The organism is Cellulomonas sp. P4_A2 (assembly GCF_056402515.1).
In genome coordinates this window covers 1-224,316 of sequence record NZ_JBFUHG010000004.1, presented here as the reverse complement: position 1 = coordinate 224,316, position 224,316 = coordinate 1, and the positions used below count along the sequence as shown (strand labels likewise).

Here is a 224,316-nt window from a genome sequence, read left to right as displayed (position 1 = left end):
CGGACGACTGCAAGGCCGCCGGAAAGGAGGACATCACGCCGCTGAGCTTCGCCAAGCAGACCGACGTGACGGCGGCGCTGACAGCCGGCAAGGCCGACATCATGTACGCGGACTCCCCGATCATCGCCCACGCGATCCTCGAGGAGGCCGGCCGGCTGGAGCAGCTCGGTGAGGTGTTCGCGAGCGCCCCGCAGGGCATCGTCGTCGCGAAGGACGACCAGGCCCTCGCCGGCGCGGTCCAGAAGGCCATGCAGAAGCTCATCGACAGCGGCGACTACGGCCGGATCCTCACCGGTTGGGGCACCCAGGCCGGCGCCGTCACCACCGCCGACCTCAACCCCGCGGCCGGCTGAGCCTCGGGCGGTCACCAGAGCGGACGCCTCGGGGCGGTCACCAGAGCGGACGCCTCGGGGCGGTCACCAGAGCGGACGCCTCGGGGTCGTCACCGGGGCTGACGCCTGCGCGGTCGTCAGACATGGAAAAGGGCCCCTCGGAGTAAGCGTCCGAGGGGCCCTTCCGTGACCGTAGGCCGATGGCCTCCGGCGAACCGGCGACCGACGCCGCGCTGACGGTGCGGCTACGTCCCGACACCCGGTGCGTCACCTGCTCGCGCTCCCCCGAGGGGGCTCCCAAGCCGGCGACCCGCCGCGGGCGGGACGACTACGATCTACCACCCGGTCCGTAGCAACCCTCGCGTCGTCATCCGCGAGTCGTCGGGTCTCCCCTCCGATGTGGTCGCCCGTTCTCCGGCCGGCCCGAGCTCGACAGCCTGTCCCCGCCGGTTTCTGTCGCCCCCGAGGGGGTTCCGTCTTCGCCGGGCTCCGATGCCCCGAGAGGCTCCGGTGCCTGAGGTTCCGGTCTCGTCCGGTTCTGCGTCGGTCGGCGGTTCCTTCGCCCCCGGAGAGGTTCCGTCACCGGCCGGCTTCAGCTCCCCGGAAGGGGCCCTTCACCTGCGGTTCTCGATCTGTCGATCTCGATGTGAGATTTCTAGTCCTGCCCCTCGACCCCCCGCAAGGGCTTCGGGAGGCTTTCTTTATCCACCGTTGACCCCACAGGGTCGTCCACAGGTTCACCTGCGGAAACGTGCTGTTAACACAGGCCTGTGGACGAAATTTGTGGATGAGTGGTGTGGCGTTCACCCGTCCGCCGGGTCGTCGCCGGTACCGTGGCACCAGGTGAAGGCCCCTCGGAGTAAGCGTCCGAGGGGCCTTTCCCTTTGAATGGGTGGATGGACCTCGAGGCCGTCCACGGCGACATCACGACGCAGGACGTCGACGCGATCGTCAACGCCGCGAACTCGGGCCTGCTGGGCGGCGGCGGTGTCGACGGCGCGATCCACCGGGCGGCCGGGCCGTCGTTGCTCGCCGCGTGCCGGGAGCTGCGGCGCACGACGCTCCCGGACGGGCTGCCCGTCGGTGACGCCGTCGCCACGCCGGGGTTCCTGCTGCCGGCCCGCTGGGTGATCCACACCGTCGGCCCGAACCGGCACGCCGGCCAGAGCGACCCCGAGCTGCTGGCGTCGTGCTTCAGACGGTCGTTGGAGGTGGCCGACGAGGTCGGCGCGACCCGCGTCGCGTTCCCGGCGGTGAGCGCCGGCGTGTACGGGTGGGCGATGACGGACGTCGCGCGGATCGCCGTCGACACCGTCCGGTCGGCGGCGACCCGCGTCGAGGTCGTGCGGTTCGTGCTCTTCTCCGCCGAGGCGCGCGCCGTGTTCGAGGACGCGATCGGCTGAGCGATCAGGCCGCGTCGAGCTCGACCAGCTCCTCCGGTCCGAGCAGCAGGTCCGCGGCGAGCACGGAGTCCTGGATGGACTCGGGCCGCGAGGCGCCGGGGATCGGGATGACGACAGGCGCCTTCGAGAGCTCCCAGGCCAGGGCCACCTGCTGCGGGCTCACGTGGTGCGCCTCCGCGACCCGCTGGAACGCGTCGAACCGCGACCCCAGCCCACCGGCGCGGCCGATGCCACCGAGCGGGCTCCAGGGCAGGAACGCGAGGCCCAGCTCGGCGCACAGCTCGAGCTCCGGCTCCGACGAGCGGAACGCCGGCGAGAACTGGTTCTGCACGGAGACCAGCCGGCCGCCGAGCACCTCCTGCGCGAGCCGGATCTGGTCGGGGTTCGCGTTGGAGATGCCCGCGAGCCGGATCTTGCCCGCGTCCAGCAGCTCGGCGAGCACGCCGACCGAGTCGGCGTAGGGGATGCGCGGGTCGGGGCGGTGGAACTGGTACAGGCCGATCGCGTCCACGCCGAGCCTGCTCAGGGAGTCCTCGACCGCCTGCCGCAGGTGCTGCGGGGAGCCGTCGACGTACCAGCTGCCGTCGCCGGGACGCAGGTGACCGCCCTTCGTCGCGACGAGGACGTCGGAGGTGTCGCCACCCCAGGTGCGCAGCCCTTCGGCGATGAGCGACTCGTTGTGCCCCACCTCGTCGGCGTGCAGGTGGTAGGCGTCGGCGGTGTCGATCAGTGTGACGCCGGCGTCGAGGGCGGCATGGATGGTGGACAGGGAGCGGTCGCGGTCCGGCCGGCCCTCGATCGACATCGGCATGCCGCCGAGTCCGATGGAGCTGACCTTCACGTTTCCGAGCAGTCGTGTGCGCATGGACCCATCACAGCTGGATCCGGCGCGGCCCGCATCCCCTCCAGGTGCGGACCGCGCCGGATCTGCTTGCTCAGGCGACGGGGACCGGCGCCTCCTCAGCAGGGATCGCGGGGGCAGGGTCGGGCTTGCGGGCCAGCGAGCTGGGCCACCACATCATCTTGCCGATGTCGAGGTTCAGCGCCGTGACCAGCACGGACCGGACGACGAGGGTGTCGAGCAGGACGCCGAGCGCCACGGCGAACCCGATCTCGGCGAACGCCACCAGCGGCAGCGTGCCGAGCACCGCGAACGTGCCCGCGAGCACCAGGCCGGCCGACGTGATCACACCGCCGGTCGCCGCCAGGGCGACCAGCGAGCCCCGATGGTGCCCGATCCGGATGGTCTCCTCCCGGACTCTCGTCATGAGGAAGATGTTGTAGTCGATGCCCAGCGCGACCAGGAAGACGAAGACGAAGAGCGGGAAGGCTGTGTCCGCGCCCTCGTACCCGAACACGTACTTGAAGAACAGCGCGCTGATGCCGATGGCCGCGGCGAACGACAGGACGACCGTGCCGATGAGCACGAGCGGCCCGAGGACGGCCCGCAGCAGGATCATCAGGACGACGAAGACCACCAGCAGGATGATCGGGATGATCAGCTTGTTGTCGGCCACGGAGGCGCGCTGCACGTCGAGCGTGATGGCGCTGGTGCCTCCGACAAGGGCGTCGGCGTCGGGCACGGCGTGCACCGCGTCCCGGACCCGGTCGACGGTGTCGTAGGCGTCCTGGCTGTCGGGGGCGGACGTCAGCGTGCCCTCGATGTAGGTGACGCCGTTCTTGTCGCCCAGCGGCTGCACGCTGCCGGGGTCGATGCCCTCGACGTCCGCGAAGACGGCGACGACGTCGCTCGCCTGGTCGGTGTTCGCGATGACCACCACGGGGGAGCCGGCTCCGCCCGGGAAGTGTGCCGCGAGGACCTTCTCACCGGCGATCGAGGGCTGCTCGGACGTGAACGACCCCTCGTTGCTCAGGCCCGTCGCGTTGAGCGCGACGACGCCGAACCCCGCGATGATCAGCAAGAGCGACGTGACGACCCAGGTGCGACGCGGGCGGCGCTCGATGCGGGTGCCGACCCGGGACCAGAAGCCGTGCTCCGACGGCTCCGAGTCACCGAGCTTCGGCGCACGAGGCCAGAACACCCAGCGACCGCAGGTGACGAGCAGCGCCGGCAGGAGCGTGAGCATGACGACCACGGCGACGACGATGCCGATGGCCGCGACCGGGCCGAGGCCGGCGGTGGAGGCGATCGAGGCGAAGAGCAGGACGAGCATCGAGATGGCGACGGTGGCGCCGCTGGCGATGATGGCCGGGCTGGCGCGGTGCAGGGCGAGCGCCATCGCCTCGTGCCGGTCGCCGTGCTTGCGCAGCTCTTCTCGATATCGAGCCGTCAGCAGCAGCGCGTAGTCGGTCCCGGCGCCGAACACGAGAACCGTGAGGATGCCGGCGCTCTGCGCGTTCACGGTCAGGCCGGCGTTGTCGGCGAGCAGGTAGATGATGGCCTGCGAGACCGTGAGCGCGACACCTGCCGAGATGACGGGCAGGAGCCACAGGATCGGGCTGCGGTAGGTGAGCAGCAGGATGATGATGACGACGGCGGCGGCGGAGAACAGCAGGGTGCTGTCCAGCCCCTCGAACGCCGCGGACGAGTCCGCGGCCGCGCCCGCCGGGCCGGTGATGTAGACGCTCATCCCGTCGGCGCCGTCCTCCGCGGTGGCGCGCAGGTCGGCCACCGCGTCCGCGGCCAGGTTCCAGCCGTCGCTGCCGAGGTCGAGCGGGACGATGATCTGGGCCGCCTCCCCGTCCTCGGACGGGATCGGCCCGACGACCTCGCCGTCCAGCGTCTCGAGCGAGCCGAACTCCTTGGCGTCGGCGGCCGCGGCGGCCAGGTCGGCCTCGGTGAGGCCGCCGTCGCGCTGGTAGACGATCACGGCGGGGATCGTGTTGGACGAGACGAAGCCGCTGGCGACGTCGAGGACCTGGGTCGACTCGGCGCTCTGCGGCAGCCAGGACTTGGCGTCGTTGCTCTGGGCGTCGGTCAGCTTGCCCGCGAGAGGGCCGAGCACGGCGACGACGGCGAGCCAGAACGCGATGATGACGAACTTGACGTAGCGGTGGGTGATCCATCCGGCGACGTGGGCCATGGGAAATCCTCTGGTGGGGTTTTGTCGACGACGACTAGGAGGTGCGGCCAGCGCGCCTGGTGATACCGGCGTCTCGGCCGTGCTGTTCGAATCCTAGGATTCCGACAGTTCCCCGACCAGGGATATAGGGGATACCCCCGAGTCGACCCTCAGGCAGCCCCTAAGGTTCCTCTCAGGAAAGGGCTTTCACCGCACTGGCCACGTCGTTCTCGTCGTTCCAGACGTGGAATGCGAGGCGGACGCCACCACCCCGGCCCGCCGTCCGACAGCCGTGCTCGGCCAGGCGGGCCCGCACGGACCCGGACGCGTCGTCCGGCACGCGGACGATCGCGCTGTCCGACGCCTCGAGCCCGATGCCCGTGCGGAACGCGTTCGCGAGCGAGACGTCGTACGCGTGCACGGCGTCCCGGTCGGCCGCCGCGAACGCCTCCAGCGCCGGTGCCGCGCCCACCCAGGACAGCCACGCGGGCGAGACGTCGAACCGCCGCGCGTCGTCGGCGAGCGTCATCGACGGTCCGTAGACGCTGCCCCAGATGTCCTTGCCCGCGTACCAGCCCGCGCTCGTCGGACGCAGCTCGACGTCCGGGCGCACGGTCAGGAACGCGGTGCCGCGGGGCGCGCTCAGCCACTTGTAGGCGGCGCACACGGTCACGTCGTACGCGCCGGCGTCGACGGGCAGCCACCCGGCGGCCTGCGTGACGTCGCAGACGGTGCGCGCGCCGTGGGCCGCGGCGGCGTCGCGCACCGCGTCCGGGGCGACGCGTCCGTCGCGGGACTGCACCAGGGAGTACGCGACGACGTCGGTGGTCGGGCGGATCTCGTCGGCGAGCCGGTCCAGCGGGACGTGGCGCACCGTGATGCCGCGGTCGGCGTGCACCTCGAACGGGAACGTCACGGACGTGAAGTCGCGCTCGACGGCCAGCACCTGCGCCCCGTCGGGAAGACTGGCCGCCACGAGACCGACCAGGACGCTGGCCTGGGCGCCGATCGCGACCGACTCCGGTCCGACACCGACGATCCGGCCGTAGGCGGCCCGGCTCGCGGCGACGGTCTCGTCGTAGGCGGGGAGGTCGGCCTTGCCGGCCTGCCACGTGTCCAGCCCGTCGCGCATCGCCTCGACGGTCGCCCGGGACGGCAGCCCGCAGGTCGCTGCGTCGAGGTAGCCGGGCACGGGCGCGAACGAGGCGCGGAGCTGGTCGAGGTCCATGCTGTCGATGCTCCGTCGTGCACCGTCCGCAGACAATGGCCACTTCGGGACGAGCGGCTATGCCCGCCGGGTGGACACCGTGATCGTGAACTTCGCGTCGCGGGAGACCTGACGCGTGGGCCCGACGGTCCGTTCGAGCGCGGGCCGGTATTGCAGGTGCGAGTTCCAGACCGTCCACAGCTCGCCGCCGGGCCGCAGGATGCGCGCGGCCGCGTCGAACAGCTTGTGGGCGACGCCGGTGTGCACGCCCGCGCCCACGTGGAACGGGGGGTTGAGCACGACGAGGTCGACGCTCGCGTCCGGGACCGATGCGGCCGCGTCGTCCTGCAGGACGCTGACCTGCGCGGCGACGCCGTTCGCCTCCGCCGTCGCTGCGGCCGACGCGACGGCCGCCGCGGAGTCGTCCGTCGCGATCACGCCGACCGACGGCCGGCGGGTCGCCAGCACGGCCGCGAGCACCCCGGTGCCGCAGCCGAGGTCGACGGCGGTCGTCGCGTCCGGGAGCGCCTGGTCGAGCACGCCGAGCAGCGCCCGGGTGCCGACGTCGATCCGGGTCCCGGCGAACGCCGACCCGTGCGCGCACACGGTCAGCCCCAGGTCGTCGTGCCGCTGCGAGACCGGCCACGTCGACGGGGGCCCTTCCAGCGGGCGCGACGCGACCAGCACGCGGGACTTCTGCCGGGCGAGCTGCGGCTCGACGACGGCGAACCAGCGCCCCAGCACGTCGTTCATCGCCAGCGTCATGTGCTTGATCCGCCCGCCCGCGAACAGGCGCACCCCCGGGTCGGCGTGGGCCGAGACCAGCGCGGCGATCTCGTCGAGCGCGTCGAGCGACCGGGGGAGCTGCAGGAGGACGACGCGCGCTCCGCCGAGCGTCGTCGCGTCGAGAGGCCCGGACGTGTAGGTCCCGACGAGCCCGGTGCGCTCCGCGTTCGCGGCGAGCGCCCGCTCCGCCGAGCGCAGGTCCTGGTGCGTGCGCACGCCCCGGGCGCCGTGCAGCGCGACTGCACCGAGCGTGAGCGCCCCGTAGCGGTCACCGACCACGACCACGCCGTCGGTTGCGGTGGCCAGCGCCGGTCCTGCCTCGTCGAGGAGGAGCCGGTCGGTCGCGTCGACCGCGACCAGCTCCGGGCCCTCGACGTCGGGCCAGCGCCGCAGCGCGTCGAGCGTGAACTCAGGCATCGCTCCCCCGTGTCGTGTGTCTGTCCGGGTGACGCTATCCGACGGGGGTCAGGGCACCAGGCTGAGCCCGCCCGCACGGACGTGTCGGCCCGACCTGCAGGAATCAGCCGATCGTGGCGAGCCAGTCCTTGACGGCCTGGGCGACGGCGCCGTTGTTGGACGGCGAGTGCGTCCCGGGCACGAGCACCAACGTGAGCGGCCCCGGGATCGTGGCCAGATGCGTGCGGAGCTCGTCGGGCGTGCCGAACGGGTCGCGCTCTCCCGAGACCGCGAGGACCGGGAGGTTCAGCGAAGCCAGGTGGGCGGTGCGCAGCTGGTCGGGCCGGCCGGGCGGGTGCAGCGGGTAGGACAGCAGGACGAGGCCGGCGGCGGGCTGACCCTCCGCGACGGCCATCGAGCACATCCGTCCGCCGAACGACCGGCCACCGAGGACGATCTGGTCGGGCTCGACGCCGAGCGCCTCGGCCATCGCGGAGGCGGTGGACCGCACGTGCGCGACCGCCACCGGCGCGCGCTCGGGCGCCCGGCTGCCCGACGCCCGGTTGGGGAAGTCGACGCGCAGGACCGGCAGCGGCTCGAGCGCCTCCTCGACCGCGACCAGCGGCGGGCTGTCACGGCCGGCGCTCGCGCCGGGGGTCAGCAGCAGTCCGGCGACGCTCACAGGCCGAGCACCGACCGGATCGTGCGGACCACGCCGTTGGCCGTGTTGGCCGGCGCGACGAACCGTGCGTGCGCCCGGACCTCGGGGTGGGCGTTGTCCATCGCGAACGACCACGCGGCCGCGTCGAGCAGGCCGACGTCGTTGAAGTAGTCGCCGAACGCCATGGTCTGCTCGCGCGTCACGCCGAGGGTGTCCTGCACGTGCCGCAGGGCGAGGCCCTTGTCCGCGACCGCGTTCATGACGTCGACCCAGTGCTTGCCGGAGACCACCGCGCCGTCGAAGTGCGCGAGCAGCGGCCCGGCGCCCTCGTCGACGAGACCGAAGTCGTGGACGGCGACCTTGAGGATCTCGTCCTCGACCGCGAGCAGGTCGTCCACGTGCTCGAAGAGGGCGTAGTACGGGCGCACCTGCGACAGGAACGCCTCGTCGGTCCGCTCGACGTAGGCCGAGCGCTTGCCGCACAGGACGGTGCCGACGTCGAGGTGCGTGGCGTCTCGCAGAACCTGGATCGCGTCACGCGCGACCGAGAGCGGGAGCGTCTCCGAGCTCACCTCGACGTCGTCGCGGACCACGTACGCGCCGTTCTCCGCGATGTAGACGAGCTCCGGGCGGCCGATCTGCCGACGCAGCGCGGCGAACTGGCGGCCGCTCGCGGGACACAGGGCGATCCCACGGGAGGCGAGCTCGTCGAGCAGCGGCCAGAACTCGTCGTGGATCTGCTTGTCGTCGTCGAGCAGGGTGCCGTCCATGTCGACGGCGATGAGCCGGATGTCGGGGACGTGGCTGAACGACGGGGGATCGTGGACCTGTTGTGGGAAGACTTGTGTCACGGGGTCGATTCTCTCAGGCCGCCTCGCGGGCCAGGTGCTCGACGGTGGCGGTCATGGCCCGCAGGCCGGTCTCGACGTCCGCGAGGCTGACGGACTCGTCGGGGTGGTGGCTGATCCCGTCGGGGTTGCGCAGGAAGAGCATGCCGACGCCCGTGACCGCCCCGATCGCCATCGCGTCGTGGCCCGCGCGGCTGAACATGGTCGGTGCCTCGCCGCTGCCGAGGTCCTCGATACCCGCGCGCACGACGTCCTGCAGGAGCCCGTCGCACCAGACCGCGGGAGCCTCGTGGATCTGCTTCGAGGTCCACGTGAGCCCGCGCCTGCCAGAGATCCGGTCGATCTCCCGGGAGATGTCCGCCCACACCCGGTCCCGGTCGTCGTCGTGCTCGCCGCGCAGGTCGACGGTCAGCCGTGCCTCGCCCGGCACCACGTTGACCGCGCCGGGGAAGGTCTCCAGCCGCCCGACCGTGCCGACGATGTGGTGCTCCGCCCGGCAGATCCGCTCGACGGCCAGCGTGGCCTCCGAGGCGCCGAGCAGAGCGTCGTGCCGGTCCTCGTAGCGGGTGCCGCCCGCGTGCCGGGCCTCGCCGAGGATCTGCACGGAGAACCGGCGCGCGCTGGCGATCGACGTCACGACGCCGAGCGGCCGGTTCGACCGGTCGAGGTCGGGGCCTTGCTCGATGTGGGCCTCGAGGTAGCCGGCCAGGGTCGACGGCTTGCGCGCTGCGGCGTCGATCCGCCCGGGGTCCAGCCCGAACTCCCGGAACGCGGTCTTGAGCGACGTCCCGTGCTCGTCGGTGAGGTCCCACCAGGCGGGGTTCCACTGCCCGGCCATCGCGGAGCTGCCGAGCAGCGCGGTGCCGAAGCGTGCGCCCTCCTCGTCCCAGAACGCGACGACGTCGAGGCCGAACCTGAGCGACGACGCGCGCGGCTTCAGGAGGCGCACCACCTCGATCGCCATGAGCACGCCGAGGATCCCGTCGTACCGGCCGGCGTCGCGGACGGTGTCGAGGTGCGAGCCCAGCAGCAACGACGGCGCCTCGGGGTCCTTCCCGTCCAGGTGCCCGTTGAGGTTGCCGGCCTCGTCCTGCCACGTGTCCAGCCCGACCTCACGCATCCAGCGGGACGCGAGGCGGTTGACGCGCGCGTGCTCGGGCGAGAGGTAGACGCGCTCGATCCCGCCCTCCATCGAGGAGTAGCGGGCGAGCTCGTCGCACCGCGCCATGATCCGTCGCGCAGCGTTCCCAAACTCAGCGTCCCCGAACACAGCCTCCTCGAACATCAGCCCCACGCCTCGTACGCCGCGTCCACGCCGCCGCCGGCGGGCACGGACGCACCGTGGCGCCGCAGCACCTGCTCGAGCGCGGCGAGGGTGGTGAGCACCGTGTCCAGGCGCGCGTTGGTGCCCATGGTCCCGATCCGCCAGACGCGCCCGTGCAGCGGCCCGAACGACGTGCCGATCTCGATGGAGAAGTCGTCGAGCATGTCGGCGCGCACGGCGTCGCCCTCGACGACGTCCGGGATGTACACGGCCACGACGTTGTTCATCTTGTGCTCGAGCGACCCGAACACCGCCAGACCCATCCCCTGCACGCCCGCCAGCATGGCGCGGCCGGCTCGCTCGTGCCGGTCGATCACCGCCTGGCGACCCTCCTCGAGGATCACGCGCGCACACTCGTGGGCGCCGTAGAGCATGGTCGTCGCCTCGGTGTGGTGGTTGAGCCGCCGGGGACCCCAGTAGTCGAGGATCATGCCGAGGTCGAAGTAGTTGGAGTGCACGGGCTCGCCGGTGTCCTCGTCGGACTCGTCGCGGATCCCCGCCTCGATCCGGGTACGGCTGCGGATCTCCGCCACGGCCCGGTCGGACAGGCTGATCGGCGCGCTGCCCGACGGACCGCTCAGGCACTTCTGCAGCCCGGCCGTCGCCGCGTCCAGGCCCCACGCGTCCATCTCGAAGGCGTTGCCGCCCAGCGAGGCCGTCGCGTCCGTGTAGAACAGCACGCCGTGCTTCGCGCAGATCGCGCCCAGCTCGTCGAGCGGCTGGTTCATGGTCGTGGACGTGTCACCCTGCACGATCGCGAGCAGATGGGGCTTCACCTTCGTGATGGCGTCCTCGATCGCCGACGGCGTGAACACCTGGCCCCACTCGACCTCGATGGTGTGCACCTCGGCCTGCGCGCGCAGTGCGATCTCGGCGAGCAGGTGCCCGAACCGGCCGAACACCGGCACCAGGACGCGCTGGCCCGGGCGCACGAGCGACACGATCGCCGCCTCGATCCCCGCCCGCGACGTGCCGTCGACCAGCATCGTCGCCTCGTTCGTCGTCGAGAAGATCTGTCGGTACAGCGCCTGCGTCTCGTTCATGTACCCCGTCATGACCGGGTCGTACTGGCCGACGAGCGGCGTGGACATCGCCCGCAGCACGCGCGGGTCGGCGTTGACCGGCCCCGGGCCCATGAGCAGTCGGGGAGGCGGGTTGACCGGGCGTGTCATGCGAGTTCTCCAGACGTGAGGCGGCGCGCGTGGCGCACCAGGGACAGGTCGCTCCCGCGAGGGCCGAGGAGGCACACACCGACCGGTGCGACGCCGAGGGGGCTGTCGACCCGCAGCGCCGGGACGCTCAGCGCGGGCAGCCCGGCGATGCCGGCCAGCGCGGTCATCCGCAGGGTCGCGGCGCGGACGTCCTCGAGCGGGGCGTTGCGCGCTGGTGCGGGGCCGGGAGTGGTGGGCAGGACGAGGACGGCATCGGCGACGAGGGACCGCACGAGCTTCGCGTACACGGCGAGCTGCTCGCGCCCGTCAGCCTCCTGCCCGGGCGTGACGGCCGACGCGATCGCGAACCGTGCGCGGACGTCCGGACCGGTCGCGTCGGGGTGGTCGGTGACCCACTGGCCGTGCGTGCGCCAGGCCTCGGCAGCCTGGACCACGCGGAACGTCTCGTACCAGTCGTCGAGGGGGCCGACGTCCACGAGCTCGGTGTCCCGCCCGTCGCACCAGGCCTCGAACGCCGCACGCGTCGCCGGTTCGGCGGCCTCGAGGGCCTCGCGCGGGATGCGCAGCAGGTCGGGCAGCGTCGGCTCCTCGTGCGCACCCACGTCCGCAGGCTCGTCGACCGCCGACTCCAGGCACCACGACGCGACCGTCTCGAGCGTCGCGCCGTCGCGGGTCAGCCAGCCGACCGTGTCGAAGCTCGGCGCGAGCGAGACCATCCCCTGCCGGGGCACCAGCCCGTGTGTCGTGCGCAACCCCCACAGGCCCTGGTAGCTGGCCGGGACGCGGATCGAGCCGGCGGTGTCGCTGGCCAGCCCGACGTCCGCCTGCCCGGTGGCGACCGCGGTCGCCGGCCCGCTCGACGACCCGCCCGGCAGCGCGCCCGGCACCGCCCCGTTGACCGGGGTGCCGTAGTGCGCGTTGGTGCCGGCGATCGAGTAGGCGAGCTCGTCTGTGCGGGCCAGGCCGCGGATGGAGGCGCCGCCGCGCAGGAGGTCGAGCACGACCGGTGCGTGCTGACGCTCGCGCTCCGCGTCGTGCAGCCAGGTCGGGTTGCCCGCCCCGATCCGGTAGCCCTTGATCGCGAACAGGTCCTTGACCGCGACCCGCAGCCCCAGCAGCGGACCCTCGAACGCGCCCTGGTAGAGCGGGTCGCCGACCGTGCGCCAGACGGACTTGTCGAAGCTCGCGGTCCGCCCGGTGACGTGTGCGGCGATGATCCGCCACCGTCCGTCGGCCCGCTGCCACACCTGCGTCTGCAGCCCGGTGCCGCCGCCGACGTAGCGGCTCGTCGCGACGATCAGCCAGCAGTCGTCGGCGAGCTGCCGGGTCTCGACGCGATCCAGGCTTCGCGGAGCGACGCCGCCGCGGCCGCTGCGGAACGCGCGGATGGCGTCGTGGCCCACGAGCAGCCCGGCGGCGTCGCCGCGCATCGTCTGCGGCCCCGGGGCGAACGAGTCGTCGAGGACGGCGACGTCGTCCGTCCCGATGGCGGTCTCGTAGGCCTCGAAGGCCGTCCAGAGGTCGGCCGGAACGTCCCTCACAGGGTCACCTCGTCGAAGTCGGCCACGCGGATCCGGGCGTGCACGCCGCACACCAGGTCGACCACCTGGGAGATGTCGAAGTCCGTCGCGGCGGACAGGTACGCGTAGGCCAGGTGCTCGTCCATGCCCCAGCGTGCCTGCAACAGCGCGATCGCGGCGCGGACGCAGCGGCGCATGGCCTCGCCGAGGTCCTTGTCGAGGCCCGTCGGCACGAGGTACTCGTCCGTCAGGACGAGCGGTCCGTCGAGAACGCCGAACTGCGTCGCCGCGACGTCCGCGGTCACCACGTCGAACCGCAGCGTGGCCCGCAGCGACGCCTCCAGGGCCGTCAGCGCGACCTCCCCGTCGCCCTGCGCGAAGTGCGGGTCGCCGACGTAGGCGAGGGCGCCGGGCACCTGCACGGGGAGGTAGAGGGTGGCGCCGACCTGCAGCAGGTTGATGTCGATGTTGCCGCCGTGTGCACCGGGCGGGACCGAGTGCGGCCTGGCAGAGCCGGCCGCCGCGACGCCCATGATCCCCAGGAACGGCGCGAGAGGGAACGCGATGTCGCGCGCGCCGCCCTCGACGACCGGGAGCCGCCCGTGACCCTCGACGACCGGCGTGAAGACGCTGACCTCGCCGTCGCCGCGCGGCAGCTCGCCGGCCAGCGCGCCACGCCCGTGCCGGTTCGAGATGACGCCGTACGGGACGCGGGGCGTGGTCTCCAGGACGGTGATCGCGAGCAGGTCGCCGGGCATCGCACCCTCGACGAAGATCGGGCCGGTGACGATGTGCGGGCCGTCGTCCGGTCCTCGCTCCAGGGCGGCGACGATCTCGATCGCGTCCGCCAGGACGTCCTCGGGCGCGATCCCGTGGCCCGTGAAGTACGCCAGCGGGTCGCTGCCCTGGTCCGCGAGCAGGCCCTCGTGCGACACGGTGTCGATGGTCACCGTGTCGCCGTCGGCGATGCGCAGGACGGGCTCGTCGGCGCCGCAGGGGAGCCGGCCCCAGAGCACCGTCGACGGTGTCGACGGCAGGTAGGTGGCCGACGTCACCAGGCCCTCGCCGGGCTGCAACGTTGCACTCATCGGGCCCCGCCCCCCACCATGACGCCGTGAAGACATGGGACGACGGGCGCCGACACCTGGTGCTGATGCTGGCACTGACGTTCACGACGGGCATCGTCGACGCGGTCGGCTACCTGGGCCTGGACCGCGTGTTCACGGCGAACATGACCGGCAACGTGGTCATCCTCGGCATGGCGCTCGTGGGCGGCGACGACCTGCCGGTGCTCGGCCCGCTCATCGCGCTCGGTGCGTTCCTCGCGGGTGCCGCGCTCGGCGGCCGGGTGCTGCGGACCTCGCCCGCGGGCTGGTCGCACCGCACGAGCCTGACGTTCATCGCGACCGGTGTGCTCGCCGTCGGGCTGGGCGTCGCGGCCGTGATCGCACCACCCGTGCAGGGGCAGGTCTGGGCCCTGGTCGTGACCGGTCTGCTCGCCGTGGCGATGGGCCTGCAGGCCGCGACCGCGCGCCGGCTGGCCGTGAAGGACGTGACCACCGTGGTCGTCACGAGCACGCTGACCGGCCTCGCCGCAGACTCCCGCCTGGCGGGCGGGACGGGTGACGGCTGGGCGCGCCGCTCCCTCGCGGTCGGCCTGATCCTGGTCGGCGCTGCCGTCGGGGCGCTGCTGCTCAAGGCGGGCGGCGAGCGCGGGGTCGGCGTGGGGATGCTGGTGGCGGGGGTGCTCGCGCTGGTCACCGCGGGTCTGGGGCACCGGCACCGGGAAGCCTGAGCGCTCAGGCACGGGCGGCCTCCGGCAGGAGCGTCCGGCCTGCTCCCGGGCGGGCGACGGCACCGTCTCGCACGATCGGTTCGCCGTGCAGCCAGACGGTCCGCGCGACGCCCGCGACGGTCGCGCCGTCGTAGGGCGACACCGGGTTCTTGTGCTCGAGGGCGTGCACGTCGACCAGCCACTCGTCGTCGGATGCGAACGCGACCAGGTGCGCCGGGGCACCGTCCTGGATCGAGCCGGCAGCCAGTCCCGCCACGCGTGCCGGGCCGGTCGTGAAGAGCGGAAGGATCGCGTCGAGCGGCAGCCCGCGTCGGCGCGCCTCCGTCCACACCACGGTGAACCCCAGCTGCAGACCGGCGATGCCGCCCCAGGACAGGCCGAAGTCGCCGTCGCCCACGCTCTTCACGTCGACCGTGGCCGGGGAGTGGTCCGAGACGATCGCGTCGAACGTTCCGTCCAGCACCGCCTGCCACAGCAGGTCCTGGTTGGCGCCATCGCGGATGGGCGGGCAGCACTTGAACTGGGTGCCGCCGGCGGGGACGTCCTCGGCGCGCAGGGTCAGGTAGTGCGGGCAGGTCTCGACGGTGAGCGGCAGCCCCTCGGCCCTGGCGGCGCGGACGAGGTCGAGGGAGTCGGCCGCCGAGACGTGCAGGATGTGCGCGCGGGCACCGGTCCGGCGCATCGCCTCGATGACGTGTGCGATCGCCTCGCGCTCGGACACCGGCGGCCGGGAGGCGACGAAGTCGTCGTACGAGCGACCGTGCGCCTCGTGCAGGTGCGTCGGGTCCTCCGCGTGCACGATCAGGACGCTGCCGATCGACGCGATCTCGGCGAGGGCGGGCTCCAGGAGGTCGGCCGGCAGGTACGCGAACTCGTCCACCCCCGAGGGCGCCAGGAACGCCTTGAACCCGCGGACGCCCGCGTCGTGCAGGGCCTGCAACGAGCCGAGGTTGCCCGGGACCGCCCCGCCCCAGAACGCCACGTCGACGGTCAGCTTGCCGTCGGTCGCGTCCTTCTTGGCCTCCAGCGCCTCGACCGTTGTCGTGGGCGGGATCGAGTTGAGCGGCATGTCGACGATCGTCGTGACGCCGCCCGCGGCGGCCGCGCGGGTGGCCGACGCGAACCCCTCCCAGGCGGTGCGCCCCGGCTCGTTGACGTGCACGTGCGAGTCGACCAGACCCGGCAGGAGGACCTGGTCGTCGGGGAGCGTGACCGGGTCGTCGCAGGGCGCGTCGAACGGCAGGACCGCCGTGATCACACCCCCGCTGACCTGCACCTGGGCAGGCTGGAAGACTCCGTCCACCCAGGCACGCTGCGCGCGCACGACAAGATCAGGCATGCGTCCTCCTGGTGTGTCTACCGGATCCCATCAGGCTATGGCCACAGTGCCTCAAGGGGTGTTTCCGACGTATTTCCCACGACGGGAGACGTCCGCCGGGCCGGATCTCGAACCCGGACAGCAGGCCGGCCCGTCCTCATCGACCGTCGGGCGGCACTCGTCGACGATCCGAGCCAGCGCGTTCGGGTCGTCCTCCAGAGACAGGATCGGCACCGTCTCGCGCGACTTCCCCGACGAGCACGTCGTCCTGCGCCCCGGCGACACCATCTCCTGCGCCTGCGGGACGCCCCACCGGCTGTCCAACCAGTCCGCCGACGTCACCGTCGGGACCTGGGTGATCGTGCACCCGACCGGCTGACCCCACGACGGAGAACCGGGCAGGCTGCCCGGCCCTCCGCTCGATCCGTGGGTGTGTCAGTGGCCGTGCCGGGCGAGGCTGACCGTCCACACCTCTCCGCCGAGCGTGACGACGTACGCCGTGCCGCGGATGATCTGGAACGACACGGGTTGGTTCAGACCGTCGGCGACGAGGTCGAGGGAGCCGTGCCGGCCCACCTTGAACAGCTGTCCGGTGTTCGGCGACGCGGGAGATCCCGCCTCGCCGCCCAGAGGCCATTCGCCCTGCGCCAGCGCATAGAGGTCGTGCCACCGACCGGCCTCGACGTCGACCATCAGCGGCGCACCGGCGGCGACCGGTGACGCACTGGTCGACCGCTTGCCGAAGCTGACGACCTTGCCGTCCTGAGGCAGGTGCGGCAGAGGGCCGGCCTCCGCCATGTAGACCGTCGAGCCGACCACGGCCAGCCCGGTCGGGACGATGTTGCCGAACGCCATCCGCACGGAGACGGAGCCGTCGAGGCCCACCTGGTACACCCTGTTCAGGTGGCCGTCGGTGACCAGGAAGCCACCCTTGAAAGGCTCGAAGGCGTACTGCACGCCTGTCGGCACGAAGAAGTCGGTGGCGGGCGGGTTGGCCGCGGCGAAGGTGCCGATGTCGACGACCAAGGTCGACGTCGTCGGGCCGTCGATCCGGTAGATGCCGTCGAGGAAGGTTCCGCCGACGTCGTCGCTGACGAACGTGACCAGCGCGTACGCAGTGCCGTTCAAGAACGCCACGTCGAAGGCGCCGCCGAACGCGCCGCTGATGGCGACGTTCGTCGGCAGCCCGCTGGCGAACGTCGTGACCGCGCCCGTGCGGGGGTCGATCCGGGAGATCTCGCCGACGGACGGCTCGGTCACGTACAGCGCACCGTCGGGGCCGACAGTGCTGCCGAACCCCCCGGACAGGCCGCTGGCCAGCAACGTCACGTCCGGCGCGGGTGGCGGTCGGTGTGCGCTCGCCGCGGATGGCGTGAGAACCAGCAACAGCGCGGCGGACAGCAGGACAAGACGTCGACGGGGACCCATGGGGACCCCTCCCCTCAGGAGCAGCTGCGAGTCGTTCGGGTTCGGGCCGCACGGTGCGTCGTTCACCCCGTGCACCCGGGACGTTTCTCCGGCGCTCATCGACGCTAGACCGGTCGCTCGACGGCGACGAGCCCCGCGATACCCGCGTGATACCGACCGGGTCGGGCCCCGGAGGGAGTACTCCGTCACGCCCCTGGCGAACACGGGCAGTCAGGGCACCACCTCGCCGTTAGCATCGAACAACGCCGCTCGTAGGCCCCCGGTGCGCCAGCCCGGGGATCGGTGGGCACGCAGCTCGTGAGGAGTGCACATGTTCGAGAGATTCACGGACCGAGCCCGTCGCGTGGTCGTCCTTGCCCAAGAAGAGGCACGGATGCTCAACCACAACTACATCGGCACGGAACACATCCTCCTGGGACTGATCCACGAGGGTGAGGGTGTCGCCGCCAAGGCGCTGGAGTCGCTCGGCATCTCGCTGGAGGCCGTGCGTGCGCAGGTGCAGGAGATCATCGGCGAGGGCCAGCAGGCTCCGTCGGGCCACATCCCCTTCACCCCGCGCGCCAAGAAGGTGCTCGAGCTGTCGCTGCGCGAGGCGCTGCAGCTGGGCCACAACTACATCGGCACCGAGCACATCCTGCTCGGGCTCATCCGCGAGGGTGAGGGCGTCGCCGCCCAGGTCCTGAACAAGCTCGGCGCGGACCTGAACCGCGTGCGCCAGCAGGTCATCCAGCTCGTCTCGGGGTACCAGGGCAAGGAACCCGTCGCCGCCGGCGGTCCGCAGGAGGGTCAGCCCTCGGGCTCGGCCGTCCTCGACCAGTTCGGTCGCAACCTCACGCAGGCTGCGCGCGACGGCAAGCTCGACCCGGTCATCGGGCGCGAGAAGGAGATCGAGCGGGTCATGCAGGTGCTGTCCCGCCGCACCAAGAACAACCCGGTCCTCATCGGGGAGCCCGGCGTCGGCAAGACAGCCGTCGTCGAGGGTCTCGCGCAGGACATCGTGCGCGGCGACGTGCCCGAGACGCTCAAGGACAAGCAGCTCTACACGCTGGACCTCGGCGCGCTCGTGGCCGGCTCCCGCTACCGCGGTGACTTCGAGGAGCGCCTGAAGAAGGTCCTCAAGGAGATCCGCACCCGCGGCGACATCATCTTGTTCATCGACGAGATCCACACGCTCGTCGGTGCGGGTGCCGCCGAGGGTGCGATCGACGCGGCCAGCATCCTCAAGCCCATGCTGGCGCGTGGCGAGCTGCAGACCATCGGTGCCACGACGCTCGACGAGTACCGCAAGTACGTCGAGAAGGACCCGGCCCTGGAGCGTCGCTTCCAGCCGATCCAGGTGGCCGAGCCGAACCTGGCGCACGCCATCGAGATCCTCAAGGGTCTGCGCGACCGGTACGAGGCGCACCACCGCGTGTCCATCACGGACGCCGCCCTGGTCGCCGCCGCCACGCTGGCGGACCGGTACGTCAACGACCGCTACCTGCCGGACAAGGCGATCGACCTGGTCGACGAGGCCGGCGCCCGCCTGCGCATCCGTCGCATGACGGCTCCCCCGGAGCTGCGCGAGCTCGACGAGCAGATCGCCGAGACGCGCCGCGACAAGGAGTCGGCGATCGACGAGCAGGACTTCGAGAAGGCAGCCCGTCTCCGCGACGCCGAGAAGCAGCTCGGTCTCAAGCGCGTGGAGAAGGAGAAGGCCTGGAAGTCCGGCGACCTCGACGCGGTCGCGGAGGTGGACGAGGAGCTCATCGCCGAGGTGCTGGCGAACGCCACGGGCATCCCGGTGTTCAAGCTCACCGAGGAGGAGTCCAGCCGTCTGCTCCACATGGAGGAGAACCTGCACAAGCGGGTCGTCGGCCAGGACGCCGCCATCAAGGCGCTCTCGCAGGCCATCCGTCGTACGCGTGCGGGTCTCAAGGACCCGAAGCGTCCCGGTGGTTCGTTCATCTTCGCCGGTCCGACCGGTGTCGGTAAGACGGAGCTCGCCAAGGCGCTCGCGGAGTTCCTCTTCGGCGACGAGGACGCGCTCATCCAGCTCGACATGTCCGAGTTCTCGGAGAAGCACACGGTCTCGCGGCTGTTCGGCTCGCCCCCCGGATACGTCGGGTACGACGAGGGCGGTCAGCTCACCGAGAAGGTGCGGCGCAAGCCGTTCTCCGTGGTCCTCTTCGACGAGGTCGAGAAGGCCCACGCGGACATCTTCAACTCGCTCCTGCAGATTCTCGAGGACGGTCGCCTGACCGACTCGCAGGGCCGCGTGGTCGACTTCAAGAACACCGTGATCATCATGACCACCAACCTCGGCACCCGGGACATCGCCAAGGGCCTCATGACCGGCTTCCAGGCCGGCGGGGACCTGTCGACGTCGTACGAGCGCATGAAGTCGAAGGTCAACGACGAGCTCAAGCAGCACTTCCGTCCCGAGTTCCTCAACCGCGTCGACGACGTGGTCGTGTTCCCGCAGCTCTCCCAGCCGGAGATCTTCGCGATCGTCGACCTCATGGTCGCCAAGCTGGCCAAGCGTCTGCGCGACAAGGACATGGACATCGAGATCACGCCCGCGGCCAAGCAGCTGCTCTCGGAGAAGGGCTACGACCCGGTCCTGGGTGCACGGCCGCTGCGCCGCGCGATCCAGCGGGAGATCGAGGACGCCCTGTCCGAGAAGATCCTGTTCGGTGAGCTCAAGGCCGGTCAGCTGATCATCGTGGACGCCGAGGGTGAGGGTCTGCTGGGGGAGTTCAGCTTCCGCGGCGTCCCGCGCGGCGCGCACGTGGACGAGCCGGTCAAGGTCGGCGCGTCGGTGGGCACCCCGGGTTCGGGCACCGACCTGCCCGCGGCCCCGCCCATCTCGGCCATCGGCGACGGAGGCACGGGCACGCTGCCCGCCCTCTGACGCAGTGCTCGGTGGCGCCCCGTTCCCCCAGAGGGAGCGGGGCGTCGTCGTACCCGGACGCGACCGTCCCGCGGCCGCGCATCCCTGGCCGGGTCGGATCGATTCGACCCGGTGACGGGTGCGTGGCAGTGTGGCGGTATGCCTGGACGCCGACGTCTGCCACGTAGCTCGCCCGAGGAGCAGGGGGTGGATCCGGGGGCGCTCGCGGGAGTGGTCCGGGCCCTCACGGCGCTGCCCGAGCTCCACTCGATCATGGTGCTCCGGCACGGGTTCGTGGTGGCGGAGGGGTGGGCCGCGCCGTACGCCCCGGACCGGCTGCACGAGGTGTTCTCGCTGAGCAAGAGCGTGACGTCGACGGCGGTCGGGTTCGCGGTCGACGAGGGGCTGTTCGACGTCGACGACCTGGTGCTCGACGTCTTCGGCGACCGTGCCCCCGAGCATCCCGACGAGCACCTGCAGCGGATGCGGGTTCGGCACCTGCTGACGATGACGACAGGTCACGCCGAGGACCCGTCACCGCTGGTCTTCCCGACCGAGGGCGACTGGGTGCAGGAGTTCCTGCGGCTGCCCGTCGAGCACGAGCCGGGGACGCGCTTCGTCTACAACACGGCGGCGACGTACTTGCTGTCGGCGCTGGTGCAGCAGGCGACGGGCCAGCGGCTGCTCGACTACCTGCAGCCCCGGCTGTTCGAGCCGCTCGGCATCGAGGGCGTCACGTGGGAGCAGTCGCCGACGGGCGTCGACACGGGCGGCTACGGCCTGTCGGCGACGACCGAGGACATCGCGGCGCTCGGGCTCCTCTACCTGCAGGACGGCGTCTGGGAGGGCCGGCAGGTGCTGCCCGACGGCTGGGCGGCCGAGGCGACCCGGCTGCACGTGCCGAACGGCGACGACCCGGACAACGACTGGGCGCAGGGCTACGGGTACCAGTTCTGGCGCTGCCGGCCGGCGAACGCCTGGCGCGGTGACGGGGCGTTCGGTCAGTACATGGTCGGTCTGCCCGACCAGGACGTGGTCGTCGCGACGACCTCGGGCCGCCAGGAGATGCACGAGTACCTGCAGGTCCTGTGGGACACGCTGCTCCCGGGGCTGAGCGACGAACCGCTCGCACCGACGGACCACCGCGAGCTCGACGACGCGATCGCCGCGATGCGCCTCGACCCGCCGGCCGGCGAGCCGCGGTCCGCGACCGGAGACCGGATCAGCGGTCGGACCATCACCTTCGACGCGAACCCCGCCGGGCTGGCCACGGCCGTGCTCGAGGTGGGGGAGGACGAGGACCGGGTGACGGTCGAGCTCGGCGGGCAGCGGATCGAGGGTGCCGTCGGCCGGGGGCTGCCGGCGGTCGTGACGGCGGGCGTCGGGCACGGCTCGCCGACGATCGTGCGAGGCTCGCTGCGTCGTCGCAACCCCGAGGACGTGCTGGTCAGTGGCACGTGGACCGCTCAGGACACCTACGTGCTGACGTTGCGGTTCGTCGAGTCGCCGTTCGCGCTGACCGCGACCGTGACGGTCGACGGCGACGCGGTCACCGTTGCTCCCGTCTGGAACGCGACCTTCGGTCCGCGCGACGTCCCCCCGTTCACCGGCACCGTCAGCTGAGCTCGAGGACGGTCCACCAGCCGTCCGGGTCGCGGCCGGTGACGGTGGTGACCTCCTGCTGACCGGCCGTGAACGTGGGGTCGGAGCCCTTGTGCGAGTGCAGGAACGTGCCGGTGGGGACGTGGACGAGCCTCACGCGTGAGCCGGCGAGCCACGGGCCGGGGTGCTCGAGCTCGACGCGCCAGGTGTCCAGCGACCCGTCGTCGACCGCGCTGACCTGCTGCTGGTGCGAGATCGGCGACGGCACGCCGGACCGGCTGTGCAGCCAGCGCCCGGTCCGGTGGTGGCGCAGGCGGACGACGGATCCGTCGGCCAGGGGCACGCCGGCAGCGGTGCCGACGAGGAGCCAGCGGTCGTTCTCGTCGGAACCCTCGAAGCACGTGACCTGCTGGAGCCCGTCCGTGCCGTGGTGGGTGTACGGCAGGTCGTGCGAGTGCAGGGTCAGGCCCGTCCATACGTGGGAGAGCTTGACGGTGTCGCCGGTGGTGACGGGGGCGTTCACCGCAGGGGCGTCGCGGGTGAGCACGCGCGGGGGTCGCGGCGTGTAGTCCTGCACGAAGAACCCGCGCCAGACGTGCCCGTTGGACGCGGTCCAGTCGTGCTGGTCGGCGAGCGACGTGAGCGTGACGGGGCGGCCCGGCGTGTTGTTGTCGTAGACGGTCACGACGACCCGCCCGTCGTCCGACCGCTCGTAGCCGTACGCGACGACCTGGTGGTTGTCGCCGATCGCGCCGAGGCTGCGGGCGACGACGAGCCCGAGGACCACCGGTCGGCCACGGTCGATCGAGGCCATGACGCGTGGCAGCTCCTCCTCCTTGGTCCACCGCGCGACGCCCTTGAACACCCACGTGGGGTCGTCGGAGTGCAGAGACCAGGTGACGAACTTGGCGGCGGACCCGGTGAGGAACGAGTCGCGCAGGCGCGCGGTGAAGTGCTGCGCGAGCCAGTGGCTGTCGGGCGGGACCTTGCTGGGGGCGTACAGCGAGGAGCGCCAGGTGGGCACCGGCTGCCCCGGCAGGAAGTAGTCGAGCGCCGCGTACGCCATGCCGCCGCACCGGCCCGCCGTCGTGATCCGCGCGCCGTTCGGCAGCGTCAGGACGACATTGACGAACGCGTTGGGGAAGGCGAACCCGTGTGTTGCCGGGTCGAAGCTCCGATCCCCCTGAAGGATCGGAGCCGTCGTCGCCGTCAGGGAACCGTCAGCCCCCGTAGCTGGTCACGGTCGCGGGCTTCGTCTCCGTGCCCGACGCCTGCGGTCCCGTGCCGTTGATGACGTGGGCGAACGTGCCCTTGCCACCGAGTGAGACCGTCGACAGGGAGTGCAGCCTGACGCCCGGCGTGACCGGGACCTCGAAGCCGTTGTCGACGATGATGGTCGGGTCCGTCGTGAAGACGCAGTAGGAGCCCAGACCCCAGGCCTCGTGCGTGGTCACGTTCGACGCCACCTTGTAGGCGGCGTACCCGCGGATGCCGTCGTGCGTCCACGCCGCCGTGCTCGGCGGGTCGTACGGCAGCTCGTTCTGGAAGAAGATCGTGCGACCACGCTCGCCGTTCCAGAGCACGTTGTACTTCTGGTAGTGCTCGACGAAGAGGCCGTAGGCGTTGACGTCGTTGCCGTTCACGATCAGGCCGTAGTCGGCGACGTTGTCGGTCCAGCCGGCGCCGGCTCCGTGGTCGGCACGCCAGGACCAGATGTGGTCGATGATCGTGTCGTCCGCGTTCACGACGATGGCGTTCACGGTCCTGCCGGCGACGACACCACCGACGCGGATGAACACGTCCTGGAGCGACGTCGGGTTGCCCGAGTGGTCCGCGTGGGTCACGGACGACCCGATCTTGACGATCGTGTCGGACTTCGTCGTGCCCTGGTCGAACAGCAGGCCGGCGATCTTGATGCCGTCCACGTCGGCGGTCTGCAGACCGTTGACGCCGTTGTCCGGGATGATCGTCGCCATCCCGAGACCCATCACGACGGTGTTGGGCCGCGTGACGTTGATGGTCTGGTCGACGTGGTAGACGCCCGGGGTGAACATGACGTTCAGGCCCTGGGCGAGCGCCAGGTTGATCGTCGCGGCGGAGACGCCGGGCTTGGCCAGGTAGAACGTGTCCAGGCCGAGCGACGTGCCGGGCGTCGAGCCGTTCTCCCAGGTGGTGCCGATGGTGCCGTTGCGCAGGCTCGGGACGAACACCGCCCACGTGCCGTTCTCCTTGTAGAGGTACGGCTTCTCGCGGATGGCGCCGGTCGTGCTCACCGTGGTGACCGCTGGGGCGGGGAAGGTGGTGGCCGGTGCGTTCTTGGTGCCGGAGAACACCTGGTTCCACAGCGAGCCGGTCCACTTCCCGACGGTCGAGTCGCGGGTGTACCACTGCTGCTGCGTGTAGGACGTGACCTCACCGTCGATCTTGGAGTCGGCGATGTACCCGCCGGACGCCCAGCCGTAGGCCGAGGAGTCGAGCGAGATGTTGCCCTTGACGTGGATGCGACGGAACGGCGCGGCCTGCGCGACGGCCCAGCGCGCCTGGCCGGTGCTCGGGGTCACGGCGAAGTTCTCGGCGGAGCGCCAGAAGTTCTGCGTCGCGTTGCCACCGAACCACTGCGCGTCGACCCACACGCCACCGTTGATCTGCACGTCGTCGGGGTTGCGCCCGACGCCGTTGATGGACGTGTAGAAGCCGATGTTGGCCTGCAGGTTGTAGCTGCCGGGCTCGAAGAGGAACTGGTCGCGCTCGGTGCCGAACTGGTTCGACTCCTGCCGCGCGAAGACCTCGTTGACCTTGTTCTGCACGGTCGCGGCCGGGGTGGTCGGCGTGAACACGTAGGTGTTCGGGCCGAAGTCCGGGTTGGTGGCGTCGGCGTGCGGGACCGTCGGACCGGTCGGGGTCGGCGTCGGCGTGGGGGTCGGGGTGGGCGTCGGTGTCGGCGTCGGTCCGGAACCGGTGAACACGCGCACCTCCCAGAGCGAGTAGCCGTAGCCGGTGCCGCGAGCGGTCCCGACGATGCGGATGTAGCGGCCGCTGCCGGACGTCGCGACCGACTGCTTGCCACCGGTCCCGTTGGTCACGGTGCCGATCGTGGTGAAGCCGGAGGTGCCGTTGGCGGAGGCCTGGACGGTGAAGCTCTTGCCGTAGGCACCCTCCCAGTCCAGCTCGACCTTGCACACGCTCTGCGACGAGCCGAGGTCCACCTGGAGCCACTCGTTGTCGGTCTGGGCGCTGCCCCAGCGGGTGCCGGAGCTGCCGTCGAACGCGTTGCCGGCGACGAGGCCGCTGCCGGTCTGGACCGATGAGGCGGTGGCGGGCTTGTTCAGCGCCGCGTTGGTGGTGCCGCAACCGCTGGACGGCGGTGTGGTCGTCGGGGGCGGCGTCGTCGTCGACGTGCCGTTGCCGAACACCTGGAACTCCCACAGCGAGTAGCCGTAGCCGGTGCCGCGGGCGGTGAGGTTGAGCTTCACGTACCGCGCGGTGCCGGACACGTTGATGCTCTGGTTGCCGCCGGTGCCGTTGGTCACCGAGGCGGCGTCGGCCCAGCTCGTCCCGTTGGTCGACGTCTGGATGGTGAACGCCTTGCCGTAGGCGGACTCCCAGCTGAGGACCACGTGGTCGAGGGCCGCGTTGGCGCCGAGGTCGACCTGGAGCCACTGGGCGTCGGAGGGCAGGCTCGACCAGCGCGTCGTGAGGCTGCCGTCGTTGGCGCTCTTGGCGGGCGTGTAGTCCGCGTTCTCCACCGAGGAGGACGTGATGGCCTTGCCCTGGGACAGGATCACCGCGTCGGCGGCCGAGGCCATGACGGCGCCGGCGCCGACAATGGTCGCGGCCAGCGACGCCGCGAGGCCCGCGGCGAGGAGCACCCGGCCGCGGGTGGCCCGCGGTGGTGCCGTCGTACGTGTGCGCATCAGATGCCTTTCGAGGGGGAAATGGGGAGCCCCCCGCGCGCGCAGAGTCGCGGTCAGCGCGCGCGGGGGGCCGTTGTGGGGGTGGAGCTACGGGATCAGGTTGTAGCTGGCGTCGAGGACGCCACCGGCCCAGGTCTTGTACTGGTCGAATCCGCGCGGGTTGCACTGCAGCCCGCCGTCGATGCAGTGCTGGACCAGTGCGGTCTGGACGGCCGAGTCCCACCCGTTGAAGAAGTCGTAGTGGAACGAGTACCCACGACCGCTGGAGAACTGGACGTTGGTCAGGTCACCGGAGACGGGCCAGGACAGCTTGAACTCGATCATCGGGACCGGGACCGGGTAGCCGGCCGGGCACTCACCGTTGACGGGGTACGCCATGTGGCTCTTGTGGTTGGCCGAGTCGAGGTCGACGCCGTTCCAGCAGCTCGGGGCCTGGTAGCGGACGTTGAGCTCCGAGCCCGGTGCGCAGTTGGCGGGGATGTCCCACTGGAACGAGAGGTTGCCGCACTCGAAGCCCTCGACCTTGCCCGGGGCGTTCTGGAACTCGGACTGCGTGGCCATCATGTTGCCGACGACGAACCGCAGACCGCTCGGGAACGGCTGGACCTTCTTGTAATCGAGGATCCCGGCCTTGTAGTAGATGGTCTGCGCCGAGGGCGAGACGACCTGCGTGCCGTTGCGGAGCAGCGTCGGGAACCAGTACGCCGACTTGTCCTGCGGGACCGTGCAGCTGGTGGAGGTGCCGGCCGCGACGAGCGAGGCGGCCGTGGTGTTCGCGTTCGTCGAGCGGTTGCCCATGAACGTGTGGCTGTGCGAGGCGCCCGCCTGGCCGGGGAAGACGATCGGGTCGTCCGGCAGGGTGTGGGTCGGGGTGCAGTTCGCCTGGAACTCGTGGTGCGTGACCGTCGTGTCGGCGCCCGCAGGGGCCGGCGGGAGCGGCTTGGGGCTGTACGTCGGCGTCGTGCTGCCGCCCTCGCCGAACACCTGGAACTCCCAGAGCGAGTAGCCGTAGCCGGTCGCGCGTGCGGTGAGGTTGAGCTTCACGAACCGGGCGGTGCCGGAGACGTTGATCGTCTGGTTGCCGCCGGTGCCGTTGGTGATCGTCGCGGCGTTGGTCCAGGAGGTGCCGTTCGTCGACGTCTGGACCTGGAAGCTCTTGCCGTAGGCGGCCTCCCAGCGCAGCACGACGCTCGAGAGCGTGGCGGAGGCGCCGAGGTCGACCTGGATCCACTGGCTGTCCGAGAACTGGCTGGACCAGCGGGTGGTGGTGTTGCCGTCGACGGCCTTGGAGGCGTTGACGTCGGCACCCTCGACCGAGGACGCGGAGACGATCTTTCCCTGGGAGAGGTTGACGGGTGCCGCGGAGGCGCTCGTCGCGACGGCGACGGCGCCGGCGCCGACGAGGGCCGTCGCGAGAGCGGCGGCGACCCAGGCGCGGGCGCGGCCGCTGGGCCGGGTGAGCTGGTGGGTAGTCATGCGTGGTGCTCCTTCTTCTGCGCTGGTGCGGCGTACGGGCCGCGCGAGGCTGGCGTCAGACCTGAACCGGAACGGGTGAAGGTTCGCGGATCGGTGCGTCGATGCCGGGAGCGAGGTGCCACGATGCTGTGACTCCTCGGTTGGTCGGCTCGGAACAGGGGTCTTGGGCCGGGGGGTGGTGCCGGGGACGGGTTGCAGCCCGCCCCCGGCACGTCTGCGAGATCCGCCGTTACGCGTAGATCCCGAGCTCGTACAGCGAGTAGCCGTACGCGGTGCCACGTGTCACGCCCTGGACGCGGACGTAGCGGGCGTTGCCGTTGACGTTCAGCGTGTCGACGTTCCCGTCACCGGTCGTGACCTCGGTCAGGGTGGTCCAGGTGGTGCCGTCGTTGGACGTCTGGATCTTGTACCCCTTGGCGAAGGCCGCCTCCCAGACCAGCTGGACCGTCTTGAACGCCTTCTGGGAGCCCAGGTCGACCTGGATCCACTCGGTGTCGGTCCAGGCGCTCGACCAGCGGGTGGCGTAGTCGCCGTCGACGGCCTGGCCCGGGGTCCAGTTGCCGTTGTACTGGTCGAACGACGACGCCGTCGCCGTGTGGCCCTTGGCGATGTTGGTGCCCGCGACGGCCGGCGGGACGACCCGGACCGACTTGGTCTCGACACCGACGTTGCCCTTGCCGTCCTCGGCGAACACGTAGACCTTCCAGACACCGAGCGTCTGGGGAGCCGTGACCGAGAAGGTGCTGCCGTTGCGCGTGAACGGCACCGCGGCGAGGCCACCCGACTTGTTGATGTAGTTGCTGTTCATCAGCACGTTGTAGGTGATGGCGTCACCGTTCGGGTCGGACGCCGGGGCGTTGACCGTGAAGGTGGAGCCGGCCACGACGCCGGTCTGGTTGTTGACCGTGAACGAGCTGAACGTCGGCGGGGTGTTGGTGCCCGCCTGGCCGGCGGGGCCGCCGTAGGCCTTCGCCAGTGCGTAGAAGGACAGGCGACGGTTGTTGCCCGGCTTCAGGTTGAACCAGATGCCGCCGAAGTCGCCCTCGTTGCCGTAGTGGAACATCGTCGCGCCGAGCGCCACGCCCTTGTGGGCTTGGATGCAGTTCCACGAGTTGGTGTAGCCCGCGGCGTTCTGCGCGTCGGTGCCCTGGTCGGGAACACCGTTGACGTCGTTCGGGACCTCCCACTCGCCGGCCGGGCCGGACTCGGTGATGAAGTACGGCTTGGTGTAGCCGCCCGCGATCCACGTCGCCTTGGCGTCGCACACCGCGTTGTAGCTGTTCAGGCCGTAGAGGTCCAGGTCGGGCGAGTTCTTCTTGTAGTACGGCCAGGCGCCGGTCCAGGCGTCGGTCGACGTGACGGGGTGCGTCGGGTCGATCTGGTGGATCCGCTTGGCGGCGTCGTTGACGAACGTGGCGTAGGCGTCGCGCTGGCTCTCGAGCTCCTGGCCCGAGTAGCAGTTGCCGAGCCCGAGCAGGGACTCGTTGCCGACGTCCCACATGAGCACACCGGGGTTGTCCTTGTAGGCCGTGACCCAGGTGACGATGTCGTTCATCGAGTTGGCCTTGTAGGTCGCGTCGGTGACGTAGTTCGGGCAGCCGCCCGAGCCGGGGCCACCGCCGGGAGCCAGCCAGAAGCCGGCGACCGTGCGGATGCCGTTCGCGGCGGCCGCGTCGAACAGGACCTTCGAGCCCGCGTCGGTGCCCCAGGTGCGGATCGTGTTGACGCCGAGCGCCTTGAGGTTGGCCACGTGCTGCGGGAAGTCGGCCGGTGGCGGGCCCCACGTCACGCCCTTGACCACCCAGTTCTTGCCGTTGACCAGAAGGGCCCAGCTGCCCTGCGAGCCCGCGATGCGGACCTTGCCGTCAGCGGGGCCGGAGGGCTCCTGCGTGGGCGGGTCGGTGGTGGGCGGGTCGGTGGGCGTGGTGCCGGTCGTCGCGACCTTGACCTCCCAGAACGAGAAGCCGTAGCCGGTCCCGCGCGTCTTGAGGTCGAGCTTGAGGTAGCGGGCCTTCCCCGAGACGGCGATCGACTGGTTGCCGCCGGCGCCGTTGGTGACCGAGGCGAGGGTGTTGTACGTGCCGGTGCCGGTGTCCGAACCGAGGACGTCGAACACCTTCCCGTACGCGGACTCCCAGTTGATGGTCACGTTGCAGAGGTTCTGGCTGGAGCCCAGGTCGACCTGCCACGTCTGGTTGTCCGTGAAGCTGCTGGCGAAGCGGGTGCCCAAGTTGCCGTCGACCGCCGAGGCCGCGGTGTTGCCGCCCTCGACCGAGGAGGCGGTGGCCGTCTTGCCCTGCGCGACGTTGTCGTTGTTGCAGGTTCCGCCGGTCGGCGGGTTCGTCGTGCCGCCCGCGGTGCCGAAGACCTGGAACTCGTACAGCGAGTAGCCGTAGCCGGTGCCGCGCTTGGTGCCGAGCAGCTGGACGAAGCGGCCGGTGCCGTTGACCGTCAGCGTCTCGATGCCGCCCTTGCCGGTGGTGGTGCTGTAGATCGTCGTCCAGTCACCGGTGCCGGTGGGCGAGGTCTGGATCTGGTAGCCGGAGCCGTAGGCGCCTTCCCAGTTCAGGACGACCTTGCTGATCGTGGACGTCGAGCCGAGGTCGATGCGGAGCCACTGCGCGTCAGACGCGAGGCTCGACCAGCGGCTCGTGGTGCTGCCGTCTACCGCGTACTTGGCGGGGTAGTAGTCGGCGTTCTCGACCGACGACGCCGTGACCGTCTTGCCCTGCGAGAGCAGGACCGGGTCGGCGGCCTGCGCGGCCATCGCGGGGATGCTGATCGCGGTGGCGACGAGCGCACCGGCGATCAGCACGCCCAGCAGGCGACTGCCGCGCGTCGGGGGTCGGGACGGGCGCGCGTCGTTGCGCGTCCCGTGTGAGGGGTGGGTGGTCGTTGACACAGGTTCTCTCCTCAAGGCTTGGCCCGTGGCAAGGACGTCGGTGTCGAGCTCCGCAGTCGACCTCGTTGTCGATCCGTGCGCCGGGCGTTGCAGTTCTTCGTTGAGCTGGTGCCGGTACCGCTGTCGCGTCTCTGTGGGAGAGCGCTCTATCGCCGGAGCCTGCGTCGGGGCGTTTGACGCTGCGATGCGGGTGGGAGGGACGTCTCGACTGGCTCCGGGAGGGACGCTATACCCGTTTTCACCCGCTCGCATAGCCAGGAATGGCATCGGACGGGTGACTGTTTGGCCTCGGATCGGCCGGTTGAGCACGAAATCGTGGCCGAACGCGGGTCCAAAGCCCCTTGACGCTGGTCCGAACGGGGTAGAGCGCTCTCCCACGCTGGTACATTTCAGCGCATGGAAGACGACAGGAGGGGCACCCCGGAAGCTGGGGGTCCTGTCTCGACGCTCGAGGCGACGCCGCCGAGCGGTCTGCCGGTCGTGTCCGGGCTCGGTCGCGGCGCACCCACGCTCGAGGACGTCGCGCGCGTCGCCGGCGTCTCCCGGGCGACCGTCTCCCGCGTCGTCAACGGCAAGCGCGCCGTCGCGCCGGAGATCCAGAGCGTGGTCAAGGCCGCCATCGCGACCACCGGCTACGTGCCCAACCTCGCAGCCCGGTCCCTGGTCACGCGCCGCACGGGCGCCGTGATCGTCGTGGTCTCCGGCGTCGAGGACCAGGGCGTCGAGGGTGCCCTGTCGACGATCGACTTCGCCGACCCGTTCTTCGGTCGCATCGTCGGCGGCATGCTGCGCGCACTGCGCCCGCACGACGTCGACCCGATCCTCATGCTCGCGGAGACCGAGAACGACCGCGCGCGGGTGCTCAGCTCGCTGCGCAACGGCAACGCCGACGGTGCGCTGGTCGTCTCCACGCGTGCCGACGACCCGATGCCGGGCCTGCTCGTGGACGCGGGCCTGCCCGCCGTCATGTTCGCGCGCCCGTCGCACCCGATCCCCCTGAGCTTCGTCGACGTGGCCAACCGCGACGGCGCCCGCCTCGCCGCGGAGCACCTGGTGGCGCGAGGCTGCCGGCACGTCGCCGCGATCTCCGGCCCGCTCGACGTGGGGTCCGCCGCCGACCGGCTCTCCGGGTTCCAGGACGCGATGGCGCGCCACGGCCAGGCGTTCGTCCCTGCCGAGTTCGGCAACTTCACGTTCGACAGCGGCGTGAAGGCGATGACCGCCCTGCTCTCGCGGCACGACGACCTGGACGGGCTGTTCGCCGCCAACGACCTCATGGCGCTCGGTGCCATCGAGGCCCTCAACGGGGCCGGCCGTCGCGTGCCCGACGACGTGCGGGTGATCGGGTTCGACGACAGCTCCGTCGGCGCCCTGACCCGGCCGTCCCTGACCTCGGTCCGTCAGCCCATCGAGGAGATGGCGATCGAGATGGCCAAGATCCTGCTCGACACCATCGCCGAGCCAGACCGTCGTGTGACGTCGGTGATCTTCGAACCGACGCTCCACATCCGCGACTCCGCCTGACCGTGCCGCTCGGGGCGGGCACTCGCAGGGGGAGTGCCCGTCCCCAAACTCACTACGTCCGGGGCGGTTGAGCAGGCACCATCAGGGGATGGGACGTCGCGCGCTCGCCGTGGGCGTGCTCGGCGTGCTCGCGCTGGCGGCATGCTCCGCCGGTGGGTCGCCGGAGCCGACGCCCACGCCGATCCCGACGGACGTGCTCGCCGGGCTCTCCGTCGAGATGCGGCAGGCGCGCAGCGACTGGACGCTGCGGGTGGTGCAGATCCGCGTCACCAACGCCGGCCCCGGGGACGTCACCGTGGCCCAGGCGCGGCTGGTCACGCCCGACGACGAGGGCGTCGCGACGAGCGACCGTGAGCGACCGGTGCGCGCGGGCGTCGACCGGGACGTGTCCGTCCAGCTCGGCGACCCCGTGTGCACGAGCCAGACATCCGGCCCGGCGAGCGTCGAGCTGGACCTGGTCGACGACGCGGACCGGCGCTCGACCCTCGTCGTGACCCCGGACGACCCGCAGGGCCACCTCGCCCGCATCCACGGCGAGGACTGCGCGGCGGCTGCCGTCGCCGAGGGTGCGACGCTGTCGCTGGACGACGCGATCACGACCGCCCCGGTGGACGGACGGCTCGCCGCGACCGTGTCGTTGCAGGTCAAACGTGTAGACGGCGGCCCGGTCGTGCAGATCACCCAGGTCGACGGGACCGTGCTGCTGGCGCCGGTGGGCGGGGCGACGAGCTGGCCAGTCGTCGGTGAACCGGCGACGATCCCCCTGCAGCTGGTGCCGTCACGCTGCGACGCGCACGCCGTCGCCGAGGACAAGCGCGGCACGTTCTTCGGCATCCACTCGACCGTCGACGGGGTGCCGCAGCCGGTGTTCTACGTCGCGTCGTCGGACGAGCTCCGCGGCGCGCTGCACGAGTTCGTCAGGACGTCGTGCGGGATGGCTTGAGCGTCGCGACGAACGCGTGGACCGCGGTGATCGCGTCGTGGGCGGCGGGGCTGGACAGGTCGAGCTGGAACTGGTGACCGGCATCCGCGGCGATGTGGGTCTCGTGCCGGACACCGGCCGTCTCGAGCGCGTCGGACATCACGTACTGGTGGGCCATCATCGGGTCGTCGGCGCCGCAGGCCAGGAACGTGGGCGGGAAGTCGGCGGTGACGTGGGTGGCCACCGACAGGCCGGCGAACCGGGGGTCGTCGAGGTAGCGCGAGGTCCCGGTGAACGCCCACATGATCGAGTCGACGAACCACCGGGTGCGGCCGCGCAGCGCGCGGATGAGGTTGAGGTCGTAGGCGCCGCAGAACAGGACGGTGCCGACGACCTGCGCGGGGTCGACGGTCGGGCGCATCGTCATCATCGCCGCGTACCCGGGGTTGGTGATCATGCCGGTGACCTGGGCGGCGATCTGTGCGCCCGCCGAGTCGCCGGCCAGGATCAGCCGGGCCGGGTCGATGCCCAGCGCCTCCGCGTTCGCGGTCAGGTAGCCGAGCGCGTCGAGGACCTGGCGGACCGGCGTGGGGTACCGGGCCTCGGGGGCGATCGAGTAGCCGACGCCCACCACGGTGTACCCGCCGGCCGCGAGGACGCGCAGGAAGTTGGCGATGTGGTCCTTGTCGCCGGACAGCCACGCGCCGCCGTGCACCCACACGATCGTCGTCCGGGCCCCGCGGGCGCCGGGCGGGTGGTGCACGTCGAGGAGGGCGTCGCGGTCGCCGGGGCGGTAGGGGACGTCACGGACGGTCGTCACTCCGTCGGGAACGTAGGCCGCGGCGACGAGCGAGCGGCGCAGGCCGTTGCGGTCGAAGCGCCTCCGGTAGAAGAGAGCCGTGGGGCGCGGACTGGCCCGGAGCAGCACCGCGAGCAACGCCGCGAGGGCGAGTGCCGCAGCTCCGATCCGCTTCATCTGGTGATCGTCGCACCGCCGTCGGCCCACGTGGGCCAAACTGGACGACGTGACGGACGAGGCGACCCACCACCACCCCATCCATCGCGCCGCGACGAGGATCGTGCGTGAACGTCAGATCGACGAGTTCCTCTACGGCGCACTCGTCTCGGGCTCGATCCTGGCCGTCTCCAGCGCGCACGCGGAGGACAGCCGCTCCGTGCTCTTCGCGACGCTGCTGGTCAACGTCACCTACTGGCTCGCGCACGTGTACGTCGACGCGATCGGCGGTCGGTTCCACGACCACGAGCACTCGACCGGGCGGCGGCTCGCGCACGCGCTGCGCAACAACACGGCCGTCCTGATCGGCAGCCTGCCCGCGCTGATCGTCTTCGCGGCCGGCCGGCTGTTCGGCATGGACCTGACGGACGCCGCGTGGCTGGCCCTGTGGTTCACGGTCGCGATGCTCGGCGCGGCCGGTGCGCTCGCGGCCTGGCGGGCGGGGGCGCGCCGATGGCCGCTCATCGGGGAGACGGCGGTCGCGGTCGCGTTCGGGATGGTCGTCATCCTGCTGAAGATCGTCCTGCACTGACCTACTTCGCCTGGTCGTAGCTGTCCACGACGGCCACGTTGAGCGCGAAGTCCACCGGAGTGTTGCCGAACAGCAGGTGCCCGGCCTCGATCGCGGCCTCACGGATGGCGTCTGCGACGTTCGGCGCCTCGTCCTGCGGCGCGTGCACCATGACCTCGTCGTGCAGGAAGAAGACCAGGTGTGCCTGGCTCTCCTTCAGCCGACGCCGCAGCGACGCCATCCAGCACAGTGCCCACTCGGCGGCCGTGCCCTGGACCACGAAGTTGCGCGTGAACCGCCCCCAGTCCCGCCCGCGTCTGCGCGCGGCGCGCACGTCGTCGGCACCCGCGCCCTCCGCCGACGCCGCGGCGAGCGCCTCCTGCCATGCGGCGTCGGGTGCGGGCGAGGTCCGGCCCAGCCAGGTCGCGACGACGTCGCCGCGCTCCCCGGCCCGCGCGGCGGCCTCGACCAGCGCGATCGCCCGCGGGAACCCTTGCGTCAGCCGGGGCATGAGCATCGCGCTCGGGCCTGTGGTCGCGCCGTAGATCGCGCCGAGCATCGCCACCTTGGCCTGGGCCCGGGTCTCGACGATCCCCGCGTCGACCACGCCCTGGTAGAGGTCGGCGTGCCGGCCCGCCGCCGCCATCGCCGCGTCCCCGGACATCGCTGCGAGCACGCGCGGCTCCAGCTGTGCCGCATCGGCGACCACCAGCTTCCAGCCCTCGTCGGCACGCACCGAGCCCCGGATGCTGGCCGGCAGCTGCAGCGCGCCGCCGCCGCTCGTCGCCCACCGCCCGGTCACCACGCCACCGGGCACGTAGTCGGGGCGGAAGCGGCCGTCGTGGATCCACGTGTCCATCCACGCCCAGCCGTTGGCGCTGAGCAGACGGGCCAGCTTCTTGTACGCGAGCAGTGGCTCGGTGGCGGGCAGGTCGATCTCCTTGATCTCCCACCGGCTCGTCGACTGCACGTCGTAGCCGGCCGCGCGCAGGCCCCGCAGCAGGTCCTGCTGGGAGTCGAGGTTGAGCGCCGGCTGGGCCAGGGCCGCGCGGACCTCGTCGGCCAGTGCCTCGAGCTTGGCGGGCCTCCCCGACGAGGGCCGCGGCCCGAGCATCTCCGTCAGGATCCGGTCGTGGGCCTCGACGCTCCACGGCACACCGACGTGGTTCATCTCCGCGGCGATCAGCGCGCCCGTCGACTCGGCGGCCAGCAGGAGCCGGAGCCGGCCGGGCTCGTCGGCGTTCTTCAGCGCGTCGAGCTGACGTCGGAGCTCGTCGGCGGAGTCCAGGGTCTCCGGGCGCTCCTCGTCGAACAGGCTGACCTCGACCGGCTCGGGTGCGCCGGGCCGGGGTCCGTCCCACGCGGTCCGCGGGCCCTGCGCCAGCGTCGAGCCCTGCGAGTACACGCTCCGGCGCAGGATCGCGTGGCAGAGCCGCAGGTCGTGGGCCCTCTCCACGTGCACGCCGGCCTCGAGCAGCGGCGGGTAGCGGCGGGACGTGTCGTCCCACACCCATCGCGGCTTCTCGGCCTCGCGCTCCCGGACGGTCTCGGGCAGGTCGCCGACGAGGACCGTCGCCGACCCGACCAGCACGCCCTCGTCCGTGAGCTCCTGCAGGACGACGACGTCCGTGCGCGCATCGTCGTCGAGCAGGAGCAGCAGGGTCACGGCGCCATTGTCGCCGCCGGGACCCACACGCTCAGGACGCGCGGGCTCAGTGGGCGGCGCCGACGACGTGGTGGATCGTCGTGTCGTCTGTGGCGAGCGCGAGCATGAGGTGGGCGACGTCGGCCCGGCCGATCGACCAGCCGCCGACGATGTTCTTGTCGAGCGCGATCCGGTAGGTCCCGCTCAGCGGCTTGTCGGTGAGCTTCGGCGGGCGGGCGATGGTCCAGTCCAGGCCGCTGCCGCGCACGACGTCCTCCATGCGGGCGAGGTCGTCGTAGTGGTCCTTGAACATGGTCTTGGCGAACCCGGCGAACAGGTGCCGCATCAAGAAGCCGTCGCCGGCGTCGTACTTCGGCGGGTTCGGGATCTGCGGCGAGGCGACGGTCCCGATGGGCGCCGCGCTGACGACGACGAGGCGCTTGGTCCCGGCCGCGTGCATCGCGTCGATGATCGCCCGCGTGCCGTGCGTCGCGACGCCCTGGTCGGACTTGGTCCGGGCGCCCAGGCCGGACAGGACGGCGTCCGCCCCGGCGACGGCGCTGATCAGCGTGCTCTGGTCGGGCGCGTTGAGGTCTGCGGTGATCACGCGTGCGGTCGTGCTCGGCAGCCGTGACGGGTCGCGCACGACGGCGGTCACGTCGTGCCCCGCCGTGACGGCCTGCTCGAGGATCTGCCGTCCGATGCCGCCGGTCGCGGCGACGATGGTGAGCTTCATGGGCTCGGCTCCTGTCCCGGTGTAGGTTCTCCTTGGAGAACGAGAAGATACGAGGACCGTAACATATGAGCACCGAACTATCTGCCGACGAGCGACGGCGCAAGCGTCGGCTGACCGTGGCCGTGCGCGACAACATGCGTGAGCTGGGCATCCAGCTGGCCCTGCTCAACCACCAGGTGGGCCAGCGCCTTGAGATGCGCGACGTCGACCTCGACTGCCTCGACATCATCAGCCGGAACGGACCGCTGGGTGCCTCGGCCCTCGCCCGTTCCGCCGGCCTGCACCCGGCCACGATGACCGGCATCCTCGACCGCCTGGAGAAGGGCGGCTGGATCGTGCGCGAGCGCGACCCCGCAGACCGGCGAGCCGTCGTCGTGCGTGCGGCTCGAGAGCGCGGCGCGGAGATCTACGAGCTGTACAGCGGGATGAACGGCTCGATGGAGTCGTTGCTGAACGGGTACGACGAGTCCCAGCTGGAGGTCCTGGTCGACTTCCTGAGCCGTGCGCGCGAGGCGGGGGTCGTCGCGACGGAGGAGCTGGCGCAGGGCTAGCGCACGCTCACGGCCGTCGGACGCCGACCGTCCCTGCAACCTGCCCGCTCACGCCCGCGTGAGGATCTCCGCCCCGTCGTCGGTGATGGCGATCGTGTGCTCGCTGTGCGCGGTCCGGCAGCCGGTCGCGCTGCGCAGCGTCCAGCCGTCAGGGTCGGTGACGAGCTCGTCGGTGTCGACCATGACCCACGGCTCGAGCGCGAGCAGCAGACCTGGGCGGAGCGTGTAGCCACGGCCGGGGCGGCCGGTGTTGGTGACGTGGGGGTCCTGGTGCATCGTCGATCCGACCCCGTGCCCGCCGAACTGGGTGTTGATCGGGTACCCAGCGGCGCTCAGCACCGTGCCGATGGCATGCGAGAGGTCGCCGATGCGTACGCCTGGGCCGGCGGCGGCGATCCCCGCGGCGAGCGCGCGCTCGGTCGCGTCGATCAGCGCGAGGCTCTCCGTCGGTCGCGACGAGCCCACGACGAAGCTGATCGCCGAGTCGGTGACGATCCCGCCCAGGGAGACGGCGAGGTCGAGGGACAGCAGGTCGCCGTCGGCGAGCGCGTAGTCGTGGGGGAGGCCGTGCAGCACGGCGTCGTTCACGGACGTGCAGATGTAGTGGCTGAACGGCCCGCGGCCGAACGAGGGCGCATAGTCGACGTAGCAGGACACGGCGCCGGCCTCGTCGATCATGGCCTTCGTCCAGCGGTCGATGTCGAGCAGGTTGGTGCCCACGGTGCTGCGGGTCTTGAGCGTCTGCAGGATGCCGGCGACCAGGGCGCCGGTCTCCCGGCCGCGGGCGACCTCGGCGGGGTTGAGGATCTCGATCATGGTGCTCTTTCCGTGGCGTTCCAATAACTATCCCGGTAACAGTATCCCGGTATTAGTATCGGAGCCATGGTCAGACTGCCGCTCACGGCCGACGAGGTCGAGCGCGGGCAACGCCTCGGTGCGCTGCTGCGTCGCGCGCGGGGCGACCGCTCGATGCTCGACACCGCACTCGACGCGGGCATCTCCCCGGAGACCCTCCGCAAGATCGAGACGGGCCGCGTCGCGACCCCGGCCTTCCCCACGATCGCTGCGATCGCCGAGGTCCTCGGGCTCTCGCTCGACGAGGTGTGGGAGGAGATCAGCCGGCCGGAGCCTGCCGAGCTGGCCTCATAGGCCTCACGCCGGGACGACGTCCTGCTGCTCCACCGGGTCGGGCTGGCCCCACTGCGCGTGCGCGATCGCGACACCCACGGCGATCGCCGAGAGCACCAGCGCCACGATCACGAGGCCCGCGACGATCCGTCGCGACAGCGGGTGCCCCCGAGGGACGAAGTCGTCGGGCTCGCTCACGAGAGGTCAGCGGCCGGACCGGAACGCCCGGGTCACCTTCACCGGCGACCCGTCGCGGGAGAACCCCGCGGCCAGGGCGGCGTACTCGGGCGTGCCGAGCGCGTAGACGGCGAGCCGGCCGTCGGCGTCGGCGTGGATGCCCCACCCGAACTTCTTGCCCAGGTCCGACGACCGCAGGCAGGCGTGCGGCCCCTGGAAGAACGTGGGCCACACCTCGGGGCGGGTCTCGGCGGGCACGTCGTTGCGGTCCGCCCAGACAGTGAAGATCACGTCGGAGCTGCGGTAGGTGTAGGGCGGGGCCGACGAGAGCATCTCGTACATGGCCGACGCCACCGTGCCCTCGGCGGCGGGGACGGTGCCGCCGACCGCGGCCGAGTCCGGCGCGACGCAGATGAAGGTCGAGACGTAGTCCACCAGCTCCATGGTTCAAACCTTAACTAGGTGGGCACGGCTGCGCGCCGCATGGGGAACACCCATGGACCCGCGGACTCGTCGCCCAGGACCACCGGATCGCGCACGGAGTCATAGCCGAGAGCCTCGTAGTAGGCCACGTTGTCGGGCTTCGTGGTCTCCAGGTAGGAGGGCTCACCGGGTGCGTCGATGAGCCGGAAGACCTCCGCCATGAGCCGTTTTCCGCGCCCCGAGCGCTGCAGCGAGGGGTGCACGCCGAGCGCTTCGACGTACCAGCAGTCGGTCTGGACGCCCGATGCGGTGACGTCGCCGAACTTGATCAGGCCCAGCGAGTGCTCCCGCGTATGCATCGCGATGCGCGCGATCCGCAGCCCCTGGGCCCACCAACGGCGCGGCGTCATGGGGTACGTACCGGGTGGGTAGAGAGCGATTGCGCCGGTCACAGCCCCGTTGAGCCGGGTGACGAAGGCGTGGCCGTGCTCCAGTGCGTCGTGCAACGTCATCCGATACAGGGCGCGCAGCTCCTGCTGGCGGCGGGCGCGGACGGGGAAGAGGTGGACGAACCCGGGATCGTCGGCGAGCGCCGCGGCAAGGACTCGGGCGGCCGAGTCGATGTCCGCGGGGCGCAGCGGCACGGTCTCGTCGGGAAGCGGGCGCAAGGGGACTCCGCCCAAGGATGCCGACATGTCCGGCAGTCTCTCTGTGACAGATGTCCAGATGCAACGGTTACAGCCCTTTTGACCAGCGGAATCACCCCGCCGAAAGTGCGTCCTTCAGCTTGATCCGGCCCCCGCTGCGCAGCACGGCGTTGGAGTAGACGCGTCCGGCGAGCCAGATGAGCACCGGGATCACGGCGATCGAGAGGCCTAGCGACACGGCCACCTCCCACGGTGCGACCTCGCCCAGGGCGATCCGGATGGGCATGATCAACGGCGCGCAGAACGGGATGAACGACAGCGCGACCACGAGCGGGTTGGTCGGGTCCCACGGCGCGATGCTCACGCCGATGATGTACGGGACCATCATCAGCGTCATCACCGGCGCGGTCACCGAGGCGACGTCCTCCTGCCGCGAGACCAGCGCCGCCAGGGCGCCCAGCGCCAGCGCGTACGTGGTGAACCCGATGATGAACCAGATCACCACCCACAGGGCGGTCAGGCCGACGTTGAGGTTCGAGGCGTCGACGAGACCCAGCGCGGCCGCGGTCCCCGCACCGGCGCCGACGACGAGCACGATCTGGGCCAGCCCGATGAAGCCGATGCCGAGCACCTTGCCGGCCATCAGCTGCCAGGGCCGGACGGTGGCCAGCAGCAGCTCGACCACGCGGCTCGACTTCTCCTCGACGACGCCCTGCGCGACGAGCTGACCGGCAGAGATAAGCGTGATGAACAGCAGGATCCCGGAGACGAACCCGGCGGTGATCTGCGCCGCGTCGCGCTCGGGCGGCGGCTCGAGCGCGGTGACCGTCGGGGTCGCCGAGGCGATCTCGGAGCTCACGGAGGCCGGGTTGCCACCCAGGTCGGTGATCGCCGAGGTCAGCGCGGCCTGCTGCGCGACCGACGTGAAGACCGGCGTCAGCGACGCGGGCTCGGTCTCGTGGACGATCACCGTGAACGGGTCGGTGGACGTGACGAGGGCGTCGATGTCCCCGTCGCGGAGCAGCTGCTCGCCCGCTGCCTGGTCCGGCACGTCCTGCGTCGTGACCGTGACGCCGGAGATCTGTGCGGTGCCCACGAGGATCTCGGAGACGGAAGCCGCCTCGGGGGTCAGACCCACGGTCTGTCCGTCGTCACCGCCCGACGTCGCGAGGTGGATGACGACGCCGCCGAGGATGACGCCGGCGACGAGGGCGATCGTCGTCCAGATGAAGGCCTTGGAGCGCGTCCGGGTGGTGATCTCGCGGCCCGCGATCATGCGGACCGCCTCCCAGGAGCTCACGGGATGGAACGTGGCGCTCATGCGTTCACCGCCTGCGCGGTCGCGGGGGCGGTCTCCGGGGTACTCACCACGTGCCGGTAGAGCTCGGTCAGCGACGGCCTCTGGCGCGCGAACTCACGCACCGGCCCGACGGTGAGGGCTGCTCTCAGCAGCTCCTGGTCGACCGCGCTCAGAGACGAGTCCCGGACCTCGACGACCGTCCGCGTGCCTTCCGACGAGACCAGCGACGCCGCCGGCACGGAAGGGAGCCAGGTCGGTGATGGCGGCCCGTCGACCACCCAGCGCCGCGTGTCCGTCCGGCGCAGCTCCTCGATGTCCCCGAACGCCACGAGCGACCCGCTCTTGATGATGCCGACGCGGTCGCACAACGCCTCGACGAGCTCGAGCTGGTGCGACGAGAACAGCACCGGCACGCCGGCCTCGGCCTGGTCCCGCAGCACGCCGCTCATCACGTCGACCGCAACGGGGTCCAGACCGGAGAACGGCTCGTCCAGCACCAGGATCTCGGGGTGGTGGACCAGCGCCGCAGCGAGCTGCACGCGCTGCTGGTTGCCCAGCGACAGCTTGAGCACCTCGTCGCCACGCCGCTCCGCGATCCCCAGCACCTCGGTCCAGTGCTCCATGGCGGAGGTTGCCGACGAGGCGTCGAGCCCGTGCAGCCGCGCGAGGTAGGTCAGCTGCTCGCCGACGCGCATGCGCGGGTACAGGCCGCGCTCCTCGGGCATGTAGCCGATGCGTCGTCGGACGTCGAGGTCGATGGGACGGCCGTCCCAGCGGACCTCGCCCGAGTCGGCCTCGAGCACCCCGAGCGTGATCCGCATGGCCGTGGACTTGCCGGCACCGTTGGAGCCGACGAAGCCGACGATCTCGCCTGCGCGGACCTCCAGAGAGAGGTCGCGCAGCGCCTGGACGGTGCCGTAGCTCTTGTTGAGGGACGTCATCGTGAGCGCACTCATGGCTTCCATCGAATCAGACGAGTCCGACACGCGCCTCGGACCAAAGGTGGAGAAGGCAGGATGCGCCTATGCGTCGTCGTGCCCTCCCGGTTGTCCTTGCCCTCGTCTGCGCGCTGGCCGCGTGCACCGGGACGGCAGACCCGGATCCGACGACGACCGCCGAGCCCGACCCGCTCGCGGGCTGGACGCTCGAGGAGAAGATCGGCCAGCTCGTCATGGTCGGCGTGAACCTCGCGGCCCCGCAGTCGGCCAGCATCAGCTCAGTCACAGACCTGCACGTGGGCAACGTGTTCCTGCAGAACCGATCGTCGGCCGGGACGCAGCCCGTGCTCGACCTCGTGCACCAGCTCACCGAGCAGCCGACGTCGCACGACACCCCGCTCTTCGTCGGCGTCGACCAGGAGGGCGGGCAGGTCCAGACGCTCACCGGGCCTGGGTTCAGCACCATGCCCTCGGCGCTCGACCAGGGCGCGATGTCGCCCGCCGACCTGCACGCTGCGGCGACGACCTGGGGCGCCGAGCTGGCTGCGGCGGGCGTGAACCTGAACATGGCTCCCGTCGTCGACATCCCCTCGGAGGCCACGGCCGACCAGAACGCGCCGATCGGCCACTACGACCGGGAGTTCGGGTACACGCTCGAGACGGTCGGCCCGCACGCCGACGCGTTCGCGACAGGGATGGAGGCGTCCGGCGTCGAGACCGCCGTGAAGCACTTTCCCGGTCTGGGCGAGGTCACCGGGAACACCGACACGACCGCGAACGTCACCGACACCACCACCGGGCCGGGCTCTGTGCAGATCGACTCGTTCACGCACGCCATCCAGCGCGGGACGTCGATGATCATGGTCTCGACGGCGATCTACACGCAGATCGACCCCTCCGCGCCGGCAGCCTTCTCGCCGGTCGTCGTCGACCAGCTGCTGCGCAACACCCTCGGCTTCGCCGGCGTCGTCATCACCGACGACGTCTCCGCGGCCGAGCAGGTCGCAGCGTGGAGCCCCGGCGACCGGGCCGTCGACGCGATCAGCGCGGGGTGCGACATCGTGCTCGCGTCCAAGGACCCGACGGTGCTGCCCGAGATGATCCAGGCGCTCAGGGAGAAGGCGTCGTCGGACCCGTCGTTCGCCGGCCTCGTCGACGAGGCGGTGCTGCGCGTCCTGGCTGCGAAGCGCACCCTTCGCTGAGGCCCCCGCGCTGCGGCGCGCTCGACCAGATGGACGAGCGTCCACTTTCGGCGGATGAAATTCGTGACACAACATCGTACTGATCGGTACGAATCTGCGGATCTGGCAGACGTGGAAGCGTTTGCCCCCTACCCTCCGATCATGACTGTGACGCTGAGCGACGTGGCGCGCGAGGCTGGCGTCTCGCTCGCCACCGCGTCGCGGGCGATCAATGGCTCCGCGAGCCGCACGGTGGGTGCCGAGCTGCGCGACCGTGTCCTGGCCGCCGCCCTGCGACTGCGCTACACGCCTGACGCGAACGCTCAGGCCATGGCGCGCGGCCGGACGACCTCGCTCGGCCTGCTGGTCCATGACATCGCCGACCCGTACTTCTCCGCGATCGCCGCCGGTGTCGCCGAGGCCGCCGACGCCGCCGGCTTGCAGATGACCCTCGCGAGCAGCCGGAACGACGCCGCGCGCGAGATCGACCTCATCCACCTGATGCGTCGTCAGCGCACCCGCGCGATCATCGTCTCCGGCGGTCGCAGCGCCGACGTCGAGATCAACGACCAGCTCCGCCTGGCGCTCGCCGACTACCGCGCGACCGGCGGCACGGCCGCGCTCATCGGGCAGCCCATCCTCGGCGTGAACACCGTCGTCGTGAACAACGCACACGGCGCCACACAGCTCGCGCGGACGCTGCACGACCTCGGCTACCGCCGGTTCGCGATCATCGCAGGCCCCGAGGAGCACCTTCCGTCGCGCGACCTTCGCGAGGCATTCGCCTTCGCCCTGCGCGAGCGCGGTACCGAGATTCCCCACGACGCGATCGTCCACACTCCGTTCTCCCGCGAGGGTGGCGAGGAGGGGATGAACACCCTGATAGCGCGAGGGCCGCTGCCCGAGCTGGTGTTCGCCGTCGCCGACATGCTGGCGCTCGGTGCCATGGCCGTGATGCGGAAGGCCGGCATCCGCGTCCCCCAGGACGTCGCCCTCGCCGGCTTCACCGACCTCCCGACCCTGCGGGACGTCTCCCCGGCCCTGACGACCGTACGCATCCCTCTGCGGGACCTCGGCCGATTGGCCACCGAGCTCGCCCTCGCAGAGCCCGCCGAGGAGCCCGAGATCCGCACAGTCTTCACCGAGGTCATCCTCCGCGACACCACCCCGCGCCTGCGCTGAGCCGCGCTCTTCAGCAGCCGACCTGGTGCGGGTCCTCGTTGCAGTCCTTCGCGACGAGGTGCGAGCGCCGCTCGACGATCTCGAACGGTGCCGCGGTGCTCGTCGTCTGGGCCGTCCCGACGACGTCGTGCCAGTCGTCGTCACCGTCCACGCGATAACGCCCCGACCACGTCGTGGTGAGCGTGACCGCGGCCGTCCCGAGCTCCCGGTACGCGTGGACGACGTCCTGGTTCGGGTAGGCGTGGCCGGGGCTCGTCGTCGTGAGGTGCTGGGCGCCGTCGCCGAAGTCCCACGTGAACTGCGTCGGGGTCGCGACGACGTCGACGCCGTACCCGAGCAGCGTCGTGCGGAACGTCTGCTCGGCGGGGTCGGTGAGCACGATCGTGTCCATGTTGACCAGCACCCACCCCCGGTCGGGCTGCACCTGGATCGTCGACGGCGCGATCGGCAGCACCCGGAAGTCCGCGGCACTCAGCTGCGGGAGCAGCTCACCGGGACACCCGCCGGGCGCCGCGTAGACGTAGGGCTCCCACTCCGCCGTGACAGCCGTGCGCGTGTGCCGCCACAGCGGCATGACCGGCGGGTCGCCCGCACAGTCGTTCAACGGCACCGTCGGCCCGGCGCAGGGTCCGTTGAGCTCCGTGTCGGTCAACGTCGCCGCCTGATCCTGCAACCCCGCCGGCCCCGGCGGCTGACACGCAAGCCCGCGCCGGAACTCGGAAAGTCGCAGTTCGGGATGGCCCGCCGCGTCCTGGTCACGCTCCGCCCGCGCTCCCTCCGCGGCCGAGGCCACCATGGTGTCGTCTTTGCTCTCGACCTGCTGCTTGCCTGCGGTCGCGCCCGTCGCGCAGACGACGAGAAGCAGCGTCGCGGTAGAGAGCGAGGCAACGACCTGAGCTCTCATTGTGGAAGGTCCTCCACGTCGACTCCGCGGATCAACCACGCGTCGTCTGCCCACAGCACGACCAGTGTGGAGCGGTTGGTCGTTTGGCCGGGAAAGTCTTCAACGACCACGCCGCTTGCGTCCACAGTGGACGATGCATCTTCTGTGAAGTCGATAGTGGCGGTGTAGGAAGCGCCGGGACTGATCTCGACCGCGTCCCTTGCAAGAACCTTGGTCTTCCCGCCCTCGCTGTGCTGCCCCTTGCTGAAGATGTCGCTGACGTTGGCGTTAACGCTCGCGCAAAAGTTGCACTCGGGATGACTCAGCGCCGTCCACTCCGAGAGGTCGCCGGTGGCGTAGACGTATGGGTAGAGCAACGTGAAGTACTCCGCTACGGCTACGGCCGCATCGAGGCTCGGCGGCCCATCCATCGCTGCCGGGCGATCCGGCTTCACCGTCACGTCGACCGAATCGGGCGTCGGGGTTGGTGTTGGCGTCGGGGTCGGGGCTGGCGACTTCGTCGTCGTCGGATCCGGGTCCTTCTCAGCGTTGCTGGTGCAGCCAGCCGCGAGCATCAAGGTCCCCGCGAGCGCCACTGACGCGAGCGATCGACGAGTCCAACTCCCCCTGAGCATGCGGTGAACCTACCGAAACCGGACACCGTCCGTCCGGCGTTCTCCACAATCTCGCATCTCGATCGCCTGGCTGCTAGCGCGGTCCAGACCGACCTCCGGTCTGGTCCCGACTCGCGGAGTGCGTCGACCAAGCCGCGCTTGCGACAGGAGTGAACTGCTGAGGTGCCGGAGTTCCACTCCTGTGCCCACACGTCACTGGAGCGGCTAGATCGGCGCACCCAACCCGCGGCGGCCGGGCGATGGGAACCGAGTTAGCGCCACCTGGTGCCGGAGTTGCTGGAGCGAACTCGTGAGGTGCTCGATTGGCCTCGACAGTCCCACGCGTCCCAAGTGGCGCTAGGTCGAGCAGGCAGTTGGCACGTACCTAGCCGCGCTTGTGGCAGGAGTGAACTCCTGAGGTGCCGGAGCTGCCACATCTGTGCACATCCGTCACTAGAGCGGCTAGATTCGCACACCCGCCCGACGAGAACTGCGTCCTCCCCAGCGAACAATCCGCGGCTCGGGCGGCTCGAAAACGCAGGCGGTCGGGCGCACAGATAGGGCGCCTAGCAACCTCAGCGGCCGACGGCGTAGCCCTGCATGCCTCGGGGGTTGGCGGCGGCGACCAGGAGGCCGTCGCGGCGGACGCCGGCGGCGCTCAGGCGGCCGAGCGACCAGGGTCCGGCGTCGTGGACGGCATGGCCGCGGCCGGCCAAGGCGGTCAGGACGCGTGCGCCCAGTCGGGACTCGGCGACGACTCCGCGGGGCGTGTGAGTGCGCGGGTAGAACGAGCTCGGGATGTGGGTGGAGTGCCAGGTGGGCGCGTCGATCGCGGCCTGCAGGTCGAGGCCGCCGAGCAGCAGGCGCAGCAGGAACGGGACGGTCCACTGGTCCTGCTGGTCACCGCCGGGGGTGCCGAACGCGATGCCCGTGCCGTCGTCGTCGAGAAGCATGCCCGGGCTCAGGGTGGTGCGGGGGCGACGGCCGGGGGCCAGGGAACCGGGCAGGCCGGGCTCGAGCCAGAACATCTGCGCGCGCGTGGGCAGCGAGAACCCGAGGCCGGGAACGACCGGGCTCGACTGGAGCCAGCCGCCGGACGGGGTGGCCGAGACGCGGTTGCCCCAGCGGTCGACGACGTCGATGTGGCAGGTGTCGCCGCTCGGGGGGCGGGCGGTGGTCACGGGTTCTCCGACCCCGGGGGCGGAGCCGACGACGTGCGCCGACCCCCACAGGCTCGCGGCGAGGTGCGGGGTGCGGCCCTCGGGGGAGCCGGGCAGCAGCCCCTCGGCCGCCGTGGCGCCGACGAGCAGGGCGCGGTCGGCGGCGTACGACGAGGACAGGAGCGTGGCCAGCGGGACGTCGGGCGCGTCGCCGTACCAGGCCTCGCGGTCGGCGAACGCGAGTTTGGCCACCTCGACGACGGTGTGCACGAGGTCGACGGGGTCGACGTCGGGCGTGATGCCGAGGGCCTCGAGGATGGCCAGCTGCTGCAGCAGCACCGGCCCCTGGCCCCAGGCGGCGGTCTTGTGGACGGTCCGCCCGGCGAACCGGACGCTGGCCGTGGGTTCCTCCGTGGCCCGCCAGGCCGCCAGGTCGTCGGCTCGCAGGAACCCGGTGTGCTCGCGGCCCGACGAGTCCAGCACCGGGGTGCCCGACACGAACGAGTCGATGGCGTCGGCGACGAAACCCTCGTAGAACGCGCGCCGGGCGGCCTCGATCTGCTGCTCGCGAGTCCCCGACTGGGAGGCCAGCCGGGAGAGCGTGTCGGCGAGGACCGGGTTGGTGAACCGCGTGCCGGGGGACGGGACCGGGAGGTAGACCTCGGCCGACGAGGGCCAGTGGTCGGTGAACAGGTCGGCGACGGCGCTGATCGTGTCGGTCGCGTCGGGGACCAGGGGGAACCCGTCCCGGGCGTAGGCGATGGCGGGCGCGAGCACGTCGGCCAGCGGGAGCGTGCCGTACCGGGCCAGGAGGTCGAGCCAGGCGCCGAACGCACCGGGCACGACGGCGGCCAGGTGACCGGTCCCGGGGACGAGGTCGAGCCCGAGGTCGTGGTACGCCTCGATCGTCGCCAAGGCCGGTGCCGTGCCCTGCCCACAGATCACGAACGTGTGCCCGTCGGACGCGCGGTGGCCGAGCAGGGGGGCGTCGCCCCCGAGGCCGTTCATGTGGGGTTCGACGACGGTCAGCGTGAACCCGGCCGCAGCGGCCGCGTCGAACGCGTTGCCACCAGCCTCGAGCACCCGCATCCCGACGCCGGACGCCAGCCAGTGCGTCGAGGCGACCATGCCCAGGGTCCCCGACAGCACGGGGCGTGTGGTGAACACCCTCCGATACTGCCTCAACCCGACGGGGTAGCACCGCTCGCGCGTCGAATCGGCTCCATGATGACGACCGGGCCGGGCGATCGGCACGCTGCGTACCCGGACCCGTTCGTGAATGCTCGGTGAATCCTGGGCGAACGCTCCGGCCGATGCCCGAATTGCCCGCTGACCTGCATCGATACTCCTCTGGTGGATTCCGAGCTGACCGTGCTGACCCAACGCCTCTCCGCTGCGGTCGGCGACTACCGGTCGGCCGCGGCCACGACGATCGCCGACCTGGCGCACCCCGTCGAGGTCGTCGACGCGACGCTGCCGGTCGCGCAGCTCGAGGTCGTGTTCAGGTCCGCGCACGTGGCGAGCGTGGCGGTCCGGGACCTCACCGATCCCCACCGGGTCGGGCTGGTCACCCGACCCCGGTTCACGGCCGCGATGACGGGCCGGCTCGGCTTCGGGCGGGCGGTCTACGCGCGTCGCGAGACGTCCGAGATCGCCGACTGGGCTCCGATGGTCGTCGAGCCTGCGGCCCCCGTCTCGGAGGTCGCCGTCCGCGCGATGGCGCGCTACGACGACCGTCGCTACGACGACGTCCTGGTGGCCGACGACGTCTGGCGGATCGTGTCGACCGCAGACCTCGTGCGGTCGCTGTCGACGCTCCTCGCGGTCCGGTCGCTGCACGATGCGCTCACCGGTCTGCCGCACCGCTCGATGTTCGTGCACGCGCTGGGCCTTCGGTGCGCGTCGACCCTGGGCTCCTCGTCCCGCGTCGTCGTCCTGCTGCTCGACGTCGCAGGATTCGCCCGGCTGAACGCGGCTCACGGCCAGCAGTTCGGGGACGTCGTGCTGACGGCGCTCGCGGCGCGGCTGCGCAGCGGGGTCCCTGCTGGGTGCGAGGTCGCCCGCACGGCCGGCGACGAGTTCGCGGTGCTCGCCACCATGCCCGCGGCCGCGTCGCAGGAGCACGCCGTCCGGCTCGCCGACGACCTTCGTCGGACCGTGCTTGCCGTGGCCTCCGAGCCGCCCGCGGGGATCACCGCCGAAGGGTGGCCGGCCCTGCACGCAGCAGTCGTCTGCTCGGCACCAGGGTCGGCGCACCCCGACGAGCTCTTCCGCGCCGCTCAGGCCCGACTGCGGCTCGCCAAGGAGTCGCGCGCCGCGCTTCAGGCGCCGCCCGGGAAGCCGAGCTGACGCCACGCCTCGTAGATCCCGACCGACGCGGCGTTGGAGAGGTTCATCGACCGACGGCCCGGCACCATCGGGATGCGCAGCTGGTCGGTGACGCGGGAGTCGGACAGGACCTCGTCGGGGAGCCCGGTGGGCTCGGGGCCGAACAGCAGGACGTCGTCGGGCGTGTACTGGACGTCGGTGTGGAAGCGCGTGGCCTGCGTGGTGAAGGCGTAGACGTCGTTCGTCGGCAATGCCTCCCACAACGCGTCCAGGGACGGATGGACGACGACGTGCGCGAGGTCGTGGTAGTCCAGGCCAGCGCGTCTCAGCTTGGCCTCCGAGAGGTCGAAGCCGAGCGGCTCGACCAGGTGGAGGGCGGCGCCGGTCCCGGCCGAGAGGCGGATCGCGGCGCCGGTGTTGCCGGGGATCCGCGGCTCGAAGAAGACGATGTGCAGCACGGGCCGAATTGTCGCACCGCCGGGTTAGCGTGTTCCGTTCGCCCATTCGAGAGGACCCCATGTACCAGGCTGCCGATTCCCGCTACGACGCGATGACCTACCGCAGGACCGGCCGTAGCGGCCTGTCGCTGCCGGGACTGTCGCTGGGTCTGTGGCACAACTTCGGTGACACGACCCCGCTCGAGACTCAGCGGGCGGTGCTGCGTCGTGCGTTCGACCTCGGCGTCACGCACTTCGACCTGGCCAACAACTACGGCCCGCCGTACGGCTCCGCCGAGGAGAACTTCGGGCGGCTGTTCGCGCAGGACCTGCGCCCGTACCGCGACGAGCTCGTCATCTCCTCCAAGGCCGGCTACGACATGTGGCCCGGGCCCTACGGCGACGGCGGCTCGCGCAAGTACCTGCTCTCGTCGCTGGACCAGTCGCTCGCGCGCCTCGGCCTGGACTACGTCGACATCTTCTACTCCCACCGTCCCGACCCCTCGGTGCCGCTCGAGGAGACGATGGGCGCGCTGCACACCGCGGTGACCAGCGGTCGGGCGCTGTACGCGGGCATCTCGAACTACTCGCCGTCGGACACGCGGGCCGCGCACCAGATCCTCAAGGACCTCGGCACGCCGCTGCTCATCCACCAGCCGTCGTACTCGATGTTCAACCGGCACGTCGAGCAGGTCGCCGACGGGCAGACCGAGAACCTCCTCGACGTCGTGGGCGACCTCGGCATCGGGACCATCGTCTTCTCCCCGCTCGCGCAGGGCATGCTCACCGACCGCTACCTCTCCGGTGACGTTCCGGCCGACTCCCGCGCGGCCGTCGGGCACTTCCTCAAGCCGACTCAGCTGTCCGAGACGTACCTCTCGCGCGCGAACGCGCTGAACGAGATCGCGCTCGGCCGCGGCCAGACCCTGGCGCAGCTCGCGCTGTCGTGGGTCCTGCGCGACGACCGCATCACGTCGGCCCTGATCGGCGCCTCGTCCCCGAAGCAGCTCGAGGACAACGTCGCCGCGCTGTCGGCCCCGGCGCTTACCGCCGACGAGATCGCCGCGATCGAGCCGCTGGCCGTCGACGGCACCGGAAAGCGGTAGCGGACCGATTCACCGTGCCCGGCGCTCCGCGCAGTGGGCGCCGGCACGGTAGAACGGCTCCATGAGTCTCGACGACATCGATCGTGCCCATCTCGCCCGCGCCGTCGTCCTCGCGCGGGAGGCGCTCCTCGACGGGGACGAGCCGTTCGGCAGCGTGCTCGTCGACGCGGACGGGGTCGTCCGGTTCGAGGACCGCAACCGCACGAAGGACGGCGACCAGACCCGCCACCCGGAGTTCGAGATCGCCCGCTGGGCCGCCGACAACCTGACCCCGGACGAGCGCGCGACAGCGACCGTCTACACGTCCGGCGAGCACTGCCCGATGTGCTCGGCCGCGCACGCATGGGTCGGCCTCGGGCGCATCGCATACGCGGCGTCGTCCGAGCAGATCAGCGGGTGGCGGGCGTCGTGGGGCGGCCAGCCGAGCCCCGTCGCCGCGCTGCCGATCCAGGCCATCGCACCGGGACTCGTCGTCGACGGGCCGGAACCGAGCCTCGAGGACGAGGTCAAGGAGCTGCAGCGGCGGTCGTTCGAGCGCGGAACGCCCTGAGCGAACGGCTTGCCGGGCCCTCAGGGAGCGGGGTTATGGTCGAGGCATGAGTCCAGTCGATGTCCTCGTGGTCTCCGGCGCGATCGGCGCCGTTCTTGTCGCAGCCGGCGCGGTGCTCACCAGGCCGCAGCGCGTTCCTGTGCGGGTCCGGCACGACGACGAGGACCAGCGCTGACGTTCTAGGCGGGTGCGGCCACCTCGGCCAGCACCGCGAGCAGTCCCGGTCCGTGCCGCTCGAGCTTGGCGGCGCCGATCCCGCTGATGGTGCCCAGTGCCTCCAACGACGTCGGTCGCTGGGAAACCACCTCGCGCAGCGTCGCGTCGTGGAACACCACGTAGGCAGGCACGCCCTGCTCCTTCGCGACGACCGCGCGCCACGCCCGCAGGGCCTCGAACACGGCGACACCCTCGTCGGACAGGTCTGCGGTAGCCGCGGCCTTGCCGCGCGTGCCGCGTGAACGCACGATCTTCTCCGTCTCGCGACGCAGCCGCACCTCGCGCTCGCCCCGCAGCACGGACGCGCTCTCGGGCGCGAGCCGGATGGTGCCGTAGCCGTCGGAGTCGACGCCCAGCAGCTCGAGCGCGAGCAGCTGGCGGACCACGCCGCGCCACTCGGCCTCCGACACGTCCGCGCCCAGACCGAACGTGCTCAGCGACTCGTGGCCGAGCGACGTGATCCGCGGCGTCACCTTGCCGCGCAGGATGTCGATCAGGTGGCCCGCGCCGTACCGCTGGTTGCGCTGCTCCAGGCGGACCACGGTCGACAGCAGCTTCTGCGCGGCGACGGTCCCGTCCCACGACTCCGGCGGGGTCAGGCACGTGTCGCAGTTGCCGCACGGCTGGGAGGCCTGCCCGAAGTAGTTGAGCAGCTGCACTCGACGGCACTCGACGGTCTCGCACAGCGCGAGCATCGCGTCCAGGTGCGCCGTCAGCCGGCGCTTGTGCGCGGCATCGCCCTCGGAGGTGTCGATCATCCGGCGCTGCTGGACCACGTCCGCCAGCCCGTAGGCGAGCCAGGCGGTCGACGGCAGCCCGTCGCGTCCGGCGCGGCCGGTCTCCTGGTAGTAGCCCTCGACGGACTTGGGCAGGTCGAGGTGCGCGACGAACCGCACGTCCGGCTTGTCGATCCCCATGCCGAACGCGATCGTCGCGACCATCACGACGCCGTCCTCGCGCAGGAACCGCGACTGGTTGCGCGCGCGCACCTGCCGGTCGAGGCCCGCGTGGTACGGCAGGGCGGTCACGCCGCGCTCGACGAGGAACTGGGCGGTCTGCTCGACCGAGTTCCGCGACAGGCAGTAGACGATGCCCGCGTCGCCCTCGTGCTCGGTGCGCAGGAGGTTGAGCAGCTGGTCGCGCGGCTTGTCCTTGGGCGCGATCCGGTACTGGATGTTGGGCCGGTCGAAGCTCGCGACGAAGTGCCGGGCGTCCCCGAGCTGCAGCCGCTGCGCGATCTCGGCGTGCGTCTGGTCGGTCGCCGTGGCGGTCAGCGCGATCCGCGGCACCTCGGGCCAGCGCTCGTGCAGCATCGACAGCTGCAGGTAGTCCGGCCGGAAGTCGTGGCCCCACTGAGACACGCAGTGCGCCTCGTCGATGGCGAACAGGGCGACCGTGCCGCGGTCCAGCAGCTCGACGGTCTCGCGCACGCGCAGCCGCTCGGGTGCGAGATAGAGGAGGTCCAGCTCACCGGCGAGGTAGGCGTCCTCGACCTTCCGCCGCTCGAACGACTGCTGCGTGGAGTTCAGGAACCCCGCCCGCACCCCGAGCGCGGACAGGGCGTCCACCTGGTCCTGCATCAGGGCGATGAGCGGCGAGATGACGACGCCGGTGCCCTCGCGGACCAGCGACGGCACCTGGTAGCACAGCGACTTGCCGCCGCCCGTGGGCATCAGGACGAGCGCGTCGCCGCCCCGGATGACGGTCTCGACGATGTCCGCCTGCTCGCCGCGGAAGTCGTCGTACCCCCAGACGTCGTGCAGCACGGTCGCAGCTGCGGCGACGGCCTCCTCGGGCGAGAGCACCTGCGCGACGGCTCGCGGGATGTCGGGGCGCGGGGGAGGAGCAGGACGGTCGCGACGAGGAGGGGGCGAACCGCCCGCCCCGCGCGGCTCGGGCCCGGGGACGTACGGCTCCTCGAGGTCCGGCGGTGGGGCGTCGTAGAACGGGTCGAACGGTGGTTCGTCGTCGAGCGGCCATTCCCCGCCGCCATCCCACGCCTCCGTCACGCGCACACCCTACGTTCCCGCGCCGACAACCCGGCCCGTGCCGTCCACAGAACGCGGGTCTCCGGACCGCTCCGTAGGGTGGTGCCCATGGGAACCGCACTGATCACCGGCGCGTCCGCGGGGCTCGGCCTCGAGTTCGCCTGGCAACTGGCCACCGCCAAGCACGACGTCGTCCTGGTGGCCCGCGACGAGGAACGTCTGCAGCGCCTGGCCGGACAGCTGGAGGCGGCCGCGGGCATCCGCGCCGAGGTGCTCGTCGCCGACCTCTCGGTCCGGGAGGACGTCGAGCGCGTCGCCGAGCGGCTGCGTTCCGACGAGAAGCCCGTCGGCCTGCTGGTGAACAACGCGGGCCTCGGGCTGAACCAGCGGTTCGTCGGCGGTGACCTCGCGCGTGAGGAGGCGGCGCTCGCGGTCATGGTCTCCGCGGTGCTCGTCCTGTCGCACGCCGCCGCCGGGGCGATGGTGGCGCGCGGGCGCGGGGCGATCCTCAACATCGCCTCCGTCGCCGCCCTGCTCGCGTCCGGCACCTACTCCGCGCACAAGGCCTGGGTGCGCTCGTTCACCGAGGGGCTGGCCGTCGAGCTGGACGGCACCGGCGTCACCGCGACCGCCCTGTGCCCCGGGTTCGTGCACACCGAGTTCCACGCGCGCGGCGCCATCGACGTGTCCGCGTACCCGGAGATCGCGTGGCTGAACGCCGAGGACGTGGTCGCCAAGGGGCTTTCCGACGTCCGCCGCGGGGTCGTGATCTCCACGCCGAGCGTCCGGTACCGTATGGCGTCGGCGGCAGCCCGGATGAGCCCCCGGTTCGCGATCCGCCGGTTCGGCCGCTACCGCAAGGCCATCGAGGGCGCCTGAGCGGGCCGCTCCACCGGTAGCCTGACCGCCGTGACCTCCACGCCCCGCGAGCAGCTGCTCGAACTGATCAAGGACCTCGCCGTCGTGCACGGGAAGGTCACGCTCTCGTCGGGCCGCGAGGCCGTCTACTACGTGGACCTGCGCCGCGTGACGCTGCACCACGCGGCCGCGCCGCTGATCGGGCACCTGATGCTCGACCTGCTCGAGGAGGTCGGCCTCGGCACCGCCGAGATCGACGCCGTCGGCGGGCTCACGCTCGGTGCCGACCCCGTCGCGACCTCGCTGCTGCACGCGGCCGCGTCGCGCGGGCAGGACCTCGACGCGTTCGTCGTGCGCAAGGAGGCCAAGGCGCACGGCATGCAGCGGCAGATCGAGGGCCCCGACATCGCGGGCCGGCGCGTGGTCGTCCTCGAGGACACCTCGACCACGGGCGGGTCGCCGATCCAGGCCGTCGAAGCCGCGCGGGCGGTCGGCGCGGACGTGCGTGGCGTCGCGGTGATCGTCGACCGGGCCACCGGGGCGCAGGCCAAGATCGAGGCGCTCGGCGTGCCGTACCACTACCTGTTCAGCCTGTCCGACCTCGGCCTGGCCTGAGGAAGGACGCACGCATGGGCGTCGAGGTGCTGTTCGTCCTCTTCGCCGTCGGCCTGATCGGGTTCGTCGCCGTCGGCTGGTGGGCGTCGGTCAAGCGACGCGAACGGCTGCAGAGATGGGCCCAGGTCAACGGCTGGACGTTCGCGTCGAGCGACCGTTCCCTCGTCGACTTCTCCCGCGCCCAGCCGTTCGGCGTCGGCCACTCCAAGAAGGCCACCGAGGTGCTGGCGGGCCGGTACGACGGTCACTCGGCGCTGTCGTTCACCTACCGGTGGACCACCGGCAGCGGCAAGGAGGCCTCGACGCACACGGCGCACGTCGTCGGCGTGGTGCTCCCGGCCTTCCTGCCGACCGTCGAGGTCACGCCCGACGGGCTCGGCGCCAAGCTGGCCAAGATGGTCGGCGCCCAGGACATCCAGTTCGAGTCCGAGGACTTCAACAAGGCGTTCCGCGTGGCCTCGTCGGACCCCCAGGTGGCCCACGCGATCGTGCACCCGCGCTTGATGGAACGGATGCTGCGCGCCGATGCCCGCGGGTCCTGCTGGCGCATCGAGGGGACCTGGATCCTGACCTGGGCCACGGGCTCGACCGACCTCGACCGGCTCGCGTCCCGGCTTGCCCTGCTCAGCGCGGTCGTGCGTTCCGTCCCGCGGCACGTGTGGCTCGACCACGGATTCGACCCTCTGACCTCGACCGTCTGACCGATACGCTTCCCTGACCGACCTCATCCACGGAGGAAAACACGTGTCTGGTCTCATCGTCCTGATCATCATCGTCGTGATCGTCGTCATCCTGCTGCTCTGGGCCGTCGGCATGTACAACGGCCTGGTCCGGCTGCGGAACCTGGTGCAGGAGGCGTGGCGCCAGATCGACGTCGAGCTGAACCGTCGCCACGACCTGATCCCCAACCTCGTTGAGTCCGTGAAGGGCTATGCGGCCCACGAGCGTGGGGTCTTCGACGAGGTCGCGCGCGCACGCGCCGCCGCCGCTGCTCCCGGGTCCGGCCCGGCCGAGCAGGCGCAGCAGGAGAACCAGCTGACCCAGGCGCTCGGTCGCCTGTTCGCGGTCGCCGAGGCCTACCCGGTCCTGCGCGCGAGCGAGAACTTCCAGCAGCTGCAGGCCGAGCTGACCAACACCGAGGACCGCATCGCCGCAGGCCGCCGGTTCTACAACGCCAACGTGCGCTCGCTGAACACCAAGGTCGAGTCGTTCCCGTCGAACATCGTCGCCAACATGTTCCACTTCGAGCGCGCCGAGTACTTCGAGGTCGAGGACCCGCAGGTCCGCCAGGCGCCGACCGTCAGCTTCTGAGGCTGCCGAACGGCAGCTTCGCGGCGCGGCCGGGTTTCGACGAGGTCGCACCGCTGTTCGCTGCGTGAGCCGCGGTCGTGCAGCCGACGGCGCCCACTGTTCGCGACGGCGCCAGCAGCACGGGGCGCCGTCGGCGCGAGCGGGCGCCGTCGGCGCGAGCTGACGGTCGCGTACGGACCAGGTTCCGCAGGGAGCAGGCCATCGTGCTCCGGGAACCCTGCTGCGTCGCGGGCGTCAGTGCTAGAACGTGGTCATGGCAAAGCCCCAGGCTCCGATCGGGTTGCTGCTGCGGACGCTCGACGGCCTCATCGACCAGCGGTTCGAGCAGGTGCTCGGCGAACGGGACGTGTCCCGTCGGCAGTGGCAGCTGCTGCGGACCCTCACCGACGGTCCGGCGTCGGCGGACGTCCTGAGCGAGCGGGTGGCGGTCTTTCTCGGCGACGACACCGTGCAGGAGCACCTCGATCCGCTCGTCGCGCGTGGCTACGTCGAGGGGGCCTACGCCCTGACCGAGGCCGGCCGCTCGTTCGTCGACGAGCTCGCGCTCGCGGTCGGCGCGATCAGGGAGCTGACCGTGCGCGGGCTCGCGGAGGGCGAGTACGACCGGACGGTCGCCACGCTCCAGGCAATGATCGACAACCTGCGCTAGCACGCGGCCGTGCGAGTGAATCCCGTGGGCCGGGAGGCCGGCGCCCCGTAGGGTCCGCGTCGGCAAGAGGGGGCACAGATGGCCGACGATCCACTCGACAGAGTCGCCCGCGCCGAGGTCGACGCCGCCCACGCGCACTGGGTGAGCACCCTGCCGCTCCACCGCAACACCTCCGACCCTGGATACCTCGAGCGCTGGTACGCCGAGCAGTGCGGCGGATGCCGGTACTGGTTCCCGCTCGACGGCTCGCTCGGCGACGACTGGGGTGCGTGCTCGGGCCCGTACTCGCCGCTCGACGGAAGGGTGACGTTCGAGCACGACGGGTGCGTGGCCTTCGAGCGCGGTGCGGGCAAGCCGTTCGCATGAGCGCCTAGACGGGTCCGCTAGCTGCGCCGCAGCAGCGGGATCACCAGCGGGGTGTGCGACTCCGGGTCCTCGATGACCCGGCACGGGACGTCGAAGACGTCCTCGACGATCGCGGGCGTGATCACGTCGGACGGGGCGCCCGAGGCGACGACCCGGCCGTCCTTCATCGCGATGATGTGCGTCGCGTAGCGGGCGGCCTGGTTGAGGTCGTGCAGGACGGCGACCAGAGTGCGGCCATCAGCCTCGTTGATGCGCCGGAACAGCTCCAGCACGTCGATCTGGTGCGCGATGTCGAGGAAGGTCGTCGGCTCGTCGAGAAGGAGCGTGCCGGTCTCCTGGGCGAGGGCCATGGCGACCCAGACGCGCTGCCGCTGACCGCCGGAGAGCTCATCGACCAGCCGTCCCGAGAGGTCGAGGATGTCTGTCGCGGTCATGGCCCGCAGGACCGCGGCCTCGTCCTCGGGGGACCAGCGGTCGAACACGCGCTGGTGCGGGAAGCGGCCGCGCGCGACGAGGTCGGCGACGCGGATGCCGTCGGGCGCCAGCGACGTCTGAGGGAGCAGCCCCAGCTCGCGGGCCAGCTCTTTGGGGTTGCGCTCGGCGATGTCGCGGCCGTCCAGGAGCACCGAGCCGTCGCGGGGCTTGAGGAGGCGGGCCATCGCGCGCAGCAGGGTCGACTTGCCGCAGGCGTTGGGGCCGATGATCGCGGTGAACGACCCCGCGGGCACGTGGGCGGTCAGGTCGGAGCTGATGACGCGCTTGTCGTACGCGAGCGTCAGGCCGTGGGCCTCGAGGGTGGTCATGAGCGTCGGTACTCCCGGATCAGAAGCCAGATGAGGTAGAGGCCGCCGAGCGTGACGGTGACCAGGCCGGTGGCGACGCCGACCCGTTGCGCGATGAAGTCGGCGGTCGTCAGCAGGACGGCGCCCATGAGTGCCGAGACCACGAGCGACGGCCCTGGCGTGCGGGCCAGGCGGTGGGCGATCTGGGGCGCGACGAGCGCGATGAACGCGATGGGGCCGGCCGCCGCGGTGACCAGGGCGGCGAACGCGACGCCGAGGATCACGGCCGTCAGGCGCACGCGCTCGGCCCGGATCCCGTGGGCGCGGGCGGCGTCGTCGCCGAGCTCGAGCTGGCCCAGCGGACGGCTCACCAGGGCGAGCAGCGGCAGCAGGACGACCAGCACGATCGCGAACGGGACGAGCTGGGACCAGCCGAGCGCGGACAGCGAACCGGCGCCCCAGGCGGACACGAGCATGGCGGCCTCGGTGCTCACGCGCGTCATCAGGTAGTAGTTGAACGAGCTGAGCATGGCCGCGACGGCGATGCCGACGATGATCAGCCGGAAGCCCTGCGCGCCTCGTCGGTACGCCAGCAGGTAGACGGCGGCCGCGGTGACCAGCCCGCCGACGATCGAGCCGAGCGCGATGGTGGCGTACGACGTGCTGCCGACGACGAGCATCACGCAGAGCGCGCCCGTGTACGAGCCGGCGTCGAGCCCGATGACGTCCGGGCTGCCGAGGGGGTTGCGGGTCAGCGACTGGAAGACCGCCCCCGCCAGGGCGAGCGCGATGCCGCAGCCGATCGCGAACAGCAGCCGAGGCAACCGCCACTCGACGACGAGCGTGTGCGCGCGCCGGCTGCCCCCGCCGGTCAGCGCGCTCACCACCTCGCCGATGCTCAGGTGGTAGGTGCCGACCGCGAGGCTGGCGACGCCGAGGACCAGGACGACCGCGACGAGGACGGCGGAGACGACGAGCGCGCGGCGGTCGATGCGGGCGGACCGCCGCCCTCGGCGCAGGACGACGACCGGGCGTCCGAGGTCGAGGCTCACAGCCCGCTCGCCGTCCGTCGCCGGGCCAGCACGATGAGCACCGGGGCGCCGATGAACGCCGTCACCAGCCCGACCCGCAGCTCGCCGCTGGGCAGGATCACGCGGCCGACGATGTCCGAGACGAGCAGCAGGATGGACGCGCCGACCATCGAGTACGGGATGATCCAGCGCTGGTCGGGGCCGGTGAACCAGCGGACCGCGTGGGGGACCATCAGCCCGACGAACGCGATGGGCCCGGCGAGCGCGGTCGCCCCGCCGGCCAGGAGCGTCACGGCGACGATCGTCAGGATCCGAGTCGGCCCGATGCTCGCACCGAGCGAGCGACCCAGCTCGTCGCCGAGCGCGAGCGCGTTGAGCTGGCGGGCCAGGACCAGGGCGAGGACCAGGCCGACGACGATGAACGGGGCGATCGTGCCAAGCAGAGCGAGCGACCTGCCGCCGATGCTGCCGATGCTCCAGGCGAGGGTGTTGGCGAACAGCTGCTGGTCGCGCAGCTGGAGGATCTGGCTGATGCCCCCGGCCACGGCGGCGAGCGCGACACCGGCGAGCGTGAGCTTCTCGGGGGTCGCCTGGCCGCGGCCCGAGGCGCCGATGACGTAGACGAGCATCGTCGCCACGGCGGCCCCGGCGAACGCGAACCACACGTAGCCCGCGGCCGAGGTCAGGCCGAAGAACGCGATCGCGACCGTGATGGCGAGCCCCGCGCCCGCGTTCACGCCGAGGATCCCGGGGTCGGCCAGCGGGTTGCGCGTGTACGCCTGGATGAGCGCGCCGCACACGCCCAGGGCGGCACCCGCGACGAGCCCGACGGCCGTGCGCGGGATCCGCAGCTCCCAGATGATCAGGTGGTTCTCGGACCCGTCGTTGCCGACGAGGGCCGACAGGACGTCGGGCACCGAGATCGCCTTGGCGCCGATCATGATGCTCAGCACGCAGACGACCGCGAGCACGACCACCGCCAGCACCAGCCCGAGGGTGCGCGCAACAGCGCCATGCGAGATGCCGGCGCTGCTGCGGGTGTCGGTGGTCGTGCTCAACGGGTCAGGACGACGTCTTCAGGTGCGACGCGATCTCCGGGACGATCTTGTCCAGCTGCCACGGGATGCTCAGGACGGTCGGCGCGGACGAGGCCCACGCGAGCGCCTGGTCGTCCATGAAGTAGTACGAGCCGTCCTTGATCGGGCCCCACGACGCGACGAGCGGGTTCTCGACGGTCCGTGCCTCGTCGCCCGGCTGGTCGATCCACGCGAGGTGGAACTGGGACTCGACGGTGCTGAGCTCCTCGAGGCTGACCGAGCCGTAGAACTGGTCGGGCGAGGCCTTGCCCAGGTCCGCGACCTGCGGCGACGGGACGAACCCGAGCTGCTCGATCACCTGCACGCGCGGGTCCTGCGGGAAGTAGAAGTCGAACGCGGTCGCGCCGTCGGCGAGGTACCAGCCGTAGGTGAACGTGACGCCCTGGAACTCGGGGTGCAGGTCGGCCTGGGCCTTGATCGCGGCGTCGGTCGAGTCGATGAGCGTCTGCGCCTGCGACTCCTGGCCCATCGCCTTGCCGACCGTGAGGGTCAGCTCCTTCCAGTCCGACGTCCACGGCGCGTCGGCGTACGCGACGGTCGGCGCGATGTCGGACAAGCGCTTGTACTCGTTCTCGGTGATGCCCGAGTGCGGCGCCAGGATCAGGTCGGGCTCGAGGCCCAGGACCTGGTCGAAGTCGACCTCGTCGGCGTCGGTGTACGTCACGATCTCCGGCAGCTCGCCGCCCAGCTCGTCCACCGTGTCGACGAACCACGGCAGGTACTTGTCGACGGTGCCCCACGTGAAGTCGGTGGTCCCGACGGGCACGGTGCCCAGCGCGGCGACGACGTCCTGCGCGGCCCAGCCGATCGTGACGATGCGCTCGGGCTTCGCCTCGATCGTCGCCTCGCCGAGGGCATCCGTCAGAGTGACGGGGAACGCGCCGGTGTCAGCGTCGGCGGTGCCGGTGCTCTCGTCCGACGGTGTCGAGTCGGAGCTGCACCCGGCGAGCGCCAAGGTGAGCGCCGCCGCAGCGACGACGAGCAGACGGGCGGGCTTGAGCGACATAGGGCGTCCTAACCTTGGGCGGGATACGACCGAAGGTTAGGACAGGTTTACCTAATCGACCAAACGTTCAGATCCGGGCGACGAGGTCCGCGACCGAGTCGACGACCTCGCTGGGCCGGAACGGGAAGCGCTCGATGTCGACGGCCCCGGTCGAGCCCGAGAGCACGAGGAACGTACGCAGGCCCGCCTCGATCCCGGCGACCACGTCGGTGTCCATCCGGTCGCCGACCATGACCGTGGTCTCGGAGTGGGCGTCGATCCGGTTGAGCGCGCTGCGAATCATCATCGGGTTCGGCTTGCCGACGAAGTACGGCTGCCGCCCGGTCGCTGCGGAGATCATCGCCGCGACCGCACCCGTGGCCGGCAGGTCGCCCTCACGGCTCGGGCCCGTCACGTCGGGGTTCGTCGCGATGAACCGCGCACCGCCCTGGATCAGCCGGACGGCCTGCGTGATGGCCTCGAACGAGTAGGTGCGCGTCTCGCCCAGCACCACGAAGTCGGGCTGCGTCCCGGTGAGGGTGTAGCCGGCCTCGTACAGCGCGGTGGTCAGCCCGGCCTCGCCGATCACGTAGGCCGAGCCGCCGGGCATCTGGTCGGTGAGGAACTGGGCGGTCGCCAGCGCCGAGGTCCAGATGGCGTCCTCGGGCAGGTCGATCCCCGAGCTCGCCAGGCGCGCCCGCAGGTCGCGCGGCGTGAAGATGGAGTTGTTGGTGAGCACCAGGAACGGGCGGCCGCCGTCGCGCAGGGCGCGCACGAACTCGGCGGCACCCGGGATCGCGGTCCCCTCGTGCACGAGCACGCCGTCCATGTCCGAGAGCCAGGAGCGGATCTCGCGCGGACCGTGGTGCGTCATGCGCCAAAGGCCTTCTTCTCGACGGCGTCGCGCTCCGCCTGCTCGTCGTACCGCTCGTCGCGCTCCTCGGCGACGCCCAGCCCCTTCTTGGCCCGACGACGCTTGCGCCACACCTCGACGATGATCGGCAGCACCGAGAAGAAGACCACGAGGACGAGCAGCGCCTCGATGTTGTCCTTGATGAAGCCGATGTTGCCCAGCAGGTAGCCGAGGAACGTCACGCCACCGGCCCAGAGCACCACGCCGATGAGGTTCCAGAGGGCGAACTGGCGGTACTTCATCTTGCCGACGCCGGCCGCGACCGACGCGTACGTGCGCACGAACGGGATGAACTGCGCCACGATCAGCGTGCGGCCGCCGTACCTGTCGAAGTAGGCGTAGGTCTGGTCGATGTACTTCTGCTTGAAGAACCGGGAGTCCTCCTTGGCGAACACCTTCGGTCCGGCGGTCCGCCCGATGAGGTACCCCGTCTGCGTCCCCGCGTAGGCCGCGACGATCAGCAGGCCCATCAGCGCCCAGATGCTGATCTTCACGTCGAGCTGGTCCTGCGCCACCAGCGCACCCGCGGTGAACAGCAGGGAGTCGCCGGGCAGGATCGGGAACAGCAGGCCGACCTCGACGAAGATCACGGCCATGATGCCGAGCAGCACCCACTTGCCGAACGAGTCGATGAGGTGCTGGGCGTCGAGGTAGTCGGTGATGGACGCGTGCACCGGGCCCAGGGCAGGCAGGGCGGTGGCGAGGGCGTCAGTCAGCATGTGCCCAGCGTACGGGGCGGCTCGTGCGTGCCCCGTGGGTGGCCTGTGCGGACCGTGTGCGCCGTCTACGGTGGCGGCGTGGACCAGGAGCGCGTGGAGGTCGGGGTCGGGCCGTGGCCGGGGGAGTGGCCGTCGGACGACCGGTTCGACCCGGTGCTGCTGGCCGAGGGGGACCGGCGCAACGTCGTCGACCGCTACCGGTACTGGTCGCTGGAGGCGATCGTCGCCGACCTCGACACCCGCCGGCACCCGTTCCACGTGGCCATCGAGAACTGGGCGCACGACCTCAACATCGGCTCGGTCGTCCGCACCGCCAACGCGTTCCTGGCGGCCGAGGTGCACATCGTCGGCAACCGCCGCTGGAACCGTCGCGGGGCCATGGTCACCGACCGCTACCAGCACGTGCGGCACCATCCGACGGTCGACGACCTTCTGGCCTGGGCCTCGTCGTCGGGGATCCCGGTGCTCGGCATCGACAACCTGCCCGGATCCGTCCCGCTGGAGGGCTACGCGCTGCCGCGGGAGTGCGTGCTGCTGTTCGGGCAGGAGTCGGTGGGGCTCTCCGACGAGGCCCGCGCGGCCGCCGTCGACGTCCTGCACATCGCCCAGTTCGGCTCGACGCGCTCCATCAACGCAGGCGCCGCGGCGGCGATCGCCATGCACGAATGGATCGCCCAGCACGCGGGACCGCCGCCGGTCGTGTGACGAACAGCGGTGTCCACGGGACGTTCGGCCCCGGCGTCGTCGGAGGGAATCGTGCCAGAATCGCTGCGATAACCCCCCTCTAGCTCGCAGGAGATGCTGCAGATGGCCATCGCCACCCCCGAGGTCTACGCCGAGATGATCGACCGGGCGAAGGCGGGCAAGTTCGCCTACCCGGCCGTGAACATCACGTCGTCCCAGTCCGTCACCGCTGCGCTGCAGGGCTTCGCGGAGGCCGGTTCCGACGGGATCATCCAGGTGTCCGTCGGCGGCGCCGAGTACGCGGCCGGCTCGACGGTCAAGGACCGCGTCTCGGGCTCGCTGGCCCTCGCGGCCTACGCGACCGAGGTGGCCAAGGGCTACCCGATCACCGTGGCGCTGCACACGGACCACTGCGCCAAGCAGAACCTGGACTCCTGGGTCCGCCCGCTGCTGGCCCTCGAGATCGAGCAGGTCAAGGCCGGCAAGCTCCCCACGTTCCAGTCGCACATGTGGGACGGCTCGTCGGTCCCGCTGGACGAGAACCTGGTCATCGCCGAGGAGCTCCTCGAGCTCTCGGTCGCGGCCCGTACGATCCTCGAGATCGAGGTCGGCGTCGTCGGTGGCGAGGAGGACGGCCACACGGCCGAGATCAACGACAAGCTGTACACGACCGTCGAGGACGGCCTGGCCACGGTCAGGGCGCTCGGCTCGGGCGAGAAGGGCCGCTACCTGACGGCCCTGACGTTCGGCAACGTGCACGGCGTCTACAAGCCCGGTGCGGTCAAGCTGCGCCCGTCGATCCTCGCCGAGATCCAGAAGGCCGTCGGCGACGCGATCGGCGTCGAGAACCCGTTCGACCTGGTGTTCCACGGCGGCTCCGGCTCCACCGAGGCCGAGATCTCCGAGGCCGTCGACAACGGCGTCATCAAGATGAACATCGACACGGACACGCAGTACGCGTTCAGCCGTCCCGTGGCGGACCACTTCTTCCGCAACTACGACGGCGTGCTCAAGGTCGACGGCGAGGTGGGCAACAAGAAGGCCTACGACCCGCGCGCCTGGGGCAAGCTGGCCGAGGCCGGCATGGCCGCCCGCATCGCCGAGGCGAGCCGCCAGCTCCGCTCGGCCGGGCAGTCGCTCAGCGCCTGATCCCCGCGTCTGACGTGCGAAGGGCCCCTCGTCCGCGAGGGGCCCTTCGTCATTCCCCGACGGGCTGGAAGTCGGCCTCGTCGTCGGACTCGACCACGTCGAGCAGCTCGCCGATCCGCGTGACGTCGAGCAGGAACCGCACGTGCGGGGGCACCCGGATCATGCGGACCCGGTGCTGGGAGCGGATGGACAGGCGCGCGAGGAACGCCACGCCCGACGAGTCCATGAACGTGACGTGGTGGGCGTCGACCTCGATCGGCAGGCCGATCTGCTCGGCCTCGGCCGTCGCCTCCTGCAGCTCGGCGCCGAGGTCGGCGTCGACCTCGCCCGAGAGCACGATGCGGGTGGACTCGGAACCCACGATGACGTGCACCGCTCCCGGCTCGCCGACGATCCCGGGCGTCTGGGCCTCGGCGGGCCCATCGGGGATCGTGCTGTTACCGTCGCGCACGGCGCTCCTTCGGTGTCGGGCGGCGGACAGAACGCCGCATTCTCGACGACTGGCCTGTCCGGAACGCTAGACGATCGGAGGTGGTGGTGGTCAATCCCCCTGAGCCACCGATACCCGATCGGGCCCTCGCCGACCTGCGGGATCGGGCTCTGAGTGCTACTTCGGTGCCGATGGCCCTGCTGGATGCGACCCCGCCGGGGATGCCGGTCGTCTGGGTCAACGACGCGTTCGAGAAGGTCACCGGGTACGGCGTCGCGGAGGCCCGGCGGCGGCAGGACGCGGTCGTCGAGGACTCGGCCCTCGGGCCGCCGGACCTCAGCGAGATCCAGGACGCCATCGCGGCGGGACGTGCGGTCTCGCAGACGCTCACGCTGCGCCGCGCCGACGGGTCGCGACTGACGTGCCGGGCGGTGCTCTCGCCGGTGCGCGCGGCCGACGGCACGCTCACGCACTGGGTCGTCGCGCTCCAGGACCTCACCGAGCAGCTGACGCACGACGCGGAGCAGGCCGCCCTCGTCGAGTCCGAGCGCCGGGAGCGGCGGAGCCTGGGCCTCATCGCGCAGGTGTCCGACCTGCTCATGGACGTCGACGACCCGCACGCGCTGCGCGAGATCGCCTCGATCCTGCGCCGCTCGGTGGTCGGCTGGGCGCAGTTCTACCTCGACGACGGCGGGCTGCGGCCGACGGACGGGATCGTGTCCGGGCAGGTGCTGACGGGTCGCACGCCCCGCCACCGCAACGTCCTGCGGCCGCGCGAGCACGATGCGGTCCAGCTCCTGCTCGACGGGCAGAACGACCGGCCGTTCGACCTGGCCGTCGACGGCTCCTCCACGGTCGGCACCGCGTCGGCCTGGCTCGCGCGGCACGTCGTCGAGCAGCTCGACGCGCTCGCGGCCGACGCCGCGCACTCGCGCCCGGACGGGGACGTCGTCGTGTTTCCCGTGCCCGGCCGGCGCCGCGTGCTCGGGGTGCTCGTCGTGGTCGTCGTCGGTGGCCTGCGCGGGCTCGAGCCCCAGGCGCGCACGGTCCTGGAGCTGACCGCGCGGCGCGTGGGACTCGTCGTCGACAACGCACGCCTCTACGACCGCGAGCACCGGTTGGCCGAGACGCTGCAGCGCGCGATGCTCCCCGAGCAGGCCGAGGTCGACGGGCTGGACGTGTGGACGTACTACGCGCCGAACTCGGAGAACGCCCAGGTCGGCGGCGACTGGTACGACGTGCTCCAGGTGTCGTCGGACGTGGTCGGCGTCGTGATCGGGGACGTCGTCGGCCACGACGTCGAGGCCGCCGCCGCGATGGGCCAGCTGCGCTCGGTCGTCCGCTCGTACATGTTCGACATCACCACCCCGGGGCCGGTGCTGGAGCGGGTCGACCAGCTCGTGGCGGGCATGCGCGTCCCGCGCCCGGCGGGGCTGGTCCTGTCGACGCTCACTAGGACGGGTGACCTCTGGGAGGTCCAGTACTCGCGCGCGGGCCATCTGCCGGCCCTGCTCGTGCGCGACGGTGTGGTGACCGCCCTGGACGGCTCGGCCGGCTCGCTCATCGGCTTCGGCGGCAAGCCGCGCACCACCGACTCCGCCCAGCTGCGGCCCGGCGACGTGCTGCTCTACTACACCGACGGCCTCATCGAGCGCCGTGATCGTGGGCTTCGCGACGGGCTCGCGGCGCTCTCGTCGGTGGCCGCCGGGATCACCGCGCTCGACGCCGCCGGGGTGGGCGAGGAGCTCCTGTCGCGGCTGGCCGACCACCCCGAGGACGACGTCGCGGTCGTGGTCGTGCGCGTGCCGTCGGCGAAGGACAGCTCGTCGCAGGCCCGCAGCCCGCGGCGTCGGCGCTGGTCGCTGCCCAGCGAGCCGGCATCGATCGGTCGCGCCCGGCACGCGGTCGTACGCACCTGCCAGGCGTGGGGGATCCCCGAGTCCGCCAATGCCGAGCTGGTCGTCTCGGAGCTCGTCGCCAATGCTGTCCTGCACGGCTACGGCCACGTCTCGCTGCAGCTCTACGACACGGGCGACGGCCTGCGCATCGAGGTCGAGGACGCCAACCCGACGCCGCCCGTGACCACCGACGGTCACCCGGGGCGCGTGGGCGGGTTCGGGATGCAGATCGTGGAGCGGCTGGCCGACTGGGGCTGGCGGCAGTCGCGCGGCGGCAAGCTCGTCTGGGCGAAGGTGCGGCCGGCGTCGCTGCCGGAGGCCTAGGAGGGGGCCGCGGCGCCGTCCGGGCGGCGGAAGCCCGAGTCGGACGACCCCTTCTCGCAGTTGTGCTCCGTGTCGATCCGGAAGAGGTCGAGCGCGCCGCAGATCTCGATGACGAACAGGTCGCGCTGGTCGGCGCCGCGCAGGACGGTCGCACCGCCGCGCTTGCGGTTGGCGTCGGCGAGCGAGATGAGGAACGCCGCACCCGTCGAGTCCATGAAGCTGACCTCGCACATGTCGACGACGAGCAGCTGGTGGCGCAGACCGACCACGCGCGCGGCGATCTCCGGGAAGTGGTCGCGTTCGGCCAGGTCCAGGTCCCCGGCGACGGTGAGTGTCGTCGTCGTCGAGGAGGTCGAGATCTCGATCATCGGGTCCGCCCGTCGTCGGGAGGGTGGTTCAGGCGGTGCTCGCCCCTGCTTGCCGAACATCGGTCCAGGTCGGCGGGTCGACTGTAATCGCGCTCCCACGTGCGTGCACCCGGAATGGGAGACTGGCGGCATGAGCCACGAGAACCTGCTGGACGGACCCGCGCCCACCCTCCTGCCCGTCGACGGCGCCGACGCGGACGCGCGCGCCGCGCTGACCTCGGGCTCCTCCCCGCGCGAGGCCGTTCCCGCGGCGCCGGCGTCGTCGCTGGTGTGGGCGCTGCTGGCCGAGCACGCGCTCGCCGACGAGGGGGACCCGGTGGCTGCGTACGCCTACGCTCGGACGGGCTACCACCGCGGTCTGGACGCCCTGCGACGTGCCGGCTGGCGCGGGCGCGGCCCGGTTCCCGTCGACCATCTGCCCAACCAGGGCTTCCTGCGCGCCCTGCTCGCGCTCGCCGAGGCCGCCGAGGCCATCGAGGAGTCCGAGGAGTCCGAGCGCTGCCTGCAGTTCCTCGTGGACTGCGGCACCTCCGACGACGAGGTCGCAGCCCTGCGCTGAGGTCAGCGGGCGGACCGGGCATGACCAGTTCTTGACGGTCCGGTACCCTCTCGGAGGTACTGGGTCCCTGCCGCCCGGTGCCCGGGCCCCGTGCAAGCGCCGCGTCCAAGCATGTGACGTGGTCTCCGCCGTGCCGCCCGCAGCACAGGCAGGTGGGAGTTGATTCAGATGCCGGCCGTCGTGGTGCTCGGAGCCCAGTGGGGCGACGAGGGCAAGGGCAAGGCGACCGACCAGCTCGGTGCGCGCACCGACATCGTGGTGAAGTTCAACGGCGGCAACAACGCCGGGCACACCGTGGTGATCAACGGCGAGAAGTACGCGCTGCACCTGCTGCCGTCGGGGATCCTGTCGCCCGGAGTCGTCCCCGTCATCGGCAACGGCGTGGTCGTCGACATCGACGTGCTGTTCCAGGAGATCGACGCCCTGGAGGCGCGCGGTCACGACACGTCGCAGCTCGTCGTCTCGTCGGCCGCGCACGTCATAGCGCCGTACAACCGCACGCTCGACAAGGTCACGGAGCGGTTCCTGGGCAAGCGTCGCATCGGCACGACCGGCCGCGGGATCGGTCCGGCGTACTCGGACAAGATCAACCGCGTCGGCATCCGCATCCAGGACCTGTTCGACGAGAAGATCCTGGCGGAGAAGATCGAGGGCGCCCTCGACCAGAAGAACCACCTGCTGGTGAAGGTCTACAACCGCCGCGCGATCACCGTCGAGGAGACGCTCGAGGACCTGCTGCGCCACGCCGACCGCCTCAAGCCGCTGGTCGGCGACACCCCGCTGCTGCTCAACACGGCCCTGGACGAGGGCAAGACACTCGTGTTCGAGGCCGGCCAGGCCACGATGCTCGACGTCGACCACGGCACCTACCCGTTCGTCACCTCGTCGTCGGCCACCGCCGGCGGTGCGTGCACGGGCTCGGGCGTGGGGCCGACGAGGATCGACCGGGTCGTCGCCGTCGCCAAGGCGTACACGACGCGTGTGGGCGAGGGCCCGTTCCCCACCGAGCTGCTCGACGACGACGGCGAGTGGCTGCGGCAGACCGGCGGCGAGTTCGGCACGACGACCGGCCGCCCGCGCCGGTGCGGCTGGTACGACGCCGTCGTGGTCCGCTACGCGAGCCGCATCAACGGCCTCACGGACCTCGTCGTGACCAAGCTCGACGTGCTCACCGGCCGCGACAAGATCCCCGTCGCCGTCGCGTACGACGTGAACGGCCGGCGTTTCGACGAGATGCCCGACGACCAGTCGGACTTCCACCACGCCACGCCGATCTACGAGTACCTGGACGGCTGGTCCGAGGACATCAGCGGCGCCCGCGAGTTCGACGACCTGCCGGTCAACGCGCAGCGCTACCTGGAGCGGCTCGAGGAGATCTCAGGTGCCCGGATCTCGTCGATCGGCGTCGGCCCGGGCCGCGAGGCGACGATCATCCGGCACGAGCTCCTCAGCTAGGGCGCACGTCGGCGTGCTCGCCGACGGCGCCCCGTAGTGCCGACGGCGCCACCTGCACGTGGCGCGGTCGCGAGGACCGGGCGCCCTCGACGGTCGCGCCCCGGTGCCCCGGGGCGTCAGACGGTGTCCGTAGCCAGGCGCGCGTGCCGGTGCACGTCGTGCCAGCCGTCGGTCTGCAGGAAGCCGTCTCGGTGTGTCCCCTCCAGGGCGAAGCCCGCCTTCGTCGCGACCGCGCATGATGCGGTGTTCCGGGTCGAGTGGTCGACGACTACCCGGTGCACGCCGAGTACGTCGAACGACCAGCAGGCCAGGGTGCGCAGTGCCGAGGTCGCGGTGCCGCGCCCGCGTCCGGCGGGGACCACCCAGTAGGAGACCTCGGCGATGCCGTCCGCATGGTCGAGGCTCCGCAGGCTGATCTGCCCGACGGCCTGTCCGGCGACCTCGAGCGCCCAGCCCGCTCCGGTCTCGCCGGCCCACCGACCCGGCCACTGCGCGATCCACGCGGAGGCCTCGTCGGGCGTCGTCGAGCGCGTGTGCCAGTGCTGGATGTCCGGGTCCGCGAAGGCCGACATCACCAGGTCGTGGTCGCTCGCGCGCCACGGCCGCAGCCGAAGCTCGCCGGCCTCGAGGACGGGCTGGGTCAGTGAGCTCAGCAGCCCGTGCGGTACGGCGTCGGTGGTCGTCCGGGGCACGGCTGCCAGCCTAGACAGGGACGACGACGGGCAGCTCGCGTTCGGCGACCAGGTGCTGGCGGACGACGGCGAGCGGGTATGCGACCGCGAGCAGGCACAGGACGGTCGCGCCGACGAAGACCGCAGGCAGCCCCCAGTGCTCCGCGACGAGCCCGCCCAGCAGCGCGCCGACGGGCATGAGCCCGTACCCGATCGTGCGTCCCGCGCCGGTGACCCGGCCGAGCATTCCCGGCGCGACCATCCGCTGCCGCATCGCCTGGGAGAGCACGTTGCCGATCGTGTTGGTGAACCCCAGGGCGAGGAACGCCGCCGCGACAGCGGGTGCGGTCGGCACGAGCACCGGCACGATGAGCAGCGCCGCGTTGACCGTCCAGCAGCCGAGCAGCAGCCGGACCTCGCCGACGTGCCGTCCGATCGGCTCGGTGAGCACGGACCCCACGACCGCGCCGACCGCCAGGAACGCGATGACCAGCGGGTACTGCGACGGCGTCAGCCCGACGCGCGAGCCCGGCCCGACCATCCAGAGCACGAAGACCGCGAAGTACCCGGCGTTCGCCAGGTTCATCACGGACCCGCAGACCAGCAGCGGCCGCAGCACCGGGTGCCCCACCAGGAAGCGCACGCCCTCGCGGACCTCGACCATGGCAGGGCGGCGCTCGACGGCCGCATGGCGATAGGCGCCGGGGACGCGGGTGGCCAGGAGCGCCAGAGCGCCGACCGCGAGCCCCGCGGGGAGCGCGAACACCCAGCCCGCCCCGAGCGCGAGGACGGCGCCGGCGACCGGGGCGCCGACGAACGCGGCGGCGACCTGCTGCGCCGCCAGGGTGCGCCCGTTGGCGGCCTCCAGCCGCGAGCGTGGGACGAGGTCCGGGACGAGCGCGGTCGCGGCGAGGTCGACGAACACGTCGGTGACGCCGTACGCGAGCACCAGCGCGACGAGCGCCGGGATCGACATGTGCCCGGCGACCACCAGCCAGGCGGCGGCCGCGAACAGGACCGCGCGGGCGCCGAGGGCGGCGATCTCGGTCCGTCGGCGGTCCGTGCGGTCCACCAGGACGCCCGCGACGAGCCCGAGCAGCAGCCACGGCAGCCAGGCTGCGGCGGTCAGGAGCGCGATCTGCCCGGGGGAGCGCGTGAGCGTCAGCGCGTAGAGCGGGACGCCGACCTGGACGATCCCGTCACCGAGGTTGGCCAGGCCGGTGGCGGTCAGGTGAGCCGTGAACCGGCGACCCAGAGGCTCGGACATGACGTGCTCCCGCTACGATTGAAGAGAAAGTTCTGCAAAGACAACTCTGCAAAGGTATCTCTGCAAATGACGGAGAGCAAGGACGAGCTCACGCCGCTCCTGCGCGAGCACGAGATCGGTCCCGAGGCACTCAAGGCGTTCGCGCACCCATTGCGGATGGCGATGTACAACTACCTGTCCGAGCAGGGCGCGGCGACGGCCAGCCAGCTCGCCCGGCACCTCGGCGAGAGCAGCGGGCAGACGAGCTACCACCTGCGTCAGCTCGAGCGCCACGGGTTCGTCGAGGACGACCCGTCCCACCCACGCGGACGGGACCGCTGGTGGCGCGCCGTCGGGTTCAGCGTCGAGGGGCGCGACATGCTCGCCGACCCCCGCACGGCCGAGGCCGCCCGGGCGCTGCTGCAGGGGGTCGTCGCCGAGCGGGCCCAGGTGCTCAGCCGGTGGATGGCCGCACCCGAGCCGGACCCGCGGTGGCGCGCGGCGTCGATGAACGACCGCTCGACCGCCGACCTGACCGCCGACGAGCTCCACGACGTCGTGCTGGCGATGCAGACGGTGATGCAGGAGCACCTGGACCGGGCCAAGGCGCGGCGCGAGGCCGGCGACACCGACGGTCGACGACGGACGCGCATCTACCTGGACGCGCTGCCGCTCCCACCTGACGATCAGACGCCCGGCGCCGACCCCGCGGCTGGGTAGGCTCACGGACCGTGAAGATCCTCGTCGTCGGCACCGGTGCCCGTGAGCACGCCCTCGCGCGCGCGCTCTCCCTCGACCCTGCGGTGACCGAGCTGCACGCCGCCCCCGGCAACCCCGGCATCGGCCTCATCGCGCAGCTGCACCCGGTCGACCAGCTCGACGGCGCGGCGGTCGCTTCGCTGGCCACGACCCTGGGCGCCGACCTCGTCGTCGTCGGGCCCGAGGCGCCGCTCGTCGCCGGGGTGGCCGACGCGGTGCGTGCCGCCGGGATCGCGGTCTTCGGCCCGTCGGCCGCCGCAGCGCAGCTCGAAGGCTCCAAGGCGTTCGCCAAGGAGGTCATGGCCGCCGCGGGCGTCCCGACCGCCGAGCCGCGCGTCGCGACGACGATCGACGAGGCGGCGGCGGGCCTGGACGCGTTCGGCGCGCCCTACGTGGTCAAGGACGACGGCCTCGCGGCGGGCAAGGGCGTCGTCGTCACCCAGGACCGCGCCGAGGCGCTCGCGCACGCCGCCGAGTGCCTGGCCAAGCCCGGCAGCCGGGTGGTGATCGAGGACTACCTCGACGGCCCCGAGGTGTCGCTGTTCGTCCTGTCGGACGGCGTCGACGTGGTGCCGCTGGTGCCGGCGCAGGACTTCAAGCGCGTGTACGACGGCGACGAGGGCCCCAACACCGGCGGCATGGGCGCCTACTCGCCGCTGCCCTGGGCGCCGCTGGACCTCGTCGACAACGTCGTGGAGCAGGTGGCCAGACCGACCGTCGCCGAGATGGCGCGCCGCGGCACGCCGTTCGCGGGCGTCCTGTACGTCGGCCTCGCCATGACCAGCACGGGCATGAAGGTCGTCGAGTTCAACGCGCGCTTCGGCGACCCCGAGACGCAGGTCGTGCTGGCCCGCCTGGCCACCCCGCTGGCGGGCGTCCTGTACGCGGCGGCCACCGGTGCGCTCGGCGCGCTGCCGCCGCTCGAGTGGCGCGACGCCGCTGCGGTGACCGTCGTGATCGCGTCCGGCGGCTACCCGGGGGCGGTCCGGTCCGGCGACCCGATCACGGGGATCGAGGACGCCGAGGCGCTGCCGGGCGTGCACGTCCTGCACGCGGGCACCGCCCTGCAGCAGAACAGCGCCTCCGACGACGACGACGCGATCGACGGTGCGCACCTCGTCTCCGCCGGCGGTCGTGTGCTGTCCGTCGTCGGGGTCGGGTCGAGCCTCGCCCTCGCGCGGGCCGCCGCCTACGCCGGCGTCGAGCAGATCGAGCTGCCGCACTCGCACCACCGCAACGACATCGCGGCCTCCGCGGCAGACGGCCCGCTGGTCTAGCGGCTAGCGCTTGGCCTTCGTCGTCGGCTCGAGGACGTTCCCGACCCAGCAGTAGATGCGGGCCTTGTCGGCCCGGGCCGCGCGGGCGAGTGCCGCGAGCTCGCCGAGCTTCGCGACGAGGTCGCCGACCGGGGTGCCCTCGAGCTCCTCGGTGTGCGACCACGGCTCGGCGACGGCGGCCAGCGTGGCGTCGTCGCAGGCTGCGAGCGCCTTGACGAACGCGTCCGTCGTCGCGATCACGAGGTGGCCGGTCGGCCCCTCGGCGACCACGTCACCCCAGTCGAGGTCGTCGACGACGTCGTCGTACTTCCTGCCGGTCAGCAGAGACGTCAGCGTCCCGGCGACGACGTAGGGATCGATCATCGGGGCGTGGACCACCGAGAACGTCGGCGCCGACTCGCGGTCCTTCTTGCTGACCTTCTTCTTGCCCTTGCGCTTCGCCGGCGGCGAGGCCGGTCCGTCGCTGCGGTGGGCGACCTCGGCGGCTGCCTTCACGGATGCGGCGCCGAAGTACTGGTAGTCCACGCTCATGGTCGCAGGATGGCCCCTTCGGCCTGCCCTGTCATGTTCCGGCGCCGATGACGTCGTGCGCGTCGCGGGCCACGGTCTCGGGATCGCGTCCGGCGGTGTCGATCTCGGCCGCCGTCGGCCAGGGCGCCAGCGTCGTCGTCGAGACGTCCGCCCAGGTCGGCTGGACGTGCCCGGGGATGTCGGCGACGCGGTCCTCGACCCGGCGCCGGTGCTCGCCGCGGTCGGAGCAGACGAGCCGGATCTCGACGAGCCGGGCGCCCGTCGCCGACGCGACCGCGTGCCAGCCGGCCTGGCTGTCCGCCACCGGGTTGACGCAGTCGGCGACGACCGGCAGCCCGAGCGCGAGGTTGTCACGCGCCACGCCGGCGGCCGCCGTGTAGCCCGCCTCGGCGGCCTCGGTCACGGGCAGCGACGACCGGACGACGGCCTGCTCGATCGTGTCGATCCGCAGGTGGACGGCGCCCAGGTCGCGGGCGAGCAGCCGGGCGAGCGTCGTCTTGCCGGTCCCCGGCAACCCGCCGAGGACCAGGAGGAGGGGTGCGGCGGTCATGTGCGGCAGTATCGCCTCATGGGCGGCTACGTGTACGGGGACGGGTCCTGGGGCGGCGACGCGGCGGTCACGCCGAGCCTGCGTATCGAGGTGCAGGACGGCGACATCGCGACCGTCGAGTACGCGCCGGCGCCGCCCGGGCTGGGCCGGTTCTACCTGGGCTTCCAGCCGCGGGACTTCTTCGACGACCCGGCCGAGTCCGAGCCGGTCGACCTCGCCGCGGAGGCCGAGGCGTTCGCCGAGTGGGCGCTGCTGGTGGGCGCCGTGGACGTCGAGGCCAAGCACGTGCGGCGGCTGCTCGCCGAGGCGCACGTCGAGGAGCCCGAGGACACGTTCGTCGAGGAGACCGTCGAGCGGCTGGTCCGGCTGATCGGGCTGCCGATCCCGGAGGGTCTCGAGGGCGGCGCCGACCTGCTCTGAGGTCAGGCCGCCGCGGCCAGGACCTTCGCGGCCGCGGTGGTGGTCAGCTGGGCGAACAGGGCGGGGTCGATCGTCTCCTCGCCTCCCGCGACGAGGGCGATGACGACGTTCCCGACGACGACGATCGTCTCGTCGGCCGTGAATGCGACCTTCTCGGTGCTGCCCGGCGTGGAGCTCTCCGACGAGATCCGGACGCTGATCGCCTGGTCGCCGACGTCGGGAGACTCGAGCAGCGTCAGGGTGAAGGTCGAGACCGACCCGTCGGCGGACGTCACCGTGAACTGCGGGCACTCGGCCACCCACGCGCGTGCGGCGGCGACCATGCGGGCGCCCGCGTCGGGCTCCGGCCACGTCGTGACGTCCTCGGCGACGTACCCGTACCCGGTGGTGAAGAAGCCGACGCGCAAGAAGGCGGTCTGCGGAGCCTTCGGACCGCCTGCGGTCCCCAGGTCGACGCAGGGCGCGGGGTCCACGGCGGTGGCGTCCGGCGAGTAGAACCCGAGGCTCGTCGTGGGCAGGTCCTGCGGGGTGCCCGTCTCGGGCTGCCAGTCGGCGGGCACGTCCGCCGGCGCCAGGACCGCCGCCGCGATCTGCTCGGCAGTGAGCGTGACGCCGCTGTTGGTGACGGCCACCGGGACCGGTGTCATGCCGGGCATCGGCGGCCCGTCCGCGGCGGGCGGGCCCGCGCACGCGGCGAGCAGCACCAGCACGCCGACCAGGCCGGCGGCGGTACGCAAGAGCCGCGTAGAGCGCATGCTCTAGCAACGGCATCCCGCGCGGCCGTGGTGATGGACCGTTCGGGTGAGGGGTCCCGGTACGCCACACTTGTCCCCGTGACTTCTGAGCTGCCCGGCTGGACCCACACGTACTCCGGCAAGGTCCGCGACCTGTACGTCCCGACCGTCGCGTCGGACGAGCTCGGCGACGTCGTGCTCGTCGTCGCCAGCGACCGCGTCTCGGCCTACGACCACGTGCTCAGCCCGGGGATCCCGGGCAAGGGGATCGTGCTCACCACGCTGAGCCTGTGGTGGTTCGACCAGCTGGCCGACCTCGTGCCCAACCACGTCGTCTCGACCGACGTCCCCGCCGAGGTGGCCGGGCGGGCCATGATCTGCCGACGCCTCGAGATGTTCCCCGTGGAGTGCGTCGTCCGCGGTTACCTCACCGGGTCGGGCCTCGCCGAGTACGAGGTGTCCGGGTCGGTCACCGGGATCGACCTGCCGCCCGGGCTCGTGGACGGGTCGCGACTGCCGACGCCGATCTTCACGCCGGCCACCAAGGCGGAGCTCGGCGAGCACGACGAGAACGTGCCGTTCGAGGCGGTCGTCGGGAGGGTCGGCGCCGAGAACGCGGCCGCCCTGCGGGACCTGACGCTGGCCGTGTACGAGCGCGCCGAGCAGATCGCCCGCGCCCACGGCGTGATCCTCGCGGACACCAAGCTCGAGTTCGGCACCGACCCCGTGACCGGTGCGATCACCCTCGGCGACGAGGTCCTCACGCCCGACTCCTCGCGGTTCTGGCCCGCCGACGCCTGGGAGCCCGGCCACGCGCAGCCGTCGTTCGACAAGCAGTTCGTCCGCGACTGGCTGACGTCGCCGGCCTCGGGCTGGGACCGCCGCTCGGACACGCCGCCGCCCGCGCTGCCGCAGGACGTCGTGCTCCGTACGCGCGACCGGTACCTCGAGGCCTACGAGCGGCTGACGGGGTCGGCGCTGCTCCTCTAGCCCCGGCTGCTCCGGTCGAGCTCGTCGGTCGGGTCCAGGACGATGTCGTCCGGCCGGGCGAGCTCGATCCAGCGCAGGCCCTCGGCGACCGCGGCGACGGGGGCGAGGACGTCGGCCTCGACGAGCGGACCCAGGTCGAGGCCCGTGAGCGTCTCGACGTCCGCGACCGGCACCTGGTACGTCAGGAACGGCCCGAGCGGGGGCGCGGCGTCGAGCTTCGTGATCATCGTCGACTGGTCCAGGACGAACGCCGCGGCGCGCAGGTCCGCGCCGCCCGCGGCCCAGGCGGCCACCTTCCAGAACCGGCGCGGGATGCCGACGCCGCGGTAGACCGGGTCGTCGTCGGCCAGGACCGGTCCCGTGAACACCGACAGGCGCAGCCGGTACGTGCTCGCATAGGTCAGCACGTGGTCCTCCAGGCCGACCCACAGGCGCTCGCCCTGGTTGAACGCCGAGGCCTGCGGCGCCGCGTTCGGATAGGCGAAGGTCTGGTTGTTCGCCGCGGCGGCCGCAGGGCCCCACACGGGGTCGCGACGACGGACGAGGTGCCCGCGGTCCAGGTCGTTGTTCGCGTAGAGCTCCGGTCCGGCCTGCTCGCTCGGCGGGACGCGCGGGTCCAGGTGCCAGTCGTCGCCGCGGGGCAGGTCCTGCAGGGCGGATCCGTCGATGTTCACCGCCGTCGCGGCCGCCAGCCTGCGGACGGGGTCCAGCAGCACGGTGAAGTGGATCGACGGCAGCTCGCGCACGGTCCGACCGACAACCGGCAGGGGCACCGCCGGGCCGAGGAACGCCGGGTCGTATCCCGGCTCTACGGTGCTCACACGTCGACCGTATGCGCCCGCGGTCAGAGCTTCGAGCGGAGCTCCCCTCGCGACGACACCCCGAGCTTCGGGAACGCCGAGTAGAGGTGCGCTCCGACCGTGCGCGGCGACAGGAACAGCGCCTCGGCGATCTCGCGATTGCTGCGCCCGTCGGCGGCGAGCCGCACGATGCGCTCCTCCTGGGGCGTGAGCGACCGGCCCGCGTCCGGCCTGGGTCTCGGGCTGCGCTCGCCGGTCGCCGCGAGCTCGGCTCGCGCGATGTCCGCCCACCGGTGCGCGCCGAACCCGTCGAGCGCCTCCCGAGCCTGGCGCAGCCATGGTCTGGCGTCGGTGACACGGCCCTGCCTGCGCAGCCACTCGCCGTAGGACAGTGAGGCGCGAGCTCGCACGTACGGCAGCGGGTTCTCGACGGGATCGCATGCGCGCCGGAGCGCGTCCTCCCGGTCGGCGGTGGCGAGCACCGCCTCGGCGAATCGCAGCTGGCCGGCCACGCGCTCCGAGTCCGCGTACGAGCCCAGCGCGCGGTACTGCGACACCGTCGCGACAGCCTCCGTGAGCCGCCCGCACCTCGCGGCCGCGTCGACCAGCTCGGCGATCCCCCACGACCCGTAGTGCCAGTGGTGTGTGTCGCCGTCCGCATCGACGACCTCGGAGAGCGTGGCGAATGCGTCGTCGTAGCGGCCGTTCGCCGCCTCGGAGACGCCTCGGGCGAGGAGGTAGCACATGCGGATCGGGCCCGCGTCGAGGCCGACCGCCGCATCGGGGTGCTCCTGCCTCAGCACGCGTTCGTCGACCGGGAAGCCGTTGACCGCGAGGACCTGCAGCTCGACGAGTCGGGCGGTCAGCGTCAGGAGCGGCTCGCGCGTCTCCAAGCCGTAGGCGCCGGCCTCCTGCGCCGCGCGGCGAGCCTCGTCGAACTCCCCGAGGGGAAGGCGGTTCAGGGCTGCGTGCACGAGCTGATGGCCGAGCCCGCTGAGTCCGCCCTTGGACTTCAGCCGGTCGATCGCCGGTCCGCAGAATCGCGACGTCTGGGCCGTCGAGCCGGCGACCATCGCCGCCAGCGACAGCAGGCACAGGGCTTTCGTGTCGTCGACGTCCGAGATCAGGATGGGTTCGAGCATCGCCTCGACCTGCGATGCGTCCTCCGGGGCTCCGTAGGCACGGATCTGGAGCCTGCGGGGATCCGAGGGATGGGCGCCGTACTCGTCGGCGGCGCTGAGCATCCGCTCCCAGACCGGGCGCGGGATCGATGTCGCCCCGTGGAATGCCAGGGTCGACAGCGCCGTCAGCGCGTCATCGCTGCTACCGGCCCGGTGCATCCTGTCGATGGCCGCGAGGGCATCGCCCCACTCCCCTGCGCGCACCGTGCCCCCTGGCAGGAGCTGTCGGATCCAGGCGACGCGGGCGAGCAGCGCCGAATCGCTCGTCACCCGTTCAGTCTCCGACAGCAGGGACATCGCGCGCTCCGTGCGGAAAGCCGTCCACGCGGTCTCCGCCGCCAGCAGCAGTCGTCGCGCCCGGTCGTCTGGGGCGGTGCTCAGCTCGGCGGCGCGAATGTAGGCATCGATGGCCGAGTCGATCGCCCCCATGGCCGACAGCCGCCCGGCGCTGGCGGTGATCGCGAGAGCGAGCCCCTCGTCGGGCTCGTCGGCGACGACCGCGAGGTGCCACAGCGCACGGTTGGACCCCTCCGGCAGGATCGCGGCCACGGCCCGGTGCGCGTGGGTGCGCTCCTGCGGCGTGGCGCCCTGCAGCACGGCCGACCGGAGCAGGGGGTGCGGGAACCACACGCGACCGCCGGCCGCCGAGATCAGCCCCCGCCCGAGGACCGCCTCGAGGTCGGAGGTGGCGAGACTTCTCGCGAGCATGGCTCCCGCGGCGTCGAGGATGGCGCGCTGGTCGTCGTCGCGACTCACCGCCGCAACGAGCAGGACCGTGCGCGAGACCTCGTCGAGGGAGTCGAGCTTGTGCGAGAACGCCTGCTCGAGACGCGTCGTGAGCGTCACGGCATCCGACGTCATCCCCTCGCGGAGTCCGCGCGACTCGCACAGCTCGATGAGCGCCAGAGGGTTCCCCTGCGCCCACTCCAGGACGAGGTCGCGCGCGGCGGGTGGGAGCGACGGGGCAACCGTGTCGATCAACGTCGCCGAGTCGGCGGGGGCCAGGGGGGCGAGGGGGAGCCTGGTGACCTGGGGACCGCTCCACTCCGGCGAGACGGTCCCCGTGCGCGCGCTCACGACGAGCACGACTGCTTCGTCGGCGATTCTCCGGGCGACGACGGCCAAGGCGGCCGCGCTGACCGCATCCACCCACTGGAGGTCGTCCACGATGACCACCAGGCCGGAGCCGACCGCGCGCTCCGACACGAGCGTCAGTGTCGCGAGACCGAGGAGGAACACGGTCGGCGGCGCGCCCTCCCGTTCCCCGAACGCCACCTCGAGGGCCTCCCGCTGCGGCCCCGGCAGCGCGGCGATGGTGTCGCGGACTCCATGGACCACCTGGTGGAGCGCGGCCGCCGGGACGTCGGCCTCCGCCTCCACGCCCGTACCTCGCAGCACGCCGAATCCGCGCGAGCGAGCGCCTGCTTCGAGGTGATCGAGCACCGCCGTCTTGCCCACGCCGGGGTCGCCCTCGAGGAGCACGACCGTCCCCGACTCGAACGCCCGGTCCATGGCCGCGTCCAGGACCCCGAGCTCGCGTTCTCGCCCGAGGAGTGGGCTCACCTGGTCGGCGGCTCGCGTCATGATCCCGCCAATCTCAGTCGTGATCCCCCGCAGTTAAGTCGGTTCGTCTGAGGCCTCGTGGGACTGGCAATCCTACGGTCGGACCAATCGCCCACCCAAGAGAGAGCGGAGAAGCGCATGCCGTACGCCACCTTCACGGCGTCGCGTGATGGCCTGGTGCGTGACCTCCCCGCCGGCCACGAGGAACAGCGGGGAGTGTCCAACACCTCCACCCTGATCTGGGCCGGCGACGAGGCGGTCCTCGTCGACACGCTGCTCACCCTCGATGAGAACGCAGCGCTCATCGAGTGGATCCGCGGCCGAGGCAAGCGCCTGGCGGCGGCGTACGTCACGCACGGCCACGGCGATCATGCCTTCGGGATCGGGCAGCTGCGGGAGGCGTTCCCCGATGCTCGGTTCCTGGCCACCGCCGCCACGATCGAGAACCTGCGGAAGCAGGCCGCTCCTGCGATGTACGCGGGGTTCTGGGAACGACTGTTCCCGGGTCAGATCCCCCCGGTGGTTCTCCCGGAGGTGCTGGAGGGCACCTCGTTCGACATCGGCGGGCACCAGGCGCACGTGATCGAGACGGGCTACACCGACAGTCCCGACACGACGGTGCTGTGGATGCCGCAGGCCGGGGTGATCGCGGCCGGCGACGTCGTCTACAACAACACCTACCCCTACCTGTCGACCGGGACCGCGTCGACGCGGCTGTCGTGGATCGACGCCCTCCAGCGACTGAAGGCGCTGCGTCCGACCACCGTCGTCTGCGCCCACAAAGATGCTCGTCGCCCCGATTTGCCGTCCGACATCGACGCGACCATCCAGTACCTGCGCGATGTCGCGGATGTCGAACGCACCGCGACGGATGCTCTCGACTTCTACGACCGGATGCTCGAGCGGCAGCCCGAGCGGCGCAACATCGGGTCGCTCTGGGGTGCGGCGACGGCAATCTTCCCGATGTCCGAGGACTTGGCGCACCGCTGAGCGGCCCGGATCCCACCGCACAACAGAACGGAGGACGCCGTGTCGACCATCCAGGATCGCCTCGCCGCGGCGGGGATCACCATCCCCCAGCCGGCGGTGCCTAACGGCGCCTCCCAGCTGCTGGGCGACCTCTTCGGCGACGCGGGCGTGCACGCACGCAGCGCGGTCGGCGTCGCCGTGCTGCCCCTGGACTCGCCCGTCGAGGTCGAGCTCATCGTCGAGTTCGCCTGACCTCCCGCCCAAGTCCATCCCTCCGACAGCGCACAACCCACCGGAAAGAGGAACCATGAACACCATCACCGTCGTCCTGGTGCACGGCGCGTTCGCCGAGTCCGCGAGCTGGAACGGCGTCATCGCCGCGCTGCAGCACCAGGGGATCACCGCGATCGCCACGCCCAACCAGCTCCGCAGCGTCACCTCCGACGCCGAGAACGTGCGCCGTGCCGTCGACGCGATCGACGGCCCCGTGCTGCTGGTCGGCCACTCCTACGGCGGACCGGTCATCACGGCCGCCGCTGTCGGCGACAAGGTCAGGGGTCTGGTCTACGTCGCCGCGTTCGCCCCGGAGCCCGGTGAGACCGCGCTCGGGCTGACCGCCCAGTTCCCGGGAAGCACCCTCGGCGACACCGTGCGGCCGATCCCCTTGGGCGACGGCACCAACGACCTGTTCGTCGACCGGGAGCTCTTCCCCAACCAGTTCGCCGGCGACGTGCCGCTCGCCGACGCCCGCGTCGCAGCCGCGACGCAGCGACCCATCCGCGACTTCGCTCTCAACGAGGGGCTGCCCGGCGACACGGCCGCATGGAAGACCTTGCCGTCGTGGTTCGTGTTCGGGTCGGGCGACAAGAACATCCCCGTCGAGGCACACCGCTTCATGGCCGAGCGTGCGGGGTCGCGGAAGACCGTCGAGATCGAGGGCGCCTCCCACTCCGTGATGGTCTCCCACGCGGACACCGTCGCCGGCCTCATCGGCCAAGCCCACGACGAACTGTCCTGAGTGCTCCCCCATCACCGGATCCACCTGAGGAAGGACCTCCGATGCCCACGTATCTGATCAACCATCTCCGGATCCCCGGCGGTGTCCCGAACGAGGACGCGTTGCGCTACCTCGAGCACGTCGAGGCGACGGTCGCTCCGCATGGCGGCCGCTGGCTCGCTCAGGGCGATCCTGACACCGTCGAGGGCGCGTGGCCGGGGTCGGTCGTGCTGATGGAGTTCCCCGATCGTTCCGCTGCTCGGGCGTGGTACGAGTCGCCCGAGTACCAGGCCATCCTGCCGCTGCGCGTCAGGAACGCGATCTCCGACCTGGTCTTCATCGACGCGGTTCCCGACGGTTTCACGGTCGCCGGCTTCGCCCGCGAGATCCGGGCGCTCATCGCCTCCTCGCAGGGCTGAGGTCCGCACTCCGACAGGCACGAGCGCGCGCAGCGGTGCCCGCTCGACCGACAACCGGGAGGGGCACCGGCGGGCCGGGGAACGCCGGGTCGTGTCCCGGCTCTACCGTGCTCACATGTCGCCCGTATCGACCGGCACTACCGACGTCGTCCTGCGCGGCGCGCGACTCGTGGGCTCGCCGTCCTCCGTCCTGCTCGACGTGCACCTCCGCGACGGCCGGGTCGCGGCGGTCGCACCATCCCTCCCCGCCGCGGCCACCGAGCAACGGCTCGACGGGCGCTGGCTGATGCCCGGGCTCTGGGACGCGCACGTGCACCTGACGCAGTGGGCGCTCGCCCGACGCCGGCTCGACGTCTCGTCGGCCACGTCCGCCGCGCACGCCGTCTCGCTCGTCGCCTCGCGTCTGTCGGTCGACCCGCCGGCGCCCGGGACCGCGCTCGTGGGCTTCGGGTTCCGCGACGGCCTCTGGCCGGACGAGCCGACCTCCGCGCTCCTCGACGAGGTCGTGGGCGACGTGCCGGTGGTCCTCGTCTCGGGCGACCTGCACTGCGCCTGGGTGTCGACGGCAGGTCTGCGGTTCCTCGGCGTCGCGTCCCACCCGACCGGCCTGCTGCGCGAGGCCGAGTGGCTGCCGCTGCAGGGCGCCGTCGACCACGTGCCGGACGACGTCGCCGACGAGCTGGTGCACGACGCCGTGCGGGCCGCCGCAGCCCGCGGGGTCGTGGGCGTCGTCGACTACGAGATCGCCGACAACCTCGCGGTCTGGCGCCGCCGCGCCGCGGCCCGCGTCCCGGGGGTGCGCGTGCGGGCGGGGGTCTGGGAGGACTACCTGGACCGGGTCGTGCGCGAGGACCTGCACACGTTCGACACCGTTGCCCCGCTGGTCGAGCAGGGTCCCCTGAAGGTCATCACCGACGGCTCCCTGAACACGCGGACGGCCTTCTGCCACGAGGCGTACCCGGGCACGTCGTCGCGCGGGATCCTGTCGGTCGCCCCGGACCGGCTCGTCCCGCTCATGGCGCACGCCACCCGGCTCGGGCTGCGGTGCGCCATCCACGCGATCGGCGACGCCGCGAACGACCTGGCGCTCGACGCCTTCGAGTCATCGCGGGCGTCCGGGTCGATCGAGCACGCGCAGCTGCTGTCTCCCGCCGCCGTCGAGCGGTTCGCCGCGCTCGCCGTCACGGCGAGCGTGCAGCCCGAGCACGCCATGGACGACCGGGACGTCGCCGAGCGGCACTGGGCCGGGCGCACCGACCGGTCGTTCCCCCTGGCCGACCTGCACCGGGCCGGCGTGCTGCTCGCGCTCGGCTCCGACGCTCCCGTCGCGCCGCTGGACCCGTGGGTCGCGCTCGACGCCGCGGTGACCCGCTCCCGCGACGGTCGGCCGCCGTGGCACCCCGAGCAGGCGCTCGAACGGCGGGTGGCGCTCGAGTCGTCCGTCGACGGACGCGGCCTCGTGCCCGTCGTGGGGCAGCCGGCCGACCTGGTCGTGCTCGACGCGGACCCGCTGACGGCACCGCTGCGGGAGCTGCCCGTCGCCGGGACGCTCGTCGCGGGCCGCTGGACGCACCGAGGGGGGCTGTGATGCGCGCCGTCGTCATCGAGTCGTTCGGCGTCCTGCCCACCGTCCGCGACGTCCCCGAACCCGCCTGCCCCGACGACGGCGTCGTCCTGCGCGTCACCGCGACGGGCGTGTGCCGCAGCGACTGGCACGCCTGGCAAGGCCACGACTCCGACGTCACGCTCCCGCACGTCCCCGGCCACGAGCTCGCGGGGGTGGTGGTCGCGGTCGGACCTCGCGTGACGCGGTGGGCCGTCGGCGACGCGGTCACCGTGCCGTTCGTCTGCGCGTGCGGGTCCTGCGCGGCCTGCCTCGCGGGCGAGCAGCAGGTGTGCGAGAACCAGCGGCAGCCGGGGTTCACCGACGACGGCTCCTACGCCGAGCTCGTGGCCCTGCACCACGCCGACGTGAACCTCGTCCGGCTGCCCGAGGGCATGTCGCCGGTGATCGCCGCAGGCCTCGGCTGCCGGTTCGCGACGGCCTACCGGGCGCTGACCGTGCACGGCCGGGTCGGGCCCGGCGACTGGGTCGCGGTGCACGGCTGCGGCGGGGTCGGCCTGTCCGCGGTGATGATCGCGGTCGCCGCGGGCGCGCAGGTCGTGGCGACGGACATCTCGCCCGCGGCCCGCGACGCCGCGCTCGCGATGGGCGCGACCGTCGTCCTCGACGCCACGTCCGACAGCGCGGCGGCCATCCACGAGGTGACCGGCGGCGGCGCCCATGTCTCGCTCGACGCCCTCGGCAGCACGGCGACCGCGACCGCCTCGATCCTGTCGCTGCGTCGTCGCGGCCGGCACGTCCAGGTCGGTCTCCTGCTCGGTCCCGACGCCGCGCGGGCCCTGCCGATGGGACGTGTGATCGCCTGGGAGCTCGAGGTCTACGGCAGCCACGGGATGGCTGCGCACGAGTACCCCGCCATGCTCGACCGGATCGCCTCGGGCGACCTCGACCCCTCCCGGCTGGTCGGCCGGACGATCGGGCTCGACGAGGCGCCAGCCGCCCTCGCCGCACTCGGGTCGGGCACCGGCGGGTCCGGGATGACGGTGATCGTCCCCGGCTAGGTAGCCAGCGCCGCGGCCTGCGCCGACACGGTCACCCGCTGCCGGCGCCGGGCCGCCCCCCACTGCGTCAGGGCGACACCGCCGAGCACGATCACCCCGCCGACCACCTGGAACCAGTGCAGCCCCTCGTGCAGCACGATCACGCCGAGGGTCGTCGAGACGATCGGGATCACGTAGGTGACGCTGGCGGCGACGGTCGCGCCGGCCGTCGACATGACCCGCCAGAACAGCACGTAGGCGAGCCCGGGGCCGCCGAGCCCGAGCGCGAGCAGGGCCAGGGCGGGCATCGGCTCCAGCGGTCCGGGCCGGGGCACCGCGACCGCGAACGGGAGCACGACGAGCGCACCCACCACCAGCTGGACCGTCGGGGCGCCCACGGTGGACAGGCCGCTGCCCGTCAGCCGGAACCGTGCCCAGGCGTTGCCGAGGCCGTAGCAGAACGTCGCGCCCAGGAGCATGAGCCCGCCGACGAGGTCGATCGCGCCCGCGTCCCAGATGCCCAGGAGCACCGCGATGCCGCCGAAGCCGACCACGAGGCCGCCGAGCTGGACCCGGTCGGGCCGCTCCGCCGGGATCAGGAGGGCCACGAACAGTGCGGTGAACAGGGGGGTGGTCGCGTTCACCAGGCCCGCCAGCACCGAGCTGACCCGCTGCTCGGCGAGCCCGAAGAGCACGAACGGGATGGCCGTCATCACGGCGCCGACGAGCACGAAGTCCCCGATGTGCCGCCGCTGCACGCGCACGCGTTCGCGGCGCACGAGCAGCACGACGACCAGCAGCGCCAGGCCGACCGCGATCCGCCCGAACGCCACCTGCGTGGGCGCGAACGACTGCAGCGCGGTGGCGATGAACAGGAAGCTGCAGCCCCACAGGACCGCGAGCAGCAGGTACGCCCCGAGCCACCCGCGCGTCGCCGAACCGGAGGACCCCATGGCAGACATCCTCACCCGAGCCACCGACACGAGCCGCCACCGAGCGCGCCCCGGGCTGCGATCTGGCGGGAACTGCACGGTAGGTGGCGCTGGCTCGTGGACACGGCGCTGAGTCCCCGGAGCGACTCGCTAGAATCGCCGCGACCCCCCACCGCCGCGCGAACACCTGGAGCCCTTTCGTGGGACGAGTCGTCGTCGATGTCATGCCGAAGCCCGAGATCCTCGACCCGCAGGGCAAGGCCGTCGCCGGCGCCCTGCCGCGACTCGGGTTCGGGCAGTTCGCCTCTGTCCGTCAGGGCAAGCGGTTCGAGCTCGAGGTCGACGGGCCGGTGACCGAGGAGATCCTCGCGGCAGCCCGTGCGGCCGGCGAGCAGGTCCTGTCCAACCCGGTGATCGAGGACGTGGTCGCGGTCTACGAGGACATCCAGAAGTGACTCGCGTCGGCGTCGTCACCTTCCCCGGCACCCTCGACGACCGCGACGCCTCGCGCGCGGTCCGGCTGGCCGGCGCCGAGGCCGTGAGCCTGTGGCACGCGGACGCCGACCTGCACGGGGTCGACGCGGTGGTCCTGCCTGGCGGCTTCTCCTACGGCGACTACCTGCGCGCGGGCGCCATCAGCCGGTTCGCACCGGTCATGGGCTCGATCATCGACGGCGCGAACAAGGGCCTGCCGGTCCTCGGCATCTGCAACGGCTTCCAGGTGCTCACCGAGGCCCACCTGCTGCCCGGCTCGATGATCAAGAACGACCACCTGCACTTCGTCTGCCGCGAGCAGGTGCTCTCCGTGGAGAACGCCGACACGGCATGGACGCGCGACTACGCTCCCGGCGAGCACATCACGATCCCGCTGAAGAACCAGGACGGCCAGTACGTCGCCGACGAGCACACGCTCGACGAGCTCGAGGGCGAGGGCCGCGTGGTCTTCCGCTACCAGGGCTGGAACCCCAACGGGTCGCGACGAGGCATCGCCGGCATCTCGAACGCCGCGGGCAACGTGGTCGGGCTCATGCCGCACCCCGAGCACGCGGTCGAGGCGGGCTTCGGGCCGGACGGCGCCAAGGGCCCCCGCACGGGCGTCGACGGCCTGCGCTTCTTCACCTCGGTCCTGAAGACCCTCGTCGGCTGAGCCGCATGACGCACGTCAGCCTCGTCCCCTGGGACGACCCCGTGGCGGGGAAGCTGCGCGACGCCCAGCAGGCCGAGCTGCGTGCCCTGTACGGCGAGGACGACATCGAGCACGACATGGTCGGCGACGACATCGTCGCGATGGTGGTGCTTCGTGACGGCGACAGGGACGACGACGAGCCCGTCGCCTGCGGTGCGATCCGCGACCTGGGCGACGGCGTCGGCGAGCTCAAGCGGATGTACGTGGTGCCGCATGCGCGCGGTCGCGGGCTGTCCCGGCTCGTGGTGGCGGAGCTCGAGCGGATCGCGACGGACCAGGGCTTCGACCGCCTGGTCCTGGAGACCGGCGTCCTGCAGGTCCAGGCGATGGGGCTGTACCTGTCAGCCGGTTACCGCTCGATCCCGAACTTCGGGGTGTACGCGGCGGAGACCTCTTCCCGGTGCTTCGCCAAGGACCTGCACGCGGAGCCTCGTCGCAAGGGGCCCAAGAACCCGGGCACACTGACGCTGCGCCGCGTCGCCTGGGACCACCCCGACGCCGTCGCGCTGCGCTACGCGATGTGGCTCGACATCGAGGTCCGCTACCCGGAGATCGTCGCGGTCACGCCGGGCGGGTTCGCGGCGGACGACCCGTTGCAGGGCATCGGCACGATCAGCTCGGTCGTCGCCGACCTGGACGGCGTGCCCGTCGGCTGTGCGTCGCTGCGCGCGGCCCGCGACGGCTACCCCGAGGGTTCCGGCGAGCTCAAGAAGGTCTGGGTCGACGACGAGGCGCGTGGTGCCGGCGCCGCCCGCGCGCTCCTCGCCGCGATCGAGGACGACGCGCGCGCGGCCGGCTTGACCAGTGTCGTCCTGCAGACCGGCATCCGGCAGCCCGAGGCGGTCACGCTCTACCTCACGGCCGGCTACCGGCCGATCGCGCCGTTCGGCCCGTACACGGACGACAACCTGTCGCTGCTCTTCGGAAAGGCCCTCTGAGCAGCCGTCTCGCATCGCGGGACTTTCCGACGAACCCCTGGTCAACCGGCGCCGCAGCCCTACGGTCTGCGCCCATGACCCAGATCCATCTCGCCGTCGAGCTCACGCCCGCCGGTCTGCACCCCGCCGCCTGGCGCCTGCCGTCGCAGGACGCGCCTGGCGCCTTCACCGCCCAGCACTGGATCGATCGCGCCCGCGACGCCGAGCGCGCGGGCGCCTCCCTCGTGATCGTCGACGACTCGGCGGCGCCGCCCGTCGAGCGCGCCGGCCGGTTCGTCGGGAGCCTCGACGCGCTCGGGGTCACGGCCCTGCTCGGCCCGCTGACCAGCGGGATCGGCCTGGCGCCGGTCGTCCCGGTCACCTACCGCGAGCCCTTCCACGTGGGCAAGGAGATCCAAACGCTCGACCACGTGAGCCTCGGTCGCGGCGCCGTCCAGGTCGACGTGGCCGCCCCGGCCCTGGACCCGCGGTCCGGTGCGGAGGCGCTGCGCTACGACGAGCGCGTGCCGCGCGAGCTGCCCGCACTGTGGCGCGAGGCCGACGAGACGATCGAGGTGATCACCCGCCTCTGGGACAGCTGGGAGGACGACGCGATCGTCCTCGACGAGGCCACCGACCGGTACATCGACCGGGACAAGATCCACGCGATCGAGTTCTCGGGCGAGTTCTTCTCGGTGCACGGTGCCTCGATCACGCCACGGTCGCCGCAGGGGCAGCCGGTCGTCGTCGTCCGCGGCGACGAGGCGCTCGAGCGCGAGGTCGCCGTCCGTCGGGCCGACGTGGTCCGGGTCCGCACGCTCGAGGCCGCGGACGCGGTCCGCGCCGAGGCTCCGGACGTGATCGTCCTGCTGGACGTCGCGGTGCTGGTCGCCGAGACCGACGCCGCCGCGGCCGCCCTGCGGGAGGCGCTCGACGCGTTCGAGCCGTGGTCGTGGGACGGCGTCGTCGTCGGCGGCCCCGCCACCGTCGCGGCCGAGCTCACGCGCCTCGCGCAGGACGTCGACGGCGTCACCGTCCGCCCGGTCGCCGGCGGGGTCGCGCTGCTCGCGGGCCACCTGCCCGTCGCCGAGACGTTCGCGACCCTGCGCGAGACGCTCGGCCTGCCCCGTCCCGCCAGCCGCTTCGCGGCGACCCGCTGAAGGACCCGAGATGACCGCCAAGAAGCAGATCCACCTCGGCGCCCACTTCCCGGGCGTCAACCACCACACCGTCTGGACGGATCCCAGCCACGAGCCGCAGACCCAGTCGGCGTTCGCGTCGTTCCAGCACCTGGCCGCCACGGCCGAGCGCGGGTTCTTCGACTTCGTGTTCCTGGCCGAGGGCCTGCGCCTGCGCGAGCACCGCGGCCAGCTGGTCGACCAGGACGTCGTCGGCCGGCCCGACACGTATGCCGTCCTGGCCGCGCTCGCCGGCGTCACCACGCACGTCGGGCTCGCCGGCACCATCAACGCCACGTTCAACGACCCGTACGAGCTGGCCCGTCAGTTCGCCACCCTGGACCACCTGTCCGCCGGCCGGGCGGCCTGGAACGTCGTCACCTCGTCCGACGCGTTCCACGGCGCCAACTTCCGCCGCGGCGGCTACCTGGCCTACCCCGACCGGTACGAGCGCGCGCGCGAGGTGGTCGAGGCCGCCCGGGCCCTGTGGGACGCGTGGGCGCCGGACGCGATCGTCGCGCAGGGCGAGCACTTCGTGCGGCCGGGGTCGCTCGGCAGCGTGCGCACGGACGGCCGGCTCGTCGACATCGAGGCCACGCCGACTCTCCCGCGCCCGCCCCAGGGCCACCCCGTGATCATCCAGGCCGGCGACTCCGACGGGGGCCGCGAGCTCGCGGCGCAGGTCGCGGACGCGGTGTTCTCCCGGCACTCGAAGCTCGAGGACGGGCAGGCGTTCTTCGCGGACGTCAAGGGGCGCCTCGCGCGGTACGGGCGCCGGCCCGAGGACCTGCTGATCCTGCCCGGCTCGTCGTTCGTGCTCGGCGACACCGCCGCCGAGGCGGAGGAGCGGCTGCGCGAGCTCCAGCTGCAGACGGTCCGGCCGTCCGTCGCGCGGGCGTTCATCGAGCAGCTGTGGAACCGCGACCTGCCCGACCTCGACGTCGACGGGCCGCTGCCCGCGCAGGACCCGCTGGTGGACGCGCCGTCGATCACCAACGGTCGCGCGTCGATGTTCAAGGACCCGGTCGCGATCGCCCAGCAGTGGCGGGCGCTGTCCGAGGCCAAGGGGCTGTCCGCCCGCGAGCTGGTCATCGAGGTCATCGGCCGGTCGAACTTCGTCGGCACCCCCGAGCACGTGGCCGCCGAGATCGACCGCTACGTGCAGGAGGACGCCTCCGACGGCTTCATCCTCGTGCCGCACCTGACCCCGCACGGTCTCGACGAGTTCGTCGAGAAGGTCGTCCCGCTCCTGCAGGAGCGCGGCTCGTTCCGCACGTCCTACGAGGGCTCCACCTTGCGGGAGAACCTCGGCCTGCCCGCCGCCGACGCGTTCGGCCGCACGCTCGCTCCCGCGCTCTCCGAGAGGAACCCGTCATGACCGTCATCACCGACACCTTCACCGCCGACTGGGAGACCTGGCACGCGTCCCGCGAGGCCTACTTCGCGGAGCCGCACGGCTGGGTCGCCATCACCGCGCTGCACTGGCTCACGGCCGTGCCCGCCACGTTCGGGGAGTTTCCGGGCCGCTGGACGGCGGCACCCGGCGACGCGCTCACGATCGAGGCGGCCGCGCAGGACGGGCTCGTGCTCCCCGACGGTGACGTCGTCGACGGCTCCGCGACGCTCGACCCGGTCGAGGGCGGTCCGGGCCTGCGCGTCCGCTCCGGCGACCTCATCCTCGAGGTGGCCCGTCGCACGGCCCACGTGATCATCCGCGTGCACGACCCGCGCGCGCCGCAGCTCGCCGCATTCACGGGCATCCCCGCCTACACCCCGTCGCAGGAGTGGCTCGTCACCGGCACGCTGTCGCCGTTCGACGAGCCGCGCACCGTCACGACGGGTGCGGTCGTCGAGGGCCTCGAGCACCACCACACCGCCGTCGGCACCGTGCACTTCGAGCTCGGCGGCGTGCCGCAGTCGCTCGTGGTGTTTGACGGGGGAGCGCGCGGCCTGTCGGTCCTGTTCCGGGACGCGACGAGCGGCGTGACCACCTACCCGGCGTCGCGCACGCTCGGTCTCGGCCCCGTGGCCGGCGACGGCACCGTCACCCTCGACTTCAACCGCGCGAGCAACCTGCCCTGCGGCCTGACCGAGTTCGCCACGTGCCCGGTCCCGCCGGCCGAGAACGTGCTGACGGTCGCGGTCGAGGCCGGGGAGCAGTGGGTGCGCTGATCAGCTGACGAGGAGCCGCGCCGCCTCGGCGAACCGCATCCAGTGGTCCTCCTGCTCGGGCGGCAGCGACACCCAGTCGTAGAACAGGCGACCGCTGCCGCCCGGCGACCAGACCGCGGCGCCCGGGAGCGCGAGCGCCTCGGCGTGCTCGGGGGTGGAGCGCCCGAGCTTGACGGCCAGGTGCTCGTCGCCGGTGAACGCGGCGAACATCGAGGACCCGACCTTGAGCATGGGGTGGCCCATCATCTGGCCGAGGGTCGCTCCGCGGGCGACCAGGTCCACCGCGACGGCGTCGAACTCGTTGTCCATGCCCCGAGCATCGCGCGTCGGGCCACGACCGTTCCAGTGGTGGGTCGTGCGGATCCTGCCTACCGTGGCCGCACCATCCGGTGAGAACACCCCGGGCGGTCCACAGGCAGGGAGTGCTCATGACGCACGACGACGACGTCGCGACGGTGGCGAAGCTGATCAAGGCCGCGAGGTTCGCGATGCTCACGACGGTGGACCCGAGCGGGGCGCTGGTCAGCCGCCCGATGGGTGTGCAGGACGTCGACTACGACGGCGACCTGTGGTTCTTCGCCGACGCCGACAGCCACAAGGTGCACGAGATCGAGGCCGGCAGTCCCGCGAACGCCGCGTTCGCGGAGTCGACGTCGTGGGTGTCGGTGTCGGGGACGGCCGACGTCGTGCGGGACCTCGCCAAGATCAAGGAGCTCTGGGGGCCGACGGCCGACGCGTGGTTCCCGGACGGCCCCGAGACCCCCGGCGTGGTCCTCATCGCCCTGCGCGGTCAGACGGCCGAGTACTGGCACGCGCCCGGCGGCAAGCTGACCACCGCGTTCAGCCTGGTGAAGGCCAAGGTCACCGGCGAGCGGTACGACGGAGGCGAGAACGAGACGGTCGAGCTCAGATAGAGGCGACGAGGTTCACCAGCAGCGCGATGATGACGGTGCCGAACAGGTAGCTCAGCAGCGCGTGCGCGAGCGCGGTCCGGCGCATCCGCGACGAGCCGAGGTCGGTGTCCGAGATGGCGAAGCTCATGCCGACCGTCAGCGCGACGTAGGCGAAGTCGGTGTACTCGGGCGGCTCCTCCTGGTGGAAGTCGATCCCGCCGGCGCCGTCCGTCAGGTACATGCGGGCGTACCGGAGCGCGAACACCGTGTGGATCGCGGCCCAGGACGCGACCACGCTCGCCAGGACCGCGATCGCGGGCAGCCACGCGTGCAGCGACGAGCTCACCAGCACGTGGACCACGCCGCCGAGCGTGACGAAGGCCGCCGCGATCACGATGACGTGGGAGGCCAGCCGAGTCGGTTCCTCGCGGGTGGCGTGCGCCGCGGTCTCGTCGGGACCCATCGGCGCGCACGCGAGCCAGGTCCAGACGACGAAGACGGCCGCGGCGACGGCCCAGCCGGACAGGAACGCGGCGAACCCGGACGTCCAGGCGACCAGCACGGCGACGACGAGACCGGCCACGACTCCGACGCCGAGCCGCAGGGCCGGGGAGACGACGAGCCGCCGGGTGTCCATGCCGCCAGTGTTCACCGGCCGCACGGACACCCGCGGGACGTCGTCAGCGACCGAGCGTGTCCAGCGCCTGCGTGAGGTCGTCGATCAGGTCGTCCGGGTCCTCGAGGCCGATCGACAGCCGGAGCGTCGCCTCGCCGATCCCCACGGCCGCCCGGCCCTCGGCGCCCAGCTTGCGGTGCGTCGTGGTGGCGGGGTGCGTGATGATCGACTTCGCGTCGCCCAGGTTGTTCGAGATGTCGATGATCCGCAGCGCGTCGACCACGCCGAACGTCGCCTTCTTGGCAACCTCGGACGACGCGCCGTCGGGCACCGCGAGGTTGAAGGTCACGACCGTCCCGCCGCCGCTCTGCTGCTGCAGCGCGAGCGCGTGCTGCGGGTGCGAGGGCAGGTACGGGTAGCGGACCAGCGAGACGCCCGGCTGCTCCTCGAGCCAGGTCGCCAGCCGCAGGGCCGACGCCGTCTGGTGCTTGACCCGGATCGAGAGGGTCTCGAGGCCCTTGAGCAGGACCCACGCATTGAACGCCGACAGCGACGGGCCGGTGTTCCGGATGAGCGTCTGCACGGGTCCGTGGATGTACTCCTCCGACCCCAGGATCGCGCCACCGAGCACGCGGCCCTGGCCGTCGATGTGCTTGGTCGCCGAGTAGACGATGACGTCGGCGCCGAAGTCGAGCGGCTTCGACAGGACGGGCGTCGCGAAGACGTTGTCGACGATCACGATCGCGCCCGCGGCGTGCGCGAGCGTCGTGACCGCCGCGATGTCGACCAGGTCCTGCATCGGGTTGGACGGCGTCTCGAAGAACACGACGTCGGCCGGCGTCGAGAGCGCCGCCTCCCACTGCGCGAGGTCGTGCCCGTCGACGTAGTCGGTGGTCACACCCCACTGGGCGAAGACCTCCTCGAAGAGCACGACCGTGGACCCGAACAGGGCCCGGGCCGCGACGACGCGCGAGCCCGACTTGGCGACAGCCGCGATCGCGGTGAACACCGCGGACATCCCGCTGGCGGTGGCGAACGCCGCCTCGGCGCCCTCGAGCAGCCGCAGCCGCTCCTCGAACGTCGAGACCGTCGGGTTGTTGTAGCGCGAGTACAGGAACCGGTCGTGCTCGCCCGCGAACGCGGACTCGGCCTGAGCGGCGTCGTCGTAGACGTAGCCCTGCGTCAGGAAGAGCGCCTCGGACATCTCCTGGAACTGCGAGCGCACCAGCCCGCCGCGCACGGCGAGGGTGTCCGGCCGCAGCGTCCCGCGCTCGACCCGCTTCTCGTCCCAGTCGCCGGGACCCGGCACCCGAGGGCTCACCGCTGCCGCCACGGCAGGCCGGCCGCGCGCCAGCCCGAGTGCCCGCGGTGCCCGTCGGCACCCACGTCGCCCTCGAAGCCCTCGAGGACGTTGTACGCCGGACCGAGACCCGCGGCCGTCGCGGCGTTCGCGGCGTGCACCGAGCGGACGCCCGAGCGGCACAGGAACACGATCGGCCGCCCGTCGCCCGGAGTGAGCCCGAGCTCGCCGAGCTGCTTGAGGAACTGCGGGTTCGGGCGTCCCGACGGGTACGAGACCCACTCGACCAGCGCGGAGCGGCCGCCGATCGACGCGGCGTCGGGGATGCCGACGTAGGCCCACTCGGCGTCGGTGCGCACGTCGACCAGCAGCGCGTCGCCGTCGGACGTCAGGAGGTCCCAGGCCTGCTGGGGGGTCAGGTCGCCGGCGTAGCTCATACGGGCCTCGTCTCGTGGGTCGCGTTGCTGGGAAGGATGACGGCCTGCGCGACGATCACACGCTCGCCGTCGTAGGTCGCGGCCGGGCCGCCGTGCAGCACGTAGCCGTCGGCCAGGGCCTCCGAGACGCGCTCGCAGAAGGCGATGTCGTCGGTGCCGCTGAGCAGCCGGTACCTGAGTCGTTCTGTCACGTGCACAGCCTCCATCGGTCCTGGCGGTAGCACCCTCGTCCGTGCACTGTCGTGCACGCGGGTTGCTGCGGCGTCGTCGAGCCAGATCTCTCGGCCGCTCTGGATGGTGCCGGTGATGCTAGTGCGGGCGTCGGACGGAATCCAACTGGTGGAATCGAAGTCTCGCGATCCGAGACGAATCCGATCGTGCGTTGACACGTGCGCGGCGGGACGGGGACCCTCTTCTCAGGTCATGAGCGCCAGCGTCAAGCCCCGGCTCGCTGGCCGGCAACCCTCCTCCGCGGTGGGGTGCCCCGGGTGACGACCTGGCCGAGCTCCGTCCGGGGCTCGGCAAGCGCGGGGTCCACCGACGGCGGTGCCCCTCTGTGTCGGAGGACCATCATGACCACAACTGCCGAGCGCCTCTCGTGTGTGGACGTCGACGCGGTGAGCGAGCTGCTCCCCGTCGTCGGCGGCAACACCACGGTGCCCCTCGTCGACGGCACGCAGCGCGTCTACGCCAACCTCGACTACGCCGCGTCCGCGCCCGCCCTCGAGGCCGTCGCCGCGCGCGTCACGGAGGTCCTGCCGCTGTACGCGTCCGTCCACCGCGGCGCCGGGTACCTGTCGCAGGTGTCCACCGCCCTGTACGAGTCGTCGCGCCAGACGATCGCGCGGTTCGTTGACGCGCGTCCCGACGACGTCGCGATCATCACCCGCAACACCACCGACTCGCTCAACCTTCTGGCCCGAGTCGTCCCGAGCGGGTCCCGGGTGCTGGTGCTGGACATCGAGCACCACGCCAACCTGCTGCCCTGGGTGCACTCCGCGGACGGGCACGGCCACTCGACCACCATCCTGCCGATCGCCCGCACGGTCGCCGAGACGCTGTCCAGGCTTCGCGACGAGCTCGCGCGCCGGCACTACGCGCTCCTGACCGTCACCGGCGCCTCCAACGTCACCGGTGAGTCGCTGCCGCTCGACGAGGTCATCGCCCTCGCGCACGCCGAGGGCACCCGCGTCGCCGTCGACGGCGCCCAGCTGGTGCCACACCGCGGGTTCTCGCTCGCGGCCTCCGACGCCGACTACATCGCGTTCTCGGGCCACAAGACGTACGCACCGTTCGGGGCCGGCGCCCTGGTCGGACGTCGCGACTGGCTCGACGCAGGTGCGCCGTACCTCGCAGGGGGAGGTGCGGTGCGCGACGTGCGCACGGACCGCACCGTGTGGCAGCCCGCACCTGCCCGGCACGAGGCCGGCTCGCCCAACGTCATCGGCGCCATCGCGCTCGCGGAGGCGTGCGACCAGCTCGCGGCCCTCCCGGCCGGTGCGCTGCACGCCCACGAGGACGCCCTGCGTGCCCGGCTCGTCGCGGGCCTGTCCGCCATCGACGGCGTCGAGATCGCGCGCATCTGGCCCGACTCTGCCCCGCCCGTCGGCGTCCTGACCTTCACCGTCCCGGGCCACAACCCCGGCCTGGTCGCCGCCTACCTGTCGGCCGAGCACGGGATCGGCGTCCGTGACGGCCGCTTCTGCGCCCACCCGCTCCTCGCGCACCTGAACGCCTCCGACGGTGCGATCCGCGCGTCCGTCGGCGTCGGCACGACGAGCGAGGCCGTCGACCGGCTGGTCACCGCCCTGACGCAGTACCTCGCCGACGGCCCCGCGTCCGGCTACGAGATCGTCGACGGCTGCTGGGCGGTCGTCGAGGACACCCGCCCGCTCGTCGCCGTCCACGGCCTGGACCACCTGGCCGCCACGGCCGCGGCCGCCTGCGGCCCGGCCCTCGACGACTGACGCAGGCTCGGCGCCACCGGCGGTAACCGTTCGGCGTCGGCGAACGCGGCACTTCCTGTCGAACGCGGCACCTGCTGCTGCCGCGTTCGCACGGAACTGCCGCGCTCGCGACCACCCCGCTGCGCCCGGCCGCGCGCGAGCGCGGCGCCGAGAGCGACCTCTCGGCGCGAGATCGGCAGTTCCGAGCGCCGATCTCGCGCCTAAGGGTCGATCTCGGCCTGCGCGCAGCGGGGTCGCGGCGCTGGGCGGTTCGTCGGCAGGATGGGCGCGTGACCGATCCCGTGGCGCAGCAGCAGGTCGGGGTGCTCGGCGTGCTGGCGTTCCTCGTCGAGCTGGCGATGATCGCTCTGCTGGCGGTCGCCGGTTGGCGGCTGGGCAGCAGCACGCTCGTGTCCCTGCTCCTGGCAGTCGCGTTCGTCGTGGTGGCCGTCGCGGTGTGGAGCCGCTGGATGGCGCCGCGGTCGGACCACCGACTCGCGGGCACGGCCCGTGCGGCCGCGGCCACCGGGCTGTTCGTCGCGACGGCGGTCGTCGCGCTGCTGGCCGGCATCTCACCGCTCGTCGCGATCCCGTTCGCGGTGGTCGGCGGCGCGGTGTTCGTCGCGACCCGCAACGCCTGACCTCTGGGGCGAGCTCGTGCGTTGCCGCGGTGTTCGTCGCGACCGCAACGCCTGACCCGCCGCGAGCACGAGCGTTGCCGCGGTGTTCGTCGCGACCCGAACGCCTGACCAGCAGCGCGAGCTCGTGCGGCGCGACCGTGACGCCTGACCCGCCGCGCGAGCTCGTGCGTCTGAGCCCAGGTCGTGCGTGGAAAGAGTCGAGCTCGGCCCAGACGCACGACCTCACGCGCAGGTGGGCTTCACCCTGCGGCGGGACCGTCTCTGAACCAGGATGGTCCCAAGGCGAGCGGCCGGCGGGATCCGAGACCCGGCGGCCGTTCGTCGGTCTCCGGGCGGTCAGCAACGGGATCTCGCGGCTCAGCCGAGCGGCGTGACCGAACCCGTCAGGTGCGGCACCTTGGTCCAGGCCGCGAACGAGAATCCGCCGTCCGACGGGGCGATCCGTACGTTCACCGTCGACGGCAGCAGCACCGGCTTGGCGAACTCGACCGACCAGTCGAAGGCGTCGGTCCGCGCCGCGCCCACGGAGGCCAGCGCGCGCGACGCCGTGTACATCCCGTGGGCGATCGCGCGCGGGAACCCGAACGCCCTGGCGGCCAGCGACGAGAGGTGGATCGGGTTGTGGTCGCCCGAGACCGCCGCGTACCGGCGACCGGTGTCCGCGCCGAGCACCCACTGACCGGTGGGCGTCGGGGCGGTCCACCCGCTGCGTTCGTCGGGACCTTCGCCCCGCAGGAACACGCCGCGCGCCAGGTAGGTGGAGACGCCGCGCCACGCGACCTCGTCGTCGGCGGAGACCGTCGTGACGAGGTCCACCTGCGTGCCGGTGCGGTGACCGCGCAGGTTCGTCGCCGAGGCCCGGAGCTCGAGCGTGTCCCCCAACGACAGGGCGCGGCTCTGGACCACCCGGTTGGAGAGGTGGACCAGGCCGGCGAGCGGGAGCGGGAAGTCGGCGCGCGCCATGAGGGCCGTCGCGACGGGGAACGCCAGCACGTGCACGAAGCCGGCGGGCAGGGCGTCGCTCGCCGACTCGCCGAGCAGGTGCTGGTACTCGGTCAGGTGGTCCGCGGTGGCCTGGACCGACCGGACGACGTACTCGACGTCGGGCAAGGAGGTCGGTGCCCGGTCGAGCCGGCGAGACACGGACAGTCGTCCCGACGACGCCGCGCCGCGCACGTAGAGGCCGCCGAGCCCGGGCACGCCGGGCAGGACGACGACCGTCACTGACCGACCAGGTTCTGCCCGCACACCCGCAGCACGCGCCCCACGATCCCACCCGCGGCGGGCGAGGCCAGGAACGCGACCGTCTCGGCCACGTCCACCGGCTGGCCGCCCTGCTGCAGCGAGTTCAGCCGACGGGCCACCTGCCGCGTGATCGCCGGGATGCGCGCGGTCATCTCGGTCTCGATGAAGCCGGGCGCGACCGCGTTCGCGGTGCCGCCGAACGCCTCGAGCAGGGGAGCGGTCGCGCGGACCATGCCGATCACGCCGCCCTTGGACGCTGCGTAGTTGGACTGCCCGCGGTTGCCCGCGATGCCCGAGGTCGACGCGAGCGAGACGATCCGCGGTGCGTCGGTGAAGTCGCCCGAGGTCAGGAGCGCCTCGTTGATCGCCAGCTGCGACGCGATGTTCACCGCCAGCACGGACTCCCACTTGTCGGGGGTCATGTTGGCAAGCAGCTTGTCGCGCGTGATGCCCGCGTTGTGCACGACGATGTCGAGCCGCCCGTGCCGCTGCAGCGCGTGCTCCAGCAGCCGGGCACCGGCGTCCGGCGCCGTCACGTCGAGCTGCAGGGCGGTCCCGCGGACGCCGTTGGCGACGGCGACGAGCTGTTCCCCGGCGGCGGGAACGTCGACGGCCACGACCGTCGCACCGTCGCGGGCGAGCGTGTCGGCGATCGACTCGCCGATGCCGCGCGCGGCGCCGGTGACCACGGCGACGCGGCCCTCGAGCGGGCGGTCCCAGGACGAGGGAAGCGAGCCTGCCGACGAGTCGACGGCGAGCAGCTGCCCGTCCACGAACGCCGACTTCGTCGACAGGAAGAACCGCAGCGCGCCCACCACGGACGGCGCGGTGACCGGCACGCCGGCGCCGAGGACCAGGCCGTTCGCGGTCGCGCCGCCGCGCAGCTCTTTGGCGATCGACCGCAGGAGCCCGTCGACGCCCTGCCGCGCCGCCGCGACGGCGGGTGCGTCGTCCGCCGAGGCCGCTCGCGACACCGTGACCACGCGACCGCCGCGGGCGAGCCTCTTGAGCACCCCGGCCAGGGCCAGCACGGGCTCGGCCAGAGCCGACGGGTGCGTCAGCTCGGTGAGGCCGACGACGACCGCCGAGTACCGCAGGTCGGGCGTGGGGTGCCGGTGGACGTCGAGGTCCCAGTCGGCGGACAGCAGGCGTGCGAGCTCGTCGTCACCGAGCACCAGCACGGGCCCCTCCAGCAGCGGCTGCCCGGGCGCGAACCGCTGGAGCGGCGCGGGCTGCGGGAGGCCCAGCTTCTTGGCGACGTTGCCGGTGACGCCGCCGTTGACCAGGTTCAGGTACGTGTCGGTGGACATCAGGCCGCCTCGAGGATCGCGGTCAGACCGAGCCCGCCGGCGGCGCACACGGAGACGAGAGCCCGGGTGCCGGGTCCCCGTCGGTGGAGCTCCTTGCTGACGGTCGCGACGATGCGCCCGCCGGTCGCGGCGAACGGGTGCCCCGCCGCGAGCGAGGACCCGTGGACGTTCAGCTTCGAGCGGTCCACGGTGCCGAACGCGCCGTCCAGCCCCAGCCGTTCGCGGCCGAACTCTTCGGACTCCCACGCCGCGAGGATCGTCAGCACGGTCGACGCGAACGCCTCGTGGATCTCGATGAGGTCGAAGTCCGCCAGCGACAGGCCGTTGCGGGCCAGCAGCCGAGGCACCGCGAACACGGGCGCCATGAGCAGCCCGTCGACGCCGTGCACGAAGTCGACCGCGGCGGCCTCGGCGTCGACGATCGAGGCCAGGGGAGTCAGGTCGTGGGCGCCGGCCCAGTCGGCCGACCCGAGCAGCACGGTCGACGCCCCGTCGGACAGCGGCGTCGAGTTGCCCGCCGTCATCGTCGCGGGGCTGTCCAGCCCGAGCCCGAACGTCGGCTTCAGCGACGCCAGCTTCTCCAGGGAGGAGTCCGCGCGCAGGTTCGCGTCGCGCGTCAGGCCGCGGAACGGCGTGACCAGGTCGTCGAAGAACCCCTCGTCGTAGGCGGCCGCCAGGTTCTGGTGGCTGGCCAGCGCGATCTCGTCCTGCGCCTCCTGCGTGATGCCCCACTGCGCCGTGGTGAGCGCCTGGTGCTCGCCCATCGACAGGTGCGTACGCGGCTCGCTGGTCCGGGGCGCCGACGGGGCGAGGTCCTTGGGCCGGATCTTCGCCACGGCTGCGAGCTTCTGGGCCGCGCTCTTCGCCCGCGAGAGGTCGAGCAGCTGACGACGCAGCCGGTCGCTGACCGCGATGGGGGCGTCCGACGTCGTGTCCACGCCGCCGGCGATCGCCGACTCCAGCTGCCCGAGCCGGATCTTGTTGCTCAGCGAGACGACGGTCTCGAGCCCGGTCGCGCACGCCATCTGCACGTCGTAGGCGGGCGTCTCGGGGGACAGGGCCGAGCCGAGCACCGACTCGCGCGTGAGGTTGAAGTCGCGGCTGTGCTTGAGCACGGCGCCCGCGGCGACCTCGCCGATCCGCATCCCTTGCAGGCCGTAGCGCGCCACCAGCCCGTCGAGCGCGGCCGTCAGCATGTCCTGGTTGCTCGCGTGCGCGTAGGGCCCGCCGGCGCGGGCGAAGGGGATGCGGTTCCCCCCGAGGACGTAGGCGGTTCTGGGAGCGGGGGCGGGGGATGTGCGACGGGCCATCAGGGCTCGTTCCTCTCGCATCGTCAATGAAGCGGTGTCCGAAACCCACAGTACCTGATACCTTCGGTCTCGTGAGCCCGAGCCCCCCGGGTCCGTCGACGACGACGACCCTCACCGCCATGCATCTCGAGCAGCCGGAACCTGACGGCCGCTCGACCCGTTGGGCTGACCATCGCGAGGCCCGTCGCGCCGAGCTGGTGCGCACCGCTCGCAAGACGGTCCATCATCGCGGACCCGACGTGTCGATGGAGGAGATCGCGGCCGAGGCCGGCACCTCCAAGTCGATCGTCTACCGCTACTTCAGCGACAAGACCGGCCTGCAGATCGCGGTCGCCGAGGCCGTCGTCCTGCAGATCCAGGGAGCGCTCGAGGGCGTGCTCCGCGTCTCGCCGACGCCGCGCGAGGGTCTGCGCGCCATGGTCGCGGTCTACCTCGAGATGATCGAGTCGTCGCCCAACGTCTACGCGTTCGTGACCCGCAACGGCTCGGTCGAGTCGGGCGGACCGCTCGGGCACTTCCTCGACTCGGTGACCGCCCTGGTCGCCGCCCCGTTCGCGCGCGGGCTGACCGAGGAGCACAGCGGCCGCGCGCACCGGCCCGAGGACGCCTCCGCCGACGACGCAGCCCTCACCGCCCGCGTCGCGCTGGCTGAGTCGTGGGCCGCCGGCGCCGTCGGCTTCGTGCGCGGGGCCGGCGAGTGGTGGCTGGCCCACCGCGACGAGCCCGGCACCCCGGACCGCGAGGAGATCACGGCCCAGGTCGGCGCCTGGCTGTGGGCAGGACCCGTGGGCCTCCTGGCCCGAGACCGCAAGACCACCACCAGCACGTCCACCACCCCGGAGGAAGCATGAGCACCACCACGCAGCGCCCCGTGACCCCGGTGGACGAGGCCGGCGACCCGCGCCTCGACGCCGACGTCTCGGTCGACATCGCCCACCTGAGCGAGGTCCTGCTCGGTCACTACCCGGACCTGCGGCTGGCCGCGCGCACGCTGATGGCGGACGAGCGGTTCCACCGGATCGAGGGTCAGCCCCTGCCGGAGCACCGCGAGCGCGTGCTCGGGCAGCTGCGGCTGCTGGCCAAGGAGGGCGACGTGCACCGCTCGTTCCCGCCGCGGTTCGGGGGTGCCGACGACCACGGCGGATTCCTGGCGCGGTTCGAGGAGCTGACGCACGCCGACCCGTCGCTGCAGATCAAGTCCGGCGTGCAGTGGGGCCTGTTCGCCTCGGCGATCTACCACCTGGGCACCGAGCGCAACCACGACGAGTTCCTGGCCGACGCCCTGAGCATCAAGGTCCCGGGCGCGTTCGCGATGACGGAGACCGGCCACGGCTCCGACGTCGCGGCCATCGGCACCACGGCGACGTTCGACGAGGCGACCCAGGAGTTCGTCATCCACACGCCGTTCCGCGCGGCGTGGAAGGACTACCTCGGCAACGCGGGCGTCCACGGCACCGCCGCGGTCGTGTTCGCGCGGCTGGTCACGCAGGGCGTCGACCACGGGGTGCACGCGTTCTACGTGCCGATCCGCGACGAGGAGTCGTTGGCCTTCCTGCCCGGCGTCGGCGGCGAGGACGACGGGCTCAAGGGCGGCCTGAACGGCATCGACAACGGCAGGCTCTGGTTCGACCAGGTGCGCGTACCGCGGACCAACCTGCTCAACCGGTACGGCGACGTCACGCCCGAGGGGGTCTACGAGTCGCCGATCGACAGCCCCGGACGCCGGTTCTTCACGATGCTCGGCACGCTGGTCCAGGGGCGCGTCTCCCTCGACGGTGCCGCCGTCGTCGCCGCCCGCCTGGGGCTGACGATCGCGATCACCTACGGCAACCAGCGCCGGCAGTTCGCGTCCTCGTCGCCGAGCGAGGAGGTCGTGATCCTCGACTACGCCGAGCACCAGCGCCGCCTGCTCCCGCTGCTCGCGGAGACGTACGCCGCCGGGTTCGCGCACGAGGACCTGCTGGCGGCGTTCGACGACGTGTTCTCCGGCCGCAACGACACCGTGCAGACGCGCGAGGACCTCGAGACGCTCGCCGCGGCGCTCAAGCCGACGTCGACGTGGCACGCCCTGAACACGCTGCAGGTCTCGCGCGAGGCGTGCGGCGGCGCCGGGTTCCTCGCGGAGAACCGGATCACCGGGCTGCGCGCCGACATGGACGTCTACGCCACGTTCGAGGGCGACAACACTGTCCTGCTGCAGCTCGTCGGGAAGCGTCTGCTGGCGGACTACGCGAAGTCGTTCAAGCACCTCGACGCCACCAAGGTCGCCCGCGTGGTGGCCGAGCGGGCCGCCGACGCCGCCCGCTACCGCACCCCGCTGGTGCGGGCGGTCCAGACGATCGCCGACGTGGGAGACCCCCGTCGCTCGGCCGGTCAGCTGCGCGAGACGACGACGCAGCGCGAGCTGCTCGTGGACCGCGTCGAAACGATGGTCGCCGAGGTCGCCCAGGCGCTGCGCCCGTCGCAGAAGGCCTCGCCCGCCGAGGCCGCGGCCCTCTTCAACGCCCACCAGCACGAGCTCGTCGAGGCCGCGCGTGCGCACGCCCAGCTGGTGCAGTGGGAGTCGTTCACGGCGGCGCTCGAGCGGGTGACGGACCCGAGCACGCGGCAGATCCTCACGTGGGTCCGCGACCTGTTCGGGCTCTCGCTCATCGAGCGGAACCTGACCTGGTACCTGCTGAACGGCCGGCTGTCGGCCGGACGTGCCCGCACCGTGACGTCGTACATCGACCGGCTGCTGGCCCGGCTGCGGCCGCACGCGCAGAGCCTGGTCGACGCGTTCGGCTACGAGCAGGCCCACCTGCGCGCACCGATCGCGTCGGGCGCCGAGGCGGAACGCCAGGACGAGGCCCGCGCCTACTACAAGGCCCAGCGCGCGTCCGGCGACGCCCCGGTCCCGGAGAAGCACCACCGCTGAACCTCGTCGAACCTGCAACGTCCGCACTCGTGAGGCCTATACGCCCCTCGAGTGCGGACGTTGCGGGTTCTAGCCCTTGCGGGACGCGCGGCGCGACTTGCCGATCCAGCCGGCGACGGCGCCGAGCAGGAAGGTCACCAGGATCACGACCCACTCGGGCGTCTCGAACTCGGTGAACACGAGGTTGAAGGTCACCGGGTCGCGGTTGGCGAGGATCAGGATGACGACGACGACGAGGATGACGAGCGCGAGCCAGCGACGCTTGAGGAACGCGACGACCGGGCTCTCCTTGGTCGGCGAGCTGTTCTGGGACATCGGACGACTACCCCCGGTGCTAGACGGACTGTCGCTCGATTGTTCCGCTCCGGGGCGCTGACCGGGTCATTCAGGGTTGCAACGCGCCGCGATCATGTCGACGGCGCTGACGTCGGGGCGCCACGGCTCGAGGTTCCAGGTGTCCTTGTCGGGGGCGCCGAGCTGGTGGCACTCGAGCTGGGCCCGCATGCTCGGCGTGTCGGCGTCGGGCTCCCGGGCGACCAGCTGCGACCACAGCCCGACGCTCGCGGCCTGCGACCACGCCCGCGCCCAGGCGCTCGGCGTGACCGCGAGCGAGGTGCCGCCCTCGGCCTTGCCCCAGACGGCGTCCTGGACGGCCGCGGCGGCGAACCAGAGCCCGGCGGGCGCCGTGCCGGTGAGCCGCACCGAGGTCGGGTCCTCCTGCACGAGCCGGATGCCGGGGGCGTCCGTGCTGACCCCCGCGACGAAGGCCCCGCCGGCGTCCTCGACCACGGCCGACCCGTCGTCGAGCGCGCGGAACGTGTTCCCCGCCGGCGCCGTGAGGATCGACTCGCCCGTCGAGACGGAGATGCGCACCGAGCCGTCGTCGACGGGCGTGGCGGTCGGGACGGCGGCGGGGTCGAGGGGCTGCACGGTGATCGTCGCCGGACCCGCCGTGACGGTGAGAGGCGGGGGAGCCGCGGGCGTGGCGGCCACGGACGGTGCGGCGGCCGTGTCCGACGGCGGGTCCACGGTCACAGCCGGTCCGGTGCACGCGGCGAGGAGGACGGAGGCGGCGACGAGTGCGACGACCAGTCGTGACCTCGGCATGTGCGGAACGGTACCAACGCCGGGGTGGGCGCGAGGGCGGATCGGCGGCTCAGGCCTGCAGCCAGACGCACGTCGACGGCTCGACGACGGCCGGGTCCGCGAGCGGTGCGCTCGTCGCGACCTGCGCGTACCCGGTGGGCAGCAGCCGGTTGAGGGGCCACGGGCGCGACGACGCGTTGAGCACGGCGATCGAGGTGCCGCGCTGCGCCGCGAGGATCCCCGACGGCGTCGGCAGCCAGGTCACGCGCGCCGGCGCATGCGCCCACAGGCGCTGCCGCTCCCGCAGGGCGAGATGGATCACGGACCACGGCGAGGTCGGGTCCGTCTCCTGCAGGTCGCGCGCGAGGGGCCCGAACGACTCCGGCACCGGCAGCCACGGGGTGCCGGTGGTGAACCCGAACGCCGGCTCCGACGAGGTCCAGGGCAGCGGGACACGTGCGCCGTCCCGGTTGGGCAGCTGACCGCGCGAGCGCAGCGACTGCGGGTCCTGCCACGCCTCGCGCGGCACATCGACCTCGGGCAGGCCGAGCTCGTCGCCGGCGTAGAGGTAGAACGCGCCCGGCATGGCCAGCAGGAAGAGGTGCAGCGCCAGGGACCGGTCGAGGCCGAGGCGGGTGGCGGCGCGGGCGATGTCGTGGTTGCCGACGACCCAGGCGGGCAGGGCGTCGACGGCGCGGTGCCCCGCGAGCTGCTCGTGGATGGTCCTGCGCAGGGCCGCGGCCGACCACCGCGTGCGGAAGACGTCGAACGCGAACGCCTGCCCGAGCTCGTCGGGCCGCGCGAACGACGAGGTCCGGCTCGGCGGTCCCCAGACCTCGGCGACCGCATAGACGTCGGGTGCGGTGTCGTCGAGGACCTTGCGCCACGACCGGTAGATCTCGTGCACCTCGGGCCGGTCCCAGTGCGGGTGCACGCTGCTTCCGCGGCGGATCTCGGCGTAGGACGGGTCCTTGGCAAGCCCGCCCGCGACGTCCACCCGGAACCCGTCGACCCCGCGCGCGACCCAGAACCGCAGCGTCCTGTCCCAGTCGGCGCGGACGTCCGGGTGCGCCCAGTTGAGGTCCGGCTGCTCGGCCGCGAAGAGGTGCAGGTACCAGTCGCCGTCCGGCAGCCGGGTCCACGCCGACCCGCCGAACATCGACCGCCAGTGCGTGGGCGGTCGGTCCCCGGGCAGGATGTGGAACCGCGCACGGGAGGGCGCGCCGGGTCCGTCGGCGAGGGCCCGCCGGAACCACGGGTGCTGGTCCGAGACGTGGTTGGGCACGAGGTCCATCACCACCCGCAGGCCTCGGGAGTGCGCCTCGGCGACCAGCCGGTCGAACGCCTCCAGCGAGCCGAACAGCGGGTCGACGTCGCGCGGCTCGGCCACGTCGTACCCGTGGTCGGCCTGCGGCGAGGGGTAGATCGGCGTGAGCCACAGGGCGTCGACGCCGAGCCTGGTCAGCGCGTCGAGACGCGAGACCAGGCCCAGCAGGTCGCCGACGCCGTCGCCGTCCCCGTCCGCGAACGAGCGGACGTAGACCTGGTAGACGACCGCCGTCCGCCACCACCGCCGGTTCATCCCACGCGCACCGCCTCGACGAGCACGACGCTGGGGCTGGGCAGCTCGACCGTCACCGGTCCGTCCAGCGGGTGCTCGCTCGTGGCGAGACGGTCCGCCTCGCGCAGCACGGCCCACTGCTCGTCGGACGGCCAGTCGCCTCCGCCCAACCCCGCCCAGACCGCCGCGATGTTCGAGTGGTCGGCATCCACCCGGTACTCGCGGACCACCCACTCGCCGGGCGGCAGGCCGTCCAGGCTCAGCGACACCGTGCGGGCCAGGGCGGCGGAGCCGTCGACCTTGGTCTGGTCGAGGGTGCCGTTCCAGAGGGCGACCGCGACGCGGTCCTCGTCGCGCGACGCCCACGCCTCCACCATCGAGCCCGCGCCGTCGCCGGACACGGTCGCCGCGATCTCGTCGCGACCCAGCTGCTCGAGCAGGTACAGCGCCCACCAGCGGGGCTTGCGCAGCTCGCCGACGGTCCGCAGCCCGAACCCCCCGTGCAGCAGCCGCGGCGGCCGCCCGAGCTCCTCGAACTGGTCGGAGACGACCCAGTAGGACAGCGCGTCGATCCGGCCGGCCGCCGACTTCATCCCGCGCGCGAGGAACGCCGCCGAGAAGACGCCGTCGTTGGCGTTGCCGAAGTGCGTGGGCGTGACGCCCCACTCGGTCCACCAGATCGCGGCGTCACCGCGGCCGTAGCGCTCGAGGGTCGGGCGCAGGTCCAGCGGCGCGTTGCCGTAGGTGTGCGTCGAGACGAAGTCGACCGGGGCGCCCGACGACGCCACGTGGTCGAGCAGCCCGTCGACCCACCCCGCGGCGGCGGTCGAGGGTCCGCCGACGACCAGGCCGTCGTCGACCGACCGCACGGCCCGGACGGTCTCGTCGTAGAGCCGCCAGAACTCGTCGCGCGTGCCGCTCCAGAACACCTCGAGGTTCGGCTCGTTCCAGACCTCGAACGACCAGTGGTCGCGGACCTCGTCGAGGCCGTAGCGGTCGACGAGGTGCTGCACGAGGTCCTGGATCAGGGCGGTCCAGCGCAGCCACGACCGGGGCGGCGAGACGATCGCCGCGTAGGCGAACACCGTCACGGACGGGTCCGATGCCAGGTCGCGCGGCATGTACGACAGCTCCACGACGGGCCGCAGGCCGAGCGCGAGCAGCCGGTCGTAGACCGCGTCGACGCCGGTGAAGTCGTGCACCGGCTCCCCGTCGACCTCGCGGTACACGCCGAGGTCGTCGCAGAGGATCGCGTGCGCCCGGACGGTCGAGACGCCGAGCTCGTCGTGCGCGGCGGTCAGCGCCGAGCTCAGGTCGTCGGCGATCCGCTGGCCGCCGACGGTGCCCTCGCTGAGCAGCAGGCTCAGGTGCTCGGACCCGATCATGGGCCGCCAGGGCCGTGGGAGCTCGCGCACCGTGGTCGACGCGTCGACCGACACCCGCACAGGGGAGGCGACCCCGGCCAGCGACGCCGCGACGACCTCCGGGCCGGCCGGGCCGGTCACCGAGACGTCGGAGACCGTCGCGACCGCGTACCGGTACGGCACGCCGGGCGTCCCGGTGGTGTCCGCGTACGGCCCGTGCGGGACCGCCAGGACGTCGCCGCCGGAGTGGTCGAGGTGCTGCAGGCCGTCGTCGGAACCCCGCAGGACCTGGTAGCCGACCGCGCCGGGCACCGGCTCCCAGTGCAGGGTCACGTGGCCCACGCCCGGCTCGGCGCGCAGGCCGGTCGGCGCGGGCAGCACGGGGATCTCGCGCTGCTCGTCGACCGAGGAGGGCAGCCCGATCCGGGCCTCCCAGTCGGTGCGGGCGTCGCTGGTCACTTGACCACCCCCGCGCTGAACTCCTCCTGACCGATCAACGGCCGGAGCACCCGCTCGACGTCCCGCGTGCCGAACGAGCGGTGCAGCAGGTCGTGGCCGAGCACGTTGCCGAGCGAGCCGAGCACCATGCCCTGGTCGAGGGAGAGGTAGCGCTTGGCCTGCGTGTTCGAGCGCACCGCGACCGAGTCGTAGAACCCGCCGGCGCCGTACGCGCCGAGCTTGGTCTCGATGTTGCGCAGGTTGTCGATCGCCTCGCGCGGTGCGTAGGGCAGGGCGAGGAACGACGCGTGCGGGGTGACGACGCCGTCGCCGAAGGTGGGTGTCGGGTTCGTCGCCTCGCGACAGCCCTCGTAGCCCGCGTCGACGTCCGTCTTCTCCGCGTCGGAGGGGTACCCGGTCGGGTCCATCCCGATCGCGTCGACGCCGTACACGTTGTAGGACCCGAACGGGTCGCTGGCCGGCGAGAAGCCCCAGTAGCCGTAGCCGGCCTCGTCGAGACCGTGCTCGATGTGCGCGCGGACGGCGAGCGGGTGGTTGACGCCCCAGCTCTTGGGCGCCCACGTCGACTCCGGCACGAACAGGTCCGGCATGAGCTCCTCGAACATGTCGCCGCCCCACGTCGGGACGATCTGCATGCCGCGGTAGGTGAACGCGCCCTCGAAGACGTCGATGCCCTCGTACGTGCGCGTCACCCCGACCGGCCGCTGCTCCAGCCAGGACCAGTCACAGCTCGCGGGGAACGTGCGGTTCGTCGCGAAGTAGTGCTCGGGCGGGATCTGGCCGCGCGCGATGCCGATGTAGCTGGCGATGCGCGGCTCGGAGTTGGTGATGTCGTAGTGGTTCTTGGTGAAGTACACCGGCGACCCCGCGACCGTGCCCGGGTCGGTCTCGACGGCCGGCGGGTCCGCCCAGAACCCGCCGCGCATCATGCCGGGCCTGGTGCCGCCGAACTGGTTCGCGTCGTAGAACGCCGCGAAGTTCATGGGCTCGAGCAGGGCGTCCACCTGGTGGCGGAGCGACGGCTCGGCGGTGCGGACGACCATGAGCGCCGCGGCGAACCAGCCGTTGTCCACGGTCGAGAGGAACGGGTAGACGGTCTCGCCGGTCGGGAAGACGGTGAGCTTGGCGCCCGTCGCCTCGTCGTACCAGTTGTAGAACATCCCGCTCGGCTCGTGGCGCTCGACCTTCGACATGGTGGTGAGCGTCTGCTTAAGGCGTTGCTTCGCCTCTCTCTTGCCGATGATGCCCAGCTCCTCGGCGGAGACCGTCGACCACAGGTACGCGCCGATGTTCGTCGGCGAGGTGTAGCCGGAGCGGGTGGCCGGATCGAGGGAGGCGTCGATGTTGTCGGCCGGGAGGCCGGTCTTCTCGTCGGTCATCGCAACGAACGAGGTCCAGGTGTCGGCCGCCCAGCGGCGCAGGTCTCTCTGGTCCTCGTTGCCCCGGTGGGCGGTCGCTGAGGTGGCGCCGGACACGACGAGGCCGACGGTTGCGAGCATGGCAAAGCCAGCGGTACGGAGTTTCACGGTTCGAGTCCTCTCAGGACTTCAGGCCGGTGGTCGCCAGCCCTTGGACGAAGTGACGCTGGAGCGTGAAGAAGACGATCAGGATCGGCAGCAGGACCACGACGGAGCCGGCCAGCAGGAGGCCGTACTGGGTCGCGTTCTGACCGACGCTGTAGAGCGCGAGCGCGACGGGCAGCGTGTACATGTCTTCGGTGCTGGACACGACCAGCGGCCAGAGGAAGTTGTTCCACGACGCCAGGAACGTGAGGATCGCGAGCGTCGCGAGCGCCGGCTTGCACAGCGGCAGGACGACCCGCAGGAAGATCCGGAACTCGCCCGCACCGTCTACGCGGGCGGCGTCGACGAGCTCGTCGGGGATGCCCTGGATGAACTGCCGCATGAGGAACACGCCGAACGGTCCGGCCAGGAACGGCAGGATCAGGCCCCAGTAGGTGTTCACCATCCCGAGGTTGCTGACCAGCACGAACAGCGGGACCAGCGTCACCATGCCCGGGATCATCAGCGTGGCCAGCACCAGCCGGAACAGCCAGGTGCGCCCCCAGAAGTCGATCTTCGCGAACGCGTACCCGAGCATCGAGCAGAACACCAGGTTGCCGAGCGTCACGACGACGGCGACGACGACCGAGTTGGCGAAGAACTGCGTGAAGTCGAGCCGCGTGAACAGCTCCCGGAAGTTGTCGAGCGTCGGGTTCTGCGGCCACCAGGTCGGGGGGTTCGCGCGCAGCTCGCCCTCCGTCTTGAAGGAGCCCAGCAGCATCCAGACGAACGGCGTCACGACGAGCACGAGGCCGATCCCGAGGACGGCGTAGAGCCACGCGCGGGGCTGCGGCTCGCCGATGTGCGAGCCGATCGTGCCGCGCGGCTTCGTCGCCGGCTTGTCCGTGACGGCGGTCATCGCAGGCCTCCCGTGGTGATGGGGGCGTCAGGCACGACGGCGGCGGCCGGTGTCTTCTGCCACCAGCGGCGCTTGCGTCCCGCGGCGTCGTCGCGGTCGCCCAGCAACCGGAACTGCAGGATCGTCATGAGCACCACGGCCAGGAACAGGATGTAGCTCATCGCGGCCGCGACCCCGTAGTTGCCGAAGCCGAAGGTGTTGTAGATCAGGTACGCCACCGACAGCGTCGAGTTGAGCGGGCCGCCCTGGGTCATCACGAACGGCTCCTCGAAGAACTGCAGGAACCCGATGCCGGTGATGACGCCGGCGAACAGCATCGTCGGGCGCAGCGTGGGGATCGTGATCCGGGTGAGCCGCTGCCAGGCGGTCGCGCCGTCCAGCGCGGCGGCCTCGTGGAGGGCCTTGGGCACCGACTGCAGACCCGCCAGGAAGATCACGATGAGCGTGCCCATCGAGCGCCAGGTCGCCATCGCGATGAGCGACGGCATGGCCCAGGTGGTGCTGCCGAGCCAGTCGGGACCCTGGATGCCGAACCAGCCGAGGACCTCGTTGACCAGGCCGTTCTCGGGCTGCAGCAGGAAACGCCACACGACGGCGACGGCGACGATCGACGTGATCACCGGCATGTAGTAGCCGACCCGGAAGAAGCTGGCCAGCCGTGTGATCCCGGTGTTCAGGGCGATCGCGATGGCGAGGGACACCACCATGGTCAGCGGCACGCCGACCGCCACGAAGTACAGCGTGTTCCACGCGGCGGTACGGAACGTGGGGTCGGTCAGGACGCTCGTGAAGTTCTCGAACCCGACGAGGTTGACCGCGAACGGGTTCTGCAGGTCACGGCTCTTGATGTCCGTGAAGCTCATGAAGAGCGACGAGAGCACGGGCCACGCCGTGAACACGAGGAAGAGGACCACGAACGGCGCGGCCATCCCCCAGGCGGCGAGGCTGCGGCGTCTGCGCAGGGGCGAGGAGCGGCGGACCCGCGGCGGGGTGACGGCCTGGTCGGCCGCACCCCGCCCCGGACGTACGCCGGCCCCGGTGAGGGTGGCGGACATGGCTCAGAGCCCCGTCCCGATGGAGTCCGCCTGGGACTGCATGGTCTTCGCAGCCTCGGCCGGGTCCTCGCCGGTCTTGCAGACCTTCTCCAGCTCGGTGTCGATGACGCTGGCGATCTGCTCCCACGTGGGGATCGCGGGCGCGGCGACGGCGGTCTTCAGCTGGTCGCCGAACACGGCCAGGGCCGGGTCGGAGCCGAGGTCGCCCTCGGTCCACGCGGACTGCACGGACGGCAGGTCGCTCGTGGTCTTGTACCACTCGGCCTGGGTCGCAGGGTCGCTCAGCCACTGCACGTAGGTCCAGGCGGCGTCACGGTTCTCGCTGCTCTTGAACACGGCGAGGTTGCTGCCGCCGATGAAGGACGCCGGCTTCTCGTCGGCGGGCATCGGCGCGAGCGTGACCTTGTCCATGAAGCCCTCGCCGCCCGTCTCGTTCAGCAGGCCGATGTGCCACGGCCCGGAGACGAACGAGCCGATCTTGCCGGCCACGAAGTCGGGCTCCAGGCTGCCCTCCGGCAGCTCCTTGGGCGCCACGCCGTCGGTGAAGAACGACTGGTAGTACGTCAGAGCCTTGACCATCTCCGGGGTGTCGAGCGTGAGCTCGCCGGCGTCGTTCATCAGCTCGGCCCCGGCCTGCCAGGCGAACGGCAGGAACGTCTGCCACGCGCCGGTCGCGCCGGGCTGGAGGTTGATCCCCCACTGCGCGCCGGCGCTCTGCAGCCCCTTGGCGGTCGCGGTCAGGTCCTCCCAGTTCGCAGGCGTCGGCGAGACGCCGGCCTGCTCTGCGAGCGCGGTGTCGAGGTAGATCACGCGGGTCTCGACGTACCAGGGGACGCCGTAGGAGACGTCGTTCACGACGGTCGAGCCCCAGGCGCCCTCGAAGAACGTGGAGCTGTCGACGACGTCCGGCGTCGGGTCCAGCCCGCCGGTCGCGGCGAACTCGCCCATCCAGGTGGTACCGATCATCGAGACGTCCGGCACCTCGTCGGCGGCGATCGCGGTCGCGATCTTGTCGTGCGCGGCGTTCCACGGGATCGCGGTGACGTCGATCTTCACGTCCGGGTACTTCTCCGTGAAGGCCTGGGAGAACTCTCCGAGCTTCTCGCCCTCGGTGCCCATCGCCCAGACGGTGACAGTTCCGCTGAGGTCGTCGCTGGCGACGGCTGCTGCACTGGTCTCCGACCCGCCGGGCGTGTCGCTGCGACCGCAAGCGGTCAGGGCGAGGATGCCGACTGCCAGCGCGGCGACTGTGGCGCGCGTGGTCCTGCTCATGTTTCCTCCTGGTTCCGGACGGTCCCCGGTGGGGGTCGTCAGGCGTGGGACCCGCAGCTGTCGCGCACCACCAGGTCGGTGGTCAGCGACTCGTGCCGCGGGGTCGTACGGGATCCGGTGATCCGCTCGTCGAGCGCCTCGGCGGCAAGTGCCCCGAGAGTGCGCATCGGCTGGCGGACCGTGGTCAGTGCCGGGCGGGCGTGGCGCGCGGCCATCACGTCGTCCCAGCCTGTGATCGCGACGTCCCGGCCCACTGTCAGACCGAGCCCCTCCGCCGCGACGATGGCCCCGAGCGCGATCTCGTCGTTGGCGCAGACGAGTGCGTCGGGGGGGTGTGTGCCCCCCAGCAGCTCCGTGGCGACGCGGGTGCCCGAGCTCTCGTCGAGCGGGCAGGCTGCCACGGACAGTTCGATGTCGTGCTCGGCGAGCGCGTCGTGCACCCCGCGCCAGCGCTCGATCACGTCGGGCGAGTCGCCGGTCGAGCCGACGAACGCGGCGCGGCCCGGGCGGTGCGAGGCCAGGTGCGCGCCCAGCAGCCGCGCGGCCGACCGCCCGTCGGTGCGGATCGAGTCGGCGCCGTCGATGCCGGGCCGGGCCACCAGGACGACGGGCAGCCCGCTGCCGACGAGGCCGGCGACGAGCTCGTCGTCGACCGTCCGGCCGAGCAGGACCAGGCCGTCCACCCGGCCCGCGAGCTCGTTCACGGCCAGCTCGGCGTCGCTGCGGCCGCGCGTCGCGAGCACGAGGACGCTCCGGCCCCGCTGCGAGGCGGCCTCCTCGTACCCGAGCAGCACCTCGGCGTAGTACGGCCCCGACAGGTCGGGGAAGACGATCCCGTTCGCGGCGTGCCGGCGCTGGGCCAGCGACGTCCCCGCGTGGCTCGGCCGGAAGCCGAGCTCGGCGACCGCGGCCAGCACCTTCTCGCGCGTCGCGGCGGCCACCGGCGCGGACCCGTGCAGGGCCCGGGACACCGTGGCGATGCCGACGCCGGCGTGCTCGGCGACGTCGTAGATCGTCACCGTCCGACGGGTCTTGCCGTCGTCGCCGGGGTTCATAGGAAGCGCTTTCACATGACGAGCGTCACACCCGATGGTGGACCCCGCAACCGGAAGCGCTTCCTATGCGCCGATCAGAACCTCGTCGGCTACCTCCTCGGCGGCCCTCGTGCGACCGTCGACGACGACGAGCACGAGGAGCGCCAGCAGGGCGCCGACCCACCCGTACTGCACGCCGAACTGGCCTCCGACCTGCACGAGCGAGCTCACCACGGACACGCCCTGGTAGAGCTCCTGGGCTTCGGCGCCGGTGTACATCGCGCCGGTGGCAGCCACGGATGCCGCGACGGCAGAGAACCAGACGGCGAGCGTGAACGCGGTGCGGCCGAACCTCCGGTGCATCGTCCGGGCGGCCACGTACGCCAACGCGCCCTGCACGAGCGCGACGACGACAGCCCCGAGCCACAGCCGCGGGGTGCCACCGGTGATGAGGGAAGCCCACCAACCGCCGGGGACCGGCAGGAGCGTCGCCGCCCAGGGCCACGCGTCGGCGTGGGCGGCCACGGCCGCCGGGTCGGTCAGGTCGACCGAACGGTCTGTCCACGAGCGCAACGCGCCGACCACGAACCAACCGAGGCCGCCGACCAGTGCGGCCGTGACCGCGGCCAGCCGGGCGGCGCGCCCGGTCGCGGGAGCTGTGGTCCGCAACGGACGTCGTTGGACGGCGACGACGGCGAGCCCGACGGCCCAGCCCCAGACCACGCCCCAGTACCCGCCCGTCGCGATCGCCGAGATCCGCTGGCCCGTTCCGGCGATCGCCGTGCGGTCGATCATCTCGGCCATCGCCAGCGTGGCCAGTCCCGAGCCCGCGACGGCCGCGAACCACGCGGCGAGGACGACCACCGGCCACCCGCCCGTCCGGGGTCGCGAGACCGGGACCACGAGCCCTCCGACCACCACGGCGAGCACGAGGATCCCGACCGCCCAGGCGGTCGTGCGGGTTCCCGCCTGCTGGAGGGCTCCGCCCGTGGACGGCACGAACGACGCCGGGCCCGCGTGGTCACGCCAGGAGTGCGCGACCGTCCCGCTCAGCACCCACAGGGCGGCCGCGACGAGCGCGGCGACGGACGAGCTGACGAGCACCCCTGCCCTGGACATGGACGGACGATAGCGAGCCTGAGACGGCCGCGAGGCCCGTTCGCGCGCCCCGGTAGGCTGTGCCTCGTCTGCCGACCCCTGCCGCCGCCTCGCGCGCGGCCCCCGATCGAGGGATCAGATGGCCTCCAGCACGACCCACGCCCACGTCTCCGACACCGTCGAGAACGCCGCCGCGACCCCGGACCTGGTGCAGCCGTTCGCCGAGCTCGGGCTCAAGCCGGACGAGTACCAGCGCATCCGCGACCTGCTCGACCGCCGCCCCACGGCCGCCGAGCTCGCCATGTACTCGGTGATGTGGTCGGAGCACTGCTCGTACAAGTCGAGCAAGAACCACCTGCGCCAGTTCGGCGACAAGACGACCGACGCCATGAAGGAGCACCTCCTCGTCGGCATCGGCGAGAACGCGGGCGTGGTCGACATCGGTGACGGCTGGGCCGTGACGTTCAAGGTCGAGTCGCACAACCACCCGTCCTACGTGGAGCCGTACCAGGGCGCGGCCACGGGCGTCGGCGGCATCGTGCGCGACATCATCTCCATGGGCGCCCGCCCGGTCGCGGTCATGGACCAGCTGCGCTTCGGCGCCGTCGACCACCCCGACACCGCCCGCGTCGTGCACGGCGTGGTGGCCGGCGTCGGGGGCTACGGCAACTCCCTCGGCCTGCCCAACATCGGCGGCGAGCTCGTGTTCGACCCGTCCTACCAGGGCAACCCGCTGGTCAACGCGCTGTGCCTCGGCGTCCTGCGGCACGAGGACATCCACCTGGCCAACGCCTCCGGCACGGGCAACAAGATCGTCCTGTTCGGTGCGCGCACGGGCGGCGACGGCATCGGCGGCGCGTCGATCCTGGCGTCCGAGACCTTCGACGACACCAAGCCCTCCAAGCGGCCGTCGGTGCAGGTGGGCGACCCGTTCATGGAGAAGGTGCTCATCGAGTGCTGCCTCGAGCTCTACGCCGCGCGCGTGGTCGAGGGCATCCAGGACCTGGGCGCCGCCGGCATCTCCTGCGCGACCAGCGAGCTGGCCTCCAACGGCGACGGCGGCATGCACGTCGACCTCGAGAACGTGCTGCTGCGCGACCCGACCCTGACCGCCGGCGAGATCCTCATGTCGGAGTCGCAGGAGCGGATGATGGCCGTCGTCCGGCCCGACCAGCTCGACGAGTTCCTCGCGATCACCGCGAAGTGGGACGTCGAGACCGCGGTGATCGGCGAGGTCACCGGCACCGGCCGCCTGACCATCGACCACCACGGCGAGCGGATCGTCGACGTCGAGCCGCGGTCCGTCGCGCACGACGGACCCGTCTACGACCGCCCGTACGCGCGCCCGGCGTGGCAGGACGGACTGAACGCGGACACGACCGCGTCGCTGGCGAAGCCCGCGACCGACGCCGAGATCCGCTCGACGGTGCTGCAGCTGCTGGCGTCGCCCAACCTCGCCTCCAAGGCCTGGGTCACCAGCCAGTACGACCGGTTCGTGCAGGGCAACACCGCGCTGGCGCAGCCCGACGACTCCGGCGTCATCCGCGTCGACGAGACGACGGGCCTGGGCGTCGCGCTGGCCACCGACGCGAACGGTCGCTACGCCAAGCTCGACCCGTACACGGGCGCGCAGCTGGCCCTCGCGGAGGCGTACCGCAACGTCGCGACGACGGGCGCGCGCCCGCTGGCCGTGACCGACTGCCTCAACTTCGGCTCGCCCGAGCACCCCGACTCGATGTGGCAGCTCGTCGAGGCGATCCGCGGCCTGGCCGACGCGTGCCAGACCCTCGAGGTCCCGGTCACCGGCGGCAACGTGTCCCTCTACAACGGCACCGGCGAACCCGGACTGATCGACTCCGCGATCCACCCGACGCCCGTCGTCGGCGTGCTCGGCGTGCTCGACGACGTCGCCGACGCGACCCCGTCCGGCTGGACCCAGCCCGGTCAGGCGGTCTACCTGCTCGGCACGACGAAGCCGGAGCTGGACGGCTCCGCCTGGGCCGACGTCGTGCACGGCCACCTCGGCGGCCTGCCGCCGGCCGTCGACCTGGCGGCGGAGCGTCGGCTGGCGTTCGTGCTCACGCACGCGAGCCGCGACGACCTCGTCGACAGCGCGCACGACCTGTCCGAGGGCGGTCTCGCGCAGGCCCTCGTCGAGTCGAGCCTGCGCTACGGCGTCGGCGTGCAGGTCTCGCTCGACGGCCTGTGCGCGCGCGACGGGATCACCCCGTTCGAGGCCCTGTTCTCCGAGTCGACGGCCCGCGTGCTGGTCGCGGTCCCGCGCACGGAGGAGGTCCGCCTGGTCGACCTCTGCACCGCGCGCGGCGTCCCGGCCCTGCGCCTCGGCGAGACGGCGGAGTCCTGCTCGCCCGGCGCCGGCACGCCCGTCGACGAGTCGGACCACGTGCACGGCCCGGCCGTCGAGGTCGAGGGCCTGTTCACGCTCCCGCTCGACGAGGCACGCGCCGCCCACGAGGCGACGCTCCCGCACTACTTCGGCTGAGCACTGGGTTAATCGGTCGCGTGCCGACGAGGTCGGCTTCTAGCGTCGACCCGTGTTCACGTCCGAGGCAGTCCGTGTCGTGCGCGCCGACAAGGGCGCGGTCCTCGTGCTGCCCTCGGTGGACGCCGAGCCGGTCCGCGTGACGCTCGACCGCGACGGCCTCGTCGCGACGCCCGACGGCGACCGCCTCGCGCCGACGGTCGGCGACTGGCTCGACGTCGCCGACGACCACGCGGTCCTCGTGCACGAGCGCCGCACCGCCCTGGTCCGCGACAGTGCGGGCGCGACGAGCCGCGAGCAGGCGCTCGCGGCGAACATCGACGTCGTCCTGATCGTCGAGCACCTGGACCCCGACCCGGACCTCGGCCGCATCGAGCGGATGCTCACGCTGGCCTGGCGCTCCGGCGCGCAGCCGGTCGTCGTGCTCACCAAGGCCGACCTGGTCCCAGACCCGGAAGGCATGGCGGCCGATGTGGCCGCCGTCGCGCTCGCGGTCGACGTGCACGCCATCAGCGTCCGCGACGACGAGGGCCTCGACCCGGTGCGCGCCCTCCTCGGCGACGGCGTCACCCTGGTCGTCGTCGGCCCGAGCGGCGCGGGCAAGTCGACGCTCGTCAACGCGCTCGCCGGACGCGAGCTCATGGACACCGGTGGCCGCCGCAACGACGGCCGCGGCCGGCACACCACCACGCACCGCCAGCTGGTCCCGCTGGCGGGCGGGGCGATGCTCATCGACACCCCCGGCATCCGCGGGGTCGGCGTCGTCGCGGACGAGGACGCCCTCGACACCACGTTCGCCGACGTGGCGGCGCTGGTCGCCCGGTGCCGCTTCGCCGACTGCCACCACGCGGGCGACGTGGGCTGCGCGGTCGAGGAGGCGTTGGCGACGGGAGAGCTCAGCGAGCGCCGGTTCGACAGCTGGCGCAGGCTGGCCAAGGAGGCCGCCTACCAGGCCCGCCGCTCGGACGCCCGCCTCGCCGCCGAGGAGCGTGACCGCTGGAAGCGGGTCACCAAGGAGTACCAGCGCGGCATGCGCGGCCCGGGCCGTCCCCGCAGCTAGCTAGAACGGCGGCGTGTTGACGAACTGGAACTGCAGCCGGGCGTCGGAGCTGCGCGGCACCATGAGCGTCGTCGCGCTCGGCGACCAGGCGGTGGGCACCAGGAACATGGCCGACGGCCCCTGCACGAGCAGGCGCAGCCCGCGGTAGCGGTAGCGGGGCTCGTCGCCACGAGAGGCGCAGTCCGCGTCCGGTGCGGGCCCGGTGACCCAGCAGAGGTCCTCGGGCGCGGCGACCGTGTTGCGCAGGTGCAGGTCGGCGGGGCTGTCGAGGATGACGGCCGGGAGCTGGTCCAGGTGGCGGGCGACCTGCTGGGCCTGCCCGCGGCCGGACCAGTCGGCGGTGATGGACACGGCCCAGAACGCCGCCGCCAGCACGATGACCCAGAGCCCGGCGACGGTGCCCGGCGCCTTCGTCGTCGCGAACGGCAGTGCCGAGGCGCAGACACCCGCACCGATGCCGATGAGGGAGGCGGACACCAGCGACAGGTACGGCCACGCGCCCCACCAGGCGTACCCGAGCAGCAGCAGGAGGCCGGCGCCCAGCACGGCGCCGCTGCCCAGCACCCAACGGCGCGCGATGCGACGGACGTGCGCGTCACCGTCGGACCGGGCTCGCAGCTCGGACGCCTCGACCTGCAGGCGGCCGCGCAGCGCGACGGCCGCCACGGACAGGACGACGAGCACGAGAAGCGGGACCAGCAGCGGCTGCGGGCTGCGCATCACGTAGTCGCGCGGGGTCAGGCCGATGGTGTCGACGTCGACCCCGAAGTAGGCGTACTGCGACTTGGTGTAGACGTAGCCGAAGTAGAACAGCAGCGTGCTGACCAGCGTGATCGGCGCAGCGATCTGCGTCGCGGTGGACAACCACTGTGGCAACGACCGGCCGGACGACGCGGCCATGTCAGGGCGTCCCGCTCCCTGCGACCGACTCCAGGTCGAGGTCGGGGGAGACGTCGGCGGCGTCGTCGACCTGGTGCGCGAGCGCGACGCAGTCGTCCTGCGACAGCGGCTGGCGGCACTGCAGCGTGCCGACCATCCCGACGAAGGCGTGCGGCTCGGGATCGCCGGACCGCACGAAGCCGATCGCGCAGGTCGACGCATCGACCGTGATCTGGGCGCCGTCGCACCACGGCACGCCGGCGTCGTCGCACACGTCACGGGTCGGCGTCCACGACGAGGGCACGACGACGGGATGGTCGACGCGGAAGGACAGCCCGTCGGTGAGCTGCGGTGAACCGTCGCCGCCCCAGGTCCAGAAGACGCACACCGTGTCGGGTGCGACGAGGTTCCCGGCCCCGGTGCCGGCGACGGCGGTGGTGAGGACCGGCAGGGACTGCCCGCGGGGCAGCGGAGCCTCCTGCGTGCCTGTACCGCGCGTCGGTGCCACGACCGGCTCCTGCGCCGGCGGCTGCGAGGTGGGCTGCCCGCCGGGGCCGCCGCAGGCTCCCAGCAGTCCCGCGCCGACGAGCAGCGCGGCGATCCTGAGCTTGTTGGTCTGTGTCATCGGGCCACCTCCGAAGCGACACAGAGAGGAGCGCCCGGCGGTCCGGCAGATACGAGAATGGGTCCATGCCTCCTCGTCGCCGCACCGACCCCGCCGACGGCCGGGCGGCCCTGGCCGCCTGGCGCGCGGACCCGTCGCAGGTCGGCCCACGTCGCACGGCGGTGCGGTTCACGCTCGAGGAGCTGGCCGACGTCGCGCCAGGGAACGCCGTCGAGGTGCGCGTCCCGCCCGACGGTGCCGTGCAGGCCGTCGAGGGACCTCGTCACACCCGGGGCACCCCGCCGAACGTCGTCGAGACCGACCCTCAGACCTGGCTGCAGCTGGCGACGGGCGCGCTGACCTGGGACGACGCGATCTCCGAGGGACGGATCCGGGCCTCCGGGGAGCGCGCGGACCTGGGCGAGTGGCTGCCGCTGCAGGCGGCCCGCACACGGTCCTGAACGGCTTCTGACCTAGGATCACGGGGTGCCCGACGACCCGGCTGCCCCCCAGCCCACGACGCCCGACGAGCCCCCGCTGCCCACGCCGGAAGAGCTCGAAGCCGCTCCCGACGCGGTCATCCGGCACGCCCCGAAGTTCGGCGCCTTCATCACGGCCGGCGCGATCGTCGGCTTCGTCCTGGGCCTGGTGCTCACCGCGCTGATCGGTCCCGAGACCCCGCTCGCGTCCGACGGCTCCGGGTTCCTCCCGTTCCTCGACGGCGAGAACGCGGTGCGCACGGTCGTGGCGGTCTCCGGTGCGGTGCTCGGCGGGTTCGCGGGCGCGCTGCTCGCAGTGATCGCGGACCGGCGGAGCCTGCGCGGACGACGCTAGGGCTGATCGGTCCTCGGGCGCCGCCCGAACGAGTGACCTTGGGTGCTGACGCACGCAATGCCCGCCGATCGACCGGTATGGTGCGCCCACGGTCACGGCCTGCGGTCGGTCTGGCACGGGTCGCGTCCCCGTTCGCGGGTCGTCGCGCGTCGACCTCCCCTTGGATCGGAGATCGCATGCGCCTCGTCCGCACGACCGCCGCGCTCGTCGTCTGCGGCCTGCTCGTCGCCCTGGCGGCGGGGCCTTCGGCCGCGGCGCCGCCGCCCGCGACGCCGTCCCCCGAGGTCGAGAACTACGTGGTGTCGGTGTACGACGACCTCTTCGACCGCGCCCCCGACCCGACCGGGCTCGCGACCTGGACCCGCGCCCTGAGCTCGGGCACGCCGAGGGTCGCGGTGGCGAACGCGATCACCTCGTCCGAGGAGTTCCGCTCCAGCCTCATCGCGGGCGCCTACGACGGCTACCTCGGACGAGAACCCGACGCTCCCGGACTTCAGTTCTGGCTGCAGAAGATGGCCGCCGGCATGACGATCGAGCAGCTCGACTCGGGCTTCATCGCGTCCGACGAATACTGGGTCGGTTCCGGCGGTACGGCTGCGCAGTGGGTGCGGGCCCTGTACCTGGACGTCCTCGGTCGCGCTGCGGGCGACTCGGAGGTCGCGTTCTGGCTGGACCAGCTCGGTCGCGGCGCGACCCGGGCGCAGGTGGCGATGGGCTTCCTGCTGTCGACCGAGTACCTCTCGTCGGTGGTCGACGGCTACTACCTGTGGCTGCTGGGTCGGAACCTGGACCCGAGCGGGCGGGCAACGTGGGTCTCCGCGATCCAGCGGGGCGCGCGGGACGAGCAGATCATCGGCTCGATCGTCGCGTCGGAGGAGTACTGGTCCTACGCCACGTCCGGCCCGGTCGTCGGCTACCTCGAGCTGTCGGACACGTCGATCTTCCCGCTCTCTCTCGGGGACGGGCAGAGCTACTCCATCTGGGCGTACGACACGAACGGCGACCTCATCGGCGACGTCAAGGAAGTGGCGAGCCTCACGTGGGACGGCCATCCGTGCCCGCTCTGGTTGTGCGTTCCCACGACGCTGGGCACCCACCTCATCGTCGCCAGCTACCGCGGAGCGATGGCGTTCGGCACCCTCACGTCGGGCCCGCCCCGCGAATGACGCGCGTCCGCTCTGGGCGCCGAGGGGACGGACCCGACCCGGGGTGCCGGCGTTGCTGTGCGAGAATGCACACGTGGCCCCCCGCGCAGACGGACGTCTGAACCACGACCTCCTCCCCAACGAAAAAGGCCCGCAGGACGCCTGTGGCGTCTTCGGTGTCTGGGCTCCCGGCGAGGAAGTCGCCAAGCTCACGTACTTCGGGCTCTACGCCCTGCAGCACCGCGGCCAGGAGTCGGCGGGCATCGCCACCTCCAACGGCCAGCAGCTCCTCGTCTACAAGGACATGGGCCTCGTGTCCCAGGTCTTCGACGAGACCGCGCTGAACGCCCTGCAGGGGCACATCGCGATCGGGCACTGCCGGTACTCGACCACCGGCGGGAGCACCTGGGAGAACGCGCAGCCGACGCTCGGGCCGACGTCCGCAGGCACGGTCGCCCTGGGGCACAACGGCAACCTCACCAACACCGCCGAGCTGGTCGACCTCGTCGCCGAGCGCTACGGCAGCCAGCGGCGCGGCGAGCTCGCACGCGGCAACACCACCGACACCGCGCTCATCACGGCGCTGCTCGCCGGCGACCCGGACCACACCCTCGAGGCCACCGCGCTCGAGGTGCTCCCGCGGCTGCGCGGCGCGTTCAGCCTCGTCTTCATGGACGAGCACACGCTCTACGCAGCGCGCGACCCGCAGGGTGTCCGCCCGCTCGTCCTGGGGCGCCTCGAGCGCGGCTGGGTCGTCGCCAGCGAGACGCCCGCGCTCGACATCGTCGGCGCCTCGTTCGTCCGCGAGATCGACCCCGGCGAGTTCATCGCGATCGACGCCGACGGGCTGCGCAGCACCAGGTTCGCCACGCCCGACCGCGCGGGCTGCGTCTTCGAGTACGTCTACCTGGCGCGGCCCGACACCACGATCGCCGGCCGCTCGGTGCACGCCGCGCGCGTGGCGATGGGTCGTCGGCTCGCCGTCGAGCACCCCGTCGAGGCCGACCTGGTCATCCCGGTCCCCGAGTCCGGCACGCCGGCCGCGGTCGGGTACGCCGCCGCCTCGGGCATCCCGTTCGGCCAGGGCCTGACCAAGAACGCCTACGTCGGTCGCACGTTCATCCAGCCGTCGCAGACCTTGCGCCAGCTGGGCATCCGGCTCAAGCTCAACCCGCTGCGCGAGGTCATCCGCGGCAAGCGCCTGGTGGTCGTCGACGACTCGATCGTCCGCGGCAACACCCAGCGCGCCCTGATCCGCATGCTGCGCGAGGCCGGTGCCGCCGAGGTGCACGTGCGGATCAGCTCCCCGCCCGTCAAGTGGCCGTGCTTCTACGGCATCGACTTCGCCTCCCGTGCGGAGCTCATCGCCAACGGGCTCTCCCCCGACGAGATCGCCGCCTCCCTCGGCGCGGACTCGCTCGGCTACATCTCCGCGGAGGGCATGATCGCCGCCACCGAGCAGCCCGCCTCGCAGCTGTGCGCCGCCTGCTTCACCGGTCAGTACCCGATCGAGCTGCCCCCGGCCGACCGCATGGGCAAGTACCTGCTGGAGCAGAGCGAGCTCCCGCTGGGTGCGCCCGAGGACGGCCTGCTGTCCATCGTCCCCGGCGCCGGCGGCGGTTCCGCCCTGGACCACCCGTGAGCGGGGCGCAGGTCACGTACGCGGCCGCCGGGGTCGACACCGAGGCCGGTGACAAGGCCGTCGAGCTGATGAAGGACGCCGTGCGCGCGACGCACGGTCCGCAGGTGCTCGGCGGGGTCGGCGGCTTCGCGGGCCTTTACGACGCGAGCGCGCTGCTGACCTACCGCAAGCCGCTTCTGGCCACCTCGACCGACGGCGTCGGCACCAAGGTCGCCATCGCGCAGGCCCTCGACATCCACGACACGATCGGGTTCGACCTGGTCGGCATGGTGGTCGACGACATCGTCGTGGTCGGGGCCAAGCCGCTGTTCATGACCGACTACATCGCGTGCGGCCGCGTGGTGCCCGAGCGGATCGCCGGCATCGTGCGCGGCATCGCGGCGGCCTGCTCGGTGGCCGGTACCGCCCTCGTCGGCGGCGAGACCGCGGAGCACCCCGGCCTGCTGGGTCCCGACGAGTACGACGTGGCGGGCGCTGCGACCGGCGTGGTCGAGGCCGACCAGCTGCTCGGTCCGGAGCGCGTCCGCGCGGGCGACGTGCTGATCGCCCTCGGGTCGAGCGGGCTGCACTCGAACGGCTACTCGCTGGTGCGCAAGGTGGTCCAGGTGGCCGGCTGGCAGCTCGACCGGCACGTCGACGAGCTGGGACGCACGCTGGGCGAGGAGCTCCTCGAGCCCACCCGCGTCTACGCCTCGGACTGCCTCGCCCTCGTCGAGCGCGCGGGCATCGCGAACGGCGTGCACGCCTACAGCCACATCACCGGCGGCGGCCTCGCGTCGAACGTCGCGCGCGTGCTGCCGCAGGGTCTGGTCGCGGAGATCGACCGCGGCGGCTGGCAGCTGCCGCCGATCTTCTCGCTCGTGCAGAGCCTGGGTCAGGTCCCGTGGACCGACCTGGAGGGCACGCTGAACCTCGGCGTGGGCATGGTGGCGATCGTCGCGCCCGAGGCCGTGGACGGCGTCCTGGCCCACGCGGGCGAGCTGGGCATGACCGCATGGACCCTGGGCACCGTGCGGGCGTCCGACCCCGCCACGGACGTCGTGGGCGCGCCGGGGTTCGTGGCCGGCACCAAGGGCGTGCACGGCGGAGCGGTCCAGCTGACGGGTTCCTACCGGATCTGAGTCGCGTTCACCCGAAGGCCGACACAGGGCTGTCGGGCAAGGCATGTCCGGACGCGCCAGGCCTCGACGCCGCTCGACTCTGACCTCAGGCGACGGGGTACTCGTTCACGTACCTCATGATCGCCCCCAGGCCGACGGCGGCCGCGAGCGCCGCGAACGCGAACAGGCTCCGGGCCCAGAAGCGATTCCGGGCTCGCCTCGACGGGTCGCCGGTGCGCCACAGCATCACGACCGTGCCGCACACGACGAACAGCACCGCCAGGCCGCAGGCCACGACGAACGTCGTCGGTAGACCTTCCGGCTCAGTCCCGGGCGCCATCCCGAAGACGATGCCGCGCGCTAGCACGGCATCTTGCACCGATCACCTAGGCGGTCAACGATCGTCGTCCGACCAACGGCGGTAGTCGTCGTCGTCGTCAGTGTCAGTCTCCACAACCGCGCGAGGGCGGTTGTCGGTCACGACATCGTTGTGGCCGTGCGACGTGAGCTCCTGCTCGAGAGCTCGGTAGTTGGTCTCCGGGCTGAAGTACTTCAGCTCCCGGGCCACCTTCGTCTGCTTAGCCTTCTGACGGCCGCGCCCCATGGCATCGACCCCCTCTTACGTGGATGCGGGGCGGCTCCGTGCTAGCACGTGCGGCCCCGGGGTGCTGAATTTCGTCTCTTCGTGGGGCAACCGTACATGCTCTCCGCGTATTCCGACCACTCGCCACAGGGCGATACGGATCACGTGCCCGAGACGTCCTGGTTGTCGGTGCCGGTCGCTCGCACGCGCCGCGGCCGTCCCTCCGTGCCGACCGGACGGCGGTCTCAGCCGGACATGCGTCCAGATTGTTGATCCGTGTCCGCGCGTGTCGGGTGGTTTGCCCGTTTGGTCGGGTTTAGTCTGGTCTGACGACCTCGAGGGGCAGGCCGTGCACGAGGCAGGGGAGTGCTGTGAAGATCTGGACAGAAAGCGCTGTCCCGCTATGCGGCATGTGTGGCTTTCATGCATGCTGGTGGGAGTTGTCCCGCTTTGCGGGCCGGTGACGGTCCGATGGTCCACCTGAAGTCGCTGCGCCCCAGCGCAACGTCGAACACCCGAAGAAACCGGGTACCGACACCGTCGGTGCCACACGCCTGACGATTGCCAGGAGGCAGTTCGTGAACGCACACGCCGCGGAGTCCGAGACTCTGCTGACTCCGTCCGAGGTCGCCACGCTGTTCCGCGTCGACCCCAAGACGGTCACCCGCTGGGCCAAGGCCGGCAAGCTCTCGTCGATCCGCACCCTGGGTGGGCACCGCCGCTACCGCGAGTCCGAGGTTCGGGACCTCCTCAACGGGATCCCGCAGCAGCGTTCGGACAGCTGACCGAGGCTCTCGCCTCACACGCCCGGGTGCAGGCCCGGGATGCAAGCGCGCCCAGCGACGACGCCGGACGCGCTCGGTTTCTCCGATCGTCCCGGACGTCGCGGCCGGGCTGGTCCACGAACCTTCAGTCGCCGCGGCGCGCCGCGACCACGGCGACGAGGGCGACGAGCGCCGCGACACCTGCCGCGACGCTCCCCAGCACGGTGAGCGCACGCTTGCGGGCCTCGGGCCCGCCGTCACCGGACGTGGCATCGGCCCACAGCCGGCGTCCGCCCTCCAGCAGCCTGCCCGCCTGTGCCCGCGGGTCGAGCCGTGCGACGAGCTCGTCGACGGTCGCCGCCAGCTCAGCGCGCGTGGCGGTGATGTCTGCCTCGATCGCGACCATCTGCGGCGTGCTGAACGGCTCGACGGGCTTGGCGGGGCGGTCGGTTGTCTCGTCGCTCATGAGCGGATCCCTGTCTTGATCGCGTCGATGTCTTCCTGCACGGTCTCGATGGCGCGGATGGTCGACGGAGGCGTTCCCTTCTTGATGCTCCGGATGCCGATCAGGGCGAGCACGACGACCACGAGCAGCAGCAGCACCGTGATGATCAGCGCCGAGAGCCAGAGGTCCACGAGCAGCGCGAGCGCGATGATGGCCGTGGCGATCGCGGCGGCAAGGAAGTAGAGCGCGAGCAGACCGGCAGCGGCGAGCAGGCCGGCGCCGATGCCGATCTTCTGCGCGCGGCCCGCGATCTCGGCCTTGAACAGCTCGATCTCGGCCCGGACGAGCCGGGCACCCGTCTCGCTGATCTCGCTGACGAGCTGGCCCAGGGATCGCTCGTCACCTGGGGGTCCCGACTGGGTGGTCATGGCGCAACCTCTCGCTCTGGTGACTCGTCGAGGTACAAGTGTGCTGGTCGCAGCACCGCCACGCGAGACGTGCGGCGGTCGGACTTCCTGCGGTCAGTCTTCCCAGGGATGGACCTGCTCCTCGGCCGGGTGGGTCGACTCGTGGATGCGGACGACGGTGATCGGCGGCCCGCTCGGCAGGTGCCGACGCCCCCACGCCGCGGCCCCGGCGCCGATCAGCACCAGGGCGACGCCGATGATCACGGCCGCCAGCCACGGGTCGACCGCGTGCGACAGGCCCATGACGGCCGCCGTGACGAACAGCGCGAGCCCGAAGAACGTGACCAGCGCGGCGATGCCGAACGCGATCGCGGACGGACGCACCTCGACCGCACGGGTGCGGACGCTGCTGGCCACCGCGTTGATCTCGGCCTGGATGGCCTCGCGGACGTGGTCCTCGACCTGCTCGATCTTCTCGCGCGCCTTGTCCGTGAACGGCTCGGTGAGGCGGTCGAAGAAGCTCTTCGAACGCTCCGACTTCTCGGGACCGGGAGTGCTGGTCATGGGTTTCCCTCCGCTTCGGGTGCTGGGCCCCACCCTAGGTCTCAGCGTGCCCCCCGGCGGTGGTGGACAGGCTGCGGGCTGTCATCGCCGGCGACGGCGTCCTGGCCGATGACGAGTTCGCGGCCGCCACGGCCGAGCTGCTCGCCCGACCGCACGAAGAAACCCCGCTCGGATGCGTCCGGGCGGGGTTTCTGTGGTGGCTCCGACGGGCGTCGATCCCGTGACCTCACGATTTTCAGTCGTGCGCTCTACCAACTGAGCTACAGAGCCTCGAAACGAGAACGCCGGTCCGTAGACCGGCGAATCGAGCGACCCCGACGGGACTTGAACCCGCGACCTCCGCCGTGACAGGGCGGCGCGCTAACCAACTGCGCTACGGGGCCTTGGTGGTGCTAAGGCCTTCTTGCTACTGCTGTCCTGCTCGTACCCCCAACGGGATTCGAACCCGTGCTACCGCCGTGAAAGGGCGGGGTCCTAGGCCGCTAGACGATGGGGGCTAGTCCAACCCCTGACGTCGAGGCGTCGGAAGACCGGTGATGAGCATACGGGGTCATCGGCCTGAACTCCAAAGCGGCTCCTGCCGACCGTCTGGCGACCGCTGCCGCCTGCGAAGATGGTGCGCATGGTCGAGATGACGCGCGCGGAGTTCGAGGACGCGGTGCGTGACGCGCTCGACGAGATCCCCGACGAGCTGGCCGCGATGATGGACAACGTCGTCGTGCTGGTGGAGGACACGCCGCCGGCCGACGAGCCCGACCTGCTCGGCCTCTACGAGGGCACGCCCCTGACGGAGCGCGGGGACTTCTGGGCCGCAGGGTCGCTGCCCGACCGCATCACGATCTTCCGGCTGCCCACCCTGAGCTTCTGCGAGGACCGCGACGAGGTGGTCGAGGAGGTCGCGGTCACGGTCGTGCACGAGATCGCGCACCACTTCGGCATCGACGACGCGCGCCTGCACGACCTCGGTTGGGGCTGATCCCCGTGGGCCACGACCACCACCACTCGACGGCCGCCCAGGCGCACCGGGGGCGGCTGCTCGCGGTGCTCGTCCTGACGCTCGTCGTGCTCGTGATCGAGGTGGTCGGGGGCGTGCTGTCGGGGTCGTTCGCGCTGATCGCCGACGGGGGGCACATGCTCACCGACGCCGCCGGGGTAGGCCTCGCGCTCGGCGCGACCGCGCTCGCGATGCGGCCCGCGACCGCCGCCCGGACGTTCGGGTGGCAGCGTGCCGAGATCCTGGCGGCCCTGGTGAACGGGCTGGTCATCGGGGGCGTCGGGGTTCTCGTGCTCGTCGGCGGGGTGCGCCGGCTCGTCGCCCCGGAGCCCGTCGAGGCGGGGCTGATGCTCGGCGTCGCGTGCGTGGGGCTCGTCGCCAATGCCGTCGGTCTCGCGCTGCTGCGGCGCGGGCAGGGGGAGTCGCTGACCGTCCGGGGCGCCTACCTCGAGGTCCTCGGCGACCTGCTCGGGTCGGTCGCGGTGGTCGCCGCGGCGGTCGTCGTGATGGCGACCGGGTACCTGCGGGCCGACGGGATCGCGTCCGTGCTCATCGGCCTCATGATCGTGCCGAGGGCCGTGGCCCTGCTGCGTGAGGTCGGCGCGGTGCTGCTCGAGGCCACCCCGCGCGGGGTCGACCTCGACGCGATCCGCTCGCACATCTGCGGCGTGCCGGGGGTGCTCGGCGTGCACGACCTGCACGCCTGGACCATCACCTCGGGCGTCCCGGTCCTGTCCGCGCACGTCGAGGTGCCCGACGAGCTGCTGGCCCGCGGCGAGGCCGGCCGCGTCCTCGACGACCTGCGCCACTGCCTCTCCGGCCACTTCGACGTCGCCCACTGCACGTTCCAGCTGGAACCCCCGTCGGCCACGCGCGAGGAGCACGCCTCCCACGCGTGACGTGCGGGCCCCGACCGCTCAGCACTGCGGACGTCCGAGCAGATGTGCGCCCTGGCACACTTTCGCTCGGACGTTGCGTGGTTAGGGTCGGGGCATGGTTGCTGTGGGGATCGCGGTGCTGCCGCAGGATCGGTGGGACGTCGGACGGGCGAAGTGGCTCCAGGCCGAGGAGTGGGGTTTCGACCACGCGTGGACGTACGACCACCTGGCGTGGCGGACGCTCGTCGACCAGCCGTGGTTCGCGACCGTGCCGCTGCTCGCGGCCGCGGCGGCGGTCACGTCACGGATCGGCCTGGGGACGCTCGTCGCGTCGCCGAACTTCCGGCACCCGGTGCCGTTCGCCAAGGACGTGATGGGTCTCGACGACATCAGCGGCGGCCGGTTCCTGCTCGGGATCGGTGCCGGCGGCGAGGGGCTCGACTCGTGGGTGGCGGGCGACCCGATCAGTCGCGGAGAGCGGACGCGGAGGTTCGAGGAGTTCGTCGCGTTGATGGACACGCTGCTGACCACGCCGGTCACCGCGCACCAGGGGGAGTTCTACCGGGCCGACGGCGCCCGCATGATCCCGGGCACGATCGCCGCACCGCGCACGCCGTTCGTCGTCGCCGCCAACGGGCCGCGCACGATGGCGCTCGCTGCGCGGTACGGGCAGGGGTGGGTCACGTACGGGCAGACGTTCCTGTCCGAGGGCGGGGACGCCGAGGTCGAGCAGGCGCAGTGGTGGGAGGGGCTGGCGACGATGCAGGAGCGTGTCGACGAGGCCGTCGCGGCCCACCGACCCGCGGGTGCACCGCCGCTGCGCCGCTACCTGAGCCTCGACGGTGCGCCGATCTTCTCGATGCAGTCGGCCGAGCTGGTCGTCGACGGGATCGAGCGTGCGGCCGCGCTGGGGTTCACCGACGTGATCGTGCACTGGCCCCGCGACGAGGGCATCTACGCGGGCTCACCGAAGGTCCTGGAGGCCCTCGTCGCGAAGCTCCCGGACCTGCAGGCCCTCGAGGTCCCCCCGCGCTGAGGGTCAGTGGGCCTGGCGGGCGGACCAGGCGCTGGTGACCATGTCGAGGAGCGTGTGGCGCATCTGCCAGTCGAGGTCGCGGGCGGCCAGCTCGCCGGAGGCGACGATGCGGGCGGGGTCGCCGGGGCGTCGGGGCGCCAGCTCGGGCTCGAAGGCGATGCCCGTGGCCTGCGCCATCGCGGTCATGATCTCGCGCACGGAGACGCCGTCGCCGGAGCCCAGGTTGTAGACGGGCTCGAGCGGGGTGCCGGCGGTGAGGGCCTGCGCGGCCGCGACGTGCGAGGCGGCGAGGTCGGCGACGTGGATGTAGTCGCGGACGCAGGTGCCGTCGGGCGTCGGGTAGTCGGTGCCGTTGATGCGCGGGGTGCGCCCGGAGGTCAGAGCGTCCAGCACCAGCGGGAAGAGGTTGTGCGGGCTGGTGTCGTAGAGGTCGTCGGTGGCCGAGCCGACCACGTTGAAGTACCGCAGGGATGTGTGCCGCAGGCCGGTGGCCGTGGCCTGGTCGGCCAGGAGCCACTCGCCGATGAGCTTGGACTCGCCGTAGGGCGACTCGGGGTGGGTCTCGGTGGACTCGGTGACCAGGGAGACGTCCGGCGTGCCGTACACGGCGGCCGACGAGGAGAAGACGATCGCGTCGACGCCCTGCGAGGCCATCGCCTCGAGCAGGTGCACGGTGCCCGTGACGTTCTGCTCGTACGTGTGCAGCGGCCGGGTGACCGAGACGCCGGCGTACTTGAACCCGGCGAGGTGCACGACGCCCACCACACCGTGCTGGCTGAGCGTGTCCGCGACCAGGTCGGTGTCGAGGATCGAGCCCTGGACCAGGGGGACGTCGCCGGGGACGAAGTCCTTGTGCCCGCTGGACAGGTCGTCGAGGACCACCGTGCTGAGCCCCACCTGCCCGAACGCCCGAACCACGTGGGACCCGATGTACCCGGCACCGCCGGTGACCAGCCATGTCATGGCACGACCCTACCGAGGCGTGACGGCGAGCAACCTGCGCGCCCAGGTTCCGGGACGTGGGTGCATCCGAACGGCGCCCTGACACCGAAGAGCGGGTAGCGGTGGCAGGTCGAAGAATGCTCAGTAGGCTGAGCATTCCCGGCTCCCCCCGAGCACCGATACCACGGCCGAAGGGACGAGATGCAGGGCGAGACCAGTGTCCGGCAGGACTCCCGGCAGCGCACCGTGGTCGCCTCGGACGAACGTGCGCTCCTCGCCGAGCAGGTCGAGGGCGCGATGACCGTCACGGCGCGCGTACTGGCGGACTTCGTCGACGAGCGGGTTCGCGTGGCCTCGGGGCGCTCCGCGGTGGCCGCGCGCCTGTGGACCGACCTCGCGGGCGTCGTCGGCGGGAAGCTCATGCGACCCAGGCTGGCGGTCGCGGCGTACCTGGGCCTCGGCGGCGACGACCCCGCCGCCGTAGCGCCCGTCGCCGCGGCCGTCGAGGTGCTGCACACGGCCATGCTCGTGCACGACGACCTGCTCGACCACGACGAGGTGCGACGTGGCCGGCCGAACGTCGCCGGCGCGACGCGTGCGCGGCTGGGCGGCCGCGGGCTCGACGGTCGGGCGATCGAGGACCAGGTGCTCGCGGCGGGGCTGCTCGCCGGCGACCTGGCGATCGCGGCCGCGTTCTCGCTGGTGGCCGCCGCGCCGACGAGCCCCGAGCAGCGGCTGCGCGTGGTCGGGCTGCTCGCGGAGGGCATCGAGACGACGGTCGTCGGCGAGCTCCTCGACATGGCCGCGGCGCTCGACGCGCCACGGGACGTCGACGCCCTGGCCGTCGCCGAGCTCAAGACGGCGGCGTACTCCGGCAGCCTCCCGCTCGTGGCGGGCGGCATCCTGGCGGGTGCCGACGAGGGCGTCGTGGCCTGCCTGGGCGACGTCGGGGCCGCTCTGGGCGTGGCGTTCCAGCTGACCGACGACGAGCTCGGCGTGTTCGGTGACCCGCAGGTGACGGGCAAGTCCGCGCTGTCGGACCTGCGTGAGGGCAAGCGCACCGAGCTGCTGCGGCGGACGTACGCGCTCGCCTCCGCGGACGGCTGCGCGGTGCTGGACGGGCTCGTCGGCCGGGCGGACCTCGACGAGGAGGGTGCCGAGCGGGTGCGTAGGGTCATGCTCGACAGCGGTGGCCTCGAGTCCGTGCGGGAGCTGACGCGGCGGACCAGTCAGCAGGCGCGCGACCTGGCGCTGGGCACGCTGCCCGAACCGCTGGGAGGCTACCTGGTAGGCGTGGTCGACGACCTGGTCGGGCGGGGCCACTGAATGACGGAGGAGACCGTGGGGCAGGCGAGGGACCGGGCGCTGCGGCTGTACGACGCGACCGCCGCGCGCACCAGCGCCAACGTCCTGGCCGTCTACTCGACGTCGTTCGGCCTCGGCACGCGGCTGCTCGGGCGGCGCGCCCAGCAGGACATCCGCGCCGTGTATGCGCTGGTCCGCCTCGCCGACGAGGTCGTCGACACCTACCGCGGCGACGACGCCGGCGCGGAGCTCGACGAGCTCGAGGAGCAGACGCACCGGGCGCTGCGTACGGGCTACTCCACCAACCTCGTGGTCCACGCGTTCGCCCGCACGGCCCGGCGGGTGGGTATCACGACCGCCGAGACGGTGCCGTTCTTCGCCTCGATGCGCGCCGACCTGACGGTGCACACCCACGACCGCGCGTCCTACGAGGCGTACGTGTACGGCTCCGCCGAGGTGGTCGGTCTGATGTGCGTACGGGCGTTCCTCAACGAGTCGCGCCGGCCCGGAGACCCCGTGGTCCAGCCGACCGACACCCAGGTGGCCGGCGCCCGAGCGCTCGGCGCCGCGTTCCAGAAGATCAACTTCCTGCGCGACCTCGGCATCGACAACGGCGAGCTGGACCGCACGTACTTCCCCGACACCCGGCCCGGGGTCGTCTCGCCCGAGCAGCTCACGGCGATCCTCGCGGAGATCGCCGACGACGTCGCCGTTGCCCGCTCGGCCCTGCCTGAGCTGCCGCCGCGCGCCCGGTACGCCGTGGCCGCGACTCTGGCGCTCTACCAGCGCCTCGTCGACGACCTGGAACGCTGCACCCCCGACGAGATCCTGCGGCGGCGCGTCCGGCTGTCGACGCCGACGAAGCTGCTGGTGGTCGGCGAGGCCGTCGTCGCGCAGGCGCGGGCGGGCCGGTGACCGGACGAGTCGTCGTCATCGGTGGCGGGATCGCAGGGCTGACCACCGCCGCGCTGCTGGCGCGCGGGGGCGCGAGCGTGACCCTGCTCGAGCAGCACGACCGGGTCGGTGGACGCGCGGGTCAGCTGGAGGTGGACGGGTTCCGGTTCGACACCGGGCCCTCCTGGTACTTCATGCCCGAGGTCTTCGCCCACGCGTTCGCGCTGCTGGGGGAGCGGATCGAGGACCACGTCGACCTCGTGCGGCTCGACCCCGGGTACCGGGTGTTCCCGGAGGGTTCCGCCCCGCTCGACGTCGTGCAGGACGCCGAGGTCAACTGGCAGGCGTTCGAGGCGCTGGAGGAGGGCGCCGGCGAGGCGATGCGCGCGTACGCCGCGGATTCGACCCAGGCCTACCGCGACGCCCTCGACTCGTTCCTGTACACCACGTTCGCCCGGCCCGACCGCCTGCTCACCGCATCCGTGCTGCGGCGCTCCCGGACCCTGGTCGACCTGCTGACGCACACCCTCGCCGACCGCGTCGACGCCACCGTCCGGAGCACCGTGCTGCGGCAGGTGCTCGGGTTCCCCGCGGTGTTCCTCGGCAGCTCGCCGTACCGCGTGCCCGCCCTGTACTCGCTCATGAGCCACCTCGACCTCGTCGACGGCGTACGTTTCCCCCGCGGAGGGATGTACACGATCATCGAGGCCCTCGAACGACTGGCTGTCCGGGAGGGCGTGCGCATCCGCACCGGGGTCCCGGTCGCCTCGATCGAGGTCGACGCCCCTGGCCTCGCCCGCGGGGTGCGGCTTGCCACGGGCGAGCTGGTGAGCGCGGACGTCGTCGTCTCGGCGGCCGACCGGCACCACACCGAGACCGAGCTGCTCGACCCGCGGTACAGCGACCTGCCTGCCCTGGAGTGGGAGGACCGTGGACCGGGCATCTCCGCGCTGGTGATCATGGCCGGGGTCCGGGGTGAGCTGCCCGAGCTGGCGCACCACTCGCTCTTCTTCACGCAGGACTGGCGGTCGAACTTCGAGGACATCCTGGGGACCGACCGCGTGTCGAGCGCGACGAGGGTGCCCGAGGTGGCCTCGCTCTACGTCTCGCGGACCACCGCGACGGACCCGAGCGCCGCCCCGGCGGGCCACGAGAACCTCTTCGTCCTGGTGCCGTTCCCGGCCGACCCGACGATCGCGGACCTCGACGCGCACGCCGACCGCTACCTCGACCAGATCGGCGCCTGGGCCGGCGTCCCCGACCTGCGTGCCCGCGTCGTCACACGCCGGGTCGTCGGGCCGGCCGACTTTGCGCGGGACTTCCACGCCTGGCGCGGCAGCGCGCTGGGGATGGAGCACACGCTGCGGCAGAGCGCGATGTTCCGCCCGGGCGACGCGTCCAGGCGCGTCCCGAACCTGCTGCACGCCGGTGGTGGGACGATCCCGGGTGTGGGGCTGCCGATGTGCCTGATCAGCGCCGAGCTCGTGGTGAAGCGGATGCTCGGCGAGACGTCGGCGCGCCCCCTGCCCGCACCGCTGCGCCCGGGCTTCCTGGCGTCGGCGCGGCCGCGCGGTGTGTGGAGCGCCGTCAACCGATGAGCTTTCTCTACCTCGGCGCCCTGCTCGTCTCGCTCGGCGGCCTCGCGATCCTCGACCGCCGCTTCCGGCTGGCCTTCTGGGCGGACCCGCGACGAGCCACCCTGACCGTGGGCATCGGCCTGGTCGGCTTCCTGCTCTGGGACCTTGCCGGGCTGGGCCTCGGCATCTTCGCGCGCGGCGACTCCCCGCACATGACCGGGATCCTCCTGGCCCCGGAGCTGCCGCTCGAGGAGGCGTTCTTCCTCACGCTCCTGTGCTATACCGCCCTGCTCACCTGGCGCGGGCTGGAGCGCCGGCGACGATGACGAACGCGATCCTCAACGTCCTCGTGCTGGCCGTGCTGCTCGGCGTCTCCTGGCCGGTGCTCCGACGCCTGCGCGCCGGGCAGGTCACCGGCACGGTCGTGGTCCTGTGCGTGCTCACGATCGTCTTCGACACACTGATGATCGCCGCCGACCTCTACGTCTACGACCCCGACAAGATCCTGGGCGTCTACATCTGGGACGCACCGATCGAGGACTTCGCCTACGCGATCGCCGCCGCCATCGGCATGCCGGTGCTCTGGACGGTGCTGGGCCGCAGGAAGAGGGACGACGAGTGAGGGAGGTCCTCGCGGCCTCGCGCCCGTTCTCCTGGATCAACACCGCGTACCCGTTCGCGGCGGGCTACCTGCTGGCCACGGGCGGTCGGGTCGACGCCCTGTTCGTCGTCGGGACCCTGTTCTTCCTCGTCCCGTACAACCTGCTGATGTACGGGATCAACGACGTGTTCGACTACGCGTCCGACCTGCGCAACCCCCGCAAGGGCGGGATCGAGGGCGGCCTGGTCGAGCCGTCGCGGGCCGCCTCGGTCCACCGTCGGATCCTGTGGTCGTGCGTCGTCCTGACCGTGCCGTTCGTGGTCTACCTCCTGCTGCAGGGATCGCTCGTCGCGAACGTCGTCCTCACGCTGGTCCTGTTCCTCGTCGTCGCCTACTCGGCCCCGGTGCTGCGGTTCAAGGAGCGCCCGGTGCTGGACTCGTTCACCTCGGCGATGCACTTCGTCGGCCCCCTGCTCTACGCGTTGGTGCTGGTCGGGGCGTCCTTGACGACGAGGACGACGTGGCCGGTGCTCGTCGCCTTCGTGCTGTGGGGCATGGCGTCTCACGCGTTCGGGGCCGTGCAGGACGTGCGCGCGGATCGCGAGGGCGGGATCGCGTCGGTGGCCACAGCGCTCGGTGCGCACGCGACCGTCGTCGCGTCGACCGTCCTGTACGTGCTGGCCGCGGCGGTCCTGCTGCTCGTCCCGTGGCCGGGGGTGCTCGCGGCGGTGCTGCCGGTGCCGTACGCGATCAGCGCGGCGCGCTTCTGGTCGGTGCGCGACGACGACTGCGAACGGGCCAACGCGGGCTGGCGGACGTTCCTGTGGCTGAACCTGGTGACGGGCTTCCTGGTGACGATGCTGCTGATCGCGACGGCGCAAACTTCGCACTGATCAAGTGACCCGCGCTGACCTGCCGTTCTGGCAGAGTGCCCGCCATGGCAAACGTCTCAGCGCACGACTGGTCGATCTTCCTGTTGATCGTCAGTCTCCGGCTGGTGGTCCCGCTGTTCATCCCGCGGTTCCCGCTGCCCGCGCTGCTGGCCTGCCTCGTGATCGACGGCATCGACCAGACGGTGTTCGCCACGTTCACCGACCTGCCGCTGGACAACTACCAGTCCTACGACAAGGCGCTGGACATCTACTACCTGACCATCGCGTACCTGTCGGTGATCCGGAACTGGCGCAACCCGTTCGCGCTGGGCGTCGCCGCGGCGCTCTGGTACTACCGGCTGGTCGGCGTGCTCGCGTTCGAGCTGACCGGCGAGCGCTGGCTGCTGATGCTCTTCCCCAACACGTTCGAGTACTTCGTGATCGCCATCGAGGTCGTGCGGACGAAGTGGGACGCGGGTCGCCTGCGCAACCGCGCGTTCGTCTGGACCGCCGCGCTCATCTGGGTGTTCATCAAGCTGCCGCAGGAGTGGTGGATCCACGTCGCCCAGCTCGACTTCACCGACGAGTTCAAGGAGCGCGTCCTGGGCGTGCCCGGCGACGCGACGTGGGCCGAGGGTGTCCAGAACCGGCCGTGGGTGGTCGTCGGGCTGATAGTCCTGGTCGTGGCGCTGATCGTCATCGGGATGCGGCTGGCCAAGCGGCTGCCCCCACCCGCCTGGCCGTTCACCGTCTCCTCGGACGAGGTCGCACGCCACGTCGGCTGGGAGCCGCGCGGGACGATCGACGTGGCCCCGCACGGCGTCGGGCACGTGCTCGAGAAGGTCGCGCTCGCCGGCCTGGTCACGATGATCATGTTCCTGTCCTGGCCGCTGCTCGACGCCCCGCTCACGAGCGTCGCGCTCGTCGTGACGGCCACGGTCCTGGCGTTCGCGGGGATCGCGGTGTGGCGAGCGCGGGCCGGTCGGTCCGGTGCCGCGCACCTCGGTGTGCAGGTCGCGATCAACACCGTGATCAGCGGCGTCGCGATGGTGGTGTTCGCGTCCCTGGCGTCGCGCGGCTCGTCGGACCTGTCGTTCGGCGACGTGCTGCTGTTCGCCTACATCGTCGCGCTGATCGTGACCCTCTACGACCGCTACTCGGCCCGCCGCGAGGCGAGCGTCGACGAACCGGCACCGGTGCCGGTCACGGCGTGACGAGCGCCTCGGGCGGCCGGTAGCGCACGACGAGCGCGCGGATGCCGCGTGCCGTCAGGATCCACAGGATCACCGTCAGCGCGGCGGCCGCCAGGGGTGAGACGTAGAACGGCAGAACGTCGGCCCAGCCGGGCATCGGCTGCCCGCTGCTCATCAGCGTGTAGACGCGCACGTCGGTGTGCAGCACCACCCACGTCATCGCCGCGGCGGGCAAGAGGTAGCCGGCCGCCCGCGCAGGGACGCGGCTGCGGGCGAGGACGACGGCGACGCCGATGACCAGGACGAGCACGAGGGCCGCGACTCGCATCGCGCGCACGCCCGGTGACGCCTCGACCGTGGTCAACGACCACGGGTTCGGCGGGCTGAGCAGCGGCGTCCACAGCGGGACGGTGAGGACCACGGCGACGATCGCGAGCACCCGCACCGACCCGGGTCCGGGCCGGATCCTCGCGACGAGGCCGATCAGTCCGAGGGTGGTCACGGTCCACAGGAGCAGCGTGAGCACGCCGAGGGCGGCATGCCACAGCGCCCCTCCCGACGTGGAGGAGTAGACGGTGCTGCTCAGCGGCGCGTAGGCGAACCAGCCGAACGACCCGCTCGGCCCGCTGCGCAGCCAGAGCCGCCCGCACAGGATCGCGGGCACGACGACGAGCGTCGCGACGACCGGCAGCAGGCGCTTCATGCGCACACGCTAGAGGTGCTCAGTCGTTGGCGCGGAGGTTTCGCCAGATCTCCCGGCGCGCGGTCTGCTCGACCGGGTCGGCCACGGGCAGCGACGCCAGGAGCCGCTGCGTGTACGCGTGCCGGGGCGCGCCGAGCACCTGCTCGCCCGTGCCCTCCTCCACCAGGACGCCCCGGTGCAGGACGGCGATGCGGTGTGCGAGCAGGTCGACGACGGCCAGGTCGTGGCTGATGAACAGGCACGCGAACCCGAGCTCGGCCTGCAGACGCGCGAAGAGGTCGAGCACGCGCCGCTGCACCGAGACGTCGAGGGCGGAGGTGGGCTCGTCGGCGATGAGCAGCTCGGGGTCCAGGGCGAGCGCCCGCGCCAGGCTGGCGCGCTGCCGCTGTCCGCCCGAGAGCTCGTGTGGGTACCGGTCCCCGAACGCCTTGGGCAGCTGGACCGCCTCCATCAGCTCGTCCACGCGCTCGCGAGCGGCCTGGGCGTTGGGGGCGAGCCCGTGCACGACGAGGGGCTCGGCGACGCACTGCGCGATGGTCAGCAGCGGGTTGAAGCTGGTGGCGGGGTCCTGGAACACGAACCCGATCCGGCGCCTGATCGGCCGGAACGTCTTCTCCTTGACGCCCAGCATCTCGACGCCGAGCACGCTCAGCGACCCCTGGCTGACCGGTGTCAGGCCCGCGATCGCCCGGCCGATGGTGGTCTTCCCGCTGCCGGACTCGCCGACCAGGCCGAGCACCTCGCCCGGCCGGATCTCCAGGTTGACCCCGTCGACGGCCGTGAAGTCCGGCTGCCGCAGGCGCCCGCGGTAGACGATCCGCAGGTCGCGTGCCGCGACGACGGGGGTCGCCGACGGGTCCACGTCGACGGACTCGGAGGCGGCGTCCTCGTCCGAGACGATGACCCGGTCCCGGAAGCGTCGGCCACCCAGGCGCGGCACGGCGTCGAGCAGCGCGCGTGTGTACTCGTGCTGCGGGCTCGCGAAGAGCGTGAGGACGTCCGCCTGCTCGACGATCTCGCCCTTGTACATGACCGCGACGGTGTCGGCGAGGTCCGCGACGACACCCATGTTGTGCGTGATCAGGACGACCGCCGTGCCGAACTCCTCCGGGATCCGGCGCAGCAGGTCGAGGATCTCGGCCTGCACGGTGACGTCGAGGGCCGTCGTGGGCTCGTCGGCGATGATCAGGCCGGGGTCGAGCGAGATGGCCTGGGCGATGACGATGCGCTGCTTCTGCCCGCCGGAGAACTGGTGCGGGTAGTGGTCCACGCGGTGCTCGGCGTCCGGGATCCCGACACGGTTCAGCACGTCGATCGCCTTCGCGCGCGCCTCGGAGCGGGACATGCCGGTGTGCACGCGCAGGCCCTCGGCGATCTGCCACCCGACCGTGAAGACCGGGTTGAGCACCGTCGACGGCTCCTGGAACACCATGGCGGCGTCGCGGCCACGGACGTCCCGCAGGTCCTTGCCGGTCAGCGTCGTGATGTCGTGCGTGTCCGACCCGTCCTTGCGGGTGAGCAGCACGGCGCCGCTGGTCAGGGCGGTCTCGGGGAGCAGCCCGAGGATCGCGCGGGCGGTGACGGTCTTGCCCGACCCGGACTCGCCGACGATCGCGAGCACCTCGCCCGCGGCGACCGAGAGCGAGACGCCCTCGACGGCGCGGACGGTGCCGGCATCGGTGGCGAACGAGATGTGCAGGTCGCGGATCTCGACGACGTTCCCTGTGCGGGGAGCGTCCTGCGTGGCGGTCATGTGCGGTCCTCGTCGTCGATCGGGGCGCCGAAGAGCTCGTCGCCCGTGCCCTCCAGCAGGTCGATGCCGTCGATGCCCTCGGCGCCGGCGCTGAGCACGCCGCCGGGCACCACCGTGACGGCTCCGACGACGCCTGCCGCCTGAGCGGCCGCACGGCGACGGCGCAGGCGCGGGTCGGCCAGGTCGTTGAGCGACTCGCCCACGAGCGTCACGCCGAGCACGGACAGCACGATGGCCAGGCCGGGGAACGTCGCCGTCCACCAGATCCCGCTGGTCACGTCGGAGAGCGACTTGTTGAGGTCGTAGCCCCAGTCCGCGGCGACCGTGGGCTCGATGCCGAAGCCGAGGTAGCCGAGGCCCGCGAGGGTCAGGACGGCCTCCGAGCAGTTGAGCGTCAGGATCAGCGGCAGGGTCCGCGTGGAGTTGCGCAGGACGTGCCGCGTCATGATCCGGATGTGCCCGGCGCCGATGACACGGGCCGACTCGACGAACGCCTCGGACTTGATCCGGACGGTCTCGGCCCGGATGACGCGGAAGTACTGCGGGATGAACACGACGGTGATCGAGATGGCGGCGGCCATGATGCCGCCCCACAGGGACGACTGCCCGCCGCTGATCACGATGGCCACCACGATGGCCAGTAGCAGGGACGGGAACGCGTAGACGGCGTCGGCGATCACGACGAGCACGCGGTCCACCCGGCCGCCGAAGTACCCCGACAGCAGGCCGCCGATGACGCCGATGAAGATCGAGAGCAGCACCGCGGTGATCATGACGAGCAACGCCGGTCGGGCTCCCCACAGGCACCGCGACAGGACGTCGTACCCGGCGACGGTCGTGCCGAACCAGTGCTCGGACGACGGCGGCTGCTGGGAACCGAAGAGCTGGTCGCCGGTGCGGATCTGGGCGAAGCCGTAGGGGGCGAGCCAGGGCGCGAACACCGCGGTGATCACGAAGATCGCCGAGATGACGAGGCCGCCGACGAGCATCGTGCGCTGCAGCCCGACGCTGGCTCGGAGCTGGTGCACGACGGGCAGCCGGCTCCAGAGGGAGGGACGGATCGGCGCGATGGGGTCTGTGGTGGGCGCTGTCATGTCAGAACCGGATCCTGGGGTCGATGAGCGCCGCGATGACGTCGACGACGAAGTTGGACAGGGCGACGATCACGGCCAGCAGGACGACCATCCCCTGGACCGCCACGTAGTCGCGCGCCTTCACGTACTGGATCAGCTGGAAGCCGAGGCCCTTCCACTCGAACGTCGTCTCGGTGAGGACCGCGCCACCCAGGAGGAGGGCGATCTGCAGGCCGATGACGGTGATGATCGGGACCAGCGCGGGTCGCCAGGCGTGCTTGCGGAGCAGCCGTCGCTCGCTCACACCCCGCGACCGCGCCGCCTCGATGTACCCCGTGTGCAGGGTGCCGATCATGTTCGTGCGGACGAGCCGCAGGAAGATGCCACCGGTGAGCAGACCGAGCGCCACGGCGGGCAGGATCGCGTGCAGGAGCACGTCCTTCAGGATCGCCGGGTCGCCGGTGCTGATGGCGTCGATCGTGTAGAGGCCGGTCTGCAGGCCCTCGTGCTGCATCGCGATCTCGGAGCCCGTCGACGCACGCCCGGCGACCGGGAGCCAGTCGAGCCAGACCGAGAAGATGAGCTTGAGCAGGATGCCGGAGAAGAAGACGGGCGTCGCGTAGGCGAGGACCGCGCCCAGCCGCAGGCCGGCGTCGGCCGACCTGTCGCGGCGGGCGGCGGCGATCCGGCCGAGCGGGATGCCGATCGCGAACGCGACGACCAGCGAGTAGAACGCGAGCTCGAGGGTGGCGCCGCCGTAGGTGGTGAGGACCTCCGTGACCGGTCGGTTGTCGGAGATCGTCGTGCCGAAGTCACCGCGCACCAGGCGGCCGAGGTACTCCATGTACTGGGTGAACAGCGGCCGGTCGTAGCCCGCGGCGTGCACGCGCTCGGCCAGCTGGTCGGGGGGCAGCCGCCCGCCCAGCGCGGCGGTGATCGGGTCGCCGGTGGTCCGCATCAGGAGGAAGACGGTGGTGACCAGGATGAAGATCGTCGGGAAGATCAGCAGGAACCGCACCAGGAGGTACGAGCCGAGCCCCCCGCCCTGCTTCTTCCTGGGTGCGTCGGGCTCGAGCTGATCGGTCTCCCCGGGCGCTGCGTCGTTGGGTGCCCCGGTGATGGTGGTCGTCATGGTTCCTACCTGTGCTCTGGTGCGAGGAGTGTGCCGCATCACGCGGCGGACCGGGCGGCCGACGCCCACGTGTCGTGGGGCCGGACCGCCCGGTCCGTTCCGAGCGCTGTGATCAGCCCTTCGCGAGCGCCGCGTAGCGGAACTTGAACGAGGCGTCGAGCGTGTCCTCGGTGCCGGAGACGTCCTGGCCCACCACGGCGACCTGCGCACCCTGGAGGAGCGGGACGGTGGACAGGTCCTTGGCGACCGCGTCCTGGATGTCACCGATGAGCTTGGTGCGGGCGTCCGGGTCGGGCGTGGTCGCCTGCTTCAGCACCATGTCGTTGACGGCCTGGTTGTCGTAGTGGTTCGACAGGAAGTTCTTCGTCAGGAAGAACGGCGTCAGGTAGTTGTCCGCGTCCGAGTAGTCGGGGAACCAGCCCAGCTGGTACTCGGGGTAGACGTCCGCCGTGCGGTCCTTGGAGTACTGCACCCACTCGGTGGTCTGCAGGTTGACGGTGAACAGGCCGTCCTTCTCCAGCTGGTCCTTGATCTGGGCGTACTCGTCGGCCGACGAGGGGCCGTAGTGCTCGCTCGAGTACTGCAGGTTCAGGGTGACGGGGGTCTCGACCCCGGCGTCCTCGAGAGCAGCCTTGGCCTTGTCCGCGTCGGGGCCGCCGGAGCCGTCACCGTAGAGGCCCTTCAGCGCCTCGTTGGCGCCGGTCAGGCCGGCCGGGACGTAGGAGTACAGGGGCGTGTAGGTGCCCTTGTAGACCTGCTCGGAGAGGGCGTCACGGTCGACGAGGTCCGCGACGGCCGAGCGGACGGCGAGCGCCTTCGCCGGGTCGGCCTCGGGCGTCGTGGCGCCGAACGGCATCGTGTCGAAGTTGAAGACGATGTAGCGGATCTCTCCGCCGGGGCCGTCGACGACCTTGACCTTGTCGTCCGTCTTGAGGTCGGCGATGTCGGTCGCGGAGAGGCTCCGGAACGCGACGTCGATGTTGCCCTCCTGCACGTCGAGCTTGAGGTTCGACGAGTCGGCGTAGTACTTCGCGTTGACCACGTCGGTCTTCGCGGCGCCGAGCAGACCCTGGTAGTCCGGGTTCGCCTTGTACGAGATCAGGTTGTTGAAGTCGTAGTCGGTGATCGTGTACTGCCCGGCGAACGCGTTCCCGGCGACGATGTCGTCGTCCGGCGTGAGCGCGTCGGCCGAGAAGACCTCCTCGTCGACGATCGGGCCGACGGGGCTGGACAGGATCTGCGGGAAGATCTGGTCGTCCGGGGACTTCAGGTGGAAGACCACCGTGGCGTCGTCGACGACCTCGGTGCTGTCGAGGTTGTAGAGCAGCGACGACGGGCCGTTCTCGTCGGCGATCTTGACCTGGCGGTCGAACGTGAACTTCACGTCGGACGCGGTGAGGTCATGGCCGTTGGCGAACTTCAGGCCGGGCTTGAGCTTGACCGTGTACTCCGTCGGTGCCGTGAACTCGGCCGACTCGGCGATGTCCGGCTCGACGTCCGGGCTGCCGTACGGGGTGTTCAGGAGGAACGGGAAGACCTGGTTCTGCACGGCGAACGAGCCGTTGTCGTACGAGCCTGCGGGGTCCAGCGTGGTGACCTTGTCGGTCGTGCCGATCGTCAGTGATCCGCCGCCGCTGGTGCCCGAGGTGCTGCCGCCGTCTCCGCCGTCGTCGTTGCCGGAGGAGCAGGCGGTCAGGACCAGGGCTGCTGCCGCAAGTCCTGCGGTCGCCGCGATGACGCGACGACGTGATGCGTGGGAGGTCATGCGCTACGTACCTCTTCTGTCAGGCCGCGGGGCGGGTGCTACGACCCGCGACTGGTTTCGGTTACCTATGAGTAGCACACCGATGTTGCGGACATGACGAGGTTCTTACTGGTAAGTAACATCCCGGTCTCGGGACGGTATCGATCGAACTGCTGCCCCCTACGCGTCCGGTACCGGGATGCCGTCCTGGTCGAGCGGCGTCGCGACGTCGGACCGCACGCCGAGCCGGTCGGCGACGATCGGCCCGGTGAATCCGTAGACCACGGCGGTGGCCAGCACCACGCCGAACACGACCGGCACCAGGTGCGGGAACGGCTTGCCCGCGTTCTCGAACTGGAGCGCGAACAGGCTCGCGGTCGAGGCCGCCACGATGCCGCGGGGGGCCATCCAGCCGACCATCAGGCGTTCTCGTCGGGACAGCACGGTCCTCGACGTCGCGATCCAGGCCACGGCCGGCCGCAGGAAGAGGACCAGCAGAGTGACCAGGACGAGCGTGCCGAACGCGTACGTCACGAGCGCATCGAGGTCCACGCGCGCGGCGAGCACGATGAACAACGAGCCGATGAGCAGCGCGCCGATGTGGCTGCCGAACTCGTGCAGCGCGCCCAGCTTCACGAACCGCTGGTTGGCCAGCGTGACGCCGAGGGCGGTGGTCGCCCAGAGGCCCGACTCCTCGAAGAACGACTCCGCCACGGCGAACGCGGTCAGCGCGAGGGCGAGTGCCAGGACGACGTGCATGGATGCAGGCACGCGGGCGAACCGGATCAGGACCACGTACAGCGCGGCCGTGAGCACGCCGGTCGCGATCCCCGTCAGCCCCGTTTGGAACAGCCCCTGCGGGTGCTCGTGGAGGGCGTAGTTGGTGATGCCGAGGGCGACGGTCGCGCCGATCGGGTCGATGAAGATGCCCTCGAACGCGAGTACCGACTCGAGCGGCTGCTTGGGCCGGATCACCGCGAGCAGGGGCCCGACGACGGTCGGTCCGGACACGATGAGGATCGCGCCGATCACCGCGGCGCGGGCCGCCGGGAGGTCGAAGACCATCCAGGTGAGGATCGACGCGCCGATCCCCGTCAGTGCCGCCCCGACCGTGACCAGCCCGAGCACCGGCCGTCGCGCCCCGCCGTGCAGCCGCCGGAAGTCGAGCTTGAGGGACTCCTCGAAGAGGAGGACCGAGACGGCCATCGAGACCAGCGGGAAGAGGTCGTCGCCGAGGATGTCGTCCGGGTTCACCCAGCCCAGCACCGGTCCGACGAGGAGGCCCAGGAGCAGCAGCAGGATGATCGACGGGATGCCCGTGGCCTTGCCCAGGAGCTGACCGAGGACACCGAACAGGACGATCGCGGCGATGCCGCCGGTGAACGCGAGCTCCATGGGAGCCATCATGTCGGGCCCGGGCCGGGAAGCGGGCAGTCCGCTTGCCGACAGGCCAGGTCGGTGCCCTTGCCCCGGGCACAGGGGTCGCCGGCCCGGTCAGAGCGAGACGCAGCGGGCCGTCCTCGACGCGCCCGGCGGTGCTGGCGCCTACGCCTAGAGGGACGCCCCGGCGAACTCGGTGCGCAGGCGGTCGGTCTCGTCCTGGACGTGCAGGGCGATCTCGGTGAACTTCTCCGCGTGCTCGCGGGCGTGGTGGCCGCAGAAGAGCAGCTCGCCGACGGGGAGAGTGACACGGACGTAGGCGCGCGCGCCGCAGCGGTCGCAGCGGTCGGCGGTGGTCAGCGGTTGCGTCTCCATGGTGTTCATATCGGCGTTCAACCGGCGGACTGGAGCGTTCGTTCCCGGGGTTCGCTCAGCGCGTAGCGTGGTCGCGTGCTCCTGAACCAGCGCACCGCCGACGGGATCCGCAGGGGCGACGTCACGCTGGCGTTCCGTCGCTGGGCCACGCCTCGGGTCACCCCGGGCGGATCCTTCCTGTCGTCGGTCGGGGTCGTGCGCGTCGGTTCGGTCGACGAGGTCTCCGGCGCGACGCTCGACGAGGCTCTCGCTGCCGGCGCGTCGTCCGTCGACGAGGTGGTCGGCGGCCGGACCGAGCTGCCGCTGTTCCGGGTCGAGCTCTCGTGGGGAGGCCCCGACCCGCGCGTCGCGCTCTCGGCGGACACGTCGTTCACGGCCGAGCAGCTGGCCACCCTGACGGCGACCCTCGCCCGCTGGGACGCCCGCGCCCCGTGGACCCGGCAGACGCTCGAGCTCATCCGCGACCGGCCCGCCACCCGCGCGCCGGACCTGGCCGCCTCGCAAGGCCGCGAGACGCTGCCGTTCAAGCGCGACGTCCGCCGGCTCAAGGAGCTCGGGCTGACGCACAGCCTCGAGGTCGGCTACCGGCTCTCGCCCCGAGGTTCCGCGTACCTGGAGCGCACCGGCCCTTGAGAGCCGCGGTCGAGGGCGTCGACGACGACCCGGCGCTCGCGGACCTGTGGGGTGCCACGACGTCGTAGCCCGCCCGGGCCCGTCAGGCCGGTGCGATCGTCGTCACGGTCCCGTTGCCGCCCCGGAACTTCAACGCTCCCTCGTCGACGAACAGGACGCCGCCCGTGGAGGCCGTCGCCGGGACCGCGCTGCTGCGCAGGAACACCCCGCCGTCGGTGCCCAGCTGGTTGGGGGCTCGCCGGTAGAGCTGCGTGTCGCGGTCGGTGGCTCCGGTTCCCCACTGCATGGTCCCGTCGACGAGAGCGGCGAACCGGCGTGCGACGTCGCCGGTGACCTCGCCCTGGACGATCCGGGCTGTCGGGTCCGTGCCGGCGACGAGGATGCCCTGACCGCCCGCCGCCAGCGGGGTGACGGTGAGCCCGACGCCACCGCGCTGGACGACCTTCACGCCCGCGGACGTGCCCGCGTCACCGCCCAGCTGCACCAGGCCGGTGTCGCGGTCCACCTTCAGGGGCGAGTCCTGGTAGCTGTTGCCCGCCTTGTAGCGCCGCAGCTCGAGGTCCGCGTCGGTCCGGGTGGCCCGCAGGGTCCACCGGGGCTGGTTCGCGCCGACCTCCGTCGAGAACGTCAGGTCCTTCGGGTGGGCGTCCGAGCCGACGATCCGCAGCTGCTCCTCGGCGCTGCCCACCTGGAGCTCGAAGTCCGCCATGTTGGTGCGCACGGCCGAGCGGTCGGTGCCGATCTTCCCGGTCACCGGGTCGATGATCTTGACCTCGAGCCGGGTGCGCAGCGCGCCGCTCGCGTCGGGCACCTCGAAGTTGATGTGCCCGTGCCAGAGGTTCTTCTGCAGGCTGCTCGGGTCGTCGTTGTTGAGGAAGTGCGCGCCGATCCAGGCGATCGTCACCGGCTGCGTCGGGTGCGTCTTCAGCCAGGTGTAGTCGCCGTCCGGGTAGTGCGGCTTCGGCCAGTTCCCCTGGTACGTGAGCATCCCCTTGGCGCGCGGGTCCTTGAGCTGCACGCGGACGGACTCGCCGTAGGAGCCGAAGTGTGGCTGGTAGGTCTCGAGCACGATCCGGCCCGTGGAGTCGTAGTAGCCGGGCCCACCCGTCGTCCCGCCCGCGGCCGACGACTTCACGAGCAGCGTGCTCGGGTTGGCGGAGCTGCCGATGGTGACGTCGTCGTCGAAGGTCATGACGGCCGGCAGGACCGACGCCTGGCGTGCGACCGCGTGCGGGATCGCGGCGGCCGACTGCGCCGAGGACGCGGCGACGGCGGCCGCCGCGACCGTCACGGCGCCGGCGCGGAATGCCGCACGGCGGGTGATGCCCGTGGGCGCGGGGGGTGTGGGGACCGCGAACTCGTGGCGCGAGACCTCGGCGCCGTCCTGCTCGAGCACGGCCGTGTAGGTCCAGGCGTCCAGCGCGCGCCCCGAGGTGTCGGTGAACCCGGGCTGGTCGGTCGCGGTCAGGGTCACGCGGGCCGTCCCGTCGTCCGCCAGCTCGACCGCGACCGGTCGGGGCGCGACGACCGCCCCGGTGGCGCGCCAGACGCGCACCGTCGACGAGGTGACGGTCACCCGGCCGGTCCACGGCTCGCCGACGTCGTCGACGAAGGGACCGAGCGTGACGGGGACGGTGCGGACGGCGGCAGGCAGCACAGAGGTCTCCCGAGGGTGGGGGCGACGATGCGGGTGGGCGACTCCTGCGCGGGCGGTGCCGGCGGGTCGTGGACGGACCTCGACGGGTCCGGTCTGGTGCCGTGGTGCGTCCGACGATCATGCATGCCGATCCGCGGTCCGTACAGGGGTCGCGGTCGAGCGGTCGTCGTCAGCGCCCGAGCTCGAGCCGCATGACGACCCGGTCCCTGCCCCCGCTGTGGCCGGCGGTCGGGGCAGCCTGCGTGAACCCTGCCGACTCGAACAGGCGGCTGGTGCCCACGTACCCCGAGATCACGTCCACCCGGTCGTCGTCGGTGAGCACGACCGGGTACCCCTCGACCACCTCGGCGCCGCTCGCCCGCGCGTGCGCGACCGCCCCGGCGAGCAGCTCGTGCATGAGCCCCTGGCGCCGGAAGCGCGGCCGCACCACGAAGCAGACGACGCTCCACGCGTCGCGGTCGTCGACGAACGGGATGGTCCGCGAGTGCATGAGCCGCCGGTAGCTGCTGCGCGGTGCGACCGAGCACCAGCCCGCGACCTCGCCGTCCACGTACGCGAGGACCCCCGGGCCCGGCTCGGTCGCGCACTCGTCGCGCATGTACTGCGCGCGTTCCTCGTTGGGCACCCGGCTGTCCCGGTACGACATGCACCAGCACCCGCCGCCACCCGGCTTCTTGACACCGACGACCTCGAAGAAGTCGTCGTAGCGCCCGAGGGCCGGGACCACCTGCAGGGACATGGGTTCAGGCTACGGAGCGGTTCTGACACCCGCCCGGTACGCCCGCGCAGATGCGCTACGAGTCACGCATCCCGCGGTATGTCGGTAATGTCGACGTGTCGCGACGCCCGACCGGGCGCAGCCGGACTACGAGGAGGACCACCGTGGCAGTTGGTGCCGAGCTCAGCACTCTCCAGGCGCTGTTCAAGACCTTCCAGCAGAACGCTCAGCAGGCCGCCGACATCAAGTCGCATGTCGACCAGGGGGTCAACGCCGCCGAGTGGACAGGCAAGTACGCTGACGACTTCCGGGCCCTGTGGCAGGACTATCGCGCGAACCTGGACAAGCTGCAGGAGGCGCTCGACGGCGCCGCTGCGGACGTCCGGACCAACCACAACAACATCGCTGCAGCCACCGGCGAGGGCGACCGGATCTGAGCGGGTCGATGTGCGGCCCGCCCTCGTAGGGGCGGGCCGCACGTCTGTCCACGAGCACGAGAGGCAGGACGTGCGACTGATCCTCAGCGTAGCGGTCGACGGGGCGCACGAGACGGTCGACGTCGTGCTCGAGTGCGCGCCGGGCGCACGCGTCCGCGACGTGGCGCACGCCGTGGCGGCGCACGTGCCGAGCACCCAGGCGCGGGTCGTCCCGCGCGGTTCGGGTCACCTCGGTGTGGTCGAGGTGGGTCCCGCGGGATCCGACGAGGCGCCACCCCTGTGGTGGCGCGGCCGCGAGCTGGACCCCGACGAGCCGGTCGAGCGCTGCCCCCTGCGCCACGGTGCCGTCGTGGGGATCGGCGCCGATCCCGGAGACCCGTGGGAGGAGCCCACCGGTTCCTGCGAGGTGCGGATCGTGTCCGGGCCGGGCGCGGGGCGGGTGCACCGGCTGGCGGTCGGTCGGCACGAGATCGGCACCGGCTCCTCGGCGTCCGTGCGGGTCGACGGCGACGACCCCGCGTGCACGGTCATCCTCGAGGTCGGTCCCGACGGGTCACGGACGCTGCTGCCCGCGCCGGCCGTGATCGGGTCCACGCGCCCGGCCCCGCACCGTCGCCGCCCGCTCGAGGGACCGATCGTCGTGCGCCGGGAGGGCGGCGACGAGGCGCCCGACCGCCGAGGGAGCCGCAAGTACTCCCGTCGGCTGGCCGAGGCCCGGCGCGGGCTCGACGGCATGGTGGAGATCGACCCCGAGGCCGACCGCCCGCTCGTGCACGTCGACCGGATCGCCCTCGAAGCGCCCCGCGCGTGGCTGCCCGGGCAGTCGCTCGTCGTCGGCGACGTGGTGCTCGAGACCGCCGACGTCGGCCGGCCGGACGCGTCGCTGTCGCTCTCGCCGGCCGGCGCGACCCTGGACTACAACCGCCCCCCGCGGCTGCTGCCGCCGGCCCGCCCGACCGAGTTCCGCCTGCCCACCGAGCCGCGCTCGCCGGAGCGCCAGCGGTTCCCCCTGGCGATGATGGCGCTGCCGCTGCTCATGGGTGCCGCGACCTACGTGCTCACCAGGTCGCCGTACGGGCTCGTGATCATGGTGCTCTCGCCGCTCATGGCTCTGTCGAACTACATCTCCTCGCGCGGCAGCCGCCAGACGCAGCACGTCGAGGCGGTCCGCACCTACGCGCAGCGCACCGCACGCATCGAGCAGCAGGCGTACGACGCCCTCGGCGAGGAGAGCTCCGCGCGACGACGCGAGCTGCCCGACCCGGCCTCGGTCCTGCTGTTCGCGACCGGTCCGCGTGCGCGCCTGTGGGAGCGCCGGCGGACCGACCCGGACTGGATGCTGGCCCGGGTGGGCACCGCCGACGTGCCGAGCGAGGTGTCGCTGCACGACCCCGAGCGAGCGGACCACGAGCGGGTTCTGCACTGGACCGCCTCGGACGTCCCGGTCGCCGTGCCGCTCGCGCGCGCCGGGGTCACGGGGGTGGCCGGCTCGGAGCGCGAGCGTCGTCGCGTCGCCGCGTGGATGCTCGCGCAGGTGGTCACCGCCCACTCGCCGGCGGACGTGTCGGTCGTGCTGCTCGCGGACGGCGAGGGTGACGACGTCTGGGGGTGGGTGCGCTGGCTCCCGCACGCGCGTCGGGACGCCGGCCCGGTCGCCTCCGTGGGGAACGACGACGAGACGACCGCCCGACGCGTCGCCGAGCTGCTGGACCTCGTCGACCGCCGTCGCGACGCCGCCCGGGGCACCGGGGCACGCGACGTGGTCGCCGGACCGCCCGTGCTGGTCGTCCTGGACGGGGCGCGCCGGATCCGGATGCTGCCCGGCCTGGTGACGCTGCTGCGCGAGGGGCCGTCGGTCGGCGTGTACTTCCTGTGCATCGACGAGCAGGAGCGTCAGCTGCCCGAGGAGTGCCAGGCCGTCGTCGTGGTGAACGGCCTCGATGCGACCGTGTCGGTGGCGGGAGAGCAGCCGGTCGACGGGGTGCGGCCCGACGTCGTGCCGGTCGTCTGGCTCGAGCGGCTGGGCCGGTCGCTGGCGCCCGTCCGCGACATCAGCTCCGAGGACCTCTCGACGTCCCTGGTCACCACCTCCCGCCTGCTCGACGTGCTCTCGCTGGACCCGCCCGGGGCGGGGGCCGTGGCGGCGGGCTGGGCCCGCGGCGGCCGGACCACCCGCGCGGTGATCGGGGAGACGACGGACGGGCTGTTCACGGTCGACGTCCGTGCCGACGGGCCGCACGGGCTGGTCGCCGGGACCACGGGCTCCGGCAAGTCGGAGCTGCTGCAGACGCTCATCGCGTCGCTCGCGGTGGGCAACCGGCCCGACGAGATGACGTTCGTGCTCGTCGACTACAAGGGCGGCGCCGCGTTCAAGGACTGCAGCCGCCTGCCGCACACCGTCGGCATGGTCACCGACCTCGACGAGCACCTGACCCGCCGCGCGCTCGACAGCCTCGCCGCCGAGCTGCGCCGCCGGGAGCACCAGCTGGCGGGCGCCGACGCCAAGGACATCGAGGACTACCTGGCCGGGCGGTCCGCCGACGACGAGCCGATGCCCCGCCTGATGATCGTCATCGACGAGTTCGCGGCGCTCGTCGCGGAGCTGCCCGACTTCGTCACCGGGCTCGTCGACATCGCCCGCCGCGGGCGCTCGCTCGGCGTGCACCTGGTGCTCGCGACGCAGCGGCCGGCCGGTGTGGTCAGCGCCGAGATCAAGTCGAACACCAACCTGCGCATCGCGCTGCGCGTCACCGACCGCCACGACAGCCAGGACGTCATCGAGTCGGGCGACGCCGCCGAGATCCCGTCGAACCTGCCCGGTCGCGCGTACGCCCGTCTCGGGCACTCGAGCCTCGTCGCGTTCCAGTCCTCCCGGGTGGGCGGGCGCCCGCCGACGGCGTCGGACGGCGGGGGGGCTGTCGACGTCGCTCCGCTGGGGTGGTCCGCGATCGGCCGCCCGCCCGCTGTGCCTGAGCGGTCGGCGCAGGACGACAACGACGCGCAGACCGACCTCGCGTCGCTGGTCACGGCCGTGCAGGCCGCGGCGGAGCAGACCGGCATCTCGGCCCCGCCGCCGCCCTGGCTGCCCGCGCTGGCCACCGTCGTCACCACCGCCGACCTCGTCGCGCAGGGTGCCACCGAGCTCGCGGCGACGCCGTTCCGTCTGCCCTACGGGCTGGTCGACCTGCCGGCCGAGCAGCGGCGCGCGGTCGCGACGCACGACCTCGAGACGGCCGGCAACCTGGCCGTCGTCGGCGCGCCCCGCTCGGGCCGCTCGACCGTGCTGCGTGCGCTCGCGGCCGCCGTCGCCACGCGCGTCTCGCCGCGCGACGTGCACGTCTACGGCCTCGACTTCGGCAACAACGCGCTCCTGCCGCTCGTCGCCCTCCCGCACACCGGCGCGGTGGTCACGCGCGACCAGCCGGACCGGATCGCGCGGCTGACGCGGCGGCTGCGGACCGAGATCTCGCGCCGGCAGCAGCTGCTCGCGGAGCAGTCGTTCGCCGACGTCGCCGAGCAGCGGGCCCGGTCCGCGCCCGCCGAGCGGCTGCCCTACCTCCTGGTCCTGCTCGACCGGTGGGAAGGGTTCATCCAGGCGTTCGAGGACTACGACGCCGGGGCGCTCGTGGACCTGTGGACGCAGATCCTGCAGGAGGGCCCGGGGGCCGGCGTGAAGGTCGTCGTCAGCGGCGACCGGTCGCTGCTGTCCGGCCGGGTCTCGACGCTGACCGAGGACCGCGTGATGCTCCCGATGTCGGACGTCGGCGACTACGGCGCGATCGGCATGAAGCCGCGCGACGTCCCGACGAACCTGCCCGACGGCCGCGCGTTCCGGTCGCAGGGCGGTGCCCAGGAGCTGCAGGTCAGCCTGCTCGTGGAGGACCCGTCCGGGCCGGCGCAGGTGGCCGAGCTGCAGCGCCTGGCCCGTGAGGCCGTGCGCGACGACTCGCTCCCGCCGTTCCGCGTCGACCCGCTGCCGACCCGCGTGACGCTCGCCGAGGCCTCGGCCCTCGGCGGCCCCGCGCTCGGCCGCACCGCGGTGCCGGCCGGCGTCGGTGGCGACTCGCTCGCGCTGTTCGGCCTCGACGCCGAGGAGCACGGGCCCGGGGTGCTCGTCGTCGGGCCGCGGCGGTCCGGGCGCAGCACCGCGCTGCTGACGATGGGCGTGTCCGCGCTCGACCGCGGCTGGACGGTCGGCATCCTGACCCCGCGCCGCAGCCCGCTGCGGGACCTCGCACCCCGAGCCGTGGGCGCCCTCGACCTCGACGCGACGCGCGACCAGATCGCCGAGCTGCTCGGGGCGCTCGTCCCCGTCGACGACACCCCGGCCCTGCTGCTCGTCGACGACCTGGAGCTCGTCGGCACCGACGGACCCATCGCCGACGCGATCGTCGCGCACCTCGGCGCCCTGCGGGACCGGCCCGGCCTCGTCGTCGGCGCCGGCTCGGCCGACGACCTGTCGAGCGGCTACCGCGGTCCGGCGGCGACGATGAAGAAGTCCCGCAACGGCATCCTGCTCGCGCCGGCGTCACCCAACGACGGCGACGTCTTCGGGTTGCGCGTGCCGCGCTCCGCGCTGGGTGCGTCGACGCCGGGCCGCGGGCTGCTCGTGACGGCGGGGTCCTGGCAGCTCGTGCAGGTCCCGCTGCCCTGACCCCTCAGGACACCGGAGCGGTCAGGACACCTCGGCGCGGAACGGGACGAGGGCCTCGTTGAGGGCGGCGCGGAAGGCGTCCGGGTCCTTGGTCTGCACCAGCGACCTCGTGCCGTCGCGCATGGTCAGGCCGATCACGCCCGTCCCCATGGCCTGCGCGTAGGCGCCGCCGATGATCTTGCCGCCCAGCGTCTCGCCCGGCTCCGAGACGCCGTAGGGGTGCAGGTCGGACAGCTGGATCCGCGCCCGACCGACTCGAAGGAGCGAGTCGGTCAGCGTGATGTTCCCGTAGCGCCCGGTGCTCCACATCGTGATCGCCGCGATCACGGCGAGCATGCCGACGATGCTCGTCGCCAGCCAGATCGTGCTCGTGTCGACGAGGAACAGGGCCACCCACGCGACGACGACGATGACGGCGAAGACGAGCCACGCGCGCGGGCTGGGGGAGCGTTCCTGGTACCGGATCACCGCGGCATTCTAGGACGAACCCCTCACAGGAACTCCATCCGGGCGATCCGCTGCGCCTTGGGGAGCAGCCCCTTGTGGGCGCGTTCGAGGACCCACATCACGGGCATGAGGACCTCGACGAGGCTCGCGCCGTCCCGCCACGAGACGGTCGGCGGCCCGGCGGGGGAGCGCGGGTGCGCGGGCACCGGGCGCAGGGTGTGCGTGACGACCGGGTCCTTGTCGCCGGCGCGGGTCAGCTCCATGCGGTCCGCGAGGAGCGTGCCGCCGGGTCGCCACGTCCAGGTGCGGCCACCGGGTCCGTCCACCCGGAACGCCCACCGGTCCCGGCCGCTGCGCTCGCGCTCGACCGCGACCGCGTCGCCCAGGACGGCCAGAGGCATCGTCGAGTGGTGCCACAGGAACGTGTCCGGCCCGCTGTCGTCGAAGTCGGCCTTCCCCGAGACGATCTCGCGCGAGCCGCCGGGCTCGGCGATCGACGACATCAGGACCCGTCCGAGCCGCCAGCTCACGTCGACCGCGATCCCCGCGATCACGAGGTCGCACCGGTGCTGGTGCGGCGACGTGGCCGGCAGGGTCGCGAACTGCTGGTGCGTGATCTCGTCGACGACCTCGACCGAGCCGGCGACGCCGAGCGGGGCCCAGACGTCGGTCACTGCGGCTGCTTCGTCTGGGCGTCGAGCGCCTCCTGCTCCTTGTCCTCGGCCTTGCGCGCCTCGCCGCGCACCCGCGACGCCTCGTCGCGAAGGTTGCGGGCCGACGACCGCGCCGCCGAGCGCCACTGGTCCAGGGCGCCGCGGACGTCCGTCGCGTTCGCGCACTCCCACTCGGGCGACCTGGCCACGACCCACGCCGCGTCCACGCTCACCTCGACGTCGTCGGCGAGCGCCTCGAGGTCGCGTGCCTTGGCGTACAGCTCGGCAGAGGTCATGGGTCCCCCTCAGAACCAGTTCATGGGGTTGAGGTCCGAGTCCTTGACGTCGTCCAGGCGGTCGCCCGCCCAGTCGGCGGCCTTGTCGGCGGTGTCACCGACCCAGTCCGCGGCGTCGGAGACGGCTCCGGTGATGTCGTCCCAGTGCTCGACGACCTCCGCCCCGGCCCACACCAGGCCGGTGACGGCGACGAGCCCGAGGGTCACGGGGTTGGGCGCGATGAGGGCGGCCGTCATCGAGGCGTTGAACGCGGTCTCGGCGTACTCGCCGATCACGTGGGCCTTGCCCTGGGTCCCGCCCTCCTCCCAGAGCTTGTTGTTCTCGTCGAAGTTGTTCACCAGCCCGACGACGCCGTCGGCCGTCGCGAACGCGCTGCCGGCCACCCCGAGGATCCGCAGCGCGCCGGCGCTGGACGCCATGGTCCGCAGGCCGGACTGGTTGGCGATCGTGAACAGGTTGCCGGCGCCGCGCCCGTAGGTGACGCCGGTGACCGTGTTCGTCCACGGCCGCCCGAAGATGTTGTTGCCCCACGTCGCGGCCCGCTGCACGAGCTGACCGACCTTCTCGTTCTCCAGCATCGACGAGATCCAGGTCGTCGCCGAGACGCCCGGGCGGCTCTTGAGCATGGCCGCGACGAGCGTGGGCTCGGGCGTACCGCCCGGGAGCGTGTAGGGCTTGACCGCCGACGAGGTCCGCAGCACCCACGCGTCGAAGTCCTCGATCGTCGACGCCGCACGCAGGAGCACCTTCTGCGTCGTGTTCGGGACGAACGAGCCGGGCCGCGTGAACTGGATCTTGCCGTTGATGTAGTTGGAGTCGACGACGTTCAGCGCGCCGCTCAGCCAGTTGGCGAGGTCCACCCGGCCGGAGGCGACCAGGGAGTTGAGCGCGGGCTCGACGATGCCGCGCTGAGCGAGCCACCGGCTGAGGCCGGCGCCGCCCTTCAGGACGATCTGGGAGACGGTCGCCGTCACGGCGGCGCTCGCGGTGACGAGGTTCTGGACGTCGTTGTACGCGGCGACGAGCCGCTCGGCCTGCTCCGCGTCGCTCATGCCGGTGAGCTTCTGCAGCGCCTTCGCCTCGAGGTCCTCGAACCACTCGCTGAGGTTGGCGGGGTCCCCCTCCCAGGCGTCGGCCGGCGTCCCGGAGACCTCGAGGGCCAGCGCCGCGTCCTCGACCCGCATGGACTGGCCCGCGACCTCCAGGGCCTGCTGCGGCGTCATGTGCACGCCCGCGAAGGTCGGGTCGGCCTGCGCCATCTGCTCGAGCACCCCGATGCGGGCCTGGAGGTCGCGTGTCGTGTCGAGCGCCCACTGGTCGGCTCCGTTGAGGCCGGCCATGTCCACCCGGGCGCCGAGCCCGCTCGCGCGGGCGAACAGGCCGGGCAGGTCGCTGGCGAGGTCGTCCAGCGCGATGACGGTGGCCGCCAGGACCTCCTTGTCGATCTTGACCGTCACGGCGCGGGGATCCGGTCGAGCACCGCCCGTAGATCCGCCGACGACGGGAGCAGGCTGCCGAGGAGCCGCCACACCTCACCGCCGGAGACGGGCCGGAACACTGCGGGAGTGTCCGGTGTGATGTCCTCGGATCGCAGCGGCTCGGTCGGCTGCTCGCGCACCCAGTACCCGCCCGGCCCGCAGTCCCACAGGGCCAGGCCGCGGGCGTCGGTGTCGATCTGCGGACCCCACACCATCGTCACGCGGGCCGTCGACTCGAGGAACGAGAGCGTCGCCATGAGCATCGTCCGGTCCTCGTCGGCGATCTCGTCGCCGAAGAACCGCTCGAGCTGCGCCGTCGCGACGACCCGCGCGGGCTCCCACGCGTCGTCGGACAGAGCCATGGTCTGCACGACCGCGTCGATCGCCCGCAGGGGCACCGTGAAGGGCGTCGCCACGCGCGGCACCTCGCGTCGACGCAGGCCCACGAGCCGCGCGAGGATCCAGAGCACCTGCGGGAGCTCGTCCTGGCAGTACGTGACCGACGTGGCGTCGTCCTGCGGCCACGGGTCGGTGTACCAGACGGTCTCCTCGCGCACCGCGAGCAGCGCGCTGGCGGGACCCTGCGGGCCGGCCGTCTCGATCGCGCACTCGATCATCGGGCCCGACACGGTGCGCACCAGGTCGAGCACGAGCGGTGCCAGGTCGCCGTCGGCGCTCACGATCCCCGCGTCGAGGAGTGCCCGGCGGGCCTCGTCGGCCACCGGCTCGCCGTTGTGCACGAGCCGCAGGGTCTCGAACTCGTCGTCGCTCAGCGAGATCCGTCGTCGTACCGCGTCCAGCCGCGCCATCGTGGGCCCCCTCCGAAATGGTCGAATCCGGTCGAGACCCTACAGGGGCGCCCCCGGACGCGCAGCGACGGCACGGGCTCCGGCGCCGACGACGAGACCCCCGGCAGCCGTGGTCGCCGGGGGTCTCGTCGGTGGTCAGCGCCTCGTCACGGGACGAGCGTGATCCGGTTCTGCGGGCCCGGTCCCTTCGGTCCGGCGCCGAGGTACGCGGCGAGCGAGTCGACGTCGAAGCCGGGTGCCGTGACGCGGTCGGTGGCGGCGGTGAGGTTGGTGAACCCGTCGCCCCCGTTCGCGAGGAAGTCGTTGGTGCTCACCCGGTATGTCGCAGCCGGGTCGATCGGGACACCGTTCAGGGCCAGGTTGCTGACCTTGCTCCCGAGCGCCGCGGAGGCGGAGTACGTGTAGGTGAACCCGTCCGACACCTGCAGGATCTTGGTCGTGGTCTGGCCCGCGTAGCCCACGAACTGCTGCTCGAGGACCTCCTTGAGCTGGGCGCCGGTGACGGTCACCGTGACCACGAGGTTGTTGAACGGCTGCACCGTGAACACCTCGCCGTAGGTCACCTGACCCGGTGCCTCGCCGCCCGGAGAGCTGGCGAAGGCCAGGTCGGCTCGGATGCCGCCGGGGTTCATCAGGGCGAGCTGCACGCCGGCCGACGGGGTGTAGGCCACCATGCCGTCCGCGATGACGTCGCCGAGGGCGCTCTCACCGGCTGCCGACGTCGCCCGGGTGATGTCGGCCGTGATCGAGCCGACGACCCGGTTGGCCAGCGGTGCGACCGCGGTGCGGTACTTGTCGGCGATGACCTTGGCGTTCGGGTCGACCGTCGCGGGGTTGCGGACGTAGACGCCGGGCGCGGACTGCTGCCAGGTGCCGTCCGGGTTCTTCACGCCGTTCTCGACGATGAGGTTGTGCGCGTCGGCCGCGACGATCTTGTCGGTCTTCTTGTCGAGCGTCATGCTGATGTCGGTCAGGACCGTGCCGTTCGTCCCCGCGCTGGTCACGATGGTGTTCGCGCCCGAAGAGTTCGGCAGCGCGCAGCTGTAGGACCGGTGGGTGTGGCCGCTGACGACCACGCCGTACGCCGGGTCCAGCTTCGAGACGATCTCCGTCACGGCGCCCGAGAACCCGACGCAGCCGCTCGGGTCCAGCGGTGCCGGCCCGTTCTGCTGGCCGCCCTCGTGCAGGAGCAGGACGATCGACTTCACCCCGAGCCACTTGAGCGCGCGGGCGTACTTGTTGGCCGTGTCCGCCTCGTCGAGGAAGCTGACGTTCGTGATCCCGGCCGGGTTGACGATCCCGGGCGTGCCCTCGAGCGTCATCCCGACGAAGGCCACCTTCACGCCGCCCACGTTCTCGATCGTGAACGGCTGCAGGATCGGCAGGCCGGACTTCTTGTAGACGACGTTCGCGGCCAGCATCGGGTACTTCGCCCCGGCGAACCCGTCGCCGTCCTGGCAGCCGTCGACCGGGTGGCAGCCGCCCTTCTGCAGCCGCAGGAGCTCGGGGACGCCCTCGTCGAACTCGTGGTTGCCGACGCTCGTCACGTCGAGCCCGAGGCTGTTCATCTCGTCGACCGTGGGCTCGTCGTGGAACGCCGCGCTGACCAGCGGGCTCGCGCCGACGAGGTCGCCGGCGGCGACGGTGAAGCTGTACGGCGACTCGGTCTCCTGCTCGGCCCGCAGCTTCTTGACCGCGGTGGCGAGGTACTCGACGCCTCCGGCCGGGGTCCCGTTGACCAGCCCGCCGCTGCCCGTGGGCGGGTCGATCGCGCCGTGGAAGTCGTTGAAGGCGATGAGGTTGACGGTCACGGTCTTCGCCGGCTTGGGCGGCTTTCCGTGGGCTTGCGCGCCTGCGGCGCTGGTCAGGACGAGGGTCAGGGCGGCGACGACGGCGGCGGCGCCCTGACCGGGGCGAAGGATCGGCATGGTGGCTCTCCTCGGTCAGGCTGTGGGTACCCGTCACCCTGCCCATCTCGAGGCGTTTTGGGAAGAGCGTCCTGCCGGCCTATACGGGCAGAGCCGACGAGTGGACGAACGCCTCCGGGCCGGCCTCGCCGCCCAGGGACGCCGCGAGCAGCTCGCGGGCGCGGGCCAGGTGCTCGTCGAGCATGCGGGCCGCACCGTCGGCGTCGCCGGCGTCGATGAGCTCCAGCAGGCGCGCGTGCTCGGCGACGATGATCTCGGGGCTCAGCCGCTGCCGGCCCTGCAGCTGCGCCATGCAGAGCTTCACCTCGAACGCGAGCGAGTGGTACATCGCGCTCGTCCGGGTGCTGCCGAGCGCGTCGATGAGGCTGGTGTGGAACCGCATGTCGGGCTCGACGATCGCGTACGACCCCTGCGCCCAGAGCGCGGCGATCTCGGCGTTGGCCTCGCGTGCGGACTCCGGCACCCGGCGTTCGTCGGCGAGCCGGCGCAGCACCTCGGACTCCAGGTACGTGCGCGTCCGGTAGATGTCCCGCACGTCGTCCGGACCGAGCTCGACGACCCTCGCGGTCTTGTGGTTGTTCCGGACGAGCACCTTCTCGGCGGTGAGGCGCTCGATCGCCGCGCGGGCGCKGGCCCGCGCGACGTCGTACCGGGTGGCCACGTCCAGCTCGGTCAGCGGGGTGCCGGGGGCCAGGGTGCCGGTCACGACGAGGGTGCGCAGGTCGTCGACGACCGCGTCGACCAGGCTCGTCACCACGATCCCTCGCGCCATCGCCGTCCTTCCGCTGCGTCCCTGAAGCGTAGAGGGTGCGGGCCTCTTGTCAGGTGAGTCTACTTGTCCGACAATCTGACGACACGTCAGATGGAGCCCCATGACCTCGACGGCATCGACGCCGGACACGCTCGCCGCCCTGCTGGCGGGATGCGTCGCCGACCCCGCGCAGGTCCGGACCGACGACCTCGTCCGCCGGGCCGTCGCGCACGACGCGTCCCACATGCTGCTCGTCCCGCAGGCCGTCGTCGCCCCGCGGGACGCCGACGAGGTGGCCCGGCTGCTCCGGCGGACGGCGGCCGCGGGCGTGCCGTTGACCTTCCGCGCGGGCGGGACGAGCCTGTCCGGGCAGGCCGGCGGCGACGGTGTGCTGGTCGACGTGCGTCGCCACTTCCAGCGCATCGAGGTGCTCGACGACGGCGCACGGGTCCGTGTGCAGCCGGGGGTCACCGTGCGGCACCTCAACGCCCGGCTGGCCCGGCACGGCCGCAAGCTGGGGCCTGACCCGGCCAGCGAGGTCGCCTGCACGATCGGCGGGGTCGTCGCGAACAACTCCTCGGGCATGGCGTGCGGGACCCAGGAGAACAGCTACCACACCCTGGAGTCGCTGGTCGCGGTGCTGCCGTCGGGCACGGTGATCGACACCGGGGCGCCCGATGCCGACGAGCGGCTGGCGGCCCTCGAGCCCGCCCTGTACGCGGGGCTGCACACGCTGCGCCGACGGATCCTCGACGACCCGGCCTCGGTCGCGACGATCACGCGCCAGTTCGCGATGAAGAACACCATGGGCTACGGCGTCAACGCCCTGCTCGACTTCGAGACCGCGCCGCAGATGCTCGCGCACCTCGTGGTCGGCTCCGAGGGCACCCTGGCCTTCGTCGCCTCCGCCACGTTCCGCACGGTCCCGCTGCGCACGCACGCCGCCGCCGCGCTGCTCGTCTTCGACGACCTGTCGTCGGCCAACCGCGCCCTGCCGTCCCTCGTCGCCACCGGTGCCGCGACCCTCGAGCTCATGGACGCGACCTCCCTGCGCGTGGGGCAGGGGCTCACGGACTGCCCGCCCGCCGTCGCCGCGCTGACCGTGGACCGGCAGGCCGCGCTGCTCGTCGAGTACCAGGCGACGTCGGCCGAGGAGCTCGCGCACCTGGTCGGCGAGGCGCGCCCGGCCCTCGGGCCGGCGGAGCCGACCACTGACGCCGTCGTCCGTCGCGACCTGTGGAAGCTGCGCAAGGGGCTGTACACCTCGGTCGCCGGCGCCCGGCGCAGCGGCACGACCGCCCTGCTCGAGGACGTCGTCGTCCCGGTCGAGCGGCTGGCGGACACGTGCACGTCGCTGACCACGCTGTTCGACAAGTACGCCTACGAGGACGCGGTGATCTTCGGGCACGCCAAGGACGGCAACATCCACTTCATGCTGACCGACCGCTTCGAGACGAGCGAGCAGCTGGCCCGGTACTCGGGGTTCACCGAGGACCTCGTGTCGCTCGTCCTCGACAACGGGGGCTCGCTCAAGGCCGAGCACGGCACCGGCCGGGTCATGGCGCCGTTCGTCCGGCGGCAGTACGGCGACGAGCTCTACGACGTGATGCGCGAGGTGAAGCGGCTGTTCGACCCGCGGGGCCTGCTCAACCCCGGCGTCCTGCTGTCCGACGACCCGCAGGCGCACCTGCGCCACATCAAGCTCGCGCCCCAGGTCGAGGCGGAGGTCGACCGCTGCGTCGAGTGCGGCTACTGCGAACCCGTGTGCCCGTCGCGCGACCTCACCCTCACCCCGCGTCAGCGCATCGTGCTGCGGCGCGACATCCGCAGCGCCGAGCTGGCCGGGGACACGCCTCTGGCGCAGCGGCTCGAGCGCGCGTACGAGTACCCGGCGGTGGACACGTGCGCCGTCGACGGGATGTGCGGCACCGCCTGCCCAGTCGGCATCAACACGGGTCTGCTGGTCAAGACGCTCCGCCGCGAGAACCTGCCCGCCCCGACCGCGGCCGTCTGGACCGCCGCGGCGAAGCACTGGGGGAGCACCACGAAGCTCGCCTCCGCGGCGCTCACGGCGGCCGACGTCCTGCCCTTCGTCGGCGCGGTCACGGCGGCCGGTCGCGTCCTGCTGGGTGCCGACACCGTGCCCCGGTGGACGCCCGACCTCCCGCGCGGCGGGCGTCCGCGCCGCCGGCCTCGGCCCTCGTCGCCACCCGACGCCGTCTACCTGCCCGCGTGCGTGAACGTCATGTTCGGCCCGGCCGAGGGACCCGGGGTCCAGGTCGCGTTCGAGGACCTGTGCGCCGCCGCGGGTCTGACGTTGCTGGTTCCCGACGCGATCGAGTCCCTCTGCTGCGGCACGCCGTGGTCGTCCAAGGGGATCGTCGCCGGCCACGACGCGATGAAGGAGCGGGTGCTGCCGGTCGTCCGCGAGGCCACCGACGGCGGGCGTCTGCCGATCGTCAGCGACGCCTCGTCGTGCACCGAGGGATTCCGGCACCTGCTGGGCGACGAGCTCCACGTCGTCGACGTCGTGGCCTTCGTCGCCGACCGCGTCCTGCCCGTGCTCGGGCCCTACGAGCGGCTGCCCTCGTTGGCGCTGCACCCGACCTGCTCGTCCACCCAGCTGGGCCTCGACGGGGCGCTCCTCGACGTCGCGCAGGCCGTCGCCGAGACCGTCACCGTGCCGCTCGACTGGGGCTGCTGCGCCTTCGCCGGCGACCGCGGGATGCTGCACCCGGAGCTGACCGCCGCCGCGACCCGGCGCGAGGCCGCCGAGGTTGTCCGGCTCGACGCGCAGGCGCACGCTAGCTGTAACCGCACCTGCGAGCTCGGGATGAGCCGGGCCACGGGCGCCACCTACCGGCACGTCGTCGAGCTGCTGGCCGAGCAGGCCCTCCCCTGATCTGCACCACCCGTTCCGCCCGTTTCACATTTCCAGCAAAGGAGCAGAGATGAACCCGGAGACGACGGCACTCGTCCTGATCGAGTTCCAGAACGACTTCACCACCAAGGGCGGCGTCCTGCACGGCGCGGTCGAGGCCGTGATGGCGAGCACCGACATGCTCGCGCACGCCGCGACAGCGCTCGAGGCCACCCGCGCCGCAGGCGCCACCGTGATCCACAGCCCGATCTCGTTCCAGGCCGGCTACGGCGAGATCACCGCGCACCCCTACGGCATCCTCAAGGGCGTCGTCGACTCCAACGCCTTCGTCAAGGGCTCGTGGGGCGCGGACTTCGTCCCGGACGTCGCGCCCGTCGACGGCGACATCGTCGTCGAGGGCAAGCGCGGCCTGGACGCCTTCGGGTCGACCAACCTCGACTTCATCCTGCGGTCCAAGGGCATCACGACCGTGGCGCTGGCGGGCTTCCTCACCAACTGCTGCGTCGAGTCGACCATGCGCTCCGCCTACGAGAAGGGCTTCGAGGTCATCACCCTGACCGACGCGGTCGGCGCGACCTCCCAGGCCGAGCACGACAACGCCATCCAGTACGACTACCCGATGTTCTCCAAGCCGATGACGACCGACGAGTACGTCTCGACGCTGCGCGGCGCACCGGTCACCGCCGACAGCTCGCGGGGGTACTGAGCCTGCCGGGCGGCGGTTCGGTCACGGCACCGAGCCGTCGCCCGGCCGGACCTTCTGGGTGGGCCCCGTGGGGATCGAACCCACAACCCGCGGATTAAAAGTCCGCTGCTCTGCCAATTGAGCTAGAGGCCCGGGGGATGGGGAGAACAACCGGGAGAACCCTCGGGACAGCTCCCGCGTAGTACGCACCGTGCTGAGCCCGTCCGGATGCGAGTCTCGCCGGTGCCTGGGCGCGACCCGCCACGACTCTACGGGAGTCGATCACCGAGCGATGGCACCCCCAGCGGCACGCTTGTTCCTCCGTGGTCAGCGCCTCGGCGTTCATGACGTCGTGCCGACGCTCACTCACCGCTCGATCAGCGTGATCCTCGCGGCCGAGACCCCGTGCGGGCCGAGGATCATCAGTCGTTCGTCTCCGTTGAGGATGCGGCCCTCGACCCAGGCACCGTCGTCAAGACGAAGCTCCCGCAGGCTGTCGATCTCGAGCAAGGATCCCTCCCGACTGAAGTCGATCATCGCCTGCCGTCCCAGTGCGACGTATTCGAGATCTCCGGTCTGCAGGACGATTCCGAACGGACGCGAGTCTGCGGGGGAGGGCGCGTGGGCGGTCGGCAGAGTCTCGTCGGGAAGCGGGGCCGGCTCCGGCAGCCGGACACCCGCATCCAGCAGCATGTCGGAGAGGAGCTTCGGCGCACTTCGCACCGTGACGGTCGTCGACCCGAGGCGGGCGGTGGCAGCATCCGTCCCCGGATCCAGTGCGAACCCCATCACGCGACCGTCCCGCTGGGCTTCGAGGATCTGCGGCGCGAGTGCGAGAAGTTTCCGGAAGGCGTCGTAGAGCTGGCTGTCTTCACGGACGTCGTCGATTCCGAAGACGTGGTAACCCATGGCGTGGAAAGCACCTAGCGCGCGGAATGCGTCACCGGTCAGGACACGCGCCTCAGGGATGAAGAGCGGGTTGATGCCCGACGTGTAGTCGCGCATGACCGACTCGCTGTCGGAGATGTAGATGTCGGGGGACACGAAATCCAGCGCCGGTCCGGCGACGCGCCACACCCCGCTCATCCGTGCGGTCGGACCGCCGCTGGGATACTGGCCCGGCATGTCCTGACCTGGCTGGGGGCCCAGCCAGGCGTTCGCGTACGCCGGCAAGGCCTTGATCCGCTTGCCCGTCGCCGCCAGGGCGCCGACATAGCTGGCAAACCCCCACGCCATGAAGACCTCGTCGGCCACTGGGTCGTCGTCGCCGAATCGCTGCTGCCACGATGCCCCGCCCGCGCGCGAGCGCCCGAACAGCTCGACGACGTCGTCGTCGAAGGCGGCGGGTTCGGTCGCCACCGCCTCGACGAGGGCCTCCGGAACGGGCGACAGCCAGGCGACCAGGGCGGCGGACGAACGGTCGCGGCTCGACCCCAAGAGCCCGACCTCGTTCTCCACCTGCATCATGATGACGGTGTGGTCCTCGTCCACCCGGGCGACGTGCTTCATCAAGGCTCCATAGGCTGCCTCGTCCGCCTCTCGCAGGGGCCCGGAGAACACCGACAGCGTGGGGCGAGGCATGGATCCCACATAGCTGAAAGGAGCCCGCACGGGGGACGGTCCGCGGTCGGCTCGCTCGAATCGGGCGGAGTCCTGGCGAACCCACGTGGGTGCATATGTGGACAAGGCGTTCTTGTACGCACCGAACCAGATGAGGACGAGGCGGACGCCCGCCGAGCGCGCACCTGAGAGCAGCTCGTCGACGACGCTGAAGTCGAACGCACCCTCGGACGGCTCCACCTGGTCCCACCCGACAGGAGCGATGACGGAGTTCACTCCGGACCTCCCGATCACGTCCCAGATGGGTGCCATGTGCACGGGATCAGAGGCGCTGGAGTTACGCAGCTCGCCGCCGAGGCAGAAGAACGGTGAGCCGTCCACGATCAGCCGCGTGTGGGTGCCCGCTCGCTCCACGCGGGGAAGTTCGGTCATGAGGTCTCCTTCGGGCACGCTCGATGGGTTGCGTCCCATCGAAGTTTCCTCGAACTTCTGGTGGGGCTGACGTCGCCCGAACCGAGGGCGCTCCTGTCCGTCTAGGGGCTGACAACATCTATACCGACGAGCCGATCGCAGCCACCTTGCGGTCAAGTCCTTTCCTACCGGGTCGTGGTGGCGAGGATGCGCCCTGCTGGACGCTGGTCCCGTGGACAGGGACGCGGAAACCTGACGTCGTCCTCGCGGACCATGTGAGTGCGATTCCGCCGGATACGTTCCCCTCCGCTGCGTCGTCAGCGAGCCCGGGTCACGAAGCCGGTTTCGTACGCGACGACGACCGCCTGGACGCGGTCCCGCACCCCGAGCTTGGCGAGGATCCGCGCCACGTGGGTCTTGACCGTCGTCTCCGCGACCACCATCTCCCGCGCGACCTCCGCGTTCGACAACCCCCGGGCCACGAGCCGCAGGACGTCGAGCTCACGTTCCGTCAACCCCGCGAGCGCGTCGGGCACTCTCGACGAGGGCGCCTGCTCGGCAAACCGCTCGACGAGGCGCGCGGTGATGGACGGCTCGATGAGGGAGTCGCCGGTGGCCGCTGCGCGGACCGCGGCGACGAGTCGCGAGGCGGGCGCGTCCTTGAGCAGGAAGCCCGCGGCGCCGGCGCGCAGGGCGCGGTAGACGTACTCGTTCTGGTCGAACGTGGTCAGGACGACGACGGTCGGCGGCTGGGACATGCGCAGGATCTGCTCGGTGGCCGCGAGCCCGTCGAGCTCGGGCATCCGGATGTCCATGAGCACGACGGCAGGCTTCTCGAGCGCCGCGAGCCGGACCGCCTCCACGCCGTTCTCGGCCTCGGCGACCACCTCGATGTCCCCTTCGGACTCGAGGATCACGCGGAAGCCGGTCCGCACCAATGCCTGGTCGTCGGCGACGAGCACCCTGATCACGTGGACATTGTGGGCGCTGTCCGCGCCGCGCGGGTCGTCCTTGAGGATGACGCGCCGACCGTGAGGAGGACGCCGGCCACCCAGGATCGTCCGTACCGCCGACGCGGACGACGCCTGCCGTCCGTGACGGTAGGGCTGTCACCAAAGACCGCCCTCCTCGGGCCTGACCGAAGGACATCACCATGAACACGCTCCTCAAGGGGGTGCGGCCGTCCGACTACGTCCTGACGACCGCGCTCGTCGTCCTCGCCGTGCTGATCGGCGTGGAGAACGTGCTGTCCGGCCCCGACGCCGACCTCGCGCACGCGATGGACTCGCACTCGTGGGCGATCGTGCTCGTGCTCGTGCTGGCGACGGTCCCGATCCTTCTGCGCCGGACGGCCGTGCTTCCCGCGCTGCTCGTCTCGATCCTCGTCATCACCGCGAGCCTGCCGATGTTCGGCTGGATCACCCGCTGCGGGGTGGGGCTGCCGCTCGCGATCGCCTACGCGTACGCCGTGGCGCGCTTCGCCGGCGGACCGGCACGGCACGCGCTCGGGCTCGCCGGAGTCGTCGTCCTGCAGGTCGTCGTCCTCATCCAGGACTCCTCGACCGGGGGACTGGGCGCCCTGGGCCTGGGTCTGCCGCTGGCCGCGCTGGCCTACGGCGCCGGACTTCTGGTCCAGAGCCGTGTCGCTCGCGCGGGCGGCGCCCCTACGCTGGCCGCTGAGCGCGTCCGCGTCTGAGCGTCCTGCCCACGAGCGAGGTGGCGACGATGAGTGAGGGCTTCCGCGGCATCCTGGGAGGGGTGCGCCCGGTCGACTGGGTGCTGGCGGGTGCCCTCACCGCGCTCGGCGCCGTGCAGATGGTCGCTGACATGCTGACCGGCGACACCGAGGTGGCTCGAGCGGTCGCGACAGGCGAAGCCGCCCACGCGGTCGACCCGCACTCCTGGTGGATGCTTCCGCTGTGGCTCGTCGCGTGCGCCGCGCCGCTGTGGTGGGGGCGCGGGGTGCTGCAGGTCGGCGGCATCATGCTGGGCGTCGTCGCGCTGCACGATCTCGTGTTCGGCTGGCAGGGGCGGTGCGGGTCAGGGCTTCCCCTGGCGTTCGTGATCGCGTTCCTCGGGGGCATCGCGTACGAGCGGACCCGTGCTTGGGCCACGCTCGTGCTTGCCCTCCTGACCGTCGTGGCAGTGCTCGTCCGCGATGCGACGGCCGGGCTCGGAGCCGTGACGCTCGCCCTGCCGGTCGCGGTCGTCGTCTTCGTCATCGCCCGCGCCGTGCGGTACCGGACGGCACTCACCCGTGAGCTGGCCGCGCGCAACGACGAGCTGCGCACCGTCCGCGACGCACGCCTCGCGCTGGAGGTCGACGAGGACCGCGCGGCCCTCTCTCGCGAGCTCGACACGCTGCTGCGCGAACGGCTCGACCTGCTCGGTCGTGCCGCTCGCTCAGGCGACGATCTTGATCCCGAGCAGACGCGCGCGCTGCTCGCGCAGCTCGAGGCGGACAGTCGCAGCACCCTCGAGGAGATGCGCCGCGTCGTCGGACAGCTCCGGGGTGTCGGGGGTGCCGCGGTCACGCTCGCGCCCGTCCCCGCCGTGGCCCACCTCGACGCGCTGCTGGCCCGCCGTTCGCAGCCCGAGAGCCCCCCCGCCCCCCCCCGCCCCCCCCCCCCCCCCCCACGCCCCGGACTGTCGGGTGGACGTCGAGGTGCGGTTCGCCCGCGGCGCACTCGAGCTGCGGGTGCACGGTCCGGTCGAGCGCGGCGCCGACGTGCGGACCGCACTGACCCGGGCGCGCGAGCGAGCGCGGTTGCTGGGTGGGTCCGTCGACCTGCGGGTGGGGCGCGGTCAGGCGCGAGCGATCGCGCTGCTGCCGGTCGCCGGGTAGGTCCGATGCGCACGCGGGAGACGGTCGCGATCGTCGTCGGCACCGTGGGCGTCGTCGTCGTTCCGACGATCGCGCACGGGTGGCCGACGAGTGTCGCGGGGAACGTCGCCACGGCGTTGTCCCTCGCCGCCGGCGTGGCGCTCGTGTGGTGGCGGTCCCGACCCCGGGCCGCGGCCGTGGTCGCACTGACCGGGTTCCTGCTCGCTCTCGTGACGGCGCCCGACGGATGGGTGCCGGACGCCCTGCTCATCCCGTTCAGCGCGAGCTTCGCGCTGCTGGCGCTCGCCTGGTCGGGCCGCGCGGCACTCGGGGTCGCGGCGGGCGCCGCGGCATACGTCGCCATCTGCGTGGCGGTCATGGGCTCCGACGACACCGTCGCCACGCTGATGTTCACGGTCCCGCCGTTCGTCGCCGGGACGGTCCTGCGCCTGCGCCGGGAGACCGCGGAGGAGCTGGAGGAGCGGGCCCGCGAGGTGGAGGAGGAGCGCGAGCTGCTCACCGAGCTGACCTTGCGGCGCGAGCGGGCACGGATCGCATCCGAGCTGCACGACATCGTCGGGCACGCCATCAGCGTCATGGTGATCCAGGCCGCCGCGGGCCAGCGGCTCGTCGACGCGTCCCCTGCCCGGGCGCGCGAGGCGCTCGCGGCGATCGCCGAGTCCGCGTCACAGGGGCGTGACGACCTGGAGCGGCTCATCGAGCTGCTCGGCGGCCACGACGTCGTCACGCAGGATCTGGCGCTCGTCGACGAGGTTGTGGAACGTGCGGGCCGCAGCGGGCTCGACGTCACGTATCGGCTCGAGGGCGACAGCGACGCCCTGCCCGCGCCGGTGGCGCATCTCGCATTCCGTGTCGTTCAAGAGAGCCTGACCAACGCGCTGCGCTACGCCCCCGGCGCCGAGGTACGGATCTCCGTGCGGGCCGACGGGTGCGTCGTCGACGTACGAGTCGAGAACGACCCGGCGCGCTCGTCAGCCGTCGACGGGGTGCTCGGTACCGGCCGGGGGCTGCTGGGCCTGGGGGAGCGGATCGCCGAGGTAGGGGGCGTGATGCGCGCGGGGGTGACGCCCGGCGGGGGGTGGGTCGTCGTAGCCCGTGTTGGTCACTGAGCACGGTGTCGCCGGAGAGCCACGGACCGAGAGAGACCAGGTGGCCCAAGGGTGCGCGACCAAGGCGCGGGCCAGCACCAGGGTCGATCCGGCAAGGGCCGCCCGGCCTCCAGCTCGTGGCCCGACCGACCCTGCCCGGCAACCCCGTGCGACGCCATATCATCACCCGATGGCGCGCGGGGGCGGGATGCAGGACATCGAGCTGACCGACCACGCGACCGGTGGCGCCAGGGTGGACGACGACGCAGGCGTCCCGCGACCGCCTCGTCGACGACGATGGTGGCTGGTACCCGTCGCAGCGGCGGCCGTCGTGCTCGCGCTCGTCGCCTACCAGGGCATCACCGACGCGCGTCAGCGCTCGCTGCTCGCCGGCCTGGCCGACGTCCCCGGGGTGCTCGCGCCGATCGATCCCGACCTGCCGATCCGCTGGGACATCGCCGGCACGACGTCGAATGCGGCCGCGAACGGGATCGTGGCCGACGGGGCGGCGATGAACATCGTGGTCGACCCGGACGGCACGCAGCGGGTCGTCGCCGTCGACCTCACGACGGGTGCAGAGCGCTGGTCGACCGTCGTGTACGGCCCGAACGCGGCTCTGGCTAAGGCGCTCGAGGGCGGGGGTGGCACGGCGTCGGGATTCTGCCTGCCAGTCAGTACGCCCGAGCCGACCTCGCTCGCGTGCATGGTCAGCGACGGGTTCGAGACGAACGGCCTGTACGAGAGGGTCGCCGCGACCGAGACGCTGGTGCGCGTCCTCGACACGCACGACGGGCACGAGCTGGCGCAGCTGCCGTCGGGCCAGGCCGGGATCGCCGTTTCGGGCGACCGTGTCGTGCTGGCCCGGTGGACCGACGGCGGCGTCGACGTCACCGCGTACGACCCGGCGTCGGGCGACACCGCCTGGTCCCGGCGTCTCGACGTCCCGCCCACGGCAATCCGCCCCGACTACGTGCCGTCCGTCCAGAGCGTCGACGGTCTCATCGAGGTCAGCTCGAGCACCTGGGCGATGCGGCTCGACGAGGACGGTGTGCCGCTGGCGGTGCAGCCCGAGCGCGACGGGTCCACGGGGGGCAGCTCGATCGTCGAGGCTCCCACCGCCGACCGCTTCCTCGCGGTCTCCTCCACCAGCAGCGGGACGAGCACGCAGCTGCTCGGCGCCGACGGCACGGTGGAGCACGAGCTCCCGGGCGAGCTGGTCTACACGGCTGTCGACGACGGCAGCGTGCCCGGCCTGATCCTCACGGTTCCCTTGCCTTCGGCAGCCACGGACGGTGGCGAGGAGGCGGTTCGGGTCGGCTCGCTGCGCGGCTCCGACGCGACGACGGGCCGGACCCTCTGGACCGCCGACATCTCGAAGAGCGGGTACGGCGCACTGGTCCTGCTCGGCCGTGTCTACGTGCTCGCAGGTCAGGGGATCGATGTTCTCGACGGGCGCTCGGGCAAGCTGCTCTGGACCATCGAGCCGTCCGACGGCGTCACCTACGGCAGCATCATGACCGACGGGCGTGCCCTGCTCGCCGTGCGGAACCCGGGCCAGGCGGGCGGCGACCGGATCGACGCGTACTCGCTGACCGGGCCCGACCAGGTCTGGAGCGCACCGATCCCTGCGGGTCTGGTCGAGGTTCGTGGGGTCGGCCCCATGCTGGTCGGCGTCGCCTACGCCGATTCGCTGTACTCCCGCGACGTCGTGCGGGTGGCGCGGCTCGGCTGACGCGCGCTGGGCGGTCGGAGGACGATCTGACGAACCGGAAGCCTGTCCGCTATCGGGGCAGGACGGTCAGGACGCGGACCACGTGCTCGCGGAACGCGGTCATGTAGTCGCGCAGGAACTCCTCGGTCGACGGCACCAGGACCTGTCCGTCGTCGGTGAACAAGTCCGGCTTCCAGGTGAGGTAGGCCTCGGGGGCCGTCATCTGCCGGGCGTTGACGAAGCTGAGCACCGCCCGCAGGCTCTGCTGGGCGAGCGCGGTGCCGATCTGGCCGACGGACATCCCGATGACCCCTGCGGGGATGTGGTCGAACGAGTTCTGACCCCACGGTCGGGACGCCCAGTCGATGGCGTTCTTCAGGGCACCGGGGATGGATCGGTTGAACTCCGGCGTCACGAACAGGACGGCCTGGACTGCGGCGATCGCGTCCTTGAGCGCTCGTGCCTCCGGCGGGAAGTCCTCGTCGTAGTCCTGGCTGTACAACGGCAGGCCCCGGATCGGGATCTCGGTGAACGTCAGGTCGTCCGGAGCGAGCCGGATCAGGGCCTTCGAGAGCGTGCGGTTGATCGACGTCGAGGACAAGCTTCCGACGAAGTATCCGACCTTGTAGGTAGTCATGACCCACCGACCTCACGACGAGCAGATGCTGTCCTTCGACACTACGCGTGCGCGTAGCCATCGGCCATGGCGGTCAGTCAGTCGGTCGGGCAGGTAGCGCGGGGCGAGCCCAGCGACGGCAGGTAGGTCGCCCACTCGGACGCCGTCAGGTTGCGACCGGCGACGTGACATGCGGCGGCAGCGAGGTCGGCTGGGGACAGGTCCCACAGCAGCACGCCGTCGCGGCCCGCGACGGCCAGGGTCGTCCCGTCGTGGCTGAGGTAGGCGCGGGTGCTGAACCGCACCGGCAGGTGGATGAGGCTGCCCAGGCGGATCCCGGTCGTCGGGTCGTACAGGGCGGCGAGCTGGTTCGTCGAGGTCGCGACGAGGGTGTGGCCGTCATCGCTGAGGGCGACGTCCTTGATCGACCCGGGCATGCTCGCCATCTCACGGACCGGGGCGAGCGTGTCCGGCCGGAGCACCGAGACGTCCGAGCCCATCGTCGTCACGATGAGGTCGTCGTCGCCGACGACGGTCCACCACGAGCCGGCGAGTGCCTGCGGCCGTTCGGCCCCTGTCGCGAGGTCGTAGAAGCGGGTGTGCGAGTTGGAGAACAGGCCGGTGTCGTCGACCTGTTCGGTCGCGAGCACGCTGCCGTCCGGTGCTGCGGACATCCCGAAGACGTACTGAGGAGTCGGGATCGGGCGGCCGACCACCTTGTCGGCCACGGGGTCGATCAGCTCGACCCAACGGGGGCCCTGCAGGTAGACGGCCATCAGATCGTTCCCGGCCGGCACCAGGCTGTTCTCCACGCCCCGGACGGATCTCAGTGGCCGGAGTCGGCCCGACGGGACCTCGAGGCGGAAGACTTCCTCGTCCCCGTCGATGAGCGCGACGGGCGTCTCGCGGGAGCCCCACAAGAGCTCGGAGACCGGCCGGTCGGGCGTGGCAGCGGCGCGGTCCTCCGCCACGTCCCAGACGGCTTGGCCCGTCGGCACACCCCCGGGGACGTCGGGAACCGCGCCGACCAGCAGGGTCGAGCCGTCAGGCCCGAAACCGCCGATAGGCGCCTGCCCTGCGGCGACGAGCCGTGTGACCGGTCCCGTCCCGTCGAGCCTCCACCGCGTGATCTGCGGCGTGACCTGGCCGAACGTGGCGATCGTCGAACCGTCGCTCGACACGGAGATCGGTCCGAAGTGCCCGGTCTGGGTATCACGCTCGACACCCGTCGGCTGGCCGGTCGCGAGGTCACGCTCCGTGACGACCCCGTCCCAGCTGCTGCACAGGAGACGCCCCTGCGTCCAGGAGACCGCCGCTGAGACGCAGCTGAGACTCCAGATGCCGGTCGGAGGCAGGACGGCCGTCCATCGCACAGAGCCATCCTCGAGGGCGACGTCCGTGGCGGTCGCCGCTCCGACGGCGATGACGGTGTCCTCAGAGACGGCCAGGGAGACGCTGGCGGCGCCGGACGGGACTGCGAGCGTCCGCACGACGGAGGTCGTGCGCGGCGCGAGGACCCGCACGGGCCCGTCGTGCGCCCCGACGTAGAGCCGTCCCGCCGAGTCGAACACCACGGCGCCTGAGTCGACGTCCAGGAGCCCCTGGCTGTAGGGCGGGGGTTCGCGGGACGCCGGCAGGGCGCCGAGCGCGTGCCCGTCGCGCGCGTCGAGCAGCAGCACGGCGCCGTCCTCACGCCGCAGGACGGCCAGGGTGGTGCCGTCGGGGCTCAGCGCGATCGCCCCGGACACGGCCGGCACCACCGTGCGTCTGAGGAGCGCTGCGCCCGTGGCGACGTCGAACGTCGCGACCGACGCACACACCGGCGCCGAACCGCCGGCGTCGAACGGGATCGTCCGGTCGATGGGGTCGTCCTCCATGGCGTCGATGCAGTCGTCCTGCGGCGACGGGGCCAAGGCCAGGTGCGCCACGGTCGTCCCGTCGGCACTCACGACGACCTGGGAGTTCTCCATCGCGGGGACGTGGTCGTCGGGGAACCGGTAGTCGAGCGCTCCGGTCTCGAGGTCCATCACCGTCAAGCGCGAGTCGTCGAGCGCGACGATGGCGTGCGAGTCGTCACCGAGGAGCGCCCCGGAGACGACGGCCTTCGCCTCGGGGACCTGCACGTATCCCTGAAAGCCCGGCGACGCCGTGAACACTCCCAGGAGCGCGGACCTGGTCCGGGGATCGTCGGGCCAGCGTCGGTACGCCTCGACAGCGAGCAGTGCGGCCACGGCGCGGTTGGTGTCGTGGGCGGCCTGTGACCCGCTCGTGACGGCCTCGATCTCGGCGCTCTCCTGAGCGGTGCGGGCGCGCCGCCCGAGTGCGCCCGCGGCCCCGGCCGCGACCAGCGCGAGCACGAGGACGACGGCGGTCGCCGCCAGGGCCACGCGCAGCCTGCGGTTCTGGCGCCGCTCCGCTGCTGCGCGCGCCCGTTCGGCATCGAGTGCCGACGAGCGCAGCGCGACCGATGCCGCCAGGAACTCCTCCTCGGCGGTCGTGAGGTTCGGCGCGGCGGTGTCGCGCCACTCGATCGCCGCGTCCAGACGGCCGCCGCGATACAAGTCCGAGTCGGGTCGGCCGAGCGCCTCCCACGCCTCGGTCGCGGTGACCAGGTGCCGGAGCAGGCGCGTGCCGACGGCATCGTCGTCGATCCACGAGCGCAGGCGCGGCCATGCTCTGGCCAACGACTCGTGCGCCATCTCGATGCTGTCCTCGCGTGCCGTCAGCAGGCGGGCTCCGACCAGGTCGGCGACCACCTGCTCGCGCGCAGCGTCGCCGCTCATCGACGAGACGGGCACCCGCCGCGGGACGGGCGGGCCGTCGGTCGACGGTGCGACCAGGCGCAGGAGGATCGACCGGCACAGCGACCGCTGCGCTTCGGGCAGGCGCTCGTAGAGGCGGTCGGCCGAGCGTGCGACGGCCCCGCTGATACCGCCGGAGCTGAGGTACGACTCGACCGTCAGCACGTTCCCCTCGCGACTGTGCCAGGTCTCGACCAGCGCGTGCGAGAGCAGCGGCAGGGCGCCAGGGTCGGCCTCGACGTCTCGCAGGAGGAGGTCGACGAGTCCATGCTCGAGCGTCAGGCCGGACAGCCGCGCCGGCTCCTCGATCGCGTGCCGCAGATCGTCACCGGCGAGCGGCGGCACCAGGTGCAGCCCGCGTTCTGCCAGGGCGCCGAGCGTCGCGTCGGCGGCGAGTCCGCCCATCTTGTCGGCGCGGACCGCGAGCAGGAGCACCCCGCCGTCCTGGACATGGCGGCGCAGCAACCCGCAGTACTCCACGATCTGCGCACGGTCCTGATCGAGCAAGAACAGGCTCTCGAGCTGGTCGACGGCCAGGACGTCGCCGGCGCCGATGCCCGCGAGCGCCGCCTGCAGGCCCGCGACTGGCGACGGCCCCGGCACCGTGACCGAGACGCGTCGGCCGGCGTCTCTGAGCGCGGCGACGAGGCCCGCCCGCATCAGCGAGCTCTTGCCGCAGCCCGACTCGCCGGTGAGGACCAGCACGGGCATGGCGTCGAGCCGGGACAGGCAGGCCGTGACCTCGTCCTCGCGACCGAAGTAGTCGTCCTGGTCCGCCGCGTCGTAGGCAGCGAGGCCTTTCCACGGGCAGGTCGGCCGAGCGTTCGATCGCTGGCCCAGGCCCGCCGCGCGCGGATCCTGCCGCAGCACCTGCCGCTCGAGCTCCACCAGCGCGGCGCCCGGGTCGATCCCCAGCTCGTCGGCGAGCACGCGGCGCGCGCGTCGCAGCGTCGCAAGCGCGTCCGCCTGCCTGCTGTCCCGGTACTGGGCGAGAGCGAGCACCGCCCACCGGCGTTCCCGCAACGGCTCGGCGCGTACCGCGGACTCGGCGTCGGCGGCGACGCCGCGACTGTCTCCGATGGCCAGACGGGCCTCGAGCAGGTCCTCCTGGACGGTGCGACGCACCTCTTCGAGACGCTGAGCCTGCGAGCGGCCGAGCTCCCAGGAGGCGAGGTCCGCGAAGGCCGGACCGTCCCACAGGCTCAGCGCCCGGTCGAAGACCACAGCGGCTCGGGCGGGCTCACCGGTTGCGGCGTACGTCCTTGCACGCGTGACCTCGGACTCGAACTGCGTGACGTCGACCGTGCGCGGCTCGACGACGAGCCGGTACCCCGTCGGTGTCGTCTCGATCGCGGAGGGCCCGAGTGACCGCCGCACGCGACCTACTGCCGCCTGCACCTGCTTGTTCCATGTCGCCGGCAGGGCGTCTCCCCAGACGGCGTCCGCGAGCTGGTCGGGGCTCACGGGACGGCCTAGGAGCAGCACCAGGGCTGCGAGGACCGTCCGCTCACGGGGGCCCAGGTCGCCGTTGCCGTCGACCCGAGCAGGTCCGAGCACCTGGATGCTGCCCATGACCGGGATGATCCGGTCTGCGCAGATCCCGGTCAAGGTGCCGAATACTGGATGGATACCGGGTCCGGGCCGCCCCGATACCCACCCGGGGCACGGTCCGTGGCATGCCTCTCACCACTACCCGAGCAGCCCGACGTCGACCCCGCCTCGTGGAGGTCGAGCTCGTCGAGGACGACGGGCAACCACGCGAGACCGTCGACCGACGTCCGATCCGGGTGCCCGGCGGTCTGCTGCTCGTCGTCGCGCTGGTCGCAGCGGCGGTCGGGACCAGCGTCGGCACGTTCGACGGGAGGCAGGGCGACGCGACGACCGGGTGTCCGGCCTCCGCCGTCTGCGAGGTCGAGCACAGCGCAGCAGAGCGCCGCGGCGTCTGCCAGTGGCAGGGGTTCACGGCGGTGATGCCTGCCCTGTGCGGACCTGCTGCCGCCCCCGTGAAGGTAGATCCGTGCGAGATCGTCGGCGCCCCGAGCGCCGAGGCCGTCTGCCGCGACGATGCGGCGAGGAATCCCCCGTACACGCCTCACGGGGGCCACCCATGACCGGGCCGCCCGCGGGACGACAACGCTGATGGCTTCGTCAGCGTGATCCGACCCCGGCTCGCCTGACCGCGGCCACCATCGCCTCGGCGATCTCGGGCGTCGCCGCCGCCAGGATCGAGTCCGACGCGAGCGACCACGGCTCCCCACGACCGTCGAGCACGACTCCGCCGGCCTCGCGGACGAGCACCACCCCGGCGACGACGTCCCAGGCCGCGTTGCCGAACGCCAGCGACGCCGACGTGCGACCGGTCGCCACCCAGGAGAGCTCGGTGGCGGACGTGCCGACCACCCGCAGCCTGCCGAACGTCCCCGCGGCTTCGCGCAGGACCGCGGCCCGGACGTCGAGCGGCCACGGCGACACCGAGGTCCAGGACAGATCGCCGACGGTCACCGTCAGGGAGTCGATCGAGGCGGAGCGGGTGGTGACGCGGACGTCGCTCGTCGCGCTCGTCGCACGGAGCCAGGTGCCGGCACCGCGCGCGGCCCACACGGTCTCGCCGGTCGTGACATCCGCGGTCACCCCGACGACCGGGTCGCCGCCCGCGAGCCGGGCGAGCGTGCACGCGACCAGTGGCAGTCCGGCGACGAAGTTCGCGGTGCCGTCGATCGGGTCGACGACCCAGCGATCGGGAGCCGACTCGCCGGGGCTGCCCTCCTCGCCCTGTACGGGCAGCGACGAGCCCGCTGCCAGCGCACCGACGATCGCCGCCTCGGTTGCGAGGTCGACCGCGGTGACGAGGTCGTTCGGGCCCTTGAGTCGAAGCACGCCGCGGTCGCCGTCACCTCGGGAGACGGCCAGCCCGACGGTCACGGCGCGGAGGGCGAGGTCGACGTCCTGGGCGAGGTCAGCGGGGACGAGAGGCAGGTCGGTGGTCGTCGTCATGCCGCCAGCATCACCGCTCGCGGTGTCCGCCACGTGAACGCAGGGGGCGGGCGGTCGTCGTCCGCGGGCTCACGGCGGCCGCTCGGGTGCCGGACCTTGAAGGGAGAAACCACCTCAGGTTCACCCGGAACTCGAGTGGTGCCGCTGATTCCCTGATCAGCACCGGCGGAGGACCCTGGACACGTGGGGACCGTGGACGACGGAACCGTGGTGGGGCGCGCGACGCTCCTGCTCGAGATCGTCGAAGCGGCCGGCTGCATCAAGCAGGCCGACCTCGCCCGCGACGCCGGCCTGCCGAAGCCGACCGTCCGACGGATCGCCGCGGACCTCATCGCGCGCGGCCTGCTGGCCCGGTGCCCCGACGGGTACGAGCTCGGCCCGCGACTGGTCTCCCTCGGCGCTGCCGCACTTGCCAGGCACCCGTTCCGCGCTGCGACCGCGCCCCACGTGCAGGACCTCCTCGCCCGAACCGGGGAGGTCGCGTTCGTCCAGACGGTCGAGCCGGACCTGACGATGGTCACCCTCCACGTCGCCTACGGCCACAGCCGCGCCGCCGCCGTCGACGTCACCCTCGACGGCTGGCCCACCGTCGAACCCGCTGAGCCCGCCATCCTGTTCAAGGCGGCCGGCCGCATCGCCTACGCCGAGCACCCCGACCGCGTCGACGCGTTCCTCGCCGCCGGCATCCGCCGCCGCACCCGGTACTCGCCGCCGACCCGCCGTGTCCTGCTCGCCGCCATCAGCGCGACCCTCGAGGACGGCACCGCCGTCGAACGCGAGGAGCACACGCCCGGATGGTCGTGCATCGCCTCGGGAATCCGTGACCACGACGACCACGTCGTCGGCGTGGTCGGTGTCATCGGGCGCTCCGGGACGTGGGAACCCCAGCGTCTGCACGGCCCGATCACCCGGGCCACGGACGCGCTGTCCTCCGCGATCCCCTTGGCGCTCCCGGAAGCGCAACGCGCGATCGAGCGGCACCAGACCTCCTGAACCTCGCGGTTCGGGTCACTGAGCGGCCCACCACCGGCGAGCTCGTCGCCGCGCGCTGCCACCCTCACGGTGAGCGCTCGCCCCTGCGCACCGAGGACCGTGCCATGCCGGACACGACCGTGAGCCGCACGGCTCACCTCCAGACGGTCATCGAGTTCGAGATGGACCTGGACCCGACGACCCCACGACCGCTGACTGCCCGTGCCGCGCGTGTGCGCGCTGTCGCCGCTGCCGTCGGCGGAGCCCTGGCCCTGGCCGTGCTCGCCACCCTCGGCGCGGGAATCTCGACCTCGTCCGAGCCTCCCGCCGGTGATCCGGTCTTCGAGGTACAGCGCATGGGATCGCCCTAGCCGCACGGGCGCCTAGGGGGTGGACCGCCGGCCCGAGACGGCAGACTCGCTGCCCATGACGGTCCTGCGCTCGATCTCGCTGTTCGCTCTCGCCGCGCTCGCGGAGATCGGCGGTGCGTGGCTCATCTGGCAGGGCGTGCGGGAGCATCGCGGTGCCCTCTGGATCGGGGCGGGCGTCGTCGCCCTCGGTGCCTACGGGTTCGTCGCGACCCTGCAGCCCGACGCCAGCTTCGGGCGGATCCTGGCCGCGTACGGCGGCATCTTCGTGGCGGGGTCGTTGGCGTGGGGCGTGGTCGTCGACAAGTTCGCGCCCGACCGCTGGGACATCATCGGCGCGGCGATCTGCCTGCTCGGCGTGGCCGTCATCATGTACGCACCCAGGACCTGACCTCGAGTGGCCCGGCTCCGCCTGAGTTGCGGGCCGTCCGGCTCCCGAGCACGGTGGATCCATGGCAGAGCTGCTGGTGGACTTCATCACGTCGCTCGACGGCTACGCGTCCGCGGAGGGGTGGCCCGGGTTCTGGGGTCTGGAGGGGCCGGAGTACCTGGCCTGGCTCGAGGCGTCGCCCGAGCGCGACCACACGATCCTCATGGGAGCGACGACGTACCGCCTGATGTCGCAGTTCTCGGCCGCCGGCGAGGAGGGCACGGAGTCGCTCGCCGACCTGCCCAAGGTGGTGTTCTCCTCGACCCTCACGAAGCCGCTCGAGTGGGCCAACACGCACCTGGTCCGCGACGACCCGGTCGAGGCCGTCCGCGCGATGAAGGCGGACGGCGCGAACCTGCGCACGCTCGGCAGCCTCACCCTGTGCCGGTCGCTGCTGGAGGCGGGCCTCGTCGACCGGTTCCGCGTGGTCGTCTTCCCCGTGATCACCGGTGCCACCGGGCAGGAGCGGATCTACGACGAGTACCCGGACGTCCGCCTCGAGATGACCGCGTCCCGGACGTTCGACGGCCGGCTGCAGCTGCTCGAGTACGTGCCGACCGTCCTGACCGGACCGCCGGGCGCCGCCGGCTGACCCTGCGCCACGTACGCGGCCGCCCGTCGGATCGCCGACGAGCCGACGACGGTCGTCTGGCGGCACTGGTGCGTCGGGGCCACCCGGGACAGGCTGGAGCCGACGCGAGGAGCAGGCACATGACCGACCACGCCGTGGTGATCGCGGGCGCGGGCCCGACCGGGTTGATGCTCGCGGCGGAGCTCGCGCTCGCGGGCGTCGACGTCGCCGTCGTCGAACGACGGGCCACCCAGGACGTCGACGGGTCGCGCGCCGGCGGCCTGCACGCGCGCACGATCGAGGTGCTCGACCAGCGGGGCATCGTCGACCGGTTCCTGACCGAGGGCAAGACGATGCAGATCACCGGCTTCGTCGGCATCTCCATGGACATCAGCGACTTCCCGACCCGCCATCCCTACGGGCTCGCGCTCTGGCAGAGCCACATCGAGCGGCTTCTGGCCGAGTGGGTCGACGAGCTGGGCGTGCCGTTCCTGCGCGAGCGGTCGGTCTCCGGGCTGACCCAGGACGAGACCGGCGTCGACGTCGAGCTGTCCAACGGCACCGTGCTGCGCGCGCAGTACCTCGTCGGCTGCGACGGCGGCCGCAGCGTGGTCCGCAAGGCCGCCGGGATCGACTTCGTCGGCTGGGAGCCGACGACGAGCTACCTGATCGCCGAGGTCGAGACGACCGAGCCGCCACAGGTCGGGATGCGTCGCGAGGGCGGGGGGATCGGTCCGGCAAGCCGGGACGAGGGCGAGTCGCGCTACCGCGTCGTGCTGATGGAGCGGGACGTCGTCGAGGACCGTGACGACCCGACGCTGCAGGACGTCCGGGAGGCGCTGACCGCCGCTTACGGCACCGACTACGGCGTGCACAGCCCGACGTGGGTCTCCCGCTTCACCGACGCCACCCGGCAGGCGGTCTCCTACCGAGCGGGCCGGGTGCTGCTCGCTGGGGATTCGGCCCACGTCCACCCGCCGCAGGGCGGGCAGGGCCTCAACATCGGCGTGCAGGACGCGGTGAACCTCGGCTGGAAGCTGGCCCAGGTGGTGCACGGGGACTCGCCCGACACGCTGCTCGAGAGCTACCACGCCGAGCGCCACCCGATCGGCGCGAAGGTCCTGCAGAACACCATGGCGCAGGTCGCCCTAAGCACCCCCGACGACCGGCACGACGCGCTGCGCGACACGATGAGGGAGCTGCTCGGCATGGACGAGCCGCGTCGTCGGATCGCCGGGATGCTCTCCGGGCTCGACGTCCGCTACGACCTCGGCGAGGGCCACCCGCTGCTCGGCCGGCGCATGCCGGACCTCGACCTGCAGACCGCCGACGGCCCGACCCGCGTGTACGAGCTCCTGCACCCCGCGCGTCCCGTGCTGCTCCGGCTCGGTCAGCCCGGCGGGATCGACGACGAGGGTCGGGTGCGCGTCGTCGACGCCGGGTACGACGGCGCGTGGGAGCTGCCGGTCGTGGGCGAGGTCGCCGCACCCGCGGCGGTCCTGTTCCGTCCCGACGGCTACGTGGCCTGGGCGGGAGACCTCACGGACGCGGCGCTGCCACGCGCGCTCACCACGTGGTTCGGCGCCTAGAGCGAGAGGACCCAGCCGAACGCGGCGGCGGACAGCACGCCGATGAGCGTCCAGGCGAGCATGCTGCCGCCGAGGTAGCCGACGTACTTGCCGTGCTCGGCCGCGGAGCTGCCCCACCGCGGCGCGGGCGCCCAACGGACGGTGTCGGCGACCTCGGAGAGGCGGGTCGTCAGCGGGGCGGTCGGGCTGGCCATGGGAGTGCTCCTTGTGGGTGCGTGCAGAAGGGGTGCCGGGATTGCCGACCCCTCCATGGTCCCACCCGCGCACCCCCCGGACCCGGGCCCTTCGGCCCTCTTCGCGACGAACGGCGGGCGACGCCCGTCACATCGGGAGTCGAGCGCCGTGGCACCCTGTCGCCCATGAACGGCTTCATGCACATCAACGGCGTCACGTACGACCTCGGACCGCAGAAGGACGCGAAGGCGCTGAACCAGCTCGCGATGCGGTTGCGCGCCGCGCAGGGCACGGAGCACCAGCTCGTCGTCCTCAACGGCCAGCGGGTCGAGCTGACGATCGACCTCTCGGCGGTCTGGGCGTCGGCCACCTGGGTCGAGTCCGGGCCCAGCGCTGCGCCGCCCGCGATCCGGCGGCGCTGACGCACCCGCCGCTCCACCAGGATCCGCGGGCGCAGGCCAGCGCGGGCCAGGTCCTCTGACGGACCCCGAGAAGTCGAGACCGTATCGATACGTGGAATCGCTCCCACAAGTGGGCCACCGATTTCTATGATCGGCTCGCGCGGCCTCGTGAGTGCGCACCGTCGACGACGACAGGGGGAACGCGTGGGCTGGTACGCGCGGTTGCTGATGCGCCGCGCGCGCGCTCAGTCGGCCCTGCTCGCCGTCGTGGCGGGCGTGGCGTTGCTGGCCACGTCGCTGCTCGGCACCTTCACGCTCCTGCTGACCGCGAGCCAGGACCGCATGGTCGGGGTCGCTCTCGACCGCACCCGCGCCCAGGACCGAGAGCTCGACGTTGTCGTCAGGCCACGAGCCGGGGACCGCACGCTGCTGGACGGCGCCGACCAGCTCGTGACGGACACCCTAGCCACGGTCCCCGCCACGCGGGAGACGTGGCTGGCCTCGGCGATGTACACCGTGAGCGGCACCGCTGACGCGGTCCAGCCCTATGTGTACCTCGGCTCCGAGCCGGAGATCGCCCGAAGCAGCGTGCTCCTCAGCGGCGCCTTTCCGACTGCAGCCGTCGACGAGTCCGGGCGCGTTCTCGTCGCGGTTCCCCAGGTGGCGGCCGAGGCGTACGGCTGGCAGGTCGGGACCGTGGTGGACGTCGCCGTCGGAGGGCGGAGCGATCGGGCGACGCTCGTCGTCACCGGGACGTTCCGGCTGACCGGACCGGCTTCCTCGTGGCACCGGGACCCGCTGGCCGGCGCGGAGGAGGATGCGGCGTACCCGGTGCTGGGATCGGCCGGATTCCTGACGACGAGAGCGTGGGGACCGCTCGTCACCGCAGGTCCGGACGTCCTGACGGACGGGACGGTGCAGCTGGGCACCGCGCACCTGGTCGCCCACCCCGACCTGGGCCAGGCCGGCGGCGACGAGGTGGCAGCCCTGCGGTCCCGGCTGGACGACGCGCAGCGTCGGCTCGCCGCGCTGACCGTCGACGGCGGGGACGCGCGGATCGAGTCCCACCTCGCCGACACGATCGACGCGGCCGCGGCCAGCCTGCGGGTCACCCAGGTCACCGTCGTGGTGGTCGCCCTCCTCCTGGTCGTGCTCGCGATCACCGTGCTGCTGGGTGCCGCTCGTCTGCTTGCCGAGCGGCGGGCACCCGAGCAGCGGCTGCTCTCGTCGCGCGGTGCGTCGGCGGGCCAGCTCACCGGTGTCGCCGGGCTCGAGGCGCTCGGCGTCGCCGTGGTCACTGCCGCGCTCGCGCCCTGGCTCGCGGGCGGTCTGTACCACGTGCTCACCGCCTCGGGCCCTGTCCGGGATGGGGGCCTGCACGTCGATCCCGGCCGACCGGCTGAGCTGTGGCTGGTGTGCTCGGTGTGCGCGCTCGTGCTCGCGGGGGTCCTGCTCGCTCCTACGGTCCGGCTGCGCACCGCGACCGGCGCGGGCCGGGCGGACCGCACCGGGGCGCTCGCGCGCTCCGGGGCCGACATCGCGCTCGTCGTCCTCGCGGTCGTGGCGTTCCGCCAGCTGAGCACCTACCAGAACCCGATCGGGTCGGCGGGTTCCGCCGACCCGATGCTCGTCCTGGCGCCCGCGCTGGTGCTGCTCGCGGGTGCCGTCCTGACCCTTCGCCTGCTGCCCGTGCTGACGCGCGCGGGGGAGCGGCTCGCCTCCCGCAGCCGAGGACTGGCCTCTCCCTTGGCCGCCTGGGAGCTCGGGCGTCGCCCGGGCCGGGCGTCTGCCTCGGTCCTCCTGCTGACGCTCGCGATCGGTGTCGGCACGTTCTCTCTCTCGTTCCTGTCGACGTGGCGTTCGTCGCAGCAGGACCAGGCCGACCTCGCGACCGGCACCGACGTTCGCGTGGTCCCAGCCGACGAGCTGGCGGCAGCGGCGTCAGCCGCCGGCCTGCCCGGCGTCGAGCACGTCGCGCCTGTGACGCTGCGCGACGCATCCGTCGGTATCGCGAGCTCGTCGGGTGACACGACCCTGACGACCACCGTCCTGGCCGTGGACACCACGCAGGCCGGAGCCCTCCTGCGTGGCCGGGTCGCCGGCGGGTGGGAGTCGCGGACCCGCCACCTGCGACCGACGACGCCGGTCGAGGGCGTGCCCTTGCCGGGCGTGCCGCGGTATCTCGTCGTCGACCTGCGCACGACGCTGTCCGCACCCGTCGTCGGGTCTGTGCGTGTCTGGGCCGTCCTGCAGGACCCGACCGGTGAGCGCTCGACGGTCGCGCTCCGGACCCTGGAGCTCGAGGACTCGTGGACGGACGTCGTCGTGCCTGTGCCGGCGGTCGCCGGGACGAGCCTGGTCGGCGTCGTCGCGCGCGGGMCGCCGTCGACGACGGACGCCCCGCCCGCCGCAGACGTGGCGATGACGCTCGAGGTGGCGCACCTGCGGGTCGCCACCGGTCCCCCGCTCCCCGCCGACGGGCAGGTGCCGCCGGTGGCCGAGCTCGCTGGTGTCAGTGCCGTCTCGCTGACCGACGGACGATGGGACACGGACCACCGGACGACCGTCGACGCAGACGTCCTGCACCTCGAGTCGACCGTGCTCTCGGGGATCGACTACGGCGCGCCCCTCGCGCTCGCGGGGACGACCTTCGCCGACCCAGGCGCCGACGGCCTCCGGATCCCGGCGCTGGTGACGCCCGACCTGCTCGACGCGCTGTCGACGGACGTCGGGCGCTCGCTGCGACTCACGGTCACGGGTGCTCCCGTGGACCTCCAGATCGTCGGGACCGTGCCGTACCTGCCGGGACATCCGGCGGGCAGCGGTGTCCTCGTCGACTCCGACGTCCTGGGCCGAGCCGCAATGGTGGCGGCCGGCGAGCCGCCGCCGACCGACGAGTGGTGGCTCTCCGTGCAGGACGCGCGCGCCGCGGCGGTGGCCTCGACGATCGAGACGACAGGCGGCGGCGTCGCGCACACCCGGGTGGCGGCGCGGACCGACGCGACCGACGGGCCCCTGCGGGTCGGCGTCCAGGCGGCCCTCTGGGTCGTCGTGGCCGCCGCCGTGGTGCTCGCCGTCGCCGGCATCGCGATGAGCGCGACGGTCTCCGTGCGGGCCCGGCGGCTCGAGCTCGCCCGGCTCCAGGCGCTGGGTGTGGCCCGGACGTCCCTGGTGCGGTCGCTGCTCCTCGAGCATGTCGTCGTCGCCACCCTCGGGCTGGCAGCCGGTGTCGCGATCGGGGCGTTCCTGGCCCGGGCCGTCGCACCGTTGGTCACGGTCTCCTCGACAGGCGGCACGCCGGTGCCTGGCGTGGTGGTGCACGCCGGCTGGTCCGCTCAGCTCGTCCTGCTGGGGATGCTGCTGGCCTCGACGGTGGCCGTCGTGGCCGTCGTGACGAACGTGCTGCTCAAGCGTGCGTCGGGCGAGCTGCTGCGGCTGGGGGACGACCAGTGAGCGCGTTCGCGGCGGTCCGGACCGGCGTCCGCGCGGCGACCGCAGACGTGGTGCTCGTGGGGCGCCGTCGCGCGCGGGCCGACATCGCCCTCGTGACCTTCACGGCGGTGGTCCTGGCGATCAGCGTCGCGCTCGCGCTCGTCGTCCCGCGTCTCGTCGCGATCGCCGCCGACGACGCCGTGCAGGAGGCGGTCCGCGACGCCGGCACGTCCGCCGACCTCGTCGCCGGCATCGGCAGGCCGCAGGCGCCGACGACGAGCACGGACCGCGATCCCAACATCGCCGCCGAGCTGCGGGACTCGGCGGTGAGCGTCCGGCAGGCGCTGCCGGTCGGACTGCGCTCGGTCACCGGCCCGGGCACGGTCACGGTCGCGACCGGCGTCCGGCTCGCGGTCGCGGGCGACGTCTCGCTCGCCACGCGGCTGGTCTACGTCGGTTCGCCCGACGACGAGGCGCTCGTGCGGTGGGTGGACGGTACGGCGCCCGCGCTCTCGGTCCTGCCCGGGGCGGGCAGCGACAACCCGACGTCGGTGCACCAGATCCAGGTCGGGATGCAGGCCGACGTCGCAACGGCGCTCGGGGTGCGCGCCGGCGACCACGTGCGCGGCTCCCTGCCGACGCGGGGGAAGGCCGACATCGTCATCACCGGCCTGTACACCGCGATCGACCCCGGCGACCACGCCTGGGCGGACTCGCGCGACCTGCTGGCGGTGCAGGACGCGCCCCCGGGGGAGGAGCAGCGCGCTCGGGTGGGTCTCCTCGTCACCGACGAGTCCCTGCCGGACCTGGAGCTGGTCGTCCTGCGGCGTGCGGCCACGACCTCGTACCGGTACCCGACCGAGGCGAGCGCCGTGGACGCGGCCATGGCGCCGGGGGTCCTCGCCGAGCTCACGCGCGTGCAGGGGGACCCGGACGTCCTGCACCAGAGCGACGGCCGCGTCCCGACGGTGTCGACGGACCTCGGGTCCGTGCTCACGGCGATCGCGGCCCGGCTCGCCGCCGCCCGAGCCCAGCAGTCGCTGGTGGTCGTCGGCCTGGCCGGGGTCGGCGCCCTCGTCCTGGTCCTCGCCGCGCGGCTCCTCGTGGGTCGCCGCGAGACCTTCCTGCTCGGGGAGCGGGCGCGGGGTGCGTCGCTCGCCGCGATCGCGTCCCGGGCGCTGGTGGAGTCCGTCCCGGTGGCCGTCGTCGCCGGAGCGGTCGGTGCCCTCGTCGCGATGCTCGCCGCGCGGGGTCCGGTCCGGTCTCCGGGAGTTGCCGTGTGCCTCGTCGCGGTCGCCGCGCTCGCGCCGCCCGCGATCGCGGTCGGCCGGTCGCGCGCCGCGTGGTCCGGGCGCCGGCAGCCGGCAAACCGTGCCGACCGGGACCGCCTGGAGCGGCGGCGCAGGTCTCGCCGGATCGTCGCTGAGGTCGCGGTGGGCGTGCTCGCCCTGGGCGCGTTCGTCTCCGTCCGCCGCCGCGGCCTGCTCCCACCGGGAGGCCGGGACGTCGATCTCCTGCTCGCGGCCGCACCGTTGCTGGCCGCGGCCGCCGTGACGATCGTCGTGGTGCACGCGATGCCGCCTCTGCTGCGCGCCGTGGCGCGCATCGCCCGCCGGAGCCGAGGACTCGTCCCGCTCGTCGCGACGGCCCGTGCGGGCGCTGTGCACGGGGCCGTCGTCCCTATGACGGCGTTGACCATGGCCATCGCGATGGTGGTCTTCTGCGGCACGACGACCGTGATGGTCCGCGCGGGGCAGGCGACCGCGGCGGGTGAACGCGTCGGCGCGGACGTGCGCGTGGACGGGCCGGTCACCCCGGCCGACATCGAAGCGCTGCGGGAGGCTCCCGGGGTCACGGCCGTCGCCGGCGTCGCGGTGCTGCCCGCGCGTGACCTCGGATCAGGATCGGGGACGAGGATCGACCTCGTCCTGGTCGACGCCGAGGCGCTCGGCGCGGTCACCGGGGGCGAGGACGGCCGTGCGCTGGTCGGCTCGTCCGCGGGTGCGGTGCCCGCGCTGGTCGACCCGGGGCTCGTCCAGGTCGCCCGGCTGGTACCCCCGCAGGTGCTGGGCGCGTCCGAGAAGGTGGCCCTGGACGTCGTGGGGACGGTCCGCGCCGGATCGCGCGTCGGCGTACCCGTCTCGGGGTCTCCCGCCCGTCCCCGCGTCGTGGTGGACCGCGCGACGTTCGACGCGGCGCAGAACGAGACGACACCGCTGACGACCGTGCTGGTGGACGGCCCCGGCGCCGCCGCAGCCGTCGCCGCGCTCCACCTGGGCGACCGCCCGGCGGTGAGCGTCACCAGCCGTGCCGGCTGGCTGAGCGCGTGGGCGGCGGTTCCCCTCAACCGCGGGCTCGTCGTGCTGCTGTCGGCGGCGGCAGGGGTGCTGGCGCTGTACGCCGCTCTCGCCCTGGTCCTGCTCGTCGTGGCGACCTCGCGCGAGCGCGGACGGACGCTGTCGGCGCTGCGCACCCTCGGGCTCGACGTCCGCACCGGCCGTGCACTGACGCTTGCCGAGCTGTCCCCCTTGGTCGGCGCCGCGCTCCTTGCCGGGGTCGCGATCGGGCTGGTCGTGCCGTGGTTGCTCGGCGGGGCGCTGGGGCTCGACGTCGCCACCGGCGGGTCGCACGCACCGCCGCTCGTCGTCGGCTGGTGGCCGGTCGTGGCGGCGTGCGTGACGGTGGGTGGCGCTCTCGTCGCGGCGGTGGTCGCGGAGGGTGCGATGCGGCGACGCGACCGGCTCGGTGACGTGCTGCGGGTGGGAGAGCGATGACGAGGTCAGGGACCGACGAGGAGGACGCACGATGACGACAACGCTCGACTCGCTCGAGGAGCGGGCACGAACGCGCCCCAGGGACTTCGGTGCGGACGCGCTGATCGTCTGCGACTCGCTCGTGCGCATCTACCAGTCGGAAGGTGTCGAGGTGCAGGCCCTGCAGGGCCTCGATCTGCTCATCGAGCCGGGGGAGCTCGTGGCGGTCGTCGGCGCGTCCGGGTCCGGCAAGTCGACCCTCCTGTCCGTGCTCTCCGGGCTGGACGTCCCGACGGCGGGACGCGTGCGCGTCGGGCCGTGGGACCTGATGGCCATGTCTGCGCGGCAGCGGATCGAGTACCGGCGCTCGATGGTCGGCTTCGTCTGGCAGCAGACCGCGCGCAACCTGGTGCCGTACCTGACGTCGGCCGAGAACGCCGCGCTGCCGCTCGCGCTCGCCGGCCGCCCGCGCAAGGAGCGGGCCCGCCGGGCGGACGAGCTGCTCGACATGCTCGGCGTCGGGTACTGCGCCGACCGGCGTCCGGGCGAGATGTCCGGAGGCGAGCAGCAGCGCGTCGCGATCGCGGTCGGGCTCGCCAACGACCCGCAGGTCCTGTTCGCCGACGAGCCAACCGGCGAGCTCGACAGTGCGACGTCGCACGAGGTGCTCGAGTGCCTGCGCACGTCGAACCGCGAGCTGGGAACCACCGTCGTCGTCGTGACGCACGACTTGGCGGTCTCGGAGCACGTCCGTCGGACGGTGTCGATCCGGGACGGGCGCACGTCGTCGGAGGTCGTGCGCCGCACGGACACCCACGAGGACGGCAGCGAGCACGTGGTCGCCGAGGAGTTCGCCGTGCTGGACCGCGCCGGTCGCCTGCAGCTGCCGCGCGAGTACCGGGACGCGCTCGACCTCGTCGGCCGGGTGCGGCTCCTGCTCGAGGAGTCTCATGTGTCCGTCTGGCCGGGCGGGTCACGGCCCGCGACCCCCGACGAGGAGCAGCGATGAGCATCACGACGACCAGGCCGGTCGTCCTCGTCGAGGGCGTCAGCCGGACGTACGGGACGGGCCCGACCGCGGTCCGGGCGGTCGACGACGTGTCCTTCACGGTGGCGCCGGGCGAGCTCGTCGCGCTCGTCGGGCGCTCCGGGTCCGGCAAGACGACGCTGCTGAACTGCGTCGGTGGGCTGGACCGTCCCGACGAAGGGCGCGTCCTCGTCGACGGCCGCGAGGTCTCCTCGCTCGACGAGTCCGGCCTGGTCGAGCTGCGACGCGACGTCGTGTCGTTCGTCTTCCAGACCTTCGGGCTGGTGCCCGTGCTGACCGCGGCCGAGAACGTCGGCGTGCCGCTGCGGCTGCGCAAGGTGCCGGTTGCGGACCGTGAGGCGCGCGTGGAGCTGCTGCTCGATCTCGTCGGCCTCGGTGCGCACGCCCAGCAGCGCCCCGCCGAGATGTCGGGCGGTCAGCAGCAGCGTGTGGCGATCGCGCGTGCACTGGCCAACTCGCCCCGCCTGCTCGTGGCCGACGAGCCCACCGGACAGCTCGACACCGAGACCGGCACGGCGGTCATGGCCCTGCTGCGGGCCATCGTCGAGGCCGAGGGCATGACGGCCATCGTCTCGACGCACGACCCCCTGATGATCTCCCTCGCCGACCGGGTGCTGCGGCTCGCGGACGGTCGCCTGGTCGAGCAGTAGCCGCGTCGGTCAGCCGGCGAGCGAGACCTCGAGCAGCGCGCACGAGAAGTCGGCGAAGTCCTTCTGGCCGACCACCGTGAGCCCGTACGCGCCGTAGTAGTCGTAGAGCACGGGGTTCGTCGTGCGGCAGTCGAGCCGGAGCATGTCCACGCCCGCGTCCAGCCCTCGCTGCCGCGCCCAGTCGAGCAGCGCCGTGCCGACGCCCTCGCCGGTGTGCCGGCGGTCGACCATGAGGCCGTGGACGTAGACCGCGGGCGTCTGGTCCGCCCCCCAGAAGTCCGGGTCGGTCCAGAGCAGACGCAGCGTCCCGACGAGCCCCGCGGCATCCCGGACGACGTACCACTCGCCGGCCGCGACCTGGCGGGCGATGCGCTCGTGCGGGAGCGATCCCTGCGGCCACTGCACGGTTCCGTTGGCGGCCATCCAGTCCTCGAGCGACCGGCGCAGGGCGTGGATCGCGTCGATGTCGTCAGGCGTCGCGGGGACCGGAGAGAGCATGTCGGCGACCGTACCTCTCACCCCGCCGACGTGAGCGCCTCCCGGTACTGGGCGGTCGTCCCGGCCGGCCGGACCTCCTGCAGCACGTGCTCGTCGACGCCGAGCGACGAGAGCAGCGCGGTGAGCTCGGCGACGTCGTCGGGCGACTGGACCGTCGGGTCGACGGTCGTGCGGACCTGGACCTCGACGCCTGCGCGCTGGACCAGCCGGAGGGACGCGAGGGCCCTCGCCCACGCGTCGACCCCGGTCTGGGCGGCGTACAGGCGCGGCACCGACTTGATGTCGAGGCCCACCCAGTCGACGAGGTCGAGCACCTGCGCGAGCCTCGTCGGAAAGGTCCCTGCGGTGTGCAGCCCGACCCCGAACCCGAGCCCGCGGACCTTGGTCATCGCGTCGCGCAGACCGTGCTGCCGGGTGGGCTCCCCGCCGGAGAACACGACCCCGTCGAGCAGGCCGCGCCTCCGGGACAGGAGGTCCACGACGGACGCCCACGGCACCGAGCCCGGCGTCCGCGGGTCGATCAGCAACGGGTTGTGGCAGTACGTGCAGGCCAGCGGGCAGCCCTGCAGGAACACCGTCGCAACGAGCCGGCCCGGCCAGTCGCAGGTCGACAGGGGAGTCAGACCTGCGACGGCCAGGCTGGTCATCGCTGCTCCACGAAGTGCACGCGCTCGGCGTGCTCGCCCTTCTTGCCGACGTTGAACGACGACACCGGCCGGTGGTACCCCATGACCCGCGTCCACACCTCGGTCCCGCCGCCGCACGTCGGGCACTGGAGGACCTCGCCCGCCAGGTACCCGTGCGACGCGCAGATGGAGAACGTCGGCGTCACCGTGACGTACGGCAGCCGGTGGTTCTCGAGCGCGCGCTGCACCAGCTTGCGGCAGGCCTCAGGCGTCGAGAGGCGCTCGGACATGTAGAGGTGCAGCACCGTGCCACCCGTGTACTTGGTCTGCAGCTCGTCCTGGCGGTCCAGGGCCTCGAACGGGTCGTCGGTGAAGCCCACGGGCAGCTGCGAGGAGTTGGTGTAGTACGGGTGGGCGACGGTGCCGGCCTGCAGGATCGACGGGAACCGCAGGCGGTCCTCCTTGGCGAACCGGTAGGTCGTGCCCTCCGCGGGCGTGGCCTCGAGGTTGTACAGGTGCCCGGTCGCCTCCTGGAACTCGACCATCCGCGCCCGCACGTGGTCGAGGAGCGCGACCGCGTAGGCGTGGCCCTCCTGCGACGTGATGTCGTGCGCGTCGCCGGTGAAGTTGCGCACCATCTCGTTCACGCCGTTGACGCCGATGGTCGAGAAGTGGTTGGCCAGGCCGCCGGCGAGGTAGCGCTTCGTGTACGGGAACAGGCCGTCCTCGATGTAGCGGTCGATCACCTCGCGCTTGAGCTCAAGGGAGTCGCGCGCGAGGTCGAGCAGGTGGTCGAGGGCCCGCAGCAGGCCCGGCCAGTTGTCGCGGTGCAGGTAGCCGAGGCGCGCGCAGTTCACGGTGACCACGCCCAGCGACCCCGTCTGCTCGGCCGAGCCGAACAGCCCGTTGCCGCGCTTGAGCAGCTCGCGCAGGTCCAGCTGCAGCCGGCAGCACATCGACCGGATCTGCCCGGGCTCCAGGTCGGAGTTCAGGAAGTTCTGGAAGTACGGCAGGCCGTACTTGGCGGTCATCGCGAAGAGCCGGTCGGCGTTGGGGGAGTCCCAGTCGAAGTCCGAGGTGATGTTGTAGGTGGGGATCGGGAACGTGAACACGCGGCCCGACGCGTCGCCCTCGGTCATCACCTCGATGTACGCGCGGTTGATCATCGCCATCTCGTCGGTGAGGTCGCCGTACGTGAAGTCGACGGGCTCGCCGCCGACGAGCGGGACCTCGTCACGCAGGTCGTCCGGGCAGGTCCAGTCGAAGGTCAGGTTGGTGAACGGCGTCTGCGTGCCCCAGCGCGACGGCACGTTGAGGTTGTGCACGAGCTCCTGCACGAGCTGACGGACCTCGTCGTACGAGAGCGCGTCCGTCCGCACGAACGGCGCCATGTACGTGTCGAACGAGCTGAACGCCTGCGCACCCGCCCACTCGTTCTGCAGGGTGCCCAAGAAGTTCACGATCTGGCCGACGGCCGACGAGAAGTGCCGCGGCGGCCGCGACTCGATGGTCCCGGGGACCCCGTTGAACCCCTCGCTCAGCAGCATGCGCAGCGACCAGCCGGCGCAGTAGCCGCTCAGCAGGTCGAGGTCGTGGATGTGCAGGTCGCCCTCGCGGTGCGCGTTGCCGACGGCGGCGGGGTACACCTGCGAGAGCCAGTAGTTGGCGGTCACCTTGCCCGCGGTCTGCAGGATCAGACCGCCGAGCGAGTAGCCCTGGTTGGCGTTGGCGTTCACCCGCCAGTCGGAGCGGTCCAGGTACTCGTCGATCGTCGAGGCGACGTCGATGGTGTGGGGGCGGGCAGGAGATGGGCGCACGGGAGTGGTGCTCATGGCTGGTCCTCGTCGGGTCGAAACCGTGGGGTGACTGGGACCGGCGCCGCCCGTGCGGGGGTGGAGCTCGATTCGTGGTCACGACCGTAGACCCGGTGCAGGTGCGACCCCGCGCAGGACCGCTCGGCGAGTCGGGCTCGCCCGCGATCCGGACGGGCTAGGTCCCCATCGTGCCGATGGCGCCGACGACGGGTCCGACGACGAAGAACGCGACCGCCGCCGTGAGCGCGGCCCCGGCCCCGACCCACGCCAGGACGGGGAGCGCCGGCGCATCGCGGAACGTGGCGTTCTGGTAGTCGCGCCACGCCCGGACCAGCAGGAACACCGTGCCACCGGCGCTGAGGTACCAGAGCGTCCCCGACGAACCCGTCACCAGGCCGATCGATCAGGCCCGTGACCAGCAGGATCGCGATCGCTCCGCCGAACATCCAGAATCCGCGGCGGCGCAGGCCGAGCGCGTCGTCGAGACGGTTCTGCTGGTAGGCGGCGCCCTGCGACACGCTCTCGGCGAGGTTGGCCGACTGCCCGAGCCGCGTCGGCACGGTGCTGGCGAACCCGGAGGTCTGCGCGCCGAACGACGAGGGCTGCGTGCCGAACGACGACGGCTGCGCGCCGAACGACTGGGGGACGGCGGCGATGGGCGACTGCGCCGGGACCGGGACCGCAGCCGGCGCCGCGAGCGGCCTCGTGTGCTCGGTCCAGCTCGTGCCGTCGAACCAGCGCACAGCGCCGACCGTCGTTCCGTCGTCGTACCAACCGGCCCCCGGCAGCGAACTCATCGGGCGATGGTGCCAGCCGTCGCTCACCTGGGGTCGCGATCGTGGGCGATTCACCCGGATGCTGCGGTCCTCGTCGCGGAGCCGACGGGCCAGTATCCTGGGCCGTGGGAGCGATCCCACACCCGCGACCGCTCGACGAGGAGCCGACGCATGACCCATCCGATCGATCGCCGGACCGTCCTGCTCGGCGGCGGCGCCGCGCTGCTGCTGGCGGCCTGCACGCCGTCGGGTCGAGAGGCCCCCACCCCGACCTCCTCGGGTCCCACGTTCCCCGAGGCGTTCACCTGGGGCGTCGCGACGTCGGCGTTCCAGGTCGAGGGTTCGACGACGGTCGACGGCCGAGGCCCGTCGATCTGGGACACGTTCGCCGCGAAGCCGGGGAACATCGACGGGGGAGCGACCGGCGACCCGGCCGCCGACCACTACCGCCGGTGGTCGTCGGACCTCGACCTGCTCGTCGAGCTGGGCATCCCGGCGTACCGGTTCTCGGTCGCGTGGCCGCGCGTGCAGCCAACCGGCGCGGGCGCGACAAACCCCCAGGGCGTCGACTTCTACCGACGGCTCGTCGACGGCCTCCTGGAGCGCGGGCTCCACCCCGCGATCACGCTCTACCACTGGGACCTGCCGCAGCCGCTCCAGGACGCCGGCGGCTGGGCGGCCCGCGAGACCGCGCAGCGGTTCGCCGACTACGCCGCGATCGTGTTCGACGCCCTCGGCGACGTCGACGCGACGTGGCTGACGATCAACGAGCCGAAGACGACGGCCTACGTCGGCTACGCGGGCACCGAGCACGCGCCGGGCCTCGGCGACCAGGACGCCGGCGTGGCCGCGGTCCACCACCAGCTGCTCGCGCACGGCCTGGCGGTCCAGGCCTTCCGGGACTCCGGGGCCGACGGCCAGGTCGGCATCGCGCTCAACCTCCTACCCGTGTACTCGGTGGGCTCGTCGGACAAGGCCGCCCTGCGCGTCGACGCCGTCGAGAACCGCATGTTCCTGGACCCGCTGCTCGCCGGCGCCTACCCCGACGACGCGATCGGCGACCGCAGCGGCCAGATGCACGCGGACCCCGACCGGTTCGCGGCGCTCGTCCAGGCCGGCGACCTCGACCTCATCGGCACGCCGTGCGACGTCCTCGGCGTGAACTACTACGGCGTCGCGATGATCGACGAGGGTGGCAACTACCGGAACGTCTACCCGACGTCGGCCGCGGGCTGGCAGCAGATCCACGCCGAGGGTCTGTACGACCTGCTCACCCGGCTCCGTGACGACTACCCGAGCCTGCCGCCGATGCACATCACCGAGAACGGCATCCCTGACGACGAGACGTACCCCGGACCGCACGACGACGCCCGGATCGAGTACCTGCGCACGCACCTCGAGCAGGCCGCGCGGGCGATCGGCGACGGCGTCGACCTGCGTGGCTACTACGCGTGGTCGTTCCTCGACAACTTCGAGTGGGCGCGCGGCCTGCGCCAGCGCTGGGGGCTCGTGGACGTCGACTTCGACACCCAGGAGCGCACCCCGAAGGACAGCGCCTCCTGGTACGCGGACCAGATCAGGGCCGCGTCACCACGCGCAGGTCGTCCAACGTCTGGCGGATGATCGCCGGCAGGTCAGCCGGGGCGGGGTCCGCGACCCACGTCTCGAACCCGACCGAGAACGCCGTCACCCCCGCCGACGCGGCCAGCGCCGCGGTCGGACCCGGCACGCCGCGTGCGCGCAGGGCCTGCGTCGCCGCGCCCGTGAGCGTCGCCATCTTGAACAGCTCGCGCTCCTGCAGGCTCGGGTTCGCCGCGATGACACCGGCACGCCGCCGAGCGTGGTCGCGCCGCTCCTCGAGGATCGTCCCGGCGCTCGCGAAGGCCTCGCCGACGACCTCGATCGGCGTCTGACCGGCCGGGGCGTCTCGGATCGCGTCGACGATGTGGGTCCGCAGGGCGTCCGACCCGTCGAACAGCACCTCGCGCTTGTCGGCGAAGTGCCGGAAGTAGGTGCGCTCGGTGACGCCGGCACGCTCGGCGATGTCCTCGACCGTCGTCTGCTCGAACCCGCGCTCGGCGTAGAGCTCCAGCGCCACGCGCGCCAGTCGTCCGCGCGCGTCCGGCTCCCATCGACCCATGGCGACGAGTGTAGTGATGACAGACGCTGACATCGGACGTACAGTGGTGATGACAGTTGCTGACATCACCTTGAAGGAGCGCATCATGCGCGTGTTCGTCACCGGGGCATCCGGCTGGATCGGTTCCGCCGTCGTCGCCGAGCTTCTCGCCGCCGACCATGAGGTCGTCGGTCTCGCGCGCTCGGAGGCGAGCGCCGCACGCATCGAGTCCGCGGGCGCGGCGCCCGTGAGCGGCGACCTCGACGACCTCGACGTCCTGCGGACCAGCGCCGACAAGGCCGACGCCGTCGTCCACCTGGGCTTCAACCACGACTTCGGGGACATGGCCGGCGCCTGGCGCACCGAGCGCGCCGCCGTCGAGACGTTCGTCGAGACCCTGGCGGGCTCCGACCGCGCGCTGCTGCTGGCCTCGGGCGTCGCAGGCCTCACGCAGGGCCGCGTCTCGACCGAGCGTGACGCCTCGCCCCATCAAGGGCCGGACTCGATGCGCGGCGGCGCCGAGCACCTCGCCCTCTCGTACGCAGACCGCGGCGTGCGGTCGGTCGGCCTGCGCTTCGCCCCGACCGTGCACGGCCAGGGCGACCACGGCTTCGTCGCGCACCTGGCCGGCATCGCCCGGGCGAAGGGCGTCTCCGGCTACGTCGGCGACGGCGCCAATCGGTGGCCCGCGGTGCACGTGCTCGACGCCGCCCACCTGGTCCGGCTCGCGCTCGAGGCGGCCCCCGCCGGATCCGTCGTGCACGCCGTCGGCGAGGAGGGGATCGCGACCCGCGACATCGCCGAGACGATCGGCCGCGGCCTCGGCATCCCGAGCGCGTCCATCGACCCCGAGCAGGCCGCCGAGCACTTCGGCTGGATCGGCCGGTTCTTCGCACTCGACACCCCCGCGTCGAGCGCGCTCACCCGCGAGCTCCTCGGCTGGACGCCGACCCACCCGGGCCTGCTGGACGACCTCGCCGCGGGCTACTACACGTCGTAGGCGAGGTCGAGCTCCAGCCACCGCGCCAGGTCCTCGATCTCCTGGTCGACGGCGTCCTGCTCGGACGACGAGAGGGGCACGTCCAGGTGCAGCGCGTGCACCTGCAGGACCCGGGCCTGCGCGGTGGCGTCCAGCTTGCCGACCAGCCGGTCGCCCACCAGCACGGGCAGCGCGTAGTACCCCCAGCGGCGGACTGCGGCCGGCTTGAACATCTCGAGCGCGTACTCGAACTCGAAGATCTCGGTCATCCGCTTGCGGTCGTGCAGCAGCCGGTCGAACGGGGAGAGCAGCGCGGCGCGACCCTCGAACGGGGCGTCGAGCAAGGCCGGGTCCACCCGCCACTCACCACGGACTCCCTCGACGACTGCCGGCTCACCGGCGGTCCCGACGTCGAGCGGCTCGACCGGGCACTCGGGCCCGCGGGACCGGGCGATGCCGAGCGCGCTCAGCCTCCGCCCGTCGCGCAGCACCTGGGCTTCCTCGAGCGGGATCCGGGGACCGCCCGGGTACACGCGCTCTGCCAGGTCCCACAGCCGGTCCTTGCCGGTCCCGCCGGCGGCCGCGACGTCGCCCATGAGCACGAGCTGGTCGAGCATCATGGTGATGTTGCGGTTGTTGTTCCAGCCGGACGACCGCCACGGCCGCACGCACGTGTCCGGGAGCTCGCTCGCGGTCAGCGGCCCGTCCGTGCGCAGCAGGGCCAGGATGTCCTGCCGACAGCCCTCGTTGTCGTCGACCCACTGCCGGTTGGCCTTCTTCCAGCCCTTGACGTCGTCGCCCGTGCCCGGCCACTCGGCCATCTCCGCGCGGTAGAGCGCCAGGTCCTCGGCGACGCGCAGCGTCATCCGGTAGTCGAGGATCGTCTGCTGGTCCAACGCCTCCTGCAGCTCCGACGGGTCGTACGCCGGGCCGATCCGGCTCCACAGCACCAGGTCCGCGCTCGGGGCGATCGGGGCGGTCGGGTTCAGCTGGACCAGCGAGAGCCGGCGCACCGTCTCGTGGACGTCCTTGGGGCGATCGGCCGTGAGCAGCTGTGCGCGCACAGCAACCCGACGAGCGTCTGCGCGTGACAACCGGTGCACGCGAGCGAGCCTAGGACGCCCCGCCGACATCGGGGCCGGGGACCGCGGGCACGCGGCGTCGGGCGCGGCGGGACGAGACGAACCGGGTGATCGGTGCGGACGCCAGCAGGAGCAGCAGCGCCCAGATGCCGATCGCGGGCACCGTGACCGCGACGACCAGAGCGGCGAGCAGGAGCGCGGCGGTGACCAGGCCGTCGGTCAGGTCGATGGGGTCGTCCCCGCGGTCGGGCGCGAGCGCCGGATCGCGCTGGAGCGTGCGCTCGATCAGGACGAGGGCGAGGCAGCTCACGAGGATCGTGCCGATGTAGAGGCCGTAGACGACGTCCTTGTGCTCTCCCGAGACCGCGGCGAGCGCGTTGGTGGCGAACGGAAGGAACACGATGCTCGCGAGCCAGACGAAGTTCACGCGGATCAGCGCGGGGCTGTAGTCATCGACCCTCTCGAACACCCCGTGGTGGCTGATCCAGAGCCGGCCGATCACCGCGAAGGAGATCGCGAAGGCGAGGAAGGCAGCCGAGTTCTCGCGCAGGATCGCCGCCGGCTCCTCGCCATCGCCGAACTGTGCGGCCACATCGACGAGCGGCAGGACCAGCAACGTGATGGCGATGGCGACGGTCGCGTCCGAGAAATTGACCAGGCGGTCGACTCCGCGCCCGCTGTGCACGCGGGCCATCTCAGCGGGAGCAGTCTCGGACGAAGCGTTCGGTCACCCTCGCGACACTACGGCCCGTGGGCGTCCTCCCGGGTGAACCTGACCGACCGGTCGGCCACTGACCGATCGGTCAGGTACGCTCCCAGGATGACCACGACCGTCCCGGTGCGCGAGCGCACGCGTCGAGAGATCCTCGACCACGCGCTGGAGCTGTTCGTGGAGCACGGCTACCACGACACGTCCCTGGCCGACATCGCCGCCGCGGTGGGATGCTCGAAGGCGACCGTGCTGTACCACTTCGCCAACAAGGCCGCGATCGTCTCCGAGGTCCTCGAGCCGGCAGCGCTCCAGCTCGACAGCCTGGTCAAGGAGCTCGCGAGCCACCCCGGCCCGGACGGGCAGGAGCGCGCGATCGACGAGTTCATCGAGGTCGTCCTGCAGTACCGCAGCCTCGCGGTGGTGCTCGACGGCCCTCAGCTCCTCGCGGAGGTGCCGTCGTTCATGGCTGTGGCCGACTCCTGCCTCGCCCTGCCTGGGCTGCTCGCCGGCGGCAACGACCCCGAGCAGGTGAGCATCGCCGGCTTCGCGCTCAACGGCGTGATCGCCGAGATCCGCGACCACCGGCACTCCGACGAGAGCCTCCGGGCCCTCCTGCAGACCTGCATGAGACGTCTGCTCCTCTGAGCAGCAGCACGTGCCCCGACGACGTGGCGCAGACCGACACCCCCGCCACACCGATCGAAACGGAAGACCATGGCACAGCTCCTCTACCGACTGGGACGGTTCTCGTACCGCCGACGCGGTCGCGTCGTCGCGATCTGGGGCGTGATCCTCGTCCTGCTCGGCGTCGGCGTGGCCACGCTGGCCGGCTCGACCACCAGCAGCCTGACGATCCCCGGCACCGAGGCTCAGCAGGCGCTCGACGACCTCGAGACCGACTTCCCGGCGGCCTCGGGCGCCACCGCGACCCTGATCGTCCAGGTCCCCGAGGGTGAGCAGCTCGACGAGGCCGCGCTCGCGCCGGTGCTCGCGGACGCCGCGACGCTGCCCGAGGTCGTCGCCGTGGTCGACCCGACGCAGTCCCAGGCGATCAGCCAGGACGGACGCACCGGCCTGGTGACCGTCGTCTACGGCACGCCGCTCGAGGGCATCTCGCAGGAGGCCAAGGACGCGTTCGACGAGTTCGGCGAGTCGGCCACGACCGAAGGCCTGCGCGTCGTCTCCGGCGGTGAGCTCTCGCAGGCACCGCCCGAGGTCGGCGCGACCGAGGGCATCGGCGTCGTCGTCGCGGCCATCGTCCTCGTCGTCACGTTCGGGTCGCTGATCGCCGCCGGCATGACGCTGCTGACAGCGCTCGTCGGCCTGGGCGTGGGCATGTCCAGCCTGCTCATCCTCACGTCGGTCGTCGACATCACCTCGACGGCACCGATCCTCGCGCTCATGCTCGGCCTGGCGGTCGGCATCGACTACGCGCTGTTCATCAGCTCCCGGCACCGCAACAACCTCGCCGACGGGCTCGAGCCGGAGGAGTCGGTCGCCCGCGCCGTCGCGACCGCAGGCTCCGCCGTGACGTTCGCCGGCGCGACGGTCGTCATCGCGCTCGCGGGCCTGTCGATCGCCGGCATCCCGTTCCTGTCGGTCATGGGCCTGGCCGCCGCCGGCACGGTCCTCACCGCGGTGGTCGTCGCGCTCACGCTCCTGCCCGCGCTGCTCGGCTTCGTGGGCACCAGGATCCTGCCGCGCAAGCAGCGCACGGGCACGATCACCCCGAACAACGAGGACGGGGCAGGCTTCCGCTGGGCCCGCATCGTCACCCGGTTCCGCGTGCCGTTCGTCGCGGTCGGTGTGGTCGGCCTGGGTCTGCTCGCCCTGCCCATGATGAACATGCACCTCGCGCTCCCCGACGGTGGCACCGCCCCGGCCGACAGCCACCAGCGCATCGCGTACGACCTGACCGCCGGGGCGTTCGGGCCGGGCGTGAACGGCCCGCTGGTCGTCGTCGTGAAGGGCGACTCGGCCGAGTCCACCGCGGCCCTCGCGCAGAGCGTCACGGACGGCGTCCAGGGTCTCGACGACGTCGTCGCCGTGCAGCCCGGCCAGGTCAGCGAGTCGGGCCAGACGCAGCTCCTCACCGTGATCCCGAAGAGCGGGCCGAGCAGCGAGGAGACCGCGCAGCTGGTCACGACCATCCGCGACACGGTCGCGCCGATGACCGAAGGCTCTGACGAGAGCGTCGCCGTCACGGGCATGACGGCCATCGGGGTCGACGTGTCCGCCAAGCTGGCGGCCGCGCTCCCGATCTACCTCGCCGTGGTGATCGGCCTCGCGTTCATCCTGCTGCTCATCGCGTTCCGCTCGTGGATGGTGCCGCTCAAGGCCGCATTCGGGTTCCTGCTGACCATCGGCGCGACGTTCGGCCTGGTCGTCGGCGTGTTCCAGTGGGGCTGGGCCAGCTCGATCTTCGGCATCGACAACCCGGGTCCGCTGGTCAGCTTCCTGCCGATCATCATGATCGGGATCCTGTTCGGGCTCGCCATGGACTACGAGGTGTTCATCGTGTCCCGGGTGCGCGAGGAGTTCGTGCACGGCAGCCACGCGACCGAGGCGACGATCGCCGGCGTCGGGCACGGAGCGCGAGTGGTCACCGCCGCGGCGCTGATCATGACCTCGGTGTTCGCGGGCTTCATGTTCGTCGACGACCCGACCATCAAGGCGATCGGGTTCGGCCTGGCGGTCGGCGTGCTCATCGACGCCTTCGTGGTCCGGATGACGATCGTTCCCGCAGCGCTCGCGCTCCTGGGCGACCGGGCGTGGCACCTGCCGCGCTGGCTCGACAAGATCACGCCGAAGGCCGACATCGAGGGCGCGAACCTGCGCCTCGCGGACCCGAAGCCGACGCAGGAGCCGACCGAGGAGCCGGTCGCGACGCACTGAGCACGGCCGATCGACCCGCCCGGGCTGCGTTCAGCGCAGCTCGGGCGGGTCGATCCCGCGTTCACCTCGCGCGCGCGACCGGTGGTCGGCCGCGACGGCACGGGACGCGACGAGCGCGAGCAGCAGCCCGATGGTCAGCGCCGTCGCGTGCCCCGCGTCGGTGAACGTGCGCAGGAACGCGCCCGGCAGCAACCAGTAGAGGGCCGTCGCCGCCAGGTACCACCACCGCCAGCGCGGGGGTACGGCGAGCACCAGGAACCCCATCGCACAGGCCATGACGTAGCTGACGCCGACGTCGGTCGCCTCGGCGACGGAGTCGTCGACGAAGCCGTGGAAGATCCCCGTGGTGAGCGCTGCCGCGACCACCAGGCCCGCCCCGACGTGCCCGGCCAGCCCGACCACGAGCGACGCGAGGCGGCCGACGAACCTCTGCAGGTAGGCCAGCACGACCAGCAGCTGCACGACCAGCGTGAGCCCGGCGACGCTCTCGACGACGAACGCGCTGCCGAGCATCGACACCAACGGCTCGGACCGCAGGTTGGTGAGGTTGCTGCTGACCCGGTCGAGGATCTCCGCCTGCCGCGCGGGCGACTGCACCTGCACCCAGAGCGTCACGGCGGTGACTGCCGCGCAGTAGGCGATCGCGAGGTCGGCGCGCCGGACCGTCCGCCACACGTCGCGCAGCGCGTCGCGGACGAGGGTCCCCAACGGCCGGTCGGTCATGAGTGCACCGTACGGTGCGCCTGGGTTCCGGACCTCTTCCCGTCGGCAGGCGCGACCGCTACGGTTTCCGTGGTTGGACGCGCAATGGACGAGCGATCTCTGCTCCCTCAGCAACACAACGCAACGAATCCGCTCGGTCAAACCTGCCCGGCGCAACGATGCCTCGGGCCTGTGCCTTTGCGAGGTTTCGTGTCTGCTCCCGCCACCGACGCCGCTCCTCTGGGCTTTCCCGAGACCGGCAAGGGACTCAAGGGCGGTGCGCTCGGGCTCGTCTCGAGCGTCGTCGTCGGCACCGCGTCCACCGCTCCCGCCTACAGCCTCGCCGCGAGCCTCGGGTTCGTCGTCGCGGGCGGCGGCGCCATCCTCGCCGGCGTCAAGGCGCCCGCGATCATCCTGCTGGCGTTCGTCCCCATGTACCTCATCGCCGTCGCGTACCAGGAGCTGAACCGGGCGGAGCCCGACTGCGGCACCACGTTCACCTGGGCCACGCGTGCGTTCGGCCCGATCACCGGGTGGCTCGGTGGGTGGGGGATCATCGCCGCCGACGTGATCGTCATGGCCAACCTCGCGCAGATCGCGGGCTCGTACACGTTCACGTTCCTGGGCGAGCTCGGCTGGGACGCCGCCGGCGGGCTGGACACCAGCGTGGCCGCGACGACCACCGTGGGGCTCGTGTGGATCGCCGTCATGACGTATCTCTGCTATCGCGGCATCGAGGTCTCCGCGCGCATCCAGTACGCGCTGCTGTCCATCGAGGTGCTGGTCCTGATCATGTTCGCCGTCGTCGCGCTGACCAAGGTCTACACCGGCAACGGCGAGTCCTACTCGCTGACGCCGCAGTGGAGCTGGTTCTGGCCCGGCGGCCTGGACGTGTCCACCGTCATCGCGCCGGCCCTGCTCACCGCGGTGTTCATCTACTGGGGCTGGGACACGGCCGTGTCGGTCAACGAGGAGTCCGACGACCCCACCACCACCCCCGGGCGCGCGGCGATCCTGTCGACCGTCCTCCTGCTGGTCACCTACGTCCTGGTCTCCACGGCGGCCGTCGCCTTCGCCGGCGTCGGGACCACCGGCATCGGTCTGGGCAACCCCGACAACGCGGACGACGTCTTCGCGGCGATCGGCCCGGCCCTGTTCGGGGACTCCGGGCTCGGCAAGATCGCGCTGCTCCTGCTCTCGGCGTCGATCCTGACGTCCGCGTCGGCGTCCACGCAGACGACGATCCTGCCGACGGCCCGCACGACGCTGTCGATGGCCGCGTACAAGGCGGTGCCCAAGGCGTTCGCGCAGATCCACCCGAAGTACCTGACGCCCGGGGTCTCGACGATCGCGATGGGCATCGTCTCCATGGTGTTCTACCTGCTGTTCACGCTGATCAGCCCGAACCTGCTGACCGCGCTGATCGGGTCGGTCGGCCTGATGATCGCGTTCTACTACGGCCTGACCGGGTTCGCGTGCAGCTGGTTCTACCGCCGGACGCTGCACCACAAGCCGCGCGACTTCTTCATGCAGGGCGTCCTTCCGTCGCTCGGCGGGCTGATCCTGCTGGCGGCGTTCGTCTACGCGCTGATCCAGTTCGCCGCGCCGGACTGGCTGACCGACGACAACGACAACAACGTGACGATCCTGGGGATCGGCGCGGTCGCCGTGGTCGGCGTCGTGGCCATCCTCATCGGCCTGGTGCTCATGATCGTCTGGTGGATCCGCCAGCCGGCGTTCTTCCGCGGCGAGACGCTCCCCATGCGGGGCGCGCACGACCTGGTGCTCGCCGGTCCCGCGACGATCCCCGAGTCCGCGTTCCGGCTCCCCGACTCCGGCCTGCCGGGCATCGTCATCGCCCCCGACCTGTCCAACCTCCCGCCCGGGGCCACCGCGGTCACGACGACGGGGGAGGAACCGCCGGAGCCGACGGAACCGTCGGAGGGCGGCCGGCCGGTCTGATCCCCGTCAGGACGGCGGGAGGAAGTAGCTGGGCGAGCGGATCCAGCCGTCGGGCAGGGCCGTCTCGACGGGACCCGGCCCGCCCAGCTCGGTGATCGCGCCGGTGGCGAGGTCGGTTCGGACGGTGCGCTCTCGTCCGGCCTTCCCGGTGCCGTCGTAGCAGGCGTTGAGCTGCGTGACGACGCCGGTGCCGGAGAACTGGGCCAGGTAGCCGTGGTCGTAGCGGCCCCACTGCCCGGTGAGCGGCACCACCGCGCCGTCCTGGAGGATCGCCGGGTCGCCGCCGAGGGCGCACGGTCCCTCCTGCGTCGCGAACGTGACCCCGGTGCGGCCGTCGTCCAGGACGGTCGCGTAGGTCAGCGGATACTCGGAGGTGCCGACGGGCACCGCGGGGCGGGTCGGACGAGCGGCGTCGACGCCGAGCAGGTCGTACGACGTGCCGTCCGCCGACGCGCAGCTCAGGAGGATCGTGCTCGGCCCGGACCACCCCGGGACCGTGCACGTGCGGTCGGCCGGCAGCGACGTGACCGGGGTCGACGTCCCGGTACGGACGTCCACGACGACCATGGCGCCCGTCGCCGAGGTCCCCGTGACCCAGCGGCCGTCGGGGCTCAGGCTCACGCCGTACGGTCCGACGTGCAGCGGGCCGAGATCGCGGACCGTGCCGTCGGTGTCGCGCACGGTCAGGGTGGTGTCCGTGCCCAGAATCTCCCCCTCCTGCGAGTCCGTCAGGAGCCGGTAGGGCATCGGCCGTCCGCCGGTGCTGCTCAACAGGTCGGCCGGCACAGGCGGCGGAGAGAGCCAGACCGTGCCGTCGTCGGTCGTGCCGACCAGGCCGCTCGCGGCGTTCACACCCTCGATCGGGGTCAGGACGCCGGTCCGCAGGTCGAGCCAGCCCAGGGTGTCGGCCTCGTCGTGCACGCTGACGGAGGCCAGGGCGATCGGCTGCCCTGCCCGCCACGAGTGCACGGAGATCCAGGTGCGGTCGTCGAACTCCAGGATCTGGTGCGGGGTCGCGTCGGGGCCGACGAGCTCGAGCCGGAGCCGGGTCGAGGTGAGGTCGGTGACCGGCTTGGTGGGGTCCGTGTCGAGGCTGGTCGTCAGCATCCAGTCCCGCGTCGTGCTCTCGAACAGGCCGGGCTCGACGGGCAGGGGAGTCGCGAACGGGCCGATCGTCTCCGTCGAGGCGGTCGACGTGCTGGTCGGAGCCGGCGTCGGCGCCTGGGTGACCGTCGGCGTGACGGCCGGCGCCGGTCCGTCGGCGTCCCGACCGCCCAGCCACACGACCGTGCCGGCGGCCCCGACCAGTGCCAGCCCCGCCACGGACTGACCCGCGTGCCGGACCGCGCGCCGGCGCCGGACACGTCGCACGGTCCGGGCGAGCGGGCCGGCGGCGGGACGGGCGCCGTCGTGGACGCGCTCGATGCTCGCCTCGGTCGATCCCAGGAGCTTCCCCAGGTCGGTCATGACTGCTCCCCTCGCCGTCCGGGCTCCCTGGTGACCAGGAGCACCTCGGACCGGTCGTCGTCGTCGGTCGTCGTGGCGCCGAGCAGCCGCTGCATGGTCGCGGCGGCCTCCGACGTGTAGCGCTTGACCGCACCCTGGCTGAGCCCGAGCTGGTCGGCGGTCTGTGCGACCGACAGGTCCTCGAGGTGGCGCAGCACCACGCAGGCGCGCTGCCGCGGGGTGAGCCGCCCGAGCGCCTCGACGACGTCGCGCTCCAGCCCGGGCAGCGTCGTCTGCTCGACGGGTACCGGTTGCGCGGCCGCGAGGTCGGTGGCCCGGCGCTCGCTGGCCGCCGTGCGTGCCTTGTCGATGGACCGGGTCACGATCGCGCGCCGGACGTACTGCTCGGCCTGCCCGAGCGAGGTGAACCGAGCGCGGCTGCTGAAGGTCGCCACGAGTGCGTCCTGCACGAGGTCCTCGGCGTCGGCGGGGCTCGGGGCGACCAGGGTCGCGCGGGCCAGCAGCCGTGGCCATCGTTCCTCGACGAGCTGCTGGAGCAGCCCCTCCCAGCGCGCGCTCATGTGCCCCCCGGTCTGTCGTCCGACCCTAGGAGAACGGAGCCCGCGCCGGAACGGTTGGGCAGGACCCTAGGAGGCCGGGGCGTCCTCGACGTGCACGGACCAGTTCCGGTCGGCGTCGACGACGCCGGAGAACTCGATCGGGTAGTCGTCGCCGTCGGTCGCGGTCGCGACGCCCCGGCACGTCAGGACCACGGCCTCGGTCTGGTCCGGCTGGATCGCCAGCGTGCCCGCGACGAGCTCGGCGTAGTGGTCCTCGACGACCGACGTGTCGTGCAGCGTGACGATGGACATCGTGGGGTGGCCAGGGAGCGGCTCGCGCGCCTCGCTGATGACGTCGGCGTACAGGTCCCCGCACGTCAGCGTGGCGCCCGTGGGTGCGGGCGGGGTCGCGGTCGGGTCGGTCGGCTCCGGGGCGATCGGGGTGCTCTGGGGCTCCTCGTGGACGACGACGGCGGAGACGCTCGCGTGGGCGCGGTCCGGCGTCTGCAGCCAGATCGCGCCGACGGCCACCGTGCCGAACAGGGCGACGGTCGCGCTCGCGACGACGGCCAGGCGCCGTGCCGGCGGTCGCGACGTGAGCGTCGGGCGCGTGCTCTGGACCCGGTCGGTCCACGCCGCGCCGTCGAAGTAGCGGAGCTGGCCGGCCGCCGCGGGGTCCGCGTACCACCCCGGCTGGCGGTCGGTGGTGGCCGGCGTGGCGTCGAGGTCGGGGAGCCAACCGATGCTCGGTCGCCCGTCGTTCGCAGCCTTGCCCATCCACGCACCGCCCCTCGACGATCTCTCCAGGAGTATCGACCGGAGTCGCCCAAGAGTTGAGGAATCGGCAGGATCCACCCGTTCCGCCCATCACTGCACGTCAGAGCGCCGATCGCTGCCCGTCGACGAGCGCGACGAGCCGCTCGACCAGCTCGCCCTGCCCGTTCACGACGAGGGCGACGGCCTCCGCCGGAGCGAACCAGCCCACACGGTCGATCTCGGGCACCTCGATACGGCGCCCCGACCGCGGCGGCCACTCGATCTCGACGGTGTTGCTGACGGCGTCGGCGGGGTCGAACACACCCTCGCGCGCCCACGCCGTGACGAGCTTGCCGGACTTCTGCCGGATGGTGCCGAGCGCGAGGTCGGGGACGTCGGAGGCGGGTGGCGGCGCACCGAGCTCCTCCTCGAACTCGCGCAGGGCGGCGGCGTACGGGTCCTCGTCGGGCGACGGCTCGCCCTTCGGGATGGTCCAGGCGCCGGCGTCCTTGCGCGCCCAGAACGGCCCGCCCATGTGACCGAGGAGGACCTCGAGGCCGGCGCCGGGGACTCGTCGGAACAGCAGGATCCCTGCACTGGTCGGTGTGGGCATGGCCCCAGGATGTCAGGCGCCTCCGACGTGCGGGTGCAGCTGTGCTTCCCCGCGGCCTGGACGGGGGCGGGCTTCCCGGGGGCGCCTCAGACGTGCGGGTGAAGCTGTGCTTCCCCGCGGCCTGGACGAGGCGGGCTTCGCGGGGGCGCCTCAGACGTGCGGGTGAAGCCTTTCCGTCTCCGCGCCCAGCATCAGCTCCAGCACGTGCAGCCGGCCGCGGGCGCGGGCGGTGACCTCGTCGTCGTGCTGGCGACGGACCGAGTCGTACTCGCGGTGGGACCTGGCCGTCGCGCTGGCCAGCTCGAACCAGGTGGCGTGCGCGTGCTCCGCGCGCACCTGCGCCTCGAGCTCCGGGTCTACCTGGAGCTGTTCGTCGGTGACCGTCATGTCGGCTCCCTCGCCTCCGCCTGCTCCTCCATCTTTCGGCCGCTCGGCCCCGCAATCGCACCGACACGCGGAAGGTTCGCCCGGTCGGCCGAGGAGAAAGTTGTTCGTCTTACAAGGGCGGTGGGCCTCGTCGGGGGATACATCCCGCGTTGTGACGTGGACCGATGTCCAATTTTGTTGGGAATTGTGTTCGAACAGGTGGTGCCACCTGCCGCTCGCGGGAGCCGTTGCGTGCACCGGGTGAAGCCCGTTAGCGTCCGATATGAACCATTAGTACACACTCCTTACATATTCCACGCAACGACGATGGACAGGGGACGAGCACAATGGCACCCACCCGACAGACCCCTCCTGGCGCAGGGCCCGGGCCGAGCACCGGACGACGGCGTCCCGCGCTGGTCACCGTGGCCCTGGCCGCGGTGACCACCCTCATCGCGACCCTCCTGATCGCCCAGTCGGCCTCCGCGGCCGGCAGCGTCACGGCGACCTTCACGTCCCAGGGCGACTGGGGGACCGGCCACCAGGTCGCCGTGACGGTCACCAACGGCACGTCCGCCACGATCAACGGCTGGACGCTCGAGTTCGACCTGCCGTCCGGCGCGACGATCAGCAGCTCGTGGGACGCGGACGTCACACGGTCGGGCAACCACTACAAGGCCGTGAACAAGAGCTGGGCCAGCACGCTCGCGTCCGGCGCCTCGATCACCTGGGGTTACGTCGGGACAGGTCCGTTCAAGGCCGCGACGAACGTCTCGGTGAACGGCGGCGGCACCACCAACCCGCCGACGACACCCCCGACGACCCCGCCGACCACGCCTCCCACGACTCCTCCGACGACGCCTCCCACGACGCCCCCGCCCGGCGGTGCGAAGGTCGTCGGCTACTTCGCGGAGTGGGGCGTCTACGGCCGCAACTACCACGTGAAGAACATCGAGACGAGCGGCGCCGCGAGCAAGCTGACGGCGATCCTCTACGCGTTCGGCAACACGACGAACGGGCAGTGCTCGGTCGGCGACTCGTACGCGGACTACGAGAAGGCCTACACCGCGGACCAGAGCGTGGACGGCGTGGCCGACACGTGGGACCAGCCCCTGCGGGGCAGCTTCAACCAGCTGAAGAAGCTCAAGGCCAAGCACCCCGGCCTGAAGGTCATCTGGTCGTTCGGCGGCTGGACCTGGTCGGCCGGCTTCACGCAGGCCGCCCAGAACCCGACCGCGTTCGCGAGCTCCTGCTATAACCTGGTCAACGACCCGCGATGGGCCGGCGTCTTCGACGGCATCGACATCGACTGGGAGTACCCGAACGCCTGCGGCCTGCAGTGCGACTCGAGCGGTCCGGCCGCGTTCAACACAGTCATCACCGCGCTGCGCAACAAGTTCGGCAGCTCCCAGCTCGTCACCGCGGCGGTCACGGCCGACGGCAGCAACGGCGGCAAGATCGACCTCGCCGACTACGCGACCGGCGCGCAGAAGCTCGACTGGATCATGCCGATGACGTACGACTACTTCGGCGCGTTCAACCCGTCCGGCCCGACGGCGCCGCACTCGCCGCTGACGACCTACCCGGGCATCCCGACCGCGGGCTTCAACTCCGAGGCAGCGATCAACAAGTTCATCAGCAAGGGCGTCCCGGCCAGCAAGATCCTGCTCGGCGTCGGCTTCTACGGCCGCGGCTGGACCGGCGTCACGCAGTCGGCACCCGGCGGCTCGGCCACCGGCCCGGCGTCCGGCACGTACGAGCAGGGCATCGAGGACTACAAGGTCCTCAAGACCAGGTGCCCAGCCACCGGCACCGTCGGCGGTACCGCGTACGCCAAGTGCGGCTCCGAGTGGTGGAGCTACGACACCCCGAGCACGATCGCCGGGAAGATGTCGTGGGCCAAGGGCAAGGGGCTGGGCGGCAGCTTCTTCTGGGAGCTGTCCGGCGACACCTCGAACGGCGAGCTGGTCTCCGCCGTGTCCAACGGGCTGAAGTAGGCCCCACGCACCACCGAGGCCCGGTCGCCCCCTCCGGCGGCCGGGCCTCGGTGCGCCTGGATCACCCACCCTCGACGGGCCGTGCCACCGTCCACCGGGTTAGCCTCCGAGGATGGGGCATCGCAGCCGCATGCAGTCCGTCGAGCTCCTCGACGACGATGCTCGTCACGACGTCCGCGCGTCGGACGTGCCCTCGCCGCGCGCCTCCGCTGCGGTGCGACGCGGTGGCCGTGTCCTGCTGCCGGCGGCCGCCGCAGTCGTCCTGGCGCTCGTCGGGACGCAGGCCGTCCTGCTCCACCGCGATGCCGCCGCCGAAGCCCGCATCCAGTCGCTGCCGGGGATCGTCCACGGGATCGACGCGGACGTCGCCGCTCTGTGGCGCGTCGACGAGCGGGACCTGGAGTTCGTCGACCGGTCCGTGAGCGTCGGCGGCAGCGTCGTCGGGGTGCGGACCGCGCTCGACGGGTCGCAGCGCGTCGAGGCGGTCGACGCCGCGAACGGCCGCAGCCAGTGGTCGGCGCCGTTACGGGGACCGGACCCCGAGCTCGCGCTGCGCGGCGGAGTCGCCACCCGCAGCGCGTGCGAGACCGTCCCGTCGGCCTCCGACGGCGACCCGGTGCTGGTGGCGTGCCTGGGCTCGGACGCCGTCGTCAGCATCGGCGACCGCAACCGCACCACCTACGTGCGCGCACCCGAGCGGTCCCACGTGGTCGTCGTCGACACCGCCGACGGGCGCGTCGTCTCCGACCAGCCGGGTACGGCCGCGATCGACCTCACGACCCTGCCGGGCCTCGTCGTGCTGGGTGCACCCGGGGGCGACGGCCATGCGGAGGTGACCGCGCAGGACCTGCTCACCGGCGGCCGTGTCTGGAGCCGCACGTCGCCGCCGCCCGGCATCGACCCTGCCGGTGACGTCGGCGGCTTCCGGCTGTTCCGCCTCGGCGACCTGGTGGGCGTCCAGGAGGCCCGACGCCAGGTGACGTTGCTGTCGTCGGCCGGCGAGGTGGTGCGCGAGCGGACCGCCGTGCTCGACGGGACGCCGGTCGTCGTCGGCAAGGATCGGCTCGAGCTGCTCACAGGGTTCGGCGAGGGGCGTCCGACGACGACGATCGTGCGGCCCGGCCGGCCCGACGCGGTGGTGCCGGGGTACCTGCTGCAGCGGTCCGTCGACGACGGCAGCCTGCCGGGCCTCGAGCTCACCTACGGCTCGACGATGCGGGCCTGGGACGCGGCCGGCGGCGACCCGCTCTGGGAGTCCGACGGGCCTGTCGGCGGACCGACGATCGTGCTCCACGGGCTCGTCATCTGCCTGAGCGGGGCGAGCGAGGGCGAGGTGCTCGCGTTCGACGGCCGCACCGGGGCGCTCGTCTGGACCGCGAACGCGGGCACGCTCGACCAGACCCCCACGCTCCTGACCGACGGGACGTCGCTGATCGTCGCCAACTCGCCGGCCATCGGCGAGACGGTCGGCACGTTCGACGCGTTCGCGCTCGACACCGGGGAGCGGACCTGGAGCACCGGGACCACGGACCTGCTCGGTCCGGTGACCGTCCGCGGCGACCTGCTCGTCTCGGCCTCCGACGACGAGGCCGTCGTCCTCGGCAGTCCGGACGCGGGATGAGGCCATGAGCCGGCACGGGATGCAGACGGTCGAGCTCGAGGACACCCGGCCTCCCGTCCTGCCTGTCGCACCACCACCGCGCAGACGCCTGCGCTGGTGGTGGCTGGCGGCCGTCGCGACGGTAGCCGCCGCGGGCCTCGTCGGCACCCAGGCCTTCTTCGACGCCCGGCAGCGCGCCGCCGTGGCCGAGTTCGCCGCGGTGCCCGGGGTCGTGACACCGGTCGGCTCGGACGTCGGCGTGCTGTGGCGACCGCCCGAGGCGCTGTCCGGGCTCGTGCTCGAGGGCATCGTCGCGGACGGCGCGTTCGTGGGGCTCAGCGTCGCCGACGACGGGTCGCAGTCGGTGCTCGCGGTCGACCAGCGCACGGGCGACCAGCGGTGGTCCACGTCGATCTTCGGTCCGGACGCGTCCCGTGCGCTCTCGCTCGACCGGCGCGTCGCCGGCCGGTGCGCGTCCGCGTCGGAGCACCAGGTCGCGTGCCTGGTCAGCGACGGCTTCCAGCACTTCGACAAGGCGAGCAGCCCGGCCGTCGTCCCCGCCACGACCACCCGCGTCGTGGTCGTGGACACGCGCGACGGCCGGATCGTCGCGGACCACGAGGCCACCGGCGCGACGTCGATGGCCGTGCGCCCCGCCTCCTACGCGTCGGACGGCTCCGGCGCCGCGGGTCTGGTCGTCCTGTCCGCGCCGGGTTCGGGCGTCACCGGGCAGGACCTGCTGACCGGCGAGCGGCGCTGGCACTACACGCCGCCCAGCGCGGGCGAGGACCTCAGCCAGGCGGCGTTCACCTCGGCGGTCCAGGTCTTCGCCGCGGGCGACCTCGTCGGCGTGACCAACCCGGGCTGGTCGGTGGCGCTCCTCGATGCGTCGGGCGACCTCGTGCGCGAGCCGATCCCGGCCATCGCGGGGTACCGGTACGACGAGGCGACAGGCGTGCTGGCGCTCCTCAGCACCACGGAGTCCGGGCAGGTCCGCTCGACGCTGGTGCGCACGGGTCGCGACGAGGTCGACCTCCCGGGCAACTTCCTCGACGTCGCGGTCGACGACGGTTCGGTGCCCGACCTCGTCCTCACCTCGGACTCGTCGCTGCGCGGCTGGGACGCGCGCACCGGCGAGCCACGCTGGACCGCCGACGAGATCGCGACGGGCTCGGCGCTCGTCCTGCGCGGTCGCGTCTACGTGCCGACCATGACCGGAACGGTGGCGCTCGACGGCCGCACCGGGTCCATCGTCTGGCGCTCGACCGTCACCCCGGGCCACGTGCCCGGATCGCTCGCGACCGACGGCTCCACGATCCTCGTCGCGGACCAGCCCGTGGCCGGCGAGGACCGCAGCGAGCTCGTCGCGTACGGCCTCGACGACGGCCATCCGGTGTGGCACGCGCCGCTGCCCGACGGCATCCGGTCGAGCACGTCGGTCGATCGGGTGCTTCTCGGCCTGACGACAGACGGCGTCGCCGTCCTCGGCTAGATTCCCGAGATGGCGCGCGGGGGTGGGATGCAGGACGTCGAGCTCGATGACGGGCCCGGGCCGGTCGACGCCTCACCCGCGCGGCGCACGGGGCGACGCCGATGGTGGTTGCCGGCCGTCGCGGCCGCCGTGCTCCTGGGCGTGGTGGGTGTCCAGCTCGTCGCGGACGCACGCGAACGGGCCGCGGTCGCACGGCTCGCCCAGGTCCCCGGCGTCCTCGCGCCCGTGCACGAGACGCTGCCCGTCGTGTGGCGGTCGCAGGCGGTCGGACAGGCCCTGTGGAGCGTGGTCGTCGTCGGCGGCGCACTGCTCGGCCCGACCGTCGACGACGACGACGGCTCGCAACGGCTCGTCGCGCGCGACCTGGCGACCGGCAAGGTGCTCTGGACGACCGAGCTGTTCGGCCCCGACCCTGGCCGCGCGGCTGCCATGGCACAGGACGGCGCGTCCGTTCCCGAGTGCGTACCGACGACCGTCGGACCCGAGCCGGCACGCCTCGCGTGCCTCGTCAGCGACGGCTATGTCGTGTACGGCCAGGACGGTCAGGTGACCGACGTGCCCGCGACGCAGACGTTCGTGCGCGTCGTCGACACGGCCGACGGCTCGCCGGTCGCCCAGTGGGCGGCGGACGGCGGCTCGCTGGCCGTCCTCGACGACGTCGCCGTCCTGGCGACCTACGACGCCGACGCCGGGATCACGCTGGACGGCCGGGACCTGTCGACGGGTGAGCAGCGCTGGACGGCACGCGTGCCACCGCCCGCGGGGGACGTGGTCGGGTGGTCCTCGAGCTGGCCGCCGTACGTGTACCGCGTCGGCGACTACCTCGCGGTCTTCGGGTTCGACGGTGGTTCCGAGCTGTTCGACGCGACCGGGCGATCTCCCGACGACGAGCTCGTCGGAGGGGCCGACGGACCACGCGCCGGACAGTTCCAGGAGCTGCCGGGGAGCGGCCGCGTCGTGTTCAGCTCGCAGGGCGAGCCGGGCCTCTCCTCGAGCGTCGTCCTGGCCGACGACCGCCCGGGTTTCGCCTTCGACGGGGATCCGGTCGTCCCCACCTTCGACGACGGCAGCCTGCCAGATCTGCTGCTCGTCGCAGCGGTTGTCGCCCCGTCCGACGGCGGTGGCGGGGCGACCGTGCTGACCGGTCGGGACGCCGAGACAGGCGACGGGCGGTGGACGTCGGAGGTCGTGGCTGACTACCAGTTCCCCGGTGCGCTCGTCATGCGCGGCAAGGTCTTCCTCCAGACCACGGACGGCCTGGCCGCGGTCGACGGTCGGACAGGCGAGAAGCTCTGGACGGCACCGTCCCCGAAGAGCTCGATGTTCGGCGAGCTCATGACCGACGGTCGCCACCTCCTCGTGACCCTGAGGAACGCCAGCGACGGCCGCATCGGGGACCTCGTGGCGCTCGACCCCGCGACCGGCGAGACGGACTGGCGCTCCCGGGTTCCCGACGGCATCGAGTCGTACTACCCCGTGGGTGGTGCTCTGCTCGGCGTGCGCACGGATGCGTTCGGCAACGCGACGGAGGTCGTGCGGTTCGGCTGACTCCCGCCGTGCTGCGACTCAGTGCCCGGCCGTGTGCTCCGCGGACGCGAACCGCGCCTGGCCCGGCTGCACCAGGCCGAGCTGCGCGGGCACCGGCCGGCTGACCAGGTTGAGCGCCCAGTCGGCGGCGATGCGGGCACGGTTGGCCATCGAGGGGACCGCGTACAGGTGGTAGGCCTTCGCGACGATCTTCGCGGGCAACCCGGTCAGCGGGATCCCGAGCGGCCGCGCCACCGCGCTGCGTCGTCCGAGGTCGGCCACGAGCCCGAGGTCGTGGTGCCGGTACTCGATCGGCTCCCCGTGCCCGAGGCTCGCCGCGATGTTGTGCCCGAGGACCACGCCCATCCGCTGCGCGTGCTGCGCGGTCGGCGGGTAGGCACGGTGCTGCTTGTCGTAGGGGTCCGGGGCGGACGCCGAGTCGCCCGCCGCCCAGACGCCGGGCTCCCCGGGCACCTGGAGCTGGGAGTCGACGACGAGCCGACCTCGCTCGACCGCGTCACCGAGCGTCCCGACGAGCGGCGGCGGCGTCACGCCCGCGGTCCAGAGCACCGTGTGGGAGGGGATCGTCTCGCCGTCGGACAGGATCACGTGGTCGGGCGCGATCTCGGTGACCGACGTGCTGAGCCGGACCTGCATGCCGCGCGCCCGGATCTGGTCCAGCGCGAACTCGCCGAGGCGCGGGCCGAGCTCGGGCAGCACCGCCGGCGCGACGTCGACCAGCAGCCAGGTGACGTCCTCGGTGCGCAGCCGCGGGAACCGGTCCAGCTGCGCGTGCGTCATGACCTGCAGCTGCGCGGCGGTCTCGGTGCCGGCGTACCCGGCGCCGACCACGACGAACGTGAGGCGGGCCCGTCGCTCGGCCAGGTCGTCCGTGGCGTCGGCGATCTCCATCTGCCGCAGCACGTGGTCGCGGATGTAGACGGCCTGCACGAGGGTCTTCAGGCCGAGCGCGTGGTCCTCCATGCCGGGGGTGGGCAGTCGTCGCGTCACGGACCCGACGGTCATCGCGAGCCGGTCCCACGGCAGGACGAGCGGGTCGGCCAGGTCGCACGACACGTCGATCGTCCGGTCGATCGTGTCCACCGACTCGACCAGGCCCTGCACGATCCGTGCCCGTCGCAGGGCCGAGTGCAGCGGGATCGCGATCCGTCGCGCGTCCAGCCGCCCGGCCGCGACCTCGGGCAGCAGCGGGGAGTAGCAGAGGTGGTCGGTCGCGCTGACGATCGTCAGGTCGGCCGCCCCGGGCGGGATCAGCCGCTCGAGCGTGCGGGCCGCGAAGAAGCCGGCGAACCCGCTGCCGACGACCACGACGTGCGGACGCGTGCTCATCTCCACCTCCTGCTCTACCCCCAGGAGCGACCGTAGCCGCTATGTCCTGTTTCCGGGCACCTCGCTACGCTCCCTGTGTGGTCGCCACCGACGCCGGTCGGCGTCGGGATGGGCCGCCTCCCGTCGCGTGGCCGTGGGTGCTCGTCTCCGCGGGTCTGCTGCTCGCGGTGCTGGTCGCGTTCGCGTCCCGCTACGGTCCGCACCGCGACGAGCTCTACTTCCTCGCCGCCGGCCGCCGCCTCGCCTGGGGCTACCCCGACCAGCCGTCCCTGACGCCGCTGCTCGCGCACCTCGCCGACCTCGTCGCGCCGGGCTCCCTCGTGGCCCTGCACGTGGTCCCCGCCCTCGCCATGGCCGGCGTCGTCGTGCTGTCGGCGCTCACCGCGCGCGAGCTGGGCGGTGGGACGGCGGCGCAGGTCCTGACGATGGTCGCGACCGGCTGCGGCGTGGTCACCGCGATCCTCGGCCACATGCTGTCGACGACGACGATCGACACCCTCTTCTGGGTCGCGCTGGTGTACGCCGCGCTGTGGACCCTGCGCCGCGACCGCCCGCGCGGCTGGCTCGTCGTCGGTCTGCTGGCCGGGCTGGCGCTCGAGGACAAGCACCTGGTCGCGTTCCTGCTCGTCGGCCTGGTGGTCGGCGTCGCGCTCACGCCCCAGGTGCGGCACCACCTGCGCTCGCCGTGGGCGTGGGGCGGCGTCGCGATCGCGCTGGTGCTGTGGCTGCCCAACCTGGTGTGGCAGGCGACCAACGGGTGGCCGCAGGTGGAGCTCGCCGCCGACATCCGCTCCGAGTACGGCGGCCTGGTCGAACGTCTGTCGTTCCTCGGGCTGCTGCTCGTGCAGTTCAGCCCGGTGACCGCGGCCCTGTGGATCTACGGGCTCGTCCGGCTGTTCCGCGTCCCGTCCCTGGTCCGCGCGAAGCCGCTGGCATGGGCGTTCGTCTTCCTGGTCTTGGTGTTCTTCGTGACCGGGGGCAAGGCCTACTACGTGGTCGGCGCCGTGCCCGTGCTCATCGCCGCCGGTGCCTGCGGGCTGGTCGAGCGGTGGAGCACGCGCGGCGTCGTGGTGGCCGGTGCGGTCATCGGTCTGAGCGGGCTGCTCGTGTGGCCCGCGGGGCTGCCCGTCCTGTCCGAGCGGGCGTTCGGGGACTCGTTCTTCGCCGACATCAACGAGGACCAGGTCGAGATGATCGGCTGGCCGCAGCTCGTCGCGACGGTCGACGACGCGGTGGCCGCGTCGGGTGCCACGCACGTCGTCACCGGGAACTACGGCGAGGCCGGAGCGCTCGAGTGGTACGGCCTCGACGTGCCCGCCTACAGCGGCCACAACGGGTACGCGGCCTGGGGTCCACCCGCGGGGTCCGACGGTCCCTTCGTGCTCGTCGGCTACGACGGCGCACCCGCCTGGGCGGTCGGCTGCGAGGTCGTCGCGACCGTCGACAACGGGTTCGGCGTGGACAACGAGGAGCAGGACGGCGTCGTCCAGGTCTGCGACGGTCCGAACGGGACGTGGTCGTCGGTGTGGCCGCAGGTGACTCATCTGTCCGCATAGCCTCCGTCTGCGCATGGATTTGCGTAGTGAACGTAAGTTCTTGCAATTCGCCATTCGGTCTTGTCTCACATATCGTCGAGTCCCTACGGTGTGTCCGATATGCGGCGCGGTTCCCCACCGACGCCGTCCCGGCTGCGCAAGGAGGCGCTCCCGTGAGGACCCCCGTTCGACGATCTGTGTTGGCAGTCCCCGCCCTGCTCGCTGCGATCGCACTCGTCGCCCCCGCGACGGCCGCGTCCGCGCAGCCCGCCCCCGCGCCGCCCACCCCCGTCACCCGTGCGGCGCTCGACCCGTCCCTCGTCGCCGGTCGCGGCGCCGACCTCGGCTTCGTCGAGCAGGAGGCCGAGAACGCGGCCACCACCGGCACAGTGATCGGCCCCGACCGCACCGCCTACACGCTCCCCGCCGAGGCGTCGGGCCGGAAGGCGGTCAAGCTGGCACCCGGCCAGTACGTCGAGTTCACGCTGCCGAAGACCGCCAACGCGCTCACCGTCCGATACGCGCTCCCCGACGCCCCCAACGGCGGCGGCATCACCGCACCGCTGTCCATCGCCGTGAACGGCGGCCGCGCGACGACCGCCACGCTCACGTCGCAGTACGCGTACCTGTACAACCAGTACCCGTTCTCGAACGACCCCAACGCGGGCCTGCTGCACGCCGACTGGTGGATCACCGAGTGCGGCTGCGTGCCGGCGGCGACCACCCCGACGCCCACCATCACGACCCCGTTCCGGCCCATGCACTTCTACGACGAGCAGCGTGTGCTGCTCGGGCAGACCTACCGCGCCGGCTCCAAGGTCCGGCTCACGGCGTCGGCCGGTGCCGCGTGGACCGTCATCGACCTGCTCGACTCCGAGGTCGTGGGTCTGCCGACGATCAAGCTCAAGGCGGCGAACGTGCTGCTCTTCGGCGCCGACCCGTTCGGCCGCAAGGACTCCGCGGCCGCGTTCGACAAGGCGATCGCGTTCGCCAAGAAGGCGCACCTGCCGGTGTACGTGCCGCCGGGCGTCTTCCAGGTGAACCGGCACATCATCGTCGACGACGTCACGATCATCGGCGCCGGCAGCTGGTACACGGTCATCCGCGGCTCGGAGGTGGCCCTGGCCACGCCCGCACCCGACGGCTCCGTGCACACCGGCGTCGGGTTCTACGGCAAGGACGCGTCCGTCGGCGGCAGCCACAACGTGCACCTGTCCGGGTTCACCATCCGCGGCGACGTGCGCGAGCGCATCGACACGGACCAGGTGAACGGCGTCGGCGGCGCGCTGAGCGACTCGACGATCGACGGCCTGTACATCCAGCACACCAAGGTCGGCGTCTGGCTCGACGGGCCGATGAACAACGTGCAGATCACCAACTCGGTGATCGTCGACCAGATCGCCGACGGCGTGAACTTCCACACCGGCGTCACCAACTCGGCCGTCCGGAACACGTTCGTCCGGAACACCGGGGACGACGGTCTGGCCATGTGGTCCGAGCACGTCGGCAACGCCGGCAACACGTTCGACCACAACACGGTCCAGACGCCCACGCTCGCCAACGGCATCGCGATCTACGGCGGCACCGACAACACGGTGTCCGGCAACCTGATCGCCGACCCGCTGCGTGAGGGCTCAGCACTGCAGGTCGGTTCCCGGTTCGGCGCCGAGCCGTTCGCCGGGCACCTGTGGATCACCGACAACACGACCGTCCGCGCCGGCACCTACGAGCTGAACTGGAACATCGGCCTCGGCGCCATCTGGTTCTTCGCGCTGGAGAAGAACATCGACGCGGACATCCAGGTGGTCGGCGACCACTTCCTCGACAACACCTACAACGCGATCATGCTGGTGGCCGACTGGCCCGTGAAGGACCTGTACTCGATCACCAACCTGCACTTCAAGGACATCCGCGTCGACGGCACCGGCACCTCGGTGCTCAGTGCTCGGGTGGCCGGGTCCGCGACGTTCGAGAACGTGGACGCCCGCAACGTCGGTGCCGTCGGCATCAACAACTGCGGCACGTTCCACTTCACGTCGGCCGGGTCCGAGTGGTCCTCGATCGACGGTGGCGGCAACGACGGTGGCGGCACCACCGGGCCGTGGTTCGCCCCGTGGGAGCTGCCCAACACGATCACCTGCGACGACCGTCCGCCGGTCGTCGTGCCCCCGGCTCCCTCCGCCTGGTGATCCTCGGGTGGCGGGGCGGCATCCCCGTCCCGCCACCTGTCCGGCCAGCGGCGGCGAGTCCGCACCCTCGCCGCCGGCTGGTCCTGCGCGGCGAGGCGACGCCCCCTCCGACGTCGCCTCGCCGCGCATCTCCCTGATCCGCCCTGAAACCGGTGGCGCACCGACCACGGGAGAGCCGGTGCGCCACCCTCTCGCTCGAGTCGCCTGCTTCTGGAGCCCCACTTCGCTAGCCCTAATTCGCTAGCCCTACTTCTCGAGCCCTACTTTTCGACGACGGCCCACCCGTGCGCCTCGACCGCGCCGCGCGAGACGTCGCCGCTCGCGAGCAGCACCTCGCCGGCCGGGAGCCCGAGCTCCTCGTCCCCGATGTTGAGCGCCACGACGAGCGCGTCGTCGTTCCCCTCGTCGGTGGACCGCACCTCGTAGACGAGCTGGGTGTTGGACAGCTCCACCTGCGTGGTCCGCGCGTCGTGCAGCCAGGGGTGCCGCCGCCTCAGCCCGATCAGGTCCTGGTGCAACCGCAGGATCTCGGCGGCCCGGTCGTCCCGCTGCTGCGCCGCAGGCCCGTCCGCGGCGAACTCCGGCCGGACCGCGTCGTCGCCGCCCTCGCGCTCCTCCTTGACGCCCAGGAACCCCAGCTCGTCGCCCGCGTAGATCGACGGCGTCCCGCCCACCGTGAGCAGGACCACCAGGGCGTGCGGCAGGTGGCGCGGGTCGGTGATCTTGCTGGCGATGCGCGTGACGTCGTGGTTGCCGACGAAGGTCAGCGGCACGAAGGAGTCGAGGAACTCGTCGTGCCGCTTCAGCGACCAGGCCAGCTCCCAGAGGTTGCTGTCCTCGATCGAGCTCCAGATCGCCTTCCACAGCTCGTACTGCGTGAGGGAGTCGACGCCCGACTCGCTGACGAACCCGGCGTAGTCACCGTGGATGACTTCCGCGACGACCCACGCGTCCGGGTGCTCGGCCCGCACGCGCGGGAGCACCTGCGCCCAGAAGCTCGTCGGCACCGCGTACGCCGCATCCAGCCGCCAGCCGTCCGCGCCGCGGTCCAGCCAGTGGTTCATCACGCGGACCACGTAGTCGACGACCGACGGGTGCCCGTGGTCGAGGGTCACCAGCGAGCCGTGCCCCTCGAAGTCGACGAAGTCCGTCGGGCCGCCGCCGTCCACCCGCAGCAGCCACACCTCGTCCTGCGACCGTCCCTGCGCCGCCTCGACCGATCGGCGCGCGATCGCCGAGGTGCGTCCGACGTGGTTGAACACCCCGTCGAGCAGCACCCTCAGCCCGCGCCGGTGCGCCTCGTCGACCAGGACGTCGAAGTCCTCGTCGGTGCCCAGCCGCGGGTCGATCAGCAGGTGGTCGACGGTGTCGTAGCCGTGCGACTCCGACGCGAACACCGGCCCGAGCGCGATCCCCGACGCCCCGGTCGCGATCACGTGGTCGAACCAGCTCACCATCCGTCGGAGCCTGTGCTCGTCGGGCGTCGCACCGTACCCGGGGCCGCCGGACTGCGGGTATGCCCCGACGAACCCCAGCGGGTACGCGTGCCACCAGATCGCGTGCCGCACCCAACCGGGCTCACGCGTCGGCGCCACGCTCTGCTCTGGGTCGCTCATCCGTCCAACCTAGTTCGGGTGCTGCATCCGAGCGATGAGATGCCGCGAGCCCCCACTTGTCCTGACCCGGCCGCACGACGACGATGCGCGCGTCTCCCACAGCAACCGGACAGGTCGACATGAGCTCCTTCCACTGGTTCCTCCCCACCAACGGCGACGGGCGGCACGTGGCCAACGTCGTCGCCGCGGCAGGTGTCGCGCGGCGCGTCCTGACCCGCCCCGCGTCGCTCGCCTACCTCGGCCAGATCGCCCGGGCGGCCGAGCAGTCGGGCTTCGACGCGGTCCTGACGCCCACCGGCGCGGCGTGCGAGGACGCCTGGATCACGACCGCCGCGCTCCTGCCGCTGACCGAGCGGCTCCGGTTCCTCGTCGCGTTCCGCCCGGGCTTCCTGCTCCCGACGCTGGCTGCCCAGCAGGCGGCGACGTTCCAGCGCCTGTCCGGCGGCCGGCTCGCGGTGAACATCGTCACGGGCGGCGACCCAGCCGAGCAGCGCGCGTACGGCGACACGCTCAGCCACGACGAGCGCTACGCGCGGACCGCGGAGTTCCTCGAGGTGTTCGGCGGGCTCTGGGGGCCGACGCCTCTCTCGCACTCCGGGCCGCACTACACGGTCGCCGACGGAGGCTTCCCGTCGTTGCCCGCACCGCGTCCGGACGTCTACTTCGGCGGTGCCTCGCCGGCCGCCGAGGCGGTCGCCGCCCAGCATGCCGACGTCTACCTCGCCTGGGGCGAGCCCATCCCCGCGCTGGTCGAGCGGGTCGCCCGGGTCCGCGCCGCCGCGGCGGCGCTCGGCCGCAGTCCGCGCTTCGGTGTCCGTCTGCACGTCATCAGCCGCGACACCGCCGACGAGGCATGGGCCGAGGCCGACCGCCTGCTCGCCGGGATGGACCCCGACGCCCGAGCCGCAGCGCAGGCCCGGTTCACGACGATGGAATCGGTCGGCCAGGCACGGATGACGAGCCTGACCCAAGGACTCGCCGATGTCGCGTCAGCCTTCGACCAGCAGGTCGGCCCGAACCTCTGGGCCGGGATCGGCCTGCTGCGCGAGGGCGCCGGCACCGCGCTCGTCGGAAGCCACGACGAGGTCGCCGACCGTCTCGTCGAGCTGGCGGCCGTCGGGTTCGACGAGTTCATCCTCTCCGGTTGGCCGCACGTCGAGGAGGCATACCGCGTCGGCGAGGAAGTCCTCCCACGCGTCGCGCTCCGCACGGCGGCGCAGCCGGCGTAGCTCACGGCTGGACCTTCCCTACGGCTGTGCAAACCTGCCCAGCTCAACCGCTCCGTGCAGGCGCGAGCACCCCGCCCAGCTCAACCGCCGCGAGCCGGTTCTCGTCCTTGTCCCGACCTCAGTCCCCGTCGGTCGGCCCCAGGTGCGAGTACCGCTTGCGCAGGACCGGGGGAGCGGCCCACCACCACGACTCGGCGAGATGTGCTTCCAGGGTCTCTGCGTCGACCGTCGCGAGCTGGATGAGAACCAGGTTCGTCCCCGCGTGATGGTCGGTCGTCGAGTACAGCCGAGGCATCTGCTCCACGAGAGCGAGCCGCTCGCCGTCGTCCTCGACCCGAACTGTCAGCCGCTCGCCGTCCCACATCCTCGCGACCATGTTCCGGTGGAACCAGGCCGGCTGCCCCCAGCTCTCGCGCTCGGTGACCTCAGGCAGCGCCAGAACCGCCCTCCGCGCATCGCCCTCGTCCATCCACCCATCCAACCGGCTGCCGCCGACAGAGGTCACGGACCAGGCGGCAACGAGCTGTCACCTCGGAAGGTGAGTCGGCGGTGCCTTAGTCGGGCCGGGCTTAGTCGGAACGTGAGCAGGAGCGCCCCCGGCCGTGGCAGGGCTGAGCCTCGAGAAGTGGTGCGTCAGGACGCTGGCCGGTTGCTAGAAGGGTGGTTCGTCGTCGTCCTCGTGGGGTCGGTGGCGGTGCTTGCCGGGTGGGCAGGTGAGTGTGTCGGGGTTGATGAGGAGTGGTGTGGGGTGTCGGGCGTAGGTGATGCCCTCGGGGCTGGTCCACCAGGTGACGCCGGTGGTGGGGTTGCGGTGCACGTTCCAGTGTTTCTTGGTCTTGGCCTGGTGGTGGTGCCTGCACAGGGCGTGCAGGTTGTCGGCGTGGGTCTGCTCGGCGGCGGGTCGGGTGGGGTCGTAGGGGGTGATGTGGTCGAGGTCGCAGCGGGTGGCGGGTTGTCGGCATCCGGGGAACGTGCAGGTCACGTCCCGGGCGATCACGGTCCGGGTCAGGTCCGCACCCGGCCGGTAGCCGACCGTCCCGGTGTCGATGACCAGCC

The 224,316-nt window shown here is 72.1% G+C and carries 207 protein-coding genes, 4 tRNA genes, 3 pseudogenes and 2 riboswitches (1 of these 216 only partly in view); of the genes and pseudogenes, 98 read left to right on the top strand and 116 right to left on the bottom strand.

The genetic code is table 11. From position 1 onward, the window contains the following. Positions 1-353, top strand: partial view of an ABC transporter substrate-binding protein gene (locus AC1DUE_RS05855; protein WP_477038460.1) — the 3' portion only. It extends 565 nt beyond the left edge of the window; the window shows 353 of its 918 coding nt (coding positions 566-918); its start codon lies off the left edge, out of view; it ends in the stop codon at positions 351-353. A gap of 875 nt (positions 354-1,228) precedes the next feature. Further along, positions 1,229-1,735 carry an O-acetyl-ADP-ribose deacetylase gene (locus AC1DUE_RS05850; RefSeq protein ID WP_477038459.1) on the top strand — a complete coding sequence of 169 codons (507 nt, stop codon included), beginning with the start codon at positions 1,229-1,231 and terminating at the stop codon, positions 1,733-1,735. Between the two features lie 4 nt (positions 1,736-1,739). Here the strand turns inward: AC1DUE_RS05850 and AC1DUE_RS05845 are convergent, their stop codons facing one another. From AC1DUE_RS05845 to AC1DUE_RS05800, 10 genes are all read right to left on the bottom strand, one after another. After that, the gene (locus AC1DUE_RS05845) at positions 1,740-2,600 is read right to left on the bottom strand and encodes an aldo/keto reductase (RefSeq protein WP_477038458.1); all 861 of its coding nucleotides are present in this window, start codon (positions 2,598-2,600) and stop codon (positions 1,740-1,742) included. A gap of 70 nt (positions 2,601-2,670) precedes the next feature. Beyond that, a complete protein-coding gene (locus tag AC1DUE_RS05840; RefSeq protein WP_477038457.1) occupies positions 2,671-4,779 on the bottom strand; it encodes an MMPL family transporter in 2,109 nt (702 codons plus the stop codon). Positions 4,780-4,951: 172 nt separating this feature from the next. Beyond that, the gene (locus AC1DUE_RS05835) at positions 4,952-5,986 is read right to left on the bottom strand and encodes an aminotransferase class V-fold PLP-dependent enzyme (RefSeq protein ID WP_477038456.1); all 1,035 of its coding nucleotides are present in this window, start codon (positions 5,984-5,986) and stop codon (positions 4,952-4,954) included. A gap of 57 nt (positions 5,987-6,043) precedes the next feature. Continuing rightward, positions 6,044-7,168 carry a class I SAM-dependent methyltransferase gene (locus AC1DUE_RS05830; RefSeq protein WP_477038455.1) on the bottom strand — a complete coding sequence of 375 codons (1,125 nt, stop codon included), beginning with the start codon at positions 7,166-7,168 and terminating at the stop codon, positions 6,044-6,046. 103 nt (positions 7,169-7,271) lie between these two features. Further along, complete coding sequence (locus tag AC1DUE_RS05825) at positions 7,272-7,829, bottom strand: alpha/beta hydrolase family protein (RefSeq protein WP_477038454.1); 558 nt, start codon at positions 7,827-7,829, stop codon at positions 7,272-7,274. Further along, on the bottom strand, positions 7,826-8,578 hold the full coding sequence (locus tag AC1DUE_RS05820; protein WP_477038544.1) for an HAD family hydrolase: 753 nt from the start codon (positions 8,576-8,578) through the stop codon (positions 7,826-7,828). Before AC1DUE_RS05820 ends, AC1DUE_RS05825 begins: the two co-directional genes overlap by 4 nt. A gap of 94 nt (positions 8,579-8,672) precedes the next feature. Continuing rightward, positions 8,673-9,941, bottom strand: coding sequence for an allantoate amidohydrolase (locus tag AC1DUE_RS05815; RefSeq protein ID WP_477038453.1), 1,269 nt, complete (start codon positions 9,939-9,941; stop codon positions 8,673-8,675). Beyond that, positions 9,941-11,152 carry a pyridoxal-phosphate-dependent aminotransferase family protein gene (locus tag AC1DUE_RS05810; protein WP_477038452.1) on the bottom strand — a complete coding sequence of 404 codons (1,212 nt, stop codon included), beginning with the start codon at positions 11,150-11,152 and terminating at the stop codon, positions 9,941-9,943. The genes AC1DUE_RS05815 and AC1DUE_RS05810 overlap by 1 nt, the downstream gene beginning before the upstream one ends. Further along, the gene (locus AC1DUE_RS05805) at positions 11,149-12,693 is read right to left on the bottom strand and encodes an AtzH-like domain-containing protein (RefSeq protein WP_477038451.1); all 1,545 of its coding nucleotides are present in this window, start codon (positions 12,691-12,693) and stop codon (positions 11,149-11,151) included. The genes AC1DUE_RS05810 and AC1DUE_RS05805 overlap by 4 nt, the downstream gene beginning before the upstream one ends. Beyond that, positions 12,690-13,760, bottom strand: a complete 1,071-nt coding sequence (locus tag AC1DUE_RS05800; protein ID WP_477038450.1) for an acetamidase/formamidase family protein — start codon at positions 13,758-13,760, stop codon at positions 12,690-12,692. The genes AC1DUE_RS05805 and AC1DUE_RS05800 overlap by 4 nt, the downstream gene beginning before the upstream one ends. Positions 13,761-13,825: 65 nt before the next feature. Here AC1DUE_RS05800 and AC1DUE_RS05795 point away from each other — a divergent pair, with 65 nt between their 5' ends. Continuing rightward, a complete protein-coding gene (locus tag AC1DUE_RS05795) occupies positions 13,826-14,467 on the top strand; it encodes a YoaK family protein (protein ID WP_477038543.1) in 642 nt (213 codons plus the stop codon). A gap of 4 nt (positions 14,468-14,471) precedes the next feature. Here the strand turns inward: AC1DUE_RS05795 and allB are convergent, their stop codons facing one another. Next, a complete protein-coding gene (allB, locus tag AC1DUE_RS05790) occupies positions 14,472-15,806 on the bottom strand; it encodes an allantoinase AllB (protein WP_477038449.1) in 1,335 nt (444 codons plus the stop codon). 58 nt (positions 15,807-15,864) lie between these two features. Between allB and AC1DUE_RS05785 the strand changes: the two genes are divergently transcribed. Next, on the top strand, positions 15,865-16,164 hold the full coding sequence (locus tag AC1DUE_RS05785; RefSeq protein WP_477038448.1) for a hypothetical protein: 300 nt from the start codon (positions 15,865-15,867) through the stop codon (positions 16,162-16,164). 56 nt (positions 16,165-16,220) lie between these two features. Here the strand turns inward: AC1DUE_RS05785 and AC1DUE_RS05780 are convergent, their stop codons facing one another. Continuing rightward, complete coding sequence (locus AC1DUE_RS05780; RefSeq protein WP_477038447.1) at positions 16,221-17,114, bottom strand: ScyD/ScyE family protein; 894 nt, start codon at positions 17,112-17,114, stop codon at positions 16,221-16,223. Positions 17,115-17,523: 409 nt separating this feature from the next. Between AC1DUE_RS05780 and AC1DUE_RS05775 the strand changes: the two genes are divergently transcribed. Beyond that, positions 17,524-20,106 (top strand): ATP-dependent Clp protease ATP-binding subunit, encoded by a 2,583-nt coding sequence (locus tag AC1DUE_RS05775; protein ID WP_477038446.1) that lies wholly within the window; start codon positions 17,524-17,526, stop codon positions 20,104-20,106. Between the two features lie 186 nt (positions 20,107-20,292). Then, positions 20,293-21,708, top strand: coding sequence for a serine hydrolase domain-containing protein (locus tag AC1DUE_RS05770; protein ID WP_477038445.1), 1,416 nt, complete (start codon positions 20,293-20,295; stop codon positions 21,706-21,708). On the opposite strand, the gene AC1DUE_RS05765 is transcribed toward AC1DUE_RS05770, so the two are convergent. The 4 genes from AC1DUE_RS05765 to AC1DUE_RS05750 form a co-directional block, all read right to left on the bottom strand. After that, a complete protein-coding gene (locus tag AC1DUE_RS05765) occupies positions 21,701-22,753 on the bottom strand; it encodes a hypothetical protein (RefSeq protein WP_477038444.1) in 1,053 nt (350 codons plus the stop codon). The two genes, AC1DUE_RS05770 and AC1DUE_RS05765, sit on opposite strands and share 8 nt — an antisense overlap. 154 nt (positions 22,754-22,907) lie before the next feature. Further along, positions 22,908-25,601: a discoidin domain-containing protein gene (locus AC1DUE_RS05760; protein WP_477038443.1), complete on the bottom strand. Its 2,694-nt coding sequence runs from the start codon at positions 25,599-25,601 to the stop codon at positions 22,908-22,910. Positions 25,602-25,688: 87 nt separating this feature from the next. Beyond that, complete coding sequence (locus AC1DUE_RS05755) at positions 25,689-27,077, bottom strand: DUF1996 domain-containing protein (RefSeq protein WP_477038442.1); 1,389 nt, start codon at positions 27,075-27,077, stop codon at positions 25,689-25,691. Positions 27,078-27,306: 229 nt separating this feature from the next. Further along, positions 27,307-29,979, bottom strand: coding sequence for a discoidin domain-containing protein (locus AC1DUE_RS05750; protein ID WP_477038441.1), 2,673 nt, complete (start codon positions 29,977-29,979; stop codon positions 27,307-27,309). A 396-nt stretch (positions 29,980-30,375) separates the two neighbouring features. Here AC1DUE_RS05750 and AC1DUE_RS05745 point away from each other — a divergent pair, with 396 nt between their 5' ends. Together AC1DUE_RS05745 and AC1DUE_RS05740 are read left to right on the top strand one after the other, a co-directional pair. Then, the gene (locus AC1DUE_RS05745; protein ID WP_477038440.1) at positions 30,376-31,503 is read left to right on the top strand and encodes a LacI family DNA-binding transcriptional regulator; all 1,128 of its coding nucleotides are present in this window, start codon (positions 30,376-30,378) and stop codon (positions 31,501-31,503) included. Positions 31,504-31,591: 88 nt separating this feature from the next. Next, positions 31,592-32,446 (top strand): hypothetical protein, encoded by an 855-nt coding sequence (locus AC1DUE_RS05740; protein WP_477038439.1) that lies wholly within the window; start codon positions 31,592-31,594, stop codon positions 32,444-32,446. Here the strand turns inward: AC1DUE_RS05740 and AC1DUE_RS05735 are convergent. Continuing rightward, on the bottom strand, positions 32,421-33,401 hold the full coding sequence (locus tag AC1DUE_RS05735) for an alpha/beta hydrolase (protein WP_477038438.1): 981 nt from the start codon (positions 33,399-33,401) through the stop codon (positions 32,421-32,423). The two genes, AC1DUE_RS05740 and AC1DUE_RS05735, sit on opposite strands and share 26 nt — an antisense overlap. A 49-nt stretch (positions 33,402-33,450) precedes the next feature. On the opposite strand from AC1DUE_RS05735, the gene AC1DUE_RS05730 reads away from it, so the two are divergent. Then, positions 33,451-33,972 carry a hypothetical protein gene (locus tag AC1DUE_RS05730; protein ID WP_477038437.1) on the top strand — a complete coding sequence of 174 codons (522 nt, stop codon included), beginning with the start codon at positions 33,451-33,453 and terminating at the stop codon, positions 33,970-33,972. Position 33,973: 1 nt separating this feature from the next. On the opposite strand, the gene AC1DUE_RS05725 is transcribed toward AC1DUE_RS05730, so the two are convergent. Together AC1DUE_RS05725 and AC1DUE_RS05720 are read right to left on the bottom strand one after the other, a co-directional pair. Then, positions 33,974-35,617 carry a bifunctional 3'-5' exonuclease/DNA polymerase gene (locus AC1DUE_RS05725; RefSeq protein WP_477038436.1) on the bottom strand — a complete coding sequence of 548 codons (1,644 nt, stop codon included), beginning with the start codon at positions 35,615-35,617 and terminating at the stop codon, positions 33,974-33,976. Between the two features lie 46 nt (positions 35,618-35,663). Continuing rightward, the gene (locus AC1DUE_RS05720; protein WP_477038435.1) at positions 35,664-36,332 is read right to left on the bottom strand and encodes an NAD(P)-dependent oxidoreductase; all 669 of its coding nucleotides are present in this window, start codon (positions 36,330-36,332) and stop codon (positions 35,664-35,666) included. A 65-nt stretch (positions 36,333-36,397) separates the two neighbouring features. Between AC1DUE_RS05720 and AC1DUE_RS05715 the strand changes: the two genes are divergently transcribed. Then, entirely contained in the window at positions 36,398-36,883 is a 486-nt protein-coding gene (locus AC1DUE_RS05715) for a MarR family transcriptional regulator (protein ID WP_477038434.1), read from the top strand. A gap of 48 nt (positions 36,884-36,931) precedes the next feature. Here AC1DUE_RS05715 and map read toward each other — a convergent pair whose 3' ends face one another. Further along, on the bottom strand, positions 36,932-37,699 hold the full coding sequence (gene map / locus AC1DUE_RS05710) for a type I methionyl aminopeptidase (protein ID WP_477038433.1): 768 nt from the start codon (positions 37,697-37,699) through the stop codon (positions 36,932-36,934). A gap of 66 nt (positions 37,700-37,765) precedes the next feature. Between map and AC1DUE_RS05705 the strand changes: the two genes are divergently transcribed. Beyond that, on the top strand, positions 37,766-38,032 hold the full coding sequence (locus AC1DUE_RS05705) for a helix-turn-helix domain-containing protein (protein ID WP_477038432.1): 267 nt from the start codon (positions 37,766-37,768) through the stop codon (positions 38,030-38,032). A gap of 3 nt (positions 38,033-38,035) precedes the next feature. Here the strand turns inward: AC1DUE_RS05705 and AC1DUE_RS05700 are convergent, their stop codons facing one another. The 5 genes from AC1DUE_RS05700 to AC1DUE_RS05680 all read right to left on the bottom strand — a co-directional run bounded on the left by AC1DUE_RS05700 (position 38,036) and on the right by AC1DUE_RS05680 (position 41,514). Further along, complete coding sequence (locus AC1DUE_RS05700; RefSeq protein ID WP_477038431.1) at positions 38,036-38,209, bottom strand: hypothetical protein; 174 nt, start codon at positions 38,207-38,209, stop codon at positions 38,036-38,038. 6 nt (positions 38,210-38,215) lie between these two features. Next, entirely contained in the window at positions 38,216-38,632 is a 417-nt protein-coding gene (locus AC1DUE_RS05695) for a DUF6157 family protein (RefSeq protein WP_477038430.1), read from the bottom strand. A gap of 14 nt (positions 38,633-38,646) precedes the next feature. After that, the gene (locus AC1DUE_RS05690) at positions 38,647-39,306 is read right to left on the bottom strand and encodes a GNAT family N-acetyltransferase (protein WP_477038429.1); all 660 of its coding nucleotides are present in this window, start codon (positions 39,304-39,306) and stop codon (positions 38,647-38,649) included. A 64-nt stretch (positions 39,307-39,370) separates the two neighbouring features. Continuing rightward, positions 39,371-40,579: an ABC transporter permease gene (locus AC1DUE_RS05685; RefSeq protein WP_477038428.1), complete on the bottom strand. Its 1,209-nt coding sequence runs from the start codon at positions 40,577-40,579 to the stop codon at positions 39,371-39,373. After that, complete coding sequence (locus AC1DUE_RS05680) at positions 40,576-41,514, bottom strand: ABC transporter ATP-binding protein (protein ID WP_477038427.1); 939 nt, start codon at positions 41,512-41,514, stop codon at positions 40,576-40,578. Before AC1DUE_RS05680 ends, AC1DUE_RS05685 begins: the two co-directional genes overlap by 4 nt. Positions 41,515-41,582: 68 nt before the next feature. Between AC1DUE_RS05680 and AC1DUE_RS05675 the strand changes: the two genes are divergently transcribed. Both AC1DUE_RS05675 and AC1DUE_RS05670 read left to right on the top strand, forming a co-directional pair. After that, positions 41,583-42,698 carry a glycoside hydrolase family 3 N-terminal domain-containing protein gene (locus tag AC1DUE_RS05675; RefSeq protein ID WP_477038426.1) on the top strand — a complete coding sequence of 372 codons (1,116 nt, stop codon included), beginning with the start codon at positions 41,583-41,585 and terminating at the stop codon, positions 42,696-42,698. A gap of 141 nt (positions 42,699-42,839) precedes the next feature. Then, positions 42,840-43,859 (top strand): LacI family DNA-binding transcriptional regulator, encoded by a 1,020-nt coding sequence (locus AC1DUE_RS05670; protein WP_477038425.1) that lies wholly within the window; start codon positions 42,840-42,842, stop codon positions 43,857-43,859. 10 nt (positions 43,860-43,869) lie between these two features. Here the strand turns inward: AC1DUE_RS05670 and AC1DUE_RS05665 are convergent, their stop codons facing one another. From AC1DUE_RS05665 to AC1DUE_RS05655, 3 genes are all read right to left on the bottom strand, one after another. After that, positions 43,870-44,511: a hypothetical protein gene (locus AC1DUE_RS05665; protein ID WP_477038424.1), complete on the bottom strand. Its 642-nt coding sequence runs from the start codon at positions 44,509-44,511 to the stop codon at positions 43,870-43,872. Positions 44,512-44,759: 248 nt separating this feature from the next. After that, positions 44,760-45,377, bottom strand: coding sequence for a DUF6318 family protein (locus tag AC1DUE_RS05660; protein WP_477038423.1), 618 nt, complete (start codon positions 45,375-45,377; stop codon positions 44,760-44,762). Positions 45,378-45,931: 554 nt separating this feature from the next. Continuing rightward, complete coding sequence (locus AC1DUE_RS05655) at positions 45,932-47,644, bottom strand: gamma-glutamyltransferase family protein (RefSeq protein ID WP_477038542.1); 1,713 nt, start codon at positions 47,642-47,644, stop codon at positions 45,932-45,934. A 225-nt stretch (positions 47,645-47,869) separates the two neighbouring features. On the opposite strand from AC1DUE_RS05655, the gene AC1DUE_RS05650 reads away from it, so the two are divergent. After that, on the top strand, positions 47,870-48,865 hold the full coding sequence (locus AC1DUE_RS05650; protein WP_477038422.1) for a GGDEF domain-containing protein: 996 nt from the start codon (positions 47,870-47,872) through the stop codon (positions 48,863-48,865). Here AC1DUE_RS05650 and AC1DUE_RS05645 read toward each other — a convergent pair. After that, positions 48,838-49,302 (bottom strand): tRNA (cytidine(34)-2'-O)-methyltransferase, encoded by a 465-nt coding sequence (locus AC1DUE_RS05645; protein WP_477038421.1) that lies wholly within the window; start codon positions 49,300-49,302, stop codon positions 48,838-48,840. The genes AC1DUE_RS05650 and AC1DUE_RS05645 overlap by 28 nt on opposite strands. Positions 49,303-49,361: 59 nt before the next feature. On the opposite strand from AC1DUE_RS05645, the gene AC1DUE_RS05640 reads away from it, so the two are divergent. From AC1DUE_RS05640 to AC1DUE_RS05630, 3 genes are all read left to right on the top strand, one after another. Next, positions 49,362-50,387: an aldo/keto reductase gene (locus AC1DUE_RS05640; protein ID WP_477038420.1), complete on the top strand. Its 1,026-nt coding sequence runs from the start codon at positions 49,362-49,364 to the stop codon at positions 50,385-50,387. Positions 50,388-50,448: 61 nt separating this feature from the next. Next, a complete protein-coding gene (locus tag AC1DUE_RS05635; RefSeq protein ID WP_477038419.1) occupies positions 50,449-50,937 on the top strand; it encodes a nucleoside deaminase in 489 nt (162 codons plus the stop codon). 46 nt (positions 50,938-50,983) lie between these two features. Then, positions 50,984-51,112, top strand: coding sequence for a hypothetical protein (locus tag AC1DUE_RS05630; RefSeq protein ID WP_477038418.1), 129 nt, complete (start codon positions 50,984-50,986; stop codon positions 51,110-51,112). A gap of 4 nt (positions 51,113-51,116) precedes the next feature. Here the strand turns inward: AC1DUE_RS05630 and recQ are convergent, their stop codons facing one another. After that, on the bottom strand, positions 51,117-53,168 hold the full coding sequence (gene recQ / locus AC1DUE_RS05625; protein ID WP_477038417.1) for a DNA helicase RecQ: 2,052 nt from the start codon (positions 53,166-53,168) through the stop codon (positions 51,117-51,119). 81 nt (positions 53,169-53,249) lie between these two features. Here recQ and AC1DUE_RS05620 point away from each other — a divergent pair, with 81 nt between their 5' ends. The 6 genes from AC1DUE_RS05620 to AC1DUE_RS05595 all read left to right on the top strand — a co-directional run bounded on the left by AC1DUE_RS05620 (position 53,250) and on the right by AC1DUE_RS05595 (position 56,940). Next, positions 53,250-54,020 carry an SDR family NAD(P)-dependent oxidoreductase gene (locus tag AC1DUE_RS05620; protein WP_477038416.1) on the top strand — a complete coding sequence of 257 codons (771 nt, stop codon included), beginning with the start codon at positions 53,250-53,252 and terminating at the stop codon, positions 54,018-54,020. 30 nt (positions 54,021-54,050) lie between these two features. After that, positions 54,051-54,614 (top strand): orotate phosphoribosyltransferase, encoded by a 564-nt coding sequence (gene pyrE, locus AC1DUE_RS05615; protein WP_477038415.1) that lies wholly within the window; start codon positions 54,051-54,053, stop codon positions 54,612-54,614. 14 nt (positions 54,615-54,628) lie between these two features. Continuing rightward, positions 54,629-55,315, top strand: coding sequence for a DUF3137 domain-containing protein (locus tag AC1DUE_RS05610; RefSeq protein ID WP_477038414.1), 687 nt, complete (start codon positions 54,629-54,631; stop codon positions 55,313-55,315). A gap of 43 nt (positions 55,316-55,358) precedes the next feature. After that, positions 55,359-55,925 (top strand): LemA family protein, encoded by a 567-nt coding sequence (locus AC1DUE_RS05605; protein WP_477038413.1) that lies wholly within the window; start codon positions 55,359-55,361, stop codon positions 55,923-55,925. 253 nt (positions 55,926-56,178) lie between these two features. After that, entirely contained in the window at positions 56,179-56,574 is a 396-nt protein-coding gene (locus AC1DUE_RS05600) for a MarR family winged helix-turn-helix transcriptional regulator (RefSeq protein WP_477038412.1), read from the top strand. Between the two features lie 78 nt (positions 56,575-56,652). Continuing rightward, on the top strand, positions 56,653-56,940 hold the full coding sequence (locus AC1DUE_RS05595; protein ID WP_477038411.1) for a DUF3027 domain-containing protein: 288 nt from the start codon (positions 56,653-56,655) through the stop codon (positions 56,938-56,940). Positions 56,941-56,957: 17 nt separating this feature from the next. Here the strand turns inward: AC1DUE_RS05595 and AC1DUE_RS05590 are convergent, their stop codons facing one another. The 6 genes from AC1DUE_RS05590 to AC1DUE_RS05565 form a co-directional block, all read right to left on the bottom strand. Next, the gene (locus tag AC1DUE_RS05590) at positions 56,958-57,743 is read right to left on the bottom strand and encodes an ABC transporter ATP-binding protein (RefSeq protein WP_477038410.1); all 786 of its coding nucleotides are present in this window, start codon (positions 57,741-57,743) and stop codon (positions 56,958-56,960) included. Beyond that, positions 57,740-58,774: a FecCD family ABC transporter permease gene (locus tag AC1DUE_RS05585; RefSeq protein WP_477038409.1), complete on the bottom strand. Its 1,035-nt coding sequence runs from the start codon at positions 58,772-58,774 to the stop codon at positions 57,740-57,742. Before AC1DUE_RS05585 ends, AC1DUE_RS05590 begins: the two co-directional genes overlap by 4 nt. After that, the gene (locus AC1DUE_RS05580; RefSeq protein WP_477038408.1) at positions 58,771-59,811 is read right to left on the bottom strand and encodes a FecCD family ABC transporter permease; all 1,041 of its coding nucleotides are present in this window, start codon (positions 59,809-59,811) and stop codon (positions 58,771-58,773) included. The genes AC1DUE_RS05585 and AC1DUE_RS05580 overlap by 4 nt, the downstream gene beginning before the upstream one ends. A gap of 4 nt (positions 59,812-59,815) precedes the next feature. Beyond that, positions 59,816-60,856, bottom strand: a complete 1,041-nt coding sequence (locus tag AC1DUE_RS05575) for an ABC transporter substrate-binding protein (RefSeq protein WP_477038407.1) — start codon at positions 60,854-60,856, stop codon at positions 59,816-59,818. 67 nt (positions 60,857-60,923) lie between these two features. Then, positions 60,924-61,709, bottom strand: coding sequence for an HAD-IIA family hydrolase (locus AC1DUE_RS05570; RefSeq protein ID WP_477038406.1), 786 nt, complete (start codon positions 61,707-61,709; stop codon positions 60,924-60,926). Then, the gene (locus AC1DUE_RS05565) at positions 61,706-62,467 is read right to left on the bottom strand and encodes a VTT domain-containing protein (RefSeq protein WP_477038405.1); all 762 of its coding nucleotides are present in this window, start codon (positions 62,465-62,467) and stop codon (positions 61,706-61,708) included. The genes AC1DUE_RS05570 and AC1DUE_RS05565 overlap by 4 nt, the downstream gene beginning before the upstream one ends. Positions 62,468-62,545: 78 nt before the next feature. On the opposite strand from AC1DUE_RS05565, the gene AC1DUE_RS05560 reads away from it, so the two are divergent. Beyond that, a complete protein-coding gene (locus AC1DUE_RS05560) occupies positions 62,546-63,172 on the top strand; it encodes a TrmH family RNA methyltransferase (protein ID WP_477038404.1) in 627 nt (208 codons plus the stop codon). 93 nt (positions 63,173-63,265) lie between these two features. Then, on the top strand, positions 63,266-64,300 hold the full coding sequence (fbaA, locus tag AC1DUE_RS05555; RefSeq protein WP_477038403.1) for a class II fructose-bisphosphate aldolase: 1,035 nt from the start codon (positions 63,266-63,268) through the stop codon (positions 64,298-64,300). A 49-nt stretch (positions 64,301-64,349) separates the two neighbouring features. Here the strand turns inward: fbaA and AC1DUE_RS05550 are convergent, their stop codons facing one another. Then, positions 64,350-64,751 (bottom strand): STAS domain-containing protein, encoded by a 402-nt coding sequence (locus AC1DUE_RS05550; RefSeq protein ID WP_477038402.1) that lies wholly within the window; start codon positions 64,749-64,751, stop codon positions 64,350-64,352. A 170-nt stretch (positions 64,752-64,921) separates the two neighbouring features. Here AC1DUE_RS05550 and AC1DUE_RS05545 point away from each other — a divergent pair, with 170 nt between their 5' ends. Further along, positions 64,922-66,952: a SpoIIE family protein phosphatase gene (locus AC1DUE_RS05545; protein ID WP_477038401.1), complete on the top strand. Its 2,031-nt coding sequence runs from the start codon at positions 64,922-64,924 to the stop codon at positions 66,950-66,952. Here AC1DUE_RS05545 and AC1DUE_RS05540 read toward each other — a convergent pair. Further along, a complete protein-coding gene (locus tag AC1DUE_RS05540) occupies positions 66,949-67,320 on the bottom strand; it encodes an STAS domain-containing protein (protein ID WP_477038400.1) in 372 nt (123 codons plus the stop codon). The genes AC1DUE_RS05545 and AC1DUE_RS05540 overlap by 4 nt on opposite strands. Before the next feature lie 130 nt (positions 67,321-67,450). Between AC1DUE_RS05540 and AC1DUE_RS05535 the strand changes: the two genes are divergently transcribed. Together AC1DUE_RS05535 and AC1DUE_RS05530 are read left to right on the top strand one after the other, a co-directional pair. After that, positions 67,451-67,879 carry a DUF3151 domain-containing protein gene (locus AC1DUE_RS05535; protein WP_477038399.1) on the top strand — a complete coding sequence of 143 codons (429 nt, stop codon included), beginning with the start codon at positions 67,451-67,453 and terminating at the stop codon, positions 67,877-67,879. Positions 67,880-68,047: 168 nt separating this feature from the next. After that, positions 68,048-69,334: an adenylosuccinate synthase gene (locus AC1DUE_RS05530; protein WP_477038398.1), complete on the top strand. Its 1,287-nt coding sequence runs from the start codon at positions 68,048-68,050 to the stop codon at positions 69,332-69,334. Between the two features lie 116 nt (positions 69,335-69,450). On the opposite strand, the gene AC1DUE_RS05525 is transcribed toward AC1DUE_RS05530, so the two are convergent. After that, the gene (locus tag AC1DUE_RS05525; protein WP_477038397.1) at positions 69,451-70,026 is read right to left on the bottom strand and encodes a GNAT family N-acetyltransferase; all 576 of its coding nucleotides are present in this window, start codon (positions 70,024-70,026) and stop codon (positions 69,451-69,453) included. Between the two features lie 10 nt (positions 70,027-70,036). Beyond that, a complete protein-coding gene (locus AC1DUE_RS05520) occupies positions 70,037-71,272 on the bottom strand; it encodes an MFS transporter (RefSeq protein ID WP_477038396.1) in 1,236 nt (411 codons plus the stop codon). Positions 71,273-71,338: 66 nt separating this feature from the next. On the opposite strand from AC1DUE_RS05520, the gene AC1DUE_RS05515 reads away from it, so the two are divergent. Then, entirely contained in the window at positions 71,339-71,971 is a 633-nt protein-coding gene (locus tag AC1DUE_RS05515) for an ArsR family transcriptional regulator (RefSeq protein WP_477038395.1), read from the top strand. Positions 71,972-71,982: 11 nt separating this feature from the next. Beyond that, complete coding sequence (gene purD, locus AC1DUE_RS05510) at positions 71,983-73,287, top strand: phosphoribosylamine--glycine ligase (protein WP_477038394.1); 1,305 nt, start codon at positions 71,983-71,985, stop codon at positions 73,285-73,287. Positions 73,288-73,290: 3 nt separating this feature from the next. Here purD and AC1DUE_RS05505 read toward each other — a convergent pair whose 3' ends face one another. After that, entirely contained in the window at positions 73,291-73,818 is a 528-nt protein-coding gene (locus AC1DUE_RS05505) for a hypothetical protein (RefSeq protein ID WP_477038393.1), read from the bottom strand. 31 nt (positions 73,819-73,849) lie between these two features. After that, on the bottom strand, positions 73,850-74,368 hold the full coding sequence (locus AC1DUE_RS05500; protein WP_477038392.1) for a P-loop nucleotide/nucleoside kinase family protein: 519 nt from the start codon (positions 74,366-74,368) through the stop codon (positions 73,850-73,852). Positions 74,369-74,386: 18 nt separating this feature from the next. Here AC1DUE_RS05500 and AC1DUE_RS05495 point away from each other — a divergent pair, with 18 nt between their 5' ends. After that, a complete protein-coding gene (locus tag AC1DUE_RS05495) occupies positions 74,387-74,788 on the top strand; it encodes a hypothetical protein (protein WP_477038391.1) in 402 nt (133 codons plus the stop codon). A 2-nt stretch (positions 74,789-74,790) separates the two neighbouring features. Here the strand turns inward: AC1DUE_RS05495 and AC1DUE_RS05490 are convergent, their stop codons facing one another. Then, positions 74,791-75,525, bottom strand: coding sequence for a hypothetical protein (locus tag AC1DUE_RS05490; RefSeq protein ID WP_477038390.1), 735 nt, complete (start codon positions 75,523-75,525; stop codon positions 74,791-74,793). Between the two features lie 51 nt (positions 75,526-75,576). Here AC1DUE_RS05490 and AC1DUE_RS05485 point away from each other — a divergent pair, with 51 nt between their 5' ends. Next, entirely contained in the window at positions 75,577-76,512 is a 936-nt protein-coding gene (locus AC1DUE_RS05485; protein ID WP_477038389.1) for a phosphoribosylaminoimidazolesuccinocarboxamide synthase, read from the top strand. Here AC1DUE_RS05485 and AC1DUE_RS05480 read toward each other — a convergent pair. Both AC1DUE_RS05480 and AC1DUE_RS05475 read right to left on the bottom strand, forming a co-directional pair. Next, positions 76,509-77,333 (bottom strand): DNA/RNA non-specific endonuclease, encoded by an 825-nt coding sequence (locus tag AC1DUE_RS05480; protein ID WP_477038388.1) that lies wholly within the window; start codon positions 77,331-77,333, stop codon positions 76,509-76,511. The genes AC1DUE_RS05485 and AC1DUE_RS05480 overlap by 4 nt on opposite strands. Positions 77,334-77,356: 23 nt before the next feature. Beyond that, complete coding sequence (locus tag AC1DUE_RS05475; RefSeq protein WP_477038387.1) at positions 77,357-80,077, bottom strand: helix-turn-helix transcriptional regulator; 2,721 nt, start codon at positions 80,075-80,077, stop codon at positions 77,357-77,359. Positions 80,078-80,194: 117 nt separating this feature from the next. Between AC1DUE_RS05475 and AC1DUE_RS05470 the strand changes: the two genes are divergently transcribed. The 6 genes and pseudogenes from AC1DUE_RS05470 (at position 80,195) to AC1DUE_RS05445 (ending at position 85,066) form a co-directional block, all read left to right on the top strand. Continuing rightward, positions 80,195-81,046, top strand: coding sequence for an MBL fold metallo-hydrolase (locus AC1DUE_RS05470; protein ID WP_477038386.1), 852 nt, complete (start codon positions 80,195-80,197; stop codon positions 81,044-81,046). A gap of 87 nt (positions 81,047-81,133) precedes the next feature. Then, positions 81,134-81,277: pseudogene (locus AC1DUE_RS05465) on the top strand (RidA family protein); the annotation flags it as partial. Positions 81,278-81,332: 55 nt separating this feature from the next. Beyond that, positions 81,333-82,043, top strand: coding sequence for an alpha/beta fold hydrolase (locus AC1DUE_RS05460; protein ID WP_477038385.1), 711 nt, complete (start codon positions 81,333-81,335; stop codon positions 82,041-82,043). A gap of 41 nt (positions 82,044-82,084) precedes the next feature. Continuing rightward, positions 82,085-82,441 carry a DUF1330 domain-containing protein gene (locus tag AC1DUE_RS05455; RefSeq protein ID WP_477038384.1) on the top strand — a complete coding sequence of 119 codons (357 nt, stop codon included), beginning with the start codon at positions 82,085-82,087 and terminating at the stop codon, positions 82,439-82,441. A gap of 115 nt (positions 82,442-82,556) precedes the next feature. Next, on the top strand, positions 82,557-84,029 hold the full coding sequence (locus tag AC1DUE_RS05450; RefSeq protein WP_477038383.1) for an amidohydrolase: 1,473 nt from the start codon (positions 82,557-82,559) through the stop codon (positions 84,027-84,029). Further along, a complete protein-coding gene (locus AC1DUE_RS05445; RefSeq protein ID WP_477038382.1) occupies positions 84,029-85,066 on the top strand; it encodes a zinc-dependent alcohol dehydrogenase family protein in 1,038 nt (345 codons plus the stop codon). The genes AC1DUE_RS05450 and AC1DUE_RS05445 overlap by 1 nt, the downstream gene beginning before the upstream one ends. On the opposite strand, the gene AC1DUE_RS05440 is transcribed toward AC1DUE_RS05445, so the two are convergent. Continuing rightward, entirely contained in the window at positions 85,063-85,998 is a 936-nt protein-coding gene (locus tag AC1DUE_RS05440; protein ID WP_477038381.1) for a DMT family transporter, read from the bottom strand. The genes AC1DUE_RS05445 and AC1DUE_RS05440 overlap by 4 nt on opposite strands. Before the next feature lie 179 nt (positions 85,999-86,177). Between AC1DUE_RS05440 and purS the strand changes: the two genes are divergently transcribed. From purS to AC1DUE_RS05410, 6 genes are all read left to right on the top strand, one after another. Further along, on the top strand, positions 86,178-86,432 hold the full coding sequence (purS, locus tag AC1DUE_RS05435; RefSeq protein WP_477038380.1) for a phosphoribosylformylglycinamidine synthase subunit PurS: 255 nt from the start codon (positions 86,178-86,180) through the stop codon (positions 86,430-86,432). Continuing rightward, positions 86,429-87,124 carry a phosphoribosylformylglycinamidine synthase subunit PurQ gene (purQ, locus tag AC1DUE_RS05430; protein WP_477038379.1) on the top strand — a complete coding sequence of 232 codons (696 nt, stop codon included), beginning with the start codon at positions 86,429-86,431 and terminating at the stop codon, positions 87,122-87,124. The genes purS and purQ overlap by 4 nt, the downstream gene beginning before the upstream one ends. A 5-nt stretch (positions 87,125-87,129) precedes the next feature. After that, positions 87,130-88,101, top strand: coding sequence for a GNAT family N-acetyltransferase (locus tag AC1DUE_RS05425; RefSeq protein ID WP_477038378.1), 972 nt, complete (start codon positions 87,130-87,132; stop codon positions 88,099-88,101). Positions 88,102-88,175: 74 nt separating this feature from the next. After that, a complete protein-coding gene (locus AC1DUE_RS05420; RefSeq protein WP_477038377.1) occupies positions 88,176-89,240 on the top strand; it encodes an LLM class flavin-dependent oxidoreductase in 1,065 nt (354 codons plus the stop codon). Between the two features lie 10 nt (positions 89,241-89,250). Further along, complete coding sequence (locus AC1DUE_RS05415; RefSeq protein WP_477038376.1) at positions 89,251-90,636, top strand: NtaA/DmoA family FMN-dependent monooxygenase; 1,386 nt, start codon at positions 89,251-89,253, stop codon at positions 90,634-90,636. Continuing rightward, a complete protein-coding gene (locus AC1DUE_RS05410; protein WP_477038375.1) occupies positions 90,633-91,430 on the top strand; it encodes a DUF1684 domain-containing protein in 798 nt (265 codons plus the stop codon). The genes AC1DUE_RS05415 and AC1DUE_RS05410 overlap by 4 nt, the downstream gene beginning before the upstream one ends. Here AC1DUE_RS05410 and AC1DUE_RS05405 read toward each other — a convergent pair whose 3' ends face one another. Further along, positions 91,431-91,739, bottom strand: a complete 309-nt coding sequence (locus AC1DUE_RS05405; RefSeq protein ID WP_477038374.1) for a hypothetical protein — start codon at positions 91,737-91,739, stop codon at positions 91,431-91,433. It abuts the gene before it with no gap. 119 nt (positions 91,740-91,858) lie between these two features. On the opposite strand from AC1DUE_RS05405, the gene AC1DUE_RS05400 reads away from it, so the two are divergent. Next, positions 91,859-92,344, top strand: coding sequence for a pyridoxamine 5'-phosphate oxidase family protein (locus AC1DUE_RS05400; protein ID WP_477038373.1), 486 nt, complete (start codon positions 91,859-91,861; stop codon positions 92,342-92,344). Here AC1DUE_RS05400 and AC1DUE_RS05395 read toward each other — a convergent pair. The 4 genes and pseudogenes from AC1DUE_RS05395 to AC1DUE_RS05380 form a co-directional block, all read right to left on the bottom strand. After that, the gene (locus AC1DUE_RS05395) at positions 92,337-92,960 is read right to left on the bottom strand and encodes a DUF1345 domain-containing protein (RefSeq protein ID WP_477038372.1); all 624 of its coding nucleotides are present in this window, start codon (positions 92,958-92,960) and stop codon (positions 92,337-92,339) included. The two genes, AC1DUE_RS05400 and AC1DUE_RS05395, sit on opposite strands and share 8 nt — an antisense overlap. Positions 92,961-93,003: 43 nt before the next feature. Beyond that, a complete protein-coding gene (locus tag AC1DUE_RS05390; protein WP_477038371.1) occupies positions 93,004-94,260 on the bottom strand; it encodes an O-succinylhomoserine sulfhydrylase in 1,257 nt (418 codons plus the stop codon). Further along, the gene (locus AC1DUE_RS05385) at positions 94,257-94,676 is read right to left on the bottom strand and encodes a rhodanese-like domain-containing protein (RefSeq protein WP_477038370.1); all 420 of its coding nucleotides are present in this window, start codon (positions 94,674-94,676) and stop codon (positions 94,257-94,259) included. The genes AC1DUE_RS05390 and AC1DUE_RS05385 overlap by 4 nt, the downstream gene beginning before the upstream one ends. A 26-nt stretch (positions 94,677-94,702) precedes the next feature. Further along, a pseudogene (locus tag AC1DUE_RS05380) lies at positions 94,703-94,882 on the bottom strand (DUF1737 domain-containing protein); the annotation flags it as partial. Further along, positions 94,876-94,977, bottom strand: a riboswitch (SAM riboswitch). It overlaps the preceding pseudogene by 7 nt. Before the next feature lie 118 nt (positions 94,978-95,095). Then, positions 95,096-95,210: riboswitch (SAM riboswitch) on the top strand. A gap of 38 nt (positions 95,211-95,248) precedes the next feature. On the opposite strand from AC1DUE_RS05380, the gene AC1DUE_RS05375 reads away from it, so the two are divergent. Next, positions 95,249-96,643, top strand: a complete 1,395-nt coding sequence (locus AC1DUE_RS05375) for an aminotransferase class V-fold PLP-dependent enzyme (RefSeq protein ID WP_477038369.1) — start codon at positions 95,249-95,251, stop codon at positions 96,641-96,643. A 269-nt stretch (positions 96,644-96,912) separates the two neighbouring features. Continuing rightward, positions 96,913-97,263 carry a DUF2568 domain-containing protein gene (locus AC1DUE_RS05370; protein ID WP_477038368.1) on the top strand — a complete coding sequence of 117 codons (351 nt, stop codon included), beginning with the start codon at positions 96,913-96,915 and terminating at the stop codon, positions 97,261-97,263. Positions 97,264-97,620: 357 nt separating this feature from the next. On the opposite strand, the gene AC1DUE_RS05365 is transcribed toward AC1DUE_RS05370, so the two are convergent. From AC1DUE_RS05365 to AC1DUE_RS05355, 3 genes are read right to left on the bottom strand one after another with little or no spacing between them, the layout of a single operon-like run. Next, positions 97,621-98,487, bottom strand: coding sequence for a MaoC/PaaZ C-terminal domain-containing protein (locus tag AC1DUE_RS05365; RefSeq protein WP_477038367.1), 867 nt, complete (start codon positions 98,485-98,487; stop codon positions 97,621-97,623). After that, the gene (locus tag AC1DUE_RS05360) at positions 98,484-99,818 is read right to left on the bottom strand and encodes a 3-oxoacyl-ACP reductase (protein ID WP_477038366.1); all 1,335 of its coding nucleotides are present in this window, start codon (positions 99,816-99,818) and stop codon (positions 98,484-98,486) included. Before AC1DUE_RS05360 ends, AC1DUE_RS05365 begins: the two co-directional genes overlap by 4 nt. Continuing rightward, positions 99,818-101,128, bottom strand: coding sequence for an acetyl-CoA C-acetyltransferase (locus tag AC1DUE_RS05355; RefSeq protein ID WP_477038365.1), 1,311 nt, complete (start codon positions 101,126-101,128; stop codon positions 99,818-99,820). Before AC1DUE_RS05355 ends, AC1DUE_RS05360 begins: the two co-directional genes overlap by 1 nt. A 71-nt stretch (positions 101,129-101,199) precedes the next feature. Between AC1DUE_RS05355 and AC1DUE_RS05350 the strand changes: the two genes are divergently transcribed. Beyond that, on the top strand, positions 101,200-101,979 hold the full coding sequence (locus AC1DUE_RS05350; protein ID WP_477038364.1) for a TetR/AcrR family transcriptional regulator: 780 nt from the start codon (positions 101,200-101,202) through the stop codon (positions 101,977-101,979). Continuing rightward, positions 101,976-104,045, top strand: a complete 2,070-nt coding sequence (locus AC1DUE_RS05345; RefSeq protein ID WP_477038363.1) for an acyl-CoA dehydrogenase family protein — start codon at positions 101,976-101,978, stop codon at positions 104,043-104,045. Before AC1DUE_RS05350 ends, AC1DUE_RS05345 begins: the two co-directional genes overlap by 4 nt. Before the next feature lie 69 nt (positions 104,046-104,114). On the opposite strand, the gene AC1DUE_RS05340 is transcribed toward AC1DUE_RS05345, so the two are convergent. From AC1DUE_RS05340 to AC1DUE_RS05295, 10 genes are all read right to left on the bottom strand, one after another. Further along, positions 104,115-104,360 (bottom strand): LapA family protein, encoded by a 246-nt coding sequence (locus AC1DUE_RS05340; protein ID WP_477038362.1) that lies wholly within the window; start codon positions 104,358-104,360, stop codon positions 104,115-104,117. A 66-nt stretch (positions 104,361-104,426) separates the two neighbouring features. Next, positions 104,427-105,152 carry a DUF2599 domain-containing protein gene (locus AC1DUE_RS05335; protein WP_477038361.1) on the bottom strand — a complete coding sequence of 242 codons (726 nt, stop codon included), beginning with the start codon at positions 105,150-105,152 and terminating at the stop codon, positions 104,427-104,429. 49 nt (positions 105,153-105,201) lie between these two features. Next, positions 105,202-106,713: an alpha-amylase family glycosyl hydrolase gene (locus AC1DUE_RS05330; RefSeq protein WP_477038360.1), complete on the bottom strand. Its 1,512-nt coding sequence runs from the start codon at positions 106,711-106,713 to the stop codon at positions 105,202-105,204. Continuing rightward, positions 106,710-108,515, bottom strand: a complete 1,806-nt coding sequence (locus tag AC1DUE_RS05325) for a GH39 family glycosyl hydrolase (RefSeq protein ID WP_477038359.1) — start codon at positions 108,513-108,515, stop codon at positions 106,710-106,712. Before AC1DUE_RS05325 ends, AC1DUE_RS05330 begins: the two co-directional genes overlap by 4 nt. Beyond that, positions 108,512-110,014, bottom strand: coding sequence for a glucoamylase family protein (locus tag AC1DUE_RS05320; RefSeq protein ID WP_477038358.1), 1,503 nt, complete (start codon positions 110,012-110,014; stop codon positions 108,512-108,514). Before AC1DUE_RS05320 ends, AC1DUE_RS05325 begins: the two co-directional genes overlap by 4 nt. A gap of 40 nt (positions 110,015-110,054) precedes the next feature. Continuing rightward, on the bottom strand, positions 110,055-110,936 hold the full coding sequence (locus AC1DUE_RS05315) for a carbohydrate ABC transporter permease (RefSeq protein ID WP_477038357.1): 882 nt from the start codon (positions 110,934-110,936) through the stop codon (positions 110,055-110,057). Next, a complete protein-coding gene (locus AC1DUE_RS05310) occupies positions 110,933-111,991 on the bottom strand; it encodes a carbohydrate ABC transporter permease (RefSeq protein WP_477038356.1) in 1,059 nt (352 codons plus the stop codon). Before AC1DUE_RS05310 ends, AC1DUE_RS05315 begins: the two co-directional genes overlap by 4 nt. 3 nt (positions 111,992-111,994) lie before the next feature. After that, complete coding sequence (locus tag AC1DUE_RS05305; protein WP_477038355.1) at positions 111,995-113,263, bottom strand: extracellular solute-binding protein; 1,269 nt, start codon at positions 113,261-113,263, stop codon at positions 111,995-111,997. 38 nt (positions 113,264-113,301) lie between these two features. Continuing rightward, the gene (locus AC1DUE_RS05300) at positions 113,302-114,333 is read right to left on the bottom strand and encodes a LacI family DNA-binding transcriptional regulator (protein WP_477038354.1); all 1,032 of its coding nucleotides are present in this window, start codon (positions 114,331-114,333) and stop codon (positions 113,302-113,304) included. Between the two features lie 48 nt (positions 114,334-114,381). Next, positions 114,382-115,416: a hypothetical protein gene (locus tag AC1DUE_RS05295; RefSeq protein WP_477038353.1), complete on the bottom strand. Its 1,035-nt coding sequence runs from the start codon at positions 115,414-115,416 to the stop codon at positions 114,382-114,384. A gap of 118 nt (positions 115,417-115,534) precedes the next feature. On the opposite strand from AC1DUE_RS05295, the gene purL reads away from it, so the two are divergent. Beyond that, complete coding sequence (gene purL, locus AC1DUE_RS05290; RefSeq protein ID WP_477038352.1) at positions 115,535-117,898, top strand: phosphoribosylformylglycinamidine synthase subunit PurL; 2,364 nt, start codon at positions 115,535-115,537, stop codon at positions 117,896-117,898. 52 nt (positions 117,899-117,950) lie between these two features. Beyond that, positions 117,951-118,958, top strand: coding sequence for a ribosome small subunit-dependent GTPase A (rsgA, locus tag AC1DUE_RS05285; protein WP_477038351.1), 1,008 nt, complete (start codon positions 117,951-117,953; stop codon positions 118,956-118,958). Here the strand turns inward: rsgA and AC1DUE_RS05280 are convergent, their stop codons facing one another. Further along, positions 118,959-119,858 (bottom strand): hypothetical protein, encoded by a 900-nt coding sequence (locus AC1DUE_RS05280; protein WP_477038350.1) that lies wholly within the window; start codon positions 119,856-119,858, stop codon positions 118,959-118,961. It lies immediately after the preceding gene. Between the two features lies 1 nt (position 119,859). Beyond that, the gene (locus AC1DUE_RS05275) at positions 119,860-120,462 is read right to left on the bottom strand and encodes a hypothetical protein (RefSeq protein WP_477038349.1); all 603 of its coding nucleotides are present in this window, start codon (positions 120,460-120,462) and stop codon (positions 119,860-119,862) included. A gap of 65 nt (positions 120,463-120,527) precedes the next feature. On the opposite strand from AC1DUE_RS05275, the gene AC1DUE_RS05270 reads away from it, so the two are divergent. The 5 genes from AC1DUE_RS05270 to purM all read left to right on the top strand — a co-directional run bounded on the left by AC1DUE_RS05270 (position 120,528) and on the right by purM (position 125,183). After that, a complete protein-coding gene (locus AC1DUE_RS05270; protein WP_477038348.1) occupies positions 120,528-120,902 on the top strand; it encodes a sterol carrier family protein in 375 nt (124 codons plus the stop codon). A gap of 25 nt (positions 120,903-120,927) precedes the next feature. After that, positions 120,928-121,275, top strand: coding sequence for a histidine kinase (locus tag AC1DUE_RS05265; RefSeq protein WP_477038347.1), 348 nt, complete (start codon positions 120,928-120,930; stop codon positions 121,273-121,275). Between the two features lie 176 nt (positions 121,276-121,451). Further along, positions 121,452-122,441, top strand: a complete 990-nt coding sequence (locus AC1DUE_RS05260) for a DUF4214 domain-containing protein (RefSeq protein ID WP_477038346.1) — start codon at positions 121,452-121,454, stop codon at positions 122,439-122,441. 73 nt (positions 122,442-122,514) lie between these two features. Then, complete coding sequence (gene purF, locus AC1DUE_RS05255) at positions 122,515-124,062, top strand: amidophosphoribosyltransferase (RefSeq protein WP_477038345.1); 1,548 nt, start codon at positions 122,515-122,517, stop codon at positions 124,060-124,062. Then, positions 124,059-125,183: a phosphoribosylformylglycinamidine cyclo-ligase gene (purM, locus tag AC1DUE_RS05250; RefSeq protein ID WP_477038344.1), complete on the top strand. Its 1,125-nt coding sequence runs from the start codon at positions 124,059-124,061 to the stop codon at positions 125,181-125,183. Before purF ends, purM begins: the two co-directional genes overlap by 4 nt. A gap of 85 nt (positions 125,184-125,268) precedes the next feature. Here the strand turns inward: purM and AC1DUE_RS05245 are convergent, their stop codons facing one another. Together AC1DUE_RS05245 and AC1DUE_RS05240 are read right to left on the bottom strand one after the other, a co-directional pair. Then, the gene (locus AC1DUE_RS05245) at positions 125,269-125,502 is read right to left on the bottom strand and encodes a hypothetical protein (protein ID WP_477038343.1); all 234 of its coding nucleotides are present in this window, start codon (positions 125,500-125,502) and stop codon (positions 125,269-125,271) included. A gap of 54 nt (positions 125,503-125,556) precedes the next feature. Continuing rightward, positions 125,557-125,766, bottom strand: a complete 210-nt coding sequence (locus tag AC1DUE_RS05240) for a DUF3073 domain-containing protein (protein ID WP_477038342.1) — start codon at positions 125,764-125,766, stop codon at positions 125,557-125,559. 557 nt (positions 125,767-126,323) lie between these two features. Here AC1DUE_RS05240 and AC1DUE_RS05235 point away from each other — a divergent pair. After that, complete coding sequence (locus AC1DUE_RS05235) at positions 126,324-126,530, top strand: BldC family transcriptional regulator (RefSeq protein ID WP_477038341.1); 207 nt, start codon at positions 126,324-126,326, stop codon at positions 126,528-126,530. A 124-nt stretch (positions 126,531-126,654) separates the two neighbouring features. Here the strand turns inward: AC1DUE_RS05235 and AC1DUE_RS05230 are convergent, their stop codons facing one another. The 6 genes from AC1DUE_RS05230 to AC1DUE_RS05205 form a co-directional block, all read right to left on the bottom strand. Then, positions 126,655-126,975, bottom strand: coding sequence for a DUF3618 domain-containing protein (locus AC1DUE_RS05230; protein WP_477038340.1), 321 nt, complete (start codon positions 126,973-126,975; stop codon positions 126,655-126,657). Next, a complete protein-coding gene (locus tag AC1DUE_RS05225; RefSeq protein WP_477038339.1) occupies positions 126,972-127,382 on the bottom strand; it encodes a phage holin family protein in 411 nt (136 codons plus the stop codon). The genes AC1DUE_RS05230 and AC1DUE_RS05225 overlap by 4 nt, the downstream gene beginning before the upstream one ends. Before the next feature lie 93 nt (positions 127,383-127,475). Further along, positions 127,476-127,925: a phage holin family protein gene (locus AC1DUE_RS05220; protein WP_477038338.1), complete on the bottom strand. Its 450-nt coding sequence runs from the start codon at positions 127,923-127,925 to the stop codon at positions 127,476-127,478. A 194-nt stretch (positions 127,926-128,119) separates the two neighbouring features. Further along, positions 128,120-128,195: transfer RNA gene (locus AC1DUE_RS05215), tRNA-Phe, on the bottom strand. Between the two features lie 39 nt (positions 128,196-128,234). Next, positions 128,235-128,308: transfer RNA gene (locus AC1DUE_RS05210), tRNA-Asp, on the bottom strand. Between the two features lie 41 nt (positions 128,309-128,349). Then, a tRNA-Glu gene (locus tag AC1DUE_RS05205) sits at positions 128,350-128,422 on the bottom strand. Between the two features lie 125 nt (positions 128,423-128,547). Between AC1DUE_RS05205 and AC1DUE_RS05200 the strand changes: the two genes are divergently transcribed. The 3 genes from AC1DUE_RS05200 (at position 128,548) to AC1DUE_RS05190 (ending at position 130,833) form a co-directional block, all read left to right on the top strand. After that, entirely contained in the window at positions 128,548-128,901 is a 354-nt protein-coding gene (locus tag AC1DUE_RS05200) for a metallopeptidase family protein (RefSeq protein WP_477038337.1), read from the top strand. Positions 128,902-128,906: 5 nt separating this feature from the next. Then, the gene (locus tag AC1DUE_RS05195; RefSeq protein WP_477038336.1) at positions 128,907-129,818 is read left to right on the top strand and encodes a cation diffusion facilitator family transporter; all 912 of its coding nucleotides are present in this window, start codon (positions 128,907-128,909) and stop codon (positions 129,816-129,818) included. Between the two features lie 94 nt (positions 129,819-129,912). Beyond that, positions 129,913-130,833 (top strand): LLM class flavin-dependent oxidoreductase, encoded by a 921-nt coding sequence (locus AC1DUE_RS05190; protein ID WP_477038335.1) that lies wholly within the window; start codon positions 129,913-129,915, stop codon positions 130,831-130,833. A gap of 3 nt (positions 130,834-130,836) precedes the next feature. Here AC1DUE_RS05190 and galE read toward each other — a convergent pair whose 3' ends face one another. Next, entirely contained in the window at positions 130,837-131,796 is a 960-nt protein-coding gene (galE, locus tag AC1DUE_RS05185; RefSeq protein ID WP_477038334.1) for a UDP-glucose 4-epimerase GalE, read from the bottom strand. Positions 131,797-131,976: 180 nt separating this feature from the next. On the opposite strand from galE, the gene AC1DUE_RS05180 reads away from it, so the two are divergent. From AC1DUE_RS05180 to AC1DUE_RS05150, 7 genes are read left to right on the top strand one after another with little or no spacing between them, the layout of a single operon-like run. Beyond that, the gene (locus AC1DUE_RS05180) at positions 131,977-133,101 is read left to right on the top strand and encodes a polyprenyl synthetase family protein (protein WP_477038333.1); all 1,125 of its coding nucleotides are present in this window, start codon (positions 131,977-131,979) and stop codon (positions 133,099-133,101) included. A gap of 15 nt (positions 133,102-133,116) precedes the next feature. Further along, the gene (locus AC1DUE_RS05175) at positions 133,117-133,995 is read left to right on the top strand and encodes a phytoene/squalene synthase family protein (protein WP_477038332.1); all 879 of its coding nucleotides are present in this window, start codon (positions 133,117-133,119) and stop codon (positions 133,993-133,995) included. After that, positions 133,992-135,572, top strand: a complete 1,581-nt coding sequence (crtI, locus tag AC1DUE_RS05170) for a phytoene desaturase family protein (protein ID WP_477038331.1) — start codon at positions 133,992-133,994, stop codon at positions 135,570-135,572. The genes AC1DUE_RS05175 and crtI overlap by 4 nt, the downstream gene beginning before the upstream one ends. Then, on the top strand, positions 135,569-135,877 hold the full coding sequence (locus AC1DUE_RS05165) for a lycopene cyclase domain-containing protein (protein WP_477038330.1): 309 nt from the start codon (positions 135,569-135,571) through the stop codon (positions 135,875-135,877). The genes crtI and AC1DUE_RS05165 overlap by 4 nt, the downstream gene beginning before the upstream one ends. After that, positions 135,874-136,173 (top strand): lycopene cyclase domain-containing protein, encoded by a 300-nt coding sequence (locus AC1DUE_RS05160; RefSeq protein WP_477038329.1) that lies wholly within the window; start codon positions 135,874-135,876, stop codon positions 136,171-136,173. The genes AC1DUE_RS05165 and AC1DUE_RS05160 overlap by 4 nt, the downstream gene beginning before the upstream one ends. Beyond that, entirely contained in the window at positions 136,170-137,045 is an 876-nt protein-coding gene (locus AC1DUE_RS05155; protein WP_477038328.1) for a prenyltransferase, read from the top strand. Before AC1DUE_RS05160 ends, AC1DUE_RS05155 begins: the two co-directional genes overlap by 4 nt. A 44-nt stretch (positions 137,046-137,089) precedes the next feature. Further along, positions 137,090-138,238 (top strand): hypothetical protein, encoded by a 1,149-nt coding sequence (locus AC1DUE_RS05150; RefSeq protein ID WP_477038327.1) that lies wholly within the window; start codon positions 137,090-137,092, stop codon positions 138,236-138,238. Here AC1DUE_RS05150 and AC1DUE_RS05145 read toward each other — a convergent pair. The 7 genes from AC1DUE_RS05145 to AC1DUE_RS05115 form a co-directional block, all read right to left on the bottom strand. Continuing rightward, the gene (locus tag AC1DUE_RS05145) at positions 138,228-138,920 is read right to left on the bottom strand and encodes a hypothetical protein (RefSeq protein WP_477038326.1); all 693 of its coding nucleotides are present in this window, start codon (positions 138,918-138,920) and stop codon (positions 138,228-138,230) included. The genes AC1DUE_RS05150 and AC1DUE_RS05145 overlap by 11 nt on opposite strands. A 19-nt stretch (positions 138,921-138,939) precedes the next feature. Next, positions 138,940-140,673 (bottom strand): ABC transporter ATP-binding protein, encoded by a 1,734-nt coding sequence (locus AC1DUE_RS05140; protein ID WP_477038325.1) that lies wholly within the window; start codon positions 140,671-140,673, stop codon positions 138,940-138,942. Next, positions 140,670-141,767: an ABC transporter permease gene (locus tag AC1DUE_RS05135; protein ID WP_477038324.1), complete on the bottom strand. Its 1,098-nt coding sequence runs from the start codon at positions 141,765-141,767 to the stop codon at positions 140,670-140,672. The genes AC1DUE_RS05140 and AC1DUE_RS05135 overlap by 4 nt, the downstream gene beginning before the upstream one ends. Position 141,768: 1 nt before the next feature. Next, the gene (locus AC1DUE_RS05130; protein WP_477038323.1) at positions 141,769-142,878 is read right to left on the bottom strand and encodes an ABC transporter permease; all 1,110 of its coding nucleotides are present in this window, start codon (positions 142,876-142,878) and stop codon (positions 141,769-141,771) included. A 112-nt stretch (positions 142,879-142,990) separates the two neighbouring features. Next, positions 142,991-144,643 carry an ABC transporter substrate-binding protein gene (locus AC1DUE_RS05125; protein ID WP_477038322.1) on the bottom strand — a complete coding sequence of 551 codons (1,653 nt, stop codon included), beginning with the start codon at positions 144,641-144,643 and terminating at the stop codon, positions 142,991-142,993. A gap of 159 nt (positions 144,644-144,802) precedes the next feature. Then, positions 144,803-146,017 (bottom strand): cation:proton antiporter, encoded by a 1,215-nt coding sequence (locus tag AC1DUE_RS05120; protein WP_477038321.1) that lies wholly within the window; start codon positions 146,015-146,017, stop codon positions 144,803-144,805. A 156-nt stretch (positions 146,018-146,173) separates the two neighbouring features. After that, positions 146,174-146,386 carry a DUF7455 domain-containing protein gene (locus AC1DUE_RS05115; RefSeq protein WP_477038320.1) on the bottom strand — a complete coding sequence of 71 codons (213 nt, stop codon included), beginning with the start codon at positions 146,384-146,386 and terminating at the stop codon, positions 146,174-146,176. 66 nt (positions 146,387-146,452) lie between these two features. Between AC1DUE_RS05115 and AC1DUE_RS05110 the strand changes: the two genes are divergently transcribed. Beyond that, entirely contained in the window at positions 146,453-147,010 is a 558-nt protein-coding gene (locus AC1DUE_RS05110; RefSeq protein WP_477038319.1) for an ASCH domain-containing protein, read from the top strand. Between the two features lie 82 nt (positions 147,011-147,092). Here the strand turns inward: AC1DUE_RS05110 and AC1DUE_RS05105 are convergent, their stop codons facing one another. After that, positions 147,093-148,667 (bottom strand): hypothetical protein, encoded by a 1,575-nt coding sequence (locus AC1DUE_RS05105; protein WP_477038318.1) that lies wholly within the window; start codon positions 148,665-148,667, stop codon positions 147,093-147,095. Positions 148,668-148,836: 169 nt separating this feature from the next. Continuing rightward, positions 148,837-149,406, bottom strand: a complete 570-nt coding sequence (locus AC1DUE_RS05100) for an N-acetyltransferase family protein (RefSeq protein ID WP_477038317.1) — start codon at positions 149,404-149,406, stop codon at positions 148,837-148,839. 143 nt (positions 149,407-149,549) lie between these two features. Here AC1DUE_RS05100 and AC1DUE_RS05095 point away from each other — a divergent pair, with 143 nt between their 5' ends. Both AC1DUE_RS05095 and AC1DUE_RS05090 read left to right on the top strand, forming a co-directional pair. Beyond that, positions 149,550-149,822 (top strand): WXG100 family type VII secretion target, encoded by a 273-nt coding sequence (locus AC1DUE_RS05095; RefSeq protein ID WP_477038316.1) that lies wholly within the window; start codon positions 149,550-149,552, stop codon positions 149,820-149,822. Between the two features lie 70 nt (positions 149,823-149,892). Further along, positions 149,893-154,476, top strand: coding sequence for an FtsK/SpoIIIE domain-containing protein (locus tag AC1DUE_RS05090; RefSeq protein ID WP_477038315.1), 4,584 nt, complete (start codon positions 149,893-149,895; stop codon positions 154,474-154,476). Positions 154,477-154,497: 21 nt separating this feature from the next. Here AC1DUE_RS05090 and AC1DUE_RS05085 read toward each other — a convergent pair whose 3' ends face one another. The 7 genes from AC1DUE_RS05085 to AC1DUE_RS05055 form a co-directional block, all read right to left on the bottom strand. Further along, positions 154,498-154,944 carry a DUF3093 family protein gene (locus AC1DUE_RS05085; RefSeq protein ID WP_477038314.1) on the bottom strand — a complete coding sequence of 149 codons (447 nt, stop codon included), beginning with the start codon at positions 154,942-154,944 and terminating at the stop codon, positions 154,498-154,500. Between the two features lie 23 nt (positions 154,945-154,967). Continuing rightward, positions 154,968-155,597, bottom strand: coding sequence for a hypothetical protein (locus tag AC1DUE_RS05080; RefSeq protein ID WP_477038313.1), 630 nt, complete (start codon positions 155,595-155,597; stop codon positions 154,968-154,970). Next, positions 155,594-155,872: a hypothetical protein gene (locus AC1DUE_RS05075; protein WP_477038312.1), complete on the bottom strand. Its 279-nt coding sequence runs from the start codon at positions 155,870-155,872 to the stop codon at positions 155,594-155,596. The genes AC1DUE_RS05080 and AC1DUE_RS05075 overlap by 4 nt, the downstream gene beginning before the upstream one ends. 9 nt (positions 155,873-155,881) lie before the next feature. Further along, positions 155,882-157,330 carry a hypothetical protein gene (locus AC1DUE_RS05070; RefSeq protein ID WP_477038311.1) on the bottom strand — a complete coding sequence of 483 codons (1,449 nt, stop codon included), beginning with the start codon at positions 157,328-157,330 and terminating at the stop codon, positions 155,882-155,884. Next, positions 157,327-158,160: a hypothetical protein gene (locus AC1DUE_RS05065; protein ID WP_477038310.1), complete on the bottom strand. Its 834-nt coding sequence runs from the start codon at positions 158,158-158,160 to the stop codon at positions 157,327-157,329. The genes AC1DUE_RS05070 and AC1DUE_RS05065 overlap by 4 nt, the downstream gene beginning before the upstream one ends. A 146-nt stretch (positions 158,161-158,306) precedes the next feature. Then, positions 158,307-160,088: a bifunctional metallophosphatase/5'-nucleotidase gene (locus tag AC1DUE_RS05060; RefSeq protein WP_477038309.1), complete on the bottom strand. Its 1,782-nt coding sequence runs from the start codon at positions 160,086-160,088 to the stop codon at positions 158,307-158,309. 79 nt (positions 160,089-160,167) lie between these two features. After that, entirely contained in the window at positions 160,168-160,860 is a 693-nt protein-coding gene (locus AC1DUE_RS05055) for a GntR family transcriptional regulator (RefSeq protein ID WP_477038308.1), read from the bottom strand. Positions 160,861-160,960: 100 nt separating this feature from the next. On the opposite strand from AC1DUE_RS05055, the gene AC1DUE_RS05050 reads away from it, so the two are divergent. Further along, a complete protein-coding gene (locus AC1DUE_RS05050; protein WP_477038307.1) occupies positions 160,961-163,741 on the top strand; it encodes an FAD-binding and (Fe-S)-binding domain-containing protein in 2,781 nt (926 codons plus the stop codon). A gap of 49 nt (positions 163,742-163,790) precedes the next feature. Continuing rightward, positions 163,791-164,426 carry a cysteine hydrolase family protein gene (locus AC1DUE_RS05045; RefSeq protein WP_477038306.1) on the top strand — a complete coding sequence of 212 codons (636 nt, stop codon included), beginning with the start codon at positions 163,791-163,793 and terminating at the stop codon, positions 164,424-164,426. A 59-nt stretch (positions 164,427-164,485) separates the two neighbouring features. Here AC1DUE_RS05045 and AC1DUE_RS05040 read toward each other — a convergent pair. The 3 genes from AC1DUE_RS05040 to AC1DUE_RS05030 form a co-directional block, all read right to left on the bottom strand. After that, positions 164,486-164,558: transfer RNA gene (locus tag AC1DUE_RS05040), tRNA-Lys, on the bottom strand. Between the two features lie 213 nt (positions 164,559-164,771). Further along, positions 164,772-166,397: a DUF5597 domain-containing protein gene (locus AC1DUE_RS05035; RefSeq protein ID WP_477038305.1), complete on the bottom strand. Its 1,626-nt coding sequence runs from the start codon at positions 166,395-166,397 to the stop codon at positions 164,772-164,774. Positions 166,398-166,693: 296 nt separating this feature from the next. Further along, positions 166,694-167,347, bottom strand: coding sequence for a response regulator transcription factor (locus AC1DUE_RS05030; protein WP_477038304.1), 654 nt, complete (start codon positions 167,345-167,347; stop codon positions 166,694-166,696). A 182-nt stretch (positions 167,348-167,529) separates the two neighbouring features. Here AC1DUE_RS05030 and AC1DUE_RS05025 point away from each other — a divergent pair, with 182 nt between their 5' ends. The 3 genes from AC1DUE_RS05025 (at position 167,530) to AC1DUE_RS05015 (ending at position 172,041) form a co-directional block, all read left to right on the top strand. Further along, complete coding sequence (locus tag AC1DUE_RS05025; protein ID WP_477038303.1) at positions 167,530-168,072, top strand: hypothetical protein; 543 nt, start codon at positions 167,530-167,532, stop codon at positions 168,070-168,072. 29 nt (positions 168,073-168,101) lie between these two features. Then, a complete protein-coding gene (locus AC1DUE_RS05020) occupies positions 168,102-170,330 on the top strand; it encodes a histidine kinase (protein ID WP_477038302.1) in 2,229 nt (742 codons plus the stop codon). Positions 170,331-170,499: 169 nt separating this feature from the next. After that, positions 170,500-172,041 carry an outer membrane protein assembly factor BamB family protein gene (locus AC1DUE_RS05015; protein ID WP_477038301.1) on the top strand — a complete coding sequence of 514 codons (1,542 nt, stop codon included), beginning with the start codon at positions 170,500-170,502 and terminating at the stop codon, positions 172,039-172,041. A gap of 49 nt (positions 172,042-172,090) precedes the next feature. Here AC1DUE_RS05015 and AC1DUE_RS05010 read toward each other — a convergent pair whose 3' ends face one another. Both AC1DUE_RS05010 and AC1DUE_RS05005 read right to left on the bottom strand, forming a co-directional pair. Then, the gene (locus AC1DUE_RS05010) at positions 172,091-172,657 is read right to left on the bottom strand and encodes an NADPH-dependent FMN reductase (protein WP_477038300.1); all 567 of its coding nucleotides are present in this window, start codon (positions 172,655-172,657) and stop codon (positions 172,091-172,093) included. A 77-nt stretch (positions 172,658-172,734) separates the two neighbouring features. Then, complete coding sequence (locus AC1DUE_RS05005; RefSeq protein ID WP_477038299.1) at positions 172,735-177,009, bottom strand: nSTAND1 domain-containing NTPase; 4,275 nt, start codon at positions 177,007-177,009, stop codon at positions 172,735-172,737. A gap of 104 nt (positions 177,010-177,113) precedes the next feature. Between AC1DUE_RS05005 and AC1DUE_RS05000 the strand changes: the two genes are divergently transcribed. Further along, positions 177,114-177,548 carry a hypothetical protein gene (locus AC1DUE_RS05000; protein WP_477038298.1) on the top strand — a complete coding sequence of 145 codons (435 nt, stop codon included), beginning with the start codon at positions 177,114-177,116 and terminating at the stop codon, positions 177,546-177,548. Positions 177,549-177,585: 37 nt separating this feature from the next. Here the strand turns inward: AC1DUE_RS05000 and AC1DUE_RS04995 are convergent, their stop codons facing one another. Beyond that, positions 177,586-178,431: an inositol monophosphatase family protein gene (locus AC1DUE_RS04995; protein ID WP_477038297.1), complete on the bottom strand. Its 846-nt coding sequence runs from the start codon at positions 178,429-178,431 to the stop codon at positions 177,586-177,588. Between the two features lie 183 nt (positions 178,432-178,614). Here AC1DUE_RS04995 and AC1DUE_RS04990 point away from each other — a divergent pair, with 183 nt between their 5' ends. The 5 genes from AC1DUE_RS04990 to AC1DUE_RS04970 all read left to right on the top strand — a co-directional run bounded on the left by AC1DUE_RS04990 (position 178,615) and on the right by AC1DUE_RS04970 (position 182,361). Then, positions 178,615-179,424 (top strand): IclR family transcriptional regulator domain-containing protein, encoded by an 810-nt coding sequence (locus AC1DUE_RS04990; RefSeq protein ID WP_477038296.1) that lies wholly within the window; start codon positions 178,615-178,617, stop codon positions 179,422-179,424. Positions 179,425-179,528: 104 nt separating this feature from the next. Beyond that, positions 179,529-179,774 (top strand): hypothetical protein, encoded by a 246-nt coding sequence (locus AC1DUE_RS04985; RefSeq protein WP_477038295.1) that lies wholly within the window; start codon positions 179,529-179,531, stop codon positions 179,772-179,774. 55 nt (positions 179,775-179,829) lie between these two features. Continuing rightward, positions 179,830-180,162, top strand: coding sequence for a YnfA family protein (locus AC1DUE_RS04980; protein WP_477038294.1), 333 nt, complete (start codon positions 179,830-179,832; stop codon positions 180,160-180,162). Between the two features lie 61 nt (positions 180,163-180,223). Further along, positions 180,224-180,793: a dihydrofolate reductase family protein gene (locus tag AC1DUE_RS04975; RefSeq protein ID WP_477038293.1), complete on the top strand. Its 570-nt coding sequence runs from the start codon at positions 180,224-180,226 to the stop codon at positions 180,791-180,793. 119 nt (positions 180,794-180,912) lie between these two features. Then, positions 180,913-182,361 carry an FAD-dependent monooxygenase gene (locus tag AC1DUE_RS04970; protein WP_477038292.1) on the top strand — a complete coding sequence of 483 codons (1,449 nt, stop codon included), beginning with the start codon at positions 180,913-180,915 and terminating at the stop codon, positions 182,359-182,361. Here AC1DUE_RS04970 and AC1DUE_RS04965 read toward each other — a convergent pair. Continuing rightward, entirely contained in the window at positions 182,358-182,555 is a 198-nt protein-coding gene (locus AC1DUE_RS04965; RefSeq protein WP_477038291.1) for a chemotaxis protein CheW, read from the bottom strand. The genes AC1DUE_RS04970 and AC1DUE_RS04965 overlap by 4 nt on opposite strands. A 165-nt stretch (positions 182,556-182,720) precedes the next feature. Between AC1DUE_RS04965 and AC1DUE_RS04960 the strand changes: the two genes are divergently transcribed. The 5 genes from AC1DUE_RS04960 to AC1DUE_RS04940 all read left to right on the top strand — a co-directional run bounded on the left by AC1DUE_RS04960 (position 182,721) and on the right by AC1DUE_RS04940 (position 190,819). Next, entirely contained in the window at positions 182,721-182,957 is a 237-nt protein-coding gene (locus AC1DUE_RS04960) for a hypothetical protein (protein WP_477038290.1), read from the top strand. Between the two features lie 183 nt (positions 182,958-183,140). After that, positions 183,141-186,389 (top strand): FtsX-like permease family protein, encoded by a 3,249-nt coding sequence (locus tag AC1DUE_RS04955; protein ID WP_477038289.1) that lies wholly within the window; start codon positions 183,141-183,143, stop codon positions 186,387-186,389. Beyond that, complete coding sequence (locus AC1DUE_RS04950) at positions 186,386-189,142, top strand: hypothetical protein (protein ID WP_477038288.1); 2,757 nt, start codon at positions 186,386-186,388, stop codon at positions 189,140-189,142. The genes AC1DUE_RS04955 and AC1DUE_RS04950 overlap by 4 nt, the downstream gene beginning before the upstream one ends. A 31-nt stretch (positions 189,143-189,173) precedes the next feature. After that, a complete protein-coding gene (locus AC1DUE_RS04945) occupies positions 189,174-190,130 on the top strand; it encodes an ABC transporter ATP-binding protein (protein ID WP_477038287.1) in 957 nt (318 codons plus the stop codon). After that, positions 190,127-190,819, top strand: a complete 693-nt coding sequence (locus AC1DUE_RS04940) for an ABC transporter ATP-binding protein (protein ID WP_477038286.1) — start codon at positions 190,127-190,129, stop codon at positions 190,817-190,819. Before AC1DUE_RS04945 ends, AC1DUE_RS04940 begins: the two co-directional genes overlap by 4 nt. Positions 190,820-190,828: 9 nt before the next feature. On the opposite strand, the gene AC1DUE_RS04935 is transcribed toward AC1DUE_RS04940, so the two are convergent. The 5 genes and pseudogenes from AC1DUE_RS04935 to AC1DUE_RS04915 all read right to left on the bottom strand — a co-directional run. Next, the gene (locus AC1DUE_RS04935) at positions 190,829-191,317 is read right to left on the bottom strand and encodes a GNAT family N-acetyltransferase (RefSeq protein WP_477038285.1); all 489 of its coding nucleotides are present in this window, start codon (positions 191,315-191,317) and stop codon (positions 190,829-190,831) included. A 17-nt stretch (positions 191,318-191,334) separates the two neighbouring features. Further along, complete coding sequence (locus AC1DUE_RS04930; protein WP_477038284.1) at positions 191,335-191,964, bottom strand: anaerobic ribonucleoside-triphosphate reductase activating protein; 630 nt, start codon at positions 191,962-191,964, stop codon at positions 191,335-191,337. Further along, complete coding sequence (locus AC1DUE_RS04925; protein ID WP_477038283.1) at positions 191,961-193,775, bottom strand: ribonucleoside triphosphate reductase; 1,815 nt, start codon at positions 193,773-193,775, stop codon at positions 191,961-191,963. Before AC1DUE_RS04925 ends, AC1DUE_RS04930 begins: the two co-directional genes overlap by 4 nt. 157 nt (positions 193,776-193,932) lie before the next feature. After that, positions 193,933-194,148 (bottom strand): hypothetical protein, encoded by a 216-nt coding sequence (locus tag AC1DUE_RS04920; protein WP_477038546.1) that lies wholly within the window; start codon positions 194,146-194,148, stop codon positions 193,933-193,935. 301 nt (positions 194,149-194,449) lie between these two features. Further along, positions 194,450-194,554: pseudogene (locus tag AC1DUE_RS04915) on the bottom strand (DUF2510 domain-containing protein); the annotation flags it as partial. A 150-nt stretch (positions 194,555-194,704) separates the two neighbouring features. Here AC1DUE_RS04915 and AC1DUE_RS04910 point away from each other — a divergent pair. Continuing rightward, on the top strand, positions 194,705-196,156 hold the full coding sequence (locus AC1DUE_RS04910) for a GH1 family beta-glucosidase (RefSeq protein WP_477038282.1): 1,452 nt from the start codon (positions 194,705-194,707) through the stop codon (positions 196,154-196,156). Here AC1DUE_RS04910 and AC1DUE_RS04905 read toward each other — a convergent pair. Next, positions 196,110-196,673 carry a TetR/AcrR family transcriptional regulator gene (locus AC1DUE_RS04905; RefSeq protein ID WP_477038281.1) on the bottom strand — a complete coding sequence of 188 codons (564 nt, stop codon included), beginning with the start codon at positions 196,671-196,673 and terminating at the stop codon, positions 196,110-196,112. The genes AC1DUE_RS04910 and AC1DUE_RS04905 overlap by 47 nt on opposite strands. An 85-nt stretch (positions 196,674-196,758) precedes the next feature. On the opposite strand from AC1DUE_RS04905, the gene AC1DUE_RS04900 reads away from it, so the two are divergent. After that, positions 196,759-197,652 (top strand): SDR family oxidoreductase, encoded by an 894-nt coding sequence (locus AC1DUE_RS04900; RefSeq protein ID WP_477038280.1) that lies wholly within the window; start codon positions 196,759-196,761, stop codon positions 197,650-197,652. On the opposite strand, the gene AC1DUE_RS04895 is transcribed toward AC1DUE_RS04900, so the two are convergent. Together AC1DUE_RS04895 and AC1DUE_RS04890 are read right to left on the bottom strand one after the other, a co-directional pair. Then, positions 197,640-198,695, bottom strand: coding sequence for a DNA glycosylase AlkZ-like family protein (locus tag AC1DUE_RS04895; protein WP_477038279.1), 1,056 nt, complete (start codon positions 198,693-198,695; stop codon positions 197,640-197,642). The genes AC1DUE_RS04900 and AC1DUE_RS04895 overlap by 13 nt on opposite strands. A 49-nt stretch (positions 198,696-198,744) precedes the next feature. After that, entirely contained in the window at positions 198,745-199,398 is a 654-nt protein-coding gene (locus AC1DUE_RS04890; protein ID WP_477038278.1) for a TMEM175 family protein, read from the bottom strand. Between the two features lie 135 nt (positions 199,399-199,533). Here AC1DUE_RS04890 and AC1DUE_RS04885 point away from each other — a divergent pair, with 135 nt between their 5' ends. Both AC1DUE_RS04885 and AC1DUE_RS04880 read left to right on the top strand, forming a co-directional pair. Further along, the gene (locus tag AC1DUE_RS04885; protein WP_477038277.1) at positions 199,534-200,070 is read left to right on the top strand and encodes a TetR/AcrR family transcriptional regulator; all 537 of its coding nucleotides are present in this window, start codon (positions 199,534-199,536) and stop codon (positions 200,068-200,070) included. Between the two features lie 69 nt (positions 200,071-200,139). Then, positions 200,140-202,320: an MMPL family transporter gene (locus AC1DUE_RS04880; RefSeq protein ID WP_477038276.1), complete on the top strand. Its 2,181-nt coding sequence runs from the start codon at positions 200,140-200,142 to the stop codon at positions 202,318-202,320. A gap of 30 nt (positions 202,321-202,350) precedes the next feature. On the opposite strand, the gene AC1DUE_RS04875 is transcribed toward AC1DUE_RS04880, so the two are convergent. Next, positions 202,351-203,043: a rhomboid-like protein gene (locus AC1DUE_RS04875; RefSeq protein ID WP_477038275.1), complete on the bottom strand. Its 693-nt coding sequence runs from the start codon at positions 203,041-203,043 to the stop codon at positions 202,351-202,353. A 189-nt stretch (positions 203,044-203,232) separates the two neighbouring features. Here AC1DUE_RS04875 and AC1DUE_RS04870 point away from each other — a divergent pair, with 189 nt between their 5' ends. Further along, complete coding sequence (locus AC1DUE_RS04870; protein ID WP_477038274.1) at positions 203,233-204,984, top strand: APC family permease; 1,752 nt, start codon at positions 203,233-203,235, stop codon at positions 204,982-204,984. A gap of 6 nt (positions 204,985-204,990) precedes the next feature. Here the strand turns inward: AC1DUE_RS04870 and AC1DUE_RS04865 are convergent, their stop codons facing one another. From AC1DUE_RS04865 to AC1DUE_RS04845, 5 genes are all read right to left on the bottom strand, one after another. Continuing rightward, positions 204,991-206,451: a hypothetical protein gene (locus AC1DUE_RS04865; protein WP_477038273.1), complete on the bottom strand. Its 1,461-nt coding sequence runs from the start codon at positions 206,449-206,451 to the stop codon at positions 204,991-204,993. Continuing rightward, on the bottom strand, positions 206,448-207,011 hold the full coding sequence (locus tag AC1DUE_RS04860; RefSeq protein WP_477038272.1) for a sigma-70 family RNA polymerase sigma factor: 564 nt from the start codon (positions 207,009-207,011) through the stop codon (positions 206,448-206,450). The genes AC1DUE_RS04865 and AC1DUE_RS04860 overlap by 4 nt, the downstream gene beginning before the upstream one ends. A 66-nt stretch (positions 207,012-207,077) precedes the next feature. Next, positions 207,078-207,767: a DUF2510 domain-containing protein gene (locus AC1DUE_RS04855; RefSeq protein WP_477038271.1), complete on the bottom strand. Its 690-nt coding sequence runs from the start codon at positions 207,765-207,767 to the stop codon at positions 207,078-207,080. Between the two features lie 100 nt (positions 207,768-207,867). Continuing rightward, positions 207,868-208,359, bottom strand: a complete 492-nt coding sequence (locus AC1DUE_RS04850; protein WP_477038270.1) for an NUDIX hydrolase — start codon at positions 208,357-208,359, stop codon at positions 207,868-207,870. Between the two features lie 150 nt (positions 208,360-208,509). Further along, positions 208,510-208,746 carry a hypothetical protein gene (locus tag AC1DUE_RS04845; RefSeq protein ID WP_477038269.1) on the bottom strand — a complete coding sequence of 79 codons (237 nt, stop codon included), beginning with the start codon at positions 208,744-208,746 and terminating at the stop codon, positions 208,510-208,512. A 326-nt stretch (positions 208,747-209,072) separates the two neighbouring features. Between AC1DUE_RS04845 and AC1DUE_RS04840 the strand changes: the two genes are divergently transcribed. The 4 genes from AC1DUE_RS04840 to AC1DUE_RS04825 all read left to right on the top strand — a co-directional run bounded on the left by AC1DUE_RS04840 (position 209,073) and on the right by AC1DUE_RS04825 (position 215,362). Beyond that, positions 209,073-210,722, top strand: coding sequence for a glycosyl hydrolase family 18 protein (locus AC1DUE_RS04840; RefSeq protein ID WP_477038268.1), 1,650 nt, complete (start codon positions 209,073-209,075; stop codon positions 210,720-210,722). 112 nt (positions 210,723-210,834) lie between these two features. Continuing rightward, the gene (locus tag AC1DUE_RS04835; protein ID WP_477038267.1) at positions 210,835-212,343 is read left to right on the top strand and encodes an outer membrane protein assembly factor BamB family protein; all 1,509 of its coding nucleotides are present in this window, start codon (positions 210,835-210,837) and stop codon (positions 212,341-212,343) included. A gap of 4 nt (positions 212,344-212,347) precedes the next feature. Then, positions 212,348-213,814 (top strand): outer membrane protein assembly factor BamB family protein, encoded by a 1,467-nt coding sequence (locus AC1DUE_RS04830; RefSeq protein ID WP_477038266.1) that lies wholly within the window; start codon positions 212,348-212,350, stop codon positions 213,812-213,814. Between the two features lie 9 nt (positions 213,815-213,823). Further along, positions 213,824-215,362, top strand: coding sequence for an outer membrane protein assembly factor BamB family protein (locus tag AC1DUE_RS04825; RefSeq protein WP_477038265.1), 1,539 nt, complete (start codon positions 213,824-213,826; stop codon positions 215,360-215,362). A gap of 18 nt (positions 215,363-215,380) precedes the next feature. Here the strand turns inward: AC1DUE_RS04825 and AC1DUE_RS04820 are convergent, their stop codons facing one another. Further along, a complete protein-coding gene (locus AC1DUE_RS04820) occupies positions 215,381-216,691 on the bottom strand; it encodes an NAD(P)/FAD-dependent oxidoreductase (protein WP_477038264.1) in 1,311 nt (436 codons plus the stop codon). Between the two features lie 77 nt (positions 216,692-216,768). On the opposite strand from AC1DUE_RS04820, the gene AC1DUE_RS04815 reads away from it, so the two are divergent. Beyond that, the gene (locus AC1DUE_RS04815) at positions 216,769-218,247 is read left to right on the top strand and encodes a glycosyltransferase family 39 protein (RefSeq protein WP_477038263.1); all 1,479 of its coding nucleotides are present in this window, start codon (positions 216,769-216,771) and stop codon (positions 218,245-218,247) included. 176 nt (positions 218,248-218,423) lie between these two features. Beyond that, a complete protein-coding gene (locus tag AC1DUE_RS04810) occupies positions 218,424-220,415 on the top strand; it encodes a glycosyl hydrolase family 28-related protein (protein ID WP_477038541.1) in 1,992 nt (663 codons plus the stop codon). A 260-nt stretch (positions 220,416-220,675) separates the two neighbouring features. Here AC1DUE_RS04810 and AC1DUE_RS04805 read toward each other — a convergent pair whose 3' ends face one another. Then, positions 220,676-222,031 carry an alpha-amylase family glycosyl hydrolase gene (locus AC1DUE_RS04805; protein ID WP_477038262.1) on the bottom strand — a complete coding sequence of 452 codons (1,356 nt, stop codon included), beginning with the start codon at positions 222,029-222,031 and terminating at the stop codon, positions 220,676-220,678. A gap of 119 nt (positions 222,032-222,150) precedes the next feature. Here AC1DUE_RS04805 and AC1DUE_RS04800 point away from each other — a divergent pair, with 119 nt between their 5' ends. Then, positions 222,151-223,260, top strand: coding sequence for an LLM class flavin-dependent oxidoreductase (locus AC1DUE_RS04800; RefSeq protein WP_477038261.1), 1,110 nt, complete (start codon positions 222,151-222,153; stop codon positions 223,258-223,260). A 118-nt stretch (positions 223,261-223,378) separates the two neighbouring features. Here the strand turns inward: AC1DUE_RS04800 and AC1DUE_RS04795 are convergent, their stop codons facing one another. Beyond that, positions 223,379-223,729 carry an MmcQ/YjbR family DNA-binding protein gene (locus tag AC1DUE_RS04795; RefSeq protein ID WP_477038260.1) on the bottom strand — a complete coding sequence of 117 codons (351 nt, stop codon included), beginning with the start codon at positions 223,727-223,729 and terminating at the stop codon, positions 223,379-223,381. A gap of 183 nt (positions 223,730-223,912) precedes the next feature. Then, positions 223,913-224,316, bottom strand: a 404-nt coding sequence (locus tag AC1DUE_RS04790; protein ID WP_477038259.1) for an HNH endonuclease signature motif containing protein, incomplete at its 5' end; no start/stop codon positions are given.

What these genes read in the sequence shown, in the direction of transcription:
- AC1DUE_RS05530 (WP_477038398.1), top strand. Translation starts at nt 68,048, where the DNA reads ATGCCGGCCGTCGTGGTGCTCGGAGCCCAGTGGGGCGACGAGGGCAAG.
- AC1DUE_RS05515 (WP_477038395.1), top strand. Translation starts at nt 71,339, where the DNA reads ATGACGGAGAGCAAGGACGAGCTCACGCCGCTCCTGCGCGAGCACGAG.
- AC1DUE_RS05035 (WP_477038305.1), bottom strand. Translation starts at nt 166,397, where the DNA reads ATGACCGAACTTCCCCGCGTGGAGCGAGCGGGCACCCACACGCGGCTG.
- AC1DUE_RS04850 (WP_477038270.1), bottom strand. Translation starts at nt 208,359, where the DNA reads ATGCCCACACCGACCAGTGCAGGGATCCTGCTGTTCCGACGAGTCCCC.
- AC1DUE_RS05340 (WP_477038362.1), bottom strand. Translation starts at nt 104,360, where the DNA reads ATGTCCCAGAACAGCTCGCCGACCAAGGAGAGCCCGGTCGTCGCGTTC.
- AC1DUE_RS05145 (WP_477038326.1), bottom strand. Translation starts at nt 138,920, where the DNA reads ATGAAGCGCCTGCTGCCGGTCGTCGCGACGCTCGTCGTCGTGCCCGCG.
- AC1DUE_RS05600 (WP_477038412.1), top strand. Translation starts at nt 56,179, where the DNA reads ATGGCAAAGCCCCAGGCTCCGATCGGGTTGCTGCTGCGGACGCTCGAC.
- AC1DUE_RS05575 (WP_477038407.1), bottom strand. Translation starts at nt 60,856, where the DNA reads ATGTCGCTCAAGCCCGCCCGTCTGCTCGTCGTCGCTGCGGCGGCGCTC.
- AC1DUE_RS04860 (WP_477038272.1), bottom strand. Translation starts at nt 207,011, where the DNA reads ATGAGCGCGCGCTGGGAGGGGCTGCTCCAGCAGCTCGTCGAGGAACGA.
- AC1DUE_RS05270 (WP_477038348.1), top strand. Translation starts at nt 120,528, where the DNA reads ATGCCTCCTCGTCGCCGCACCGACCCCGCCGACGGCCGGGCGGCCCTG.
- AC1DUE_RS05765 (WP_477038444.1), bottom strand. Translation starts at nt 22,753, where the DNA reads ATGGCGTACGCGGCGCTCGACTACTTCCTGCCGGGGCAGCCGGTGCCC.
- AC1DUE_RS05100 (WP_477038317.1), bottom strand. Translation starts at nt 149,406, where the DNA reads ATGTCCCTGCAGGTGGTCCCGGCCCTCGGGCGCTACGACGACTTCTTC.
- AC1DUE_RS05050 (WP_477038307.1), top strand. Translation starts at nt 160,961, where the DNA reads ATGACCTCGACGGCATCGACGCCGGACACGCTCGCCGCCCTGCTGGCG.
- AC1DUE_RS05535 (WP_477038399.1), top strand. Translation starts at nt 67,451, where the DNA reads ATGAGCCACGAGAACCTGCTGGACGGACCCGCGCCCACCCTCCTGCCC.
- AC1DUE_RS04975 (WP_477038293.1), top strand. Translation starts at nt 180,224, where the DNA reads ATGGCAGAGCTGCTGGTGGACTTCATCACGTCGCTCGACGGCTACGCG.
- AC1DUE_RS05245 (WP_477038343.1), bottom strand. Translation starts at nt 125,502, where the DNA reads ATGGCGCCCGGGACTGAGCCGGAAGGTCTACCGACGACGTTCGTCGTG.
- AC1DUE_RS05830 (WP_477038455.1), bottom strand. Translation starts at nt 7,168, where the DNA reads ATGCCTGAGTTCACGCTCGACGCGCTGCGGCGCTGGCCCGACGTCGAG.
- AC1DUE_RS05680 (WP_477038427.1), bottom strand. Translation starts at nt 41,514, where the DNA reads ATGAGTGCGCTCACGATGACGTCCCTCAACAAGAGCTACGGCACCGTC.
- AC1DUE_RS05120 (WP_477038321.1), bottom strand. Translation starts at nt 146,017, where the DNA reads ATGGAGCTCGCGTTCACCGGCGGCATCGCCGCGATCGTCCTGTTCGGT.
- AC1DUE_RS05310 (WP_477038356.1), bottom strand. Translation starts at nt 111,991, where the DNA reads ATGTCCGCCACCCTCACCGGGGCCGGCGTACGTCCGGGGCGGGGTGCG.
- AC1DUE_RS05760 (WP_477038443.1), bottom strand. Translation starts at nt 25,601, where the DNA reads ATGCGCACACGTACGACGGCACCACCGCGGGCCACCCGCGGCCGGGTG.
- AC1DUE_RS05045 (WP_477038306.1), top strand. Translation starts at nt 163,791, where the DNA reads ATGAACCCGGAGACGACGGCACTCGTCCTGATCGAGTTCCAGAACGAC.
- AC1DUE_RS05695 (WP_477038430.1), bottom strand. Translation starts at nt 38,632, where the DNA reads ATGGAGCTGGTGGACTACGTCTCGACCTTCATCTGCGTCGCGCCGGAC.
- AC1DUE_RS05545 (WP_477038401.1), top strand. Translation starts at nt 64,922, where the DNA reads ATGGCCCTGCTGGATGCGACCCCGCCGGGGATGCCGGTCGTCTGGGTC.
- AC1DUE_RS05345 (WP_477038363.1), top strand. Translation starts at nt 101,976, where the DNA reads ATGAGCACCACCACGCAGCGCCCCGTGACCCCGGTGGACGAGGCCGGC.
- map (WP_477038433.1), bottom strand. Translation starts at nt 37,699, where the DNA reads ATGATCGAGATCCTCAACCCCGCCGAGGTCGCCCGCGGCCGGGAGACC.
- AC1DUE_RS05740 (WP_477038439.1), top strand. Translation starts at nt 31,592, where the DNA reads ATGGGACGTCGCGCGCTCGCCGTGGGCGTGCTCGGCGTGCTCGCGCTG.
- AC1DUE_RS05705 (WP_477038432.1), top strand. Translation starts at nt 37,766, where the DNA reads ATGGTCAGACTGCCGCTCACGGCCGACGAGGTCGAGCGCGGGCAACGC.
- AC1DUE_RS05400 (WP_477038373.1), top strand. Translation starts at nt 91,859, where the DNA reads ATGACGCACGACGACGACGTCGCGACGGTGGCGAAGCTGATCAAGGCC.
- AC1DUE_RS05355 (WP_477038365.1), bottom strand. Translation starts at nt 101,128, where the DNA reads ATGGCCCGTCGCACATCCCCCGCCCCCGCTCCCAGAACCGCCTACGTC.
- AC1DUE_RS04855 (WP_477038271.1), bottom strand. Translation starts at nt 207,767, where the DNA reads ATGGGCAAGGCTGCGAACGACGGGCGACCGAGCATCGGTTGGCTCCCC.
- AC1DUE_RS04800 (WP_477038261.1), top strand. Translation starts at nt 222,151, where the DNA reads ATGAGCTCCTTCCACTGGTTCCTCCCCACCAACGGCGACGGGCGGCAC.
- AC1DUE_RS05260 (WP_477038346.1), top strand. Translation starts at nt 121,452, where the DNA reads ATGCGCCTCGTCCGCACGACCGCCGCGCTCGTCGTCTGCGGCCTGCTC.
- AC1DUE_RS05670 (WP_477038425.1), top strand. Translation starts at nt 42,840, where the DNA reads ATGACTGTGACGCTGAGCGACGTGGCGCGCGAGGCTGGCGTCTCGCTC.
- allB (WP_477038449.1), bottom strand. Translation starts at nt 15,806, where the DNA reads ATGCCTGATCTTGTCGTGCGCGCGCAGCGTGCCTGGGTGGACGGAGTC.
- AC1DUE_RS05075 (WP_477038312.1), bottom strand. Translation starts at nt 155,872, where the DNA reads ATGACCTCTGCCGAGCTGTACGCCAAGGCACGCGACCTCGAGGCGCTC.
- AC1DUE_RS05445 (WP_477038382.1), top strand. Translation starts at nt 84,029, where the DNA reads ATGCGCGCCGTCGTCATCGAGTCGTTCGGCGTCCTGCCCACCGTCCGC.
- AC1DUE_RS04900 (WP_477038280.1), top strand. Translation starts at nt 196,759, where the DNA reads ATGCGCGTGTTCGTCACCGGGGCATCCGGCTGGATCGGTTCCGCCGTC.
- AC1DUE_RS05655 (WP_477038542.1), bottom strand. Translation starts at nt 47,644, where the DNA reads ATGGTCGCCTCGACGCACTGGCTGGCGTCCGGCGTCGGGATGCGGGTG.
- AC1DUE_RS04935 (WP_477038285.1), bottom strand. Translation starts at nt 191,317, where the DNA reads ATGCTCTCTCCGGTCCCCGCGACGCCTGACGACATCGACGCGATCCAC.
- AC1DUE_RS05220 (WP_477038338.1), bottom strand. Translation starts at nt 127,925, where the DNA reads ATGACCAGCACTCCCGGTCCCGAGAAGTCGGAGCGTTCGAAGAGCTTC.
- AC1DUE_RS05280 (WP_477038350.1), bottom strand. Translation starts at nt 119,858, where the DNA reads ATGGCCGCGTCGTCCGGCCGGTCGTTGCCACAGTGGTTGTCCACCGCG.
- AC1DUE_RS05140 (WP_477038325.1), bottom strand. Translation starts at nt 140,673, where the DNA reads ATGACCGCCACGCAGGACGCTCCCCGCACAGGGAACGTCGTCGAGATC.
- AC1DUE_RS05320 (WP_477038358.1), bottom strand. Translation starts at nt 110,014, where the DNA reads ATGCTCGCAACCGTCGGCCTCGTCGTGTCCGGCGCCACCTCAGCGACC.
- AC1DUE_RS04905 (WP_477038281.1), bottom strand. Translation starts at nt 196,673, where the DNA reads ATGGGTCGATGGGAGCCGGACGCGCGCGGACGACTGGCGCGCGTGGCG.
- AC1DUE_RS04825 (WP_477038265.1), top strand. Translation starts at nt 213,824, where the DNA reads ATGGCGCGCGGGGGTGGGATGCAGGACGTCGAGCTCGATGACGGGCCC.
- AC1DUE_RS05335 (WP_477038361.1), bottom strand. Translation starts at nt 105,152, where the DNA reads ATGCCGAGGTCACGACTGGTCGTCGCACTCGTCGCCGCCTCCGTCCTC.
- AC1DUE_RS05440 (WP_477038381.1), bottom strand. Translation starts at nt 85,998, where the DNA reads ATGGGGTCCTCCGGTTCGGCGACGCGCGGGTGGCTCGGGGCGTACCTG.
- AC1DUE_RS05200 (WP_477038337.1), top strand. Translation starts at nt 128,548, where the DNA reads ATGGTCGAGATGACGCGCGCGGAGTTCGAGGACGCGGTGCGTGACGCG.
- AC1DUE_RS05015 (WP_477038301.1), top strand. Translation starts at nt 170,500, where the DNA reads ATGGCGCGCGGGGGCGGGATGCAGGACATCGAGCTGACCGACCACGCG.
- AC1DUE_RS05025 (WP_477038303.1), top strand. Translation starts at nt 167,530, where the DNA reads ATGAACACGCTCCTCAAGGGGGTGCGGCCGTCCGACTACGTCCTGACG.
- AC1DUE_RS05020 (WP_477038302.1), top strand. Translation starts at nt 168,102, where the DNA reads ATGAGTGAGGGCTTCCGCGGCATCCTGGGAGGGGTGCGCCCGGTCGAC.
- AC1DUE_RS04840 (WP_477038268.1), top strand. Translation starts at nt 209,073, where the DNA reads ATGGCACCCACCCGACAGACCCCTCCTGGCGCAGGGCCCGGGCCGAGC.
- AC1DUE_RS05660 (WP_477038423.1), bottom strand. Translation starts at nt 45,377, where the DNA reads ATGCTCAGGGGGAGTTGGACTCGTCGATCGCTCGCGTCAGTGGCGCTC.
- AC1DUE_RS05850 (WP_477038459.1), top strand. Translation starts at nt 1,229, where the DNA reads ATGGACCTCGAGGCCGTCCACGGCGACATCACGACGCAGGACGTCGAC.
- AC1DUE_RS05115 (WP_477038320.1), bottom strand. Translation starts at nt 146,386, where the DNA reads ATGAACACCATGGAGACGCAACCGCTGACCACCGCCGACCGCTGCGAC.
- AC1DUE_RS05160 (WP_477038329.1), top strand. Translation starts at nt 135,874, where the DNA reads ATGACGAACGCGATCCTCAACGTCCTCGTGCTGGCCGTGCTGCTCGGC.
- AC1DUE_RS05305 (WP_477038355.1), bottom strand. Translation starts at nt 113,263, where the DNA reads ATGAGCAGGACCACGCGCGCCACAGTCGCCGCGCTGGCAGTCGGCATC.
- AC1DUE_RS05005 (WP_477038299.1), bottom strand. Translation starts at nt 177,009, where the DNA reads ATGGGCAGCATCCAGGTGCTCGGACCTGCTCGGGTCGACGGCAACGGC.
- AC1DUE_RS04835 (WP_477038267.1), top strand. Translation starts at nt 210,835, where the DNA reads ATGGGGCATCGCAGCCGCATGCAGTCCGTCGAGCTCCTCGACGACGAT.
- AC1DUE_RS05470 (WP_477038386.1), top strand. Translation starts at nt 80,195, where the DNA reads ATGCCGTACGCCACCTTCACGGCGTCGCGTGATGGCCTGGTGCGTGAC.
- AC1DUE_RS05385 (WP_477038370.1), bottom strand. Translation starts at nt 94,676, where the DNA reads ATGAGCTACGCCGGCGACCTGACCCCCCAGCAGGCCTGGGACCTCCTG.
- AC1DUE_RS04960 (WP_477038290.1), top strand. Translation starts at nt 182,721, where the DNA reads ATGAACGGCTTCATGCACATCAACGGCGTCACGTACGACCTCGGACCG.
- AC1DUE_RS05060 (WP_477038309.1), bottom strand. Translation starts at nt 160,088, where the DNA reads ATGCCGATCCTTCGCCCCGGTCAGGGCGCCGCCGCCGTCGTCGCCGCC.
- AC1DUE_RS05150 (WP_477038327.1), top strand. Translation starts at nt 137,090, where the DNA reads ATGGCAAACGTCTCAGCGCACGACTGGTCGATCTTCCTGTTGATCGTC.
- AC1DUE_RS04985 (WP_477038295.1), top strand. Translation starts at nt 179,529, where the DNA reads ATGCCGGACACGACCGTGAGCCGCACGGCTCACCTCCAGACGGTCATC.
- AC1DUE_RS04940 (WP_477038286.1), top strand. Translation starts at nt 190,127, where the DNA reads ATGAGCATCACGACGACCAGGCCGGTCGTCCTCGTCGAGGGCGTCAGC.
- AC1DUE_RS05595 (WP_477038411.1), top strand. Translation starts at nt 56,653, where the DNA reads ATGGCCGACGATCCACTCGACAGAGTCGCCCGCGCCGAGGTCGACGCC.
- AC1DUE_RS05485 (WP_477038389.1), top strand. Translation starts at nt 75,577, where the DNA reads ATGGACCGTTCGGGTGAGGGGTCCCGGTACGCCACACTTGTCCCCGTG.
- AC1DUE_RS04865 (WP_477038273.1), bottom strand. Translation starts at nt 206,451, where the DNA reads ATGACCGACCTGGGGAAGCTCCTGGGATCGACCGAGGCGAGCATCGAG.
- AC1DUE_RS04965 (WP_477038291.1), bottom strand. Translation starts at nt 182,555, where the DNA reads ATGGCCAGCCCGACCGCCCCGCTGACGACCCGCCTCTCCGAGGTCGCC.
- AC1DUE_RS05000 (WP_477038298.1), top strand. Translation starts at nt 177,114, where the DNA reads ATGCCTCTCACCACTACCCGAGCAGCCCGACGTCGACCCCGCCTCGTG.
- AC1DUE_RS05610 (WP_477038414.1), top strand. Translation starts at nt 54,629, where the DNA reads ATGGGCGTCGAGGTGCTGTTCGTCCTCTTCGCCGTCGGCCTGATCGGG.
- AC1DUE_RS04885 (WP_477038277.1), top strand. Translation starts at nt 199,534, where the DNA reads ATGACCACGACCGTCCCGGTGCGCGAGCGCACGCGTCGAGAGATCCTC.
- AC1DUE_RS04910 (WP_477038282.1), top strand. Translation starts at nt 194,705, where the DNA reads ATGACCCATCCGATCGATCGCCGGACCGTCCTGCTCGGCGGCGGCGCC.
- AC1DUE_RS05065 (WP_477038310.1), bottom strand. Translation starts at nt 158,160, where the DNA reads ATGGCGCGGCTGGACGCGGTACGACGACGGATCTCGCTGAGCGACGAC.
- AC1DUE_RS05570 (WP_477038406.1), bottom strand. Translation starts at nt 61,709, where the DNA reads ATGACGCACCACGGTCCGCGCGAGATCCGCTCCTGGCTCTCGGACATG.
- AC1DUE_RS05455 (WP_477038384.1), top strand. Translation starts at nt 82,085, where the DNA reads ATGCCCACGTATCTGATCAACCATCTCCGGATCCCCGGCGGTGTCCCG.
- AC1DUE_RS05800 (WP_477038450.1), bottom strand. Translation starts at nt 13,760, where the DNA reads ATGAGTGCAACGTTGCAGCCCGGCGAGGGCCTGGTGACGTCGGCCACC.
- AC1DUE_RS05620 (WP_477038416.1), top strand. Translation starts at nt 53,250, where the DNA reads ATGGGAACCGCACTGATCACCGGCGCGTCCGCGGGGCTCGGCCTCGAG.
- AC1DUE_RS05690 (WP_477038429.1), bottom strand. Translation starts at nt 39,306, where the DNA reads ATGTCGGCATCCTTGGGCGGAGTCCCCTTGCGCCCGCTTCCCGACGAG.
- AC1DUE_RS05425 (WP_477038378.1), top strand. Translation starts at nt 87,130, where the DNA reads ATGACGCACGTCAGCCTCGTCCCCTGGGACGACCCCGTGGCGGGGAAG.
- AC1DUE_RS04805 (WP_477038262.1), bottom strand. Translation starts at nt 222,031, where the DNA reads ATGAGCGACCCAGAGCAGAGCGTGGCGCCGACGCGTGAGCCCGGTTGG.
- AC1DUE_RS04830 (WP_477038266.1), top strand. Translation starts at nt 212,348, where the DNA reads ATGAGCCGGCACGGGATGCAGACGGTCGAGCTCGAGGACACCCGGCCT.
- AC1DUE_RS05755 (WP_477038442.1), bottom strand. Translation starts at nt 27,077, where the DNA reads ATGACTACCCACCAGCTCACCCGGCCCAGCGGCCGCGCCCGCGCCTGG.
- AC1DUE_RS05460 (WP_477038385.1), top strand. Translation starts at nt 81,333, where the DNA reads ATGAACACCATCACCGTCGTCCTGGTGCACGGCGCGTTCGCCGAGTCC.
- AC1DUE_RS05635 (WP_477038419.1), top strand. Translation starts at nt 50,449, where the DNA reads ATGAGTCTCGACGACATCGATCGTGCCCATCTCGCCCGCGCCGTCGTC.
- AC1DUE_RS05720 (WP_477038435.1), bottom strand. Translation starts at nt 36,332, where the DNA reads ATGAAGCTCACCATCGTCGCCGCGACCGGCGGCATCGGACGGCAGATC.
- AC1DUE_RS05410 (WP_477038375.1), top strand. Translation starts at nt 90,633, where the DNA reads ATGACCGTCATCACCGACACCTTCACCGCCGACTGGGAGACCTGGCAC.
- AC1DUE_RS05330 (WP_477038360.1), bottom strand. Translation starts at nt 106,713, where the DNA reads ATGAACCGGCGGTGGTGGCGGACGGCGGTCGTCTACCAGGTCTACGTC.
- AC1DUE_RS05495 (WP_477038391.1), top strand. Translation starts at nt 74,387, where the DNA reads ATGGGCGGCTACGTGTACGGGGACGGGTCCTGGGGCGGCGACGCGGCG.
- fbaA (WP_477038403.1), top strand. Translation starts at nt 63,266, where the DNA reads ATGCTGCAGATGGCCATCGCCACCCCCGAGGTCTACGCCGAGATGATC.
- AC1DUE_RS05240 (WP_477038342.1), bottom strand. Translation starts at nt 125,766, where the DNA reads ATGGGGCGCGGCCGTCAGAAGGCTAAGCAGACGAAGGTGGCCCGGGAG.
- AC1DUE_RS05735 (WP_477038438.1), bottom strand. Translation starts at nt 33,401, where the DNA reads ATGAAGCGGATCGGAGCTGCGGCACTCGCCCTCGCGGCGTTGCTCGCG.
- AC1DUE_RS05190 (WP_477038335.1), top strand. Translation starts at nt 129,913, where the DNA reads ATGGTTGCTGTGGGGATCGCGGTGCTGCCGCAGGATCGGTGGGACGTC.
- AC1DUE_RS05795 (WP_477038543.1), top strand. Translation starts at nt 13,826, where the DNA reads ATGCTGGCACTGACGTTCACGACGGGCATCGTCGACGCGGTCGGCTAC.
- AC1DUE_RS05810 (WP_477038452.1), bottom strand. Translation starts at nt 11,152, where the DNA reads ATGACACGCCCGGTCAACCCGCCTCCCCGACTGCTCATGGGCCCGGGG.
- AC1DUE_RS04845 (WP_477038269.1), bottom strand. Translation starts at nt 208,746, where the DNA reads ATGACGGTCACCGACGAACAGCTCCAGGTAGACCCGGAGCTCGAGGCG.
- AC1DUE_RS05360 (WP_477038366.1), bottom strand. Translation starts at nt 99,818, where the DNA reads ATGTCCACCGACACGTACCTGAACCTGGTCAACGGCGGCGTCACCGGC.
- AC1DUE_RS05505 (WP_477038393.1), bottom strand. Translation starts at nt 73,818, where the DNA reads ATGAGCGTGGACTACCAGTACTTCGGCGCCGCATCCGTGAAGGCAGCC.
- AC1DUE_RS05840 (WP_477038457.1), bottom strand. Translation starts at nt 4,779, where the DNA reads ATGGCCCACGTCGCCGGATGGATCACCCACCGCTACGTCAAGTTCGTC.
- AC1DUE_RS04995 (WP_477038297.1), bottom strand. Translation starts at nt 178,431, where the DNA reads ATGACGACGACCACCGACCTGCCTCTCGTCCCCGCTGACCTCGCCCAG.
- AC1DUE_RS05685 (WP_477038428.1), bottom strand. Translation starts at nt 40,579, where the DNA reads ATGAGCGCCACGTTCCATCCCGTGAGCTCCTGGGAGGCGGTCCGCATG.
- AC1DUE_RS05745 (WP_477038440.1), top strand. Translation starts at nt 30,376, where the DNA reads ATGGAAGACGACAGGAGGGGCACCCCGGAAGCTGGGGGTCCTGTCTCG.
- AC1DUE_RS05475 (WP_477038387.1), bottom strand. Translation starts at nt 80,077, where the DNA reads ATGACGCGAGCCGCCGACCAGGTGAGCCCACTCCTCGGGCGAGAACGC.
- AC1DUE_RS05375 (WP_477038369.1), top strand. Translation starts at nt 95,249, where the DNA reads ATGACCACAACTGCCGAGCGCCTCTCGTGTGTGGACGTCGACGCGGTG.
- AC1DUE_RS05540 (WP_477038400.1), bottom strand. Translation starts at nt 67,320, where the DNA reads ATGATCGAGATCTCGACCTCCTCGACGACGACGACACTCACCGTCGCC.
- AC1DUE_RS04925 (WP_477038283.1), bottom strand. Translation starts at nt 193,775, where the DNA reads ATGAGCACCACTCCCGTGCGCCCATCTCCTGCCCGCCCCCACACCATC.
- AC1DUE_RS05520 (WP_477038396.1), bottom strand. Translation starts at nt 71,272, where the DNA reads ATGTCCGAGCCTCTGGGTCGCCGGTTCACGGCTCACCTGACCGCCACC.
- AC1DUE_RS04795 (WP_477038260.1), bottom strand. Translation starts at nt 223,729, where the DNA reads ATGGACGAGGGCGATGCGCGGAGGGCGGTTCTGGCGCTGCCTGAGGTC.
- AC1DUE_RS04930 (WP_477038284.1), bottom strand. Translation starts at nt 191,964, where the DNA reads ATGACCAGCCTGGCCGTCGCAGGTCTGACTCCCCTGTCGACCTGCGAC.
- AC1DUE_RS05565 (WP_477038405.1), bottom strand. Translation starts at nt 62,467, where the DNA reads ATGCTGACTGACGCCCTCGCCACCGCCCTGCCTGCCCTGGGCCCGGTG.
- AC1DUE_RS04820 (WP_477038264.1), bottom strand. Translation starts at nt 216,691, where the DNA reads ATGAGCACGCGTCCGCACGTCGTGGTCGTCGGCAGCGGGTTCGCCGGC.
- AC1DUE_RS04945 (WP_477038287.1), top strand. Translation starts at nt 189,174, where the DNA reads ATGACGACAACGCTCGACTCGCTCGAGGAGCGGGCACGAACGCGCCCC.
- AC1DUE_RS05295 (WP_477038353.1), bottom strand. Translation starts at nt 115,416, where the DNA reads ATGTCCAGGGCAGGGGTGCTCGTCAGCTCGTCCGTCGCCGCGCTCGTC.
- AC1DUE_RS05675 (WP_477038426.1), top strand. Translation starts at nt 41,583, where the DNA reads ATGCGTCGTCGTGCCCTCCCGGTTGTCCTTGCCCTCGTCTGCGCGCTG.
- purL (WP_477038352.1), top strand. Translation starts at nt 115,535, where the DNA reads ATGGCCTCCAGCACGACCCACGCCCACGTCTCCGACACCGTCGAGAAC.
- galE (WP_477038334.1), bottom strand. Translation starts at nt 131,796, where the DNA reads ATGACATGGCTGGTCACCGGCGGTGCCGGGTACATCGGGTCCCACGTG.
- AC1DUE_RS05315 (WP_477038357.1), bottom strand. Translation starts at nt 110,936, where the DNA reads ATGACCGCCGTCACGGACAAGCCGGCGACGAAGCCGCGCGGCACGATC.
- AC1DUE_RS05420 (WP_477038377.1), top strand. Translation starts at nt 88,176, where the DNA reads ATGACCCAGATCCATCTCGCCGTCGAGCTCACGCCCGCCGGTCTGCAC.
- AC1DUE_RS05590 (WP_477038410.1), bottom strand. Translation starts at nt 57,743, where the DNA reads ATGACCACCCTCGAGGCCCACGGCCTGACGCTCGCGTACGACAAGCGC.
- AC1DUE_RS05395 (WP_477038372.1), bottom strand. Translation starts at nt 92,960, where the DNA reads ATGGACACCCGGCGGCTCGTCGTCTCCCCGGCCCTGCGGCTCGGCGTC.
- AC1DUE_RS05500 (WP_477038392.1), bottom strand. Translation starts at nt 74,368, where the DNA reads ATGACCGCCGCACCCCTCCTCCTGGTCCTCGGCGGGTTGCCGGGGACC.
- AC1DUE_RS05405 (WP_477038374.1), bottom strand. Translation starts at nt 91,739, where the DNA reads ATGGACAACGAGTTCGACGCCGTCGCGGTGGACCTGGTCGCCCGCGGA.
- AC1DUE_RS05225 (WP_477038339.1), bottom strand. Translation starts at nt 127,382, where the DNA reads ATGACCACCCAGTCGGGACCCCCAGGTGACGAGCGATCCCTGGGCCAG.
- AC1DUE_RS05275 (WP_477038349.1), bottom strand. Translation starts at nt 120,462, where the DNA reads ATGACACAGACCAACAAGCTCAGGATCGCCGCGCTGCTCGTCGGCGCG.
- AC1DUE_RS05230 (WP_477038340.1), bottom strand. Translation starts at nt 126,975, where the DNA reads ATGAGCGACGAGACAACCGACCGCCCCGCCAAGCCCGTCGAGCCGTTC.
- AC1DUE_RS05835 (WP_477038456.1), bottom strand. Translation starts at nt 5,986, where the DNA reads ATGGACCTCGACCAGCTCCGCGCCTCGTTCGCGCCCGTGCCCGGCTAC.
- AC1DUE_RS05180 (WP_477038333.1), top strand. Translation starts at nt 131,977, where the DNA reads ATGCAGGGCGAGACCAGTGTCCGGCAGGACTCCCGGCAGCGCACCGTG.
- AC1DUE_RS05630 (WP_477038418.1), top strand. Translation starts at nt 50,984, where the DNA reads ATGAGTCCAGTCGATGTCCTCGTGGTCTCCGGCGCGATCGGCGCCGTT.
- AC1DUE_RS05125 (WP_477038322.1), bottom strand. Translation starts at nt 144,643, where the DNA reads ATGACCTCCCACGCATCACGTCGTCGCGTCATCGCGGCGACCGCAGGA.
- AC1DUE_RS05135 (WP_477038324.1), bottom strand. Translation starts at nt 141,767, where the DNA reads ATGACAGCGCCCACCACAGACCCCATCGCGCCGATCCGTCCCTCCCTC.
- AC1DUE_RS05130 (WP_477038323.1), bottom strand. Translation starts at nt 142,878, where the DNA reads ATGACGACCACCATCACCGGGGCACCCAACGACGCAGCGCCCGGGGAG.
- AC1DUE_RS05450 (WP_477038383.1), top strand. Translation starts at nt 82,557, where the DNA reads ATGTCGCCCGTATCGACCGGCACTACCGACGTCGTCCTGCGCGGCGCG.
- AC1DUE_RS05715 (WP_477038434.1), top strand. Translation starts at nt 36,398, where the DNA reads ATGAGCACCGAACTATCTGCCGACGAGCGACGGCGCAAGCGTCGGCTG.
- AC1DUE_RS05820 (WP_477038544.1), bottom strand. Translation starts at nt 8,578, where the DNA reads ATGGACGGCACCCTGCTCGACGACGACAAGCAGATCCACGACGAGTTC.
- AC1DUE_RS04880 (WP_477038276.1), top strand. Translation starts at nt 200,140, where the DNA reads ATGGCACAGCTCCTCTACCGACTGGGACGGTTCTCGTACCGCCGACGC.
- AC1DUE_RS04875 (WP_477038275.1), bottom strand. Translation starts at nt 203,043, where the DNA reads ATGACCGACCGGCCGTTGGGGACCCTCGTCCGCGACGCGCTGCGCGAC.
- AC1DUE_RS05415 (WP_477038376.1), top strand. Translation starts at nt 89,251, where the DNA reads ATGACCGCCAAGAAGCAGATCCACCTCGGCGCCCACTTCCCGGGCGTC.
- AC1DUE_RS05165 (WP_477038330.1), top strand. Translation starts at nt 135,569, where the DNA reads ATGAGCTTTCTCTACCTCGGCGCCCTGCTCGTCTCGCTCGGCGGCCTC.
- AC1DUE_RS05815 (WP_477038453.1), bottom strand. Translation starts at nt 9,941, where the DNA reads ATGTTCGAGGAGGCTGTGTTCGGGGACGCTGAGTTTGGGAACGCTGCG.
- AC1DUE_RS05010 (WP_477038300.1), bottom strand. Translation starts at nt 172,657, where the DNA reads ATGACTACCTACAAGGTCGGATACTTCGTCGGAAGCTTGTCCTCGACG.
- AC1DUE_RS05845 (WP_477038458.1), bottom strand. Translation starts at nt 2,600, where the DNA reads ATGCGCACACGACTGCTCGGAAACGTGAAGGTCAGCTCCATCGGACTC.
- AC1DUE_RS04970 (WP_477038292.1), top strand. Translation starts at nt 180,913, where the DNA reads ATGACCGACCACGCCGTGGTGATCGCGGGCGCGGGCCCGACCGGGTTG.
- AC1DUE_RS05640 (WP_477038420.1), top strand. Translation starts at nt 49,362, where the DNA reads ATGTACCAGGCTGCCGATTCCCGCTACGACGCGATGACCTACCGCAGG.
- AC1DUE_RS05775 (WP_477038446.1), top strand. Translation starts at nt 17,524, where the DNA reads ATGTTCGAGAGATTCACGGACCGAGCCCGTCGCGTGGTCGTCCTTGCC.
- AC1DUE_RS04980 (WP_477038294.1), top strand. Translation starts at nt 179,830, where the DNA reads ATGACGGTCCTGCGCTCGATCTCGCTGTTCGCTCTCGCCGCGCTCGCG.